This window comes from Paraburkholderia sp. FT54, from assembly GCF_031585635.1.
In the GTDB taxonomy this organism is placed as follows: domain Bacteria; phylum Pseudomonadota; class Gammaproteobacteria; order Burkholderiales; family Burkholderiaceae; genus Paraburkholderia.
Genome location: NZ_CP134197.1, coordinates 230687 through 461372, shown reverse-complemented (window position 1 = coordinate 461372; position 230686 = coordinate 230687). Strand labels below are relative to the sequence as shown.

General features: G+C 59.8%; 195 protein-coding genes and 24 pseudogenes (2 of these 219 cut by a window edge). 117 read left to right on the top strand and 102 right to left on the bottom strand.

Features of this window, described 5'->3' with window-relative positions; all coding sequences use genetic code 11:
• The 3 genes in view from RI103_RS34920 to RI103_RS34910 are tightly spaced (each overlapping or abutting the next) and all read right to left on the bottom strand, a layout consistent with a single transcriptional unit that may run on beyond the window.
• A protein-coding gene (locus tag RI103_RS34920) for a hypothetical protein (protein WP_310819328.1) crosses the window boundary here: on the bottom strand, positions 1-968 show its 5' portion. It extends 241 nt beyond the left edge of the window; only the first 968 of its 1209 coding nucleotides appear in the window; it begins with the start codon at positions 966-968; the stop codon falls past the left edge of the window.
• Entirely contained in the window at positions 952-2208 is a 1257-nt protein-coding gene (locus RI103_RS34915) for an LssY C-terminal domain-containing protein (RefSeq protein ID WP_310819377.1), read from the bottom strand. The genes RI103_RS34920 and RI103_RS34915 overlap by 17 nt, the downstream gene beginning before the upstream one ends.
• Complete coding sequence (locus tag RI103_RS34910; protein WP_310819327.1) at positions 2205-3494, bottom strand: LssY C-terminal domain-containing protein; 1290 nt, start codon at positions 3492-3494, stop codon at positions 2205-2207. The genes RI103_RS34915 and RI103_RS34910 overlap by 4 nt, the downstream gene beginning before the upstream one ends.
• Before the next feature lie 651 nt (positions 3495-4145).
• Here RI103_RS34910 and RI103_RS34905 point away from each other — a divergent pair.
• The 4 genes from RI103_RS34905 (at position 4146) to RI103_RS34890 (ending at position 7854) form a co-directional block, all read left to right on the top strand.
• Positions 4146-4583, top strand: coding sequence for a DUF3564 family protein (locus RI103_RS34905; protein ID WP_310819326.1), 438 nt, complete (start codon positions 4146-4148; stop codon positions 4581-4583).
• 152 nt (positions 4584-4735) lie between these two features.
• Positions 4736-5227 carry a universal stress protein gene (locus RI103_RS34900; protein ID WP_310819325.1) on the top strand — a complete coding sequence of 164 codons (492 nt, stop codon included), beginning with the start codon at positions 4736-4738 and terminating at the stop codon, positions 5225-5227.
• Between the two features lie 102 nt (positions 5228-5329).
• Entirely contained in the window at positions 5330-6295 is a 966-nt protein-coding gene (locus RI103_RS34895) for a universal stress protein (protein ID WP_310819324.1), read from the top strand.
• Between the two features lie 545 nt (positions 6296-6840).
• A complete protein-coding gene (locus RI103_RS34890; protein WP_310819240.1) occupies positions 6841-7854 on the top strand; it encodes an alpha/beta fold hydrolase in 1014 nt (337 codons plus the stop codon).
• An 844-nt stretch (positions 7855-8698) separates the two neighbouring features.
• On the opposite strand, the gene RI103_RS34885 is transcribed toward RI103_RS34890, so the two are convergent.
• From RI103_RS34885 to RI103_RS34860, 6 genes are all read right to left on the bottom strand, one after another.
• Positions 8699-10135 (bottom strand): alginate export family protein, encoded by a 1437-nt coding sequence (locus RI103_RS34885; RefSeq protein ID WP_310819323.1) that lies wholly within the window; start codon positions 10133-10135, stop codon positions 8699-8701.
• Between the two features lie 157 nt (positions 10136-10292).
• Positions 10293-10985, bottom strand: coding sequence for a YoaK family protein (locus tag RI103_RS34880; protein ID WP_310819322.1), 693 nt, complete (start codon positions 10983-10985; stop codon positions 10293-10295).
• Positions 10986-11059: 74 nt separating this feature from the next.
• Entirely contained in the window at positions 11060-11977 is a 918-nt protein-coding gene (locus RI103_RS34875; protein ID WP_310819321.1) for a glyoxalase, read from the bottom strand.
• 25 nt (positions 11978-12002) lie between these two features.
• Positions 12003-12374: a DoxX family protein gene (locus RI103_RS34870; protein ID WP_310819376.1), complete on the bottom strand. Its 372-nt coding sequence runs from the start codon at positions 12372-12374 to the stop codon at positions 12003-12005.
• 63 nt (positions 12375-12437) lie between these two features.
• Positions 12438-14327, bottom strand: coding sequence for an amidohydrolase (locus tag RI103_RS34865; RefSeq protein WP_310819320.1), 1890 nt, complete (start codon positions 14325-14327; stop codon positions 12438-12440).
• A complete protein-coding gene (locus tag RI103_RS34860) occupies positions 14324-14614 on the bottom strand; it encodes a XapX domain-containing protein (protein ID WP_310819319.1) in 291 nt (96 codons plus the stop codon). Before RI103_RS34860 ends, RI103_RS34865 begins: the two co-directional genes overlap by 4 nt.
• Before the next feature lie 511 nt (positions 14615-15125).
• Here RI103_RS34860 and RI103_RS34855 point away from each other — a divergent pair.
• The 3 genes and pseudogenes from RI103_RS34855 to RI103_RS34845 all read left to right on the top strand — a co-directional run bounded on the left by RI103_RS34855 (position 15126) and on the right by RI103_RS34845 (position 17298).
• Complete coding sequence (locus tag RI103_RS34855) at positions 15126-15815, top strand: hydrolase (RefSeq protein WP_310819318.1); 690 nt, start codon at positions 15126-15128, stop codon at positions 15813-15815.
• A 158-nt stretch (positions 15816-15973) separates the two neighbouring features.
• Positions 15974-16141: pseudogene (locus RI103_RS39800) on the top strand (DUF1427 family protein); the annotation flags it as partial.
• A gap of 290 nt (positions 16142-16431) precedes the next feature.
• Positions 16432-17298, top strand: coding sequence for an oxidoreductase (locus RI103_RS34845; RefSeq protein WP_310819316.1), 867 nt, complete (start codon positions 16432-16434; stop codon positions 17296-17298).
• Positions 17299-17368: 70 nt separating this feature from the next.
• Here RI103_RS34845 and RI103_RS34840 read toward each other — a convergent pair.
• Positions 17369-18160 (bottom strand): annotated as a pseudogene (locus RI103_RS34840) (ISL3 family transposase); the annotation flags it as partial.
• Between the two features lie 25 nt (positions 18161-18185).
• On the opposite strand from RI103_RS34840, the pseudogene RI103_RS34835 reads away from it, so the two are divergent.
• The 5 genes and pseudogenes from RI103_RS34835 to tnpC all read left to right on the top strand — a co-directional run.
• Positions 18186-18377: pseudogene (locus RI103_RS34835) on the top strand (ISL3 family transposase); the annotation flags it as partial.
• 806 nt (positions 18378-19183) lie between these two features.
• The gene (locus tag RI103_RS34830) at positions 19184-20407 is read left to right on the top strand and encodes a glycosyltransferase (RefSeq protein ID WP_310819315.1); all 1224 of its coding nucleotides are present in this window, start codon (positions 19184-19186) and stop codon (positions 20405-20407) included.
• 174 nt (positions 20408-20581) lie between these two features.
• The gene (gene tnpA / locus RI103_RS34825; RefSeq protein WP_310818778.1) at positions 20582-21058 is read left to right on the top strand and encodes an IS66-like element accessory protein TnpA; all 477 of its coding nucleotides are present in this window, start codon (positions 20582-20584) and stop codon (positions 21056-21058) included.
• The gene (tnpB, locus tag RI103_RS34820; protein ID WP_310818777.1) at positions 21034-21384 is read left to right on the top strand and encodes an IS66 family insertion sequence element accessory protein TnpB; all 351 of its coding nucleotides are present in this window, start codon (positions 21034-21036) and stop codon (positions 21382-21384) included. The genes tnpA and tnpB overlap by 25 nt, the downstream gene beginning before the upstream one ends.
• A 32-nt stretch (positions 21385-21416) precedes the next feature.
• Positions 21417-22970 (top strand): IS66 family transposase, encoded by a 1554-nt coding sequence (gene tnpC, locus RI103_RS34815; protein ID WP_310818776.1) that lies wholly within the window; start codon positions 21417-21419, stop codon positions 22968-22970.
• Here the strand turns inward: tnpC and RI103_RS34810 are convergent.
• The 3 genes and pseudogenes from RI103_RS34810 to RI103_RS34800 all read right to left on the bottom strand — a co-directional run.
• Entirely contained in the window at positions 22922-23389 is a 468-nt protein-coding gene (locus RI103_RS34810) for a tautomerase family protein (RefSeq protein ID WP_310819314.1), read from the bottom strand. The two genes, tnpC and RI103_RS34810, sit on opposite strands and share 49 nt — an antisense overlap.
• Positions 23390-23626: 237 nt before the next feature.
• Positions 23627-24061, bottom strand: coding sequence for a MarR family winged helix-turn-helix transcriptional regulator (locus RI103_RS34805; RefSeq protein WP_310819313.1), 435 nt, complete (start codon positions 24059-24061; stop codon positions 23627-23629).
• A 306-nt stretch (positions 24062-24367) separates the two neighbouring features.
• Positions 24368-24511 (bottom strand): annotated as a pseudogene (locus RI103_RS34800) (transposase domain-containing protein); the annotation flags it as partial.
• Position 24512: 1 nt separating this feature from the next.
• Here RI103_RS34800 and RI103_RS34795 point away from each other — a divergent pair.
• Positions 24513-24932, top strand: a pseudogene (locus RI103_RS34795) (error-prone DNA polymerase); the annotation flags it as partial.
• Positions 24933-24945: 13 nt separating this feature from the next.
• Here the strand turns inward: RI103_RS34795 and RI103_RS34790 are convergent.
• The 6 genes from RI103_RS34790 to RI103_RS34765 all read right to left on the bottom strand — a co-directional run bounded on the left by RI103_RS34790 (position 24946) and on the right by RI103_RS34765 (position 32477).
• Entirely contained in the window at positions 24946-25908 is a 963-nt protein-coding gene (locus RI103_RS34790; protein WP_310819312.1) for a plasmid partitioning protein RepB C-terminal domain-containing protein, read from the bottom strand.
• A complete protein-coding gene (locus RI103_RS34785) occupies positions 25905-26807 on the bottom strand; it encodes a plasmid partitioning protein RepB C-terminal domain-containing protein (RefSeq protein WP_310819311.1) in 903 nt (300 codons plus the stop codon). Before RI103_RS34785 ends, RI103_RS34790 begins: the two co-directional genes overlap by 4 nt.
• A complete protein-coding gene (locus RI103_RS34780; RefSeq protein ID WP_310819310.1) occupies positions 26797-28356 on the bottom strand; it encodes a recombinase family protein in 1560 nt (519 codons plus the stop codon). Before RI103_RS34780 ends, RI103_RS34785 begins: the two co-directional genes overlap by 11 nt.
• Positions 28357-29260: 904 nt before the next feature.
• Positions 29261-29905 carry a hypothetical protein gene (locus RI103_RS34775; RefSeq protein ID WP_310819309.1) on the bottom strand — a complete coding sequence of 215 codons (645 nt, stop codon included), beginning with the start codon at positions 29903-29905 and terminating at the stop codon, positions 29261-29263.
• 283 nt (positions 29906-30188) lie between these two features.
• A complete protein-coding gene (locus RI103_RS34770) occupies positions 30189-31778 on the bottom strand; it encodes a recombinase family protein (RefSeq protein ID WP_310819308.1) in 1590 nt (529 codons plus the stop codon).
• 339 nt (positions 31779-32117) lie between these two features.
• Positions 32118-32477 (bottom strand): hypothetical protein, encoded by a 360-nt coding sequence (locus RI103_RS34765; protein ID WP_310819307.1) that lies wholly within the window; start codon positions 32475-32477, stop codon positions 32118-32120.
• A 351-nt stretch (positions 32478-32828) separates the two neighbouring features.
• Here RI103_RS34765 and RI103_RS34760 point away from each other — a divergent pair, with 351 nt between their 5' ends.
• The 4 genes from RI103_RS34760 (at position 32829) to RI103_RS34745 (ending at position 38343) form a co-directional block, all read left to right on the top strand.
• Entirely contained in the window at positions 32829-33983 is a 1155-nt protein-coding gene (locus RI103_RS34760; protein WP_310812849.1) for an IS110 family transposase, read from the top strand.
• Positions 33984-34733: 750 nt separating this feature from the next.
• A complete protein-coding gene (locus RI103_RS34755) occupies positions 34734-36101 on the top strand; it encodes an AAA family ATPase (protein WP_310819306.1) in 1368 nt (455 codons plus the stop codon).
• Entirely contained in the window at positions 36079-36942 is an 864-nt protein-coding gene (locus tag RI103_RS34750; protein ID WP_310819305.1) for a hypothetical protein, read from the top strand. The genes RI103_RS34755 and RI103_RS34750 overlap by 23 nt, the downstream gene beginning before the upstream one ends.
• A 615-nt stretch (positions 36943-37557) precedes the next feature.
• Complete coding sequence (locus RI103_RS34745; protein ID WP_310819304.1) at positions 37558-38343, top strand: hypothetical protein; 786 nt, start codon at positions 37558-37560, stop codon at positions 38341-38343.
• Positions 38344-38563: 220 nt separating this feature from the next.
• On the opposite strand, the gene RI103_RS34740 is transcribed toward RI103_RS34745, so the two are convergent.
• From RI103_RS34740 to RI103_RS34720, 5 genes are all read right to left on the bottom strand, one after another.
• Positions 38564-39961 carry a hypothetical protein gene (locus tag RI103_RS34740; protein WP_310819303.1) on the bottom strand — a complete coding sequence of 466 codons (1398 nt, stop codon included), beginning with the start codon at positions 39959-39961 and terminating at the stop codon, positions 38564-38566.
• Positions 39962-39981: 20 nt separating this feature from the next.
• On the bottom strand, positions 39982-40437 hold the full coding sequence (locus RI103_RS34735) for a hypothetical protein (protein ID WP_310819302.1): 456 nt from the start codon (positions 40435-40437) through the stop codon (positions 39982-39984).
• 887 nt (positions 40438-41324) lie between these two features.
• Entirely contained in the window at positions 41325-42383 is a 1059-nt protein-coding gene (locus RI103_RS34730) for an AAA family ATPase (RefSeq protein WP_310819301.1), read from the bottom strand.
• Positions 42370-44355 (bottom strand): hypothetical protein, encoded by a 1986-nt coding sequence (locus RI103_RS34725; RefSeq protein WP_310819300.1) that lies wholly within the window; start codon positions 44353-44355, stop codon positions 42370-42372. Before RI103_RS34725 ends, RI103_RS34730 begins: the two co-directional genes overlap by 14 nt.
• Positions 44352-45059, bottom strand: a complete 708-nt coding sequence (locus RI103_RS34720; protein ID WP_310819299.1) for a hypothetical protein — start codon at positions 45057-45059, stop codon at positions 44352-44354. The genes RI103_RS34725 and RI103_RS34720 overlap by 4 nt, the downstream gene beginning before the upstream one ends.
• A 1322-nt stretch (positions 45060-46381) precedes the next feature.
• On the opposite strand from RI103_RS34720, the gene RI103_RS34715 reads away from it, so the two are divergent.
• Entirely contained in the window at positions 46382-46813 is a 432-nt protein-coding gene (locus RI103_RS34715) for a hypothetical protein (protein WP_310819298.1), read from the top strand.
• 493 nt (positions 46814-47306) lie between these two features.
• On the opposite strand, the gene RI103_RS34710 is transcribed toward RI103_RS34715, so the two are convergent.
• Positions 47307-47780 (bottom strand): hypothetical protein, encoded by a 474-nt coding sequence (locus RI103_RS34710; RefSeq protein WP_310819297.1) that lies wholly within the window; start codon positions 47778-47780, stop codon positions 47307-47309.
• A gap of 15 nt (positions 47781-47795) precedes the next feature.
• On the opposite strand from RI103_RS34710, the gene RI103_RS34705 reads away from it, so the two are divergent.
• From RI103_RS34705 to RI103_RS34680, 6 genes are all read left to right on the top strand, one after another.
• Entirely contained in the window at positions 47796-48125 is a 330-nt protein-coding gene (locus tag RI103_RS34705; protein WP_310819296.1) for a hypothetical protein, read from the top strand.
• A gap of 315 nt (positions 48126-48440) precedes the next feature.
• Entirely contained in the window at positions 48441-51227 is a 2787-nt protein-coding gene (locus RI103_RS34700) for a bifunctional YncE family protein/alkaline phosphatase family protein (protein ID WP_310819295.1), read from the top strand.
• A 325-nt stretch (positions 51228-51552) separates the two neighbouring features.
• Positions 51553-53622, top strand: a complete 2070-nt coding sequence (locus RI103_RS34695) for a TonB-dependent siderophore receptor (protein ID WP_310819294.1) — start codon at positions 51553-51555, stop codon at positions 53620-53622.
• Positions 53623-53634: 12 nt separating this feature from the next.
• Complete coding sequence (locus RI103_RS34690) at positions 53635-54333, top strand: MotA/TolQ/ExbB proton channel family protein (RefSeq protein ID WP_310819293.1); 699 nt, start codon at positions 53635-53637, stop codon at positions 54331-54333.
• Between the two features lies 1 nt (position 54334).
• Positions 54335-54736: a biopolymer transporter ExbD gene (locus RI103_RS34685; protein WP_310819292.1), complete on the top strand. Its 402-nt coding sequence runs from the start codon at positions 54335-54337 to the stop codon at positions 54734-54736.
• A 1-nt stretch (position 54737) separates the two neighbouring features.
• On the top strand, positions 54738-55490 hold the full coding sequence (locus tag RI103_RS34680) for a TonB family protein (RefSeq protein WP_310819291.1): 753 nt from the start codon (positions 54738-54740) through the stop codon (positions 55488-55490).
• 67 nt (positions 55491-55557) lie between these two features.
• Here RI103_RS34680 and RI103_RS34675 read toward each other — a convergent pair.
• The 10 genes and pseudogenes from RI103_RS34675 to RI103_RS34630 all read right to left on the bottom strand — a co-directional run.
• Positions 55558-55659 (bottom strand): annotated as a pseudogene (locus RI103_RS34675) (IS6 family transposase); the annotation flags it as partial.
• 34 nt (positions 55660-55693) lie between these two features.
• Positions 55694-56224 (bottom strand): cache domain-containing protein, encoded by a 531-nt coding sequence (locus RI103_RS34670; protein WP_310819375.1) that lies wholly within the window; start codon positions 56222-56224, stop codon positions 55694-55696.
• Positions 56125-56568: a metal-sensing transcriptional repressor gene (locus RI103_RS39795; protein ID WP_409077067.1), complete on the bottom strand. Its 444-nt coding sequence runs from the start codon at positions 56566-56568 to the stop codon at positions 56125-56127. Before RI103_RS39795 ends, RI103_RS34670 begins: the two co-directional genes overlap by 100 nt.
• 90 nt (positions 56569-56658) lie before the next feature.
• Entirely contained in the window at positions 56659-57867 is a 1209-nt protein-coding gene (locus tag RI103_RS34660; protein ID WP_310819290.1) for an HlyD family efflux transporter periplasmic adaptor subunit, read from the bottom strand.
• 5 nt (positions 57868-57872) lie between these two features.
• Entirely contained in the window at positions 57873-59450 is a 1578-nt protein-coding gene (locus RI103_RS34655) for an efflux transporter outer membrane subunit (protein WP_310819289.1), read from the bottom strand.
• Between the two features lie 3 nt (positions 59451-59453).
• Positions 59454-60434, bottom strand: a complete 981-nt coding sequence (locus RI103_RS34650) for a glycosyltransferase family 2 protein (protein ID WP_310819288.1) — start codon at positions 60432-60434, stop codon at positions 59454-59456.
• A gap of 22 nt (positions 60435-60456) precedes the next feature.
• A complete protein-coding gene (locus RI103_RS34645) occupies positions 60457-62028 on the bottom strand; it encodes a DHA2 family efflux MFS transporter permease subunit (RefSeq protein WP_310819287.1) in 1572 nt (523 codons plus the stop codon).
• 9 nt (positions 62029-62037) lie between these two features.
• Positions 62038-63327, bottom strand: coding sequence for a nucleotide disphospho-sugar-binding domain-containing protein (locus RI103_RS34640; RefSeq protein ID WP_310819286.1), 1290 nt, complete (start codon positions 63325-63327; stop codon positions 62038-62040).
• A gap of 14 nt (positions 63328-63341) precedes the next feature.
• Complete coding sequence (locus tag RI103_RS34635; RefSeq protein WP_310819285.1) at positions 63342-63911, bottom strand: isoprenylcysteine carboxylmethyltransferase family protein; 570 nt, start codon at positions 63909-63911, stop codon at positions 63342-63344.
• 2 nt (positions 63912-63913) lie between these two features.
• Positions 63914-64831 (bottom strand): alpha/beta hydrolase, encoded by a 918-nt coding sequence (locus tag RI103_RS34630; RefSeq protein WP_310819284.1) that lies wholly within the window; start codon positions 64829-64831, stop codon positions 63914-63916.
• 682 nt (positions 64832-65513) lie between these two features.
• Here RI103_RS34630 and RI103_RS34625 point away from each other — a divergent pair.
• Both RI103_RS34625 and RI103_RS34620 read left to right on the top strand, forming a co-directional pair.
• The gene (locus tag RI103_RS34625; protein ID WP_310819283.1) at positions 65514-66245 is read left to right on the top strand and encodes an IS5 family transposase; all 732 of its coding nucleotides are present in this window, start codon (positions 65514-65516) and stop codon (positions 66243-66245) included.
• A gap of 182 nt (positions 66246-66427) precedes the next feature.
• Complete coding sequence (locus RI103_RS34620; protein ID WP_409077066.1) at positions 66428-67141, top strand: IS6 family transposase; 714 nt, start codon at positions 66428-66430, stop codon at positions 67139-67141.
• 1423 nt (positions 67142-68564) lie between these two features.
• On the opposite strand, the gene RI103_RS34615 is transcribed toward RI103_RS34620, so the two are convergent.
• Positions 68565-69572, bottom strand: coding sequence for a hypothetical protein (locus RI103_RS34615; RefSeq protein ID WP_310819282.1), 1008 nt, complete (start codon positions 69570-69572; stop codon positions 68565-68567).
• A 554-nt stretch (positions 69573-70126) separates the two neighbouring features.
• Here RI103_RS34615 and phaZ point away from each other — a divergent pair.
• The gene (gene phaZ, locus RI103_RS34610) at positions 70127-71356 is read left to right on the top strand and encodes a polyhydroxyalkanoate depolymerase (protein WP_310819281.1); all 1230 of its coding nucleotides are present in this window, start codon (positions 70127-70129) and stop codon (positions 71354-71356) included.
• 72 nt (positions 71357-71428) lie between these two features.
• On the opposite strand, the gene RI103_RS34605 is transcribed toward phaZ, so the two are convergent.
• From RI103_RS34605 to RI103_RS34585, 5 genes are all read right to left on the bottom strand, one after another.
• Entirely contained in the window at positions 71429-71953 is a 525-nt protein-coding gene (locus tag RI103_RS34605; RefSeq protein ID WP_310819280.1) for a hypothetical protein, read from the bottom strand.
• A 574-nt stretch (positions 71954-72527) separates the two neighbouring features.
• On the bottom strand, positions 72528-74189 hold the full coding sequence (locus RI103_RS34600; RefSeq protein ID WP_310819279.1) for a cation acetate symporter: 1662 nt from the start codon (positions 74187-74189) through the stop codon (positions 72528-72530).
• Positions 74186-74491 (bottom strand): DUF485 domain-containing protein, encoded by a 306-nt coding sequence (locus tag RI103_RS34595; RefSeq protein ID WP_310819278.1) that lies wholly within the window; start codon positions 74489-74491, stop codon positions 74186-74188. The genes RI103_RS34600 and RI103_RS34595 overlap by 4 nt, the downstream gene beginning before the upstream one ends.
• Positions 74492-74668: 177 nt before the next feature.
• Positions 74669-75486 (bottom strand): IS5 family transposase gene (locus RI103_RS34590; RefSeq protein WP_310812183.1). Its coding sequence is split into 2 segments (ribosomal slippage): positions 74669-75138 and positions 75138-75486, totalling 819 coding nucleotides; the frame shifts between segments, so codons are not numbered across the junction.
• Positions 75487-75877: 391 nt separating this feature from the next.
• Positions 75878-76578, bottom strand: a protein-coding gene (locus RI103_RS34585) for an IS6 family transposase (RefSeq protein ID WP_310819276.1) whose coding sequence is annotated in 2 segments (ribosomal slippage) — positions 75878-76005 and positions 76005-76578 — 702 coding nt in all. Because the reading frame shifts where the segments join, the coding sequence is not laid out codon by codon here.
• 309 nt (positions 76579-76887) lie between these two features.
• Between RI103_RS34585 and RI103_RS34580 the strand changes: the two genes are divergently transcribed.
• Positions 76888-77397, top strand: a complete 510-nt coding sequence (locus RI103_RS34580) for a hypothetical protein (protein ID WP_310819275.1) — start codon at positions 76888-76890, stop codon at positions 77395-77397.
• Positions 77398-77485: 88 nt separating this feature from the next.
• Here RI103_RS34580 and RI103_RS34575 read toward each other — a convergent pair.
• Positions 77486-78133 (bottom strand): annotated as a pseudogene (locus tag RI103_RS34575) (IS6 family transposase).
• 22 nt (positions 78134-78155) lie between these two features.
• A complete protein-coding gene (locus RI103_RS34570) occupies positions 78156-78485 on the bottom strand; it encodes a hypothetical protein (RefSeq protein ID WP_310819274.1) in 330 nt (109 codons plus the stop codon).
• 528 nt (positions 78486-79013) lie between these two features.
• Here RI103_RS34570 and RI103_RS34565 point away from each other — a divergent pair.
• Both RI103_RS34565 and RI103_RS34560 read left to right on the top strand, forming a co-directional pair.
• Positions 79014-80045, top strand: a complete 1032-nt coding sequence (locus RI103_RS34565) for a universal stress protein (RefSeq protein ID WP_310819273.1) — start codon at positions 79014-79016, stop codon at positions 80043-80045.
• Between the two features lie 114 nt (positions 80046-80159).
• Positions 80160-81101, top strand: a complete 942-nt coding sequence (locus RI103_RS34560; protein ID WP_310819272.1) for a universal stress protein — start codon at positions 80160-80162, stop codon at positions 81099-81101.
• Positions 81102-81726: 625 nt separating this feature from the next.
• Here RI103_RS34560 and RI103_RS34550 read toward each other — a convergent pair.
• Complete coding sequence (locus RI103_RS34550) at positions 81727-81897, bottom strand: hypothetical protein (RefSeq protein ID WP_310819271.1); 171 nt, start codon at positions 81895-81897, stop codon at positions 81727-81729.
• Between RI103_RS34550 and RI103_RS34545 the strand changes: the two genes are divergently transcribed.
• The 3 genes from RI103_RS34545 to RI103_RS34535 are packed head-to-tail and all read left to right on the top strand — an operon-like array spanning position 81890 to position 83721.
• A complete protein-coding gene (locus RI103_RS34545; RefSeq protein ID WP_310819270.1) occupies positions 81890-82369 on the top strand; it encodes a CreA family protein in 480 nt (159 codons plus the stop codon). The two genes, RI103_RS34550 and RI103_RS34545, sit on opposite strands and share 8 nt — an antisense overlap.
• 5 nt (positions 82370-82374) lie before the next feature.
• Complete coding sequence (locus RI103_RS34540; RefSeq protein ID WP_310819269.1) at positions 82375-82800, top strand: hypothetical protein; 426 nt, start codon at positions 82375-82377, stop codon at positions 82798-82800.
• A gap of 18 nt (positions 82801-82818) precedes the next feature.
• Entirely contained in the window at positions 82819-83721 is a 903-nt protein-coding gene (locus tag RI103_RS34535; RefSeq protein WP_310819268.1) for a PPK2 family polyphosphate kinase, read from the top strand.
• On the opposite strand, the gene RI103_RS34530 is transcribed toward RI103_RS34535, so the two are convergent.
• Positions 83689-84465, bottom strand: coding sequence for an ATP-binding protein (locus RI103_RS34530; RefSeq protein WP_310819267.1), 777 nt, complete (start codon positions 84463-84465; stop codon positions 83689-83691). The two genes, RI103_RS34535 and RI103_RS34530, sit on opposite strands and share 33 nt — an antisense overlap.
• Positions 84466-85290: 825 nt before the next feature.
• Here RI103_RS34530 and RI103_RS34525 point away from each other — a divergent pair.
• The gene (locus RI103_RS34525; RefSeq protein ID WP_310819266.1) at positions 85291-85587 is read left to right on the top strand and encodes a hypothetical protein; all 297 of its coding nucleotides are present in this window, start codon (positions 85291-85293) and stop codon (positions 85585-85587) included.
• A 609-nt stretch (positions 85588-86196) separates the two neighbouring features.
• Here RI103_RS34525 and RI103_RS34520 read toward each other — a convergent pair.
• Positions 86197-87795, bottom strand: coding sequence for a methyl-accepting chemotaxis protein (locus RI103_RS34520; protein ID WP_310819265.1), 1599 nt, complete (start codon positions 87793-87795; stop codon positions 86197-86199).
• Between the two features lie 556 nt (positions 87796-88351).
• Positions 88352-89299, bottom strand: coding sequence for a LysR family transcriptional regulator (locus RI103_RS34515; protein ID WP_310819264.1), 948 nt, complete (start codon positions 89297-89299; stop codon positions 88352-88354).
• Between the two features lie 140 nt (positions 89300-89439).
• On the opposite strand from RI103_RS34515, the gene RI103_RS34510 reads away from it, so the two are divergent.
• A complete protein-coding gene (locus tag RI103_RS34510; protein WP_310819263.1) occupies positions 89440-90327 on the top strand; it encodes a TauD/TfdA family dioxygenase in 888 nt (295 codons plus the stop codon).
• A gap of 4 nt (positions 90328-90331) precedes the next feature.
• A complete protein-coding gene (locus RI103_RS34505; protein WP_310819262.1) occupies positions 90332-91453 on the top strand; it encodes an enolase C-terminal domain-like protein in 1122 nt (373 codons plus the stop codon).
• Between the two features lie 46 nt (positions 91454-91499).
• On the opposite strand, the gene RI103_RS34500 is transcribed toward RI103_RS34505, so the two are convergent.
• Positions 91500-91736 carry an ArsC/Spx/MgsR family protein gene (locus RI103_RS34500; protein WP_310819261.1) on the bottom strand — a complete coding sequence of 79 codons (237 nt, stop codon included), beginning with the start codon at positions 91734-91736 and terminating at the stop codon, positions 91500-91502.
• A gap of 308 nt (positions 91737-92044) precedes the next feature.
• On the opposite strand from RI103_RS34500, the gene RI103_RS34495 reads away from it, so the two are divergent.
• Positions 92045-92743, top strand: a complete 699-nt coding sequence (locus RI103_RS34495) for a TauD/TfdA family dioxygenase (protein ID WP_310819260.1) — start codon at positions 92045-92047, stop codon at positions 92741-92743.
• A 13-nt stretch (positions 92744-92756) separates the two neighbouring features.
• A pseudogene (locus RI103_RS39790) lies at positions 92757-93050 on the top strand (cyclic nucleotide-binding domain-containing protein); the annotation flags it as partial.
• Here the strand turns inward: RI103_RS39790 and RI103_RS34490 are convergent.
• Complete coding sequence (locus RI103_RS34490; RefSeq protein ID WP_310819259.1) at positions 93000-93167, bottom strand: hypothetical protein; 168 nt, start codon at positions 93165-93167, stop codon at positions 93000-93002. The pseudogene RI103_RS39790 and the gene RI103_RS34490 sit on opposite strands and share 51 nt — an antisense overlap.
• 43 nt (positions 93168-93210) lie before the next feature.
• Here RI103_RS34490 and RI103_RS34485 point away from each other — a divergent pair, with 43 nt between their 5' ends.
• The 4 genes from RI103_RS34485 (at position 93211) to RI103_RS34470 (ending at position 97571) form a co-directional block, all read left to right on the top strand.
• Entirely contained in the window at positions 93211-93429 is a 219-nt protein-coding gene (locus RI103_RS34485) for a helix-turn-helix domain-containing protein (RefSeq protein WP_310819258.1), read from the top strand.
• Between the two features lie 140 nt (positions 93430-93569).
• Positions 93570-94967 (top strand): MFS transporter, encoded by a 1398-nt coding sequence (locus RI103_RS34480; RefSeq protein WP_310819257.1) that lies wholly within the window; start codon positions 93570-93572, stop codon positions 94965-94967.
• Between the two features lie 561 nt (positions 94968-95528).
• On the top strand, positions 95529-96557 hold the full coding sequence (locus RI103_RS34475; RefSeq protein WP_310819256.1) for a bile acid:sodium symporter family protein: 1029 nt from the start codon (positions 95529-95531) through the stop codon (positions 96555-96557).
• 492 nt (positions 96558-97049) lie between these two features.
• On the top strand, positions 97050-97571 hold the full coding sequence (locus tag RI103_RS34470; protein ID WP_310819255.1) for a PH domain-containing protein: 522 nt from the start codon (positions 97050-97052) through the stop codon (positions 97569-97571).
• Between the two features lie 275 nt (positions 97572-97846).
• On the opposite strand, the gene RI103_RS34465 is transcribed toward RI103_RS34470, so the two are convergent.
• Positions 97847-98590, bottom strand: coding sequence for a GntR family transcriptional regulator (locus RI103_RS34465; RefSeq protein WP_310819254.1), 744 nt, complete (start codon positions 98588-98590; stop codon positions 97847-97849).
• A gap of 231 nt (positions 98591-98821) precedes the next feature.
• On the opposite strand from RI103_RS34465, the gene RI103_RS34460 reads away from it, so the two are divergent.
• From RI103_RS34460 to RI103_RS34430, 7 genes are all read left to right on the top strand, one after another.
• On the top strand, positions 98822-100015 hold the full coding sequence (locus tag RI103_RS34460) for a mandelate racemase/muconate lactonizing enzyme family protein (RefSeq protein WP_310819253.1): 1194 nt from the start codon (positions 98822-98824) through the stop codon (positions 100013-100015).
• Between the two features lie 185 nt (positions 100016-100200).
• Complete coding sequence (locus RI103_RS34455; protein ID WP_310819252.1) at positions 100201-101088, top strand: transporter substrate-binding domain-containing protein; 888 nt, start codon at positions 100201-100203, stop codon at positions 101086-101088.
• A gap of 22 nt (positions 101089-101110) precedes the next feature.
• On the top strand, positions 101111-101785 hold the full coding sequence (locus RI103_RS34450; RefSeq protein WP_310819251.1) for an amino acid ABC transporter permease: 675 nt from the start codon (positions 101111-101113) through the stop codon (positions 101783-101785).
• A complete protein-coding gene (locus RI103_RS34445; RefSeq protein ID WP_409077059.1) occupies positions 101786-102625 on the top strand; it encodes an amino acid ABC transporter ATP-binding protein in 840 nt (279 codons plus the stop codon). It abuts the gene before it with no gap.
• Positions 102626-102811: 186 nt separating this feature from the next.
• On the top strand, positions 102812-103564 hold the full coding sequence (locus RI103_RS34440) for an SDR family NAD(P)-dependent oxidoreductase (RefSeq protein WP_310819250.1): 753 nt from the start codon (positions 102812-102814) through the stop codon (positions 103562-103564).
• Positions 103565-103719: 155 nt separating this feature from the next.
• Entirely contained in the window at positions 103720-104892 is a 1173-nt protein-coding gene (locus RI103_RS34435) for a mandelate racemase/muconate lactonizing enzyme family protein (RefSeq protein ID WP_310819249.1), read from the top strand.
• Between the two features lie 335 nt (positions 104893-105227).
• A complete protein-coding gene (locus RI103_RS34430; protein WP_310812887.1) occupies positions 105228-106643 on the top strand; it encodes an IS1182 family transposase in 1416 nt (471 codons plus the stop codon).
• 680 nt (positions 106644-107323) lie between these two features.
• On the opposite strand, the gene RI103_RS34425 is transcribed toward RI103_RS34430, so the two are convergent.
• From RI103_RS34425 to RI103_RS34415, 3 genes are all read right to left on the bottom strand, one after another.
• Positions 107324-107449, bottom strand: a complete 126-nt coding sequence (locus tag RI103_RS34425) for a hypothetical protein (protein ID WP_310819402.1) — start codon at positions 107447-107449, stop codon at positions 107324-107326.
• A gap of 505 nt (positions 107450-107954) precedes the next feature.
• Entirely contained in the window at positions 107955-108215 is a 261-nt protein-coding gene (locus RI103_RS34420; RefSeq protein WP_310819248.1) for a hypothetical protein, read from the bottom strand.
• Positions 108216-108904: 689 nt separating this feature from the next.
• On the bottom strand, positions 108905-112354 hold the full coding sequence (locus tag RI103_RS34415) for an AAA family ATPase (RefSeq protein ID WP_310819247.1): 3450 nt from the start codon (positions 112352-112354) through the stop codon (positions 108905-108907).
• 161 nt (positions 112355-112515) lie between these two features.
• Here RI103_RS34415 and RI103_RS34410 point away from each other — a divergent pair, with 161 nt between their 5' ends.
• The 6 genes and pseudogenes from RI103_RS34410 to RI103_RS34385 all read left to right on the top strand — a co-directional run bounded on the left by RI103_RS34410 (position 112516) and on the right by RI103_RS34385 (position 118192).
• A complete protein-coding gene (locus tag RI103_RS34410) occupies positions 112516-113130 on the top strand; it encodes a hypothetical protein (protein WP_310819246.1) in 615 nt (204 codons plus the stop codon).
• Positions 113131-113192: 62 nt separating this feature from the next.
• Positions 113193-114243, top strand: a pseudogene (locus RI103_RS34405) (patatin-like phospholipase family protein).
• A 194-nt stretch (positions 114244-114437) separates the two neighbouring features.
• The gene (locus RI103_RS34400) at positions 114438-115373 is read left to right on the top strand and encodes an adenylate/guanylate cyclase domain-containing protein (RefSeq protein WP_310819245.1); all 936 of its coding nucleotides are present in this window, start codon (positions 114438-114440) and stop codon (positions 115371-115373) included.
• 330 nt (positions 115374-115703) lie between these two features.
• Positions 115704-116012, top strand: a complete 309-nt coding sequence (locus RI103_RS34395) for a 4a-hydroxytetrahydrobiopterin dehydratase (RefSeq protein ID WP_310819244.1) — start codon at positions 115704-115706, stop codon at positions 116010-116012.
• A 587-nt stretch (positions 116013-116599) separates the two neighbouring features.
• Positions 116600-117505 (top strand): trypsin-like peptidase domain-containing protein, encoded by a 906-nt coding sequence (locus tag RI103_RS34390; protein WP_310819372.1) that lies wholly within the window; start codon positions 116600-116602, stop codon positions 117503-117505.
• Between the two features lie 18 nt (positions 117506-117523).
• Positions 117524-118192 (top strand): response regulator transcription factor, encoded by a 669-nt coding sequence (locus tag RI103_RS34385; RefSeq protein WP_310819243.1) that lies wholly within the window; start codon positions 117524-117526, stop codon positions 118190-118192.
• A gap of 297 nt (positions 118193-118489) precedes the next feature.
• Here RI103_RS34385 and RI103_RS34380 read toward each other — a convergent pair whose 3' ends face one another.
• Positions 118490-119332, bottom strand: coding sequence for a class I SAM-dependent methyltransferase (locus RI103_RS34380; RefSeq protein WP_310819242.1), 843 nt, complete (start codon positions 119330-119332; stop codon positions 118490-118492).
• A 320-nt stretch (positions 119333-119652) separates the two neighbouring features.
• On the opposite strand from RI103_RS34380, the gene RI103_RS34375 reads away from it, so the two are divergent.
• The gene (locus tag RI103_RS34375; RefSeq protein ID WP_310819241.1) at positions 119653-119817 is read left to right on the top strand and encodes a hypothetical protein; all 165 of its coding nucleotides are present in this window, start codon (positions 119653-119655) and stop codon (positions 119815-119817) included.
• Positions 119818-120234: 417 nt separating this feature from the next.
• A complete protein-coding gene (locus tag RI103_RS34370; protein ID WP_310819240.1) occupies positions 120235-121248 on the top strand; it encodes an alpha/beta fold hydrolase in 1014 nt (337 codons plus the stop codon).
• Between the two features lie 321 nt (positions 121249-121569).
• Here the strand turns inward: RI103_RS34370 and RI103_RS34365 are convergent.
• A pseudogene (locus RI103_RS34365) lies at positions 121570-122004 on the bottom strand (transposase); the annotation flags it as partial.
• A 70-nt stretch (positions 122005-122074) separates the two neighbouring features.
• Here RI103_RS34365 and RI103_RS34360 point away from each other — a divergent pair.
• Positions 122075-122794 carry an IS6 family transposase gene (locus tag RI103_RS34360; protein ID WP_310819371.1) on the top strand — a complete coding sequence of 240 codons (720 nt, stop codon included), beginning with the start codon at positions 122075-122077 and terminating at the stop codon, positions 122792-122794.
• On the opposite strand, the gene RI103_RS34355 is transcribed toward RI103_RS34360, so the two are convergent.
• The 6 genes from RI103_RS34355 to RI103_RS34330 form a co-directional block, all read right to left on the bottom strand.
• A complete protein-coding gene (locus RI103_RS34355; protein WP_310819239.1) occupies positions 122784-123434 on the bottom strand; it encodes an MCP four helix bundle domain-containing protein in 651 nt (216 codons plus the stop codon). The genes RI103_RS34360 and RI103_RS34355 overlap by 11 nt on opposite strands.
• A 162-nt stretch (positions 123435-123596) precedes the next feature.
• Positions 123597-124313: an ABC transporter ATP-binding protein gene (locus tag RI103_RS34350; RefSeq protein ID WP_310819238.1), complete on the bottom strand. Its 717-nt coding sequence runs from the start codon at positions 124311-124313 to the stop codon at positions 123597-123599.
• Complete coding sequence (locus tag RI103_RS34345; RefSeq protein ID WP_310819237.1) at positions 124313-125125, bottom strand: ABC transporter ATP-binding protein; 813 nt, start codon at positions 125123-125125, stop codon at positions 124313-124315. Before RI103_RS34345 ends, RI103_RS34350 begins: the two co-directional genes overlap by 1 nt.
• Positions 125126-125144: 19 nt before the next feature.
• Entirely contained in the window at positions 125145-126314 is a 1170-nt protein-coding gene (locus tag RI103_RS34340) for an ABC transporter permease subunit (RefSeq protein ID WP_310819236.1), read from the bottom strand.
• 19 nt (positions 126315-126333) lie between these two features.
• On the bottom strand, positions 126334-127284 hold the full coding sequence (locus RI103_RS34335; RefSeq protein ID WP_310819235.1) for a branched-chain amino acid ABC transporter permease: 951 nt from the start codon (positions 127282-127284) through the stop codon (positions 126334-126336).
• 193 nt (positions 127285-127477) lie between these two features.
• Positions 127478-128602, bottom strand: a complete 1125-nt coding sequence (locus tag RI103_RS34330; protein WP_310819370.1) for a branched-chain amino acid ABC transporter substrate-binding protein — start codon at positions 128600-128602, stop codon at positions 127478-127480.
• 322 nt (positions 128603-128924) lie between these two features.
• On the opposite strand from RI103_RS34330, the gene RI103_RS34325 reads away from it, so the two are divergent.
• From RI103_RS34325 to RI103_RS34300, 6 genes are all read left to right on the top strand, one after another.
• Entirely contained in the window at positions 128925-130004 is a 1080-nt protein-coding gene (locus RI103_RS34325; protein ID WP_310819234.1) for a GlxA family transcriptional regulator, read from the top strand.
• A 198-nt stretch (positions 130005-130202) separates the two neighbouring features.
• Positions 130203-131453 carry a D-amino acid dehydrogenase gene (locus RI103_RS34320; protein ID WP_310819233.1) on the top strand — a complete coding sequence of 417 codons (1251 nt, stop codon included), beginning with the start codon at positions 130203-130205 and terminating at the stop codon, positions 131451-131453.
• A gap of 57 nt (positions 131454-131510) precedes the next feature.
• Positions 131511-132503, top strand: a complete 993-nt coding sequence (locus tag RI103_RS34315; protein WP_310819232.1) for an asparaginase — start codon at positions 131511-131513, stop codon at positions 132501-132503.
• Between the two features lie 43 nt (positions 132504-132546).
• A complete protein-coding gene (locus RI103_RS34310) occupies positions 132547-133530 on the top strand; it encodes an ornithine cyclodeaminase family protein (RefSeq protein ID WP_310819231.1) in 984 nt (327 codons plus the stop codon).
• 379 nt (positions 133531-133909) lie between these two features.
• Positions 133910-134284, top strand: coding sequence for a hypothetical protein (locus RI103_RS34305; protein ID WP_310819230.1), 375 nt, complete (start codon positions 133910-133912; stop codon positions 134282-134284).
• A 42-nt stretch (positions 134285-134326) separates the two neighbouring features.
• On the top strand, positions 134327-135193 hold the full coding sequence (locus tag RI103_RS34300) for a DMT family transporter (protein ID WP_310819229.1): 867 nt from the start codon (positions 134327-134329) through the stop codon (positions 135191-135193).
• Between the two features lie 293 nt (positions 135194-135486).
• On the opposite strand, the gene RI103_RS34295 is transcribed toward RI103_RS34300, so the two are convergent.
• The gene (locus tag RI103_RS34295) at positions 135487-136305 is read right to left on the bottom strand and encodes an alpha/beta hydrolase (protein WP_310819228.1); all 819 of its coding nucleotides are present in this window, start codon (positions 136303-136305) and stop codon (positions 135487-135489) included.
• 341 nt (positions 136306-136646) lie between these two features.
• Here RI103_RS34295 and RI103_RS34290 point away from each other — a divergent pair, with 341 nt between their 5' ends.
• The gene (locus tag RI103_RS34290; RefSeq protein WP_310819227.1) at positions 136647-137564 is read left to right on the top strand and encodes a LysR family transcriptional regulator; all 918 of its coding nucleotides are present in this window, start codon (positions 136647-136649) and stop codon (positions 137562-137564) included.
• 518 nt (positions 137565-138082) lie between these two features.
• On the opposite strand, the gene RI103_RS34285 is transcribed toward RI103_RS34290, so the two are convergent.
• Positions 138083-138586, bottom strand: coding sequence for a hypothetical protein (locus RI103_RS34285; RefSeq protein WP_310819226.1), 504 nt, complete (start codon positions 138584-138586; stop codon positions 138083-138085).
• A gap of 835 nt (positions 138587-139421) precedes the next feature.
• On the opposite strand from RI103_RS34285, the gene RI103_RS34280 reads away from it, so the two are divergent.
• From RI103_RS34280 to RI103_RS34225, 12 genes are all read left to right on the top strand, one after another.
• A complete protein-coding gene (locus RI103_RS34280) occupies positions 139422-139601 on the top strand; it encodes a Flp family type IVb pilin (RefSeq protein WP_132380690.1) in 180 nt (59 codons plus the stop codon).
• A gap of 73 nt (positions 139602-139674) precedes the next feature.
• Complete coding sequence (locus RI103_RS34275; RefSeq protein ID WP_310819225.1) at positions 139675-140211, top strand: prepilin peptidase; 537 nt, start codon at positions 139675-139677, stop codon at positions 140209-140211.
• Positions 140212-140263: 52 nt separating this feature from the next.
• A complete protein-coding gene (cpaB, locus tag RI103_RS34270; RefSeq protein WP_310819224.1) occupies positions 140264-141286 on the top strand; it encodes a Flp pilus assembly protein CpaB in 1023 nt (340 codons plus the stop codon).
• A gap of 8 nt (positions 141287-141294) precedes the next feature.
• Positions 141295-142728: a type II and III secretion system protein family protein gene (locus tag RI103_RS34265; RefSeq protein ID WP_310819223.1), complete on the top strand. Its 1434-nt coding sequence runs from the start codon at positions 141295-141297 to the stop codon at positions 142726-142728.
• Between the two features lie 13 nt (positions 142729-142741).
• Positions 142742-143176 carry a CpaD family pilus assembly lipoprotein gene (locus RI103_RS34260; protein WP_409077058.1) on the top strand — a complete coding sequence of 145 codons (435 nt, stop codon included), beginning with the start codon at positions 142742-142744 and terminating at the stop codon, positions 143174-143176.
• A gap of 14 nt (positions 143177-143190) precedes the next feature.
• A complete protein-coding gene (locus tag RI103_RS34255; RefSeq protein WP_310819222.1) occupies positions 143191-144417 on the top strand; it encodes an AAA family ATPase in 1227 nt (408 codons plus the stop codon).
• Complete coding sequence (locus tag RI103_RS34250; RefSeq protein ID WP_310819221.1) at positions 144417-145865, top strand: CpaF family protein; 1449 nt, start codon at positions 144417-144419, stop codon at positions 145863-145865. Before RI103_RS34255 ends, RI103_RS34250 begins: the two co-directional genes overlap by 1 nt.
• Positions 145862-146848 (top strand): type II secretion system F family protein, encoded by a 987-nt coding sequence (locus tag RI103_RS34245; RefSeq protein WP_310819220.1) that lies wholly within the window; start codon positions 145862-145864, stop codon positions 146846-146848. Before RI103_RS34250 ends, RI103_RS34245 begins: the two co-directional genes overlap by 4 nt.
• Entirely contained in the window at positions 146845-147792 is a 948-nt protein-coding gene (locus RI103_RS34240) for a type II secretion system F family protein (RefSeq protein WP_310819219.1), read from the top strand. The genes RI103_RS34245 and RI103_RS34240 overlap by 4 nt, the downstream gene beginning before the upstream one ends.
• A 26-nt stretch (positions 147793-147818) precedes the next feature.
• On the top strand, positions 147819-148721 hold the full coding sequence (locus RI103_RS34235; RefSeq protein ID WP_310819218.1) for a tetratricopeptide repeat protein: 903 nt from the start codon (positions 147819-147821) through the stop codon (positions 148719-148721).
• The gene (locus RI103_RS34230) at positions 148718-149167 is read left to right on the top strand and encodes a TadE/TadG family type IV pilus assembly protein (protein ID WP_310819217.1); all 450 of its coding nucleotides are present in this window, start codon (positions 148718-148720) and stop codon (positions 149165-149167) included. Before RI103_RS34235 ends, RI103_RS34230 begins: the two co-directional genes overlap by 4 nt.
• A 67-nt stretch (positions 149168-149234) precedes the next feature.
• The gene (locus tag RI103_RS34225; RefSeq protein WP_310819368.1) at positions 149235-150275 is read left to right on the top strand and encodes a TadG family pilus assembly protein; all 1041 of its coding nucleotides are present in this window, start codon (positions 149235-149237) and stop codon (positions 150273-150275) included.
• An 80-nt stretch (positions 150276-150355) separates the two neighbouring features.
• Here RI103_RS34225 and RI103_RS34220 read toward each other — a convergent pair.
• Positions 150356-150664, bottom strand: a pseudogene (locus tag RI103_RS34220) (lipid II flippase family protein); the annotation flags it as partial.
• A gap of 102 nt (positions 150665-150766) precedes the next feature.
• Complete coding sequence (locus RI103_RS34215; protein WP_310819216.1) at positions 150767-150922, bottom strand: hypothetical protein; 156 nt, start codon at positions 150920-150922, stop codon at positions 150767-150769.
• 575 nt (positions 150923-151497) lie between these two features.
• Between RI103_RS34215 and RI103_RS34210 the strand changes: the two genes are divergently transcribed.
• Complete coding sequence (locus RI103_RS34210) at positions 151498-152652, top strand: IS110 family transposase (protein WP_310819215.1); 1155 nt, start codon at positions 151498-151500, stop codon at positions 152650-152652.
• A 303-nt stretch (positions 152653-152955) separates the two neighbouring features.
• Here the strand turns inward: RI103_RS34210 and RI103_RS34205 are convergent, their stop codons facing one another.
• The gene (locus RI103_RS34205) at positions 152956-153228 is read right to left on the bottom strand and encodes a hypothetical protein (RefSeq protein ID WP_310819214.1); all 273 of its coding nucleotides are present in this window, start codon (positions 153226-153228) and stop codon (positions 152956-152958) included.
• A gap of 8 nt (positions 153229-153236) precedes the next feature.
• Positions 153237-154211, bottom strand: coding sequence for a LysR family transcriptional regulator (locus RI103_RS34200; protein WP_310819213.1), 975 nt, complete (start codon positions 154209-154211; stop codon positions 153237-153239).
• Positions 154212-154389: 178 nt separating this feature from the next.
• On the opposite strand from RI103_RS34200, the gene RI103_RS34195 reads away from it, so the two are divergent.
• Together RI103_RS34195 and RI103_RS34190 are read left to right on the top strand one after the other, a co-directional pair.
• On the top strand, positions 154390-155742 hold the full coding sequence (locus RI103_RS34195) for an MFS transporter (RefSeq protein ID WP_310819212.1): 1353 nt from the start codon (positions 154390-154392) through the stop codon (positions 155740-155742).
• 28 nt (positions 155743-155770) lie between these two features.
• A complete protein-coding gene (locus tag RI103_RS34190) occupies positions 155771-157174 on the top strand; it encodes a lyase family protein (RefSeq protein ID WP_310819211.1) in 1404 nt (467 codons plus the stop codon).
• A gap of 186 nt (positions 157175-157360) precedes the next feature.
• On the opposite strand, the pseudogene RI103_RS34185 reads toward RI103_RS34190, so the two are convergent.
• A pseudogene (locus RI103_RS34185) lies at positions 157361-157441 on the bottom strand (hypothetical protein); the annotation flags it as partial.
• Between RI103_RS34185 and RI103_RS34180 the strand changes: the two are divergent.
• Positions 157409-158047 carry an IS6 family transposase gene (locus RI103_RS34180; RefSeq protein ID WP_310819367.1) on the top strand — a complete coding sequence of 213 codons (639 nt, stop codon included), beginning with the start codon at positions 157409-157411 and terminating at the stop codon, positions 158045-158047. The pseudogene RI103_RS34185 and the gene RI103_RS34180 overlap by 33 nt on opposite strands.
• A gap of 60 nt (positions 158048-158107) precedes the next feature.
• Here RI103_RS34180 and phnF read toward each other — a convergent pair whose 3' ends face one another.
• The gene (gene phnF / locus RI103_RS34175; protein ID WP_310819210.1) at positions 158108-158866 is read right to left on the bottom strand and encodes a phosphonate metabolism transcriptional regulator PhnF; all 759 of its coding nucleotides are present in this window, start codon (positions 158864-158866) and stop codon (positions 158108-158110) included.
• Positions 158867-159006: 140 nt separating this feature from the next.
• On the opposite strand from phnF, the pseudogene RI103_RS34170 reads away from it, so the two are divergent.
• From RI103_RS34170 to RI103_RS34155, 4 genes and pseudogenes are all read left to right on the top strand, one after another.
• Positions 159007-159258: pseudogene (locus RI103_RS34170) on the top strand (alpha-D-ribose 1-methylphosphonate 5-phosphate C-P-lyase PhnJ); the annotation flags it as partial.
• Positions 159255-160025 (top strand): phosphonate C-P lyase system protein PhnK, encoded by a 771-nt coding sequence (gene phnK, locus RI103_RS34165; RefSeq protein ID WP_310819209.1) that lies wholly within the window; start codon positions 159255-159257, stop codon positions 160023-160025. The pseudogene RI103_RS34170 and the gene phnK, both read left to right, overlap by 4 nt.
• Positions 160026-160030: 5 nt before the next feature.
• Positions 160031-160801: a phosphonate C-P lyase system protein PhnL gene (gene phnL, locus RI103_RS34160; protein WP_409077057.1), complete on the top strand. Its 771-nt coding sequence runs from the start codon at positions 160031-160033 to the stop codon at positions 160799-160801.
• A 36-nt stretch (positions 160802-160837) separates the two neighbouring features.
• Positions 160838-161741, top strand: a pseudogene (locus RI103_RS34155) (alpha-D-ribose 1-methylphosphonate 5-triphosphate diphosphatase); the annotation flags it as partial.
• Between the two features lie 228 nt (positions 161742-161969).
• On the opposite strand, the gene RI103_RS34150 reads toward RI103_RS34155, so the two are convergent.
• The 9 genes and pseudogenes from RI103_RS34150 to RI103_RS34110 all read right to left on the bottom strand — a co-directional run.
• On the bottom strand, positions 161970-162995 hold the full coding sequence (locus RI103_RS34150) for an aldo/keto reductase (RefSeq protein ID WP_310819207.1): 1026 nt from the start codon (positions 162993-162995) through the stop codon (positions 161970-161972).
• Positions 162996-163235: 240 nt separating this feature from the next.
• Positions 163236-163892 carry a DapH/DapD/GlmU-related protein gene (locus tag RI103_RS34145; protein WP_310819206.1) on the bottom strand — a complete coding sequence of 219 codons (657 nt, stop codon included), beginning with the start codon at positions 163890-163892 and terminating at the stop codon, positions 163236-163238.
• Between the two features lie 51 nt (positions 163893-163943).
• Positions 163944-164744: a phosphonate ABC transporter, permease protein PhnE gene (gene phnE / locus RI103_RS34140; protein ID WP_310819205.1), complete on the bottom strand. Its 801-nt coding sequence runs from the start codon at positions 164742-164744 to the stop codon at positions 163944-163946.
• Positions 164741-165475: a phosphonate ABC transporter ATP-binding protein gene (locus RI103_RS34135; RefSeq protein ID WP_310819204.1), complete on the bottom strand. Its 735-nt coding sequence runs from the start codon at positions 165473-165475 to the stop codon at positions 164741-164743. The genes phnE and RI103_RS34135 overlap by 4 nt, the downstream gene beginning before the upstream one ends.
• Positions 165476-165597: 122 nt before the next feature.
• Positions 165598-166497 carry a phosphate/phosphite/phosphonate ABC transporter substrate-binding protein gene (locus RI103_RS34130; RefSeq protein WP_310819203.1) on the bottom strand — a complete coding sequence of 300 codons (900 nt, stop codon included), beginning with the start codon at positions 166495-166497 and terminating at the stop codon, positions 165598-165600.
• A gap of 215 nt (positions 166498-166712) precedes the next feature.
• Positions 166713-167846: an alpha-D-ribose 1-methylphosphonate 5-triphosphate diphosphatase gene (locus tag RI103_RS34125; RefSeq protein ID WP_310819202.1), complete on the bottom strand. Its 1134-nt coding sequence runs from the start codon at positions 167844-167846 to the stop codon at positions 166713-166715.
• 448 nt (positions 167847-168294) lie between these two features.
• On the bottom strand, positions 168295-168480 hold the full coding sequence (locus RI103_RS34120) for a hypothetical protein (RefSeq protein ID WP_409077056.1): 186 nt from the start codon (positions 168478-168480) through the stop codon (positions 168295-168297).
• 273 nt (positions 168481-168753) lie between these two features.
• A pseudogene (locus RI103_RS34115) lies at positions 168754-169128 on the bottom strand (transposase); the annotation flags it as partial.
• Positions 169125-169450, bottom strand: a pseudogene (locus RI103_RS34110) (efflux RND transporter permease subunit); the annotation flags it as partial. The pseudogenes RI103_RS34110 and RI103_RS34115, both read right to left, overlap by 4 nt.
• Before the next feature lie 311 nt (positions 169451-169761).
• Here RI103_RS34110 and RI103_RS34105 point away from each other — a divergent pair.
• Together RI103_RS34105 and RI103_RS34100 are read left to right on the top strand one after the other, a co-directional pair.
• Positions 169762-170049 carry a DUF4148 domain-containing protein gene (locus tag RI103_RS34105; RefSeq protein WP_310819201.1) on the top strand — a complete coding sequence of 96 codons (288 nt, stop codon included), beginning with the start codon at positions 169762-169764 and terminating at the stop codon, positions 170047-170049.
• A gap of 495 nt (positions 170050-170544) precedes the next feature.
• The gene (locus RI103_RS34100) at positions 170545-170826 is read left to right on the top strand and encodes a hypothetical protein (protein ID WP_310819200.1); all 282 of its coding nucleotides are present in this window, start codon (positions 170545-170547) and stop codon (positions 170824-170826) included.
• Between the two features lie 96 nt (positions 170827-170922).
• Here the strand turns inward: RI103_RS34100 and RI103_RS34095 are convergent, their stop codons facing one another.
• Positions 170923-171234, bottom strand: coding sequence for a DUF4148 domain-containing protein (locus tag RI103_RS34095; RefSeq protein ID WP_310819199.1), 312 nt, complete (start codon positions 171232-171234; stop codon positions 170923-170925).
• Between the two features lie 684 nt (positions 171235-171918).
• Between RI103_RS34095 and RI103_RS34090 the strand changes: the two genes are divergently transcribed.
• The 7 genes and pseudogenes from RI103_RS34090 to RI103_RS34060 form a co-directional block, all read left to right on the top strand.
• Complete coding sequence (locus RI103_RS34090; protein WP_310819198.1) at positions 171919-172590, top strand: heavy metal response regulator transcription factor; 672 nt, start codon at positions 171919-171921, stop codon at positions 172588-172590.
• A complete protein-coding gene (locus RI103_RS34085; protein ID WP_310819197.1) occupies positions 172587-173981 on the top strand; it encodes a heavy metal sensor histidine kinase in 1395 nt (464 codons plus the stop codon). Before RI103_RS34090 ends, RI103_RS34085 begins: the two co-directional genes overlap by 4 nt.
• Before the next feature lie 480 nt (positions 173982-174461).
• Complete coding sequence (locus RI103_RS34080; RefSeq protein ID WP_310819196.1) at positions 174462-175535, top strand: efflux RND transporter periplasmic adaptor subunit; 1074 nt, start codon at positions 174462-174464, stop codon at positions 175533-175535.
• Positions 175536-175551: 16 nt separating this feature from the next.
• Complete coding sequence (locus tag RI103_RS34075) at positions 175552-178656, top strand: CusA/CzcA family heavy metal efflux RND transporter (protein ID WP_310819195.1); 3105 nt, start codon at positions 175552-175554, stop codon at positions 178654-178656.
• A gap of 17 nt (positions 178657-178673) precedes the next feature.
• A complete protein-coding gene (locus RI103_RS34070) occupies positions 178674-180170 on the top strand; it encodes an efflux transporter outer membrane subunit (RefSeq protein ID WP_310819194.1) in 1497 nt (498 codons plus the stop codon).
• 650 nt (positions 180171-180820) lie between these two features.
• Positions 180821-181021 carry a hypothetical protein gene (locus RI103_RS34065; protein ID WP_310819193.1) on the top strand — a complete coding sequence of 67 codons (201 nt, stop codon included), beginning with the start codon at positions 180821-180823 and terminating at the stop codon, positions 181019-181021.
• Positions 181022-181372: 351 nt separating this feature from the next.
• Positions 181373-181807: pseudogene (locus RI103_RS34060) on the top strand (IS6 family transposase); the annotation flags it as partial.
• A 328-nt stretch (positions 181808-182135) separates the two neighbouring features.
• Here RI103_RS34060 and RI103_RS34055 read toward each other — a convergent pair.
• Positions 182136-183197, bottom strand: a pseudogene (locus RI103_RS34055) (IS110 family transposase).
• Positions 183198-183284: 87 nt separating this feature from the next.
• On the opposite strand from RI103_RS34055, the pseudogene RI103_RS34050 reads away from it, so the two are divergent.
• Positions 183285-183593, top strand: a pseudogene (locus RI103_RS34050) (DDE-type integrase/transposase/recombinase); the annotation flags it as partial.
• Positions 183594-184070: 477 nt separating this feature from the next.
• On the opposite strand, the gene RI103_RS34045 reads toward RI103_RS34050, so the two are convergent.
• The 5 genes from RI103_RS34045 to RI103_RS34025 all read right to left on the bottom strand — a co-directional run bounded on the left by RI103_RS34045 (position 184071) and on the right by RI103_RS34025 (position 191387).
• Positions 184071-184808 (bottom strand): hypothetical protein, encoded by a 738-nt coding sequence (locus tag RI103_RS34045; RefSeq protein ID WP_310819192.1) that lies wholly within the window; start codon positions 184806-184808, stop codon positions 184071-184073.
• 500 nt (positions 184809-185308) lie between these two features.
• On the bottom strand, positions 185309-189091 hold the full coding sequence (locus RI103_RS34040) for a chemotaxis protein CheB (protein ID WP_310819191.1): 3783 nt from the start codon (positions 189089-189091) through the stop codon (positions 185309-185311).
• Positions 189092-189236: 145 nt separating this feature from the next.
• Positions 189237-189440 (bottom strand): ribbon-helix-helix domain-containing protein, encoded by a 204-nt coding sequence (locus RI103_RS34035; protein ID WP_310819190.1) that lies wholly within the window; start codon positions 189438-189440, stop codon positions 189237-189239.
• A 294-nt stretch (positions 189441-189734) separates the two neighbouring features.
• On the bottom strand, positions 189735-189935 hold the full coding sequence (locus RI103_RS34030) for a hypothetical protein (protein ID WP_310819189.1): 201 nt from the start codon (positions 189933-189935) through the stop codon (positions 189735-189737).
• A gap of 336 nt (positions 189936-190271) precedes the next feature.
• On the bottom strand, positions 190272-191387 hold the full coding sequence (locus tag RI103_RS34025) for a transglutaminase domain-containing protein (RefSeq protein WP_310819188.1): 1116 nt from the start codon (positions 191385-191387) through the stop codon (positions 190272-190274).
• A gap of 625 nt (positions 191388-192012) precedes the next feature.
• On the opposite strand from RI103_RS34025, the pseudogene RI103_RS34020 reads away from it, so the two are divergent.
• The 4 genes and pseudogenes from RI103_RS34020 (at position 192013) to RI103_RS34005 (ending at position 197601) form a co-directional block, all read left to right on the top strand.
• Positions 192013-192629 (top strand): annotated as a pseudogene (locus RI103_RS34020) (tyrosine-type recombinase/integrase).
• A gap of 1148 nt (positions 192630-193777) precedes the next feature.
• A complete protein-coding gene (locus RI103_RS34015; protein WP_310819187.1) occupies positions 193778-196120 on the top strand; it encodes a S53 family peptidase in 2343 nt (780 codons plus the stop codon).
• Positions 196121-196565: 445 nt separating this feature from the next.
• Positions 196566-197051, top strand: coding sequence for a hypothetical protein (locus RI103_RS34010; RefSeq protein WP_310819186.1), 486 nt, complete (start codon positions 196566-196568; stop codon positions 197049-197051).
• Between the two features lie 205 nt (positions 197052-197256).
• A complete protein-coding gene (locus tag RI103_RS34005) occupies positions 197257-197601 on the top strand; it encodes a hypothetical protein (protein ID WP_310819185.1) in 345 nt (114 codons plus the stop codon).
• Positions 197602-197909: 308 nt separating this feature from the next.
• Here the strand turns inward: RI103_RS34005 and RI103_RS34000 are convergent, their stop codons facing one another.
• Positions 197910-198470 (bottom strand): Uma2 family endonuclease, encoded by a 561-nt coding sequence (locus RI103_RS34000; RefSeq protein ID WP_310819184.1) that lies wholly within the window; start codon positions 198468-198470, stop codon positions 197910-197912.
• Positions 198471-199057: 587 nt separating this feature from the next.
• On the opposite strand from RI103_RS34000, the gene RI103_RS33995 reads away from it, so the two are divergent.
• Both RI103_RS33995 and hfq read left to right on the top strand, forming a co-directional pair.
• Positions 199058-199267 (top strand): hypothetical protein, encoded by a 210-nt coding sequence (locus tag RI103_RS33995; RefSeq protein ID WP_310819183.1) that lies wholly within the window; start codon positions 199058-199060, stop codon positions 199265-199267.
• A gap of 64 nt (positions 199268-199331) precedes the next feature.
• Positions 199332-199625 (top strand): RNA chaperone Hfq, encoded by a 294-nt coding sequence (gene hfq / locus RI103_RS33990; RefSeq protein ID WP_310819182.1) that lies wholly within the window; start codon positions 199332-199334, stop codon positions 199623-199625.
• Between the two features lie 301 nt (positions 199626-199926).
• Here the strand turns inward: hfq and RI103_RS33985 are convergent, their stop codons facing one another.
• Positions 199927-200130, bottom strand: coding sequence for a cold-shock protein (locus tag RI103_RS33985; protein ID WP_310819366.1), 204 nt, complete (start codon positions 200128-200130; stop codon positions 199927-199929).
• Positions 200131-200353: 223 nt separating this feature from the next.
• The gene (locus RI103_RS33980) at positions 200354-200734 is read right to left on the bottom strand and encodes a response regulator (protein WP_310819181.1); all 381 of its coding nucleotides are present in this window, start codon (positions 200732-200734) and stop codon (positions 200354-200356) included.
• Positions 200735-201336: 602 nt separating this feature from the next.
• Between RI103_RS33980 and RI103_RS33975 the strand changes: the two genes are divergently transcribed.
• Complete coding sequence (locus RI103_RS33975) at positions 201337-202644, top strand: tryptophan leader peptide (RefSeq protein WP_310819180.1); 1308 nt, start codon at positions 201337-201339, stop codon at positions 202642-202644.
• 99 nt (positions 202645-202743) lie between these two features.
• Here RI103_RS33975 and RI103_RS33970 read toward each other — a convergent pair.
• From RI103_RS33970 to uxuA, 5 genes are all read right to left on the bottom strand, one after another.
• A protein-coding gene (locus RI103_RS33970) for an IS6 family transposase (RefSeq protein ID WP_310819179.1) occupies positions 202744-203462 on the bottom strand; the annotation gives its coding sequence in 2 pieces (ribosomal slippage) (positions 202744-202943 and positions 202943-203462; 720 coding nt in all).
• Positions 203463-203586: 124 nt separating this feature from the next.
• On the bottom strand, positions 203587-204966 hold the full coding sequence (locus RI103_RS33965) for an alpha/beta hydrolase-fold protein (protein WP_310819178.1): 1380 nt from the start codon (positions 204964-204966) through the stop codon (positions 203587-203589).
• Positions 204967-205057: 91 nt separating this feature from the next.
• Positions 205058-206257 (bottom strand): porin, encoded by a 1200-nt coding sequence (locus tag RI103_RS33960; RefSeq protein ID WP_310819177.1) that lies wholly within the window; start codon positions 206255-206257, stop codon positions 205058-205060.
• A gap of 89 nt (positions 206258-206346) precedes the next feature.
• Positions 206347-207657, bottom strand: a complete 1311-nt coding sequence (locus RI103_RS33955) for an MFS transporter (protein ID WP_310819176.1) — start codon at positions 207655-207657, stop codon at positions 206347-206349.
• Between the two features lie 71 nt (positions 207658-207728).
• Positions 207729-208793, bottom strand: coding sequence for a mannonate dehydratase (uxuA, locus tag RI103_RS33950; protein ID WP_310819175.1), 1065 nt, complete (start codon positions 208791-208793; stop codon positions 207729-207731).
• A gap of 231 nt (positions 208794-209024) precedes the next feature.
• Here uxuA and RI103_RS33945 point away from each other — a divergent pair, with 231 nt between their 5' ends.
• Complete coding sequence (locus tag RI103_RS33945) at positions 209025-209747, top strand: FadR/GntR family transcriptional regulator (RefSeq protein ID WP_310819365.1); 723 nt, start codon at positions 209025-209027, stop codon at positions 209745-209747.
• A 197-nt stretch (positions 209748-209944) separates the two neighbouring features.
• Here the strand turns inward: RI103_RS33945 and RI103_RS33940 are convergent.
• Together RI103_RS33940 and RI103_RS33935 are read right to left on the bottom strand one after the other, a co-directional pair.
• Positions 209945-210084, bottom strand: a pseudogene (locus RI103_RS33940) (IS256 family transposase); the annotation flags it as partial.
• A 55-nt stretch (positions 210085-210139) separates the two neighbouring features.
• Positions 210140-215680: an AAA family ATPase gene (locus RI103_RS33935; RefSeq protein ID WP_310819174.1), complete on the bottom strand. Its 5541-nt coding sequence runs from the start codon at positions 215678-215680 to the stop codon at positions 210140-210142.
• A gap of 286 nt (positions 215681-215966) precedes the next feature.
• Here RI103_RS33935 and RI103_RS33930 point away from each other — a divergent pair.
• Both RI103_RS33930 and RI103_RS33925 read left to right on the top strand, forming a co-directional pair.
• Positions 215967-216466 (top strand): annotated as a pseudogene (locus RI103_RS33930) (IS6 family transposase); the annotation flags it as partial.
• Positions 216467-216625: 159 nt separating this feature from the next.
• A complete protein-coding gene (locus RI103_RS33925; RefSeq protein WP_310819173.1) occupies positions 216626-217306 on the top strand; it encodes a response regulator transcription factor in 681 nt (226 codons plus the stop codon).
• Between the two features lie 49 nt (positions 217307-217355).
• Here RI103_RS33925 and RI103_RS33920 read toward each other — a convergent pair whose 3' ends face one another.
• Positions 217356-217736: a response regulator gene (locus tag RI103_RS33920; RefSeq protein WP_310819172.1), complete on the bottom strand. Its 381-nt coding sequence runs from the start codon at positions 217734-217736 to the stop codon at positions 217356-217358.
• A 1094-nt stretch (positions 217737-218830) separates the two neighbouring features.
• Between RI103_RS33920 and RI103_RS33915 the strand changes: the two genes are divergently transcribed.
• The 8 genes and pseudogenes from RI103_RS33915 (at position 218831) to RI103_RS33880 (ending at position 224055) form a co-directional block, all read left to right on the top strand.
• Positions 218831-219925, top strand: coding sequence for a DJ-1/PfpI family protein (locus tag RI103_RS33915; RefSeq protein WP_310819171.1), 1095 nt, complete (start codon positions 218831-218833; stop codon positions 219923-219925).
• Positions 219926-220126: 201 nt separating this feature from the next.
• The gene (locus RI103_RS33910) at positions 220127-220336 is read left to right on the top strand and encodes a CbtB domain-containing protein (RefSeq protein WP_310819170.1); all 210 of its coding nucleotides are present in this window, start codon (positions 220127-220129) and stop codon (positions 220334-220336) included.
• A pseudogene (locus RI103_RS33905) lies at positions 220242-220920 on the top strand (CbtA family protein). Before RI103_RS33910 ends, RI103_RS33905 begins: the two are co-directional and overlap by 95 nt.
• A gap of 73 nt (positions 220921-220993) precedes the next feature.
• Entirely contained in the window at positions 220994-221989 is a 996-nt protein-coding gene (locus RI103_RS33900; protein ID WP_310817195.1) for a GTP-binding protein, read from the top strand.
• Between the two features lie 124 nt (positions 221990-222113).
• Positions 222114-222857, top strand: a complete 744-nt coding sequence (gene nthB, locus RI103_RS33895) for a nitrile hydratase subunit beta (RefSeq protein WP_310819169.1) — start codon at positions 222114-222116, stop codon at positions 222855-222857.
• Positions 222858-222884: 27 nt separating this feature from the next.
• Positions 222885-223523 carry a nitrile hydratase subunit alpha gene (gene nthA, locus RI103_RS33890; protein WP_310817193.1) on the top strand — a complete coding sequence of 213 codons (639 nt, stop codon included), beginning with the start codon at positions 222885-222887 and terminating at the stop codon, positions 223521-223523.
• Positions 223524-223525: 2 nt separating this feature from the next.
• A complete protein-coding gene (locus tag RI103_RS33885; RefSeq protein WP_310817191.1) occupies positions 223526-223885 on the top strand; it encodes a nitrile hydratase accessory protein in 360 nt (119 codons plus the stop codon).
• Positions 223882-224055: a hypothetical protein gene (locus tag RI103_RS33880; protein WP_310819168.1), complete on the top strand. Its 174-nt coding sequence runs from the start codon at positions 223882-223884 to the stop codon at positions 224053-224055. The genes RI103_RS33885 and RI103_RS33880 overlap by 4 nt, the downstream gene beginning before the upstream one ends.
• A gap of 267 nt (positions 224056-224322) precedes the next feature.
• Here the strand turns inward: RI103_RS33880 and RI103_RS33875 are convergent, their stop codons facing one another.
• From RI103_RS33875 to RI103_RS39780, 6 genes and pseudogenes are all read right to left on the bottom strand, one after another.
• Complete coding sequence (locus RI103_RS33875) at positions 224323-225129, bottom strand: MipA/OmpV family protein (protein ID WP_310819167.1); 807 nt, start codon at positions 225127-225129, stop codon at positions 224323-224325.
• Positions 225126-226085: an alpha/beta fold hydrolase gene (locus RI103_RS33870; protein ID WP_310819166.1), complete on the bottom strand. Its 960-nt coding sequence runs from the start codon at positions 226083-226085 to the stop codon at positions 225126-225128. The genes RI103_RS33875 and RI103_RS33870 overlap by 4 nt, the downstream gene beginning before the upstream one ends.
• 1 nt (position 226086) lies before the next feature.
• The gene (locus RI103_RS33865; RefSeq protein WP_310819165.1) at positions 226087-226857 is read right to left on the bottom strand and encodes a DUF4118 domain-containing protein; all 771 of its coding nucleotides are present in this window, start codon (positions 226855-226857) and stop codon (positions 226087-226089) included.
• A gap of 99 nt (positions 226858-226956) precedes the next feature.
• Positions 226957-227292, bottom strand: coding sequence for a DUF4148 domain-containing protein (locus tag RI103_RS33860; protein ID WP_310819164.1), 336 nt, complete (start codon positions 227290-227292; stop codon positions 226957-226959).
• Complete coding sequence (locus tag RI103_RS39785) at positions 227285-228391, bottom strand: YceI family protein (protein ID WP_409077055.1); 1107 nt, start codon at positions 228389-228391, stop codon at positions 227285-227287. Before RI103_RS39785 ends, RI103_RS33860 begins: the two co-directional genes overlap by 8 nt.
• 32 nt (positions 228392-228423) lie before the next feature.
• Positions 228424-228711: pseudogene (locus RI103_RS39780) on the bottom strand (DUF2848 family protein); the annotation flags it as partial.
• A gap of 170 nt (positions 228712-228881) precedes the next feature.
• Between RI103_RS39780 and RI103_RS33840 the strand changes: the two are divergent.
• The 4 genes from RI103_RS33840 to RI103_RS33825 all read left to right on the top strand — a co-directional run.
• The gene (locus RI103_RS33840) at positions 228882-229196 is read left to right on the top strand and encodes a DUF4148 domain-containing protein (RefSeq protein WP_310819163.1); all 315 of its coding nucleotides are present in this window, start codon (positions 228882-228884) and stop codon (positions 229194-229196) included.
• Positions 229197-229355: 159 nt separating this feature from the next.
• Positions 229356-229688 carry a DUF4148 domain-containing protein gene (locus tag RI103_RS33835; protein ID WP_310819363.1) on the top strand — a complete coding sequence of 111 codons (333 nt, stop codon included), beginning with the start codon at positions 229356-229358 and terminating at the stop codon, positions 229686-229688.
• Between the two features lie 186 nt (positions 229689-229874).
• Complete coding sequence (locus RI103_RS33830) at positions 229875-230078, top strand: hypothetical protein (RefSeq protein WP_310819162.1); 204 nt, start codon at positions 229875-229877, stop codon at positions 230076-230078.
• Positions 230079-230087: 9 nt separating this feature from the next.
• Positions 230088-230686, top strand: the beginning of a protein-coding gene (locus RI103_RS33825; protein ID WP_310819161.1) for a porin. The gene runs 643 nt beyond the window's last position; 599 of the gene's 1242 nt are visible here — the first part of the coding sequence; its start codon is at positions 230088-230090; its stop codon lies beyond the right edge, outside the window.

Here is a 230686-nt window from a genome sequence, read left to right as displayed (position 1 = left end):
TCGTAGAAGATGACCTGACTGTCGTTTCGCGAATCGATGCGCGACAGCTTGCTGTAACTCGATTTCAGGATCGACGAGATGCGCTCCGGCTTCGGAAATGTCACGATCGAGTAGTACCGTAGCTCGCCCGGAAGCGGGTGCTGCGCGAGCCACGCCTTGCGGATCGCCGGTCTCAGGCTCTGCACTGCGCCGCCATCGCCCGATGTGCAGGTCGCCCCAGGAACGTATCGCAGCATATCCGCCTGGTACTGCTCGGCGTCGTTGGCAAGCGGCGATCCACCAATCGCCCCCGCTGCGCTCACCACCGCCGCCACACGGCTGCGGATTTCCGGGTAGGCGACCACTGCTTCGAGGATGTCGGGCCCACCCTTCGAATAGCCGATCAGTACGAGGCGCGGCGCACCGTCGGGCGCTGGCATGGCCATGATCGCGTCGCGAATCTGGCGTGCGTTATTGGCGGAGCCCGACAGCGCATCGACGTCGATCAGCGTTGCGTCGAAGCCGAACTGGCGCAGGTGCGTCACGACGGTATCGGGCGGATTCAGCCACGGCTTGAAGCAGTCATAGCCGATTCCCGGCACGACTGCCGCGATGAGGTGCCGTCGCGATTGACCCAGCTCGACGGGCTTGCCGGTGCCGGCGGGCTCCGTGCCTACTCGAGTCAGCGCATCCTCGCAGGGCCGGTAGTCAGGCAGCCCCGGGCCGCGCGCTGCAAGCACCGCGCAATAGATTTCCCGGAAGCGACCGCGCTTGTCCACTACGCCAGCCTGGGATGCGGGCACGAGGACCATCGGCGGTGTATCGGTCGAGTACGGGACGAGCGGCTTCGTCGCGCATGCGCCGAGCAGGACACACGCCGTTATCGTCGCCAGCGCGATGCGGGTCCGGTACCGCGCATCAATTGCGGCAACCTGCCGTTTCGATGCGACGGGCGGTGGTGTCCGTCTAAGGTCACTGATGACGTGCATCGCCGGTTGCTCCTGGTTGAACGGTCTCGCGCAAGTCCAGATAGGGCGCCCAGTCGAGAAAATCCACGTCGGACAGGCTGCGCGGCCGCGTCGCGAAGAACGCGACGGCGCGTAGTCCGTCTGTATGGTAGGTCTCGCCGTCGAGCGTTGTCCGGGGATGGGCCGGCGATGCTACGCCAACACCGTTTACGTATCCGAGCTTGTCAAGACCACCCGAGTACATCAGGTCCTGGGTCAGGAAGTTGCGTGCCTCGTCAACATTGTCGTGAAGGATGAGGTGTGTTTCGCCGCGTGGCGCAAAGCGCCCGCCGACAGGGCGGCCGACCTGCGCGACGTAGACCAGTTGCCCCTGGAAGCGGATCGGGGCGAGCCACCCCCGTATCCAGGTCGCAGGCGCACCGGCCTGCGCCTGTTTGCGCATGACGAAGTCCGGTTCCCGCCCGAAGACCCGCTGTGCGTGGTCGGCGTCGCGCGCGTCACGCCGATAGTCGCGCCGTACCAGCGCCGCCCCGATGTCGGTGAGCTGGCCAATGCCAACGGCGTTCAGGGGATCGGCCTGAACCGTCCCGCTCGGGTCGGTGGCACAGCATGGCAACCGTTCGAGTGCAGCGCGCAGCGACGCAAGGTCCTTATAGTCGGTGACTGCGGTTTCGGGAAACGGGAAAGGTATCGACGCCAGACGCGGATCGACCGTGCCGCCGGGTACCTGCAAAAAGAGCGAGAAGGGAATCAGCGTCTGGTTTCCCAACAGATCGACATTGACGAGCTTGATGCCCTGATCGGGGTTGGTGAACAGGATGCCCGACCGTGTCTCGCCGGGCGGGATGGGGTTGCTGAATCCGAGGTCCCGGAAATAATCGTCCATGCGCGTATTCGTTGCGCCGCCAAACAGCGTATGCATGGACCACGCAACTTCGTGAGGCGAAAAATAGTCCGGGTCGGTACCCGAGCGCAACAGCCACAGCGTCTGCGACGTCCCGTTCTGCACTTCGACCCATAGCGGCTGGACGCCCGTCCTGTTGACATCGGCGCCATACATTCGCTCGCTGTCTTCACTGCCGAGCACAGTTGCGCTCACGCGCACGCTGCGACTGGTGGCACTGACCTCACGCTGACGCAGTGGCCCATCGTCGGCCTCAGGCGGGGCGTGCCATGTCGCACAGCCGGCCAGCGCAAGCGCGAGGCATAGCGCGCGCCCAGCATGTAGCGGTGCACGATGCAACGCCTGCGAAATGCTCATGGCTTCGCTCCGGGCGTCACGTGCATGACCTTGTTCGGCGTGATCCATGGGAAGACCTCGATGTCCAGGAGCGATCTCGGCGTTCGGTCGAATACCAGCACGGCACGATAGCCATCGGTGTAATACGGATCGGTCGTCAGGTTCCTGCGGGGCGCGCTTTCCGGCGCGGCACCCACTCCCGTCACGAGACCCATCTTCATGAGATTCTGCGAATACGCCATGTCCTCGACCAGCGCGGTGCGTGCCTCATCCACGTCCGGGTCGATCTTGTGTGTGGTGAACGTTGAAGAGTGCCAGGTCAGACGGGTACCGATATCGCGGCTGATCTGTCCTACCCAGACGAGTTTGTCGTGGTAACGCATGTTGCTGAGCCACAGGCGCATATGGTTGCGCTGGTGGATGTCGCCCCGTGCCTTTTGCAGTGCGATGTCCTGTGCGTGCCCGAAAAGGTAAAGGTCGCTCACGGGTGCGTTGACATACGGCTCGCCGGACAGTGCAGCGCTGATCATCCGCCTGATCGCGCCGGACCATTTCTGCTCCGTGAGGCTCCACCCCCGCCGGACGAGTGCGGGAAGAGCGTCGTCGCGGCTGCCGACGATCACCAGGTTGAGCGGGTCGCCATTCTTCGAGCCATCCTGGTTTGTCGCGCAGCATGGCAGGGCTTCGAGCGCTGCACGGAAATTCGCGTCATCCGTATAGTTCACGGTGGGCTCTTGCGGATCGACAATGCGTTTGAATACCTGGCTCCGCGTGTAGTCGCCCTCGAATCCCGGCACGGCCACGAAAATCGAAAAAGTCCGGGCGCGCTCCTTTGCGACGAGGTCAATCTGTACGAGCTTCGCACCTTCGTTAAGATTGGTCAGCACAAAGCCGGAGACTGTCTCACCAGGGCGGACGGGGTTATGAAAGGCGAGACCACGGAAGCGGCGGTCGAGGTCGGCCCGCTGGTCGTGTGACTCAGTGCCGGCAAACGCCTCGGCCGCCTCCGACGCGGGAAAGAAGTTCGGATCGAGGCCAGGCGACAGGAGGAAGTAGCTACGGTCCTCGCGATTCCGGACCTCGATCCAGACGGGCTGAATATCCCTCTCGGCAAGCGGGACGCCATACACCGCTGCGCTTTCCTCTGACGACAGTACGGCTGTCGAAACCTCGATGCCGCCCTCGGTGCGTGTGACGGAGCGATTTCGGTATCCGGGTACGGAAACCGTTGACGGGGTTGCGGCACAGCCCGCCAGTGTGCAGCCAACGAAGATGGCAACCAGGATCTGCATCACGATGCGGTTCATCGCGACACCTCTTCGAGGAAACCCCAGAGCGCAGTCCTATCCAACGGAGATTGCACGCCTCCGGGTTGTCACAGGCAAAACAGGCTCGGCGAGGCCGTGCGCAGCGGCTCACGGAAATGCGCGAAATGTGCTGCTCAGTTTAATTGATTGGGGGCCGCACCGGCGATGTTTCGCCGCACGTCAGGCGAGCCGCATTGACTGACAAACCGACTGTAACCTGCGACCGTGAAAGTCCGAAACTTGTGCGGAGCAGCCGCTCGAAGGTCCGCGTGACGGCCATAGCGAATGACGCATCATGGCCGGCTCCTGTCCCACGCGTCGGACGCATCTCGACCCTCAACAGCCGCTCAGGCCGGCCCGAAGTCAATGGCAGCTTCCAGGGGGACGTCGGACGTCCGCCACGCTGCTCACTGCAACACTTGGCCGACCCCGCAAATTTCGTTCCGGCGAAGTGACCCGAGCGTCCGACCTGGCGGTGACCCATAGGCAATGTCAACGGTTAGCCTGCCCAGATCGTCTGGACGGTGCGAATTAAACCGGCATTGGCGACACCCTGACGCATACAAATCGCTTTCAATCGGGCGTATGGTTGATATGTCAAGCGCCGACTGTGGCGGATCACGAAGCTACAACCAATGCTCGGAGAATTCCATGCGCATCACGCTCCATCTCGACTCCTTCGACCGCATTGCCCCGAATGCCTATGCGATCCTTTGGCTCGACAACGAAAGCCACAAATGGTCGCGCGAAGGTCATGCCGGTCTCCAACTTCCCGAATGGGGCAAGCTACGGATCGATGCTCGCGGCACGCTGGTCTGCGGTCAACATGATGCGGGCCCCCTGTTCATCCTCGAAGGTCTCGCAATGGAAGCCCAAGCTGGTCCGTTCGAGGGCGAATCTGGCGAGGCGCTCTGGTGCTGCGGTGAACGTGAAGAAAACGAAGCATGCTTTGCGGGGCACTGGCGTGTGCAGTGCGTCGACGAGGACACCGTTGTTGCCGAGCACAGCGTGTTCGCGGAGGACGACGGTCTAAGGCGAGTACACAGGCCGGCAAACAGTACAGGCGCGACGTGGGCACGCTCGATCTAAACTGTTGTGACTCGAAAGCGCACCGTCTAGACGTACGAACACCCTGCCCAACGGTTTGCGCGCCCCGCAGTGCAGATACCGGCGTAAGCGCCCGGTAGCATTGCATCCGCCTAATTAAGCAACAAGGGGCGCATCTTCATCGGAGCTCAGTCATGTACCAGAAGATCATGGTTGCAGTCGACGGCAGCGAAACATCAAAGCAGGCGTTGAACGAAGCGGTGCGGGTTGCAGCGTTGTCGCATGGCAAGCTTCACGCCGTGTACGTCATCGATCTGGCGGCGGCACTCTTTCCATACGCAGGCGACTTCGATTCCAATGTGATGATGGACGCATTCCGGCGCGACGGCCGCGAGGCGCTCGAAGATGCAGAGGCACGGTTTGCCAAGGCGGGCGTAAGCGGCGCGACCGAGCTCGTCGAGACCGGGCACATCGGCGAGGAAGTCGCCCATCGCCTGCTCACGTGTGCGCAACGGCTCGGCGCAGACCTGGCGGTGATCGGCACACACGGCCGGCGCGGCGTGCGACGTGCAATTCTCGGCAGTGTTGCCGAACGCTTTGTACGCCTATCCGAATGTCCGGTGCTGCTCGTGCGTACGGACGACGCGCGTCCGAATGAGGACACGCACAGAGCATCTGAAGGGTAACCGGTACGTGCGGTCAGCGACTGCCCGTGCTATTAAGGTACCGATCGCCGTGCTGGTAGCATGGCACCTAACGCCGCGGCCACCCGCGGGGAGGTGAAAGTCATGAGCGATGTCACCGCACAACCTGATGAGCCGCAACCGATCGTCCACATTGAGCTGGCAGCCGATTCATCGGTCGCGTCAAATCGGCTCGCGGCCTACGTGCGCGACCTGCTGCATCCAGGCATGCGTGTGTCGGTGGTGAGCGTCGCCGACAACCCGCGCGTGTTGACGCCACAGTTGCGTTTCGTCGACGCAGCACTCGACGCTGCGCGTGAAGAGTTGCGGCGCGACGCCGGCGCGGCGCTCGAGGCGGCGCGAGACATCGTAAGTACAAGCGGCGCGGACGTACAGACGCGGCTGATCGACCTGTCGCGCGAAGGTGGCGTCATCACGGATGTGCTCGTCGCCGACGCACTCGAGCGCCGCGCCGACCTGCTCGCGGTTGGCTCACGGCAGCGCCACGGCATTCTGCAGTGGGCTGACGCCAGCGTATCGCGGCCAGTCACGCGCGATGCTCACTGTTCGATGCTGATCGTGCCTGACAGCTTCGAGCGCCGCTCTGTCGGGCCGCTCGAACGGATCATGTTCGCAATCGACGGCAGCACCGCGTCGCGTTATGCGATGCGTTACGGGCTGCAGCTTGCATCGGCACAGACGGGCCTGCTGGCGGTGTATGTCGTCGATCGCGCCGTGCGGCTGTTCGATATCTTGCCGGCGAATGCGCTGCAAGATGCGTACATTGCAGACGGCAAACGCGCGCTCAGCGACGCGGCGACGCTCTTTGCGCGCTATCCGAATCCCTCGAAAACCGCGCTGCTATCGACTAAACCTATTAGCGACGATGTTGCGCATGCGCTCGCCCGCGAAGCGGTGCGTGTGCGCGCGGAACTGCTGGTGGTCGGCACGCATGGTCGCCGTGGGCTGACCGGTTGGCTACTCGGCAGCGTCGCGCGGCGCGTCGCGCGACTATCGGAGGTGCCGGTGTTGCTGGTGCGGCCTGAGGCTTTGCCGGATCGAGTGAGCTGAAAGGATGTTTCGTTTTCGGGAACCAGGATCTGACGAGCGAAAATTGGTGTGCATCGGTCGCGCTCTTTTGGCCATGCTTCGCTCTGCGGGGTCGAACAACGGTTTGCGGAGGTAAAGCCGACGTCTGAGCGTCCGGTCAGCTCCTGGTTGGAATGTCGCTTGGTGGCCGGACTGAGACCTTGCTGCTGCGGCCCTGCAACCTACAGGACCTGACCTGCTTTCGCCGGCGACATCAATTTCGCGTCTGGAAACCCTTTCCCGCTGAACCGCCACCGGCACGGACGAATCGAAGGTGCCCATCCGGGAATCGCCCGGCAAACTGCAACGCTGCGCTGGCACAGCGCAGAATTCAATAGTTCGCGATAATTTGCAACGCGCTTCGATGTAGACAACGTCAATCCGTATAACGATGAGGTCAAGCGGAGCGTTTGCGGCACGTTTGTCGATGCGCTTGATGCCTGCCCCGCCCATTGCGGCCATGTGCTATTGCGCTTGCCGCGATCATTACAGCCACCATTACTTTTACTTCACTGACGATTCAACAGATGGATGATTACTTCACCTTCGATGCCGGCAACGTGGTGTTGCAGTCCGGCATGACTTTCCGTGGGGCAAAGCTTGCCTACCAAACTTATGGCACGCTCAACAACGACAAATCGAACGTCATCCTCTATTTGACCTCGTTTGCCGCGCATCACTACGACATCGACTGGATGGTCGGTCCTGGCAAGGCGCTCGACACCGACAAGTATTTTGTCGTCATCCCAAGTTTGTTTGGCAATGGGCTTTCGTCTTCGCCGAGCAATGCCAGCGTGCCATACAACAGCAACCGCTGGCCGAACTTCACAATGATGGACAACGTGCGAATCCAGCATCGGCTCTTGACGGAACAGCTGGGCATCCGCTCGGTGCGCCTGGCGCTCGGCTGGTCGATGGGCGGCATGCAGGCCTATCATTGGGCAGCCCTGTTTCCGAACATGGTTGAGCGCCTGGTCGTGCTGTGCGGCGCGGCGAAGTGCTCGCCGCATAACCAGGTTTTTCTGGAGGGCATTCGCGCCACCCTGACGGCCGATCCCGCGTTTGAAAACGGTTATTTCGTGCGGCATCCCGAACGGGGCTTGCGCGCGATGGCACGCAGCTACGCGGCGATGGCCATGTCCCAGACGTTCTATCGGTCGGAGATGTGGCGAAAGTCCGGGCACTCGTCGCTCGAGGACTATCTGGTCTTCTCGTGGGAAGGCAACTTCCTCAAGCGCGACGCCAACAATCTGCTGTCGCACCTCTGGACGTGGCAGCACGCCAATATCGCGGACAACGAGCTCTATCGCGGCGACTTCGATGCGGCGCTGCGTGCGATCACCGCCAAGGCCCTGATCATGCCCGGTGATACCGATCTTTACTTCCAGGTCGAGGATAACCGGCTCGAAGTGGAGCAGATGTCCAATGCACGGCTGCTGCCGATCCGCTCCGACTGGGGACATCGCGCTGGCTTGCCGTCAGTATGCAAGGAAGACGCGGACCTCATCACCGCTTCGATCAGGAGCTTGCTGGACGATTAATCCACTCGGGTGGGGCACGCATGTGCCCCACCGCCGCACACATGGCGGAAGTCAGGAAGGGGGGCAAAAGTAGCGGATTGCCACGGTTGCGGCACGAAGAAGACGACGCCGGTGAGACCAACGTCACTTCGTGGCGGACTCGAGGGCGCTAATCGACCCTCATCGGCCACCCGCAAGCTCACCTCGCCAATGTCCACGACGAAGGGTAAATCCGACACTCCGGGACAGGCTGCTCCAGATCGGCCTTTAGATCCCGGCCATGCCTTGGCGGCCGAGAAAGTGTGACTCATCGCCCCCTCCGATCCATCAGTATTCCGCAGAAACTGGTGACGCTTCGCACATTACCTCTCCGTGCCCCTTCGCAGCGACCGCGTCAGGCAGCGACACGATGGCGCCCAAAGGCGAGGCATGCGCTCCACGGCAACGAAGGATTGACAGCATGCACGACGGCCGCGACGACGACCGTCGTGAACAGCACGGCCCCAACGCCAGGGAAATGATCGGGCCAACCTCTCGTCGAAAGTCGTCCCAAGCTGTATAAAACGCACTGGACATCAGCAGCGGCAGGAGGGCCGCTGTGCGTACGAGACCGGGGTCGATTTCGGGAGAATGCCCGCCAATAAGGAATGCGCGACATCCGCCAACCAGCAGCGCGAGTGCGGGAGAATATGCCACGCGGTCAGCGAGCCTGGTCAGCACGCGCGCGCCTGCCATCAAGCAGGTAGCTGAAGAACTGGACATTATCGTTGGGCAACTCTGTGAGAACGAGCGCTACCGGGACTGCCATCCTGAAGCATGCTTTTCTTCCGCGTGATACGGCGCCCGAACCTTCTCCCGCGCGACGCTACCAACCATACTTCAGCTCCAGCCCAACATAGTCGGCGTTGCTCCCGCCCAGCTCGCGGACGGAGTCTCCGACCTGGAAATGAACGGCCTCAACGGATGCAATCAGGTTGGCCGCCACGGTCCAGTCAGCACGTATTTGTGCGTAGGCGCCGGTCCATCGCGTGCCGTGGCCAGCGGTACCCGGGACGACAGCACTTCCCTGCTGGTAAATGGCGTCGTTCGTGCTCATCCGCCATTGGAATCCGAGGGCGAATAACAAGGCCAGCTTGCTGGACGGCTTGAGGGTAATCGAGGGCTTCACATGGATGAGGTTGGCATACCCCGTGTAGCCCGCCAACGTGAAGTAATAACCGTTCGGGAAAAGCGGATTGAAGGTCTCGACGCGGCTGTCGTTCAAATGGCGGTCACCGGATGCCGCATCGACCTGCACACCGAAGCGCGGCTTCCAGGGCGAATCGAGCGTGTAGCCGAGCAGCGAGCCCACCGCCCATGCAGCAATCGGTTTGTCGCCGACGTGGCCCGTTTGGTACATCGACTCCAAGTCCCAATCCGTGGCTGCGATTTTTCCCGTATATCGCAGGTCAAACACGTTGCGATGCTCATCGCCTTGCGCATCAAGGAAGTGTGCACCGTCACGGGTGTAAAGCGAATAGTATCCAGACAGGTCTCCAGGCCCAACGCCCTGCCGTTCGAAACGCACGCCGCTAAAGGTCAAATGGCTATTCGACGTGTCGTCGAATACCGTGACGTCGCGGTACTGAACGGGCTGGGTCAGGTAACCGATGAAGCGCCATTTCTGATACTCGTAATCGGCCCAGATAGCGTCGTACGCCTGCCGTACGTTCGGACCGTCGCGAACGGAAATAAACCGTTGAAGGTCGAATGCCATTTCCTGGCGGCCGACGCGGAATTTCAGTGTTCCGGGCCCAAGCGGACTGACCCACGCAACAAAGGCCTGTTCCAGATCGAGCGGATTCTTGTCAACAGGGGTCACCATATCCTTGCCGAACGGCCTGGCATCTTCGAGTTGCGCAAAGAATTGAAGGTACGGGCCAATTCGCGCATCCGCACTGACCTGCGCGCGCTGGATTACGTAGGTATCCGGCTGTCCCGAGCCGATGCCGAATAGAGGCGCGTTGTTGATCTCGAGGCGCTCGCGCAGATTGGCTCCGAGCGACAGATACGAATATGGGTCAGCTCCGAGCGGGATATATTTCAGGCTGTCCAGTGGCTTGCGGGGTACACAGGGATTCTTGAGAACGGACCAATCTTCTTGCCAGCGATTGAACATCACGACCGGCCGCTTGGCGTCGCACGTCTCAGTCGGCGTGCCGGTCTGCTGAGATGGCTGCCCCTCGTTATCCGCCCGCGTGTCTTCACAAAACGCGAGCGCGAGCCCAGCGACGGCAATCCCTATATATGCCGCGAGTTGCATCCCTCCTGGCCTCCCGCCCTGTCAACATTGTTCTTCCGGCCTCTATGGAGTGAGGTGTTGCGTCACCCAACACCTCACGCACTCTTCGGATGTCATCAAGCCACCGTCGATGCCTCTCCCTCTGTCACGACCAGCGAGTGCGCCCGCAGCAGAAGTATCAAGCGGCAAGCTTACCTACCGCGTTCCGGTGCATCCAGGAGCGAATTGCCAGCCAGGCGACCCCGATAACCGGCAACAGCAAAGCCCAGAAGCCATAGTGTCTGTAAGCCAGAGCGCCGGCGACGGCGCCGAGCCCGAACGCTGCAATTGCTGGAAGCATTTTGGCGACTCGCGTTCGTGCAGCAGTCTTGATGTCCGCCGCAACGCGTGGCGAACACAGGTCAAGCGTGTCAAGAATGACCTGCGTCACGTTCCCGGTCATGACGGTATTCGGCACACCGGGCCTGGCAACAAGACGGCTGTGGGCGTTCTGGACACCCATCGCTGTCGCGCCAATCATCCCACACACGACCACCGCCCAATTTTCCGGGTTGAACCTGGGTCCGAGCCTGGCACCTGCAAAGCAGAACGCCAGAAGCAGGAGCGCCTGCACGGCGTAGAGCATGCACGCGCCGCGCATCGGGGTCTCGGGGCTTTGGCCGCGAATGATGAAGCTGCTCAGCGCGACTCCCAGGATAAAAGCAGGAAACGCCATCAATTTAAGGACGACGCCCTGCCCATACCCTGCGACGCCACCACCAATGAGCACGAAGTTCCCCGTCACGTGCGCGGTGAACAGGCCGAACAGCGCGAAAAAACTGAGAGTGTCGACATAACCAGCAATTGCGGACAGCAAACTATCGTCATTCATTGCTCACCCTATGGAGAAGCGTCAGCGAGGATTGGCCTCTCGAATATCGACACTCCTGTTGTCGTGATGCTGTCCTATTTCGCAGCCGCGTGAATTTCTGCGATGTATCCGCCCGGGAACTGGACTATTGCCGATTCTCTCCGGTCCGACGTAAAAGGCGGCACGAGAACCGAAACACCAGCGGCCTGAGCCTTCTTCATGGTGTCATCGAAGTCCTTCACTTCATACCCGGTCATCTCGCGCCCGTATGGGTACGGCAGACGTCCATCTGTCACAAAGACGGTCATGTTCCCGAATCCCGACGTCAGTCGAACGCGCCGGAAGGTATCGTTCGGCCGACCGATTTCAACGCCTGGCGCGCTGTGATTGTCGGAAACCACCTTCCCGTGCGAGAACCCGACCCAGTTCTTGATGAGTGCGTTTGCACGCCCCGGCGAGACGTACACCCGGTTCTCCGGAACGGTCTCGAGCGCCCCGTAGTTCGGAGCCTGCGTGTGCCAGTAGAGCTGCATGTGCACGCCGCCCGGCCACGAGATGACTGCATCACGCCCAATCGGGTCCGGGAAAGTATCGACTACGACATCAGCGCCGTGAGCCTTCGCCGATTTCATCGCGCCGTCCATGTCCGTGACTAGGTAGCCGGTACGCTCGTCACCAAACGGAAACGGAATCGGTGTCTTGAAGCCGAACACCGAAATCGTACCCACCGGCGTGAAGACCAGTTGGGACATCGTCTGGCTCGGTGTCGGTGTCACCTGGAAGACGCCTTGCTGCGATTTGTGGCCGCCAAACGTGGCGGCGAAGCTCTCCGTGAACTTGTCGAAGTCTTCAGGTGCCACATACACGTGAGTGGTGTCGTACTGCGGCCCGACAGAGTAAGACGCAGATTGCGGCGCCCCGATGTTTGCCTTTGCGAAAGAAATCGACGGAGCACTTGAAACCAGACCCAGAGCAAGAGCAACGGCGACACCGAGCGATTGAAAGTTACGCATGATAGTGAGTTCCCTGTCCTTTTTTTTAGACGCGTGAGCGTCGCTCACCGCTGGCCAGATAGGTGACCATCACGAAGGCGGCAATCAGCCCGAGGTGCTCAAAAAAACTGTTCAGCGCAATGAAGCGTGCCACACCTTCCAGACGCCAGAAGTTGTTCGCCACGAGCATCGCCACCCCCGTCAATCCAGCCAGCGCTCCCGCTCCGAGCCACGTGAACCTGTTGAAGATGACGCACAGGGAGCCGGCAATCTCCACGAAAATCGCCAGGGTAGCCCAAAGCCACCCGGGATGGAGACCGAAGTGCACCTGCTCAGCGACCGCGGCGTCGAAATGCATCAGCTTGGCGACACCGCCAATGAGGTACGCTGAGACGAGACAGATGCGGACCAATGGCATCACCCACGGTTGACGAAGCAGCGCCGCTACCCAGGATGGACTGTCCGCCACTGTCCCTCCCCTCTAGACCGCCCAGCACGCGCATCCCAGCGCTCCCCAGAAGCCCTTGTAGTCCGACGTCGGCGCGTTGCCGAGCCACGCGCGCCGATGGTCGTGACCGTGAACGCCGCAAGCGCGCGCGCAGTCACATGCTGTGGACGCCACCTGCTGAAGCGGCGCGCCGGACTCGTCGCCCTGCTTCCACGCGGCAAATCCGCCATACTTTCGCACCGGTGACCAGTCAGGCATCGCCGGAGGTGGGGGACTGCCGTCCAGGGCGGCGAACTCGCCAGTCGCATACACCACCTTGCCGCCTACCACCGTAAGCAAAGACGAAGCGCCAGCGATGTCGTCCTCGGCGCAGGCAAAGAAGTCGCGGTCAGGGACGATAAGGTCCGCGAGCTGACCGACTGCAATCTGCCCTTTCTTGCCGACTTCATTCGAGAACCAGGTGACCTTCTCGGTCCACATGCGCAGGGCCGTCTCACGGTCCAGACAGTTGCGCTGGGGATAAATGCGCAGGCCGCCGACCGTCTTGCCGGTCACCAGCCAGGAGAGGGAGACCCACGGGTTGTAGGACGCCACTCGCGTTGCGTCGGTCCCCGCCGACGTATGAATTCCTTTCTCGAGCATTCGCGCAACAGGCGGCGTGCCCTCAGCCGCCTTCTCACCGTATCGCTCGACGAAATACTCGCCCTGGTACGCCATCCGATGCTGGACCGCAATGCCCCCACCGAGCGCTGCGATGCGGTCCATCGACTTCTCTGAAATAGTTTCCGCGTGGTCGAAGAACCAGTTCAGGCCGGCAAGGGGAGTATCGCGGTTCACCTTCTCGAACACGTCGAGCGCGCGGCTGATGGTCTCGTCGTACGTCGCATGCATGCGCCACGGCCAGCGATTCTCCACGAGCACGCGGATGACGTCTTCGAGTTCGCCCTCCATTTCCGCAGGCATGTCCGGGCGCGCCACCCTGAAGTCCTCGAAGTCGGCCGCTGAGAACGTGAGCATCTCGCCTGCACCGTTGTGCCGGAAGTAGTCGTTCCCGTCCTTATATTTCGACGTCTTCGTCCAGTTGAGGAAGTCTTCCTTCTCACCCTTGGGCTTTTGAGTGAACAGGTTGTAGGCTAGCCTGATGGTCAGCAGTCCCTGGGCGTCAAGCTTCTGGACCACCTCGTAGTCCTCCGGGAAGTTCTGGAAACCGCCGCCGGCATCAATGGCTCCGGTGACGCCCAATCTGTTCAGCTCGCGCATGAAATGCCGCGTCGAGTTCAGCTGATATTCGAGCGGCAGCTTGGGCCCCTTTGCCAACGTCGCATAGAGGATGGCCGCGTTGGGCTTCGCGAGGAGCAACCCGGTCGGATTGCCCGCGCTATCGCGCACGATCTCGCCGCCAGGGGGCTCAGGCGTGTCCTTCGTGTAGCCCACCACTCGCAGCGCCGCGGCGTTCAGCAGCGCGCGGTCGTAAAGGTGCAGCATGAAAACCGGCGTGTCCGGTGCGGCCGCGTTCAGCTCCTCGATGGTCGGCAAGCGACGCTCGTCGAATTGGTGCTCGGTGAACCCACCGACGACACGTACCCATTGAGGCGGCGGCGTGATAGCAACCTGCGCCTTGAGCATCTCCATGGCGGTTGCCAGTGAGCGCACACCATCCCACCGAAGCTCCATGTTGAAATTCAGCCCGCCACGGATGATGTGGAGATGGTTGTCGATCAACCCCGGAAGAGCTGAACGTCCCTTCAGGTCAACCATGCGCGTGCTATCGGACTTGAGCTGACTTATTTCGCCGTCGCCGCCGACGGCAACGAATTTCCCGTCCTTGATAGCAACCGCAGTGGCGGTTGGCTTCGATTTATCCAGCGTTGTGAACCGGCCATTGAGAAGAATCAAGTCCGGCGCCTGTTGGTGAGATGTCATGAACGCTTCTCCTCAGACGATACTCCCGCCTTGGGCCGAGGTCCTTCGGAGTTCCGGCCGGGCAAAGACCCAAACAGGTGTTGATTGCAATGCTCCTCCTTCCAGGCCACACGCAGGTTGGCCCCGGAAAGCATTTTTTTTGCAACCGGGAAAATCTGTTCGCCCGCGAGTATGCCTAAAAGGCCCACCAGGGCGACGATAGGAGGCGCCGGGGGCGGCACGCCAATCAAGCTATAGACCACGCCTACCAGGATGCCAGCCAGCAGCGAAAGCACATACGCTTTCATCGATCAACCCTCCTCCAGTACGCCGCAAGCAATCGCTCGCGACGACGATCACGAAGCCGGAAACAGGAAGCATCCCTATGCGTATTCGATGAACCGGTTTCGAAAAATGTCGCCCCGCCTTGTAACGACAGATGACGTGGCATCAAAGGACGCGCTCCGGCACGATGCATGCAGCCCTTCGAGTAATAACATGACGGCAAAAAAAAGAAGCCGGCTATTGAAGGACAACGATTCTTTCGCTTTCCTCGCAGCTTATGACTTTCCATCTATAAAGAAAAGCATCCTGTCGGCATCGAAGACATGCATAAAACCCTGATATCGCCATCCACAGCTTCACATCCAGGCAATGTGGACTATGCTTCTTTGGGGCCACGAGACGGCATTGCCCATGTCTTATTTCTCCCGCGGGAGACATGTCGTTATTGGTTTCATTAGAGCAACGCGAGTGGCTCTTCCGGCGCTCAAATCTGGCGCGACGTATTGTTAGAACCTCATACGAACGGATGGCATCATGAGCAAAGAGAAACTGGAAGTACTTACTCCAACCAACAGCCAGATCATCTTCATCGATCAACAGCCTCAGATGGCCTTTGGCGTCCAGTCAATCGACCGGCAAGTACTGAAAAACAACGTCGTCGGACTGGCGAAGGCGGCGAAGACTTTCAACATCCCGACGACTATTACGACGGTCGAGAGCGAAAGCTTCTCCGGCTTTACGTACCCGGAGCTGCTCGACGTGTTCCCGGACCAGCCCACTCTCGAGCGAACCTCGATGAACTCATGGGACGACCAGAAGGTCCGCGACGCGCTCAAAAAAAACGGCCGGAACAAGGTCGTCGTCGCCGGCCTGTGGACGGAGGTCTGCAACACGACGTTCGCGCTCTGCGCGATGCTCGAAGGCGGCTACGAAATTTACATGGTCGAAGACGCCTCGGGTGGCACGTCGCAGCACGGGCATGACTATGCGATGCAGCGCATGATCCAGGCCGGCGTCGTGCCCGTGACGTGGCAACAGGTGATGCTCGAATGGCAGCGTGACTGGGCTCGCAAAGAAACCTATGACGACGTGATGAAAATCGTGAAGGAACATTCTGGCGGATACGGGATGGGCGTCGATTACGCCTACACCATGGTTCATAAGGCACCCCAGCGCACCAAAACGAAACACGAGTCTCTCGCCGCGGTCCCGGCGAAGACGTGACGGGGTGCCGCATCTTGAGCCGAAATGTGAGGCTCGCATCCGGAATCATCATTCCGGTGCGGGCTTTTCAGCGAAATGTCCATGGCACGACCTGAATGCAAATAGTTCGCGATAACCATCGAGCGCGCTGATACGCGAGTCCGAGGAATTTTCAACCAATGAAACCTTATATTCTCTCGCTCCTTGGTGGCATTCTCGCCGGCGCGATATACAGCCTGATTCGTGTACGCTCGCCGGCGCCGCCAATGGTGGCCCTCGTGGGATTGCTGGGGATGGTTTTGGGGACACAAATCATTCCAACTGGACGCCAGCTTCTAGCGAGCACTACGCTTCCGTTCGCAAAAACGGAGGTGCTGCGGACACACACTGCCGGGCCAGTTGATGTTGCACCGACCTTAATCATCGATGCATTAGAGAAGGAGTCCAGCATGGCTGAAATCTTAACGAAGCCCAGGCGGGATTTCAAAAACATCGGATTGGGGCAGATTTTGTTCGTGTATCGCCTGCCTCTTGCGGGGCACACATCGATCTTGGCGATCCCGGCGGTGATCAACAGCCACATGCACGTCATCCGCGGCGGCCAACGACCGGCCGACCAAAGTTCAAGGAGCAACTCATGACTTTCCCCACTAACCAGAATCAGGGCTTCAAGCGTGTATGGCTGATCACCGGTGCGTCGCGTGGCATGGGCGCACTCATCGCCAAAGCCGCCCTGGCCGAAGGCGACGCCGTGGTGGCGGCAGGCCGCAGTATCGACACCATCGTCGCTGCATTGGCAGAAGGGCCCGCGCTGCTTCCTGTGCGGCTTGACGTGACGCGCGAAGCCGAGGCTTTGACGGCCGTGCAGGCAGCGCTTGCACGCTTCGGCCGCATCGACGTCCTCGTCAACAATGCGGGCTTTGGCCTGCTCGGTGCGGTTGAGGAATCCAGTGATGCCGAGACGCGGCGCCAGTACGAGACCAACGTTTTCGGTTTGCTTAACGTGACGCGGGCCGTGCTGCCCTCCATGCGTGCGCGCCGCGCCGGACATGTCATCAACTTCTCAGCAATCGCCGGTTATCGGTCGGTGGCTGGCTTTGGCGTATATAGCTCGACCAAGTTTGCCGTTGAGGGCCTGAGCGAAGCGCTGCACGATGAGCTCGCGCCGCTGGGCATTCACGTCACGGTGGTTGAGCCAGGCTTCTTCCGCACCGACTTTCTCGATGCCTCCTCGCTGGCAGTGTCCCCGAACGTCATTGAAGACTATGAGGCAACGGCAGGTGCGGTGCGGTCCCAGACCGCTTCGTGGAATCACCAGCAGCCGGGGGATCCGAAGAAACTGGCGAAGGCCATGGTGGAACTCGTCCGCGCGCAGACGCCACCTCTGCGCCTGCCGCTGGGAACCGACACCCTAAACACAATTGCCCAGAAGAACGAATCAGTGGCGCTGGAAATGGAAACCTGGCGAGCATTGTCGGCATCCACGGACTTTGCTGCCGACTAACGCTGCTTCTACGCGCGCTCATCACTCGACATAGAAGAGACTATTTCGAAAATGCAGTGGGTAATGCGGCTTACGAGGCATGTGGGTTAAAGGCCGAAAAGTCGAGCCTGCCGGCGATGAGAAACATCACAGTCCGCATGGTTTTGAAGCTGGCGTACCCGCGCGCCTTGCGCTTGGCAGCTTGAAACAGGCCGTTGATCGCTTCAATGAAACCATTGGTCCGGCGCGTCTGTGCCCACGCGACGATGCCGTCGAAATGACGACGGATCATGCGCGCCACGTCCTTCATGGGTTCGACCTTGGAACGCATGACGCCGGTGCACCACCGGCGCAACATCCTGGAGAGCACATGGATCTGCTTGCGATCGAGAATCTCGCGCAGTTGCTCGCGGTACATCCAGGCAACGCGCAGCGCGGTTGGTGGTGTACTGGCTGATCAGTGCCTCGAGATCGGTCAGTTGCGCGAGGTTCAGCTTGTCCGCATCCTTGAGCAACGACCAGCGCATGCCCTTCAGTGCGGGATCGTTCTTCTGCTGCTCGCGGCGCAAACCATCGAGAGCTTTGGACGCGTGCGCAATTCCGTGAAACTGGTCGAACGTCACGCGCGCATTGGGCAGATGTTCGTCCACGCCCTTGACGAAGGCGGGCGACATGTCAATGCTGACCGATTTGATCCGCGCAGGCGTTGCGTTGTGTTCCTCCAGGTGAGTGGCAAAGCGTTCGACAACGCCGGCATCCTTGCCTGGCGTGATGAAGACCACGCGCCTGCCGTCCATGTCGGCGACCAGCGAGACATAGTCGTGGTGCCATCGGTCGCATAACGATCACAGATGGCCTTCACGCGATGCCACGACAGGCTTACCAGACCCTGCAAGACCAATCGAACGATGATGAACCAAACCCAACTTTTTGAGGCCGCCTTGGTTGTCGCGGGCAGCCGGTTTGCCTACCCCGGGGTGCCGGGCGAACACCCGGTGCACGACGCGGTCATCAAACGGCTGCGGCACCTCAACTTTTTCCAGTTCGACTGTTATCTGGAGGTGCGCGTGCCGCGTGTCCGCCTGCCGGACGGCTCGGTGCGGCGCTGATTGCCGCATTCTGCCGCAACCAGCCCTGCACCAGCTTGTTTTCCCCACGCGCGTCAAGTGTTCGCTTCGCCGGGCTTGCGCCCGCACTTGACCCGGCGCCCACCCACTCGACATTCGAAAGAGGCATATTTAAATAGGACGGTAGCGCGACGGGTACGAAGCATGTTCGTCAGAAAGCGCGCTATGGCAAAGTCAGCTGTGTCCGCTATGTCTAAACCAAGCCGTATGCACTCGCCGCGCACCCGTTCCAGCACGGCTGGTACCGCCCACCCCGGGTATCGCGGCGAGAACACGGAATGACGAGAGGCGGAAGTTGATTCAAAAGGAGCCATTTGAGTGGCCGCGCCTTCAATCAATCCAATGACCGAAGGTGGCCGATCACTGACGGACATCCCGCACGGGAGAGTTGCAGCCCGCGCGTCGCCAGTCGAACTGTAGCCGACCCGCTTTCACCTTTTGTCTGGAGGCTCCATGCCGCGCTTATTGGCAGTGACGCCAAGCCTCGGCAGGAAAGAAAGACATTCGGCTGCAATCCGATCCGTCCCTTTGGCCGGTCGAAACCGGCTCGGCGGGCCATTGTTATTTGATGGTCCGGCATCGCACACACTACGCTGAAGAAGTTCCAGCCGGATCCGTTTAGCGAACCGTAACAGGAAGGACTCTCCTGGACTCGCCTCGACTGCGAGGAGGATGCGAAAGGTGGGGAAAGAGAGCGGAGATCAGTTCGTGCGGCGGCAGGCCACGCGGCCATCGCACGCTGCCTGCCGCGCTGCCGATGCTCGAGAGCACGATCGTTCATGAAAATTTGCCAGATCAGCAAGGCCGATTCCTTTGGCGGCGGGGCGAGTCGCGTTGCGGAAGAGCTCACGCTGCTGTTGCGCGCCGAAGGCTACACTGCGCAACATTGGGTGAGCTCGAGCGGCAAGCCCATCGATTTTGCAGTACGCCATCCACTATACGGCCGCTTCACGCGGGAGATCCGTTGCGCTCATTACGTGCTCAAGCGAATCGGTTTGCCTGAATATGTGCCGATTGAACTTCCCATTGTCGCCCACAAGCTTCGCGCGCTCGAGTTCGATATTGCGCATTTTCACGACCTGTCTTCTGCCATTTCACCATACACACTTGCGCGTCTCGCGAAGCGCATGCCAGTGGTGTGGACGCTACATGACTGTTCGCCATTTACGGGCGGTTGTCTCTACCCAATGGGTTGCGAGCGCTTTACGTCCGGATGTGGCTCCTGCCCCCAGAGTGGAATCTGGCCGATCGATTCGATGATCGACACCACGCGCCTCGGCTGGACAATCAGGAAGCGCGTGCATCGCGAACCAAACCTGCACTGCGTCGCGCCGTCGCAGTGGATGGCCGACATGGCGATGAAAAGCGGCATGTTTGAGCGGCCGCCGTTAGTGCTCGCCAACGGCATCGATACTGACCTGTATCGCAACCATGACAAGCAGACAATTCGCACTCAACTCGGCATTGCCGCGCGTGGCCCAGTAGTGCTCCTTGCGGCGAAACACTTCGGCGACGAGCGCAAGGGCGTGCGCTATGCTCTCAACGCGTTGCGCGCTATTGCCGATCTCAGGCCGTTCGTGGTGGTGCTGGGCGCGGCTGACCCAGCGCTCCACGAACAGCTCTCGGGTTTCGACTGCCTTGCAGCGGGCTACGTGAGCGTGCCTGCGGACCTCGCTCGTTTCTACAATGCTGCTGACGTGCTGCTGTTCTGCTCGATTGCAGATAACCAGCCGCTGTCGATCATCGAGGCAATGAGCGCGGGCACACCGCTTATCGGCTTCGGGACTGGGGGTATTCCTGAAATGGTCCTGCAGGACGAGACCGGATTTCTTGTTCCGACCGGCGACGAGCCAGCACTCGCCGCAGCCCTGAGACGCGGCATCGACCCTGTGCGCGCCGCTCGCTGGTCGGAGAACTGTCGCCGGCACGCTGTCGCGCACTATTCGCATAAGAAAATGCTGGAGCGTTACCTGAATTTTTATAACTCGCTAATTTCAATATGAACTGAGGTATGGCGCATGAACATTGTCAGTCCGACGCACTCTGTTCCGCTGCTGAGTTGTTCACTCCGTGATTCGTTTGCTAAAACGTAAGCGGTCTATGAAGGACACCCTTCCATCACACGGCTGATTCACAGAGGCTACCTGTCCATGTTCAACTAACGTGGACACGTGTACATGAGCGAACAGGAAGAAGGCTTGCAGGGCCGTCTGGTAGTCGGTTCGAAGCGCGACGGGCGGCGCAAATACGACGAGAGCGCAAAGCGTGAGCTGATACAGGCATGCCTCAAGCCGGGCGTATCGATAGCGCGCACTGCGATGGATCACGGTATCAATCCGAACCTGGTGCGAACCTGGATTTCGCAGTACCAGCGCGAGCAGGGTCGGGCCGGAGTGGCCGGGCTTGCGAATGAACTCGCCAGTCAGACTCAGGCCAATGTTTCGGAGCCTGCACCATCAGAGGAGCCGGCTTTCGTGCAGGTCGAGACTGCTGCGCTTCTGCCGGCACCGGTCAAGTCAGCCACGACGTTCCAGTTGAGCGTTCTGCTGCCCAACGGCGTTCACGTGGAGGTTGGACAGACGTCCGCTGAGGAGCTGGAGGCGATCGTCCAGATGCTCGAGAGGCTGCCATGTTCCGGTTCGACGAGGGGTTGAAGGTGTACCTGCATCGCGAGCCAGTCGACTTCCGCGTGGGGATCAACGGTCTATCGATCCTGGTCGAGCAGGCGATGCGCCTGAACCCGATGGCATCGGCTCTATTCGTGTTCGGCAACCGGCGTCGCGATCGCATCAAGATACTTGGCTGGGGCGGCAACGGCTTCTGGTTGTTCCTCAAGCGACTTGAGGCTGATCGCTTTATTTGGCCGTCGGAAGGCGAGACCATCTCCCTCACCGTCGAGCAACTGCACTGGTTGCTCGACGGCATCGACCTGGCCGTTATCCAGAAGCACCCACGACGTTTTTACGAGCGGATCGGCTGAACGCCCTGTGCACCGGGATGGTCTAACCAGCCATGCCGAACGACATCGTCACACTGAGTGCCGAAGAGTATCAGGCGCTGCTCGCCGAGCGCGAAGCACTGCGTGGCGAGCTTCGTTTGGCGAAGGCTGAGCGTGATCTGGCGGAGGAGCGGCTACGTGCCTACAAGCACGAGCTGTTCGGCGCATCGAGCGAGGCGCGTGTGACTGACCAGCTCGGCCTGTTTAACGAAGCCGAAGCGCTTGGTGCTGACGCCACGCCGGCGCGTGAGGACGAACCTTCTACGCAGGTTGCGGGCCACATGCGTGGCAAGCGTGGTCGCAAACCGCTAGATCCGAATCTACCGCGCGAGATCGTGCGGCATGAATTGCCGGAGCCGGACCGCTTCTGCGCACACGACGGTCATGCGCTGATTGAGATCGGCGTCGAGACCAGCGAGCAACTCGACGTGATTCCCGAACAGGTACGCGTCATCCAGCATCAGCGCGTGAAATACGCGTGTCCCTGCTGCGACCTGGGTATCAAGGTTACGCCAGCACCGGCAAGAATCATCCCTCGCGGGCTGCTCACAGAATCGGCGCTCGCGTGGATCATCACCGGCAAGTATCAGTACGGCATGCCACTGTACCGGCAGGCAACCCTGCTGCGCCGCTTCGGCGGCGACATCTCATCGAACACCCTGGCCGCGAGCGTCGTTCGCGTCGGGCTGGCCGTGCAGCCAGTGATCAACCTGATGCGTGATGTGTTGCTCGAGTCGGAACTCATCTACGGCGACGAGACGACCTTCCAGGTGCTGAAGGAGCCGGGACGAAGACCTCAGTCGAAGAGCTATCTGTGGGCGCAAGTCAACGGCTCGGGACCACCCGTTAGGATGTTCTCGTACTCGCCGGGGCGCGGTGCGCAGCACGCACAGCGTCTCTATGCGGGCGTGAGGCTTGGTAGCGTCCTGATGAGCGATGGTTATGAACTGTACAACGGCATCGCACACGATCATCAGCTCGTGCATCTCGGATGCTGGGCGCACGTACGCCGTGGCTTCATCAAGGCGGAAGAGACCGTGCCGAAGGCAGCGCGCACGCCAGACCTGTTGGCCAAGCGGTTCATCGGATTGATCGGCAAGCTGTTCGCAGCCGAAGCACGCAGCTCGAAGTGGACGCCGGAGCGTCGGCAGCGGCTACGTGCTCGATACAGCCGCCCCGTGCTCGCCACCATCGAACGCATGATGCTCGAGCACTTGCCGAGGGTCGTACCTTCGAGTCTGCTCGGTAAAGCTCTCCAATACATGAGTGGACAGTGGCACAAGCTGGTCCGCTATGTCGAGCGCGGGAACTGGCCCATATCCAACAACCTGTGTGAAAACGCCATCAGGCCATTCGTCGTCGGAAGAAAGGGATGGCTGTTCGCCGACACCGTTGCCGGTGCGCAGGCCAGTGCCAACCTTTACTCGCTCGTCGAGACCTGCAAGGCGAATGGTATCGATCCATATCGCTATCTCGTCTGGCTGTTCGCGAAGTTGCCGCTCGCCGCCACCGCTGACGATTACGCGGCGCTCATGCCATGGGCACTGTCTGATGCTCCCGACCTCTGAGGGACGTCGTCAAAAGACCGCTTACACTCAAGCCACTCGGCTTCCTGACCAGGCTCCGGCAAAACCTGTCCGTATTCCACCATGTTCGCTGGCGGCAACTCCGAGATATAGGTCCACAAAAAACGTTTCTCGATGTGCGTTACAGTGTGAATCGACTCGGTGATGTCCGCCAGCAGGCGCTTCTTTTGCTCCTCCGTGCGACCTGCACGGATGTGGCCATGAATGAACACTTGCGGCGTGTTTATCTCTACTCCACCCATAAAGTGTGAACCGCCCGGAATTTCAGTAAAAGCGACCTGGGCGAAAAAGCCCTGCGCACCCGTTGCCTCGCTATGGGCGCGAGTAATTTCCTTCGCAACCTTCCTCTTGAGATCCGGCGTCAGGAGGTGTTGCGTAGCGGATACTATGTAAGTGGGCATTTACCAAATCTCCGATGAGGACGTGTAACCGGGAGTGGTGCTTCCGCGACTGTCACCTCGCCGGCAACAATCACATTAGATGTATCTGCAACTATTTTCCTGAATAATACTGTTAAGGATGGCTTGGCGCGTGACATCACATAGTTGTAGATACATCTTACACAGTGCCATGCACAAATCAACACGCAAAAAACCGTTTCCAAGCGTGCTTGGGCCAGGATATTCCCTGGTGCTTCCCTACCTGAGTGCGACGCGTTGTAATGTCTCCAATGCATCAAGAAGCGCCTCGTTCGCGGGGCCGTTAAGGAAACCTTGAACGCCGTCCTCGACGCGACGCTGGGCGACACTCCAATACGGTTCCGCACTGCGCAGCTTCTTAACTCCTGCTTTGCTCAACCGAGCTAATCGATATCGGGCATCCTGTTCCGGATCGACGCTGACACCAACCCAACCAGCGTTAATCAGGATCTTCAGATTCCGGGAGATCGTGGTCTTGTCCAGCGCAGCCTCGGCCGCGATTTCGTTATAGGTCGCTGTTCCGAGACGCTCTAGCGCCCGCAAGAGCGAGAACTGCGTAATCTTCAATCCAACCGGACGGAGTGCCTCGTCGTAGATGCCCGTCAGCTGATTGGCCGAACGTCGAAATTGGGTACAGTAACAGTCAGTGAACATGAAGTTGGTGTCCTATTCGTATTGATGGTCTGGCGTATCGTGTCGCTCGGCTCAAAAAAGAATGCATATACATCCATCTCGAGACAAAATTGTCATCAGATCGACCAAAAGTCAAGTTACAGCCGCTGACTACCGAATCACCTCGGCCCCGTCCACTAGCTGATCGGGCCTTTTCCCCGTTGTCGTCCCAATTGGCACTGGCGCGTCGCTGTTCAGCCATTGCATAAACATTGAGTCCGAATGCCGTGAGGTTGCTGTTCGGGGTAAGCGTGGCAGCAGCAATGTCTTGACTGGAGATCGTGATTGTCAGGCTGGGCTGCGGAGCTGAGCAACAACGGCCCACGGTGCGAGTTCGTCGATGCGCTTGATCGCATAGTCTGCGATGCGTGCAAGCACGTAGCGCAGATACGCCTCGGGATTGATGCCGTTGAGTTTTGCGGTCCCAATGAGGAATGACGCACTCAGCACGGATTTGGGTCGAACGCTGGGCGTGCCAATCTTCCAGGAGCAGGTGATGCAGGTGGCGATCCTGGCTGCCGGATTCACTGCCGGCGAAGCAGACCAGTTGCGTCGGGCCATGGCCGCATGGAAGCGCAAAGGCGTCCTTGAGAAATACTATGACCGCATCGTGCTCGGCATGCAGGAGCGTGACTACGATCTGTCGTTCGCAGAGGCTATATTCGAGCAGATCAACGGTTTCGGCGAATATGGCTTCCCGGAAAGCCACGCGGCCAGCTTCGCCCTCCTCGTCTACGCCAGCAGTTGGCTCAAATGTCACGAGCCCGAGGCGTTCCTGGCGGCGATGCTTAACAGCCAACCAATGGGTTTTTATTCGCATTCGAAACTGGTGCAGGACGCGACGCGGCACGGAACATTCTGACTGATCAACGCGGTGCTGCCTTTGCATCCACTCTGCGAAAAGTCTTGGACTTGGGTTCGCTCGAATTCGATCTGAAGCGGGCTGTCCTCGCATCCTGACTGATGATCTCGAACTGTGCGAAGAAGTCGGGACGTCGTTCGTTGAGCCATGTCCCAATGCGCTCATTATCGAGAAGTGTCGCGATGTAAGCGATCGACACAGTGAGATGAAGGTGCTCGACACCATACCGCTCGTCTGTCTGTGCGACTGCGGTTTGAAGCGTGGCAAGCTCACGTTCCAGCTTGATTAGTTGCTCGGTAACGTCATTGCTGGTTTTCCGTTCATTGGCGTGTTCAATTTGCTCAGGCGGAGTGGCACCGACAATTGCGCGCGCAAATGCCGAAGTAAAGTTTCCCTGTCCGCACATAAGCTCAACAGCGGCAATCTGCCGAACAGGTTTCAGCTGCTTCAGGGCCTGGAATGTGGTGGCGGGGCACGGCTTGTCTGCTAGCAGCGAAGCCGCTTCATGCGAAATGCCATCAAGCAGACTCGCCCGGCGCTTGACCGTATCGACCTCAATACCAAGCACCGAAGCAATCCTCTCGCGAGGCACGCCATGTTCGATTGCCTGGGCGATCATCCGTGCATCCTGTGCTGACGTCAGCCGGCTGATGTATTTGTTGTACGTGTACGCTTCATCGTCCGTTGCGACGACGCATAGCGCGTCATCCAGACCAAGGCGCCTTAAAGCTTCCACCCGCAATCTGCCGTCGAGGATACGGAATCCGCCCGCGTTGTCTTTGATTCGCGCGACAATGAGAGGCTCCACCAGACCAATGACCGCAATGGAAGCCAGAATCTGCAGAAATTTCTTCCCCGAGGCGACGTTCTTCGGCAGAGCGCTTGATGAGTGCAATGCGCCCAGTTGCAGAACGATCGGTTGGCTTTCGAAGGTTACTCTCAGGGGATGCGGTTTCAGTTCGGTCATGATTTGCTTTCGCCTCGGATCCGCTGGTCGAGAACGCGCGGAAGCGTTGTCAGCCCCTCCTGCTCGAGCAGATGGACAAATTCGGATTCCCGCATCAATTCACGTAGCGCATGGGTAATGAAAAGAAGACGCGCATGCACCAGCTCCACCCGCTTAACCAGGACCCGTTGCCGTTCACTTTCTCGCATGTATAGTCGGCGCAATTGGTCCGGCGCCAGCTCACGTGGCCGAGTGCCCGAAGGTCCCTTGTAGACCGACAGCGCCTTCCCTCCCGACTTCAGACGACGATTCAATAGCCTGCGCACTACCGCAAGCTGCCGGCCGCTAAGCGTTCCGTCTTCATACGCATCCATCAACGCAGATCGGACATCCACATCGTTAGCGCGTGAGATCTGGACCGCGACGGCGATCGGGACGGTTCCGGCTTCAACAGCGGCGATGAGTCGCTCTTCCCCGCGGTCAAGCAAAAACATCAGGTCCGCAAGATAAGCAACCGACAGACCAACTTTATCCGCTACCACGCTCTCGTCGTAGCCATCCTTGCGCAGTCGCTGAATCTCCCTGAGCAGCTCCAGGGTTGAATGATTTCGCCGGGCAATGTTTTCGACGAGGCTCATAAGAAGGCACTCATCTTGGGCCCTATCGACGACGTTTGCAGGAATGGTGTCATGCCCGAGGGCCTGCACAGCTTCCAGCCGCCCTTGGCCACAAACCAGGTCGAACAAGGTTGTGCCATCTTCAGAAGTCCGACGGCTTACGGTTATCGGCTTTTTCAATCCCACTGCGGCAATGTTTCCCATCAACGCCTGTCTTTGACGCTTGCTTCGGGTCCTGGGGTTCAGTACCCGAATCCTGTTCACGCTAATATCTGCGATTGGAGTTGCGGCGTTAGCGACCATCAAATGCCTCCATGCGGCTTCGCTCGGAGAGCTCGAGCAGGATGCTCTCGTCTGGATACCGGAACACTTCGAACGGTCCGCCACTGCCATTCCGGATGGAAAGAGAAAAATCATACCCAGGCCTTAAGCTGCCTCTCGGGAAAACATAGAAATCGAGCGGGATCTTGAAGGCCGAGTCCTGTCGCAATATGACCAGAAAATCCGGCGAAGAGTACGTCGGCCAGCGCACCCGCCAGCGAGGTCCACGACGGTCGTACCGCAGAATAAGCCGGACGGCGAATCGGATAACCAGCTCGTCGTCCACCCGAATGGTCGTTTCGTCCATTGAGATTTCGACACGATGCCCGACTGCCGTCAGCGCGCTTATCGTCTTCTCAACACATTCTTGGAGCGCGATACGGGATGTCCGGGAGACCTCAAGCCCGACGCCGCGGCAGTCTGGCTCATATCCTACGCGCGCATATGCATTCCCTATGCTACCGAACCGCCGGGAATAGGTCTTTCCGGCTGGCATCGTTTGTGTAGCATCGATGGCCTTGGCAGTGACCACCTCAGCCAGTTTCACAAATTCACCTAGTCTTTTCAGAATTTCGTCGTCACTCAGGTTCTGGGTCCGACCGGTTCTGACGCTCTTTGCAGCATCAAAAGTCGCTCGGTCCACGAGAGCCGGAAAAGCATCTTCCGCGCGGGTCCACTCCGATGACGGTTTCTTGTGCCAACCGGCATCCAGTTTTCTGGATGTCCTGGCGTAGATATTGGTACCGACATACTTCTCGTTACTCAGAATGTCGGTTATCTGCTGCGGATTCCAGGATCGACCATGTCCGTTGTATATCCCAAATCCGTTCAGCCTGCCGGCGATCCTCCGACAACCAACGCCCTGTAATACGTACCAGTCATAGATGCGACGAACGAGCGCTACTTCGTGCTCGTCTCCCGGGGTCACGATAACCCTGTCTGTCTGGATGCTTTTGTGCTCACGGTCACGCAAGGGGCCCTTTACGGTGCCATCTGACGCCACCAATATCCGCTGCAATCCATAACCTGGAGCGGCTCCCTGCCAGAAACCTCGCTCAGCAAGTCGACACTGACCAACGAAGACTTTTCGCGAGAGTTCACGACTGTATTCGCCTGCCATCGTCCGCTTGATCGTCTTCATTAAAGCCGCTGTGGCGCCACCATCCCACGAAAACTGTTCAGCGCAGTACACGACCTGCACACCCGCCTGTCTACACATGTATTCGTAGTGCGCGTACTCGTCGACATCCTGGAATCGTCCCCAGCGGCTCACGTCATACACCAGTACAACACTGAAAGAGTGAACTGCCGTCTGAACATCATGGAGCAACTGAACAAGTGCCGGGCGTCTCCTAAGGGTCACGCCACTCTTTCCAGCATCTTCGTAGGTAGCGACAATCGTGATGCCTTCTCTCTGTGCGAAATCGGCGATGCCCTGTCTTTGATTCTCAGTCGAGTATTGCTGATAATCCGTGGACATGCGAACGTATTGCGCTGCGGTTCTTCCTGCGAGAGAAGTCGATGCACTCATCGTGTACGGCATCTTTGCCCCCACACTTGCGCGGTACTTAGTAATAGCTCTGCCGCACTGCAAGTCAAGCAGCAACGGTAGTCGGTCCTTCAAGATTTTAGTCGGGCAGTAACGGTATGTGCCGCCAGCGCTCGGTGTGGCCAAAAAAGAGAAATGTTCTGACCTGTTAAGGCCCCAGCTCTCCTGTCGCGTATGTGATTACAGACAACCGAAAATCACTTTGTGCAGAGACGAATTTTGTTCTGAAATTTCCCCCGGCCGGCGAACTGATGCATGTCGCGTGTCTGTGGTCCCGATTATGCGCACCCGACGAACCAGATCTGCGGTCCTTCGCGGCAACAACGGATGAGCCGCCTCCGGAAGTCGCAGCAGCGGGACACGGCCGGTGCATCACTCCCATCAAGGCCGAGAATGTGGACCCGCGGTTGAATCTCAATCCCTCGAACATCACAGCGTCGTACGCACTTCTCGACGGCAGGGATCACCCTTAATACGAGTACCGACTGTCTGCCAGACAGTTAGCCTGGCACACTGCTGGTGCTCTCAAATGACTAATCCGATCAACCTCAAACTTCAGTCGCGCACCGAACTACTGGCTTACCTTGTTTCGTCGCACCGTCTGGCGAAGCAACTGGCAGTTAGCTGGCTTTCGCCTGCGCAAGGTCGTTGAGTCCCGATCTATGGACGCGTCGCAACGAATGCCGAGCGATGTTATGCAGCGGGTGGTGCTCTCGAGTCGGGCCCTCGAGATCGCGCGACGACTGGAAACTGCACGAATGCCGACGTTCTCGCCCGAGACGATCCCAACTCCAGGGACTGGTAATATGCGGCTTGATTCCAGGTCAGAAACTACGAGGAACCTATAACAATACTGCCTGACATGACTCGTGGGTGAGCGGCGGTTCTAGCCGGTTTTGATGCTAGACATCAGGCCTCGCTCCCGTGTGAGTTTGCGAGGCACAGTCGGCGTTGAGGCCGTTGAAAAGGCAAGCTTCATTTTACGGCCGGGTACGACTGCACATTCCGACGCCTTGACCAAGTTTTCAAGGACCGCAGCGAAATCCGGGTGGTGCAAATGAATCCATTCCGCAACTACCTTGTTTTTCATCCAGTCCCTCACGAAGCTGGCTGTCAATGCGAGTTGAACCAGGTCGGCCTCATACTGCGATCGCAACTCTGCTGCCTCGCGCTGTAGCTGAACAAGCCCAAGTTCCAGCCTGGCCAGTCGGGCAGCGCACTCCGCGTGAGATTGTCTTCCCCGCGCGTCGTCTGCCCTCTTGCTGGCTGGTGTCGCTGCCAGCAAGGCCCGGGCAAAATCTCCGCTGAAATTGTCTACCGCGTTCATCACCGCGACCGCGGCGATCTGACGTGTCGGTACCATTCTGACGAGCGCAGCAACCGTTCTTTTTGGAAGCACCAGTGGGGCAAACAGAACAAACGCTTCCTCGCAAATCCCAGGCGGGCTTTTTTCCTCGTCTCCCACTTTGGGTGACCGGTGCATGAACCTCGCTGGTTGAGCCTGCGTCACGAACGTTGCTCCAGCAAACATCGACGGCTGAGCTCCGGTATTGAGGTAAAACCTTGCGCTCGCAGGAGCGCCACAATAGCAGGGTCCGACAGCAACTCCGACAGGACGTTCGTGATCGTTGTCATCTCTTGGCATGTTGTGTTCATGCGTCTGATGACGGTTCTTTGCCGGGCGCGCTCGAGCATCAACACCTTTTTTGCCCTGGTCTCAGGCGTTGCTCGACAACCACTGCTGCTCAAATCGCAAACTGGCTGCCTAGTGGTGCCCAGAGGTTTCGTGGATCGAAGATGTATTTGTGGAGCCATCATCTGCAGTTCCTGCGCGATGCCACATCCGTGATGACTTCAAGCGGACAGGTCTGCGCCAGATCAAGCAGGTATCTTAAGTCTGGATGCTGGTACGCTTTGAAATGGGACTGACCATATCGCTGGACCACCGTGTATGCGCCAGGAACAAGGCTTCCACGCGGGAAAATGTGGAAGTCCATCAGATCCGGCTCGGCTCGCTCAATGCGCCCATAGACCAGGAAGTCAATTTGGAAGCAGTCTGGCCACCGCGCAACCCAGTAAGGCAAATGTCCACTGACGAGCCACGGACTGCGGACTACAAGCTTCAACCTCAGCCCACCGTCGATGCATAGGGTTTCTGTATGTTTTGCATATCGCACGTGGTGGCCTCGTCCTTGCAGAATCTCGATCGTTACATCAGCGACCTGCCGTTCCACACGGCGCTCGACTAATCGATTTTTTGAGCGCGCAGGGTCCAGATTCGGCGCGTAGCCTATCGCGTCATATGCGTTGTTGAGACTTCCAAACTCACGCATCACCTGTTCGACGGATGGCGCACTTCGGTAATGTCTTAGCGTCGACTGACTGAGCTTGCCGGCTTTTTTGATGACCTTGTAAAGGCCGTCCGTAATCTCTTCTCTTGTTGGTCTTCGCCGGGCCCGCTCCATCTTCAGCTGAACGAGGTCAAACACTCGTTTGTCCACAACAGGCTCGAACGCTCCGGGGACACGAATCCAGTCCTGTTTCGGAACCTGCTCCCAGGCATTGGCCAATTTTGAGGTCGTTCGACTGTAGACGTTGGTGCCTATGTATGCCTCATTTTGGAGGATATTTCGAATGTTTTGAGCCTGCCACAATCGCGCAAACCCGTTGCAGAGCCCAAAATTATTCAGGCGCCTGGCGATGGCGGCAGCTGTAATCGGCTGCGTTGCATACCACTCGAAAATCTTTCGAACCATCGCGGCTTCGCCATCTTCCGCCGGCGCGATGATGACACGGTCGGTTTGAACGCTCTTGTATTCGTATCGCTCAAGGCAATGCTTTATGTTCCGGTCGGCATCAAGGAGGATGCGACGTAATCCGTAGCCCGGGGGGCCTCCAGTGTGGAAACCGCGCTCAACGTTGAGGCAGTGTCCAAGGAAAACTTTGCGCGACATCTCGCGACTGAATTCTGCTGCCATCGCCCGTTTTAATGCTTTCAGAACTGACGTCGCCGGGCTCCCATCGTTCTCGAAAGGTTCGGCGACGTAGATGACATCGACTCCAGCGCGCCTGCATGCGTACTCATAGAACGCCGCCTCGTCTACGTCCTGGAAGCGCCCCCAGCGGCTAACGTCGTACACCAAAACAGTCGTGAATTTGCGCTGCGGGCTATCGACGTCCAGAAGCAACTGCACGAGCGCCGGACGTTCACGTAGCGTCAGCCCGCTGATTCCAGCATCTTCGTAATCGCGTACAACGCGGATGTGATGGACCGCTGCATAGGCGGCAATGGCCTGCCGCTGAAAAACTGGAGAGTATTCCTGGTGATCCGTTGACATACGGATGTACTGCGCCGCACGGAGGGGCACAGTTGATTTTATTGGTCGAGTCCGTGCGCAAGGCATGCGACATGTCCGGAGACAGCACAGGTCAGTGATAGCTGTTCTACAGGGGAAGTCAAGGTGAGGTTATTCAGCGGTCCCGAAACGAGCACCGTCAATCCGCCGGGCGATCCCGCAGCACGTGCGGGGTTATATCAAAGTCCGGGGCTAGTCGGATTGAAAATGAAAATTGGGTTTTCGCAACTCTGCGAAGTACATTATGGCCAACCTCGCGATTCGGGTCGGGCATTGCCGCGGCTCTGAACAGATTACCGCCCGCTGACAGTTTTGCCCGCTGGAAGCTCGCCGTCACGTTCCGTTGGCGCCGCCCACGTCAGGTACTGACCGGTGCGGCGGCGGTCTTTACGTGCACCCTCTCTGCGTCAAGAAATTAGAGCAGACCCGGTGGATTTCACACACTGTCGGCGATCCGTAGTCAAGCATCCAGCCGTCGGAAAACAGCGTCGCCAAGGACCGCTCGGTCGTGAGCTTGACCGCCTCAAGGACATCCGGAGCAAGTCGAGCTGCCGCTCCTGCAAGCGCGACGCGATCCTGCCAATCGCATGTCACACCATTCGCTTTCATCCAGATTCTGCACGACTCGACGACGTGATCCGTGCGCAACCATTCGCCAGTGCGGGCCAAAGCGACAAGCTCTGCGACGACCAGGTAGCAAAGCATTTCGGCGCGCGCGTCGTCATCGAAGCTATGCAGTGTCGACATGATTCAGAGCTCACTTGGTCAGATAAGCGCACGCTTTTCCACCTCAGGCGGATTTAATGCGACCCTGAGCGGCGAAGGCGAATGAGCCGTCCCGCGCACCCTGCAGCCGGCTTGACGTGAAAGCCTGACGTCAAAAAAGGGGTAGAAAACATCAAAGGGCCCCGTTTGATTGGTCGCTCCGCCGCTTGCGCACATGACACCCGCCTAACGTATTGATAATAGCCCTAGCCATGGTCGTCCCATGAACTGCCATCGCGCGCGGCGAATTTCCGGAGATCCTATGTAGCGTGAGAGTCGCCAAGGCCCGAGTCGTAAGATTGACGGGTCAAGGCTTGCTCAATGGAGGGCATTATGGACAAAAATCACGTTACTGGATCCGACGCTGGCGAAGCTATTCTCGCCGTGTCGCTCGAACTGTCCGCCGCCAAGTGGAAGGTCGCGCTTCACGACGGACTTAGAGAGCAGCCGGCGGTCCACACGGTCAGCGCACCGCAGCCAAACGTGCGACTCCAGGCCGTTCTCGATCTGATCGCGCAGCAAAAGCATAAGTGGTCGCTGCCCTCGCAGGTACGCGTAGTCGTCAGCTATGAAGCCGGGCAGGACGGATTCTGGATCCATCGCGCGCTGTGCTCTCGCGGCATCGATTGTTATATGGTCGATGCCGCGAGCATTCCTGTGGAGCGCCACAAACGGCGCGCAAAGACGGACCGGCTAGATGTCATTAGACTCGTCACCAACCTGCGGGCATGGCTTCATGGCGAGCGCGACCGCATGCGCGTGGTGCGTGTGCCCTCTGTCCAGGATGAAGCCTCGCGTCATCTGATTCGCGATCGCGGACAGTTGCAGAAAGAAGTGTTGCAACACCGCAACCGCATGCGCAAACTGCTCGTCACGCTCGGTTGCTGGGATAACGTCAACCACCGCTCGTTCGCCGGACTACTTAGACGCGGTGAGCTCGCCTGTTACGACGGCACACCACTGCCGGACGAGTTGCGCGAACGGCTAGTGCGCGAATGCGCGCGCCTCGAGCTCGCGGAACAGCAACTCGCTGCGATTGAGCGCACGCTCCAGGAACGTCTGCCTGCCCCCGTGCGTGAGCGGATCACTTACCTCAGTCGGCTCAAGGGTGTCGGCAACATTGGAGCAACACGCCTCGTGCTTGAACTGTTTTGGCGCCAGTTCAACAACCGTCGCCAGCTTGGTGCATGCGTGGGACTCGTGCCGCAGCCATACGACAGCGGTCAAAGCCGTGTCGATCAAGGCATCAGCAAACAGGGAAACCGACGCGTACGAAGCCAGCTTGTCGAGATGGCCTGGTGCTGGCTGCGATACCAGCCCGACAGTGCGCTGGCGCGGTGGTTCGACGAGCGCACGCGAGGCACCGGCCCGAATCGCCGCGCGCGTCGCATCGCGATCGTTGCGGTCGCCCGGCGCCTCGCGATTGCATTGTGGCGTTTCCTGAAAGACGGAATCATTCCCGACGGCGCCCAGTTCAAGCCGGCATGAAACCACGCCCAGATAGCTCGACGTTCTGAAGGTTAGAGTGTGATGTGCCCGTAGGGTCGGCGGGTTGCTCAACGCAACTGATCCTTAGATGGGGCGCATCTCCCGGATCGCACTGTCCGGCGCAACGCGCATAAGGGATGTGGCCGGTACAACACCGGCGGATAGAAGTTGGTGAGACGTTGGATCTCACGTGCGCAGGAGACGGCTCTAACCCGACATTACGAATATGGATCGTGCCAGCCCATACTCGAGGAGCCCCTTATGATCTGAACATCAACACAAAGCTGACCAGCACTTGACAACTCACTGCTCATAGAAGTCGACCCTGAGCGGACATTACGATTTCCCGCAAAGTGACGTTTAGAATTCTCAGCTCGTGCGAAGGCGCCACTTACGAAGTGTAACTGGGCGGGGACCCATGAGGCTGCTCTGGAGTCGCCGGCTACTACGGACGTGATCGCCTGCGAATTGCATGCACGTGCTAGCAAGAGCATTTTCGGTCCCTGGGGAAGCGGCGGTTCGACATGCCCTAAGCATGCAGACTGCGCCTACAGTTCATGCCGGACGATCTGCCAGCGCTCCTCCTCTGTTTGCGTATATGAGTTCGCGGTCACGACGTATAATCGTTATACTAACTGCCGAGAGCGGCAACCTCTAAAGGAATTGTGATAATCAGAAAGCGTATAGACCAATATGAAAAAACTCACAAGAATTTAAATTGAAAACCTACACGGCGTATTTACTTATTCCTTGAGTCTAGAGCTTCCGGAGTTTGAAGATATTGTTATCCTTTACGGTGAAAATGGTTCTGGAAAGACCACATTGCTGCGCCTAGTATTCCATATGCTCTCAGCAGCTAATAATCGGGGGCACAGAACCTATATCCGAAAAACCCCGTTTCAGAGGCTAGCTCTTTATCTCTCGGATGGAACCATATTGTCAGCGAAGCGTGAACATGGTTTCTCCCATGCGCCGATTGAATATGTCATTGAGTTACCTGACGGGGAGCCAGTCAGGTACCGCGATGTCCCCGACGATTTGAAGGAGCGACTAGCTGTCGATGTGATTCGCCACGAACGGAGCACGTTGAATAGCAGGTACCAGTTCAAACGAACTTTATCAGACGATTTTGATCTGGAATATAAAAAATGGTTTCGTGATTCTGACGAAAGTACGGAAAAGAAATTTCTAAGCACCTTGGCACAAGTTTGTCCTCACACCTATTATATTTCTACTGAGAGGCAGATTCAGAGTGATCAACTCGATAACAATGATGAAGCAGTTCCTGCGAGGCAGCGCATCGAAAATCGAGGCGAACTGATTGCTTCAACCCGCAGTGTTTATCTCAAACAAGCGCTAGCTGCTGGTGCTAAAGCAATTCATGCCGAGGTGTTCAAAGCAGCCAATCTCGGCGGCGCAGACTCAAACGAGGTCTATAAAAACCTTGTATCAATGCTCAGCAAGGCCAATCTCGGGGCTGATGAGACAAGTGGCGATCTCATGATTGTATTGGAGCAGTTGCGTGAATTGAGAGTTCGGAATAGAAGCTTTGCGCGACTTGGATTGATGCCAAACTTCAATATGGAAGCCATCTTTCCAATACTGAGAAGCCACGATACTAAAAATAAAGAGATGATCGAGCTAGTTGTAAAGCCTTATATCGACAGTATGAACAAGCGACTTGATGCATTAGAGTCGGTTCATACCATGATCCGCACCTTTCTAAGAAGCCTTAATGACTTCTTTGCGTTTAAGAAGATTACATTTCGAATGGGGGCGGGGTTCCAAATAACCGGGATGACAGGTGAGGCACTAGCCCCAGATCAATTATCATCTGGCGAGCAACAGCTTTTGCTCATTTTTTGCAATGTACTGGCATCACGTAGTGGAGCGAGCTTGTTCATAATTGACGAGCCGGAGATCTCGCTAAACGTGAAGTGGCAGAGAAATTTGATCGATTCGCTCCGAAAAATCATCGCGGGCAGCAGTGGCCAGCTACTGATCGCCACGCATTCGATCGAATTGCTAGCCCAGCACTCTGAAAGCGTTGCGTCGCTTAAGCCTACAAAAATCTCGAAAGAAGCGTACTTGCCAAATGATTCCGAAGAGAACGATTAAAGAAATTGTCGTCAAATATCAGCTTGAACCGTCTATTCGTGAAGTTTTTGTAGAGGGTCTGTTCGACAGAGATTTATTCAAGTGGTTTTTGAAGAAACTTGAGTTGTCTGCCGTCAAAGTGTACCCGATAGCCAGTGTAGAAGTTGACGGAGATATGTTGAAACGGTACGGTTTAACGTCTGGCGAGAGGCAAAGGTTGATTGCGTTTGCAGAGGAAGCGTCGGCCCTAGGCGCTGTTTCGACCGTAGTGTCCTGCGTCATTGATAGCGATCTGGACTACGTGTTGGGTATTGAGCGAGATTGTCCATTGCTTACACGTACAGACGGGACGTCAGCCGAACTGTTGGCTTGGAAAACCGAGGTGCTACAAAGATTTTGCAGCATGGTTTTGGGTTCGGATAGACCAGAGGCCGTCGTCGAAACAATCCTTGCTGTAGAGCCAAAAATCTGCAACGTCTTTTTATTACGCTGTGCATTGGCCAAGCTCGGGCTCAGTTGGGAATTGATAGAGGTAGATATTCTTTTTGATCGAAAAAATCCAATAACCTTCGACGACTACTGTCGGCGCGTTGCGAACAAAAACTCAGGCCTGAAGGATCTGCCTTCAATTACAGAGTGCTTGAAAGAACTTGGGGCTCAAGCAGAGGCGATTCCACGCCAAAGACGTATGCGCGGGCACGATCTGATGGAGGCGGCACGAAAGGTGTTGCAGAACACACGCTTCGACCATGGCTGTCTGCGCAATGGATTGGATTTGAGCCGCACTTTGATGGGTAGTTTGGAATGGGAGAACGTCCAGGCTGATCCGCTCGTTAATTCATTCCGGCGATTGAGCGCTTAGCGACGCAATCTATTAACTATATTGAATCGGGGTTGGTCCCAAGTGGCGAGAACCCCAACGCGCCTAGGCAGGAATTGTCAACGATATAGTGTCCGTCGTCGAACGTCCGGTTTTGGCCGATCGGGTGAGGTCGCGAGCGGCCGCTTACTGGTACTCCACTTCGCGAATTCTGGATTTGGCTGACTGACCGGTTCGGACAAAGTGAACTGATTGGAGTGGGTCGTTACCTGCCTGAGCGCGTGGCGAATCCAGCCGTCACGACGGCCGAACCACGACTGGATCACTGAGACCGCGTGGGTGCGTCACCGGATAGCCGGCATTGTCCATGGACCGTAGACTATCGATTCTTAAATAGAGCCGAACCGCTCGAACTTTGTCTTGTACGAGTACATTAACTACCTTCGTTTTCGTCCGCACGCCGGTGGGGTAGTACTCGGCGGAAATCAACAGGTCAGTTGACCTCTAGCGCTTTGTGCGGATTGGTTTGCGTAGTTTTAGTCAATGCTACACCGGTACATGCGAAATCTTAGCAGTCTCTTCCTTGGCAAAATTGGAATTGTTGCGATATTCTTTTAATGCCATTCTGGGTTGCTTTCGTTTTTGAGGATGTATCCCATGGGACGGCCTCCAACCCAATTTACCGATGACGAGAAGCGCGCAATAATTGCGGCGGCGGTTGACGCAGATAGGCGCACGCGCAAACATTGCAACGCCGAGTTTCTAGACATTTTCATTACTGCTGTCGCAGAATGCACGGGTCGATTTTACGGCAAGCCAATCTACTTGCGTTTGCTCGATTTTGCCAATATTTGGCGTCGACCATCTGCTCCGACTTGGCAGAAAGCTATTACGCGGGCTCGAGCGAACGGAATCCCGTTGAAATGTGCAAGTCCTTCACCAGCGCCGCCCCTTCAGTTAGCTCCAACCTCCGGCGCGGATGAATCTGCTGCCGACAACTCGACTACCGCAAATTGGCAAGAAGATGTCCTCTTGAACTGCCTGGTTCGAGCAAACCTTGCTGAGATGACCTCGCGAGACGCCTATGCAAAAATCGCGAAACTGGAGGCGACGCGAACTGATCTGATGCAGCGTGCCTGCAGTGCCGAGGCCACTGCGCGGCACGTTGCGGCGACGCTGGAACGAGAGCGTCGAGATTATAGCGAGCGGATTGCCATACTCCTCGCCCGCATTGACGAGTTGGCAACGTGCTGCAAACGACTTGCCGGACTGGAGACACACCTTCGAATCCAGACTGATATATTGCGGCAGGCGATGTTACAGGACGTCCAGACCTACCAAGCGCGCGCTGAAGCCGCAGAGAAAGCATTCCTTCTTGAGCGCGACCAGACGAACGCGATGAGGCAAATAATTGCAAACCGGCGCCGCCCTGACCTTGAGTAAACGCCGCTATCTTTCGCCGCACGTTCCGAATTGAGTCTGCTGTCACGCTACTTCCGCGGAGCTCCGTCGCTATCGCTCATTTGTTCTTTTTACAGAGTGCAGTCTTCCTGCTGAAGAGCGTCCAAACCAACCATCCATGGCATACGATCGAGGATCGGCCAAACCTGGCGGGACCTGTTGTCGCCTCCGCAGTAAGTCGCGACACCTATTTCAGTGATTCTCAATTCTCGGACCCACTCCTTGACTTGAGCCACGTCATCAAATCGTCTCGCTCATTTTTCATCCATAGTCGGTGCTTGAGCAGCGGCGCATGAGGCACGTAACCAGCGTTAGGAAATATGATCAATCCTGTCATCATCGTTCCGTCTTTTGAACATGTGCACACAGCCGTAGGGCCAGAGCGTCGGAACATTTCCGTAGAAACACTGGCACGTTGAGCGGCCGCACCGCTAAGTTCGGAATAAAACGTTGAGCAGATTGCGCTTGCGAAAGCCTGGATGTCCAGCCGCAGTACGGGTCTGCGCGAGATGCACTGCGTAAGCGAATCAAGTTGCAGTGCGTGTCGATGGGGATTTGTCGCATCGTAGATGTTCCAGGATGTTCCCTCAAACCAGTTTCGCATTAGGCCGACGGCCGCAACGGCTGGGGAATATAGGTTGAGTTCGATCGACCAGCGTTGTTCGAGCGCCCTACCGATTTCGAAGAGTTGCCGCTCATCGTCCGGCTCTCGGATCGCCCAACGTAACATTTTTGAGAGCGCACTCTTATAAGCCGAGTGTTCCAAAGAATAATCCGATGACTTTCGGAGCAGGCGGTTAGATTTGATTCGCCATGAGAAGCAGTCTACGGCGACTGTTGCTCCCATCGGGTGCTGCGGCACTGGCGCAAGAAAATTAGCCAACCCGGGAATTAAATATTGGCCCGCTATCGGGCCATCCCTTGAATCACGCGCCGGAACTGGTTCTAGCCTCGAAATCAACTCCAGCACCTGCAGATTTGAGTTCCACCATCGACTAAATACGCCGAAATGACTGGCAAGCAATTCTCCTTTCGATCGAATATCAAAGTGCGCGACAAGACTCGGGGCGGCGCCAGCAAGGTAGTGCCTGCAGAATAAGCAGAGAAAAGGTCGGGCGGTATAACGGAAGTACTCTTCGACTTTGGCTGTGTGACTCCCGCATGAATTGCAGACCGATGTCAACTGGCATGCATGAATTGGACACAACTGGATACCACAGAACTGATGCCATGTGCTGTGATAGCTGCCTTCAAGACAGATCGGACAGAAGCGCAACCGACTCTCAAAAAAGAGGTTGTGCAATCGGCGTGAGCCCACGTCTATTCCGAGCGGCAAACTCCAACCAGTTTGATACTTAAAGCGTCCCTGATCAACTGTTCCGAGTTTTCCGGGCGAAGATCCACACAAATATTCGTGTATTTCTCGACTGCCCAACACATTTCGCCAACCAAAACGCCAAAATACCGACAGCGCGGATTCGAACGGAAGCGGTGTCAATTTTTCGCCCACCCAATGATGATTGGACTTTTCTCCACAATAAACTGTAAATTTCGACGGCTTCATAATAAATTGGGATGGAAACGATGCATTGTCATCCACAATCAATTCAGATTATCTATTCAATCTAAGATTGCTTTCAGCGGGTCCAGATCCAGAGTCGCACGAGTCCATATCTTGCCATCCGGGTTGAAGATGCCGGGAAAAACTATAGCCCCTTTCGAGCGGTTCCCTACCTGCTTTTTGATTGCAAACACCTCTAGACCGCTGCGGAGATTGAAATCCGGCTCAATTCGGGTCCCCTTCTTCTTGGCCTCGAGCAAATCATAGACACAGTCGCAAAACATGGCTAAGTACAAGTTCGCACAGATGATTCGCTGATAACGGCCTGCATGAATTGCCATTGAGATCGGAGGCTCAATAATTTGAGCCTCGTTCGAAGGTGAATGAAAGCTGCACCAACGACCTTCAACCTTTCGTCGCAGCAGGAAATAGGCGCCGGCTAGAGTCGGCAAGTTAAGAATGTTCGGTACTTCGGAGAAGAAATCGTCCTGACCTCGGTAGATGCCTGTAGGCACCGTGCATTCGATCCACCTCCTTAACCCACGTAGAACTACACGATAGACAGGCGTAGCAGTTCTTACTCGCTCTTCCCAAGATGACCGATGATCGTTCAAGCTCGAACCCAAAGAAGCTGAGGTGAGATCCCAGTGGAGTGCGAATGTGGGGCAAGTCGGCACAGGATCAAAGCAGTTGCTTGGAAAAGGTTGTAGAGCACGAACAATCCCACGAACAAGCGATTGACCGACCGCCTTGCGTCTAATCAAATCGTGATTCTGGGCTGCGAAATCTGCTGCGGCATGCCAGCCGCTCGCTTCAGAAAGGGCCCAATTATTTAGTAATGAGAATGCTTCTTCGAACTGTGTTGCATGACGGCGTAAGTCAACATGCTGGAAGATTGAAAGAGGCCCCCCAGAAAGGGGGGTACCACACTTTCGGCATCGAAACGCGGCGTGAAATAGGTCATCGACAATGGCATAGGAGCCGGCGACTCTGCCACAATGTGAACATGCGGTCGTAAGTCGCACATCGTGAAGGGGACAAGTAGGCAAAGGCACGAATTGGAACCAGAAACTGTGGTAGCCGCTCTCCAGGCAGATGGGGCAAAACCGAAACTGCTCGCATAACCAGTCGGGAACCACGGGCTCCAGTCGACATAAGACGTCACTCTCTCGCACTGACGGCAATCGCCAATTCGTTTGCCGAAAAACGCGTTCCGCATCTATCCATTTCGGTCTCAAAAATGTATGGCGTGGGTTAATTGTTGTGCGACCGGTGCAAAGTAGTCGTACGTCCTTTGCACGGACCGAGTTGCGCCACGAGAGCCATAAAAGTGATGACACGCACGATTCGTTCGGGAGTCGCGCTAGTGCCGATCCAGTCCACATGACGAAAGGTGCGCGAATCATATACTTGCCTTAACGGTCTCGCCCGTATACGCGAGTTTCAGCGCGTCCTGCATCTTTGCCCACTGCACTGCCTTGTTCCATTGCCCGTCGGCTAGTAGCATATCAGGCGCATCGCGCCAGGCGTTATCGACAACAAGGGCCCTAATCGCGCTGAAGATCTGTTTTGCGGGGTAGCCTTTCCCGTCCCCTTGTGATCTACTTACCCGAGCAAGAGAGTCGGCAAACGCCCTGCATTCGTTTTCCAGTCGGAATCCCGCTCGGAAAGCATGCGGGAAGAAAAATTCGGTCCACTTCACCGCCGAACCCTCGGGAAACTCGGCGTTGTCGATCTCGCGAAGAACAGACTGTAGATCTTTGGTTGTCTCGATAGCTCGAAACAAAAACTGCCTTCGCGAGAACCGATTTATCAGATCAGACCGCGCATCGGTAACCAACTGTTCGAGATGACGTTCAAATCTCGGACTTTCGCCCATCAAGATAACAATGAGATGTACCCCCTCATCTGCCAGAGCGTTGTAGACATCCTTCAGAAATCCGTAGTCACTCATCAACATATCCTGAGCTTCGTCGACCAGAAAAAGTATCAACCCGAGATCTGAATACTCTGTGTCGTCAACGAGGGTGTGCGTCAGCCTGGATCGCAAGTCGTAGGTCTCTCCTGATGTGTTTCGGTTACGTGCAGTCTCAAGGAAATGTTTGAAGAAAGACCTTACCGATTCTGCTCGGTGAATGAACACACTATGTTTGTACACGGGGAGGCCCGGAAAGTCAGATTCGAACTGGGCTCGTATAAGACTTAGCGCAAAAGATTTTCCAAAGCCGCTAGGTGACGTTATGCAACAGCCCGTGTCTCTTAACAGAACGACTCGTTTCAGGTCCACATAGAGTTCCCGCACTGGTGGAGTAGGCAGCGCCACACTCGACTTGATCAGCGGATGCATCGATAACAGATCGAGTCGCCCCTGGATAGTCAAGTGGCTTACACCGGTAGACAGCGTAGAAAGATGCTCCACAAGCCGTTCGCCCTCTCCGCCGCGTGAGTTAGGATTTGTCATTTCGCCCTCCGTATTTGACAGGCCGCATGACAGGAGTATGCTTAATGCCAAACAGGTCGGTCTGGGGTGCGTCAGATTGCACCAAACGGTCATCGGCGGAAACTGTTGGACTACTTTGTGAATCTGGGCGGCTAGTGACTCTCTTCGCGATCGCCAATGCAGTTTTTGACGACCGCGGAGATTTCGTTTTTGATTTGGTTTTTCCCTGGCGGGAGAGTCCTTTCTCCCGTCGCCACATGCCAATCGGATCATTCTCAATTTCACCGACATTAGCGAGAGCTATTTTGTTGAACAGCTTGCGCTGCGGGACCGAATAATCCTCGCGCGCCCAACGCGCCTCTGGAATCATATCGCCAAGCATCTCTCCTGTTTCAACAACGGTGGCGCATGCATTCCGGACATGGCGACGATCGATATACATAAGCAGCTTTTTCCCAACCAGATCATATCTGCTTGACAGAATTTCATTCGTGTAGCGACAGCGGTCAGTGCGCACATATGGCCGATAATGCTTCGAAATGTTGCCGCGGACCGTGCACTCTACTGCGTGCCAAAACATTCGGCCGTACTTTACTTGGTCTAGTGGAATGGGCTGTGGCAAGTAGTTGCTTTCTGCATTTGACTGAACCGCTCGCAAGACATCCGTTGGCGATGCGCCCATCAATCGTTCGGTAGGTCGGAGATTGTAATCGCGGACAACCCCAAAGATGATTGCAAACAGCTCACTCAGGCGGATCTCAAAACGCAATGCCTGCCCGTTTGGATCGTCTCGGGTGGTGTCTTGCGCGTTAGCCCCATACGTAGACGGTGACCGTTTCAAACCGCGGCCCGAAAGGGTACTGAAAAGGCGTTCAATGAAGTTCCGCCTCCACCAGGCGCGAACCGGTCCAAAATTGATAGCACAGCCGGTAACTTCGATGATGTTGTTCACCACATCAATTGCACGATGGGCCCACGCGTTGTCGAGTTGCAGTACCGCAAAGGCCTTCCACGCATACTCAGGTAATAGGACGTTTATCAGGATTTTTCCATCAGGGGTATATCGCAGACGTGCGTCTCCCTCACTCAGCTCATGAGGCCTTAGAGCACTCTCAATCGTTTCCAGCACACTGTCAGCACTTGGTGTACTTTCCAAAGTTAGCTGTATGCCGATAATAGCTCCGCTGGATACTTCGGCAAGTACCCCTATATACCAACGAGCCACCGGCAATTTCATCTCAACGCCATACTGGTTGGCAAGGATAATGACTGAAGCAGCGTCAACGCAGTTAAAGTCCAACTGGACGATGTCAAATGCTCTGAGGGCATTGATAAGCGGTCGAAGTCCCTTCCCTAACCCTCGCCTGCGTGAAGCCTCAGTGCCGCAGCGGCTTGAGACCCATCTGTCCAAATTCGACTCACTCAGTTTCTTGCAATACTCCGTTAGGCTTCGCAGGGCATGGTCCTGCGTATTGAATGGCCAATCGTCGTCTGTAAGGCCGGCTTTCCTGATTTCACGGATGAAGGCCGCCCTGATGTCTACATACCTGATTCTTGCCTCGTGCACTTCACCAACCATCGGCCGTTTGAGCACTAGGTCATCAATGTATTCTTTAACCTCAGGCAGTCGTTCAAAGAGTTGGCTCAGAGCGCCGGCACATCCGGCTGAACCGCAGCCAGGCAAGTGCAGTATGGGTGCTCGTCGATCGTAGCGGCTCACGCGAACATTTGGCCCAAGCGCACGAAATCCAAAAATACGTCCGTCATATGCCGGCGCAATGCAGCGTTTCAGGAGGCGCCGAACTTCATCGCTTGACTTCCCTGTTCGTTCTCGGATCGCATCAAAACTGCTGCCATCGAGATACATAAGAATTGCTTCACGACGTGCTTCATAGTTGCCCCGAGCCTTTCCGAGACAGGACGGATCGAGCTCGGGCCATTGTGTAGTATCACGAAGAACGACCGGGACGATATGTCTTGTTCTTCCACTCATGTTGACCTCCAACTCAGAATCGACGATCGACAGAACGATGAGTCGGCGAGATCAGTTCTCAGTTCGTCCTTCTGGAGTAGTTCGGCGATCGACGCCAGCATAATCGCTGGGTCTACGTCATTGCGCTGCATGAGTTCATCTAGCCGAAAGCTGTGACCGGTCGACATCCTTCTACACAGGATTTCGGCTTCTCGGAACCGAGGTCTTCCCCGGCATCTTGTGATAGCCGCACAGAGGGACAGCCAGTTGTTAAAAAGAATCTCCTTGCCTTCCAAATCCTCTTCGGTCAGTGTCCGATACGATCTACCCGCAGATGCCGCTGCTTCGGCCTGCGCATCCAGTTGGTTCCGGCTTCGTCCGGTCCGTGACGCCTTGGCATCCGACTTACGTTTGAACTCCCACCACTCTTCCCGGCCGCCTCGAAATGACACAATTGCGTCTAGCGTAGTCTCGTATGGTTCTCCTCCTGACATACTCATTACAGGCTTTGGCTCGGGTTCGTACTCCACTACGTCAACGTCCCCCTCAAGAAGAACAATGTGCATGAACGCGACGTCTCCCGCGACCGTGAAGCGGCGACCTATTTTGGGCGAGTCGAATACCCACAAGTTCGATTGGTGGCGTGCTCTCGCCTGCATTGCCCGCGTCACAGAGATGCGGCGGCGAAATTCACTTACTGAATAATCAGACAAATCGATCATCATGCGCTCCGTGCGGCAAGCATTTCTGCCAATGCTCGGTTTCAAAATTCAGAAAACGGACGCGCGAAGTTTTCCTTGACTTTGGTCGCAACGGAAACCAAACTCAAATCGTCAAACGTCAGTTTTCTTGCCGAGGATATCCCCGCGGCAACGGGGGTCCTCGGTGTTGGTTGTCGGTCTACATGTCAACTCCTTTAGTCCAAAGCGCTCCTGCCAGAGGTTGGCAGCCTTCACAAAACGTGCGGATATTACTCGCAGAGATACCTAGGTTAGTTTGCTTCGAGAATTAATCAAAAAAATTTCCAGCCAGCATATAATTTACTGTGCTGTTTTCTTATTTTGTATTTCTCCGAAGGTCATAATACTAATATAAATATATTAAATCGACTCACTCGAAACTCCTCCGCGCTGGACGCGTGTCAGAGAAATGTAATTTCTGACGTCAGAAGGACGAGATGAACGAGGCTATCCGTGCGGCGCGAGTATCTTCTCCCGGCTTCTCTTGTTGGAGTGAACGTACACCCAGTTGGCTGGATGATTTATCGCGCGAGTCTGTTTTACCACTGGATTCCGCTAGGAAATGCCCAAAGGCATCTTTCAAATGCCCAATTATGCGATGGTCCAGCCGGTCGTTGGATTAAGCGATGTAGTCCAGTACCATTTCGAGTCCAATTAATATCACGCCGGACTCCCTGCGATCCGACCATTCTGTCCAACACCACAAACGGGTGGAATTTCGGTAATCTTGCGACCGGATTATGCGAATATTTTTTCGGTACACGGTTACATCGATTATTTCGATTTTTTTGTGGGGATAGGATTACTTCTTGTAAATTGCAGCGATACTTTTACATAGTTTCAATAGCTACGTAAAAAACCCGGGAAAGATCCCGGTTCCGACGCCGATGCTTGACAGTGAAGCTCTTCGCTCGACACTCTCGCGGATATTTTTACGTACGAGCACTTCTGCCTCCCGGCGACAGCTATCGACAGATGACCATGAACCATGCAGACCCGTGAAATACGCGATTGCGGCATATCTTGGAAAGCGCCATTCCCGAACTGGTTCTGCCGCAGGCGCCGCGCCCGACTGCCAGTCTGACGAACTTGTTAGGACTGTGCCGACTTTCGGAACATTGACCTGTATCAATCCTCCTTTCCACACGACGTCTAAGCTGGGACCAGTAGACGTAAAAAGATGCTTGCCCTTGGCTTACTCGCCGACCGTCCTCTTTTGGTTTTTTCGGCGTATGGCACCGGCCCCTAACGGGATTCACTGTCCACACGCGCCTTCGCAAAAGCCGCCGACTCAGACGGAGCTCTTCATGGCCCACCGCACCGACGAAGTTGCATATCTGCTGGACCGCGCAACGAAGCTTGACTCAGCCGTGCGGGCTCTTGCACTCGCGCTTGAGACCCCCAACGAGGAGCCGGGACTCGCACTTAAAGGCATCACATACAAGGCGTTGAGCGACCGGCCCGGCTTTGCGGTCACGCTCCACGGTCTAACGCTTTTGCCCGTATGTGAGCAAGTGCTGGACCGAGCCTGCGATTGTCCCGATCTCTACGCGCGGATTTGCCTCCGCCTGCCTTCCGATGGCGGGAAGCCGGGCCAGACAATCGTCACTCTTATCATTGCAGACACTGGCGACTATTCGGACGATGGCACAACCCGGCTGGCCTACAGCACATATGACATCACGGGGAGACCCAGCGACCTCAGCTTTCTGCTCCCACAAGTGACGTCTGCTGCGTAGAACGAGTAGCCATAAGCAAGCTTGCGGCCTCGGCGGTTTCCGCCATTTTCTGTGCGTTAAGTGCCAGAATTGCGCTTACCCCACTCTGCGTTTCGGCAGTGACAACACAAAATTGGAAACGCATTGTTGCAACGTGGGCTTGAAAAAATCGGTCCCACACCTTAATGCTTTTAGCATCCTTTAATCCGCCGACCATTGGGATGATCCGGGTCGTTAATTTCGTCGGAAAACCAGGCGACGCGAAGCGAACGGATGGAGCCATCGAGCGGCCGGTTATCGCAGGCGGGTCTATCCAATCGACGCAAGCGACTGGAAAATAAAGCGAGAATTGTGGCGCCGCCAAACCACTTCACCCACCACAGCGATTAATTTATCTTGAGAACCCCGGATTTCCTCGTTATGAATGGCACGGCGGGATGGGCAGGTCACGTGGACCCCGCCCCCTGCGAAAAATGACCCCGTTTGAACACGGCGCTTCGCATAACCTGGACACCTAACAATGTTTGACAAAGAAATATTCGCTCCAGTCAGGCTGCTTGAATAAATGATCGGTGTCGCTCTTCATGGCGATTACACCTGAAGCTCCTGAGAGGCTCATGGTCACATATTTATTCAGCTTTTTATCAAAACGCGAAATTAGGACGATATCCCCAGACACAAGCGGCCTTTGCTTCGTTACCATTTCGGCCCCCTCAAAGGATTGTGCGCTGCCCCGGATTCGAAGCGTCCAATCACCCTCGGGAGACATCTCTGGGGACCTGTACGTCAAGCCGTAAAAGGTTTGGCGGTTGTGAACATAGTCCTCCATTTTGAGATATCCACCTGCCTCTACAATCTTTAAACTGACCGTGTCTCCCGCGAGGACTTCATCTCCTTGTTTTCCGTGAGGCCCGGTGATGATGAACGATGCCGCTCTGCCGCCGGGAATGACCCGTCCCTCAGGAAGCTGCGGATACAGCTGAAGCATGCCCTCGTTAGAATCATGGTAAAAAATACGGGGGCCGTTGCCGTAAGTTGTTCGCAGCTGAAGAGTATCTCCGTAACGGATAGCCGTACGGAAATGAAACGATCGCGGAGCAGCCGCAACGGGCTATGCCCACCGATCGGTGCGTTGTTGCGCTACCGCACGCGCATCGTGCGCGTGATCGCCGAAGCGCGTGGACAGCGCGCGATGATCGAGTCACTTGATACGGCGGGCAGGACCGTTGTCAGCACCGTCAAATGGAACAGCCTGCGCAAACTCGGCGCCCACGCATCAACTCGACAGAGCCATCGAGAGCATTTTTTATTCTTTATTTTTTTATTTTTTTAAAGAGTGAAATTCCTGAGGATTTGAATAATAAGTTGCATGCACAACCAGTCAATCCGCATTTTTTCCCGCGCTTAATTCACGTTTCTGACATGCGCAAACGTTAAATTTTACTGGCTGAGGGACAGGAACACTCAATCAGGGTAACAGGACAGATCTGAGAAGTTCAGTTCAGGAGCAGAGATTTCAATTCTGTTTGTCTTCTGGAGATATAAAATGAAAAAAAGCAGGTGGATGCAGTCTGGTATTACATTAGTATTACTGACTGGTGCAGTACTTTTCCCAACCCTTGAAGCAGGCGCAGCACCTCAAGGCAACATGGAACTGTTGCCGACCGGCCAGTTCATCTCCCCCAGAGCCATTCCGGGCGCCGTCCAGCAGTTGCTGAATCCGCAGCTTCCGGCCAAGTCGACCCAGGTGGTCAGCGGTGCCATCAAGTCGCAACTGAGCCCGGACGGCAACACGCTGGCCGTGATCACTGCTGGCTACAACACCGTCTACACGGGCGCCAACAACAGCACGCTGGACAACGCAGATTCGACCCAGTACATCTTCATCTACGACGTGTCGGGCGCGAACAAGGCGAGCCCGAGGCTGGTGCAAGCCATTCACCAGAACAACGCGTTCGACGGTCTCGCCTGGAATGGCAACCAGACCCTGTACGGCACCGGGGGCGCTGACGACACGGTCTATGTGTACAACCGCGCGTCGGCTGCCCCGTCGACCCAATGGGCCCAGACCACGGCCATCGCGCTAAACCACACCAAGGGTATCGGCTCGGGTGTGAAGCCGAACGCTGGCGGTCTGGCTGTGTCTGCTGATGGCCGGACCCTGGTCGTTGCCAACAACTACAACGATTCGATCTCGATCATCGACACGGGCTCGAAAACGCTCGTGGCGGAATATGACCTGCGTCCTTTCAACACGTCGGGCCAGCAGGGTGTCGCCGGCGGCGAATACCCGTGGGCGGTTTCGCTGAAGGCCGACGGCACCGCGTTCATCTCGTCGGTACGTGATCGTGAAGTCGTGGTGCTGAATCTGGCGAACCCGGCTGCGCCGCAATTCATCACGCGCATCCCGGTGAAGGGCAATGCGTACGGCATGACGCTCTCGCCGGACCAGTCCAAGCTCTACGTCGCGGTGTCGAACGCCGACCAGATCGCCGTCATCGATACTGTCAGCCACCACGTTGAGAAGACAATCGACATCGCCAGCCAGTCCGGCGACGGCAACGACCAGGGCAGCGGCAACAACAAGAAGTACAGCGGCCGCGATACGGTCAATGTGACCGTTTCGAAGGACGGCAGGACCCTGTATGCGGTCAACAACGGCGACAACTCGATCGCGGTGATCTCGCTCACTGGCGAGAACGGCTACCATGTCAACGGCCTGATTCCGACCGCCTATGCGCCGAAGGACATCACGCTGAGCGCCGATGGCTCGCAGATGTACATCATCAACGGCAAGTCGGTCACGGGCCCGAATCCGCTCTACACCGCGGGGACCAAGGCACAGTACCAGTTCGGTCTGGAACAGAGCAGCCTCGTCAGCGCCCCGGTCCCGATGGGCGATGTGCTTGCCCGGCTGACCACCCAGGTGGACGAAAATAACCACTACTCGGAGAAGGAGTCGGATAGCGATCGCGAGACGATGAACTTCCTGCGCGCTCGCATCAGGCACGTGATCTACGTCGTCAAGGAAAACCGCACGTACGACCAGATCCTAGGCGACCTCGGCAACGGCTCGAACGGCGATCCGACGCTGACGATGTACGGCAACGCCACCACGCCGAACTTCCACAACATCGCTACCAACTTCGTCACGCTCGACAACTTCACCGATCCGGGCGACGGTTCGATGGACGGCTGGTCGTGGGTGCAGCATGCGCACGTCACACCGACCGAGGAAGTTTCGCAGCAGGAGAACTACGCTGGCGTCAGCCGCGGCATGGCGTATGAATCCGAAGGCGATAACCGCGGTGTGCCGATTGGCCTCGCGACCACCGCCATGCGCGACTTCGCCACGAATGGCGGCTACACGAGCGCTACGTCGTCGCTGCCGGGTGGCGCGGCCAACGCGCTGCCCGGCATCGCCGACGTGACGGTGCCGGATGCGCCGTTCGGCTATCAGAAGGCGAGCATCTACGACGCAGTTCTGCAAGCCGGCGGTTCGGTCCGCAACTACGGTGGCATGGTCAACAACGTCGGCACGATCGGCACGATCGCCAACCCGCTGCTCAACCCGGCCGGTACCAACAACGTCCAGGCTCACCCGCTCAAGGCGTCCCTCGTGAACCTGACGGACCAGTACTACCGCGGCTTCGACCAGGCGTATCCGGACACCTTCCGCGAACTCGAATGGAACCGCGAGTTCCAGCAGTACGTCGCGGATCGCCAGCTCCCGGCGTTTGAATTCGTCCGCATGGGCTCCGACCATACCGGCAGCTTTGCGCAGAACGTCGGCCAGATGGGTTCGGTTGAGCAGCAAGAAGCCGATAACGACTTCGCGGTTGGCAAGCTGGTCGAGACGGTCGCGCACAGCCCCTATGCGCAGGACACGCTGATCGTGGTGGTCGAGGATGACTCGCAAGCCGGTTCCGATCACGTTGACTCGCACCGCGCGCCCGCTTACGTCGTCGGCGCGTACGTGAAGAAGCACGCCGTCGTCAGCACCGCCTACAGCCAGGTCAACGCGCTCCGTACCATGGAAGACGTGCTCGGTACCCAGCACATAGATCTGAACACGGCCTACGCCAAGCCGATGACCGACCTGTTCGACACGAAGTCGGACGGTTCGTGGACTTACACGGCCGCTGCTTCGACGATCCTGAAGGGCACGAACGTGGGCAACGTGGCGAGCGGCACCGACGGCAACCAGTTTGCCCAGGGTGAAGACATCCATCCGCTGCATGACGCGACGTACTGGGCGAACGCGACGAAGGACTTCGACTTCTCCAAGGAAGATCGTGTTCCGCCGGATCTGTTCAACCGTGTTCAATGGAAGGGCGTGATGGGCGACAAGCCGTATCCCGTCCCGCACTCGATCTACTCGAAGGTCACGGCTGACGGCACGAAAACGGTCGCGGCTCTCGACGACGACGACTAAGCAGATCGTCGCATTGTCAGGTTCGAGCGCATCGGGCGGGCTTGCATTGCCCGATGCGCGAGATCCGAAGTAGCCAGTCACGGCGGGTCGCCGTACCTACGGACGGCCGCCCGCCGACCTTTTCACTACCGTCTACTACAATAGCCAGTACTGCGTGAAAGCAACGAACGTACCCACGTCCCGAACCGCGATTGCCGTATCGGCGCTATTTGCCGCTCTGTCATTCGCCCATGCTGCGAAGGCTCAACAAGCTCAACAGGAGCAGCCTCAGCAAGCACAACAGACCCCAACCCCACAGACGCAACCTGCGGGCACGCTCGGCGAGGTGTCCGTCAACGCTGCGACGGCCGCGGTCGCGCGCGACCATAACGTCAACGACCCGTACCAGGTCACGGGCGTCAGCAAGACGGGCACCGCGCTCGGCGATCTGCCGATGAGCGTGCAGGAAATTCCACGCGGGCTGCTCACCGAGCAGGGCGCGACGAAGCTGCAGCAGGCCGTCAGCAACGCGAGCGGCGTGAGCGTCGGCGGCACGGACGCCAAGGGCTTCTTCGATCACTTCATGATTCGTGGCCTGCAGGCGCAGGTCTACACAGACGGGTTCTCCGACGGCGACCAGGTGAATGGCGTCGTCCATTCGCTGAACGGCGTCGAGCGCGTCGAGATTCTTGAAGGGCCGGGTTCGGCGCTGTTCGGCAGCGGGCCGCCCGGTGGCACGATCAACATCGTCCACTACACGCCGTCCCCCCAGTTTCATTACGGCGCAGATGTGCAGGCCGCCTCGTTTGGCACGGTGACCGGCAGCGCGTACGTCACCGGGCCGACGGGCGTCCCCGGTCTCAACTATCGCGTCGACGCGACCGGCGCGACCTCGGACGGCTTCCGGGATCTCGCGTATTGGAACAAGGAGATCCGGACGGCATTTCAATGGAAGCTCGGCGACCACAAGTTCGACTTCTCGATCGAGGCGCAGGACACGCGCTCCACGCCCGATTCGTACGGCTTGATCTATCTCAACGGCACGCCGATCCATAGCGTGCCGATCGACGCAAAATATTCGACGCCGTTCGCGTTCGCGCGCTCGAACTACGTGCGCCCGACGCTGACTGACGCGTGGCGGGTCAGCGACTTTCTGACGATCAACAACCGCCTGTCGTTCCTGCATCGCAGCCTCGAGTTCGACGGCAACGGCGACAGCTCGAGCACACAAGTCGTCGGCGACGAGGTCGTTCACCGGCAGTTGCGTCAGCAAGACGATTCGGATAACACGCTCGACTATCAGCTCGAGCCCGTATGGAAGTTCAAGACGGGCAGCGTCGGCCACACGCTGCTGACTGGCTTCGAGTACATGCATCAGGCGATCAATACCGATCGCGCGACGGCGGACCTGCCGAACATTCCGGACGTGTTCGCCCCGGTGCCGCCCGAGACGTCGATCGCGAGTCTCACGTTTCAGTGCAATGCGACGCACTCGTGCGACAACGATCACCTGGTCGGGAATTTCTACAGCCTGTACGCCACTGACCAGGTGGACGTGACCGACCAGCTGAAGCTTCGCGCGGGTGTACGCAAGGACTGGTGGGACACGTCGCTCACGCCGAACATCACGGTGCCCGGCCGCGTCGACAACGAAGGCGAGCCGGTACTCGCGGGCCACACCTACACGCGCAACGACGCGCCCGTGAGCTGGAACATCGGCGCGCTGTACAAGCTCACGCCATGGATGTCGCCGTATTTCGGCATCTCGCGTAGCTACCTGACGAATTTCAACTCGGAGGACACGCAGTCGGGCATCGGCGAGCCGGAAACGGCGCTGCAATACGAAGCAGGCGTCAAGTTCTCGTTTCTCGATGACCGCTATGTGCTGAATACCGCGCTCTTCGATGTGTCGCGTAGCAACGTGGCTTCGCCGCTGACGCTCAACGGCGTCGAAACAGTCGTGTTCGACAGCCAGAAAACGCGCGGCGCCGAAGCGTCGCTCGATGCGAGCATCACGCGACAGTGGCACCTGATTGCGAATTTCACCGCGCAACATGCCTATGTCACGAGCAATCCGCAAGGCGTATCGGCCGTCGGCAACAATCCGCAGGACGTGCCCGCGTACATGGCGAACCTGTGGACCACCTACGACTTCTCGATTTACGGCGTGCCCGGCTTTCATGTCGGAGCCGGCGTCAATTACATGAGCCGCGTCTACAGCGACATCACGAATATCAACTCCGTGCCCGCCTACGTGATCGCGAATGCGGCGTTCGGTTATCGGGCGCATCACTGGGGCGTGGACCTCAACGTCCACAATCTGACCAACCGGCGCTACTTCGTCGCCGCGAACATGGCGGGCGCTTATGTCGGCGAGCCTTTGAGCGCATACGTCACCCTGCATGCGGATTTTTGAGGAGGATCGATCATGTCGATGGATACCCTGTTACGCGTTACCCAACATTCCGGCGGTGTACTGTATGTGATCGCCGTGCTGCTATTCGTCTCTTTGACCGTCATCATCGAGCGCGTGTGGTTCCTGCTGCGGGCCACGCGCGACGCGCACGCGGCGCTTGTCGAGCTGGACCAGTACAAGGCACTCAACGCGAGCGCGCTCGCGGTCTGGGCCCAACGGCACGACGGGCTGCCGACGGGCAAGGTAATCGCAACCGCGGGCCGGATTGCAGGACGCGCCGATCGCGACACGCTCGCCGCGAGCCTCGAGGAAGCGGTGATGCGCGAGGCTCCCCGCATCGACCGCTTCCTGTGGGTGCTCGATACCGCCGTCACGCTGGCGCCGCTGCTCGGCCTGTTCGGCACGATCATCGGCATGTTCGACGCGTTTCAGGTGCTGTCGAATCCGGGCAACGCGCCGACCCAGGTGACAGGCGGCGTCGCCGAGGCGCTGATCTCGACGGCATCCGGCCTGTTCGTCGCGATGCTCGGACTCGTGTTCTTCAATGGCCTGCATAGTCGCGTGCGACTCGTCGTGCATCAGCTCGATACGCTGAAGGCCGCGCTCGTCAATCGCCTGACGAGCGACATCCCGGATGTCCACGTCGCGCGGGATGCGGAAGCCAAAACCCCGCAAGGGGTAATCGGGTCGCTCGCCCGGCGGGGAGCATGACGTGAAGTACTTTGAGGCACGCAAGGCGCGCATCGAGATCATCCCGATGATCGACATCATGTTCTTCATGCTGGTGTTTTTCATCATGATCACGCTGCACATGATTCCGAACGCGGGCCTGCGCACGCAACTGCCGTCGGCCGCGAGCGCACAGAGCCTGCCGCCGCCGAAGGTGACGGTGACGCTGGCGGCCGACGGCAGCGTGTCGGTCGACGGCCGCACGCTCAGCACGGCCGATCTGACCGCGCTGCTCGCGAAGCGCCCCGATCCGGCGCATACGGTGGTGACCATCGCGGGCGCGAAGGACGCGCAGTTGCAGAAGCTCGTGAACGTGATGGACGCGTGCCGCGCGGCCGGCGTTACGCAGGTATCGCTGGCCGCGCAACCGGCAAAGGTAGACTGACATGTCGTCGATGCCGACCGTCGCGCAGCATGCGCCGCATCCCGGCACATGCAAGCCGCTCTATATGTCTGCCACGCTCGCGCTGGCCGTCGAGGCGCTCCTGCTCGCGGGCGTCGGCGCGTGGCTGATTCATCCGCGCCTCTCTGCGCCGAGGCGGCCCGAGCCGATGACGATCACGCTGGCGCCGCCGATGGCCCAGGCGCCGATGCCCGCGCCCATCCCCGCGCGCGAAGTGTCGAAGCCGGTGCCGAATCCGGCCGTGCAGCCGCGTCGCGCTCCAGCGGTGCATCAGGCGCGCGTCGCGCACGCGGCGCCGCCGAAGCCGCAGCCGGTCACGCCACCGCCCACGCCAATTCCGGCGCCGAACACCGCGCCCGCACAGAGCGCCGCGCCGACCGAACCCGCCCCGGCTCCCGCTCCCGCACCGCGCCCCGCGCCAGCGCCCGTCCCCGCTCCGGGCCGCCCCGACGCGAGTTTTGAGGCCGCGCTGCGCGCCGCGATCGAAGCGGCGCTGCGCTATCCAGAATCGGCCCACATGGAAGGGATAACCGGGCGGACGCTCGTCGGGTTCGTCTATCGCGACGGTGCAATGTCCGACATACACGTCGTGACGTCCAGCGGCATGGGCCAGCTCGACCATGCCGCGCTCGCGGCCGTGCGCGACGCCGTGTGCCCGCCTCCGCCGCATGGGCTCGAGGGCAAGAGCCTGCCCGAGCAGCTATGGGTCGATTTCACGCTCGACAGCAAGGGGTGAAGACCATTGTTGCTTGTGTCGCGATAAGGTCGAGAATGAAAGAAGATTCCGAAATGACAAGGATTCCTTACGCAACCAGCGAATAGAAATGATCGGCAGCGGTTCGGGTAACGCCGTTGTCCTTCATCTGGCCTTTCCTGATCATATGCATCGTCTCAAGGCTCTGAATTCGGCATCCGAATGTGAGACGACCACGATGGAAATTACGGGCAAGACGCCGTGCAAGACATTACCGGCTCTTCGGTGGGCTGCGACAGGTCCTGCTTGCCCGCCGCGATCTGGTGCGTGGCGGTGCCGATCGAATCGGCCGAACGCTTGATCGTGCCGATCGTTTGCGTGAGTTGCTCCTGCATGCGCTTCATTGAAAACAGCAGGCTCGAGCGGTCGTCGGCTGCAGTCTTCACCACCGCAGTCAGATCGTTATTGGCAATCTGGTTGGCGATTTCGGCGGCATAGGACGGCTCGCCACCCAGTGAGCGGAGGATGCCGCGGTTCAGCAGTACCACAACAGCCGATAAAACGCCGGCCAATACCACCAGAATCCCCAGGCTTTGGTACAGCGACGAGCGGAATGCCGCATCGAGGTCGTCGACGTAGAGCCCCGTCGTGAGAATCGAGTCCCACGGCTGGTAGGTCACGTTGTAGGCGATTTTCGCCGAAGCTTCGGTGGCTCCCGGCTTCGAAGCGGCATTTGCAGTAAAGCCCTGGCCGTCGCGCTTGAACTTGCGTGGCAGCCCGGCCGCCGCTTCGCGAAAATGGCCGCACTCACGCGGTTATCGCAAGGGTGGCACCCCGGCGGCCGGTCGGACAGCGTTACGAACGACCGGGTCTCAACGGGCCGTCTCAGAGATCTCGTAATTTCCTTGAACTCCGCGAGTGCTGCCTTCGCAGAACTGCCATCCGCACCAGCCTGAGCGTCGAGGCAGTGGCCCTCGTGGTCGTGTATCAGCGCCTTCTGCGCGTTGGTGATGGTTTTTTCGATGGCGTGGAGTTGTTGCGCAACCTCCGCGCAGTTCTGGCCAGCCTCGATCATCGCAATCGTGCTGCGCAGATGGCCTTCGGCACGCTTCAGGCGCAGAACGATGTCGGGGTGGGATCTTTGGCACGAATCTCTCGCCGTTTAGCTGGAGTCGTCCATCACATCATAGCCAAACTCCACACCTATTTATTATCGATAAAGGCCCCCCACACCGGTACCGATCTTGTCGTTTTCCTTGATAAGTCTTCTTGCGAGCGAGTCCGCGTGCTCCATGTCTTCATCGCGGGCAGGCGAAGCGCTGGCACCCGCTGGATCGATAGCCGTGTTTAACGTGCCGTCGAGTTGATGGGTATCGACCGACACGGTCATCGACAGGCCGACTCGCAGCGGATGCGCGGCCAGTTCCGCAGGGTCGAGGGAAACCACCACAGGCACGCGCTGAACGACTTTGATCCAGTTGCCGGCCGCGTTTTGCGGGGGCAACATGGAAAACGCACTGCCCGTTCCTGGCGACAGTCCGGCGATCCGACCGTGGAATACCATTCCCGCACCATACAGGTCGGAGACGGCGGAAACCGGCTGGCCGATTCGCAGGTTGCGGATCTGTCCTTCCTTGAAGTTTGCCTCAATCCATAGTTGCTTGACCGGCACGACCGTCATCAGTTGTGCGCCGACCGGTACTGGCTGCCCGATCTGGACCGAGCGCTGGGCCACGGCGCCTTCGAGCGGCGCGACGATGGTCGTGCGAGCGACCCGTATATAAGCGAGCTTCAATTGCTGTATCGCCAGCATCACGGCCGGATCGTCTTCGATAGGCCCGGAGCCGCTCGCGGCAAGGCCGCTGGCAAGCTGACTGCGCGCCGCGGCAAGATTGGCCTGCGCAACCTCGACCGATTCCCGCGCGCGCGCGTACTCCTCGCCGGAGACCACCTCCACCGTTGCACCAGAGCGCGCTTTCAATGCCTGTTCGGCCAGCGTGAGTTCCGCGGCACGAGCGTTGACGGCGGCCCGGTACATCGCATTGGAGAAGTTGGCGCTGCGGGCCTGCCTCACAGCGCGGATCAGTTGCGCTTCGGCCTGCCCCAGCGCGATGCGCGCCTCGGTGTCGTCGAGCTGGACAAGCGGTTGCCCGACCTTGACGTACTGCGTATTGCCGGCTAATACCGCGCTCGCGGTGCCTGCCACCTGCGCCGCGATCGGCACGACGTTGCCGGCGACATACGCATTATCCGTTTCGTCGGCGTAGCGCCCGGAGATGAACCAGTGCACCCCGGCCGCAACGGCCACGGCTGCCGCGATGCCGAATAGCACCGCCAGCATCCGGTTTCGCCGGGTGATCTTGCTGGGATCGCGCTCTGTCACCGCAGCGTGGTCGCCAAGCAGGTTTTCTGTACTCATACGACTCAGCTGGATGAAGGGTTGAGAGAAAGGCGGGTGCCACGCATTGTTTCGTGAGGTTCCTGATTCGTGGGCTGAACCGGTGAAGCGGCGGAGGTTCCCGGCTGAGTCGCAACGAACCCGCCGCCGAGTGCCCGGATCAACGCGACGTCGGCATCGCGGCGTTGCGCGTCGAGTTCGAGGAGCCGCAACTGTTCGTCGAGCTGCATGTCGCGTTGCATCAGCACGCCCGACTGCTGGATCAGGCCGCGGCGTTGCCGCTCGCTGGCAACGGCAAGCATCTGCTCGCGCGCGGCGATGATCCGCTTCTGCTCGTCGATGAGTGCAGTGAGGTTTCGCATCGTTGCAATCGAACGCGCCACTTCCGCAAGGGCGCTATCGAGCGTCTTGTTGTACATTGCGATCATTTCGTCTGCTTGCGCATAGTCGCCGTGCAGTTGCGAGCGCAACTGGCCGCGTTCGAAAATTGGCAGGGAGACGGCCGGCCCCAATGCAAAGAATGCGGACGCGCTCGAAAACAGCGAGCCGAGACTCAGCGACGCCAGGCCACCCGCAGCGGACAGATTGATGTTCGGATAGAAGGCCGCACGGGTTGCCGCGATCTTTGCCGTCGCGGCCTGCACGCGCAGTTTCGCTGCGACTATATCAGGGCGCCGTCCGAGCAGTTCGAGCGGCAGATTCGGGGGTACGGACAAGGCGTCGGAGTCGGCCAGCGTCGGCCGTTGCAGCGAGAGGCCGCGTTCCGAACCGTTGCCGGTCAGTACACCGATCTGCAACTCCGTTTGCGTGATTGAATCGTCATTCGCCAGCAATTGCATGCGGAGGGTGGCCTGCTCGATATGTTCCTGCTGCGCACCGTAGCTGCTGTCGATTCCCCTCGTCTCGCGCGTGCGCCGGATCGCGTCGAGTTGGTCCGCTTGATGGCGCCTCGCCTGAAGCAGGTCGTGCTTCGCATACTCGTAGGCGAGTCGGCCGTAAAGGGTGACTAGCGAAGTGATGATGGTCAGGCGGGCCTGCTGCGCATCGACGCGCGCGGCATCGCGCGCGGACACGAGCGCTTGCGTCAGCGCGCGGTTCTTGCCCCACAGATCCAGTTCGTAGTTGGCACCGACAATCACGCTTGCGGGCGACACCCAAGGGTCGCTAAAGAGATTGATCGGGACCGTGGTGCCTGCGACGTTCACGTTCGCCGCGCCGTCGATTGCAGGCATGCGCGCTTTGTATGCCGCCGCGGCCGCACCGCCCGTGAGTCCTGTGCCCGAGGCGAACTGGTCGAGTTGCGACTGCGCCTCGGCTATGCGCGCGCTGGCCACCTGGATGTCCGGGTTGCCGGCACAGGCCTCATCGACGAGCGCATCGAGTTGTTTGTCATGAAACGACGCGAACCATCGCGCTTCCGGCCACGTGCCGTCCGCATTCTTCGTGGTCTGGGCGAGCACCTCGGGCGAATGCATGACGAGCGGGTGGTAGGGGCCGTGGTCCGCGCACCCACCTAATGCGCCCAGCACAGATAGCGAAGCGGCTGACGCGCAAACCCATAGGCACTTCAGCGCGCGGCGGACACAGCAGATAGGGAGCGTCATCGATCAACTGCGCGCGAGACGGGCAGCAAGCCGCGGGCGGGCGGATTCGAGCGGTCCCAGCCTGCCGAGCAGGCCGTCGACAATCCCGCAGCCGATACCGGAAAGTTTCGCCAGCTTGCCGGATTCGAAGAGCAACACCTGCAAGACTTGCAGCAGCGTGATGAGATTGGGTACGAACGCAATCGGGAGCGACGGGATGTATTGAATACACAGGTGCATGCCGTTGCGCGCCATGTAATAGCGTCGAAATGCGGGGTGATTCATCGAGGTGAGGCGAATCGGGCCGAGCCGATGTTGCCGCTTTTCACCGATCCGATGCGACAAGGTGAGCCGCGGCTCGACATAGAACTGTACGCCGCGCAGGAGCGCACGCAATGAATATTCGGTGTCCACATGATCGATGAACAGCGCTTCTTCGAACGCACCCAAACGCCGGTAGGCGCGGCACGAGATGACGCAGCCCGAGGAAAGGAGAAAGGAGCACGGCTGTAAGGACGCACCCGCTTCGAACCTCAGCGTACGGATCGAAAAGCCGTTGCTGTATAGCTGCGGCAGGAAGCGCCTGAGGTTCTCGTCATAGATGCGCGGTCCGATGGCGAAGGCTTGCGGGCCGAGCGCCGCACACGACTCGAGCATCACCCGGAAGTAATCGGCACTCACCTGCGAATCCTGATCGAACAGGGCAACGGCGCCAAAGCCGCGTTCGAATAGGCGTCCAAGCCCCCGATTGTAAGCGCCGGCGATACCTCCGCGATTGGCATTCCACAGGTATTCGATGCCTTGCGCGCCAAGTGCCTCGGCTATCGCGGCCGATCCCGCAGGCGAGTTATCGACGACCAGGAGAGGCGCACCACGCCCGCGCAATTGGATCAGATGCGCCAGGTGCTGGCGAGTCGGTCGATACAGCACGACCAATGCGCCGAGCAACGGCGCAACGCTACCGTCAATGGCCACGCTACCAGCGGAGGAGCTCGGTTCGCTCATGATCGTCACACCGTGATGGGTATCAGTGTCCGGCGCGCGCAGCGGATACGCCGTGCCACGGTTTCGTTGCCCACATCAGCATGGCGAGTGCGAGGCACACCAGGCTTGCCACATAAAACAGGTCGTTGGTCGCCATCATGTAGGCCTGTTGCTCAACGACATTGCGTACTGCGGTCAATTGATTGCCACCCAACCCGAGTGTTTTTTGCAGCGATCGCAGGAATTGGCTTGTACCGCTGGACGCCTGCGTGACCGACTGCGCAAGTGTGCCGTAGTGCTGTGCCGCCCGGTTGTCCCACCACGTGACGCTGAGCGCGGTGCCGAGCGCGGCGGACAGCGTGCGCAGGAAATTCGACAGGCCGGACGCCGCTGCGAGCTTCTCGTTGGGGATGCGCGAGAGGATCGCTGCGCTCAGCGGGATAAAAAAACACGGCAGGCCGATGCCTTGAATGAACGTCGGCGTGACGATCTGCGAGAAAGACATGGTCAGGGTGAAGTGGGCGTCCCATGCCAGCACGGCAAAAAACACCATAAAGCCGAACGACGTCACGATGCGGGCATCGAAGCGGTCCAGAAAGATTCCAATCAGCATGGAAAAGACGAGTGCGAGGATGCCGAGCGGCGCAACGGTCAAACCCGCCTGAAACGCGGTGTACCCCATCACGGTTTGCAGCCACAGCGGAAAGATGACGCCAATCACCGAGAAGCTCACCATCCCTAGCGAAATGATCGCGACGCCGAAGGAGAAGGTGCGATTGCGAAACAGGCTGAGGTCGATGACCGGAAATGGTTCGGCCGACTCCCAGATCAGCAGCGAGACAAGGGCGAGCGCAGCGACCGACGAAAGGCAGACGATCAGCGGCGAGTCGAACCAGCCGTGGTCGCGCCCGAGGTCGAGCACGCCTTGTAACGCCCCAACTCCGACGACGAGCAGCACAATGCCCATCGTATCTGTCGGCGGTTGGCGAGCATGTGGACGCTCGCGCTGCAAAAGTGCTGCGCACGCGGCGAATGCGAACAGGCCGATCGGTAGATTGATGAAGAAAATCCACGGCCACGAAAACTGGTCGATGATCCAGCCGCCGAGGACCGGACCGAAGATCGGTGCGAGCAGAACCGTCATCGCCCAAAGTGCGAGCGCCAGCACTCGCCTGTGCGGCGGAAACGAACGCAACAGGATGGCCTGCGACAAGGGCACCATCGGGCCTGAACTGAGGCCCTGCATGACACGGCACAGAACAAGCAGTTCCAGGTGGCCGGCCATGCCGCACAGCAGTGAAGTCAGCGTGAACATCAGCACCGACCAGACGAACAGACGCGCCTCGCCAAACCGCTGCGACAGCCAGCCTGTCAGCGGCACAGCAATGGCGGCCGCGACCGAATAAGAGCTGATGACCCAGGTGGCCTGCGAGTTTGACACGGCGAGACTGCCTGCGATCGACGGCACGGCGACGTTCGTGACGGTCGAGTCGAGCACCTCGATGAAGGTGGCGAGTGAAAGCGCGAAGCTCAACAGCGCAAGCCAGGCGCCGCGCAGTGGCGGCACTTCCCGAGCTCCGACGTCCTGTGTGGCCATACTGTTTGAAATAGTCATGTGGACGCTCTATTCCCAGGTTCGTTCAGGCGAGCGAACGCGTGCCGACGGGGGGCGGCGATCGCCGCACCGCTCGATATACTGCGCGGCTGCCTCGCAGGCATTGGGGGCCGTGCCGATCAGCTCTTTCGCCATCGCGCAACGGGCCGCGACGAACGGGTCCGTGGTGACTCGAGTAAGCGCCGCAGCCAGCGCTTTGCCGCTTGCAGGACTGTCGATGCGAATGCCGCAGCCACTCCTCGCTATCCGCTGCGCATTGTCGAACTGATCGTGCGCGAACGGAGTGACGACCTGGGGAATGCCTGCCGCGAAAGCGAGGGCGGCCGTGCCGATCCCTCCGTGATGGACCATTGCTGCGCAGCGTGGCAGGAGCGTTCGCATCGGTACAAAGTCACGCACCAGCACGTCACGGCGAGCGCGCGAGCGCTTGCCGATGGCGGGTGCGAGGACGATCGCGCGCGCGCCTGTGCGGCGCAGCGCTTCATCTACGGCGTCGAGATACGTGCGCTCGTCCGTGAGTGTAGAGCCCGGTGTGAAGACGACTGGCCGTTCGCCCGACGAGAGGAAGTCGGTCAACTCGTCGTCGACTGTCTCGGGCGATACATCGTTAAAGAGCGGAAAGCCTGCCATGAAATGATTGCGTGGCCAATCAGGCTGGGCGGCCGCAAACCAGTTCGGAAACAGACATAACACGCCGTCTGTCGAATGCAACCATTGGCCGAGGATACGGCTTGCCGGCGCGAGACCCAGCGCAGCGCGCACGTCGTTCAGGGCGGGGCCGCATGCTTTGTCGAGCACGCCCCTCTCGATCATTTCGATGCACTTTGCCCTGACCACAAGCGGCAGCCACATCGGCACGGTCAGACGCTTGTGTGTAGGCGGGGCGCTTGCGGAAAGCAGGGTCGACGGCGACACCTGCACGGATACGTAGGGCGTGCCATGAACTTCCTGCATCAAGCGGGCGGCGAATGCCCACAACGAACCGACCAGTATCGTGTCGGAGGTCGCCAGCGCAGCGAGCGTATCGAAGTGTGGCCGGATGGTCGGTGCGATGATGGTCCACAGTGTACGAAACGACGTACGCGGATTCCATAAGGCAGGGCTTGCAACCGCCTGAGCATACTCGTCCCACGTTCCGACCGGCACGAATGCGAAGCCGTGTTGTTCTGCCAGCACCGCGAACTGCGGATGGGTGCAAAACACGATCCGATGTCCGCGCTGCACCAGCATTCGACCAATCCCGATCAACGGATGAACGTCGCCTGCCGAACCGATTGCGGTGATGACGATTTGTGCCATGAGTCGCGCGGAACTCAATAGAGCCAAGGCACGAGCGCCCGTACTTCGCGGCGGTACGCGCGGTACGGGTCGCCGAAATACTCGGACAGCCACCGCTCCTCCACGCGGACCTTGTAGGCGAGCGAAGCGAAGATGAGCGCGAAGCCGATCACGCCTCGCCATTGCTCAGTGACCAGCGCGGCACCGGCGATTGCGAGCAGGCAGCCTGAGTAGATCGGATGACGGACGAGCGCGTACGGACCACTGCGGACCAGTTCGTGATCCGCCTTCAAGGTGACCGATACGCTCCAGTTCGGCCCGAGATGACGGCGACCCCAGACCGAAAAAGCCAGACCGGCGATGATGATCGCGATGCCGGTCCATTGCTGCGAATCGAAATGTGTGTTCGCCAGACTCCAGGCGCCGGCAGGCCTATCCGGCAACGCAACCAATGCACAGCCGACGATGAGCGGAATCGACTGAACGGTACGCGAAAGACGATCCTCGCGTTTGACGGTTTTCTTCGCCCAGGAGGACGCTTTCATCCAGTAGGCGAGCCAGACGGCCCACGGGCCGAGAATGGCAAGCGTGTGGTAGATCGTCATTTTCAACTTTCGAACTCGGTGTTCAGGGAGGGTGCAAACGTTTGCGCTACGGGGGTGGAAGATAGCTCCTCAAGCCGTGAACGTTCGAATTTCTGGTCGACACCAAAGAAGTCGAGGATCGCTTCGCGCATGCAGGCAGCCTGCGTCCGCCCCTCCAGTTCGAGGAAATGTCCGGTGTTCGGCACAGTAGCGAAGTGGGCGTGCATGACGTAGCGCGCCAGAGTACGAATGTCTTCCGAGGTGGTGTATTCGTCGAGTTCGCCGTTGATGAACTTGACGCGGCAGCGAATGTTGGCGAGTTTGTCGAGGTAGGTTTCGGGCCTCAGCGCCAGTATCTGATTGACGTGGAATGCGACCTGGCTCTGTTCTTCCTTCGGCAGGCTGGTCAGGTAGCGGAAATTCAGAAGCTTGAGGATGCGCGGCAGGTGCTTACCCACTGTGTCGTTCAGGAGTTGCGCGGCTTGCAGGTTTTCGCCGGCACCGAGCAGATCCCTTGCCCGGGCCACATAGGCGACCATCGCATCGTTGAGAAACGGAGAGAAGGATCCGATCACCGCGCGCTCGACGCTGGCCGGCTGCCGCGCCAGTGCGAGCAATGAGGCGAGGCCTCCCCAAGACACGGAATAGAGGTATTTCGGCTCAAAATGCTGAATCAGACGCAGCAGGATCTCGACTTCATCCTCTTTCGTCAGCAGGAAACCGGCGCGATTGTGCTGCTTTGATTGCCCTGCATAAGGCAGGTCGAAACAGATAACGTTATAACGTTCGCCGAGGTATTTGATTGTTTGCCCGAACGACGCTGTTGTTGCCAATGCTCCATTCACGAGAATTACACTCTTTCGCCCGGTATCGAAAACATGCCGTTCAACCTGTACTCTGAGAGAGTTATGCAAACTAAATATTTCTTTTTCGACGGACATGGAGCCCCCGGCATTCAAAAATGAATGACAAAATTTACCTTCACATATGTATAACAATTCTGGGGACCCAAACTATATCGGCCGCGCTACGCCTTCAGAGTATTGGCTATCCAGGATGTTGATAGGGGTGACAGGCGAATGAATATTGTCTGATCAATGTAGAAAGATCAAGTAAATATTTAATCTATTTGGTGAAACCATTTGGAAAGGAAAATGCCAATTTATGTTCATAAAATGCGTTTTAGATATTAATTTTTTATGTCGATGTATCAGAATTGGAGCGGTAAATTATGCCTGTCGTTCTTTGAAAATATTTCCGGAATAACTCAGAAAAGATCTTGCCCTAATTGATTGGATTTTTGTCCTGTGCGCGTGTCGCCTTTTCAATGCTCCAGCGGATAACGATTTGATGAGCACTATCAGCACGGCCTCGTCGCCATCGCGTACGACCTGGGTCTGTTCAAGGTAGGTGACCGCGCAGGCTGGCCGTGGAGACCGGGTAAGGAGTTTTATTTCGCATAACAGAATGTTTAGAACCGGGCTTGACTTTCAGTTCCCCATAGAAGAGGGTGTTAGGCACTTTGAGTCGGACCTGGTATCCTGGCGAGATGAAAAACGCAGGCCCTACCCAACGGATGTATCGGATGAAGAGTGGTACTTCGCCGCTCCGTACCTGACCTTGATGAACAAAGACGCACCGCAGCGCCGCTACGAACTGCGCGAGATGTTCAACGCGCTGCGCTGGATCGTACGCGCGGGTGCGCCGTGGCGTTTGTTGCCCAATGATTTTCCATCGTGGGAACTGGTCTACCAGCAGACGCAACGCTGGATTCAGGCAGGCTGTTTCGAGGCGATGGTGAATGACCTGCGTTCGATCATCCGGATCGCGCAGGAGCGCCGTGGTCAACCCAGCGCGGTCATTCTCGACGGGCGGACCCTGCAGTCGACCTGCGAGAGTGGTCCTCGCGCGGGTTACGACGGCTACAAACGCAAACGTGGCAGGAAGGTCCACATGGCCGTGGACACCTTGGGGCAGTTGCTTGCTGTGCATGTCACGCCGGCCAACGAACTGGAACGCGCGCAGGTCGGAGAACTGGCGCGTCAGGTGCAGCAGGCCATGGGCCAGACGGTCAAGGTGGCGTTCGCTGATCAGGGATATACCGGCGAAGAGCCTGCGCAGGCGGCACTCGACGAAGGGATCGAGCTTCAGGTCATCAAGCTGCCAGAGGCGAAAAAGGGCTTCGTGCTGTTGCCGCGCCGTTGGGTGGTCGAGCGCAGCTTTGGCTGGCTCAACCGCTTCCGCCGACTGGCCAGAGACTACGAGCGATTGCCCGAAACATTGGCTGGCTTGCACTTCGTCGTATTCTCCCTGCTTATGCTTGTCCACTTTGCAGCCCTTAACAAAAGTGCCTAACACGCTACAAGGGCTTCCCGTTGAGCACAAGCTCAATCGAAGTTCGCTGTGATACATGCTGCAATGCCGTGCGGGTGCATGTGAGAAGGTGAAGGACTGCAGTTCGGTTCTGGTGCAAATATGAGGCCGGCGGGTTAGGCTCAGGGGTTTATTGATCCGTGCAGGGCGAACAGATGAGTAAGTTGGGGAAAATTGACAGGCTGTTCGAAGGCCGGCATTTCGATCGCGAAGTCATCGTCTTGTGCGTTCGTTGGTACCTGCGTTACAAGCTGAGCCTGCGTGATCTGGTCGAGATGATGTCCGAACGGGGTCTTTCTCTGGCGCACACGACGATCATGCGCTGGGTCAAGCGGTTCACGCCGGAGTTCGTCAAGCGCTGGAATCGCTTTGCCACGGCAGTCGGCCGGTCGTGGCGCGTTGACGAGACCTACGTGAAGATCCGTGGCAACTGGGCTTATCTGTACAGAGCGGTAGATCGAACTGGCCAGACAGTGGACTTCATGCTCAGGGCGAAGCGCGATGTGGCCGCAGCCAAAGCCTTTTTCAGCAAGGCGATCAAACATCAGGGCCAGCCTCCGGAGACGATCACGCTCGACGGGTATGCCGCCTCGCACCGGGCCGTGCGTGAGATGAAGGTCGATGGTCTGCTGCTACCTGCAGACACGAAGGTCCGGTCCTCGAAGTATCTGAACAATCTGATCGAGCAGGACCATCGAAACATCAAGTCGAGAACGAATGTAATGCTCGGTTTCAAACGGTTCAGGAGCGCCGCGGCCACGATTTCAGGCATCGAGCTGACGCATCGAATTCGCAAGGGCCAGTTCGATCTCGCGAAGCTCGGCCTCAAGGATGCCGCTGCGCCCGCCGTATGGAATGCTGTCCTGTCCAATCTGTAAGGTATCCTACCTATATGAAACTTCTCAACCGGCTTGCCTATTTGCACGAGAACACTCGTGCAGATGTTGGCGCGGTCAGCATCGAACTCTTCTCCCATCCCTTTAGAACGCATCCATGCGGATAACGGGCTCACCGAACAAGCAACGACGTTTAATCGCCGCCCTTCGGGTCTTTCTTCGTTGACCACGCTGCTAATCCATACCAGACGCGCGTATTCACCCCCGCCTATTGATCCACGTCAATCACACCCATGCCGCCTCAACCCGCAACGTCCGTCGGTCCTGACTGGCGTTCACCGACCGGCAGGAACACGCTGACGAATTTTTCTCCAGCCAAGAGAACATTGACATATATCAACCGGATGTCGACTGCGAGCCCTATTCTGTCAATCAGCCATACGGCGGTCGCGAAATCTACGTCGACGATGTCTGCACCTAGCAGATCGTCAGTTGAGGACGTTAATTGTTCAGCAGAGTTCCGCTATGAATCAGCCCATGATCTGGATTACGGCACCCGACCTGTCCCAAGGGTCCGCTGTCCGGTTTTCCGCATACGGTTTCGGGTGGGGATATCGCGCGTTTGCGGTCTCATATGAAGCGGTCTGCGAATCGCTCGTGGCAGGCGACACCACAGACGAACAGATTCGCCTCGCTTTCCAGTTAGGAAGGCGACAAATTATTCAGGCCGTTCTGCAGCATGAGTCGCTTTCTTATGAAGGGCAGCGGATCTCACTTTCTCTCGAAAGGCGATCGCATTCAACGTCCCTTGACGCTCCTGAAACGATGACGGGTAGCGCAGAAGCGGCAACACTCCAACCGGCAAGTTCGCCATCCAGTGATTCATCAATGGCCGGTCGGTCCGACTAATTACACATGTGGCGAATGGCGATGCAGCGACGAGACTTTTCAATGCGGCGCGTCGTCCCGCTCTCCGCTGAATATTTGAAACCGGGATCCCGCCACGAGGGAAATGACGCGATCGTTTCGAAATCCGCGCGTGAGACCCAGAGTGCGCCTGCATCGCCCTGATGCACGCGGCGCAACATTGTGATTCCTACTGCTATGAAAAGAAGTCCCACCGCCACGATCAGCACTGTGCTTGGGTGTGACCGACTCGCGGAAGGCGTCCTTAAGCGCTCGGCACTGACCGTTTCGTCTTCCGGACGCCTCGTCGCCGTAGAGCAGCCGCGTGCGCATACCATCTTTTCCGCCAGTTCCGTCAGTCCCCGAGGGAATTTTCCAAGTAGAACGGAGGCCATCTGTACCGTGGATGTGGTCGCGGTTTCCTCCGTCAGATTCGTCTCGCCTTCGTGTAAGACAGGAACATCAACCATAGAAGCCAACATGTGAAACGGCAGAAACGCTGGCAGACAGCGACCGATGCAGACATAAATCCGCGTGTCGGCTGCTGCTAACGACGGTCTCAGATTGCCCGTATCGCCGCATCGATGTTCAGTCCGCCCGGCAGCAGTTCCCAACGCGGGAACCGCACAAGCACAAATGCTCGCACTATGGCGGGATTGCCGGGAATGCGTGCGAAATGGAACCTGATTTCCTGTCCCGCCTCACCTCCTTCGGGCTGGACTACATTCATCATGTCGAGGCGCACGCGTCTGCACTGAACGTAGAGGTAATCGGACGGTGTCGAGAACACATTGCATACGCACTCCAGCTCAAGCTCGGCTAGCGTCCCGGGCACTCTGAGCGTGGCAAGTGTTTGCGTATTCTTGTCGATCTGCGCTTGAAGACGATCCAGCTCTGCTGATTCGGTAATTAAAGGCGCGCCGACGACCGCCCGCAGACCCGTGCCTTGTCGTTCCAACAGCGCGACACGCTCCTTGATCAACGCTCGCGATTGCCTCACCAGATCGCGTTGCCTGGCCGTGAGACTTGCAAGGCCTTCCAACGCCAGTTGATCGACCATCCGGCATGCAATCTCTGCACGTAACGTCGCATCAGAATTGCTGCAGATTCTGACGCGATGGTCGCTGAAGCACAGCGTAGTTTGTGGCACGTCATGACGAACAGAGTTTCCTTCCATTGCGACGCCCAATATGTGCCGCTCGGTCATCGCCATCCCGAGGACGGCATATGCTTCAGTCGAATCCAGCTGTCTTTCGAAATATGCACGCAAGGTTTCCGACCGGCTAAAAGCGTGAGCCAGATCGTCGCGCGTCGCAAAGAAGGCACGAATCGCAGGATCGGACGACCATGCGTCAGCGTTGGCATCGCGCAGCGGCGGCAGCGATGCGACAAGATTATCCGCGTAGCGCAGTGACATAGTCACCGCACGCGTGAGCTTCTCTTCGTAGTGACGCGCGTACTTCAATCTAGGGTTCATTGCAAGAACACGAGCAACTGCTTCGCTGGTCCTCGCATCTGGAACCGTGTGCGCCCGCTGACGCGCAAATAGTCCATGGAGTAATCCCATCTCTCGACTCCGACCGGAATGTCTCAATGAACAATAAATAAGGCAAGTTCGGCGAACCTGGATTGATCTGGAGCAAACGAAATCACAACCAACTCACGTGGGTGCCAGACTTGCGACCGATGCATGAGCGCGGTTACCGGGGCAGTCCTCTTCGAAAAGAGAAATGGCCGGCCGCACCACCGGTTGACCAAAATCAAGCGCACACTTAAACGTCGCAGCCCCTCCATCATTTGCTTCTACAACAATGGCCTGCTGGCACGTTGTCAAGCCGATACCTTCTTACCGCAACCGCGAGCAGTACCCGTGGGGCGGCGAAGTTGGCGCCCAACATCAGCTTTGCGCTTGGATCGCGGGTTCATTGATTCAGGTCAAGCGCATGGGAACTTTCCGGCCCCACGCTATCCTTGCCTATTCACGAGATTGTGCACGCGTGTATCCGCTCTGATCAGGACCTGCAGTGCACCAGTGCATGTGCTTACCGAAACAGCACGAAGTTGGCACCGGTGCGCGGTGGCTTTTGAGTACCCTTTTGAGTACCTTAAGCAGGAGACAGCATGTGGTACGCGTGGCTCGAAACACAGCGGAACCTGATGCGAATGCTTGGCACATGGACAGTGCCGGTTGACGACGGAAAAAGCGGCAACGCGGCCGCACCGCGTGTCGCTGCGGTGGGATATGACTGGATGTACCGTCTATTACAGCCGCCGCCGGAGCCGCCCCCTTTCGACATTCGGACAGTACGCATCGGCGAACGCGACGTTGCGGTTGTCGAGCAGATGATCGATCGCACACCCTTTTGCGCACTACGCAAGTTCAGCCGCACCCCGGACGTTGCGGCGTCCGTGTCGGAACCAGGCGGCGCCCCTCTCGCTGAAATATTCCTCTGTACGCCTCTGGCAGGCCACCATGCGGTGATGTTGCGGGAAACGGTTGAAACGCTGCTTCAGGACGGCAATGTGTATGTCACCGACTGGACCAACGCACGCGACGTGTCGTTGGACGCGGGGCCATTCGGGCTTGATGACTACGTGCTCGTCATCCAACGGTTCTTGCGCGCAGCAGCAAGTGCCCCTCTACACGTCGTTGCCGTCTGTCAGGCAACGGGACCTGCACTAGCGGCAACAGCGCTGTCGGCGAGCGCTGGCGAAGCACCTCTGCGCAGCATTGCACTGATGGGCGGCCCGATAGATGCGCGCCTTGCTCCAACTGCCGTCGGCAGGTTTGCTCGAACCCATACCCTGGACTGGTTTCGCACCGTGGTGATCGACACGGTCCCGCCGCCCTACCGAGGCGCTGGCCGGCGTGTGTACCCCGGGTTCATTCAGCACGCCGCGATCGTCGCCGCCCACCCAGACCGACAATGGGCGCTCGAATCACGCTATTGGGCCAGCCAGTGCTCGGGCGATGAACGCGCGATTGCGGGTGCTCTTCGGCGTCTGAACGAATATGCGGCAGTCCTCGATATGACTGAAAATTACTTTCTCAATACAATTCGTGTTTCCTTTCAAGAATATTCGCTCGCCCGCGGAAGCTGGCAAGTCGGCACGCACCGCGTGCGGCCTCGAGATATCGTTTCGACGGCCCTCTGCACGATCGAAGGCGCTCGCGACGACATCACCGGCGCGGGTCAGACGCACGCCGCCCAGACGCTGTGCAGCGCGATTCCGCTGGGCATGCGCGAGAAGTTGACAATCAAGGTTTGCGACCACTACGACCTGTTCACAGGACCGAGATGGCACGAAACCATCCACCCCGCACTGTCCGCCTTCTGGCGCTCCATCTGATAACGGGGCCACCTGTTTTTGTCGCCGGGTGTGAGGTCATTCAGGCGCGCGCATTCTGCATCGCCACCCTCATCAACGACGCGGGCGCGCCAGCGAGAACTCGCGCTCTATCGTCATCAGAGATTGAGGTGACACGACGAAGCGCTCGATCGCGCTGGGCAGCGAAGGCTTGACGAGGCCACGCGCGGCAACAAGTACGGGTAGCATACGCTGCCAGTTTCCAGTCCACACGCGCGCAGCTGCCCTTTCGGCTGCATCAATGTGCCGCACGGCGAAGGCTTCCGGGTCGAAGTCAGGACGACTACGCGGTCGATCCGTCGCTGGTGTTATCTCCGATAGTACTACCAGGCATTCATCGTCGTCAGACCTTGCCCAGAAATCGACGACGCGGCGTTGACCGTCGACTGCGATGAAGCCAGGCCGTTCACAGAATGTCTTTACAGCGGGATTCGCTTCCAGCATCAGCCATGCTTCGAAAGCGCTGCGCCTGTATAGCGTCAGACGTCGCCCCAGTTTCGGACTGAAGACATCATAACGGTGCGCGCCGCGAGGACGCGGCAGCGTGAGCGGCTCGAAGCTTCGCAAAACGTTGACCATGAGTACCACCATGCGAGCGGATTCATGGATCTAGAACGAACGCGAATTGACAAATCTAATTCGCCAGTTAGCGAAGCAATGTTGTCAATTCAATGGCGAAACCCCTGCGCGCATGGGCATAGTCCGGTGACAACATTGCTTCGTTTTACGAAAATCCAACGGTCTTGCAGAAGTTCAGCGAACACACGTAAAAGAAGCGCGGCACCGATCATTTCGACGCCGACCGGTCGCACTTGCCGTGTCAGGTCGGCGTTTGCACATTCACAGATCGATTGCGGGAATGCCCTCGACCCGGTCTTTCGATAGCCACGAATCGCCAGAACTGATTACCTGCTTTTGCGAACCCGCACATCTACACACAGTTTGCGACCTGTTGCCGTCAAGCATGGCCGGCGATCAAGTCAGGGATCCCGTCGTATACGTCGACGAGCTGCGATCGAAAACAAAAATGCGCCGCTGAAAGCGGCGCATTAACCTCCCTCTTTGAGGCTATCCTGACGAAAGAGTTCGTATCGGGAATAGGGGCATTTGAAGTTGCGAATTTGATTCCGAAAAGCAAATGGCTAGTGGTTGCCTAATGACTTGCGCCCTCCACCGCACCAATACCCGTTTCCGAGCGTACCGACTGCGCCTCGAATCCGGCCTGGTCAATGCGCCCGCGAGCCGACTTGTCCGTCACCGAGCAGAGCCAGATGCCGACGAAGCCCATCGCCATCGAAAAGAGTGCTGGCGACGCGTAAGGAAAAGGCGCGCTCGAAAAATGAAACACGTCCACCCAAACTGCTTTCGAGAGGACCGTCAGCAACACGGCCGAAATCAGCCCGAGAAAACCACCGATGGTTGCACCGCGCGTCGTGCAGCCGCGCCAGAGCACGGACATGAACAGCACCGGAAAATTGGCGGAAGCCGCGACGGCGAAAGCCAGCGAAACCATGAAAGCGATATTCTGCTTCTCGAACACGATTCCGAGCACGACAGCGACAATGCCCAGCACGACCGTCGTGACCCGCGAAACGAACAGCTCGTTCACACTAGGTGCCTTACCGTGCTTGAAGACGGTCGCATACAGATCGTGCGACACAGCTGATGCGCCGGCGAGCGTGAGACCCGCGACGACGGCAAGGATCGTCGCAAACGCAACAGCCGAAATAAAGCCGAGAAACACGTTGCCGCCAACGGCACTCGCGAGATGCACAGCAGCCATGTTTGTCCCGCCCAACAGTTTGCCCGCAGCATCCTTGAAGACGGAATTCGTGCTCACCAGCACGATCGCGCCGAACCCAATGATGAAGGTCAGAATATAGAAGTAGCCGATCCATGTCGTCGCCCAGAACACGGACTTGCGCGCTTCCTTCGCATTCGGCACGGTAAAGAAACGCATCAGGATGTGCGGCAGACCCGCTGTGCCGAACATCAGCGCGATTCCGAACGAGATCGCCGATATCGGATCCTTGATGAAATTGCCGGGGCCCATGATGGACGCCTTCTTCTCGTGTACTTCGACGGCCTTCGCGAACAGCGCTTCGGGGCTGAAATGAAACTGCCACAGCACCATGAACGCCATGAACGAAGCACCCGCAAGCAGCAGGCATGCCTTGATGATTTGCACCCAGGTGGTTGCCGTCATGCCTCCAAACAGCACGTAAACCATCATGAGCGCGCCCACGATCACCACAGCGATCCAGTACTCGAGACCAAACAACAATTTAATCAACTGTCCTGCCCCCACCATCTGCGCAATCAGATAGAACGCCACGACAACGAGCGTGCCCGAAGCGGCGAACGCACGGATCGGGGCCTGCTTGAAACGGTATGCCGCCACGTCGGCAAATGTGAACCTTCCGAGATTGCGCAGCCTTTCGGCCATCAGGAAAGTGATGATCGGCCAGCCCACCAGAAAGCCGATCGAATAGATGAGGCCGTCATAGCCGTTTGCATAGACAGCCGCCGAGATGCCCAGGAACGAAGCAGCCGACATGAAGTCCCCGGCGATCGCAAGTCCGTTCTGAAAACCGGTGATGCCACCGCCCGCTGTGTAAAACTCAGCAGCGGAGCGCGTCCTTTTTGCCGCCCATTTGGTGATGAAGAGTGTCGCGACCACGAATACGACGAACATCGTAATTGCGGTCCAGTTGGTCGCCTGTTTGACCGTCTGCCCCATGTCTGCGCCAGCGGCGAAACAACGCGATGAGACGACGGAAAGCGCCGCGAGTGCGAGAAGACGTCGTGCGTTCATGCGGCCTCCCGCTTGATCTGCTCGGTAAGCTGGTCGTATGTGCTGTTGGCGCGACGCACGTAGAACCCCGTGACGACCACCGTGAACACGATGACGAATAGTCCGATTGGCATTCCCCACGTCATCACGCCCGCGCCCATCTTTGCAGCAAGAAACTGTTTGTCGAAGGCTATCAACAGAACATAGCCGTAATAGACGACCAATACCAGGGTGGTCAGCGTCCACCCAAGCCTCGAGCGTTTTCGCACCAGTTCGCGGTATGCCGCGCTCGATTTGATCTTCTCTGCGAGTTTCAGATCCATCTTCGTCTCCTGCATGGGCAGCTTTCGCTGTGACAAGCGCCCTCTTCCGGCCGCGGTCGTAACGAGGGGCATCTATACGCACCTTGTGTCCTGATAGGGATGTGGTGCAATGCATTCGCGCATGGGGTTCGATGCGTGATTCTTCTGATGCGCTCGGTATTACGTTAAGAGACGGTTTCATAAAGACTGTTGAGCTCGCTGAAGGGTGTTCCAACAGATCAAGCAACAGCCGAGTTTGAGGAACGCTTCATGGATGTCAGCGCGACGTTCGAAGCGAATACGTAGACGACGGAAATGATGCAGCCAGGCATGTGTACGCTCGACAACCCAACGGACTTTGCCAAGGCCACTGCCGTGCGGGTGGCCACGCCGCGCGATGCTAGTGGGAATACTGCGCTCATGGAGAGCGCGTCGGTATTTGTCGTGGTCGTAACCTCGGTCAGCGTAGACACGGCCAGGACGGCTCAGCGGCCGCCCGCGCCTGCCGGCGATCGGTACGATGGCCTCAATCAACGGCACGAGTTGGGTGACATCGTTACGATTGGCGCCAGTCAGGATTGCCGCGATGGGCGTTCCGTTGGCATCGGTGGCGAGGTGGTGCCTGGATCCGGGTCGCGCTCGATCGGTGGGGTTCGGACCAGTTTTTCGCCCGCCCCAACCGCGCGAATCGACGACGAATCCACGACCACGCGCGAGAAGTCGATCTTGTCCATCGCTCGCAACCTCGCCAGAAGCACTGCGTGCAATCGATCCCATATGCCGGCTTGTTGCCAATCGCGTAGCCTTCGCCAGCAACTGACGCCGGAGCCGCATCCCATTTCTGCTGGCAAATCTCGCCACCGGATACCGGTCTTTAGCACGAACAGGATACCGGTCAGCGCAGCCCGATCCGGAACTGGCTTGCGGCCCGGATACTTGAAGCGGCGTGGCTTCGCTGGTGGTAGCAGTGGCTCGATCAGTGTCCACAGTTCGTCGTCGATGATTGGTTTGCCCATCTCCTCGATCCTGTTATCACAACGATCGAGGTTAACAGGTTGCGTTACGGGTTAACAGCCCCTACGAAGCCTTTTTGAAACCGTTTCTAAGAGCACTCGCTTACCCGGTTCTTACGGCAAACGATTTCTCATGCCCGGGTTTACACGAAGATTCGCGCTTCTCTGCGGGCATCGATGCTCCCTGACCACCCTGTGCCGGGCATCTCGCGCCGATGTGATGCTGATAGTGATGTGAAAATGCAGCACCGCGATTGACGTAAGTCAACCGGGTCCGGATACGCCAACCTCAAGCTTTGACCGTCGTCATCTTTTCCAATTGAAATGGTCGATGCTCATGGCGTTGTCGCGGTAAGAATCGAGGGGCGAGCAAGATCGATATACGAAGTACAACTTATATTTCGAAGTAGTAGAATTGATCAGCGGCGGTCGCATGGGTTCCTCGAGCACACTTCATCTGCCCTTTCTCGAGCATGTGCATCAGTTCGATGCCGGCCAGAAGAATCCGGGCACAGCGGAACTTTTGAACTCTAGCATGGGTCGCGTTTGTCGCTTGATTGCCCGGTGATCCTGCTCGACCAGATTGTTGAGACATTTCAACTGGCGGATCTTGATGGGCGTTTCCCGATCGGCATTGATCGCTTGGAGCGCGGCGAGATTGGCGCCGCTTTCGTCAATGGTCACCGTCTCGGGTGCGCCATTCTGGGCGATCGATTTCTCGAAGTAACGCCGGGCTGCAGTCTTGTCCCGATGGGCGCGTAGCAGAAAGTCGATGGTGTTGCCGTCCTTGTCGACGGCCTGGTAAAGATATCGCCATTCGCCCTTGACGCGAATGTACGTCTCGTCCATGCGCCAGCTCCTGCCAACCGGCCGCTTGCGCAGGCGAAACGCTTTCTCCAGCACCGGCAACAGCTTGACGGCCCAGCGGTGCACAGTCGAATGATCGACCGAAGCGCCGCGCTCAGCCATCATGTCTTCGAGGTGCCGCAGGCTCAGCGGATAGGCCACGTACCAACGCACGCAGGTCAGAATCGCGTCGAGTGGATAATGCAGGCGTTTGAGCACTCGGGCCACTGCCGGATTCAACGTCTTCATCGGGCTTTCAGTTGTTCGTATCGTTCCGCACATCATAACGGAGCGCCTTACTGCAACAGATCCACGGCGGCTCTGTCTTCATACCGAACGTTTGCGCAGGCCAAGTGCGTTCGCATTCGGCGGCCGGAGCGATCAATTAAGGGAGCGTACATTGGCGAGCGTGAGGGTGTGTTGCTGCTTCCCCTCGTTGGCGGATTACTTGACTAATGCTCGTCTGATCCATGTCAAATGAGATGAAGTCACGGCGATCGATGATGCAATTACGCGAACAAAATAACTCGCCGATCTATCGGCATCAGGAGACCTGTCATGAAGAAACTTATTCTTGCCGTCGTTACCGGCATTGCTATCAGCGGCCAGCTATTGCCTGACACCGCGGCTGCACAGACCGCGCCGACGAAGAAAAGCGCCCCAGTCCCGGCACCCAACACCGCTGAATTCGACAAGCAACTGGCTCAGGTTCAGGAGCAGATGAAAGCGATGCAGGCACAGATGGACCAGATCCGTCAGACGCAGGACCCACAGGAGCGGCAGCGCCTGATGCAGCAGCACTGGGCCACGATGCAAAGCGCCATGAACGCGATGCACGGTCTATGGGGGTCGGGCATGATGGGGCCCGGAATGATGGGGGGCGGAGGGCCCGGCTGTTGTGGTGGCGGTTGGGGACATATGGGCGGTTACTACAACAAGCTCACACCCGAACAGCTTCGGCAGCACCAGTATATGACCGACCAGTACCTGAACATGCAGCAGCAGATGATGAACAATATGATGTGGAACCAGCAGTACTGGACGGGGCCGCCGGCGCCGACGAAATGACGGCGGTGCTCGCCGTAAGTACTCGGGAACGCTGGCTCTGGTGCAAACAGGTTGCGTAGCCGAGATGTCTCTTTTAGATATGAATACCTTATCGATTGAACAGGACAAGATTCCAGACGGAAGGCGCAGCGATGTCCTTGAGCGCAAGAGCGGAGAGGTCGAACTGCCCTTTTCGAACGCGATGCATCAGTTCGATGCCGGAGATCGTAACGGCGCCGCTCCTGAAACGTTTGAGGCCCAGCATCGCGTTGATCCTGGACTTGATGTTGCGGTGATCCTGCTCGATCAAGTTGTTTAAGTACTTCGAGGATCGGACCTTCGTGTCCCCGGGCAGCAAGCCGTTGGCCTTCATCTCGCGCACAGCGCGGTGCGAGGCTGCATAGCCATCCAGCGTAATCGTCTTCGGGGCGAACCGCTGGCTCTTGATCGCGTTCGCGAAGAAGGCCCTAGCAGCCGCCACATTGCGCCTGGCGCTGAGCCGGAAATCGACCGTCTTGCCAGCCCGGTCAACTGCACGGCAAAGACAGACCCACTTGCCCCGGATCTTCACGTACGTCTCGTCGACTCGCCACGACTAACCGGCTGCCGTGGCAAAGCGGTTCCAGCGTTTGACGAACTCCGACGTGAAGCGCTTAACCCAGCGCATGATCGTCGTATGCGCCAGCGACAGCCCGCGCCCGGACATCATCTCGACCAGGTCGCGGAAGCTGAGTTTGTAGCGAAGGTAACCCCGCACCTCCCTTACCTTCTGGAACTATCTATCCGCGCGTCCTGACATCGACCGCGTCATCGGCCGCGCGCAAAGCAGCGTTGGCTATCACCAGCAGGCCGGCATCGTGATCGCGGAGCGCGGCCTCGATTTCGACGAAGGCGATATTCAATTTCTTCCGTTCAGGCTTGCTTGACTTGCCGCTTTCCGAAATCATGTCAGCCTCCCTTTTCAGGCGCTTGACCAGCTTCGCTGCGCACCGGCTATCGAGGGTGCCTTCGCGCACAAACGCGTTGATTTGCGTCGTTAGTGTCGTCAGCGTCGCTTCCGTCGATTCGTTCAGATTGATTGCCTCATCAGACTCGGATTTCTTGCCCATTTGCGTTCTCCAGCTTGCACCCGGTATGCGTCGGGCTGGTTAGAAAGTCCCGTGCTGCGCTTCGAATTGAACCACGCGCCGCAGCGCTGACCCTACGCACCGCAGTACGGCGCCCTTCCGGGCCACACGCGCCGATTCTTCTACGGCCGTTATCGTTGTCCTGCCTAACATGCGGGACTATGCGGCATGTTGTGTGTGCAGGCAGCGTGACGATGGTCCTGACTGTTTGGCCCCCTCTGAACGTGGCCGGTATCGACATGGTTTTGCCGAATGCCTGGCTTCTTTCCGGTCCCATCATTTACCGGTGCGGACTGCCACTGGACCCATCAGAAAACGAAGAGGCGGCGTCCTCTATACATGGACCGCTATCGCACAGCCAGTCTAGTCATACAGACACGCCGGGGGTTGACGTAAATCAATTGAAAGCAAAGCAGGAGGACTTATAACTGCCGCATCGATTGCCTTTCGACGGCCGTGCCTACACGGCGCTTCAGCCGGTGTTTTCCGCGATCAACACGGAGTCTTTCCATGAACCAGCAAGTCAGCTTCAATTCACCTTTAGCCCGTTTCAGTCGGCTTCTGCTGTGCGTAGACTCGAGTATCGCGTCCATCCATGCTGCTACCTACGCCTGTCAACTCGGCGTCACGGGCATCCGGGTCCGTGTCGTGAGCGTGCTCGAAAACCCCCGGGCGATACTCTCCGCGCACTTGGCAACCGGGCTGAATATCGAGGCATTCTCGGACGAATTGCGGGAATCCGCGAAGGCCGCGTTATCGGATGTTCGACGCATTTTTGAAGACCATGGTCTGACGGTCGAGGCCGAACTGATAGACCTCGCCAGGTACGGAGGCGATGTGTCCCATGCCCTCGCATCGGAAGCGCAGAGATGGAATGCAGATCTGGTCGTCCTTGGGGCGAGACAACATCATGGCCTGTTGCGATGGGTTGAGGGCGCCGTCTCAGGACCCGTGAGCAAGCTGGTTAAATGCCCCGTGCTCGTCGTCCCGGAGAGCTACGAGCCGCAACTCCAGCATGGACCGACAAAGATTCTCTTCGCTATCGACGGAAGCCCAGCGTCTCATCAGGCTTTGCTGACAGGCATGACGCTCGCCGCGAAAGGGGCGCATCTAAGGGCGCTGTTTGTCTTGGACCGGACTATTAGATTCACCGATATGGTTCCCGTGGACGTTCGGGAGGAAGCGCTGGCCGACCAGCGGCAACAGGGGAAACGGGCGCTCGCCACGGTGGCTGAAGTATTTACATCGCTTGCCCCCGGTATTTCCACCGACACCGGTTTTCTGCATACGAAGCGGAGCGGCGATGATATCGCACACACCATAGCTCGCGAGGCTATTCGCTGGCCGGCCGACCTGCTCGTCATGGGCACGCATGGACGGCGAGGCGTTGCAGGTTGGGTGCTCGGCAGCGTGTCAAGCCGCGTCGCACGTATCACTGCAACGCCGCTGCTGCTCGTTCGAGCAGCAGCCGATCAGGCAGAGAACCACAAAGAGACAAAGACCTCGACAGTAGAAATCAGATCGCTATGGAACCAGTCTTAGACTGGCAGCGCCCGCTTGAATATCTGATTTTGTGTTTTTCCAATAGCTTACGCTGGTCTGATTTCCAAACACCACGAATGCGTGTGAGATCACGCGTTGCACGGAGCACGAATCATGACTGCATCGAGTGCCAGTAGTATCCCTAAATCAGGATTCCAGCGGATCCTGATCGGTGTAGACTTGTCGCCTATGTCCGCACGCTTGGCGAAGTATGTATGCGGCCTCGTGAGGCCCGGCGTAGAGGTGCGTATCGTAAGTGTCGCCGAGAACCCGCGTGCGCTCGTGCCGCTTGGATCACTGGCCGATGCCGTATTCGAGACCATTCGGGAGGAGCTCTTACGGGATGCCAGCGAGGCGGTTAAACAGGCACAAGAAGTTTTCGCTGATGCGAACATCGACGTCGACGCCCGCGTGCTTGAACTTTCGAGGCTAGGTGGTTATGCGGGAAATGCATTGATCGATGCTGCAGGTGAGTGGCACGCTGACCTGCTCGTAGTCGGTGCACGGCAACATCACGGCATGTTGCGCTGGTTCGAAGGAACGGTATCCGAATTCGTCACAAGCCAGACTCCGTGTTCAATTCTCATCGTGCCCGCCAGCTATGTGGCCGCGATACACGCCTATCCGCGACGAATTATGTTCGCGCTTGACGGCAGCAAGGCTTCATTCGATGCCCTGCAGTCTGGCCTGCGTCTTGCAGGCCCCGATTCGTCCATACGAGCTGTTTACGTCGTCGATCGCGCTGTTCGATTTCTCGAGGATACGTTCATCGAAGAGGGGGATAAGGTGCTCTCCGCGGCGGCCGAAGTTCTTGCCAATCAGTTTAACCCCGTAGAATTGGGGCTGGTCAAAACAGACCCTGCGAGCGATGACATACCCCACACGATTGTTCGCGAGGCTCAACGATGGTACGCGGACCTCGTAGTCGTCGGCACGCACGGTCGGCGCGGCTTCTCACGCTGGTTTCTCGGAAGCGTCGCAGGCCGAACGGCCCGCATCACTCAAACCCCGCTGTTGATGGTTCGCCCCTACCTGAACTCTTCATCTTCATCATGACGCATGCAAAAACTGATTCGCTCCTGAATTCTGTGCGTTCGCCTGGGTGATGCAAGCGACAGCTCAGTGACGGTAGTCAGGTACGGGCATTCTCGCCCGGCTTGGGGCGCCTGAAGCGGAACCTGTGCTCATTAAGTGCAACGCTCCAGTCGATCCGCATCAGGACGAAGACGAGGCACAGCAATGCCAGTTGGGTGAGAACGAAGTAGGCTCCCAGGTAGCCGGACAAACAGGAACGGGCCCTCTGTCCGAACGGACAGGATGGGTCGCCCGGCGCCCGACGTTATCGTTACATCAATGTCGGACAGATAGTTCCCTGTCTTCGAGGCGAACGTCATGCGAAGGTTGTAGCCTGGAGCTGCGGCGCGAAAAGCCTGAACTCCATCTTCGCCCACACCGCCAGTTATGAAGGAGACGCCGTTTTGCGAAGCGGGTTGCGGTAGCGATTGTGCGAGTGCAGCACCATTTACACAGGCGCAGAAAACGAGAGATAGAAGCATCGAAAAACGGGAGTTCCGGAACATGGTAATCCTCGATATGCGAACTTTCTGGCGATGCGGGCGACCGAAACCGCGGTTTGTTGACGCCTGCACAAGGAGTGTCCAATTTGCTGCTGACATGCACCCTATGCAAACCACAGATCCATTTCAGAATGACGCCAGGCGAACACGCGGGCATTGACCTGCGTCAAGTAGCGGACTTCCAGGTGAAATAGCCTGAAGTCAGCGATCCGTTGCCGCGGCGTGGCGCGATTGACGATCTGACTGGTGGATACCTGGAGGTGGGAGATGATCAAGCTGGTTCCAGGGCGGGCAAACATCCTGGTCGCGCTGCTTATATTTTCGTCTTCCGTTGTCGTAGCCAAGGATCTGGCGACCATCGAAACGCATACCCAGCGATACGGTTCGCATATCGCCATTTCGGCTTACGATGATCCCCTCGTGAAAGGCGTGACCTGCTATGTCTCAGAGTCGCATTCCGAGGGCGCACTGGGAAGTGGACGAACCTCCCGCGGCACGGACCTGACGGCATCCTGCCATCAGACAGGCGACATCCGGGTTGCCGAAAGTGTGCCCAGACAAGCGCAAGTATTCACGGCTGAGTCAGATCCAACTTTCGACTCGCTCCATATAATCCGGATACTGGACACTGAACGCCATTCGCTTGTCTACTTCACGTACAACGAAGACGAGGTTGCAGGAGATTTGCCGGGTCGCATCTACGTAATCCGTTTGCCGGCAGGTCCCAGGATGCCCACCAGACAGTAACTGCCATGAACTCCACTTCGTTTTGCGTGCGCAGACGCGCTCCATGGGTGAAGGCGGGGACCACCTATGCTCTCCTTGTCTTCGCGATAGGATTCGCTCTCGGTGCAATACGCGTGCTGGTGCTGGTGCCACATCTCGGCGCGATTGCCTCCGTCGTACTGGAAACGCCAATCATGCTTGCGGCCAGCTGGAAGGTTTCGCAATGGAGTGTGCAGCGGTTCAATCTGCAACCCGATAGGCGTAGTCGTCTCCTTATGGGGATCGTGGCCTTCATCGTTCTCGTGGTCGCAGAACTTGGTGTTGCTGTGTTCGCGTTCGGTGAGTCTCCGGCACAGTATGTTTCGGGTATCGGGTCGATCGTTGGAGGGATCGGCTTTGCGGCACAGATCTGCTTTGCCGGATTCCCCTGGCTACAAGCCTACCGACATTGAGCGGTTGCGAGGATCAACATGGAAATCAATTCGCGAGATTTTCGGGTCCCGGAAGGCGGACGGGTCAAGCTCGACAAATGGCCAACGAAGGTAGAGTCCGTGTGCAGGTCACGGGAACACTACCAGAAATTGCTGGGTGAACACGTCGCGCGACTGAGTTCTCTTCAGCAGTTGCTCTATGCCTTCAACCGATATGCCGTTCTGCTTATCTTCCAGGCAATGGACGCAGCCGGTAAGGATGGTGCCATCAAGCATGTCATGTCGGGCGTGAACCCACAGGGTTGCGAGGTATTCAGCTTCAAACATCCCAGCCCCACTGAATTGCAGCATGACTTCCTTTGGCGCACTACGCGCGATCTACCCGAGCGTGGACGGATCGGCATCTTCAACCGGTCCTATTACGAGGAGGTGTTAATTGCTCGTGTCCATCCCGAGATTCTCCGTAACGAGGGCCTGCCGGATGCGCTGCTCGACGAAAAGACTGTGTGGCGTGACCGCTATCGTTCGATCCTGGATCTGGAGTTGCACCTCTGCAGAAACGGCACGCGGATCGTCAAGTCTTACCTTCACATCTCGAAGGAAGAGCAGCGCAAACGCTTCCTGCAGCGCATAGACGACTCTGAGAAAAACTGGAAATTCAGTGTTGCCGACGTCGAGGAGAACGCGAGGCTGATCGTGTCGAGGATCGTTCTTGAGACGCTTGAGGAACTTGAAATGACCCATCCGAAGGCGAACGCTGAACGCAGAACGCAGAAAGGAATTGCAGTCAATTCGCGCGCAGCTCGAGAAATGGGAACTGAGCGAAGTCGGGACTACACGCGGGGCGCGCTCCTGGAGAGCCGTAAGTGGTTGCTCATCCTGCTCATCCACCCGCCTGGAGCCGGCCAATCACTCGCCCGGCCAGTCAAGGCGATGCTGTGAGGTATAGCTGCGAACGGCATCCGTCACGGTCTCGAAGTAGTGATTTTCATCAAATATTTCGAAGAGCCCATAGGCTCGCAGCCGGTCCTTCACCGGAGCGTCAAAGTCTTCCAGCAACTGCAGCAAGGTGTTGACTAAACGAGGCACCTCACCCACATCGTTAGAGTTTGCTCTGGACTTAGCGATGAAATCACATTCATCCAGAAACAGCAAACATGGCCGATCGCGCGCTGACTCGAACACTGCGCGCAGATTGACCGCCGATTCGCCGAAGTAAGATGAGATGAGCGCATCAAAGCGGACCTTGACCAACGGCAATCCCGTCGCCCAGGCAAGGCGTTCAGCGCCTAGTGACTTGCCGCAGCCGGGTTGGCCGTATAGCAAAATTTTCTTTTTGTGACGGAGCCCGTGCTTGGCCAACCGCTCTCGCGCCGCGTACTCCTGCTCGATTCGCTGGAAACGCAGCTCAACCTGTTCCGGCAACACCATGAAGTGCCGCAAGGAGGATCGTTCGAGACGAACAACGAGCGGATCTTGATATCGCCGACTCAGCGGCAACTGTTGCAGGACGCGCTCGCCGTCCGTCCTCGGCTCCGTCGCACGCTGAGCGGGCTTCTTAGCCTGAAGGATCACGCCAAGTTGGTTCGCGAGCACGTTGTGGCCCTTGCTGTTTTCTTCTTCAATGATTTTTCTTGCGAGCAACGAGAGGTCCTTCTCGGACCCAGCTGCGATTGCCTTGAACAAGCGTTTTGTCAGTTCTGCATTCGTAAGCACGTCCTGGAGAAACGTCGACCATTGTGCTGGCAAGAGTGCGTAATGCGAGTGGATATCGTCTTCGAATCCACCGCCGCCAATTTGCGCCGTATACGTACATCGCCCGCGCGGTTCGCGCCAGCGAGTCAGACGATCTACGTCTGCGCCGTGTGGCGTCCTTGCACAACCTCTTTCCGACTTATTTCTTCATTAAATCAAGCATCACCCCGCACTATCCATGTTTCCGTGGTGCGAGCACCAGACTCTTGCCGGCAATCCACGCGTAGTACTTCGTCTCGTCGTCGAACACACGTTTGTCCCATTCCGAACGTGGATTGAGGTCGCTTGCAGCGACGCATGCCCCTGCGCCTTCTGCACCACATCGACCGGCACGTCATCTTGTTACCGATTGGGTACCGAACGAATGCCAAGGCGGGGCGCGTTCAACGCACCCATGAACACTCGCTCATCGAGACTCAGTTCGTCCAACGCCTGCGCACGCCGGCGGCGCCAGAAACGCTTTCGCAACTTTGGTTGACGAAGTTGCCTGCATAAACACAACTGTAGTTGGATTACAGATCGACCCGAAACTCAGGCTGGATAAGGCGAAGCGGGGATTGGTGCGCCGCATCACAAAGTTGTGTCTGGATTTCAACTAACGTTGTAACTATCCGGGCGTCGGCGGCAAAAGTTTCATCGCGCGCAAGAACGATGGTCTGTCCGGCCTGGAAGCGGGGAAAAGGGCGCACCGGATGGCAACGCATCCGAGCTCCAGCCAGTCGCCCTCACCGACGCGTCTGCCGCAGAGTCGTTGCATTGCTCGGCGAACTTTGCACGTGCAAAGTTCGGCGCACCCATGCGCAGGTGAACGTCTATGGTTCCGTTGGCGACTACCTGAAGAATTTTCCGGTGCTCGCCCGGCGCGCCATTGACCGCTTCTGCCCGCGTGGCTTCACTTCAGGCGGCCGGGTCGATCGCTACGCATTGCTGGCGCGCCGCAGCGGTTGCGTCACATCACCACTGTCGATCCGGCCGGCCGCGCGTCATGGCACACGGAAGCGCCGCGAGAGTGGCACGCCGGCGACCCTGCAGCCGATGCAGCAACATATATAAGGCAGCTATCTAACAGATGTCCTCACATGAAGGGTATGAAAGCCGCAACTTTCGTACCCCTTCAGCCTCCATCAGGGAAAATGTCCGAAAACGAAGGGGTAGATAGCCGCAATTATGTGGAATTGGACGATTTTTTCGTTGGGAACCAAAACTTGCGAACTTCGGCCTGCCCTGCGACGATAGGTTTGGAGTTCCTGATATCACCAAGAAAGCCAAGTCGACAGGCAAATTTCGACCCACTGCGGCCCGTCGCGCCGGCGCGACCTGAACGGCGGTTTCCAAGGTACGCCCGCCATTTGTCCGCTCGAGTCAGCCGGCAAGTCATCGGCCACACCGCGACCGCCAACTTGCGCGGCAACCCGCCCCTGACATCGACAACCCGCGGTCTTATGCGGGCTATCGCTTTCCACCCGATGTGATTAGCTATTCGGTGAGGGCTTCAAATCGGCACGTCACTGTGGGAGCGCCTTGCCTCTTAATTTGGCAACCCTGACATACCTCGTTTTCGGCCGCACGGCGACCAACGTGACAATACCTTGCAGTCACCTTTCGTATGTTCTTGAGCACCCGCTTCCGCTTTGACATGCGTCTCACCTCGTCAGACGCCCGTCAGGTTGGCGCATCGCTTGCCAGGCGAAATACCCGCACCGCGTCTTCCAGTGCGCGCGCCTGTTCTTGCATGCTGGCTGCTGCAGCTGCCGCCTGCCCAACCAGGGCAACGTTTTGCTGGGTCATTTCATCCATCTGCCCGATCGCGCGGTTGACCTCGCTGATGCCGGTACTTTGCTCCTTGCTCGCGTGGCTAATCTCGCCCATCAAGGCGACCACACTGCCAACGGCCGTGACGATTTCGGTCATGTTCCGGCCGGCCTGATCGACCAGTTCGCCGCCGGCATCGACCTTGCTAACCGAGTCAGTAATCAGCGCCTTGATTTCCCTGGCGGCTGTGGCGCTACGCTGCGCCAGGCTGCGCACTTCGGCGGCAACTACCGCAAAGCCGCGTCCCTGGTCACCAGCGCGTGCGGCTTCGACGGCCGCATTCAAGGCCAGGATATTGGTCTGAAAGGCAAGTCCGTCGATCACGCTGATGATCTCGACGATCTTGCCTGAACTGCCGCGGATGAACGACATGGTGGTTACCACATCCCCCACCACTGTGCCGCCTTTGACCGCGAGCTCGGAGGCCGAGGCGACGTGTTCATTGGCATGCGTTGCGTGTTCAGCATTGGCGCGGACAATTGAAGTCAATTGATCCATCGTCGCCGCGGTTTGCTCGAGCGAGCCAGCTTGCGCTCCGGTGCGCGCCGACAGGTCCGCGTTACCGGCTGCAATTTCGCGAGCAGCCAGCGCGATCGTATCGGAGGCACGCCGCACGTTGCCGACTAACGAGGCTAGACCGACGCTGATGCCGTTCATCGCCTGCATCAACTGACCGAGCTCGTCACGCCGATCGACATGCACCTGTGCGGTCAGGTCGCCGGCCGCTAGCTGTTCCGCGGCGGCCTTGGCTTCGAGCAGTTGTGTCCCGAGGCCGCGCCGGGTCGTCACGAAGATCAGCGCGCTGATCAACAGCGCGCCGAATAACCCGAAGGCTATCATCTCGGTTTGCTGGAACGGGGTCAACGCGCCCACCGGGCTTGCCCGGTCGGCGAGGATCACGGCCTGCAGCAGCCAATCATAGCCGAGCAGGATCGTGGTAGCCGCTGCCAGGGTCAGCAGCGCGAGTTTTGCTCCGATCGACAAGGTCCATACTTCACTGACATCAAGGCCGACATACAGCGCGCCGATTACCTCGCCGGTGCTATCCCGTATCGGCTCATACTGTGTCATGTATTGCTTGCCGAATAGCGTGGCGTAACCGGTATAGGACTGCCCGCGGCGCAGCTCCCGATAGCCAGGGTGCGAACGGTCAAGCACCGTGCCCACGGCTCGTTCGCCGTTCTGCTTTTTGACGGAAGTGGTGACACGCACGAAGTCTTCGCCTCTGACGACGAACAGCGTTGCCGTTGAGCCGGTGTTCAGGGTAAAGCGGTCGACCTCGCTGTAATTGAGGTTCAGCAGCGTGTTGCCGTTCAGCAACCTGGGGGTCAAGTTTCCGAGGATCTCGACACCGTTTGATTCGTCGCGTGTAAAAGGAGCAGGAAAATGCCCGGCAAGCGTTCGCGCGTAACGCCCCAACTGGGATTTAAGCGGTAGCAGACGATTCATGGCCTGTGATGGAGGGCAGGTGCTTGGATTAGTGAACCGAAATAAATCAGGCTCCTTCTGCGAGCCTATTAGATAGAATGTTGCATAACATGGCAATGGTGCGGCGAATCTAAATTCGACCGCAAACGATTGCTTTGCAGTAAGCCGAAGAAATGCAGCTTTACGGTTGGACGCGAAGGGCGGCGCTTCTACCTGCCGACCGTTTCGCAACGAGAGCGCCCGTCGACGTTGATACCGTTAGCTTGACTTCGAATGCCAAGCTCGGCGAATGCACACCCGCCAGCGATGCCAAATCCCGTTCTATCAAGTCGAGAACGTCGGCAATAGTGACATCTATCTGGCGAGTTTTATTGTTGGCATCAGACCTCTCTGTTTTCCGTTGAATTACTGCTGATACTAAGGCGCTTGTAGATTTGCGCCCGGACATGAGTATGAGCCTGCTTTTCCGTTGTTTGGTCGAGAATTTCACTCGCGTGAGGTCTGAGTTCGCAACATCACGGACATTGATCAACATACTGAACGGGCAAGTCCCATCACGGAAGCAATCGAGCACCGCTCACCCCAAAGCCAACTCGCCTGCCGTTTCTTGCAGCAGCTTGCGAAAGCGCTTCAACATGGGTTCTTCGCGCGCCGTTAGCCGCGAGCCCAGCATGATCGGGCTCGATGGCAACGCGCTCTCGATCTCCAGAATGCTCAGCATGCCAAAGCGCATGTAGCGCCGGGCGATTGACTCCGGCGCGATCGACAGCAGTCGCGTGTGCGCCACCACTTCGATATTCGATTCGAATGAGCGTGTCTCGAGCACCGGCTCGATCGGCGGCAGACGACGTCGTGTCCAGAACTGATCGAAAGCGATACGCGAGGTCGTGTCGGCATGCGGGAGCGTCCAGTCGAGCGCAGCCAGGTCGGCAAGCCGCAGCGGCCGCGCACGCAGCGCAGGGTGGTCGTTTGAACAAACGATTACGGTGCGCTCCGCATAGAGACGCTCGACCTTCATCTCGTCGTTTTTCACCGTGCTGGCGCTGCGCAGGATCGCAAAATCGAGTTCGCCTGCCTCCAGCAGTTCGCACAACATTGTCGAGCTGCCCTCGATCACCTTACAGCGGAATACGGTGTCGTCGGCGCGCGCTGGATCGTGTGCGTGCGTCCCTGCGTACATCCGCGCATAGAGCGGCGGGATCAGCGTATGCATTGCGCGCGGTATGCAACCGAGCCGGATCGGCAACCGCGCGGACGAGGCACTCGCGCTCAGCCGGTCCATCGCGCGCATCACGGAGCGCGCTTGCGCGAGCACGGTTTCGCCGAGCAACGTGGGCTGACTCCCTTGGCTCGACCGTTCGAATAGCCGCGCTCCCAGCCGGCTTTCCGCATCGGCGAGCAACCGTGAGAGCACCGGCTGCGCAACGCCAAGACTGCGCGCAGCGCGATGCACCGAGCCGCCATCGCCGATGGCGATCAGGGCTTCGATATGACTTCGTTGCAGTGCCGCAGGCGATCGCTTCATGACATCACCATCTAAGGGTTGATAAGGAGATATGTAAAAGGTATCACGTGATGATTTGAATATCTCATTTACGCTATCACGGGCGCTGTCTATATTGATCTGCATTCGAAAAGTAACCGCAGAAAAAGGAGCGCAAAACCATGACTCATTTCACCGTGACTCCGCTCGGCGACGCGCTCGGGGCCGAAATCTCCGGCGTCGATCTGTCGGCACCGCTGGCGGCAGACGTGATCGACGGAATCAAACAGGCATGGGCCGACCATCTGGTCCTCCGGTTTCGCGGTCAGATCTTGACCGATCCACAACTTCTCGCATTTACGCGTCATTTCGGCGAGCTCGATCCACCGGGGCCGAACCCTTACGGCAAGCCGTTTCTGTCCGAATTTCCCGAGATCAACGTAATCTCCAACATCAAGAAGGACGGCGTCCCGATGGGCAACCTCGGTGACGGCGAAGCGGTGTGGCACTGCGACATGACGTACATCGAATCGCCACCGCGTGCTGCGCTGCTTCATGCGCTGCAGATTCCACCCGAAGGTGGCGACACGTTCTGGTCGAACATGTATCTCGCGTGGTACGCGCTGCCAGACGCGATGAAAATGCAGATCGACGGCAAGCGCGCGATTCACGACGCGACGTACAACAGCGCCGGGATGATGCGCAAGGGCATGCAGGAAGTGACCGATCCGCGCAAGGCGCCGGGCGCGCACCATCCGCTCGTGATCCGTCATCCTGATACGCAGCGTCCGGCACTGTTTCTTGGGCGGCGGCGCAACAGCTATATCGTCGGCATGGATCTCGACGCGAGCAATGCGCTACTCGATACGCTCTGGGCACACGCGACGCAGCCACAGTTCACGTTCCGCCAGGTCTGGCACGAGGGCGACCTGATCATGTGGGACAACCGCTGCACGCTGCATCGCCGCGACTCGTTCGATCCTTCCGCGTCGCGATTGATGCACCGCACGCAGATCAAGGGCGGCAAGGTTGCGCCTTATGAGTCGGCCAACATCACGATCGCATCCTGATCATATGGACGAACTTTATCTGCCCATCAAGAGCGTCGATGTGTTCGGCGTCGCGGTGCCGCTCGTCGGCGCCGGGTTCAAGAACGCCTATACGACCAAGACGACGCAAAAAAGCGCGATCGTGCGTCTTACGGCTGAAGACGGCTCTATTGGCCTCGGCAATATCGATCCGTCGCCGGGATATTCGGTGGAGACCGTCGAGGCGTCGCTTACGGCCATACGGCGAGCGCTGGCGCCATGCGTCAAAGGCATGAATGCCGGCAACCCGCATCGCCTGATCGATGCGATGGATCGCACGATCGACGCGTATCTGGACGCCAAAGCGGCCATTGAAATGGCCGCAGTCGATCTTCTGGCACGGCATCGTGGCATCCCCGTGCATCAATACCTAGGCGGTACGGTGAAGGACACGGTCAGCTTCAATGCGTGGGTCGGTATCGTGTCGCCGGACGAGGCAGCCGCCGAGGCGCGCAAATGGTTCGACTGTGGTTTCCGCTCGGCCAAGGTCAAGGTGGGCGGTGGCATCCACGCCGACCGCGACCGCCTGATGGCCGTGCGTGAAGCAGTGGGTGCAGGGATGGCGCTGCGAGTGGATGCCAATGCGGGATATAGCGTGGAAGACGCGATCGCTCTCGGGCGACTGCTCGAACCGGTGGCTTTGCAACTGCTCGAGCAGCCGGTGGCTGCGGAAGATCTCGCCGGCATGGCGAAAGTACGACAAGCGGTCAGCATGCCGGTGATGGCCGACGAGTCGATCACCGACTATCGCAGCCTGATCGACCTGATCCGCGCCGATTGCGCCGACATCGTCAAGCTCAAGGTGATGAAGCAAGGCGGCTTGCTACGCTGCCGCCGGATGCTGGAAACCGCGACGGCAGCCGGTATGCCCGTAGTGATCGGACATGGCTTCGGGCTCGGAATCAATACGACGGCCGAAATAATGCTCGCATGCACCAGCGACAACGTGCTCGACGGGCTGGAATGCGTGGGTCCGCTGAAAACAGCGGACGACATCGTGACCGCCAAGCTCGATCTAACGCGCGGCAGCATTGCAGTGCCGCAAGGGCCAGGGCTTGGCGTGACGCTGGATGACGAGAAAGTGCGCCGCTATCTGTTCGACCTGTGAACGACGTAATACGCGCGGGCGTCATACGCACCGCGCGCCGGTTAAATCAGACAGGCTGAAGCAGCGGCGCCACTTCTTCGGCCGGGCGGCACAGCTTGATACCGTGCGGCGTGCGGGCGATGGGCCGGTTCATCAGCACCGGATTGGCCACCATGAATTCGACGATGCGCGCGTCCGATAGCGAAGCGTCGTCGAGGCGGAGGTCGGTATTAGCCGCCTCCTGGGTACGCAACAACTCGCGCGGCGAAAGCTGCATGTCGCGCATAAACGGGGGTGAGTTCATCGCGGCTCGGTGGATGCTTGGGGTATTTGACCATGCGTGGTTCTTCGCCGCTTGCTCGAATCATGTCGAGCACCTTGCGCGATGTGCTGCAAGCCGGATTATGAAAGATGGTGATAGTCATGGTGTCCTCGTCCGATGGAGCGCTGCACGACGCTGCACGATGATCTAAGCCTAGCGCGATTGATCGCGATGCGCTGTCAGCGCCGACCTGCAGGAGCAGCATGCCAGGAAAAAGAGAATAAAACGGGTGAGCGCACCCGCATGCGGCGCGTTCCGGCGCATCGTCATAACAGTTCAGGAGACACATCATGTCCGCTTCAACGCTTGCAGGCACTGCCCTCAAGATCACGCCGCTTGGCGAAGCCATCGGCGCGGAGATCGAAGGCGTCGATCTGGCGTCGCTTGACGATGCGGAATTCGCGCAGATCGAACACGCATGGGCCGACCACCTCGTGCTGCGTTTTCGTCGGCAGAGGCTAAGCGACCTCGATCTGATGCGATTCAGCCGCCGCTTCGGCGAGCTGGACCAGGTGCCTATCCGCGCGAGCGACGTGATGGATCACACCGATCCGCGCCTGGCCATCGATCAGGAAGCGCGCGAATACGTCACCATCATCTCGAACATGAAAGTGGACGGAATGGCGATCGGCGGCCTCGGCAACTACGAGGCGCACTGGCACACCGATATGTCGTACAACGACACGCCGCCCAGCGCAAGCCTGCTGTATGGCATCGAAGTGCCGCCCGAAGGTGGTGACACGTCGTTCTGCAACATGTACCTCGCGTATGACACGCTCGACGAGACCTCACGCGAGCGCGTGCGCAGCCTCACCTGCGTGCACGACGCATCTCGCAACAGTTCGGGCGAGCTGCGCCGCGGATTCGGCGATCACAACGAGCCAACCCGGACCATCGGCGCGCGGCATCCGCTGGTGCGCGTGCATCCCGTCACCGGACGTGCGTGTCTTTTCCTCGGACGCTGTGCGCGATGCCGCCACGCCGTCTGAACGGGAGCACACGATGCGCGAATACAGTCTGAATGCAACCCAGCCGCCGGACGCCGTGTTTTCGCCGCGACACGCACAGGCGCTGTGCGCGGCAGGACAGACGCGCGTGTTCGACGCGGGGGAGTTCATCTGTCATCAGGGCGACGACGCGCGCGATGTGTATCTGCTGGCGCGCGGCGGCGTGAAGACCGTGATGCTGAATTCGGCGGGACAGGAAGCGCTATTGCGCATTCATCTGCCCGGCAGCCTGCTGGGGCTAATCGCGCTCACGACATGCGGCACGCGCGATGCCAGCCTGATTGCACTCGAGCGCTCGCATGTCGTCGTGATTGCGCGTGACGCGATGCTGCAACTGCTGCGGACCGACGGAGATTGTGCCGTTCACGTGATCCGTCTGCTGCTGGACCGGACCCGCGACTTTCATATGCGGGTGGTGGAGTTGGAGGCCAATCGTATCGATCAGCGTCTTGCGCGCGCTGCTGTCGCTCCGCCGTCCCGATCCGGAAGGCGCGTCCGAAGGCACAGTCGCGCTCACGCACGAAGAACTCGCACAGTGGATCAATTGCCGTCGTCCCACGGTGACGGCGGCGCTGAGTCGCTTCGCGCTCGCCGGACTCATCGACCGGTCGAGACGTCGCATCGTGATCGCCGATCGCGCGCGACTCATGCAGCTCTTACCCGTCTGACGCGGCCGCTCACATGCGCGCTGCCAATGAGGCAACACCAGGCAACATCACGAAGCGGAGATTAGTTCTTCAGACGCAGGTCACTACGACACATATCCCCGACCGGTCGCCGACCAGGTCGCATACAGGGAGGAGACAAAATGGATAACAAGCCGCCCTCACCCGCACTCCTGCTGGCGCGGTTGCAGCGCATTCCCACCACCTGGCATAGCTGGGTGATCGTGCTGCTCGCTGCCGGAGCGCTCGTCATCGAGGCGCTCAACATCGGCAGTCTGTCGATCACGTTGCCGATCATCAGGAAGACCATGGCGCTGACGCCGCGCGACACCGGCATGCTCGCCGCATCGTCGGCGCTCGGCATAGTCGTGGGAATGATCCCTACGGGCTATTTGGCCGACCGCTTCGGCCGCAAACGACTGCTGATCTTCGGCGTCATGTGGTTCGCGGGCGGCACTGCGATATCCGCATTCAGTCCGAACTTTGCGACGCTCGTGATCCTGCGTGGACTGACCGGCTTCGGCATGGCGCCGGCATTCATCATGCCCTACACCCTCACTTCCGAAATCGTGTCGGCGACCACCCGCTCGGCGTTCGCTGGACTACTGGAGACAGCGCTCGGCATCGGTTATCTGCTGCCGCCGACTATTGGCATGGCCGTGATTCCGCATTTCGCGCCCGAAGTGGGCTGGCGCGTGTTCACATTCCTGTGCGGCGTGCCCGTCGTCTACGTCGTGCTGATCTGGAAATTCCTCCCAGAGTCGCCGCGCTGGCTGCATCGCGTCGGGCGCTATCACGAGGCGGACGGCATCATCTGCCGGTTCGAGGCCACCGCGGAACGCAAGCTCGGCGCGCGTCTGCCATTGGCAGTGGTCGACGAGGTGACCGAGAGCGCCAGCGTGGGCGACCATGCCGCACCGAAATTCTGGTGGTCGCTTGGCGTCGTGTGGACACCGCCGTATCTGTTCCGCACCATCGTGATGACGATCGGCGCAACGAGCCTTTTCTCGATGTTCTACATTTCGGTAAACTACCTGCCGTCGATTTTCATCGAGAAGCACGTCGTGCTCGAAAGCGCGCTCTTTCTGACGCTGATCACCACGGCGACGCAGATCCCCTGGAAGATCATGAACGGCATCGCCGCCGAGCATTTCGGGCGCAAAAAAGTGTTCTTCGTCTATACGGTGATCGCTGCGATATCGACGTATGAATTCACGTTGGCTCAAAGCACGCTGGCTATGGTGCTGTGGGGCATGGTGATGTTCTCGTCGTCAGGCGCATCGCCGTCGTTCAAGATGTGGTACGCGGAGCAATACCCCACGCGGATCCGCGCAACCGGCCAGAGCGTGGTCGAAGGGCTTGGCGGGCGCTTCTTCGGCGGCGTGGTGTGGACCGCTGTATTTCCGGTGTTGCTGTCGAACGTCGGCCTGCACGTGTCGATGATGATCGGCGTCGCGATCATGATCGCCGGCATGCTGATCGTGACGATCTTCGCGCCGGAAACTTCAAAGCGAACTGTGGAATCATTAGAGGCAGCTTAAATGGAGCCTGTCCGATCTTCTGTGTGCGTGGCATAAACTGGCGGCAGGACGCCCCTATGCCACGCAAACGAAATGCCCGACGCCCGAATGGGCCCAGCGCTGGTACAGCGCCTCAAGGCGCGACGTCGAATGGGTCCGTGGATAGCCACGTACAGCCAGGTGCAGTCGCGCAAATGGGTTCAGCGACCGGGCGACCGGCTCGACGTCCGCGCGACGGAAGCGCATTCCGTTACTCGAACTGAGCGGTTTTGCGCGCTAGAAGATCGACGCATCGATAGCTGAACTTGGTCGCCGAGCGGGACGCGATTTCGCATCTGCTCCCGTAACGGAACATCGTCCAACGCCGCATGCTCAATCCCGCTGTAAGTGACCCAAATGCCACTTGCCCCCTCCACCTTGCGCGCAGCCAGCTTACGATGACGGCCGCGTACCACCAGCAGCATGCTGATATTCGCGATGTTCTATGCGATCCTAACGCCCGTCCACATGAATTGGTTTTTTAGCGCACCTGTATAGAAAGTGTCAGCTTTGTCCTCTCCGAAGTTGCACCGTGTGAAACTCATGCCTCGAGCCAAACCCAAACGATTGCCCGGCAACTTCACGCTGGCGCTCGTCGCCACCGTGATCGCCGCCAGCTTGCTGCCCTGCCGCGGGCACACCGCCGTCTCCGTCAACCTGATAGCAAACATTGCAATTGGGCTGCTGTTCTTCCTGCATGGCGCCAAGCTGCCGCGCGGAGCAATCGTGGACGGTGCGAGGCATTGGCGTCTGCACCTTGTCGTCCTGCTCAGCACGTTTGTGCTGTTTCCGCTGCTCGGTCTCGCGCTGAGGCCGGTACTGGCGCCGCTCGTCACGCCGGCACTGTACATGGGCGTCCTGTTCCTGTGCACGCTGCCTTCCACCGTGCAATCGTCGATCGCCTTCACGTCGATCGCCAAAGGCAACGTGCCGGCTGCCGTGTGCAGCGCGTCGGCCTCCAGCCTAATTGGGATTTTCATCACACCGCTGCTCGTGAGCGTCACGCTTACGAAGCAGAACGCGGGCTCGAGCGCGTCGCTGAATGGCATCTGGGATATCGTGCTGCAGATCCTCATGCCGTTCATCGCAGGCCAGTTGCTGCGGCCGTGGATCGCCGCTTCGCTCGAACGCGGCATGCCGTTGCTGCGGTATGTCGATCAGGGCTCGATCCTGCTCATCGTCTACACGGCTTTTAGCGAGGCCGTGAACGAGGGCTTGTGGCACCGGACACCCGTGGCGGCACTCGGCGGCCTGGTTGTGGTCGACGCCGTGCTGCTGATGGTGGCGCTGCTGGTCACGGGATTTACCGCCAAGCGGCTCGGATTCAACAAGGAAGACCAGGTTGCGATTGTGTTCTGCGGGTCGAAAAAAGGCCTGGCTTCGGGCATATCGATGGCGAAGGTGCTCTTCTCGGGCCCCACGGTCGGGGCCGTCGTGCTGCCGCTGATGCTGTTCCACCAGATCCAGTTGATGGTCTGCGCCGTCCTCGCCCAGCGCTGGCATACACGCAACACGTGTGGTGAAGCCAAGCCGCAGGCCGCGAGCGAACCTGCCGCCGTTGATGTTCGCTAATTTTGCCAGCGGCAAAACAGCATAAGCCTATGGGAATAAGAGGGAGGGTGCGTGAACCGGCACCCGATGCCTCTACGACCATATCGCCGGGAAGATGCCGGTACGGCGGGTCGGGGAGGCGAGCGACGTCACGCTTTTATGCGACTCGCGAATGACCGTTGCTTGAGTCTAACGGACACCCGAACGTCTGCGGTCTACGTCGGACGAATGACCGTAGATGGCCCGAACTTTGACGGATGACGACCGCCTCAGTTCGCTCCTCAGCGGCCTTTCGCAGCGGCCGCCTAACGACAGTTCCTCGGGCCGAAAGAGGCAGTGGGCCGGTCTGCATCGATCACTGCGCTACAATCGCCCCATGCAAGTGTGCTTGGCGTAACGGTCATGGCATTGTCGCCGGTCAGCAGTCAGTTCGCCGACGTGCAGCCGAATCAGGCAGCGCTGCCTTTTTCGACGGACGACTAGAGCCGTGGGTCAGAAAAAGGAATATATGCGATGGCTAATCAGGTGATTTTCAGCGGCGCGCCGTCGCAGGCCTGCAACCTTCCAGCGCTCCTGAAGGGGGGCGTTGTCATGGCAATGATTGGTGGTATACATGTCTGCACGTCGAACTCTTTCCCGCTTCAGTGGAATGTGCTGCTTGCACAAGCCGGCGCTGTTTTGATCGGTGTCGGTTTCCCGTTCGTCAAGACCGCGTTCACCCGAATCGTCATCGATGCCGCACGAATTACCTGGACGCAGGGCATTCTGCATCGCCGTGTGTCGACTCTCGAGCTTTCCCGGATTCAGTGCATCACCCCGATCCACCCATGGTGGCAACGCCTATTCGGCACCGGCTCGATCATCCTGACGACCAACGATGTAGCTCATCCCGTGAGGCGTTTGCCGGCCATCAGGAACGCGGATCAGCTCTGCAAGAGGCTTGACGAGGCGGTAGCTATGCGTCAGGAACGGCTTATTCCCGCCTACACGAATGATCCGAACGCACCTGGTTACTCTCAGGTGCACAGTATTTGAACGGGCGACATCAGTTCGCAAATGCCAGATCTTTGCTGACAGTTCAATACAGGCCAGGCTCCGTCTGTCGGCACCGGCTGCAGTCGGACCCTCAGCGGACTTCCGGCACGTCGAGGCATCAATGGCTCTTCACAAAGTGCAGCGGACGTTCATCGGGCGATGTTTGCTGACGGGCCGTCGGCCGTTGCTGCCATTCGACACCGCGTAGGACGTAGTCTCCAACGGCTGCTTTCGGAAGCCGGGACATCTGCTGACTGGCGATGCCCGAGTAGAAGTCAGCCGGGGGGGCACGCCCTCCGTCGGTCCTCGATGATCTTCTCCAGATCTACGCGGGCATTTTGATCGCGGATGTGTTCTCCGAGCGCCTTCTCAATCTTTTTAATGTCGCCAGTGGTTACCGCCTCCAGCAACGTGCGGTGTTCCTTGACGATGTCTCTCATCGACTTGTCGAGCGTTGAAAGACCGACAACGATTGTTAGCTGGCGAGCCACCCCTTCCCATATGGTACGGAGAAAATCATTGCCGCTGATGTCACATAATTCACGGTGAAACGCTACGTCAGCCTGCGCCAGTCCATAGGGATCCTTGCGGGCGGCCATCAACTCCAGTTCATCAATACAACGCTCCAGGCGCCTCACGGTAGCACTGTCCTTATGGCGGCCGAGCGCAACGGTGCGTCGAACCGCAATCAATTCAAGAGCAACACGCACCTCGAGCACCTGCTCCAGGCGGTCGCGGGTTACCGGCGCCAGGCGGATGCCCTTGTAGGGTTCACTAATGACGATCCCTTGACTTTCCAGGAGCCGCAGCGCCTCCCGAACCGGGACTCGACTGATGTTGAGTTTCTGCGCAATCTCGGTTTCTACGATTCGGTCGCCAGGCAAGACAAGCCCCCGGGCTGCCGCAGCAATGATCGCGTCCACCGCTTCATCTACCAGTGTTCGAGCGCGCACAGGCTTCCAGCCCTCTGTGCCCGCCGCTTGGGTGGTCGACGCGTTGGTTTTCGGTGTCAGAGCCATAAGTGTTCAGTTCCATTCAGTCGAAGTCGCATTGCAAGTGCCTGCCGCGGGCTAGTATTTTGTCCGTGTTGACAGATTGTATCCCACCATGATTGTATACGTTTATACGAAATCCGGATGCGTCTTAGTTGTTTGTCACGCACTGCGGGCAGGCTTCCCCGCCAGGTTGACGAGATCAGCAGTACGAAGAAAGATGCGAAAGAGTCGTCTGCTTTTACTCTATGAGACTGAATGATGATGAACACAGAAACCATGTGCACGCAGCGTTTGAGCCTTTCTGATATAAAAATCACATCAATAGTGGCAGCGCCTCTGCTCGGGCAAAGTCCCAAGGGGGGATGGTCTGCAGAGATTCGGCCGGAAGATTCGATTCATGCGCTGATCGCGGTTCATACGGATGCAGGTATAACCGGCTACGGGAGTGTGTTTACCGACGGCAGGCTAGTCCAGGCGGCCCTGCTCGTTCTTGAACCTCTCTTCAGAGGTGAGAGCGCGATTGAACCCGAGCGTGTTTCGGAAAAGCTACGTCAGAACACATTTTGGATGGGGCGTGGAGGTACGCTGACGCACACCATCAGCGGTATCGATATCGCGCTTTGGGATATCCTCGGGAAAGCTACCAGGATGCCCGTGAGCAGGCTCTTGGGTGGCAATTATCGCAAACGCGTTCAACCATACTGTTCCCTATTGATGGAAGAACCGGAAAAAATGCATGCGGTAGTTAGCGACTATCGAAACCGCGGGTTTCGGGCCTATAAAATCGGCTGGGGGCCATTCGGTCGCGCCCGCGACCATAAGCTCGACGAGGCGATCGTCGCGGCGGCGCGGGAAGCAGCGGGTCCCACGGCGAAACTCTTTGTCGATGCCGGCGCGAGTGACGCTCACTGGCCCCACGGCCTGAAGTGGGCACTGCGTACAGCGCACATGCTGAGCAAATACCAGGTTGAATGGTTCGAAGAGCCATTGCGTCCCGACGCCCTGGCCGACTACATCGAACTGCGCAAAGCAAGTCCAGTACCGATTGCAGGCGGTGAAGTACTGACACGCCGGCAATCCTTTCTTCCCTGGCTCGCTCAAGGCGCTTTCGACATTGTCCAACCGGACGTCACCAAGGCCGGGGGTATATCCGAGCAGAGAAGAATCGCGTGGATGGCCGACGACTTTGGCGTGAAGTACGTTGGCCATGGCTGGAACACCGCGCTTGGTCTTGCTGCGGACCTCCAGATGGCGGCGGCTTTTCCCAACGTCGACTACGTTGAATTTATCGGTGGAAGTCCGTACGTCGACGGCATTACGGTCGCACCTTTTACGCTCGACGACGAGGGACACCTGACCATTCCGGATTCGCCTGGCTTGGGTGTCGAGCTCGATCCGCACAAATTGGCACAATTCACCGCTGACCCCAGAAGCTTATTCCAGAGGTGAACTCGTAATTGGAGGGCTGGCGCGACTTCTGCGATGGTCCTATTCCGCGTACTAAGAAGTCAAGGTGTTGAAATGGAGTTGTTCGGAACATTGTTCATCGCATGTCAATCGGTTGGCATAGACGATGACATCTGAATTGGCGACTATCGTCAAGTTGATCAACTTACTGTTAATGGAACCATGCCATGCGACGTACTACCAGCCTTTCGATTTTAGCCTGCCTTTTGACTTCAGCCCTGTTCGCCACGAACGCCGCCGTTGCTGAACCGCAATCGAAATTTTTCAGCGAATCGAAGCCCATGTTCGACAACTGCGGGGATTCGTCTTATGCGGATGCGGTGAAGAATGGAATCACCGTCGGCTTCTCCGAAGATCCGCCCGAAGTGTGGCTTGACCAGTCAACGAAACAGCCGGCTGGGGTTGACTGGGACATCAATAAGGCCGCGCTTGACTGGATGGGCGTGAAAAATATCAAAGTGGTGTGGATGCCGTGGGACAGTCTTATTCCGTCGCTGCTTTCCAAGCGCATTGATGTCGTGGGTGGCGACATTCACCACACGCCTGCACGTGACAAGGTTATCAGCTTTACCGGGCCGGCATTTTGGTATGGGCCTGTCATCATTGTAGAGAAGGGAAATCCGGAAGGTATTAAAAATTATCAGGATCTGAAAGGCAAGAAAGTTGGGGCAGTTTCAGGTTCGGCAGCGGAGACATTCCTGCAATCCATTGGGGCTACGCCGACTCCATTCAAAGATCACACATCTGAACTGCAAAGCGTGGCCCAGGGCCGCCTGGATGCAGTGCTTGACGACGACATTATTTTTTCGGAATTTAGAAAGCGAAATCCTAACAGCACCCTAGTTGGACTGTTCGACATCCCGGTTCCCGATGACCTGATCCACGGCGGTGGTTACGGCATGGCCCGGTTCGGGATTCGAAAGGAGGACTGTTCACTGCGAGCTGCCTATACCCAGGGCCTAGCCGAAGTGCGTGCAAACGGACAAGTTAGCGCGATCCTTCGGCAGGATGGCATGTCTGACCGCAATCTGGTTATGTTCAAGCTGAACCCATAATATCTCGCTTGTGGTGCCTCTTATGAATCTATTTCAAACCGGCGTGGCTCTGCAGAGTTTGGGGCCACTTCTAGCTGGCCTTGTTTTGACGATCGAACTGACCTTCATTGTCATGTCGTGCAGCCTGATCTTCGCTTTGCTGGTGACTTTTGCTGGCCGATCCCGGTTCGTAGTGTTGCGTTGGCTGGTTCTCGCCTACGTCGAAATAATGAGAGGCACCCCACTGCTGTTGCAACTCGTTTATATTTATTTTGTATTGCCTGAGTTTGGGATTCGGCTGAATTCATTCACAGCGGGAGCGATCGGCTTGACGCTGAATTATTCCGCATTCCTGTCTGAAGTCTATCGTGGAGGAATTCAAGCTGTTCCACACGGACAACACGATGCCGCAGCAGCACTCGGCATGACGCCCGCGTTGGCAATGCGGCGCATTATTTTGCCACAGGCTATTCGTGTCGTCGTTCCGACGCTCGGGAATTACTTCATTCAATTGTTCAAAGATACCGCACTATGTTCGGTCGTAGGAATACAGGAAGTGTTATTCACTGCACAGATTCAGGCCGCTCAAAGCTTTCAGTATTTCACGCTTTACACGATCGTTGGTTTGATGTATTTCCTGGTAAGTTTTCCTGCTGCTCGCTTTGTTGGATATCTGGATCGTTTTTCCCGGCGTGGATATTTCCGGAGGCCAAACTGAATGTCAACTTACCCTCCAAACACAATGCAAGCGGCAATGGTCGAAATTTGCAACCTGCAAAAATACTATGGCTCGCACCACGTATTAGATAGCATCGACCTGACGATCTATCCCAAAGAAGTGATTTGCATAATCGGGCCGTCAGGTAGCGGCAAATCGACATTGCTCCGGTGCATCAACAACCTTGAAGTTCCCGAATCGGGAAGTATTCGAATTGACGGTGTGACCGCGTATAGAGATGACACTCCGGGAGGTCGAAATCGACCGCACAGTGCGCGGGAAATTGCAGCGGTTCGGGCACGTGTCGGTATGGTCTTCCAGCATTTCAATCTTTTCCCGCATCTCACAGTACTGGGCAACGTCATGGAAGCCCCGGTTCATGTGTTGCGCCAATCCAGGGACGAGGCAAGGAAAAACGCGCTAGAGAAGTTATCACTTGTCGGTCTTGCGCAAAAAGCTGGTGCCTATCCTGCGGAATTATCAGGGGGGCAACAACAGCGTGTCGCCATCGCGCGAGCCCTGGCAATGCAGCCGGTCGTCATGCTATTTGACGAAGCAACGAGCGCGCTCGACCCAGAACTGGTCTCGGAGGTTCTGACGGTCATGCGCGATCTCGCACAGCGAGGGATGACTATGGTTGTGGTTACACACGAGATGGACTTCGCTCGGCAAGTCGCATCGCGCGTGGTCTTCATGGACCAAGGTCGAATCGTTGAACAAGGAGACCCTTCGCAAATATTTGTCAATCCACGAGAACAGCGGACCAAAGACTTCTTACGAAGTTCGGTGCGCGGCGAGGGCCAATCCGGAGGTGCACTGGATCAAGGGGCGTCGGGCTAGAAAGGTAGCAGAACGTCGCCATCGAGTCGAGGCGAGTGGCGCAGGCCATTAGCGCATGGAGGCCACGTTGTCCCGCAAGGGCTCCGTCGTTGAACAGCAAACAGTCATGGCCCGGGTCGCTATTCATCAACAGTTCTAAAAGCGAAAGCGCGCTTCGGGACGCTTTTAACTGCATAGGGAGGTGACATGAACGCATACGACTTCTCACAGCGCAGTGCCGTCGTAACCGGCGGCGCACAAGGTATCGGCTATGCAATAGCAGAACGTCTGCTGGACGCAGGTGCGCGGGTCGTGCTGTGGGACTGCGATGAGATCGCGCTCGCGGCAGCAAAGATCAGTCTCTCGCAGTATGGCGAGGTCGAGATCGTCAAAGTCGATATTACGCGGCGCGATGAGGTTCAGCAGGCCACCGACATAGCAATCGCGACGTTCGGCCGGATCGATGCGCTCGTGCACAGCGCAGGTATAGCTGGAGCCAACGCACCGGTCGTGGACTACCCCGCTGACGAATGGGCCCGCGTTATCGACATCGATCTGAATGCCACATTCCATGTGAACCAGGCGGTGGTTCGAACGATGATCGATCAGGGTTACGGACGCATCGTGAATATCGCTTCGATTGCTGGCAAGGAGGGCAACCCGACCGCGTCGGCCTATAGCGCAGCAAAGGCGGGCGTGATCGCGCTGACCAAAAGCCTTGGGAAAGAAACCGCGAAGCTTGATATCGCCGTCAACTGCGTGACTCCCGCAGCAGCCCGCACCAAAATCTTCGACCAAATGTCGCAGCAGCACATCGACTACATGCTCTCGAAGATTCCGCGTGGGCGTTTCGTCGAGGTCAAAGAGATTGCGGCGATGGTGATGTGGTTAGTATCATCAGAGAATTCATTCACGACAGGGGCTGTTTTCGACCTGTCCGGCGGACGAGCGACTTACTGATACCCACGATAAAAACATTGAGGGGCACGCCTTGGATACCTACCTTATGGCGCCCCGCTAGAGCCTCGCGCCTAAACCAGCATACGGCACACCGTAGCGGAACTATCCCGAAAATCGCACTCGACGGCCCCCGCAACCCGATAAGGAGGAAGCAGATGAAGGTCGATAGCATTGATTTCTTCTACGTAGCTATGCCGGAGGTGACGGCGGCGGCGGATGGTAGCCAGGACGCGCTGGTGGTACGGGTGGCGGCCGGCGGACATGTGGGCTGGGGCGAATGCGAGGCAGCGCCTTTGCCTTCCATCGCGGCCTTCGTCTGCCCGATGTCGCATGGCGCCTGCCGCCCCGTATCGGCCTCCGTGCTGGGCCAGAAGCTCGAGGGACCCGACGATATCAAGCGCATGGCCGCCGATGTCGGTTACAACAGCATGGACCTGCTGCAGGCTACCCATACCTGGTCGGGCATCGAAATGGCTATGTGGGATCTGCTGGGCAAGATGCGCAGCGTACCGACCTGGAAGCTTTTAGGCTATAACCGAAGCTATCCCAAGACCCCCTATGCCTCGGTTTTGTTTGGCCACACTCCACAGCAGACCCTGGAGCGGGCCCGGGACATGTGGAACCGAGGCTTCCGCGCGACCAAGTTCGGCTGGGCCCCGTTTGGATATTCGCTTGAAGGCGACATCGCCCATCTCGATGCCGCCCGTGAGGGTCTGGGGCCGGACGGCATCCTGCTCGTCGATGCCGGGCAGATCTTCGGGTCGGATGTGGCCGCGGCGGCGCTCCGGCTCGAAGCCATGGAGCGCAACCGCGTCACCTTCTTCGAGGAACCCTTCCACGGCTTCGCCTATGAGGCGTATCGTCAGTTGGGCGAGAAGGTGCGCACGGTGCGCACTGCCGGTGGCGAAGCAGCGCACAACCGGTACATGGCCGAGCATCTGATCGACTTCGGCAAGGTCGGCTATATCCAGATCGACTGTGGTCGCATCGGCGGCCTCTGGCCAGCGCGGCAGGTGGCCAACTACGCGGCGCGCCGTGGCGTGACATATATCAACCACACCTTCACCTCGAATCTGGCGCTGAGCGCCTCTCTGCAGCCCTTCGCCGGCCTCGAGGAGCACCGAATTTGTGAGTATCCCACCACGCTGCAGCAGGTGGCGGCTGGCCTGACACGCAATCACATCGTCCCCGATGCGAACGGCGAGATCCATGTGCCGGATTCGCCCGGCTTGGGGATCGAGGTCGATACCCAAGCCCTCGTCGAGTACAAGGTCGACGTGGAAATCAAGATCAACGGCAAGACGGTGTTTTCATCCCCGTCGGCCTGACCAAGCTCTGCTGCAGGCAGGTACTATGCTCGGCGCCCTCCGAGGGCGCGGTTCGAGCTATGGTTACATGCGGGAGGCTTGACGACGTTCGCGTCGCCCAGAACCGGACATTGCAGAAGCGGTGTAAGTAGGAGCGCATGGACGACCGGTTTGGCCCATCAAGCAATGTTCACCATCGCGAATTGAATGGCCGCTTCCTGGGTGGAAACGACGTCTGAATGTCCGAGCGACGGTGCGGGCGAATGACGCGTCATGGCCGATTCTGTTGAAAAAGTCGGCGTCGATGCGGAATGTTAGGTATCCTGGAAGGCATCAAACGACGGGAGTGAATCGTCATGATGGGTCGACTGGATAGCGGGCAGGACAAGCTTTTCTACTCGTTCAACCTCGACCACCACGTCCCGCAATCACACCTGCTGAGAGGCATCGATCGCTTCCTTGATCTGCGAGATCTGCGCCAGCACCTCGCACCGTACTACAGCCCAATGGGTCGTCCATCGATTGACCCGGAGCTCATGATTCGCATGTTGATCGTGGGTTACTGCTTTGGCGTCCGGTCCGAGCGACGTCTGTGTGAAGAGGTGCATCTGAACCTCGCATACCGGTGGTTCTGCCGCATGGGTCTGGAGGACGCCGTACCGGAACACTCGACGTTCTCAAAGAACCGTCACGGGCGCTTTCGCGATAGCGACCTGTTGCGTCACGTGTTTGAAACTGTGCTGAGTCGCTGCATGGCCGAGGGGCTTGTCAAGGGTGAGGGATTCGCAATCGATGCAAGCATTATCAAGGCAGACGCGAGTCCTGCGAATGGCGTGTCGGGAACAGAACCTATCGACTGGGGACGTGCTGACGGACACAGTCGCGCTGTGCGGGAATATATTGAAGCGCTTGAGCAAACCAATCCAATAGCAGCAGATACATCTGAACCAGCAGCGTCTTTGACGCCTCCAAAAAAGATATCCCTGACCGATCCTGCCGCGCGATGGACGGCCGCTCCGGGCGGCCCTGCGTTCTTTGCCTACTCGACGAATTATCTGATTGACCTGCAGGCAGGGATCATTATGGATGTTGAGGCGACGCCGGCAAATCGCGCACAGGAAGTTGAATCAACCAGAACAATGATTGATCGTGTTGGACGTCAACGGGAGCTGACGCCTCGCAAGCTGGTAGGTGACACCGCATACGGCACAGCAGCGCTGCCTGGCTGGATGGTTGAAGAGAAGCAGATTGAACCGCACGTCTCTGTCTGGGATAAAACCACCCGCAAGGACAATACGTTCTCCCGCAGCGAATTCATCTGGAATGAACAGACCAACGAGTATCGATGTCCTTCAGGGTATGCGTTACGCAGCGACTGGCGTCCACTGAAAAATCCCCGTACGCACATCACGAGAGCCGACACCATCGTGTATCGTGCGAGCGAAAAGAATTGCAACCGCTGTGCGATGAAGAGTCAATGCTGTCCAAATATGTCGTTTCGCAAAATCACGCGCAGCATCCATGAAGCCGCCCGCGACGAGGCTCGACGAATCGCGACAACCCCCGAATACAAGCAGTCTCGCCGACAGCGTAAGAAGGTGGAAATGCTCTTTGCCCACCTCAAGCGCATCCTCAAGCTGGATCGTCTGCGGTTGAGAGGTCCAAGTGGTGCCCATGATGAATTTCTGATGGCAGCAACCGCGCAAAATCTGCGAAGAATGGCCAAGTGGCTCATGCCAGCAAGCAAGCAGATGAAGCAGGCAGTTCCATGACGGGCAAGGGAGATCCCTGCTAGGTTCAAGCTCGCAGCTTCGCCGATCGCCACAACGCGAAAACGTGTTGCCAACTCCTACATCCCCAACCAGAACACGACTTTTTCAACAGAATCGGCCGAACCCGGTCCGACGCCGACCTCAATCGATGGCTGATCGCAACAGATATGCGAAAGGCATAACTCGACCCGGAGCTGCCTCAAGACTCAGCGGCTATCGTATGGCTGGTTTCGACTATAGACCGGACTCCCGACTGCGCCGGCCTGTTACTAATTTTCAACTTTGACGGGCATTCTCGGTCGGCTCAACCTGACCGACATCGATAATCCAGATTGATCGCCGGACCTCTTTCCCGTTCGCGGGCGACAGTGCAGCGCACCGCGTCATAGACTCGATGTCGAGCATTGTTTCGGCCAGGAGCTTCCCCAGCTTGGTATTCGTTCAACACGACGATGTCGGTCTCGGCCCGTTGCGTAAGCAACTTCGCAAAGCGCCCGCTGCCACGCTAGATAGCCATCTCCTCGTTGAATTTCGGCATGCGTAGCATTGACGGTCGTCGTCACGGGAAGACACTAAGCCCGCAAGCCAAACGCAAACCAGTTGCGGTGATTCGGCGGAAGGTCGATGTCTCCGAGCGCCGCGCTTGCCGTGCCACTTCTTGGGACGGGAGCGCCATCAGATTATTGGCGCAAGGCTTGCGCAGCGCCTTCGCCGAATCCTTGAAGGGCGCCGGCGAACATGGCGCCGCCCATGCCACTGCAACCAGCGAGGAGTGAGACAAGCGTTATTAGGATAATCGTTTTCATTTATTAGGTTTCCTTACGCCATGCAGATCGCATGCGTGGTAGCGTATTTCTTGGAACTTCTCGTTGTTGTTACGCATCGTTCCGACGGCCACCAAAGCCGCGAAGATTGAAGCGGCGATGCAGACGACTTCCTAATTGCAGTCCACACGGGAACCGATTTGATTGCAGGTCCGGCAATTTGAATAATACTTTTCATTGCCTATTATTCAGTCGCTGTTTCTTTCCACCACACGGTCTTCATTTCCTCGTTCATGCTCGCGATACTATCTCGATCGACAAGGACCGAAACGGATAAAGGCTGAAGCTGACCATTGTTGGTTGACCCGACAGGTGTCCTATCCAGCTGGAAGTGCCTTTGCGAACGACTTGTCAATTTGAAGCAGATGTGAAAGTTGGGACTAGGATTGCAATAGCAACGAACAACGCACGCATACGTTCCCCATCGCACAGCGACGAATGAAGAATGGCGACCCGAGGACGTCAAACATGGAGCCTGCACAGTTTGTTAGTTGCAGTTGGTGTAAACCTGATTGCCGACCTTCTGCGTTGTGCAGTTGCGCATAACCGTATTACCCTGACCGTCGTTGTAGTTCTGGTGTGTGTATGTCGTGTTGCCGACGTTCTGCGAGTTCGAATTCATCGACTGGCCGTTCGGACCGGAGTAGTTGCCGTAGCTCATATTGCCAACCTGCTGTTGCGAACCGTTCCATTGTGCGTGTGCAGCGAGCGGCGCCAGTACCGCAGCACACATAAGAATTTTCTTCATTAGGTCTCCGTCTTATTTGTAGGTACGCCGTTAGTAGGCGCTCTGATTCTATGGCCTGCCTGAAATAACAGCAATACGCGGTTTGTACGGTCGACCACGTTGGCGTGAGATCCGATCCGGTCAGAGGTTGCAGTTTCCCGACTCCGCACGCAGTCGACTCGCTGCGATCGCCAAGATCAGCGGGGTCGAAGTCAAGTCCTGCAAGTTGCCCGAGATGGACATTTGGGGAACACGAGCTAGTCCGCGCCGTATGGCAGACGTCGGAGTCGGCTCATACGTCCGGATTTTCGACGAAGCGCCCGTTCGAGCGACGGCTTAGCGGGATGGCGATATGACTGCGATTGGGCGAACCTCGGCCCGAATTTTGGCGCGAGTCCGCGCATGATCGTCGACGTGCGCCACTCGAACGCAAAATCGCATTGGAACACATGCACTGCCGTGCTCCGTTCGAGCTTTCGGCATCCGGCTGGGAGCGGTTGGCGAGGGGCGGCAGGTGTGTTGCGTCATCCGGGGTGCGCGGGCGGTTTCTGGCACCGCATGCGCGGCTCGCTGAGGCATTGACAGTGCACGGACGAGTGGTTGAACACCCGGACATCCACCGCCGCTCGGCTCCGGTGTTTCGAATGTCGCGGACCGGACCCACAAGGGACGTTGGCGTTTCTCTGAAGCATCACCACATTCGCCACCGATCACGTGTCGAAGCGAGCCAGTTCGTCGAGCAGTACTTTGGCCTGCTGCAAGTCCGCGGTCCCGAAGCCTTCCGTGAATGAGCCATGGACCGCGGCAAGCAACTGCCGCGCAGCACGCGTCTCGCCTTGTCCCGTCCAAAGCCTCGCCAAACTTAGCGCTGCGCGCAGTTCGAGTGACCTGGCACCCTGACGGCGGGCAACGGCGATCGCCTCATGAAAACATGTCTGCGCGGCTTCATTGTCTGTGGCCGACATGGTCCGCCCGCCTGTCGGGAGAAGCAGCAATTCGCCTCTGAGCCGATTCAATTCAGCTTCGTAATAGCGTTCGCCCGTCTTCTGGAGCACGGCTATGGCCTCGGCCAGCGCATTCTGCCCCGCCTCGCACTGCCCTGCGCTTGTATAAGTTTGCGCCAGCAGTGCCAGAAAGTACGAGCGTCCCAACCGGGCCCCCGTGGCCTCATAGTCGGCGAGCCCCTGACGCAGTCGAGCCATGCCGTCCTCCGCGTTGCCCTCCTGAGCCAATGCCCATCCATGAAGGATGCTTCCCCACGCCAGGATCACGGGAAGCCCCTGTTCGGCCGAAAGCGCCATGCTCGCCGCGGCACAGTCTTTGGTCAGTTGCACCTCATGCCGCAATTGATGAAGCTCCGCGTTAAAGACGAGGGTTTGACCGAGGCTCACAAAGTTGGGAATCGACCGTGCCAAAGCGAGCGATGCTTCGGCTTGCTTGACAGCCTGATCGGGATAGCCCATGTACCACAAGATCAAGCCAAGGCTGCTGCCCCCGACAGTTCGTGGATCTCGCCCGTGAACAAAGGTGTCGCCGTCAAGTTGGTCCGGGTCATAGAGCGATGCCGACCGTTCCAGACAGCCGAGTTGGGCATGCGCCGGGCCGAGTTCACCCTGACGGAACAACGTCATCCCCAACAGGTATCGGGCTTCGATCAGGAGGCTCGGATTGTGTGAATTTTCTGCAAAACTCAGCAGCCGCTCATCGAGCTCTTTTGCCGCCTTGTACTCCGCACGTAGCTGGTAAAACATTCGCAATCCCAATTGGGCTGTGAACAGGTAAGGCGTTTTTCCAACCTGCCTGCACAACGCCACTGCACGTGTGTAGGTCGCCTCCACTTCGGGCGCGGCCCAGCCCTTCGCCGCCATCAACGCGGGACCGATGGCAAGCTGCAGGGCAAGTTCTTGATCGGAGCGCTCGGGCGTATCAGGCAGGCGCCCGAGCAATTCCAGGGCCATGCCGAGCTGACGGATCGCTTCCGCATTCGCCGAGCGCTGGAAGGCCTGCTGACCGGCCCGGCGTAAATACTCCACGGCCTTCGGGACGTTTCCGCTGAGGCTGTAGTGGTGTGCGAGCTCGTTCAAGTAGTCCTTGAGCCGGCTATGGAAAAGCGCCTCGATTGCCTGCGCCGTACGTTCATGCAGCACGCCGCGCCGCTCCGTGAGCATCGAATTGCCTGCCACTTCCTGAGTGAGCGCGTGCTTGAACGCATACTCCACTTCAGGGAATGCGGGCTGCTCGTAAATGAATTCTCCCGCTTCCAGGCGCGAAAACAGGGCGATCAGCTCGTCTTCAGGCTGCTCGACGACGTGCTGAACAAGACTTGCAGAAAACTCCTTGCCGATCACCGCGAGCGTTTGCAGCAACTCCTTTTCCGCAACCGGAAGCCGGTCGATGCGAGACGCCAGCACGCCCTGTACGGTGGTCGGGATATGAAGCGCGGTCGGAGTCCTTTCCATCCGGTAACAGCCCGGCTCGCCGAGCAGCGCGCGTTCCTCGACCAGAGTCCGCACAACCTCCTCGATGAAAAACGGGTTGCCTTCCGTCCCGTCGAGGATGAGCTGCTTGACGGGCACAAGCCCCGAATCATCGCCGACGAGAGCCGTGAGTAGCGCCTGAGCGTCGGCGCGGCCCAGCGGATCCAGGCGCAATTGTGTGTACCAGGTCTTGTCGCCCCAGTCATGGCGAAACTCGGGCCGATAGTTCAGGAGCAGGAGAATCTGCGCATTGCGCATGCCATCGACGAGGAACGAGAGGAAAGCCTGCGTTTCATTGTCGAGCCACTGCAGGTCCTCGAACACGAGTGCGAGCGGGTTGTCGAGACTTTCGCGCACGAGCAGTCGCGTAACCGCCTCGAACATGCGCTCGCGCCGGATTTGCGAGTCCATTTGCACGAGCGCCGCATTTGGCTCGCCGATGCCAAGCAGATGAAGCAAGTAGGGCACCACCTCTTCCAGACTGCGTTCGAGGGTCAGCACGCGGCCCGCAACCTTTTCGCGACGCCTGCGCTCATCGTCCTCCCCCGTGATCTGAAAGTAATTCTCCAGGAGTTGCACGAGCGGCAACCAGGCAAACGACTTGCCGTGCGAAACCGAGAACGTCTCCACAACGAGGCAGGCCCGCCGCAACAGACTCTTGAACTCGTGAAACAGCCGCGATTTCCCCACCCCGGCTTCGCCCACCACACCGACAACGTGCCCTCGTCCCGCCTTGGCCTCGTCAAAAACCTTGCGCAATTGCTCCAGCTCCGCCTGGCGGCCGACGAACCTCGCCAGGCCGCGCTGCTCGGCCACCTGGAGGCGCGTACGAAGCGCACCGAGGCTGGCCACCTCATAGACAGCGAGCGCCCGTGCGACACCCTTGACTTGCGTCTGCCCCAGGGCTTTGAACTCGAAATAGCCTTCGGTGAGCTTGAAGGTGGACTCGCTCACGAGGATCGACGAAGGCGTGGCGATGGCCTCCATGCGCGAGGCAATGTGGATCGTGTGGCCCACCGGGTCGTAGTCCGTATGCAAGTCGTCCTTGCGCACAGAACGCACGATCACCTCGCCGGTATGGACACCGACCCGGATCTGCAGCGGTATGCCACGCTCGAGCCGGATCCGGTCGCTATGGCGGCGCATTGCCCGCTGCATTCGCAACGCCGCATACAAAGCCCGCTGCGGATGGTCTTCATGGGCGATCGGGGCGCCGAACAGGGCCAGAATTCCGTCACCGAGCGATTTGGCCACAAAGCCCTCGTAGTGATGGACGGCCTCCATCATCAGTTCGACGACAGGGGCAATCAGCCGGTGGGCTTCTTCGGGATCGAGATCCTGAATGAGCGCTGTCGATCCGGCCATGTCGGCAAACAACGCCGTGATGGTCTTGCGTTCACAGGCGTTCTGGCCGCGCGCTTGCTGGGCCGCCTGTTCGGCCAGGATACGCGCAGCCAGGTGCGAAGGCGTGTAATGGATCGGCAGGGGTGCTGGAGCTTGCGTGCGCGCCGGCATCGATCGCGACGATTGCTCGCCGACAGGCGCGCCACATTCGCTGCAAAACTTCGCGGCCGGACTCAACTCGTGGCCGCAATTCGCGCAGGTCCGCGCAAGTTCGGTTCCGCATTGCTCGCAGAATCTCACGCCATCGCGGTTTTCGGCTCCGCAATTTGTGCAGTGCATATAGCCTCGCGATCCGTCGGACGCTCCCGAGAACAATTAGAGGCTTAATCCATTCCTGCATCAAGCCGATTTGACGACCTTGCGCTTCTCGCGTCAGCCAATCTTCATAGGTGACGGACGCGAGCGGACCAGTTTCCGACACACGGACACAGGATGGACGAATGGACAAGACACAAGCGCGCTTCGTCACGCTTTGGTCACGTTGCGGCGGTATTGACGCCGATGCCGTCTACGACCGTTTGGTGCGACTCTATGCCGAACCTGCCCGCTTCTACCATACGCTGCGCCATATCCGCCGGTGTCTGCGCGATCTGGACTGGGCTCGCTCGGCTATCCCCGATCCCGATGCGGTCGAACTTGCGCTTTGGTGCCATGATGTGATCTACGTACCCGGAGCGTCCAACAACGAGCAACGCAGCACCGACTGGTTCCTCCACTGGGCGCAGGGCCGCATTGCTGCGAGCGAACGCGTGGCGGACATGATTCTGGCCACTACGCATACGGTCGTACCGGACAATCCCTACGCTCGCTTTACTGTCGACATCGATCTGGCCGACCTGGGTAGCGACCGCGCGTGCTTTGTCCGCGACGAAGCGCACCTCAGGGCGGAACGACCGGATCTCGACGACGCCGCTTACGATCGCCGTGTGTGCGCGTTCCTCAACGCCCTGCTGGCTCGTGAGCACGTCTACCTTACCGACGTGTTCCGTGCCCGCTGTGAGGCCCGTGCCCGTTCGAATCTTGCATGGCGGCTTGCTCGGCCCACTGCGGGCTGATCGAGTCACCGGCCACCGCATCGCTCAGGAGATCAGCAGATCAGCAGATCAGAAGCCGCACGATGAAAACGAAACGACGAAAGGCGACGACGCCCACGCCACGCCGCATCCGCGTGGCGTTGCAAGGCGGCGGCAGCCATGGCGCCTTCAGTTGGGGGTTAATCGACCGCCTGCTCGAAGACGCCCGCATCGAGATCGGCGGCATCAGCGGCACCAGAGCCAGCGCCGGCGCCATGAATGCCACCGTGCTGGCCCTACGGCCTCGTCAGCGGGGGGCAGGATCAGGCGCGCCGCGCGCTCGAAACATTCTGGCGCAAGATCTCCGAACGGGCCTGGGCGAGCCCTCTGCAACATGCCGGGCCGAATCGCGTGACTGGCTACGTCACAATGGATCTTGCGCCCGCGTGGTTGATGTTCAACTTTCTCACGCGCTTCTTCTCCCCGTACCAGCTCAACCCATGCAACCTCAACCCGTTACGCGACGTGTTGACTGAAACGGTCGATTTCGAAATATTGACGAGAAACACCGGCGTCAAACTGTTCTTGTGCGCGACCAATGTGCTGAGCGGGCGCATACGCGTGTTCTCCACCAAAGAGATCACCGTCCAGACGGTACTGGCCTCGAGCTGCCTGCCGCAACTTTTTCAGGCCGTCGAGATTGACGGCGAATACTACTGGGACGGCGGCTACATGGGTAATCCGCCAATCTAACCGCTCATCTATGAGACCGATACGCGTGACGTGCTGATCATTCGCATCAATTCCATCCGCATTCCCAAGGTTCCGACGACGGCATACGAAATCCTCGGTCGCATCAATACGCTGAGTTTCAACTGGTCGTTGATGCGCGAGATGCGTGCAATCGACTTCGTTACGCGAGTGATCGACGAAGGGGCACTCGACGGCACACGCTACCGTCGCATGCTGATCCACAGCATCGATGCCGAGGCGGAAATGTCAGAGCTTGGCGCGTCAAGCAAATTTAATGCGGATTGGGGCTTCCTGCGCAAGCTGGTCGAACTGGGCCGCTCTCGCGCCGATGCCTGGCTGGAGATGAATTTCGATGCGCTGGGACGGCGCTCATCGACGAATATCACTGAGACGTTCCTCTAAGCGCAAGCGGTGGCGGGATTGAGCTTCGACGATGGCTAAGGCGACATGAGACGGAGCGGACCGCAAGAAATCCAAATGAACTTCGTACCGGCCCAAAACCGCGTACCCAGTACTACACTGACAAGCGAAGCCCTGCCACGGGCCGACTCGCGAACGGCGCATCGGCGCCAGATGAACGACCTGACGGGTTGCTCATGGATGATGAATCGAAACACGAGACGTCTCACAAGGCGGTGATGTTCGCGGATGTAAGCGGCAGCACCGAGCTTTACGAGACCGTCGGCGATGTGATCGCCTTCGAGACGATTGCGCGGTGTATTGCGCTGATGAAATCGTGCTCGGAAGGCTTGGGAGGGCGAATCGTCAAGACCATCGGCGACGAGGTCATGGCAGTGTTTCGCTCCGCCGAGCATGCGATGCAGGCCGCGATAGATATGCAGTTGGCTATCTCCGAGTTGCCGGCGATAGCGGGATTGCCGATGTCGCTGTGTATCGGCATTCATTTCGGCCCGATTTTGCCGGACGAATCGGGAGACGTGTTCGGCGACACTGTGAACCTGGCCGCCCGACTGCGGGACCTCGCCTCGCCAGGACAGGTCATCACGAGCAAAGACGTCGTTGAGTGCCTCTCGGTGAGACTGTGCCAGATGGTGCGCTACCTTTACCCGATGCCCGTGCGCGGAAAGAAACAGCCAACGGAGTTGTTCGAGGCGATCTGGCATCAAAGCGCGGATCTGACGGTCATGGGTATCAACCTGCAGCGCCCTCCTGGGTCATCATTGTTGACCCTGCGATATGAGAATACGTGTGTGGAAATGAGTGAAGCATCCACGCGAGTGACCATCGGTCGTGACGCGAGCATGAGGATCGTCGTGCACGACCGCCGCGCCTCAAGGTTCCATGCATCGATCGCGTGCCGCGAAGGAAGGTATGTATTGCTCGATTGCAGCTCGAACGGAACGCGCATTACGATCGACGGCGGCCATGAGCTCATCCTTCGCCGTGACGAGGTCACGCTCTGGGGGCACGGCTTGATCTCGTTCGGGCAGTCTATCGGTGACGACGCGGAGCGCGTGGAGTTTTCTTATTTGCGCCTCGCCGGGCCATCAGGTCTGCCGGCGGCGCAGTGAGCGGGTCCGGGGCCCTGCCCGCGATGTAAATGGATTTCGGTGACGGATGCTGAGGAACGAGAAAGCCCGCGAAGCAATGGGCCAGGGCATGACGAACCCGACCGTTGCTAATGGCGGAGACCCTGAGCTAGTCGCGAAAGCGCAGGCGGCGTTACAACAACTATTCAATAGCACTCGTCTCGGCGTCACCCTACCGCAGTCGACGTCGAAACGCCTCATCGAGGTGTGCCTGCAACGTCGACGGGCGTATCGTAGCAATGTGCCTGACAGGGTAGCTGACGCGAACGGAGGCAAAGTGCGATGAATGATGATCTACAGTCGAGGCATTGCATGCCCTGCCGCGGCGGCGTTTCGCCTCTCACGGAAGCACAGGCCGTCGACTGGCTGGCCCAGACACCCGACTGGGTGCTGGTCGAAGAGGGTCACCGCATAGAGCGCAAGTTCGGCTTCAAGGATTTCAAGCAAGCCTACGAATTCGTGGCCGGGGTCTCGCACCTCGCCGACGCCGAGGGACACCATCCCGACATCTGTTTTGGCTGGGGCTGGGCCACTGTTTCGTGGCGGACGAAAAAGATCAAGGGCCTGCACGAGAACGACTTCATCATGGCGGCGAAGACGAACGGTCTTGCCGGGCCGTAAACCAGCTTCTACAGTCGAGTCTGTTTCCGATCGCGCCCCCGTTTTTACTATGGGCAGATAACATGCGCGCCTGGCAGCCGTGGTTGCCGGTCCGTTCCGGGTTGATCCGCTCGCTGCCGGAACCGGAATAGCGACGGCGGGTCGGCAGCGCGACCGCGCAGCCGACGTTGCGTCCTATTCTGCGCTCCTGCGGACGCGAACATGCTGCTCGCTACTAAGTCATGCGCAAATAGCCGGGACCGCATCGCGCACTCGGTTAGTTCGCCACGCCGGTGAAGGCGGCACGATCACACTGGCCCGAATGTCAATTTCGCCACGATTGGGCGGCAATCCTGGAGCGTAGTCCAGCCGACGCGCAAGATGCGCAACGGGCAAATCGTGTTGCATGCCGACGTGCCGACTGCACCCAGTCGACTACCCATTCGGGTGATGTGTGCCCATTGTCGTTCTGTCATTCTGAATCCGCCCGTCGCCACTCTACCTGCGAAGGATCCGTGCGCAATGGGCGGCATGAGGCACGAGCGGGTCGTGTCGCAAATGGCAGGAGGCGTGACATGGAAAGTACATCGTCAAGCGGCAATCCGTTGCTGGATCTGTCCAGCAGTCTGGCGGGAATCGTCGAACGGGTCGGACAGAGCGTCGTCGCGGTACACGGACGGCATCGCATTCCTTCAAGTGGGGTAATCTGGCGGCATGGCGTCGTCGTGACGGCTGCGCACACGCTCAGACGCGAGGACGGGATCAAGGTCACGCTGGCCGATGGCCATACGGTCGCCGCAGTCCTCGCGGGCCTCGATACCGGCACCGACGTCGCTGTGCTGAAACTGGACGGCGTGGAGCTGGACCCAGTCGAGTCCGGCGATGCCCGCTCACTCAAGGCAGGCCACCTTGTGCTCGCGGTCGCGCGGGGGGACGGGTTCGGCACCAGTGCCGATTTTGGCGTGATAGGCAGCGCTGGTGGTCCCTGGCGCACCTGGAGGGGCGGTCAGATCGATGCATTCGTGCGACTGGACGGCGGCCTGCACCCGGGTTTCTCCGGCGCTGCCCTCGCGGATGTGCGCGGGCAGGTCATGGGCATCTGCACATCGGCGCTTGCGCGTGGCGCCGGCATTGTGATCCCCGGGATGACCGTCGAGCGCCTCACCGAGGAACTGCTGGCTAACGGGCGCGTCTCACGGGGCTACCTTGGCGTCGGCACGCAGCAGGTGAACCTGCCGGATGCGTGGATCAAAAAAATGAACCTGTCTTCCGACCGTGGATTGCTGGTCAATTCGCTCGCGTCGGGCGGTCCGGCGGAGGAAGCGGGCGTGCTCTTGGGCGATGTGCTGATCGAATTGGACGGCAAGCCTTGTCGCGACATCGACGACGTGCACACCGCGCTTGGTTCCGGGAGCATCAGACAGCGGTTGAACATCGCGCTGATCCGGGGCGGCGAACGCAACCAGTGTTCGGTAACCGTGGGCGAACGCCCGCAACGGGATTCGTGCCGGTGAGGTCCCGGAACCGGTCAAATGTCGGATGGACAGATGGCACAGATGAGCCCGGTCCGGGTCGCGGTTATTGCGGATTCGCCGCAGGTGCGCGTAAGCCTGCAAGCGATTGTCGAGATGAATCCGGCACTCAAATTCGCGGGCAGCGCAGCCGACGCTGGAATGCTCGCCGACTGTCTTGCCGGTTCAGTCCCGGATGTGGTCGTGATCGACATGGAGCCGGAGGCGAGCGACGCACTCAGGGCTGGATTCGACATAGGGCACGCGCCATTGGCGCTCGTCCTGTTGACCGATGCGGCGGACAGCGACTGGATTCTTGATGCTTTGCCGGGCGATCCGATGGCGATCCTGCCGCGTGACGCGATGCCAGGCGAAATCGTCGCGTCCATCGAAGCTGCGGCCACGGGCCTTTACGTACTGTCGTCAGAGATCCTCGGGAGGCTGCTGGCCGGACGGAGACCGCCGCGGCAGACGGCGTCTGGTGTGTTCTTCGAAACCCTGACCTTGCGCGAGATCGAAGTACTGACGATGCTCGCAGAAGGACTTGGCAACAAGGAGATCGGGCGGCAACTCGACATCTCGGACAACACAGTGAAATTCCACCTCTCCTCCATTTTCGGCAAGCTAGGCGCGACCAACCGCACCGAAGCGGTGATGCTCGGTATGCGGCACGGATTCATCATGGTGTAGCGTGTCGACACGACGCCGATGTGCCTGGTCTGTGGCCGACTGCAGTGCGACGCGACTGGCTCATGTCGACCCGCTTCTGCCGCTCGTATCAGCGGCATCTCAGTGACCGCTTCGAAGCTGCGCCGGCCGTTCGTCCCTTCGGGACAGGCGCGAAGCAATCGGCGAAAAGCGCCCATTCAACCCTTTCCCGACGCGTCAGTGCCTCGTCGTGAAGTACGCGGTTTTATTTTGCATGCTTCAATCAGAACAGGCAGCAATGCTCCTATTAATCCAGCAGGTAGCCCTCACCGCAGCACTTTATTGCTCAGATCCAAGCGGGTGCCGTACGCGCCAGACCAAGTGCAGGCGCGATCGCATCGGTAACGTCTCGCGCTTTCCAATGTCCCGCGTGAGTAAATGTGTGCCCGGATAAATGCTCGCATAGGACAAGCCGAATTTGGATGCCAGGACTTCGATTGACCTGCGCGAATAGAGGGAGATATGGCCATTACGCGGCGCGGCATACCACCAGGAAAGCCTTGTTTGCGCCGAAACGATGCCGTCATGTATACCTGTTCCGATCACGATCATTACGCGCCCGGATGCCATTTTCCCAACGATATCTTGAAGCGATGAGACTGGATTTGGCGAGTGCTCGAAAACTTCCATTGCTGAGCAGAAATTGTAGCGGCCCATTCGTTCTGGCGACATATCGGTATGCCCGAACGGATCGTAAGAATCGAATGCCCATCCCTGCTCTCTTAGAAGAGCGGAGGTTTTTCCATTCCCACCGCCACAATCCAAACCGATGATTTTATTCTTACGACCAATCAGAAGAACGTTTATTTTCATAACGTTGCTTCGAGGGCGTTTACTCTCGTAGTCTGGATCAACTTTCGCATAATCATCATTGTAGACATGAGTTCGCCACTGGTCTGGTGTAAAGTCGTCGAAAAAATCCGTGAAAATAAAATAGCAGTCGGCACATTTCCTGTAGAGCACCGGAATTCCGAGCAGCCCAGATGGATAAATGCTCTTATCGCATGTCTTGTTGAAATCGACAAAATCGAATGGTTGAGCAGTGCCCCCACAAATCTTGCATGCAGTGGAATTCTCTTTCCCCAGCTTCCCCACGACATGCTCAATGAGATTGTTCGACATAATCGCCTCTTGGTTAACTTCTTTTTAAATTAACGAGTACGCAGGACGGCAAACCTGCCGGCCTAAACAGAGCTGCCGCCGAAGGGCCGGCTGAAACAAGATGCGGCGGATCAATGTTATGCCATCCGATTTTGAATGTCACCACAAAGTCTTGTTTAACGATTTATGAGCCTGAAGACGCGAGCGTGATTCTCTGGAGGAATAAGCCTGAACAAGGTATGGATCATCATGTAGCGGGCCTGAACTTCGCGACGAAAGGCGCCCGGGTAGAGTCAATCTGGTTATGCGGAGGTCATGCGCCCGCCGGGAGAGCCTGGGTCATGAACCCGGCGTCCATGCATGGTTCGCTGCAAACCGATGCAGATGGTTTCGGCGCGGGCTTCACCATCGCTCTTGCGGCCCACGAAACCACCCGATGGAGCGATCACCGTGTGTGCGTAGAGGACGAGGCGAACGTCCGCTGCCTGGACAGAACGGCCGGCTGAATGTCCGTCAACAGTTGTTGACCAATGGCAGCAACTGGCCGGACTGAGACCTTGCTGCTGCGGCCCTGCAACCTACAGGACCTGACCTGCTTTCGCCGGCGACATCAATTTCGCGTCTGGAAACCCTTTCCCGCTGAACCGCCACCGGCACGGACGAATCGAAGGTGCCCATCCGGGAATCGCCCGGCAAACTGCAACGCTGCGCTGGCACAGCGCAGAATTCAATAGTTCGCGATAATTTGCAACGCGCTTCGATGTAGACAACGTCAATCCGTATAACGATGAGGTCAAGCGGAGCGTTTGCGGCACGTTTGTCGATGCGCTTGATGCCTGCCCCGCCCATTGCGGCCATGTGCTATTGCGCTTGCCGCGATCATTACAGCCACCATTACTTTTACTTCACTGACGATTCAACAGATGGATGATTACTTCACCTTCGATGCCGGCAACGTGGTGTTGCAGTCCGGCATGACTTTCCGTGGGGCAAAGCTTGCCTACCAAACTTATGGCACGCTCAACAACGACAAATCGAACGTCATCCTCTATTTGACCTCGTTTGCCGCGCATCACTACGACATCGACTGGATGGTCGGTCCTGGCAAGGCGCTCGACACCGACAAGTATTTTGTCGTCATCCCAAGTTTGTTTGGCAATGGGCTTTCGTCTTCGCCGAGCAATGCCAGCGTGCCATACAACAGCAACCGCTGGCCGAACTTCACAATGATGGACAACGTGCGAATCCAGCATCGGCTCTTGACGGAACAGCTGGGCATCCGCTCGGTGCGCCTGGCGCTCGGCTGGTCGATGGGCGGCATGCAGGCCTATCATTGGGCAGCCCTGTTTCCGAACATGGTTGAGCGCTTGGTCGTGCTGTGCGGCGCGGCGAAGTGCTCGCCGCATAACCAGGTTTTTCTGGAGGGCATTCGCGCCACCCTGACGGCCGATCCCGCGTTTGAAAACGGTTATTTCGTGCGGCATCCCGAACGGGGCTTGCGCGCGATGGCACGCAGCTACGCGGCGATGGCCATGTCCCAGACGTTCTATCGGTCGGAGATGTGGCGAAAGTCCGGGCACTCGTCGCTCGAGGACTATCTGGTCTTCTCGTGGGAAGGCAACTTCCTCAAGCGCGACGCCAACAATCTGCTGTCGCACCTCTGGACGTGGCAGCACGCCAATATCGCGGACAACGAGCTCTATCGCGGCGACTTCGATGCGGCGCTGCGTGCGATCACCGCCAAGGCCCTGATCATGCCCGGTGATACCGATCTTTACTTCCAGGTCGAGGATAATCGGCTCGAAGTGGAGCAGATGTCCAATGCACGGCTGCTGCCGATCCGCTCCGACTGGGGACATCGCGCTGGCTTGCCGTCAGTATGCAAAGAAGACGCGGACCTCATCACCGCTTCGATCAGGAGCTTGCTGGACGATTAATCCACTCGGGTGGGGCACGCATGTGCCCCACCGCCGCACACATGGCGGAAGTCAGGAAGGGGGGCAAAAGTAGCGGATTGCCACGGTTGCGGCACGAAGAAGACGACGCCGGTGAGACCAACGTCACTTCGTGGCGGACTCGAGGGCGCTAATCGACCCAGGTCGTGTGGAAACCCGATGGAATTGCGATTCGACGCGTGACTCTGACCCCGGCGGCGCGTTCGACTGCCTTTGCGGTCATCACGGCGACGACGAGAAGGTGAACGTCTCTGATGCGTTCCAGACGAGTTTAAGGGCTTTGTTTTAGGACCTACGGGGTGCTCACGCACCCACCAGCCGCATCGCCTTCATTGTCTTCTTGAACCCCAGGATTCGCAGCACTCGGGTGAGATTGTAGGCAAGTACGTTAAGACTCATTTCGGTGCCCACGTTGGGTAGCCGGCGTGTCAGGAAGTGCGTGTAACCCATCCAGTGCTTGAACGTCCCGAAGACATGTTCGACGGTGCGTCGGCGTATCGTCATTGCCTCAGGCGTTTGGTCGAGTTGACGTTGAACACCTTCCAACACTGACTCGTGTTCCCATCGGGTGATTCGCCGATACGGACTTGGCGTGCATTGCGATTTTATTGGGCACTGAGGACAGGCGCTGCTCCAGTATCGGCGTAACTGCATACCATGTTCCTCCCGGGTGAAACGGTAGATTGCCCGTTCACCGGCTGGACACTGGTATTCGTCGTCCCGCGCAATGTAGATGAAGTGGCTCTGGTGCAAATAGGGATGACGAGATCGGTTAGAGTTGTCGAAACAAACGAATTGATGGCTGATGATGAGCAAGCTGAAGACTAGGGGTGGGTTGTTCGATGGGCGGCATTTTGATCGTGAGATCATCATTCTGTGTGTGCGCTGGTACCTTCGTTACAAGCTCAGTTTGCGTGATCTGGTCGAGATGATGGCCGAGCGGGGTTTGTCGCTGGCGCACACCACGATCCTCCGTTGGGTGAAGCGTTTCACGCCGGAGTTCGTCAAAAGCTGGAACCGTTTCGGCACGCCCGCAGGGCGGTCATGGCGTGTCGATGAAACCTACCTGAAGATTCGCGGCAAGTGGGTCTACCTCTATCGGGCAGTCGATCGGTCTGGCAGGACAGTGGACTTCATGCTTCGCGTCAAACGTGACGTAACAGCAGCAAAAGCGTTTATCAGGAAGGCCATTAAGCATCAGGGCCATCCGCCGCTCACGATCACGCTCGACGGCTATGCTGCTTCGCACCGGGCCGTGCGCGAGATGAAGGCTGAGGGCTTACTTCCTGCCGGCACCGAAGTTAGATCCTCGAAGTATCTGAATAACCTGATCGAGCAGGACCATCGGAACATCAAGTCGCGCACGAAGGTTATGCTTGGTTTCAAGCGATTCAGGAGCGCTGCGACCACGATTTCAGGAATCGAGTTGATGCATCGCATTCGCAAGGGGCAGTTCAATCTCGCGAAGCTCGGCCTCAAGGATGCCACTACGCCCGACGTCTGGAATGCCGTCCTGTTCAATCGATAAGGCATCCATACCACTTATAAACGTCTCGCCAAAACATCCTATTTGCACCAGAGCCGTCCATTGTTCCCACCTGCCAGTTCATCTGCGACAGATCGATCGACTGTCCTTTCACCAGTTTGACAAAAGCACGCAGGTTGACACTCCAGCCATTGATTGCCGTGCCCAGCTTTTTGTCGAGAACGATGCTGTCGGCGTCGTTCGAGAGCGACTGAATAGTCGCGAGTTGCTGGTTGATGTTGTCCAGATCGCTGTCGATCTCGGCGCCCAGGTTGTCGCGTTCCTTTGCTGTGGAGGCCGTGAGTAGCGATTTTTGTGCGCGGCTCGCGCGCAGCATATAGTCACGAGCCTCCTCGGCAGCAATACTCGCAACATAGCCCTGGTCATAGATCAGTTGCGTTGATTTGCCGATCCCGCGAATCTGGATCAGCGCAATACTGCCGACGACAACGGTGCTTGCCAGCAGGCTGCCAAAGGCTAGCCGCAACATCGCCTTTACGGATAGCCCCACGGACTTATTGCACCGTGAAATTTCCGCAATCGCGCCCTTTGGCACCGAAGCGTCGATTCTAGAGGATGACACTCCCACCGGCTCAGAACATTCTGAACGACAGGAAAACTGGCGGTTAGCGATGGATTCCATGATGTCCTTCGGTAGGTACGAGAAAGGTGTATCGTCCAAGCGCGAGCCCGAGATCTCCGCGCAAGGCATGCAAGGCAAGGGCCGAACGGTCCGGTAGCAGTTCCTGGCCTCACCTCAGGGTCGGTAAATTGGCGGTACCTGCCGGGCGACCCTTTAAATGTCTCATTCACCCAGATACGCCGCCCGCACCTTCGGATCATCCAGCATCTGCTTCGCGTCGCCGGACATCGTGACCAGACCCGAGTCCATCACGTAGCCGCGGTTCGCCGCCTGCAATGCGAGACGCGCGTTCTGCTCGACCAGCAGCACGGTCATGCCTTCGCCCGAGATCGCCCGCACCACTTCGAAGATCTTCTCGACCATGATCGGCGACAGGCCCATCGACGGTTCGTCCAGCAGTAGCAATTTGGGACGCGAGATGATCGCGCGCGCCATTGCCAGCATCTGCTGTTCGCCACCCGAGAGCGTGCCCGCGTACTGCAACGCGCGCTCCTTCAGACGCGGGAAGAAGCCGAACATGCGATCGACGTCCGCCTTGATGGCGTCCGTGTCCGTGCGCAGATACGCGCCCATCTGCATGTTCTCGACGATCGACATGCGCGCGAAGATGCCGCGCCCTTCCGGCACCATCGCCAGACCGCGCTTGAGCAGTTCGTGCGCCGGGATGCCCTTGATCGACTGGCCCATGTACTCGATGTCACCCGCCGAGTACGGCTTCAGACCGGTGATCGCCTTCATCGTCGTGGTCTTGCCCGCGCCGTTCGCGCCGATCAGCGTGACCAGTTCGCCCTGCGCGACTTCGAGGTCGATGCCCTTGACTGCCTGAATGCCGCCGTAGTTGACCTGCAGGCCCTTGATTTTCAACATTGCCGTTGCCATTAGTGGACCCCCGCACCCAGATAAGCTTCGATCACCTTCGGATCCTTCTGTACGTCTGAAGGCAGACCTTGCGCAATCACCTTGCCGTAGTCGAGCACCGTCATCTGGTTGCACAGACCCATCACGAGTTTCACATCGTGTTCGATCAGCAGGATCGTCCTGCCGTCCGCGCGGATCTTGTCGAGCAGCTTGGTCAGCTCGACCTTTTCCGTCGCGTTCATGCCGGCCGCCGGTTCGTCGAGCGCGAGCAGCTTCGGGTCCGTCGCCAATGCGCGGGCGATTTCCAGACGACGCTGGTGGCCATACGACAGATTGCGCGACGTGTAGTCCGCGTACTGCGCGATGCCGACGTACTCCAGCAGTTCAATTGCGCGTTCCTTGATCTCGCGTTCTTCCTTGCGTTCGGCCGGCGTCTGGAACACCGCGCCGAGCAGGCCGTGCCTGGTGCGCACGTGGCGCCCGACCATCACGTTCTCCAGCGCGGTCATGCCGCCGAACAGACGAATGTTCTGGAACGTGCGCGCAATGCCCGCCTTCGCCACCTGATACACCGCGGTCGGCGTGTAGTTCTCGCCGTCGAGCTTGAATTCGCCCGAATCCGGCGTGTACAGACCCGTGATCACGTTGAAGAAGGTTGTCTTGCCGGCCCCGTTCGGGCCGATCAGGCCGTAGATCTGGCCGGCCTTGATTTGCAGGCCGACCTCGGACAGCGCCTGCAAGCCGCCGAAACGCTTGTTGACGCCCTTCACCGACAGGCGGATCTGATCGCTGCCCGAACCGGTGCCCACGTTGTTGCTTACGTTATCGCGCATGTGATTTCTCCAGCGAGGCTCAGGCGCGCACCGGCTTCTTGCCGCTGCGTTTCGCCAGTTTCGCAATCTTGTCTTCGTGCTTCGGTGACGGCCACAGGCCTTCCGAGCGATACAGCATGATCACGACCATCGCGAGACCGTAGAGCAGTTGACGGATCACTTCGGTATCGACGATTTCGTGGCCGAAGATCATGTTCTGCAGCGGACCCATCGTCGAGCGCAGGAATTCCGGGAACACCGCGAGCAGCACCGCACCGAGAATCACGCCAGGAATATGGCCCATGCCGCCGAGCACCACGCACGCCAGCACCACCACCGATTCCCAGAACGTGAACGATTCCGGCGACACGAAGCCCTGGAACGAGCCGAACATCGCGCCCGACAGGCCGCCGAACGACGCACCCATCGCGAACGCCAGCAGCTTCACGTTGCGGGTGTTGATGCCCATGGCCTTCGCGGCGATTTCGTCTTCACGGATGGCGGCCCATGCACGGCCGATACGCGAGTGCTGCAGACGCGTGCAGGTCCAGATCACGAACAGCGCGCACAGCACGAACAGGTAGTAGTACGAGTACACCGACGGGAACTGGAAGCCGAACAGCGAGTGCGTCTGCGCGAGGCTGAAGCCGCCCGCCTGCACCGGATCGATCCCCGTGATCCCCTTCGGGCCGTTGGTGATGTTCACCGGACGGTCGAGGTTGTTCAGGAAGATCCGCACGATTTCCCCGAAGCCCAGGGTCACGATCGCGAGGTAGTCGCCGCGCAGACGCAGGGTCGGCGCACCGAGCACGATCCCGAAGAACGCCGCGAACGACATCGCGATCGGCACGATGATCCAGATCGGTACGTGCAGCCCGTTCGGAGCCAGATGCGCGATCCACCCGAACTGTGTCGCGAGGTGCGGCGAACTCAGCAAGGCAGCCGTGTAGGCGCCGATCGCGTAGAACGCGATGTAGCCCAGGTCCAGCAGGCCGGCGAAGCCGACCACCACGTTCAGGCCCAGCGCGAGCATTACGTACAGCATCGCGAAGTCGAGCACGCGGACCCAGTAGTTGCCGCCGGCCGCGCCGATGATCATGGGCGCGGCAGCAACGAGTGCCGCAGTCAGGATACCGACGATCCGACGATTTGCAGGATTCCTCTCAGGCATCAGTGTTGTCGAAGGTTCAATTCGTTGAATGGAAGTCATGTTCTAGTGTCCCCTTCGATTACGCCCGATCCGCAACACGTTCACCGAGCAGACCCGACGGACGGAACACCAGCACGACGATCAGCACAATGAAGGCGAACACGTCCTGGTAGTTACTGCCGAACACACCGCCGGTGAGGTTGCCGATGTAGCCCGCACCCAACTGTTCGATCAGGCCGAGGATCACACCGCCCACCATCGCGCCGCCGAGATTGCCGATACCGCCCAGCACCGCCGCGGTAAAGGCCTTCAGGCCGGGGATGAAGCCCATGTAGAAGTGTGCGTTGCCGTATTCGGACGCGATCATCACGCCGGCCAGTGCGGCAAGCGCCGAGCCGATCATGAAGGTCGCCGAAATCACGAAGTTCGGGTTCACGCCCATCAGGCTCGCGACGCCCGGGTTCTCGGCGATCGCACGCATCGCGCGGCCGAGCTTGGTCTTGTGCACGAGCAGCAGCAGTCCGCCCATCACGAGGAACGCCACCACGATGATCACGATTTCGGTCATCGAGATCACGGCGCCCGGCGTCGTGTCGGTGGCCTTGATCACGTTGATCGGGTCGGTGGGCAACAGCTGCGGGAACGGCAGCGGGTTGCGCGACCAGATCATCATCGCAAGGGTCTGCAAGAGGATCGACGCCCCGATCGCGGTGATCAGCGGGGCGAGACGCGGCGCTTTACGCAACGGCCGGTAGGCCACGCGCTCGATCGTGTAGCCGACCAGCGAGCAAACCACTGCCGCGATGATCAGCGCGATGATCAGCGTCGGCACGTTGCCGAGGCCGGGGAAGTGGTTCTGCAGCACGCCTATGGCGGAAAGCGCGACCATCGCGCCGACCATCAACACGTCGCCGTGAGCGAAGTTGATGATGCCCAGGATGCCGTAAACCATCGTATAGCCCAGTGCGATGATGGCATAAACGCTGCCAAGCACCAGTCCGTTCAGGATCTGCTGGATGAAGATATCCATGTCTCCTTCTCCTTATATCTCTGTGAACCTCCGTTCCCGCTAATGCGCGGCGGTGCGAACGGGTTCCATGTGCGCCTCGGAATCGCGACGTCATAAAAAAACGGCACAGGGATCACGCTCCCGTGCCGCTCAGCAACGACCAAACTGGAGACAGATTGATACGGGTACAACAACAACTACCGCCAGGACCGGTCTATTTCTCCACAACGTCGAGCAGCGCCTGCTTGCCGCCGACGTACCTGTACAGCGAAATCACGCCGTGCCGCAGATCGCCCTTCGAATCGAACTGCGTCTCGCCGAGCACCCCCTGATGATTGGTGGCAGGCATCGCAGCGAGGATTTTCGCTGGCTCGGTTGATTGTGCGCGCTTCATCGCATCGACGATGACACCCACCGCGTCGTATGCAAACGGTGAGTTCAGAACCGGTGCGTAACCGAAGCGCTTCTTGTAGCGCTCGACGAACGCCGGACCTTCGGCCATCTTCAGCAGTGGCGCGCCAGCAATCGAGCAGATTACGTTGTCGGCCGCATCGCCGGCGAGTTTCGCGAGGTCGTCGGCGCACAAGCCGTCTCCGGCCAGCACTTTCACCGCGATACCCAACTGCTTGGCCTGTTTCGCGAACGGGCCACCCGTGCCATCGAGGCCGCCATACATGATCACGTCCGGCTTTTCGCCCTTGATCTTGGTGAGAATCGCGCGGAAATCGACGGCCTTGTCGGTGCTCGCGTCGTGCGACAGGACCGTGATGCCGTTGGCTTTTGCCTGCTTTTCGAATTCGACCGCAAGACCCTGGCCGTATGCGGTCGAGTCGTCGACGATGGCGACCTTCTTTACTTTCAGCGTTTTCGCTGCGTAGTCGGCGAGCGTCGGCCCTTGCTGTGCATCGGTGGCGACTACGCGATAGGTGGTCTTGAAGCCCTGCTGCGTATAAGCCGGATTCGTCGCCGACGGTGACACTTGCGCGATGCCTGCATCGCTGTAGATCTTCGACGCCGGAATCGTCGAGCCGGACTGCATGTGGCCGACCACCGCAACGACCTTGTCATCCACCAGCTTCTGCGCGACCTGGGTGGCCTGACGCGGGTCGCCCGCATCGTCCTGCGCGTCGAAGACCAGCGTCACCTTCTTTCCGCCGATCACGAGGCCCGCCTGATTGATCTCCTCAATCGCAAGGCGGGCGCCGTTCTCGGTGTCTTTGCCGAGATATGAGGCCGGCCCCGTCACGGGCGCGGCCTCGCCGATCTTCACCATCTCGTCGGCACGGGCGACGCCCACTGCAGCGGCCGCCAATGTCCCCAGAATGCCGACGGTCGCCATGCCGCGACCCAAAGTTGTGCTTTTGCTCATGCTTCACCCAAAAAAAGAGTTGTGGTTGGCCGGGGGCGGACGGCCATGGCCGTCCGCCGATCGGAAACACTCGGCCGTCTGCCGCTGCAATGCCGGCAGTGTTCCTGCCATCGCCGGATCGTTTGTGTCTCACAATGCGGCGCCGGTCGTTAGCGGGGTTGAATTTATGCAGCCACAATACGTTGGGATTGCATCGATCTGCCGGAAAATAGAAGAATTGCGGCAAGGCCGCATGCCAGCGATTCGCAATGCGTCACCGTATAATCCATGCTATCCGCCCACGAGTTTGCGCATGCCGACTGCCGCCGATCCCACCCGAGTGACCGATACCGCTCACGATCTGGTCGAACAACTGGATGCATTGCCGCGTAGCCTTGAGGCTCGGGCGAGCCGTTCGGGCGCGGAACTGAGTGTCGGCATCCTGCTGTGGCCGCGCTTTCCGATGCTGTCGCTGGGCGGCCTGTGTGATGCGCTGCGTCACGCAGCCGATCGTGGCGATCAGAGCCGCCAGCTGCGCTGTCTCTGGACGATTGTCGGCACGCAGGGCGAATTGATCGAAGCGAGCTGCGGCATTGTGGTAAAGGCGCAGTCCACGTTTCCAGAGGTTGCGCAATTCGACTATCTCGTTGTGATCGGCGGGCTGCTGCCACATCTCGATCAGGTCGACCGGCGCTACTGGGACTACCTGAAACAGGCTGCCGACGCGGGCATTCCGCTCGTCGGCGTGTGCACCGGTAGTTTCGTGCTGGCGCGCGCGGGTCTGATGGAAAACCACGTTGCCTGCGTGCACAGCTTCCACCTCGACGATTACCGGCGTATGTTTCCCGCGCTCCGCGTAATGACGCATGCTGATTACCTCATGGACGGCGCCCGCATCACCTGCGCAGGCGGCATTTCCGTGGTGGAAATGGCCGCGCGCCTGATCAGTCTGCACTGTGGGCCCGACCGTGCATCGAAAGTGATTCATCAGATGACGGTAAGCCGCCAGGGCGGCTCGTCGTTCGTCGAGCGGCGCGCGGCGCTCGGTTACCTGTCGGTCGAAGATGCAACCGTGCGCCACGCGGTGCTGCTGATGGAAGAAAACCTCGAAGCGCCACTCAATATCGCAGTCATCGCAAAGATGATCGGCACCAGCGTGCGCAATCTCGAACGCGCGTTCATGGCCGAGATGAACGCATCACCGAACGAATTCTACCGGCGCACGCGCCTGCGTTACGCGCGCTGGATGCTCGTCAATACAACCCGCAAGATCACCGACATCGCCTACGAATGCGGATTCGCGGACGCCGCGCATTTCATCCGCGTGTTTCGCGAGGCGTACGGCGTGACGCCCGGCAAGCTGCGCGCATCGCGGGGCACCGCCGCCGCATGATTCATCGGGTCGGCTCAACGCCGCCCCTCAACGCCGACCATCATGTTTCACACGTGCCTGTCGCGATTCTTCTACTTTCGGGCAGATCGATGCAATCCGGGACGTCGACGGCCCCGTACAGTCCGGTCGACGGGTTGATGACGCATCTGCGGCAAACGGCCTCCATGCAAACACACGAAGAAAAGCGAGTGCGGCAGTATGCGGATATTGATCCTCGGTGCAGGCGTCATTGGTCTGTCCAGCGCGTATTACCTGAGCCGGGCCGGCCACGAGGTCACGATCGCGGACCGGCATCCGGAGGTGGCGAGCGAGACCAGCTCCGGCAACGGCGGCCAGTTATCGTATAGCTATGTTGCGCCGCTAGCCGGCCCTGGTGTGGTCTCGAAGCTGCCGCGCTGGCTCACGCGCAGCGACTCGCCGGTGCGCTTTCGCCCGAAACTGAGCACCGAACAGTGGCGCTGGTGCTTTCAGTTTCTGTCAGCATGCACGCGCGAACAGAGCGAACTTACGACACGCAAGCTGCTGTCACTGTCGTTCCTGAGCCGGACACTGCTTCACGAACTGATCGCCGCCGAACCCTCACTCGACTTCGATTTCGTCCGCTCCGGCAAGCTCGTGCTGCATCGTGACGCGGGTGCGATGCAGAGCGCGGTCAAACTGCTTGAATTCCAGCGTACACTCGGCTGCGAACAGCAGGCATTGAGCGCCGACGCGTGCGTCGAGCTAGAACCGACGCTCGCGCACCTGCGGCCTTCTCTCGCGGGCGGCATCCATACGCCAAGCGAGGACACGGCCGATTGCCAACGCTTCTGCAAGAGCCTCGAAGCGCTGCTGCGCGCTCGCGGCGTGCAGTTCCTGATGAACACATCGGTCGATTGTCTGAGGCCTGAATCGGGCGGCCGTGTCGAAGCCTGGAGCGGCGGTGCGCCGCTCCCATCCGATCATGTCGTCGTCGCCTCAGGCGCGGCTGCGGCCCGGTTACTGAAGTCTGTTTGCATCCGTGTACCGGTCTATCCGCTCAAAGGCTACAGCCTGACGTTCGACCTGCAACCCCAGACGGCTGCGCCCCACGTAAGCATCACCGACTTCAGCCGCAAAGTAGTGTATGCGCGGCTTGGCAAGCGGCTGCGCGTCGCGGGCATCGCCGATATCGACGGTTATTCGCTCGAGCCCGATCCCACACGCCTTGTGACGCTGCGAACAGAGGCGGCTGCAATGTATCCCGACATCGTCAGATCCTGTCCGGATAACGAATGGACCGGGTTGCGCCCCGCGACGCCGCGTGGCACGCCGATCGTCGGACCGACGCGCTACCGCAATCTATGGCTCAACGTCGGCCATGGCGCGCTCGGCTTCACCCTTGCGACGGGTTCGGCGGCACTGCTGGCGCAGTGGCTGGCAAACAGCAACGGCCAGGATCTGCGCAGCACATTTGCTCTTTCGCATTGAACCCGCGAGGCGACGCGCTTCGTGACGCGCTCACTCTCCCAACATAATCGACATCGCATGACAGAAAAGGCCAACATCATCGTTATCGGCACAGGCGGCACGATTGCCGGTCAGGGCAAGGCTGCCAACAACACATCCGCATACGAGTGTTCTGTACGTGGCATTGGTGACATTCTCAGCACGATTCCCCATGCCTGCGCGCTGGCGAATCTGCGCACGGAGCAGTTGCTGCAAAACGGCTCCGAGAATTTCAGTAACGAGCATCTGCTCGCGATCGGTAAGCGCGTGTCCACACTGCTCGCGCAACACGACGTCGATGGCGCTGTGATCGCGCACGGAACCGACACGATCGAGGAGACCGCGTACTTCCTTCATCTCACGCTCAAGAGCGCCAAACCGGTGGTGGTGGTTGGCTCGATGCGCCCGCCGTCGGCAATGAGTTCCGACGCGGCGCTGAACCTCTACGATGCGATCGCGGTCGCTGCACACCCATCGTCGGTTGGCCTCGGCACACTCGTGTTCGCCAACGACGAAATCCACACCGCACGAGACGTTGCGAAGAGCAACAGCTTCAAGATCGAGGCGTTCCGCTCACCGTACGGCCCGCTTGGTTACGTGATCGAAGGTCAGCCACGCTACTACCGTCATCCATCGCGTGCCCATACGCTCGCGACACCGTGGTCGATCGAGACGCTCGGGCCATTGCCCCAGGTCGACATCGTCTACGCCTACGGCGCGCTTGAACCGGAAGCAGTGAGCGCGATCACCGCCCGCGCGCAAGGTTTGATCTATGCGGGCACCGGCAACGGCAACGTCGCAGCACATCTCATTGAGCCGCTGCGCGATGCTGTCCGGCGAGGCGTTCATGTCGTGCGCGCATCGCGCACCGGCAGTGGCATCGTGTTGCGTAACGGCGCGCAACCCGACGACGCCTACGGCTGGCTCACCGTCGAGGATCAGATTCCCTCAAAAGCCCGCATCCTTCTGATGCTGGCACTGACACAAGCCCGCGACTTGCAGGCGTTGCAAGCTGTCTTCGAGCGTTACTGAAGCGCGTGCTTCTTCACAACGGTCCACACAAAAAACACACATCATGCACTTCATTACCGACGACGACGTGCGCCGCCTCATCACGATGCGCGACGCGATTGAGGAACTGCGTCTCGCGCTGGAAGAACATGGCAGGGGCCAGGCACGGGTTCAGCCGCGCGTCAGAACCAGGGGCGACGACATCACGCTCAGCACGATGGGAGCGATTCTGCCGAACGCAGGCGTGTGCGGCGCGAAAGTGTATTCGACTCACAGAGGCAAGTTCGATTTCGTGATCCCGCTCTTTTCGAATGACGATGGACGTCTGCTGTCAATCGTCCACGGCGATGCGCTCACCGAGTACCGTACCGCAGCAGTCACGCGCATTGCATTCGAAGCGTTCGCGCGAACCGATGCGAGGGTTCTCGCGGTGTTCGGCACCGGCCTCCAGGCCAGGGCACATATCCGTGCTATCGCCGCAGACTCCGGTATCAAGCGCGTGTTGATCGTCGGTATCGAGCACGTCGCTGAGACGGTCGAGGAAATGCAACATTGCTTTCCCGGCATACGTTTCGAACCAAGCGCCGCGCAAGCAGCCGTTCAGGCTGCCGATGTAATCGTGACAGCTACGCGTAGCACGACGCCTCTCTTCGATGGCGAGCACGTGAAACCGGGCGCGTTCGTCGCTGCGATTGGGTCGAGCAAGCCGGACACGCGTGAACTCGACGATACGGTGCTCGCCCGCGCCGGCATGCTCGTCGTCGAATCGCTAGAACAGGCGCGACTCGAAGCGGGGGATCTCCTGATGGCGCGGCCAGGTATCGTCGATTGGGACAATGTGGTTGAGCTTGGTCACACCGTTGGGAGCGGAACAACCCAAACTAGAGCCTTTACCGGAGATATTACTGTATTCAAGTCGCTCGGCTTCGGCCTTGCCGATGTGGCACTCGCCGCGTTAGTCACGCGCCGTATGGCCGGTGAGCGGATGCAGCGCATACCTCCAGTTCCGAACGCAAGTCCGGCAAAACCCGCCAGCGCGAAGGCATGAAATCATATCGCGTGGTTCTGAGAGAACCGCCGATCCGGCATAGCTGAACGCCGTTTGAAAATATGTGGACGGGATGAATGGACAGAACAAAGATGGCGCGAAAGGCAGTAATCCTGCTGCTTGGAGTCATTCGACGCGACGGAACGAGCGTCGCCTTATGGCCGAGGGTGTGTTCAGGTTTGCGTTCCTGCGGTCCGACCTGTTTTGCCATCACTGGGAATCAACAATAGCGACCTACCAGTTCCTCAAGGTTTCAAAGTCTCATACTGCTCGGACGCGTCATCAAGCTTCGCACCACCAGGATGGCTAAAACGGTTCTGCAACGCTGCAAGGCCTGAGCCTTGAGGAGAAAGATATACCCCTTTACTCCGGCCTTTCAATGGGTGACAGATTTATTGTCGCAACGGAGACAGGTGTATTGCGGTCTACGGGTATCGACATGCTCGCGCATCTGATAGTTTTCGCGTGCGGCATCGATCGTCCGTTCGAGGCGCGCGAAGGCGAGCGCTACGACTTCGTTGCGGACGCATTCGTGTTCAGTCCGGCACACGGACGCATCGAGACGATCTCGTTCACGTCGGACCATGCGAATTACATCGCGAGCGGCTTTCTTCGTACACCGCTCGAGTCGACATCGGCATCGCGCAACTTCGGCTCGATTCTCGGCGTCGTGCTCGCGCACGGCAGCAGTTGCGACGAAGCGATGCAGCATGCCCGCGCGATCGCGCAAGCCGTCGAGGTCGGCGTCGGCTGATCTCGCACACGATACTCGAATCGCGACAAACGAGGAATCCAGATGGCAATTCTGATGGGCCTGATTTCGGCACTGTGCTGGGGCAGCACCGATTTTCTGGCGGGACATGTCGCGCGGCGCGTCGGCGTGACGAAGTCGCTGTTCTACAGCCAGACGCTCGGCTTTCTGATCCTGAGCGCGGTGCTCGTCGCGCGGCCCGCATCGATGGGCATCACGGCGTTCGATGCGGACTTTGCGGTCGGCATTCTCGCCGCCGTCTGCAACCTCGCCGCGATGGCGTCGCTGCTGAAGGCGCTCGCGATCGGCAAGGCATCAGTGGTCGCGCCGATCGTCTCGCTGTACGGCGCGGTCACGACGCTGCTGTCGCTCGTCACCGGCCAGTCGATCACGCCGCTGACGATCGCCGGCCTCGCGCTGTGCATCGCCGGCGCGTGTCTCGCGAGCATCTCGCGGTCGTCGGACGGGAAGCCCGAATCGGCGGCATCGATCGGCTTCTCGCTGCTGTCCGCGCTGATGTTCGGCCTCGGGTTCTGGCTGCAGGGCGCGTTCGCGGTGAAGAGCATGGGTGTCGTCAGCGCGTTGTGGGTCTACTATCTGACGGCCGTCGTGATCCTGTTCGCGACGCTCGTCGGCGGACGGCGGCTCGCCGCGCCGCCGCGCGCGATCGTGCCGGTGGTCGCGTCGATCAGCATCTCCAGTCTCATCGGCTTCTTCTCGCTCGCGTACGGCGCGACGACGGGGCACGTCGCGATCGTCACTGTGCTGAGTTCGCTCGCGAGCGGCGTCACGGCGCTGCTCGGTTTCTTCGTGCGCGGCGAGCGACCGAGTGCGCTGCAGTGGGCCGGGATTGCCGCAATCATCGTCGGCGTGGTGGTGCTCAAGCTAACGCCGCAGGAGCTTGGAGGTTAAGCACGTTGTGATGTCGCGATGTCGTGATCGTGCGCGGATGCCTCGTATTCGAAGGGGCGCCGCTCGCCGACGCCGTCGGGGAATGAGACGGCGGGAAAACTTATATTAACGCCTCGTTATAAACGCGCGTTCGCAAGGTGAACACGCAGCGCAATGTGCCTCCCGGTGTCGGATGGCCGCTGTGGGGCGGCTCGACCGGCGCAAGCCAACCCTAAGCGGACACGTAGGTTGAGTGGCGCACCCGTGGAGCGCGCCACTCGAATTGCCTAGTTCTGGTTCGGGTTGGCGTCCCGTCAGGATTTGATAAACGCGAGAAGGTCAGGGTTGAGGACGTCCGCGTGGGTGGTCAGCATGCCATGCGGAAAGCCAGGGTATGCCTTCAGCTTACCGTTCGCGAGCAGGTCGACCGCGCGCGGCACCGCACTGGCGAACGGGACGATCTGGTCGTCTTCGCCATGCATGACCAGGACCGGCACAGTGATCTTCTTCAGATCTTCGGTGTAGTCCTCCAGCCAGGAGAAGACGGTCTCGTAGTGGGCCTGGGCGCTGCCGGCCATGCCCTGGCGCCACCAGTTCGCGATCACCGCCTCAGATGGCTTGGCGCCCGGACGGTTGAATCCGTAGAACGGACCCTCCGGGACTGCCCGGTAAAACTCCGACCGGTTACCAAGCACGCCTGACTTAACCCCGTCGAAAAACTCCTGCGGCTGACCGGCAGGGTTCGCGTCGGTTTTCACCATGTTCGGCGTCAACGAGGCCACCAGCACTGCCTTGGCGACCCGCTCCTGGTGGCGAGCGACGTAGCGGGCCACCTCGCCTCCGCCGGTGGAGTGCCCGATGTGGATCGCGTCGCGGATACCGAGGTGCTCGGTCAGTGCAGCGAGGTCGGCGACCCAGTGGTCCATGTCGTTGCCGGTGCCGACTTGCTCGGAACGACCGTGCCCGCGCCGGTCATGGGCGATCACACGGTAGCCGTTCTGAAGGAAAAACATCATCTGGGCGTCCCAGTCGTCGGCCGACAGGGGCCAGCCATGGCTGAAGACGATCGGCTGACCGGACCCCCAGTCCTTGTAGAAGATCTTTACGCCGTCCGGAGTGGTGATCGTAGGCATCGCTGGTACCTCCTATAAGAGATTGATTGAAGTGTTGGTGCTCCGCGCGGCATCGAGAATGCTGCCAGCGGCTTCTTTCGAAGATTTATTTCACAATGCGCATCTGAAAACGTGCGAACGGAGCGCACTCCGACAACGCTGCTATGGGATGCCGCGGCAGAACACGATGCTAAGCTTGAAATCTATAGACATTGCCCTCTCCTTCCAGGATTCGACTGGTTTGACTGCGGTGCTTCCGTCGATGCCTAGACGGAAGCTACTGCAAAGATAGGCGTCCCTTTCCCTGAGGACAAAGGCTTTGTAAGACTTTACCTATGCCTTGAAGGCATATCGGAGATCCAATGGAACTTCGACATTTGCGATATTTCGTTGCCGTTGCGGAGGAAGGCAGCCTATTGACGGCCGCTCAGCGGAGACTGCACACGTCGCAGCCGTCGTTGAGCCGGCAGATTCGTGACCTGGAATCCGAAGTCGGTGTGAAGTTGCTGGAGCGCCAGGCACGTGGCGTGGCGCTCACCGCCGCCGGGAGAGTTTTCCTTGATCACGCGCGCCTGGCGCTGTTGCAAGTTCAAGCGGCTACTGACGGCGCGCGGCGGGCGGAACAGCCGGAAAAGCCTGTCTTGTCCATGGGTTTCCTTGCCGGGCAGGAAGTTGTGTGGCTACCCCATGCGCTACGCATCCTCCGGGAGGAGGCGCCGGAGGCCGAAATAACGCTGTGCAGTCAGTCCTCCCCAGAACTTGCTCTCGGGCTGATGCGAGGGAAACTGGACGTTGCCTTTCTTCGTCCGGAGACGCAAACCTCTGGCCTGTCCTTCAAGTTCTTGGCAAAGGAGCCCCTGATCGCCGTGCTGCCGGCGGATCATCGCCTGACGTCACGCAAAAAGATTCGGCCGCAGGATCTTGCCCGCGAAATTTACGTCAGTTCAGCGAGGACATCTCCGGTATTGAAATCCGTGATTGAGGATTACGCATCAAAAGTCGGGATCACGCTCAGGGCGGAGTATGAAGGCGAGAATCTGCCGTCGGCAATGTCACTCGTCACGTCCACGGGTGGCGTTACGCTTATCCCCCTGTATGCGCAAAATATGCTGACACCGAATGTTGTTGCCCGGGCGCTTGACGACGTGCCTCCGACAATTGATCTCGTCCTGGGATACAACAACGCAAATACGACTCCATTGCTCCTTCGGCTTGTATCTCGTGCCGACGAGTTGGTCGCAAACGTTCAAGATCAGAGCATCATCCGATATGCCGTCTAGGTAATGGACGCGTGCCCGTTGCCTCGGCGATTTTGTGCTGGGAAGGGCCGTACTGGAAGCATCCGTTCGTGGCCGGATATCGATCTACGCGAATCGCGAAGCACCGGCAGGCGCCGACCGTGAGTAGGCCGTGGTCACGTCGAACGCGGCATCCCGCGCGGGTTATTCTATTTCGAAAGGACGACATGCATCGCGTGGGGCACGGCGACGTGCTCGGTGCCCGGCGCCGTCCGATCGAAGCCTGACAGCAAGGCCTCGCCTTACCCTAAAAATGTGGGAGACAGAGATCGAATGGCCGCTTTGCCGGACTGCGCCGCCGTCTGAATGTCAGAGTGGCACAAAACGCGAGTGACCCGTCATGGCCGAGCCCGGAAGTTCGTCGACAGCCGACGAACGATCTCCCCGACGTAGCTTCGAACTTCCGAAGGCGACCCACAAGGGACAGTGGTATTTCTCTGAAGCGGCCATTCGCAGCGAGGCGTGACGTCCCGTATTCGGGCAACCCATTCGGCACTGGACTATTGCACTTTTTTGTCTTCGCGTTTCGTGTCCGCCATGGCCTCCGGCTCCAACTCTTCCGCGGACCGGTTCAGGTGGACGAACAGCCCCCAGGAGGCAAGAAGCAAGGCTGTCGACGCAATCAGTCCGGCCGCATATCGAAGCTGCGACGGATCCTGGTGCAGCGCCTTGAACGTTGCCACGAGCCCTTCGATGGCAAGCGCGACGACGACAACCACCAGGAATCGTGACATGAAACGTCGTACCCGCGTCGGCGCGCTCACGTCAGCCTCCCGTATGACCTCTTCCTCTACGATGGTCTCGGCGATCTGCAAGGCGACAACGGCCCCGGCCAGCAGCCCCAAAGCTTCAATGATGGATTGCGCGCTTGCCTGGTCCCATTGACTCGCCAATGCAATCGATCCGATGCGAGCAGCAATCGCAATCAACATCAGCGCCGCGCAGGTGAAGAGAATGGCCATCACCCCATGGACGATTGTAAAGAAGCGCACAAGGAACTTCATTATTTTGGCTCCCTTGCATTGCAAGTGGGTGATCCATGCGGTGTTCCATCAATTCCTGAAAGGGCGCAGCGACGAGGGCTGATTTTAGAGGCGGACCGGATGGTCCTGACAATGGGGCCAAACCGGCGTTTGGCACATAATCGTTTCGGGGCGCCGGCGCCTGACACCGGTCTCGGGCCGTTCCTCGCGTGCTCCCGATACGAACCAGAGTCATCTGCCATGCCAGTCCGGGATCAAGCGATTGCCGCGCCTGCGCGCAAAGCCTACCTGCATAACCGAAAACTCGGCGTGACAACCGCGGCCATGACAACGTCGAGCTTCGATTCGATTGGATCGCCGGACCGAGTGTATGAGCGCGCGTCGCGGCCCGCCCGGCCGCTCGCGCAAAGGCCACGTGACGCCGGTCGGCGACGCCGCGCATGCGCTTGTGCCGCCTCACGGCCAGGGTGGCACCTGGCTTTGAGCAAGCCCGGCCCACTGTCTGGCGGTGCAGTGCCGTAAGCATGTCGAAATGCCCGCGTTAGGTCCGGCTCGATCCTGCATTTCTGCGACTGAGCGTTACGGCGCATGCCCTATTCGTATGACCTGAAAAGCTCTTATAAGGCAAAACTGGAACTGTTTTATGCCTCTATTCAATGGATCGCATTGCTGCGACCGGAAATACGATAGACATCAAGGAAGGGCGTCCACACCGGATCCCAGTCTGCGCGCGATGGGCTCAAGCTTGCCGGCCAATTGCCGTTAGACGGGGTTGGGGGGATGAGTCGGTCCTCCTTCGTAGCCAATCGGCGTAGCAAGCCTGTCATGCAGGCGTTACTTAACAAGGAGTCTTCTCATGCTGCGTTTTATCCGTTCCCTTTCGCGCGACGAGCGCGGCGTCAGCTCGCTGGAATATGCTGTTCTGGGCGGCATCATCGTCGCCGTGCTGGTCGCACTTGGCACGTTCCTGCAAGGTGCCGGTGGCTTTCAGTCCGTTTTCCAGACGCTGATCACAAAGGCAACCCAAGCAATGTAGTGGTCGTGATGCTCCGGCTCAGCACGAGCACGTGTGAGCCGGAGACCACCTTTCTCGGCACATTCGGAAAACGATGATAGCCCCCGGCGTAGTGAAAGCAGGTGCCTGCCTGACCCTCATCATGCTGGCAGGTTTCGATCTGCGCATGCGGCGTCTGCCCAATGCCGCCGTGGCCGCGTTTGTCGCCCTGTATTTCGTCAACGCCGCCATGACCGGTTTCGGCCGTGCGTCATGGGACATCCATCTGGCCGCGGGCGCGGCATCGCTTGCCGCGGCTGCATTGATGTTTCGATTGGGTTGGCTCGGCGGCGGCGATGCGAAGCTCGCCGCCGCGGTTTTTCTCTGGGCGGGGCCGCAATCCTGGCCGGTGCTGGTGGTCGTTTCGTTGTGCGGGTTGCTTGTTGCCCTCGCAGTGCTCGCAGTGGCCGGCATGCAGCGAATTCCCGCCCTCGCGGGCGTGAGCAGGCAGCTTGACTGGATTGCACCGGCGCGGGGCGTCCCGTATGGCGTCGCGCTCGCGTTGGGCGGCATCGTCGCAGTCTTGCTGCAGCCCACAGCCGGTCATTGCTCGACGCTCGCCATGTTTCGACTATTCGGTGAGTCCACCTAAGGTTATTGCTGCACGAGCCGTGCGCCGCTTGCCTGAATACAACGCCGCCCATATGCAAAACTTCATCAAGCTAGCCGCGCTCGTTGTCATCGCCGCAATGGGCGCATTCATCATCCGCGCGCTGTACATTTCGGCATCGAGCCCGCGTGTGGCGCACCAATCGTCGATGATGCACGTGCGCGCCGCAGCCGACGATCTGCCGGACGGACTGCTGTTGCGCGACGTAGACCTCGTTTGGAAAACGATGCCGCGCGAGCAGGTCCCGGCCGGCGCGCTCATCGAAGAACCCTCCAACGGCAGCGACGCAAAAGACCTCAAGGGCGATCTGCTGCGGCACGCGGTACGCGCGGGGACGCCGCTTGGCGTTGCCGACGTGATTTTGCCGAGCGCCCCCGGATTTCTTGCGGCCGCGCTCAAGCCTGGTATGCGCGCGATCTCCGTTGCCGTTGACGACGTGTCGGGCAATGCAGGGCTCATTCAGCCTGGCGACTATGTCGACATCCTGTTGACCCAGCAGATGCGGGCCGAAGCAGGCGCCCAGGTCGCCCCCGCGCGCGCGGTCGAATCGGAAACGGTCGCCGAGCGCGTGCGCGTGCTAGCGGTCGGTACAGCGTTTCGTCGGCCGAAGGATGACGACAGCGCCTCGAACACGAATGCCCCGAGCACGACCGCTCGCACCGTGACCATCGAAGTCACACCGGCGAGCGCCCAGACGATCACGGTGGCGGCTCACCTCGGCACGCTCTCGCTTGCGCTGCGCAGTTTTGCCACGCGTGACCGGCGCACGCCGGACGTCGAGGATGTCGCCATGACGCACACACCTCCCGTGTGGGCCGGCGATGTCTCGCGCGCATTGCGCGCAGTGAGCGCGCCGGCAGTGTCGCACTCGGCAAAAACACCGGCAGCGGCGCCGCATGTCGTCATCTACCGTGGCTCGAAGGTCGACCAGGCAGACGGCGAATTGCCCGGCAGCACGTCGACGGGCGCGCCGGGCGTGCCGCCGCTGCCCACCGGCACGCCGCCCGCCGCTCCCGCACACGCCGACGCGGCTCCCGCCATCTCCGCAGGATCATAGGACGACACATGTTCAGCATCACACACGGCAAGCTGTTTTCACGCTGCGCGCGGCTTTGCGCAGGCGGCCGTCCTGCCGTCACCGGCATTTGCGCCGCGCTGCTTGCCATTGTCACGCTCTGCGGCCTCGGTACGGGGGCGGCATGGGCGAGCGAGCCCGCCGATGTGCTGCCAGTTGCAGCAGGCAGTGGCACGTTGATCCAGCTGCCGCAGCCCGCCGTTGCCGTGTTCGTCGCCGACCCGAGCGTTGCCGATATCCATGTGCCGACACCCCGCTCGGTGTTCGTGCTCGGCAAGAAGTCCGGCACGACGACACTCTTTGCACTCGGACCGAACAATCGGGAAATTCTCCGCAAGACGATCAGTGTGTCGACGGATACGGCCTCGATTCAACGTCTCATCGACGCGCGCTTTCCCAAACTCGCGGTCACCGTGTCGGGTGCGCCCGGCTCATTGATGGTGACTGGCGCGGTGCCGAGCGCGGCGGATGCCGATGCCATTGTGCAAACGCTGCAACCGTATCTTCACGCCAACGAGCAACTCGTGAACCGCCTCTCGATCGCACACCCGATCCAGGTCCTGCTGCGCGTGCGCATCACCGAAGTGGATCGCAACATTACGCAGCAGCTCGGCATCAACTGGAATGCCATTGGCGCGAGCGGCAACTTCTTCGGTGGGCTGTTCAACGGGCGGGACATTTTCGACGCGACGACGAATCTGTTCAACCTGCCGGCCGGTGGTGCATTCTCGGTGGTGGGCGGCTTCAAGGCCGGCCGCACGTCGATCGAAGGCGTACTCGACGCGCTCGACCAGGAAGGCTTGCTGACGATGCTGGCCGAGCCGAACCTGACCGCGATGTCGGGTCAGACGGCGAGCTTCCTCGCAGGTGGTGAGCTGCCGATCCCCGTGCCCCAGAGCGGCACGACGAGCACGATCACGATCGAGTACAAACCCTACGGCGTCGCGCTGAACTTCACCCCGACCGTGCTCGCCGACAACCGTATCAGCCTCACCGTACGGCCTGAAGTCAGCCAGATCGATCCGAGCAATAGCATCACGCTGAACTCGATCGTGGTCCCGGCGCTGACCGTGCGCCGCATGGAAACCACCGTCGAGCTGTCAGGCGGGCAGAGCTTTGCAATCGGCGGACTCCTGCAGAGTTCGACGAGCGACGTGCTCTCCGAGCTTCCCGGCCTCGGCGGGTTGCCCATTCTCGGCAAGCTGTTCTCGTCGACGAAATACCAGAACAACAAGTCGGAGCTCGTCGTCATCGTGACACCGTATATCGTCGGACCGACGGGGCCGGGCCGGCTGCGCGGCGCGCTGGACGATGTCATCACCCCCAGCAGCGACATCGAATATGCCGTGCGCCAGTCGCTTTCGACCGACCCGCTTGCGGGCAATTCGCCCCGCCTCGTTGGCGCCGCGGGCTTCGTCTATTGATATGGAGACCACAATGAATCCTCGGCTCTCCCTCATTGCCACCATTCTCGCCGGTGTGGCGAGCGCCTGCCTCACGTCGTGCATGGCGGCGCGGCCGCCGCTCGGCATGCCCGATCCATCCGTGATCGGCTTTACGCCCGGGGACGGCGGACGCGCGACGCCGCCAGCGTGCGAAACGCTCACGCAGCACTCCGGCATGCGCGATGCGGGCCAGGCGCGGCCCGGTGTGGCGTTCGGCTGCGCGACCTACTCGAACCTGGCCGCGATGCTCGCGCGCCCAGCCGACCTCGCGGCGCCCATGCCCTACGCGGGCGCGGACGCACCGCTCGCCGCGAGCGCGGTACGGCGCTACCAGGAAGACCGGGCGAAACCGTTGAGCTCGGACTATTCGAGTTCTTCGTCATCTTCGTCGAACTCGACGACGGGCTCGTCGTCGGGATCTCGCTAACGGAGATTGCACACATGGGCGCTTTCGAATCGAACATCCTCAAACGCCGGGCACAACCGTCTGGCGCCGAGAAACTCATCGCCGTCGTCTCCGACGCGCAAAGCATCGAGGTCGTCAAGAGCGTCGTCGTCGATCAGGGCATCGCGACCTCGCACGTCACGCTCGGTTCGCTCGACGACGCGGTCGGGATCATGACTTCACTGAAGGAGTCGCCGCGCCACCTGATCGTCGATGTGACGGGATCGACGATGCCGATTTCCGATCTCACGCGGCTCGCCGAGGCCGTCGACCCTTCGGTTGCAGTCATCGTCGTTGGCGAGCGCAACGACGTCGGGCTCTATCGCAGCCTGCTGCATATCGGCGTGCAGGACTATCTCGTCAAGCCGCTCACCGCGGAACTCGTCCGGCGCGCGCTGACGGCCATCGACGACGGCACGTCGGCACGCACGGGCAAGGTGCTCTCGTTCGTTGGCGCGCGAGGCGGCGTCGGCGTCACGACAATCGCCACCGCACTTGCTTCTCATCTTGCCGACACGACGCGGCGCCGGATCGCTTATGTCGACCTCGACCCGTACGGCGGCGCGGCCGCGTCGATGCTCGGCGTCGCCGCCAACAACGGGCTTATTGAATTGCTGCAGAACCCGCAGCGACTCGACCAGCAATTAATCAATCAGGCTTTCGTTGCCCAGAGCGATCGTCTTCTCGTGCTTGCGGCGGAGCTCCCGTACAACCAGGAGTTCGCCTTGCGCACGGGCGCGCTGAGCGAGCTTGTCACGATGCTCAAGCATCACTTCCACTACATCATGCTCGATCTGCCTGGGCGCGCGGGCAGACTCGTCGAGGAAGCCCTCGATAGCAGCTCGACGGTCCACGTCGTCGCCGACTTCTCCGTGCATTCGGCGCGCGAAGCCGCGCGGCTTTGCCGTTTCGCACAGACCCTCGACGCCGCGCCCGCCATCACGGTGCTGCTCAACGAAGCACAGCAGCCTGTGCCCGGGCGCGTTCGCGAGGACGATTTCGTCAACGCGCTCGCACGCGGGTCCGTGCATTCGCTGCCCTACGAGCCGCAGAGTCTTGCCCTCGCCGAGAACCTCGGTGAAGCTGGAAGGCTTGCCCACGCACATCGCTCGCCGTTCGCATCGGCCATCGTGTCGCTGGCCGATGCGATCACGGGCAGCGACACGGCAGTGGCCCGCGAGCCATGGTATAAGCGCCTGTTGCCCACGCGGAAGGTGAGCTGATGTTCGGCCGGCGCACCCCCCTCTCGACCAGTCCGTCGTTCGCCGATCACGACGAGCCTCGGGAATCCGGGGCGGTCACCGGCTCCGCGGCAGCCGAGCCGGAAGCGAGCAAGCGCGAGACGCCGCTGGCCTCGTCGAGCGCTACACCCGCAGCAATGAGCCACTCAGCCGCGGACCGCAATGAAGCGCTGATCCGCTCCGAGACGTTCAGGGCAATTCGTTCGGCCGTCTTTGCGTCGATGAATATGTCGGCGGCGCTCATGATGTCACGCAGCGAGGTACGCACGGGCATCGAGCAGATCGCAGTCGAGACGACCACCCGCGAGCGTTTGTCGCTGACGCTGGCCGAGCAGACGCTCGTCGTCGACGAGATTCTCAACGACATGTTCGGCATCGGACCAATCGAGCCCTTGCTCGCGGACGAACGCGTCACCGATATTCTCGTGAACGGACCGGACCAGGTCTACGTCGAGCGCGGCGGCCGCCTTGAACTGACGGCGCTCAAGTTCCGCGACAACGCGCACGTCATCAACGTGGCGCAGCGCATCGCAGCGGCAATCGGGCGGCGCGTCGACGAAAGCAGCCCGATGGTCGATGCACGTCTTGCCGACGGCAGCCGCGTGAACGTCGTGCTGCCGCCGATCGCGCTGCGCGGCGCATCGATCTCGATCCGAAAGTTCGCCAAACGCAACATCACACTCGGCCGGATGGCGCAGCAAGGCAACATCTCCACGCAGATGGTGGACGTATTGCGCATCGCAACCGCGTCCCGCCTGAACGTCGTCATCTCCGGCGGCACGGGCTCCGGCAAGACAACACTGCTCAATGCGCTCTCCCGCTTTATCGACGAAACCGAGCGCGTCGTCACGATAGAGGATGCCGCTGAGCTGCAACTGCAACAGCCGCATGTCGTCAGCCTCGAGACGCGCTCCGAAAACAGCGAAGGCCTTGGCGGGATCTCTCAACGGGACCTCGTGCGCAACGCGCTGCGTATGCGCCCGGACCGGCTCATCCTCGGCGAGACGCGCGGCACGGAAGCATTCGACGTATTGCAGGCGATGAATACGGGCCACGACGGATCGATGACGACGGTCCACGCGAACACGCCGCGCGATGCGATCACGCGGCTCGAGAGCATGGTGATGATGGCCAACGGCAATTTGCCGCTGATGTCGATCCGGCGGCAGATTGCCAGCGCCGTCCATCTGATCGTGCAAATCGAACGCATGCGCGACGGCGTGCGGCGCGTGACTCATGTGACCGAGATCGCGGGCATGGAAGGCGACATCGTCATCACCCAGGATCTGTTCACGTTCCGCTACAACGGAACCGCTTACGAAGAGCAGGTACGCGGCATGTTCGAATGCTCGTCGCTGCGTCCGGTATTCGCCCAGCGCGCTGCCTACTATGGCCTCGAAGAGGCGCTGCTCACGGCGATGCAATCATGAGACCCGCGGACGTCATCGGCCTCGGCGCCTTCTTCGCCCTCATGGTCGGGGGGCTCATCGTGCACGCGTTGCGCGGCATCGCACGCCAGCAGGCGGGTACGCGCATCCGCGCACGTGTGGCCAGGGTGCGCGACGAAAGCAAGGCCGCCCTCGCCGAGCGCGACGCGAGTCTTCAGGAGCAACTGCTGCACCCCAAGCGCAGCCTCGCCGACCAGGACGCACTCTTCGCCGTCGTCTCGGCCTGGCATGAACGCGTACGCACCGTCAGCGGCCCGGGCGGTGTTCGCGCGATTTACGTCATCGCTTTCGCTGCCCTCATTGCATCGGTGATCGCCACTGCGTTCGTTCCTGTGGGGCTCGCGCTGCGCGTGCTCGCCTGCATCGCAATCCCCGTTCTCGTCGTGCGTTGGGCCTATCACTGGCAGATCGCGCGTTTCAGGAACCGCTTTCTCGCCGTTTTTCCCGATACGATCGACCTCATCATTCGCGCGGTGCGTGCCGGTATTCCCGTTGTGCAGGCGATCTGCGTCGCCGGGGTCGAAAGCGAGGAGCCGGTGCGCACGACATTTCGCACCATGGGCGATGCGCTGCTCGTGGGCGCCGACCTGAAGGAGGTGCTCGAACAGGCAGCGGTGCGCCTGCGACTCGCCGACTTCTCGTTCTTTTCGGTCTGCCTGGTCCTGCAACGCGAAACGGGCGGCAATCTCGGCGATACGCTCGAGAACCTCGCGGGCATAGTGCGCATGCGGCGCGATATCCGCGCAAAAAGCAAGGCGCTCACGGCGGAAGGGCGGCTCGCCAGCAAGATGATCGCAGTCGTTCCGTTCGCGCTCATGGGCTTTATCTATATCGCCAATCGGCCGTATCTCGACACGCTCACGCATACCCGGGCCGGACACAAGATTCTCGCCCTCGCCGCCGTGCTGCTCACGATCGGGCTGTGGTCGATCAACAAGATTTCGAACCTGGACACCTCGCGATGATGAACGCCGACTTCTGGCGCAATGCCGCCTTGCTCGTCCTGCTCGCAGGCTTCACGCTGTGGCTGGTCCTGCGCGACAGGAGCCACCGCGCGCGCATTGCCCAGCGCACACGGCAAAGCGTGGCCCGCGTGGGCGTCGACAACAGCGCGATGGCCGACGCCGCGAAGCGCATGCCGCAGCGCTTCGCCAAACGGATCGCCGCGCTCGGCGAACGGCTGCCTGTCGTGCAGGCCGAAGACCGCGCCAAAGTGGCCATGCGTCTTGCCAGCGCGGGATTTCGCGACCGGCGTGCGATCGCCGTCATATCGGGGCTCAAGATTGTCGTGGGAGCCTGTCTCGCGCTGGGCGCCATCGTCCTCGGCGGGCATCTGCCCAAGGTCGGCCAGTACTTTACGATTCGCGCGCTGCTGATGGCGGGCGCGTTCGTCATCGGCATGATGTTGCCGGAATATGCGCTCGCATTCTTCATCCGGCATCGTCGCAAGGCGATCGCCGCAGCGCTGCCCGACGCACTCGACCTGCTCGTGGTCTGCACCAACGCAGGCAATAGTCTCGTCGTTGCCATCAAGCGCGTGGCGCGCGAGCTGCGCGTTATCTGCCCGCCGCTTGCCGATGAGTTCACCGTGACCGCGGACGAACTCAGTATCGGCAGCGACACGGCGCGGGCACTCAGCGCGATGTCGGCTCGGGTGGGCCTGCCCACGATGCGCGCACTGGTGACCACACTGGTGCAGTCGCAAAAGTACGGCACGCCGATCACTCAATCGCTGCGCACCCTGTCGCGTACCGAACGGGCCATGCAGATGGTCGCGCTCGAGGAAAAGGCCGCGAAGCTCGCACCGAAGATGACGCTGCCGATGATGATCTTCATCATGCCGACCGTCTCGCTCATTGCGGCGGGGCCGGCCGTCATTCGACTCATCGCCGTATTTCGCGGCCATTGAGCGCTGCAAGGTTTCTGGAGCTTAGATTGAACTCATCTCATCCGTTGCTCGCGCGCAAGACCTTCGCCGCGCTCCTGGCACCGCTGGCCGCTGCGCTGCTCGCCACCGGATGCGCAAGCAATCACTTCGTGACGCCACAGCCTGCCGCCGCCACCCATCTGCCCGATGCGCAGGCCGACATGCATGTCGCCGAAAGCGCCCTCGCGGCCGGCGACACGCCGCTTGCCCTGTCGCTTTTCGAAAAAGTGCTGAAGACCGACCCGCAATCGAAAGCTGCGCAGCTCGGCCTCGGCGATGCGATGTATCAGAGTGGCGATCTCTCGCGCGCGGGCGTCCTCTATGGGCAGGTTGCGGCCGTAGCGCCGGACGATGCGCGCGCCGTGCTCGGGCTCGCACGCGTCGCTCTGCGCCAGCGACGGCTCGACGAGGCGGAGAAGCGCTACCGCGAACTCACCGCAGCCCACCCGGACCAGGCGGTAGCGGCCGAGGGGCTTGGCGCCACGCTGGATCTCGAGGGTAAGCACGCGCAAGCGCAGGCGGTCTATCGCGCAGCCTTGCAGCGTCACCCCGAGGTCGCGGGGCTCAAGGCCAATCTCGGCTTGTCGCTCATTCTGGCCGGCGATGTGCGCGCAGGCGCCAATGTGCTGCTCGATATCGCCGGCTTGCCTGACGCGCCGCCGCAGGCTCGCGAAAACCTCGCGTTGGCGTATGGGATGCTCGGCAACAGCGAGGCGGCGAGGCGCATCCTGGTGACCGACATGCCGGCCGAATCTGCGGACGACAATCTGCGCTTCTACCGGCAACTGCGCGAGCGTCTCGGCACCGCGAGGCGTGACGCGGGCGACGCGGGTGTTGCCGGTGTTGCAGGCGGGGGGGAAACACGGCCGGTGTCGGCAGCAAGTGCCGCTGCTCGCGGAGTGCTCCAATGAAGCGGCACGGGTGCCCCGGCTCCGGTGCCCGCGTTCGCGCGCGCGGCAGCGTTTCGCTCGAGTTCGTGCTGGTAACGCCGTTCCTGCTGATGGTGCTCTTCGGCATCGTTGACGTGAGCATGGTGCTGTGCGACAAGGCCGTGATCACGAATGCCGCGGGGGAAGCGGCGCGCCAGGGCGTCGTGCTGCGCGTGCCGTCCTATACGCAAACCCAGATCCAGAATGTTGCGCTTGCCTATACGAAGAACAGTCTGGTGACAAGCGGCACGGCCACGTCCCCCACCGTGAGCGTGACCCCGACGGGCGGCTGCGCATCGGCCGGCAGCAGCAATCCGCTGCAGGTGAATATCAGCTATACCTACAACGGTGTTGTGCTCGGCTCGGCATTCAGTGCGATAACGGGGCCTATTACGGTGAAGGCGGTCGCGGTGAAAAACTGTGAATAAACGAGTGCGTTCCCACCAAGCCGCGGCAGCGACGCTGTGCCGGCCGCCCGTGCGCCACGACGAGCGCCTGCGCCCGTGCGTGCGTGCGAGATCGCAAGAGCGCGGTTCGGTAACGCTATGGTTCCTGTTGACGTTCACGGCGTTGCTGATCATCGGGGCTTTTGCGATCGATCTGCCGCGTGTCTTCACGGTCAGCGGCGAATTGCAAAACGGCGCCGATGCGGCGGCGCTCGCCGGCGCCGGAGCGCTCTCACAAGGCAGCACCAGCGGACCGAACTGGGCGGGGGCGGCCTCGTCCGCAACGGCGGCCGTTGCGTTGAATACGTCGGACGGCGCCAAGCTGACGAGCGGATCGGTCACGGCCGGATATTGGGACGTCGCCGCGTCGTCGCCCACGCTGCTCGCGCCGGGCAAGGTCACGCTGCCGGCGCCGGCGGGCCAATTGCTGGAACCCGCGGTACGGGTGACGATCTCCCGCAATACCACGAGCAACGGCGGCCTCGTGCACCTGCTGCTCGGCTCGCTGCTCGGCATGCCGACGACGGCCGACAGCGCAACAGCCGTGGCGGTTATCGCGCCGCCTTCCGCGGTGCCTGCCGGAGCGCTATTTCCCATGGTCATGGATCAATGCGTGTACAACCAATATTGGGACTCGACGAAGAATGCGCCCAAGGTCGACGCGGCAGGCCAGCCTTACGAGTTCCAGGTCGGCAACGGCCAGGAATATGGCGCTTCCTGCGAGGCGGGGCAGTGGACATCGTTTCTCGTGGTCGCCAACGACACGCCGACGGTCGTCAATTTGATCGACAACGGGAATCCGACCTCACTGTCGATCGGGGACAGCATCTACATTGAGCCGGGCGTCAAGGCGGCTGTCTACAAGAGCATTCCCACGGCAACGACCGTCCTCATGCCAGTCAGCACGCAAATCGAGAACAAGACACTCGTCCCGATCATCGCATTCGCCGCTTTTCACATCGACAGTGCGGACCAGGGCAGCAAGTACATCCAGGGGCACTTCGTAGCCGGCTACACGATGCCGACCCAGGGAACAGGCGTCTCGACGATGAACTATGGCGGGTATGTCGCGCCGCGTCTCGCGTTCTGAGCGGATTTTCGTTCACTACTGTGGTCGGCAAATAACCTGCGGATTACCAACGATTCAGGGCGCAAAGTCGGATGTCGGTTCCATACCGCCATCGCGAACACGTTGAGCCCGATGACCCTCCAGGAAACGCCAGCGCCCGCGGCCAGTTGGTTGACGTTGTGACGCGAAGGAAGGCGCGCTCCGATCCGGATGTAGCTCACGCCCCTGCGACTGAAGATATGGAGTAGAAGCCGGGGAATCGAGCGATTCGCCTGGAAGTGTTCGGCGGCGCGGCTGAAATAGCGCTGGAACGTGGGAATGAGAAACGCACCTACAATACTTGCCACTGTGGCGGTCAGCAGGAAAAGCCTAAAGTCGCCAAGCAGCCCAGGGTCGCCGCGTCGCCGGGAGGGACCCGTGCTTCGGCGGCGAGCAGTACGGCCTTGACCTCGTCATACAGGCCACTATGGCCCAGCGCGTCGCGCTTCCCGCTGTGGATCAGCGCGATCCGTTCAAACGGTGACGGACGTTCCGGCAACCAGTGCGTGTCGCTGATGTTCCGTCTCCAGCAGCAGTTGCCGCGAGAGCCTTTCGTAACGGGCGTGAATGGCGGCCACCGCGGCCGCGTGATCGGTCCGTGCGCTTTCGATCGTCGCGTTGGCGGACATCAGTGCCGCGCGCAATTCCGCGGAGGCCGCCTCGACTCTGCGTACGCACTCAGCGAACGCGTACTTTCGGACCCTTTCTTGCCTTTCAATTAATTTCCTCGAATGTCATTACGGTGCTCAAAAGCTGGCGTATCTGGGGCTGCCCGTGCGGATCAGGTGCTATGTCAAAAGCTATGTGCTTTCGCGTACGAAAAGGCAGTTGCCGGAATGACTGATTTTTCTGAGAACCCACGCAAGCATGGGACGCGATCACACGCTATTGCGATGACGGCCGGCTCGAAATCGACAACCTACAGCTGCCGTACTTATGGTGAGACGTGAAGGTGCTATGGCCGACGTCCCGACGCTGGCCTCCGCCAGTCGAATGACCGCTTGCTGGGCGGAACCGCCGACTGAATGTCTGGCGACGCAATGGAAGCAAAGTCTCCTTTTGGCCGATCCCGGAAATTCATGGTCCGATGACGCGTGGTCTACCCACGCTGTAGGCGAACTTCCGTAGATCCTATGTAGCGTGAGAGTCGCCAAGGCCCGAGTCGTAAGATTGACGGGTCAAGGCTTGCTCAATGGAGGGCATTATGGACAAAAATCACGTTACTGGATCCGACGCTGGCGAAGCTATTCTCGCCGTGTCGCTCGAACTGTCCGCCGCCAAGTGGAAGGTCGCGCTTCACGACGGACTTAGAGAGCAGCCGGCGGTCCACACGGTCAGCGCACCGCAGCCAAACGTGCGACTCCAGGCCGTTCTCGATCTGATCGCGCAGCAAAAGCATAAGTGGTCGCTGCCCTCGCAGGTACGCGTAGTCGTCAGCTATGAAGCCGGGCAGGACGGATTCTGGATCCATCGCGCGCTGTGCTCTCGCGGCATCGATTGTTATATGGTCGATGCCGCGAGCATTCCTGTGGAGCGCCACAAACGGCGCGCAAAGACGGACCGGTTAGATGTCATTAGACTCGTCACCAACCTGCGGGCATGGCTTCATGGCGAGCGCGACCGCATGCGCGTGGTGCGTGTGCCCTCTGTCCAGGATGAAGCCTCGCGTCATCTGATTCGCGATCGCGGACAGTTGCAGAAAGAAGTGCTGCAACACCCCAACCGCATGCGCAAACTGCTCGTCACGCTCGGTTGCTGGGATAACGTCAACCACCGCTCGTTCGCCGGACTACTTAGACGCGGTGAGCTCGCCTGTTACGACGGCACACCACTGCCGGACGAGTTGCGCGAACGGCTAGTGCGCGAATGCGCGCGCCTCGAGCTCGCGGAACAGCAACTCGCTGCGATTGAGCGCACGCTCCAGGAACGTCTGCCTGCCCCCGTGCGTGAGCGGATCACTTACCTCAGTCGGCTCAAGGGTGTCGGCAACATTGGAGCAACACGCCTCGTGCTTGAACTGTTTTGGCGCCAGTTCAACAACCGTCGCCAGCTTGGTGCATGCGTGGGACTCGTGCCGCAGCCATACGACAGCGGTCAAAGCCGTGTCGATCAAGGCATCAGCAAACAGGGAAACCGACGCGTACGAAGCCAGCTTGTCGAGATGGCCTGGTGCTGGCTGCGATACCAGCCCGACAGTGCGCTGGCGCGGTGGTTCGACGAGCGCACGCGAGGCACCGGCCCGAATCGCCGCGCGCGTCGCATCGCGATCGTTGCGGTCGCCCGGCGCCTCGCGATTGCATTGTGGCGTTTCCTGAAAGACGGAATCATTCCCGACGGCGCCCAGTTCAAGCCGGCATGAAACCACGCCCAGATAGCTCGACGTTCTGAAGGTTAGAGTGTGATGTGCCCGTAGGGTCGGCGGGTTGCTCAACGCAACTGATCCTTAGATGGGGCGCATCTCCCGGATCGCACTGTCCGGCGCAACGCGCATAAGGGATGTGGCCGGTACAACACCGGCGGATAGAAGTTGGTGAGACGTTGGATCTCACGTGCGCAGGAGACGGCTCTAACCCGACATTACGAATATGGATCGTGCCAGCCCATACTCGAGGAGCCCCTTATGATCTGAACATCAGCACAAAGCTGACCAGCACTTGACAACTCACTGCTCATAGAAGCCGACCCGGAACAGCCAATTGGACTTGAACCGCCAGTGTCTGCTTGACCACGACCATGAGACGTTCTCGCGCCACGCTGCACCGCGTGCACCGATCCATAACGCGTTCAAATGAAGTGTGCCCTCTATCATCCTCACGGCGATGCCGATGATTCCCAGCACGAAACCGTGGCTGAACTGTCTGCCTGTACCCTTGAATGCCACTCGCAAGTGGAAGCCGCGAGGCGGAACGTCCTCCAACAATTTCTGTTTGTTCACGGGGGCCGCTATTCGTCAGCTTCGGTCCCGCTCGAAGGCACATAAGGCCGCAGCCAGGAATGTGAATCCAGCAACTCGTGTAGCGATTGCCGCACTGCGATGGCGATGTCCCTCGACAGGGTGAGAAACTCCCCGCGTCGTCCTGCGAGGAAGATTGAGCGCGTGGAATTGCCTCTTTCGACAGGAATGAGATCGATTGCGTCGACGAACCGCGTACCGGTCTGGAGCAGACAAGTCGGCGTTGTAATGGCCCACCCCAAGCCCTGTGCCACCAGCAGGGTCATGGTATCTGCGTGATCGACCTCGAGCTTCCTCGGCGCTTCGATACCGTTATATCGCAGGATTCGTTCTATCCGGATCCCAAGCGTGGAAGTCCGGCTGAAGCGGATAAACGGCACCGCAGCCGCGAGCGCCTGCAGCGTTGGCGGCGGGTCTTTGCGGCTCGCATCGCGACGGACAATGGCGACAAAGCTCTCCTCATAGAGCAGTTGGTGCTCAAACGCAGGTTGATCGACGAACGAATTCGTGGAAATGATCAGATCGAGCTCGCGTCCGAGCAACGCTTCTTCCTGCACTGTGGCCATTCCGATCTGCACCGACAGTGCGCTCGTACGGGCCAACAACTGTCTGATAAGCGTGGGCCCGATGGTATTGGCCACCGAATCGATCATGCCGATTCGTAAATACGAACCCTCGCTCTTCGATACTTCCGTCGCTTGCGCCTTCATCTGCCGGGCAAGGGCGAGGAGTGGCTCCGCATTCTGGCTGATATAGAGTCCCGCTGGCGTCAACGACAGCGGCCGACGCGCGCGGTCGATCAACACCAGCCCGAGCGACTGTTCAAGCTGCGCAGTGGTCTGTGAAACAGCGGACTGGCTGATGCCCAGCGCCCCAGCCGCTGCGGACATGCTGCCCAGCGATGCAACCGTCAGGAACACGTCGAGCTGATAGAGATCGACCGGGCGGTCGGGCTGCCTGCTCACTTGCATCTCGCCGCAGTGGCGCCCATTTGAGACATGCACGAGGACCGCAAGAAAATGGCGTTTCGAAACGTGAGCATAAGAATTCCTTATTCGGCGGCTAGAGCGCGCCGCGCGGTCCGCGCGAACCTAGAATTGCGAAGATTATTTTACACATGCGATTGCAAGGAGACCGATAACCATGAATATATCGACAAGGACGCGCTTCGAGAGTCTGGCCGACGCGCCCCCAACGACCGTCGCGTTCGAGAACGCTCCACTGACGCCGTTTCACCTGCGCGTGACGTTCGCCGGCACAGGCGGTCAATTCAGCGACGGTTTCGTGCTTGGCATCATCGGCATTGCTCTTGCTATCGCTACGCCACAACTGCATTTGAACGCGGTGTGGCTCGGCATCCTCGGGGCGGCGTCACTGGCGGGCCTATTCGCAGGAAGCCTGTTCGCGGGCTCGTTCGTCGATCGTTTCGGACGCCGTGCGCTGTTCAATTACGACATGGCGCTTTTTGCTGTCATCTCCGTCGCCCAGTTCTGGGTCACCAGCCCGACGCAGCTTTTGATCCTGCGCCTGCTGCTCGGCATAACGCTAGGGTTCGACTATGTGGTCAGCAAGGCATTGGTGGTCGAATACTCGCCAATGCGCCTGCGCGGACGGCTGCTGAGTTGGCTCGCCATCGCCTGGGCGTTGGGATACGCATGCGCCTATGTGGTCGGCTACCTGCTCAAAGACCATGGTCCCGATATCTGGCGCGTCATGCTGCTTTCGAGCGCGGTGCCTGCAGCGGTCGTGTTTCTGTTTCGCGTCCGCATACCGGAATCCCCGCTGTGGCTGCAACGCAAAGGTCGCACCGCCGAAGCGATGGCGATCATCCGCGACAACATCGGCCCCAATATCGTGTTGAACCGTCCCGCAGGGGCCGCGCAAGCGGGCTCCTCCGGCTCGGCGATCACAAAAGTGTTCTCGGGCCAATGGCGCACGCGGCTCTTCATTGCCTGCTTCTTCTACATGTGTCTCGTGATCCCGTACTTTTCGCTTGGTACGTTCTCGCCGATGGTGTTCGCCTCACTGCACATCCAGGACAAGTTTCTCGCGGGTTTGATTTATAACGTGTTCCTGCTGCTCGGCACCGTCGCGGGCGCGCTCGTTGTAGACCGGATCAGCCGGCGTGCGTTCCTGCTAGGGGGATTCTTTCTGTCCGCGATCGTGCTTGCGTGTCTGTCATTCGGCTCACACCTGCCGGGCACGGCCGTGGTAGCGCTGTTCGCGGTATTCGCACTCGTGCTAAGCGGCACCAACAACCTCTGCTTTCTCTACCCGCAGGAGTTGTTCACGACCGAGCTTCGCGCCACTGCGCTGGGTTTCGCCGTTGCCGCAAGTCGAATCGGATCCGCAGTGACGACCTTTCTGTTTCCGAGCATCGTTGCGATCTACGGGGGCCAGGCCGCTGTCTATCTTTGTGTCGTCGTGCTGGCGGTGGGGGGCGTGATTTGCGCGATCTGGGCACCGGAGACACGTCACGCATCGCTTGAGAGTTGACCCAGCAATTTCCAGGAGCCGCAAGACAATGGAACATCAACGCATTGAAGTCGACGCGCTCGGCGAATGCAAACTCCCGATGGATGCGCTGTACGGCATTCATTCACTACGTGGACAGGCCAACTTTCCCTACAGCGGCGAAACGCTGGCGCATTACCCCGCATTCGTCAAATGGCTCGCCCGCACGAAAATGGTGATCGCGCGAGTCAACGCGCAGCACGGCAAATTGAGCGGCGCGCAGCGCGACGCCATCGTTGCGGCGTGTGTCGAACTCGCGGAGGGACAGCATGCCGCCGCGCTGATCGTTGATCCGCTCGAAGGCTCGTGCGGTACGTCGATCAACATGAACATCAATGAAGTCCTGACCAATCGTGCGCTACAACTGATGGGGCATCGGCCTGGCGAATACGCGCTGCTGCATCCCCTCGATCACGTCAACTACGCACAGTCCACCAGCGATGTGCTGCTCACCGCAGCCAAGCTGGCCCTGCTCGAGGAACTCAGGCTGCTGAGCGCCGCCGTCGGTCAACTGGCGGCTTCGCTGCGTGACAAGGCGCGCCAGTTCGACGGCATCTTGCGCATCGGTCGGACCTGTCTGCAGGACGCGTTGCCGATGCGGCTCGGCCAGGCGGTGGGCGGCTATGCCTCGCTCGCTCAACGAATGGCCGTGGCGCTCAATGCGCACGTTCCGGCGTTAAGTACGATCGCGCTTGGCGCCACGGCGGTCGGCACTGGGCTCGGAACGTACCGCGGCTATCGACAGACCGTGACCACGGCCTTGGCTGAACTCGCGGGACAGCCGCTGACGCCTGCTCCGGATCTGTTCGACGCGGTCCAGAACATGGACGAATTCGCCTCATTGTCGTCTACCGTGAAAACAGCCATGCTTGCGCTCGCCAAGGTGGCGAACGATCTGGTACTGCTCAGTTCTGGCCCGCGCGGCGGTATCGGCGAAATTCGGCTGACACCACAGCAGGCGGGCTCCTCAATGATGCCGGGTAAGGTGAATCCGGTCCACGCAATGGGCCTTACGCAGATCGCGTACTTCGTGGCCGGCGCGGACCAGAGTGTCATGCTTGCTGCCGCCAACGGGCAGCTGGAGACGAACAACTATATGCCGCTCATCGCCGTGTGCCTGTTCAAAGCTCTGGGTGCAGCCCGGCGAAGCGTATCGATGTTCGATGAGCACTGTGTGCGACCCATGATTGCCGATCCGGACGTGAGCGAACGCAACCTGCTCAGATCGACCGCGATCGCGCCCGCGTTAAAGGAAGAGATCGGCTATGAACATACTGCGGCACTCGTCGCAAAAGCCGTCGAGTCCGGTAGACCGCTGATCGAGATCGTCGAGGCCGAAGGTGTAATGGGCAGGGAGCGTATGCTTGGATTGTTGCACCAAAGTAGCAAACACCCTGATCCGCTTTCCGACTAGGCAGATGGGCTGCGCGCGGGGCACTTGACGAGGCACCTCGTCGGCAGTCAGGTGCGGCCCGAACGAAGGTCTTGAACCCGGTTTCGCGGCGCGGATGTCGCCTCGGCCTCGCGTAACTGTTGTGACCCGCTTCGACACTACTCCTGTAATCCAACGAAAATCGCTGTCCTCGAGGTTCAGGCTTGCGAGCGGGTCCAGGCGATGCGCGTCGAAGCCTGCCGAAATGACGATAAGTTGGGGGCTGAACTGGCGTACCGCCGGCAACATGTCGGACTCGATCCGTGCACGGAAGAGTCGCTCGCGCACACTACGATCATGCGCTGGGTCAAACGCTGCGCGCCAGAGTTCCTCAAGCGCTGGGACCGGTTTGCAAAATCTGCTGGTCGTTCATGGAGAGTCGATGAGACGTATGTGAAAGTCCGTGGCAAATGGGTCTATCTTTACCGTGCAGTCGACCGCGCAGGAAAGACGGTCGACTTCCGGCTCAGCGCCAGGCGCGATGTCGCTGCGGCCAAGGCTTTCTTCGCGAAAGCGATCAGGAGCCAAGGGCTCGCTCCAAAGACAATCACGCTGGACGGTTACGGTGCGTCTCACCGCGCGGTGCGCGAAATGAAGGCGGACCAGTTTCTGCCTGCGGACACGACATTGCGATCGTCGAAGTATTTGAACAATTTGATCGAGCAGGATCATCGCAACATCAAGTCCAGGGTCAACGCAATGCTCGGCTTCAAACGCTTCAGGGATGCGGCCATTACGATATCGGGCGTCGAGTTGATGCACCGCATTCGCAAAGGTCAGCTCAACCTCACACGGTTGCGCCTCAAAGATACCACTGCGCCTGCTGTTTGGAAGGCAGTCCTTTCAGCACGATGATGTAATGGTGAATGCGCCGTTTTTTGCTCGCTCCCGTAATTTGCACCACAGCCGCCGTACTCATACGTCGTGTTCCACCATGAGTTGCACGCGATCGGCCGCGAAGTGCGTCACGCCATATTTGAGCGGCGTGCCCTGCAGATCGACATCGACGTTCTCGACCCACAACACCGGCTGCTGCCGGTTTATGTTCAGCCGTCGCGCCACTTCCGGCTCAGGCAGCACGCTGCCGATACGGCTCCATTTGCGCAGATAGTCGGCCACACCGAACTCAGCCAGCGCCCTGGTAATGCCGCCGGTGCGCTCCAGCACCTCCGGCAGGTCCGCGAAACGCGCAGCCGGGTACCAGTTGCGCGCGAAGGTGAGCGGCACGCCATCGGATTCATGCAACGACTCGATAAGGTAGACCTGCGCGCCGGCACGCAGACCCAGCGCCTTCGCCACGTTCGGCTCAGCTTTGACCCGCATCGCGGACAGCATCGCGCCGCTCGCCGCGTGATGCTGCTGACGCAGATTCTCGGTGAAACGCGTGCGGCGGCCAATCGTATAGTCGATCGCGCCGGGCTGCACGAAGGTGCCCCGCCCCTGCTCGACGCTGACCAGCCCGTGTGCGGCAAGCCCCGACATCGCGCGTCGCACAGTATGGCGGTTGACGTCGAAACGCCTGGCCAGCTCGCCTTCACTCGGCAGCCGCCCATCTTCGCCGAAACCGCTGGCCGCTATCTCGGCCGCGAGGATCTGCTCGATCTGCCGCCACACGGCCACCCCCGCGCCACGTTCGAGTTGCGCGCCCGCCGCGGCGGTATCGTTCGATGTCATGGTGCTGTCATTCCCGGCAGTTCAAATATTCGTCGTGACATGCATTGTAGTGCGCGACCCGTGATGGAAATATGAAAACACGGTTGCTGCAAGCACAATTCGTTTACCTCAAAACATCTAGACGATTAGATGAATAGATGGCGAATTACGACTCGCTGGTTCACGCGATTCCGCCGTACACGCCGGTGCGCAGTCTCGACTTCGACGATCACCCGTTCGAAGTGCAACGCTGGGAACATGCGTGCGCGCTGTGCGGCTCCAAAGAGAGCTTCCTTGATGAAATGATCGTCGACGATTCGGGTAAGCGCATGTTCGTGTGTTCGGACAGCGACTACTGCCATAACCACCGCGAACAGCAGGCAGACGATAAAGGTGAAGGAGAATCCGCATGACACCGCTTCTGAGCGCCCGCTCCATCGCGAAGCAATATGGCGGCCGTAACGGCTGCAGGAACGTGAGCTTCGATCTGTATCCGGGCGAAGTGCTGTGCATCGTCGGCGAATCGGGTTCGGGCAAGACCACCCTGCTGAACACGCTGGCGCTGCGCAGCGAAGCCGATAGCGGCACGCTGCACTACAACGCTGCGCATGGCGAGACACTCGATCTGCGCGAGCTGTCCGAACCGCGCCGCCGTCTGCTGATGCGCACCGAATGGGGTTTCGTCCAGCAGAATCCGCGCGACGGCCTGCGCAGCGGCGTCTCCGCCGGGGCCAATATCGGCGAGCCGTTTATGGCGGTCGGCGCACGCCACTATGGTCAGATTCGCCATACCGCGACGCAATGGATGGAGCGGGTCGAACTCGACTTCGCGCGCATCGACGAATTTCCGGCGGCGTTTTCCGGTGGCATGCAGCAACGTTTGCAGATCGCCCGCAATCTCGTCACCGGGCCCAGGCTCGTGTTCATGGATGAGCCGACCGCCGGTCTCGACGTGTCCGTGCAGGCCCGTCTGCTCGATCTGCTACGCACGTTGACGAGCACGCTGCATCTGTCGGTGCTGGTCGTCACGCACGATATCGGCGTGGCGCGACTGCTCGCGCATCGTCTGATGGTGATGCAAGGCGGTGAGGTCGTCGAATCAGGCTTGACCGATCAGGTACTCGACGATCCGCAACATCCATATACGCAAACGCTCGTTTCTTCCGTCCTGCCGGTTTGAGGTTCATGATGTCATCCATCGAATCACGCGCGTCCGATCGCGCTTTCAGTGAAAACGCAGCGCTGATGCTACGCGCCGTCAACATCGGCAAGACGTTCACGTTGCACGCCCAGGGCGGTGTGCAGATCGAAGCGCTCGCCGGCCTCTCGCTCGACGTCGAACGGGGCGAATGCGTCGTGCTGGTCGGGCCGTCCGGCGCGGGCAAGAGTACGTTGTTGCGCTGTCTGTACGGCAACTATCTGGCGAGCGCCGGTTCGATCGCGATCCGCTCCGACGCTCACGAAGCCCAGCACGTCGCCATTACCGGCGCCGAGCCGCATGACGTGCTGCGCCTGCGGCGCAATGTCGTCGGCTATGTGAGTCAGTTCCTGCGCGTGATTCCGCGCGTCACGGCGCTCACGCTGGTCGCCGAGCCGCTGGTCTCGTATGGCGTCGCGGCGGACGAAGCGCGCGAGCGCGCCGCTGCCCTGCTGGCGCGGCTCAAGGTGCCCGAGCGGCTGTGGTCGCTCGCGCCCGCGACGTTTTCCGGCGGCGAGCAACAGCGCGTGAACATCGCGCGCGGGCTGATCGCCGGGCATCCGTTGCTGCTGCTCGATGAGCCGACGGCATCGCTCGATGCTGAAAATCGCGCGGTGGTCGCCGATCTGATCGTCGAAGCGCGCGAGCGCGGCGCCGCGATCGTCGGCATCTTTCACGATGAAGATACCCGCACGAAAGTGGCCACGCGCCGCCTCGAACTCCAACCGCCGCTGCGTCACAAAGCGGCGCTACATTGACGTTCTTTACCGGCAGACTGACTACGGAGCATGTAGATGTTGATCAGGAACGCTCGCATCGTGACGCGAGACGAAGTATTCACCGGCGTGGTGCGCGTAGAAGACGGCAAGATCCGCGACGTGGGACGCGGCACGACTGCCGCGCCCGAAGCTGAAGACTGGGATGGCGACTATCTGCTGCCCGGCCTGATCGAACTGCACACGGATAACCTCGAGAAGCATCTGGTACTCGCCCCGGCGTACAGTGGAACACGGATGCCGCCTTCGTGATTCACGACGCCCAGGTTGCCGGGGCCGGCATCACGACCGTGTTCGACTCGCTTGCAATCGGCTCGCGCTCGAATGTGGGGCTGCGTGGCCGCGAATTGCAGACACAATGCGCCGAAGCGCTGACGCGTTTCTCCGAGCGTCAATTGCTGCGTGCCGAACACTTTTTGCATCTGCGCTGCGAAATCGCGACCGCGGATGTCGTCGAAGTGTTCGACTCGTTCTGCGCCCATCCATTGCTGCAGCTCGCCTCGGTGATGGATCACACGCCGGGCCAGCGGCATTGACACGATCGCGAACAATGGCGCCGCTACTATGAGCGCAACGGCAAGCTGAGCGACGAACACGTCACGACGGCGCTCGCCGAACTGGCCGACGAACAGCAGCGGTATGCAGATGTGCACCGACACGCGAACATCGCATCTCGACGATCATGGATGCGCCCAACATCGTGCGAGGCGGTTCGCACTCGGGCAATGTGTCCGCGCTGGAACTCGCCAAGGGACATTTTCTCGACATCCTGTCGTCCGACTATGTGCCGTCCAGCCTGCTGACCGCGGCGTTCGAACTGGTCGACAAGGCCGGCTGGACGCTCCCGCGCGCGATGGCTACCGTGTCGGGCGAGCCGGCGCGCGCTGCCGGCCTGCACGGTCGCGGCGTGATCGCGCGCGGCGCGAATCGTCTAAGCCGGGGGGCTGGCTAGTCACGGCGGCTCTGTCACGTTGCAGACAAGCAACGGGTATGCGGCGACAAGGGCGGGCATGAAACGAACTGCCCAACCGCACCGCCCGCCCGTCCTGCTATTTCGTATCCGGTCGACCGCGTTCGCCCGAGGCAACAAGCGGCGCCTCGATGAAGTAGTCGTCACGATCGACGAGAAGAAGAACTGGTTTAAATCCGCTTATCCCTCGTGCGAACCATGACGCGGGATCCGGCCAAAGAAAGGATGCTTGGGATCGTTGAACCCAGGCGTCGATGGATGGCCGGTCGTGACGAGCGAGTCGACGAACGCTTCGTCTTCCGCGTCCAGACGATAGCTCAAGGCCGGTTGATAATCGTCCCATTGCGCTTCGGTACGCGGCCCAGCGATGGTCGAGCTGATATATCGGCTGTTCAGCACCCATGCGAGCGCGAACTGCCCCGCGCTCAAACCCCGCGCCTGCGCATGCTCGCGAATGCGCCGTGCCAGTTCCAGAGACTCGGGCCGCCATTCGGCCTGCTGCAGACGGCGGTCACCGCGCCCTGCCCGCGTATCGGACGCGGGCGTCACGCCCAGTTCGTACTTCCCGGTCAGCACGCCGCGCGCGAGGGGGCTATACGAAATAACGCCAAGCCCGTAGCGATGCGCGGCAGTGAGTTGTTCAGCCTCGGCCTGCCGGTTCGCGATGTTATACAGCGGTTGGCTGGTCACTGGAGCATCCAGACCGAGCGCTCGTGCTGTATGAGCGAATTCAGCGATCTTCCAGCCGCGATGATTTGACAAGCCGTAGTACCGTATCTTGCCGGCTCGGATCAGATCATTCAACGCACGCACCGTTTCCTCGACCGGCGTGTGATGATCTTCCGCGTGAACATAGAGCAGATCGATATAGTCTGTATTCAGACGCTTCAGGCTCGCCTCGACGGCTTGGATCACATGTTTGCGCGACGCACCGCGCGCATTGACGTCGCCCTCGACCAGAGGGCTGGCGAATTTGGTCGCCAGCACCCAGCGATCGCGCTGGGCAGCGATGCAACGCCCGACGACACGCTCCGACTCACCGCCGGAGTATGCGTCGGCGGTATCGATCGAGTTGACGCCCTGTTCATGTGCCTTGTCGACGATGCGTGCCGCAGTCGCCTCATCGGTCGGGCTGCCGAACATCATCGTACCGAGCGTTAGTGTCGAAACCTTGAGGCCGCTGAGACCTAGTTGCCGAAATTCCATATGAAACTTGCTCCACTAATTCAGAAGGATCTCAGCCCGCTTCAGAAAGCTCATGTGACAGCTCTTTTTAATGTCTGGACGTCTAGATGACTTTCAACGGGCAAGAAGAGGTGCTGTGTTCGCGTTCGCAACGCCATATCGGACATGAATGTGAGATTTCCACCTGTCGCGGGGAAAATCGCCGATCAGGCCATTTTTGGCCGCTTTCCGCGCGTAGCGAACCAACACGCTACCGTCGCATTAACCGCCGTACTTCTCGGCGAACTCGACCGCTGTGAGCGTGCGAAAATCGGCCAGGGCCGCGTCGATTTGCTGCGGGTTCCAGTCCCACCAAGCGATCTGCTGCAGCCGCTCCGAAGTGCGCGCATCGACGCGAAAGCGCAGCACGCGCGCCGGCACTCCGACAACGATAGCGAACGGCGGCACGTCTTTGGTCACGACTGCGCCCGAACCGACCGCGGCACCCGAGCCGATGGTGACGCCGGGCATGACGATGGCGTCATGGCCGAGCCACACATCGTGGCCGATCTCGACACGGTCCTTCTCGCGCCATTGGAAGATTCCGGCGTCGTCGTCAAGGGAGAGCCCATACGAGCGTGAGCGATAAGTAAAGTGGTGATGGGTCGCCCGCCACGACGGGTGGTTGGGCGGGTTGATGCGCACGCCGGTGGCGATGTTGGCGAACTTACCGATGTGCGCATGGGCGATCTGATTGTCGCCCATCGCATAGCCGTAGTCGCCGATGACCGATGCGGTAACATGACTGCGTGGACCAAGATACGTATAGCGGCCAAAGTCGCTGGCGCGAACGAGTGCCGTCGGATGGATCTCCGGATCTTCCGACACGACGCTGCCGAGCGTCCACGGATCGGCAGCGACGCCATGATTAATTAGCATAAGAGTTCGAAATTCAATGTTGAGGTGACAGCGGCAGCGCTTGCATCGCCCTCACATAACGAGGCGGCGCAGATAGGCGGAAACGCGTTCGGCGCATGCGACCAGTACGAAGGTAGCGATCAGCAGGAACGAAACGGTCTGGTACTGGAACAGGTTCATTGCAGTCAGCAACTGGAAACCGATCCCGCCCGCGCCGACGAAGCCGAGCACAAGCGACGAGCGCAGGTTTTCGTCGAAGCGGAACAGTCCGATGCCAAGTAGCGACGGCAACACGCCCGGCACCACCGAATGGCTCAATACCTGCAGGCGGCCGGCACCGGTCAGTGTCAGCGCTTCGACAGGGCCCATGTCCATGTCTTCGATCACTTCCGCAAACAGCCGCCCAAGCATGCCGACCGAATGGACTGCTAGCGCAAGCGCGCCCGGAAACGGTCCGAGCCCAACGGCGGTAACGAACAGGAGTGCCCACACCAGATCGGGGACCGCGCGGGTGACGCCGATCAGCGCACGCGACGCGTAGTAGAGGGGCTTCGACGGCGTGACATTCGCGGCCGCCAGGATCGACAGTGGGAAAGCAAGCAGCACTCCGAACACGGTGCCGAAAATCGCCAGATCGATCGTCTCGAGCACCGGCCACAGATTCGGCACGAACTGGTCGAACGCCGGCGGCATGGCGCGCGAAATAATGTCGGCCATGCCGTGCGCGCCGGTCACCAGATCCTGCGGACGCGCCTGAACCACGATCCACGCCTGCACGAACAGCGCAAGTATGACCACTACGACGCACACCGTCCAAGCAGTGCGTGCCCCCGGGGAGCCGGTGGGCGCGCGCATTTCAAGAGCATTGTTCATGACGGTTCGTCCACATAGAGGCGTGCGATCTGCTGACTGGACACTTCCGAAGCCGTCCGGTCGAATTCCAGTTGACCACGGCGCAGACCCACCAGCCGGTCGGCATAGCGCGCAGCCAGTTCAGGCTGGTGCAGTACGCATACCACCGCGAGTCCGTCTTCGGTGGCGAGGCGGCGCAACAGCCGCATGACCTCGTCGGCTGCTTCAGGGTCGAGACTGGCGACCGGTTCGTCGGCGAGCAACACATGCGGACGTTGCGCCAACGCACGCGCGACCGCCACACGCTGCGCCTGCCCGCCCGAGAGCGTGCCTGCACGCTGGCCAGCCAGATGCAGCAGACCGACTTCGTCCAGACAGGCTCGTGCCGGTTCGATTTCCTCGCGTGGCAGGCACCCCAGAACGGTCGCCAAAGTCCGGTGCCGGCCCAGCGTGCCACAGCAGACGTTCGCCAGCACGCTGCGCCGTTTGACGAGATTGGCGTTCTGCGAAATCAGGGCGAGCGGCAAACGCGCCTGCGAGAGGGTATCGCCCGAGAGCGTGGCCAGATCGCGTCCAGCAACCTCCACCGAGCCGGCGGTCGGCCGGTTCAGTCCTACCACGCACTTCATGAAGGTCGACTTGCCGCTGCCATTGCTGCCGAGCACGACCACCATCTCGCCCGCCTCGACCGACACGTTGAAATCGCGCAGCGCAACATGACCGTTCGCGTAACGCATCGTCAGGTCACGCACGGCTAACTTCACGCCGGGCGCAAGCATGGCGCGCGGCGCTGTCGCGCTCGTTCCGGACCCGGCAGCCGCGAACGCGGCCGCCCGGTCTCGCGGGATGTCACCAGATGCGCTGAACTGGGTATTCACAGTTTTGCCAGGTCAATGTGAAGCGTGGAAACCAGATCGCGAATCTGGTTGTAGGCGGCATCCGATTGCGGCACCGTCTTCAGCTCCGGGTTCTGGTTCGACGCGAGAAACTTCTGATCGGCCTCCGGCAACTGGCGCAGGTCGAGCGAACTCAGGACGCTTGCCAGACGGGCCTTGAAATCCGCTGGCAAATCGCCGCGCACGGCGAGCGGGTCGAGCGGAATCGGATCCGATTGCCACAGCGTGACGTAGGCCGCAGGATCGTATTCGCTATGCAGCTTGGCGCTGGCGATTTCTTCGCTGTTCAACTCACCCGCGTCGACCTTGTGGTTGCGCAGCGCTTCGAAGGATGCCGTATGGCTGCCCGCATAGACCCCCTTCACGCCCTTGTCCGGGTCGATGCCGTTCTTGCTCAGACCGTAGGCGGGAAACAGATGGCCGGACGTGGAAGCCGGATCGGCGTATGCAAACGAATGGCCGTTGATGTCGGTCAGCTTCTTGATACCGGAGCCGGGCCATGTGACGATCGACGCATAATAGGTGGCCGGCTTGCCTTTTTCGCCGGCGAACGTGGCGACGGCCTCAGCGTGCGCGACCTGGTGGGCGAGCACGTAGCCGAGCGGGCCGAATTCTCCGAATTCGAGCTTGTTGTTGCGCATCGCTTCGATTTCGGCGTTATAGCTGGTTGCGACGTAGAGCTGCACGGAACATCCGAGCTTGTCGCCGATCATCTTGGCGAGGTCTGTATAGACAGGCAGCATGCGTTGCGCCGATTCGTACGGCTCGACGCCGAAGCGAACTACGCCGTCGTTCGGACAGGTACCGGCTGCATGCGCCGCGCCGGCGACGAGACACGCTCCATACATCGCGGCTGCCAAAACTTTGGATACCTTCATGTTTTCCTCTAGTTGTCTTAAAAGCCTACCGAGAGATTCAACGACGAGTTACAGCTTCCGTACCGGCCTCCCGCTCAAAGTGGCGGCACGGTCCTTCCATTTCGCGCATTCTAGAAATCGCGTGTGACACATCCGTGTACTTGTAGAGCCGTCTAGACGAATTGATCTCTACCGGCTCGACCCTAACCGTGTGCCTGAGCGCAGCTCGGCATGCGTCAGACGACGCGCTCGCCTGCCCGCCAGGTCGCGCGCGGTACGGGCAGCCCATCGTGCACCTTGACGCGCACAAAGTCGGCCCGCAAACCGGGTGCGATGGCGCCGCGGTCGGACAGCCCCACTCTGCGAGCCGGTTCGGCAGATACCGTTGCGATTGCACGCGGTAGCGTCCAGCCAGCCTTGTCGACGAGTTCGAACGCCGCGGTCAATAGACTTGATGGCACATAGTCGGACGAGAGGATGTCGAGCAACCCGGCCTTCGCGAGTTCGAGCGCCGAAACGTTGCCTGAGTGCGACCCGCCCCTCACGATGTTTGGTGCGCCCATGATCGTCGAAATACCGTGCTCGCGCGCGGCTTGTGCGGCGATGCGGGTGGTTGGGAATTCAGCCAGTACAATGCCCTCGGCCGCCGCCTGTTCGACATGCTCGACTACGGTATCGTCATGGCTCGCCACCGGCACGCCGAGCGCCACGCAGCGTGCAACGATCTCGCGGCGGTGCTGGTCGGCGTAGCGCTCCTGCCCATCCGTAAGCTCGGCTACCACGGCGGCGAAGTGTTCGTCAGTCAGCTTGCCGTGCCGTTCCTGCCAGCGGCGCCACTGGTTGCGGTCGTGCCATTGCCGCTGGCCCGGCGTATGATCCATCACCGAAGCGAGGCGCAGCAGCGGATGCGTGTAGAGCGAATCGAATACGTCCACCACATCAGGGGCGGCGATTTCGCAGCGCAGATGCAGGAAATGTTCGGCACGCAGCAATTCGCTCTCGGACAAACGTGCGAGGGCTTGCGTGCACTGCGTCTGCAGATCGCGGTTGTGCATGTCCACGTCGGAACGCGCGCCGATTCGGAGCGAATCGAAGACGGTCGTAATGCCGGCCGCGGCCACCTGCGCATCGTGAATCACGAACGCCGCATCGATATTCCACCGTACGCCCGGACGCGGCACGAGATGTTTCTCGAGATTGTCAGTGTGCAGCTCGATCAAACCCGGCAACAGATAGTCGCCTTCCCAGTCAACGGCCTCGCGTACGGACGTGGCGCCACGTTCCAGATCGCGGATGAAACCGTCTTCGATACGCAAGGTGCCTGTAAATTCTTCATCTCGCGTGACGACGCGAGCGTTCCTGATCAGCATCAATGTGCTCCGTATGTGTACAGGCCTCAGCGTAGTGTTGCTTTAAGCCGAAGCGGTCGTGGTTGTAAGTCGAGCCGGCGCGTCGCGACTTTTGCGAGCGCAGCGTCGCGCGAAAACCGGCATCCACGCGCGATGCGAGGGGGAAGAAGTCAACGCTAGCGCGGCGCTCACCGGGGTTCCCGCTCATCCAGAGAACCGTCATACCACATTTCATCATCTAAACGTCTAGATGTATTTGGCAATACAATTTACCCGTGACGCGAGCGATTCACTTCACATTTCCGTCACGGTCTGCCCACTGCAATGCGCAAAAGCTTATTTATTTAAGCTGGCGGGAATGACAACACGATGACATCGACAAATAAAGCAGCCGCATACTCCGGCCGGGGGTACCGTCAAGTTATCGAACGGCGCGTGGTCGAACACGCTGTATGTAAGTATGCCTAATTTAAGCGGCGGGTCGCTCCAGCGTCGGAGCGCCCGTCACGCTTTCCCACGCCTCGAAGGCCAAGGTGCGAAGCGCCCGCTTCTGTTTTGCGTCGGTGTGGTAACGGCAATGCATGAACAGATTGCCCACCTGATCATGGACCGAAGCGAAACGTTGCAGGTGACGCGCTGATTTGAAGCCGCGCATCACCTCTTCGTAACGTGTCTCCGTGTGTTTGGTCTGAAGTCGCTGTTGCGCTCGTGAGAAGAACCAGCATCTCACCACCTTCTATCCGCTGACGTGTCACCGGCCTCATCCTGCATGCGCGTTACGCCGGAATCTTTCCGGGAACATGCCCCATCTGAAAATATTCGGTTGCTTCAGCAACCCAGCGTGATCACGGGCATGTTCACTCGAACCGTATTGCTACGAAACTGCCTGGCCGAACCTTTACCTCCTTCCTGCGAAACCTGAGGGGACTTAAGCTGACTTGAGGTGCACGCCTTCGGGTATGACTCCGTCTTTCAGATAGCGCCACAGTGCAATGGCAAGACGTCGCGCTACTGCGACGATGGCGATGCGACGTGCGCGTCGGTTCGGTCCTGTGCCCTGTGTGCGTTGGTCAAACCATTTCGTTAATGCGCTGCAAGGCTGATAGTGCAGCCAGGTCCAGGCGATCTCGATCAGCAGTGCGCGTACCCGCCGGTTTCCCTGTTTGCTGATCCCTTGGTCGACCTGGCTTTCGCCGCTGTTGTAAGGCTGCGGCACTAGTCCGACGCACGCACCGACTTCGCGGCGGTTGTTGAACTACCGCCAGAACAGCTCGAGGGCAAGACGGGAAGCGCCTACTCCGCCTCGGCGATCGCGCGATTGATGTCCGCGCCCTGATGAAAGAAGATCTTCACCACGGCGACGCCGTTCAGCGATTGCGACTCGATGTGCTCGATATCGTCGACGTCCGAGGTCAACGCGCGCTCGTAGTTCGACGTGATGCGATCGGCCATGTCCTGCGCGGAAAAGCCGTTAACGACCAGACGATGCTGACCACGGGGATGTCGATATTCGGGAAGATATCGGTCGGCGTACGCAGTATCGAAAGCGAGCCGACGATAAAGATCAGCACGGCGAGGACCACGAAGGTATAGGCCCGGCGCAGTGCCAGCCTGACAATCCACATGGCGGGTTCCTGAAAAGAGGCCGATGGAGGGACGCGTCGCTGTGGTGCTCCGGTGGCGCGTGACGCAGGCTTCGCGTGTCAGGAGTGCGGCGTGACGGCGCTGTCGGGTTGCTGTCGGATAGATCACCGTTCTGTAATGCAAACGCTGATGCGAATGTGCGGGGATGTCGCGTGGCCCTGCGTGGCGTGCCGTCAGACGGGCGGGAATGACAAAACGGTAATCTCGCGGTCAGTGCTCCGACATGGGAAATGACAAGAATGAGAAGCGCGGTTAAACCCAGTCATTTCTTGCATCTACCCGGAGAGACATCATGAAACTGCTTACGGCTGTTGCCGCCACCGCACTCAGCCTGGCGTTCGGCGCGAATGCCTTCGCTCAATCCGATCCGTCCGCACTGACGCATGCGGAGGTCATCGCGCAACTGCAACAGGCCCAGGCCGAAGGACTGGTCCCATCTCCGAAGAACGACTATCCGCCGTCCGCCACCACGATCGCTCGCAACCGCAGAACCTACGCGATCCAGCACAGCACGGACCGGGCACACAAGGTGAACACAGCGGGGATGCCTGCGGCTCATCCCGTGCCGGCCTCGAACTGATGCCCGCGTGGTTCAACCGCCTGGTTGGGCGCCGACAGATTGGCGGACGTGCCGCGTTCCATACAAGAAACGAACGTTCGCCGCTGAATGTCGATGCTGCCGAGTCGTACGAAGAGTGGGTCGTGCCGTCGCAATCTCCGAAAGATGCATCCCAAGGACCTTACTATGATCCTCTCTACAAAAAAGCATTCAAGATCGAATATGGGTTCGACTTTGCAAAGTCCCAGGACCGGTGTCCGTATCCCCGGAAGTACCGGTTCTTCTCCCACCGTGCTCCTTTCATGGGATTCCAATTTCCTCCACCAGGTCCGGGGAAAAGGCGTATGCATCGTTCGGTGCAATGGTGAAACCTGCTGTTGAAGTTCGTTAATTCTGCCAGCCGTATTCACAGCAGCGCTAATGTTGTCCGCTAATTCAGCCAGCGTGCCTATCCGCCGGGAACGTGGACTCTTTGTCCCTCACAGAGGTGGCTCCGGGAATCGGACTGATCATTGAGTGGAAAAGCTGGGGCGTGAGCCGGTCATAATGGCCGGCGACAAGGAACCAGAAGATGACGAAAGCGAAACCAACGGACACACTCACCGGCAATCACGGCAAAGGTGGCACTCGCAGCGCTCAAGGGCGACAAGACGCTGGCAGAGCATCGAGCTTGGGCTGCGCAAACCTGGGCTGATGAGGGTCGTACTGGCGGCCTTCGGCCGTCGCAGCGATCAGTGTTTCAACGCGAAGCCACCGAAGTCGCGCCTGCCGTACGAGCGGATCTTCACTTTCGTGTGACCATAGCAACACGCCGGACTTCGGGCGTGTTGCTCCGCAGGAAAAGGTGCGCCGGTACCACAACCGTGTGGTCACCGCGTGCACTGACGTTCAGTATTAGTGGTGGGAATAGATCGAGTGAGCGTCCGCGGTCGTCATGGGCGCACCCACCTGCGAAGAGCCACTCAACACGCCACCCACCTCGGTGTTGCTCGATGGAATGACGTCATGCGCGTTGAGGCGGGCCCCTGCCGTCTGGATATCAGCCGGATACTTCAGTTTGCTCGGCCGGTAGCCGGCCTGTTCCAACTTGATCAGGTCCGACTGCACGTCCGCACGCGTCACTGACACACTCGCGTCCTGAGCGAAGGAGGCGGTCGGGAGCGCGAGTAGCCCAGTAACCAGGGCAGCATAAAAATACGACTTCATCGTGGATTACCTCATGAATGTGGGTTTGGTCGGCTTCCAGCAGTGATCGAAACCACTGATCTCCTGCCTCGCCGCAACGGGCGGGAGCAGCCGTTATTTTGCAAAGCGAAAGTGGACGTGTCCTGACGCTCACATGACATCGACGTCAGGTCTGGATCTGGACATCGGGAATGAGCCGCCAATTGTTCCTTGCATCCATGAGACGCGGACGTTCACCGATCAAGACAGCGGACAGGTCGCACGTGTCACAATAGGCCGATGAACCATTGGCAGAAAAATGACGATGTGGCCGACGCGCCCTGTTTGCAAACCGGTCGGGATGCGACAGGTGCGGCTTGCGGCAGCGAACTGCTCTCATTGCGGCACTTGAGTCGCAATATTGCCAACGGCCTCTTCCCTGCACTGTCATCGTCAACTGCGCTCAAGCCATGACCGGATCAGCGTCCGGATTCATGACTTTTTTGTCATTTTCCGTCCATCTTGACGCAACGAAGTCTTTTTACAATTACCTGTCTGTCGCTTCGAAGAGCACTGCCGAACTGATTCCAATAGAATTGCGAGGATTGGTAATCCTTGTCATTACCCAATTGACTCTGCCCCATTTCCATACGCTGCGCAGATGAAGTTAGCGAAATGTACTATCCGCATTGAATGCACGACGTGCTGTGCAAAAGGGTTTTCATCATGCGTATCCTGATCGTCGAAGACGAACCGAAGATGGCCTCGTACCTTCGTAAAGGCCTGATGGAGGCAAGCTTCACCGTTGATGTCTCTAACGATGGCAACGACGGTTTGTTCCTCGCACTCCATGAAGACTACGATCTCATCGTACTCGACGTCATGCTCCCGGGCATCGACGGGTTCGAGGTGCTCAAGCGCCTGAGAGCAAAAAAGCGCACACCCGTGCTCCTCCTGACGGCGCGCGATGCGGTCGACGACAAAGTCGCCGGACTTGAATCGGGGGCAGACGATTACCTGGCGAAGCCGTTCGTCTACTCCGAATTTCTTGCGCGGATTCGCGCGGTGCTGCGCAGACCCACGCAATCGGTCGACACTGTGCTGCGTGTCGGCGATATGGAAATCGACCTCCTCAGGCGCCGTGTGCGGCGCGGTGACGTCCGCATCGACCTGACTGCGCAGGAATTCACGCTTGTGAAACTCCTCGCCGAGAGGCAGGGTGAAGTGATCACGCGCGCGGTCGTCACGTCACACGTCTGGGACATGAACTTCGACAGCGATACGAACGTCGTTGAAGTGGCCGTCAGGCGTCTGCGCGCAAAGATCGACAACCCATTCGAGAAGAAACTGCTCCATACAGTCCGTGGCATGGGCTATGTGATGGAAGAGCGGCCATGATTGCCGCCGACGGAGCGTACTCGCTGCTCAGGCGCCTGAGTGTCGCTTTCACCGTCGTCGCCGTACTGGTGCTCTCGCTGGCCGGCGCCCTTCTCTATCATTCGCTGTCGAGCCAACTCATGGACCGCGACGACAGCGAGATTTCGGTCCAGCTCGACGGGTTTCTGGCGGCAGCTCGCGGATTCGGCTCGGCAGAGGCGATCGGCAAAAATAGCGGCGTGTTTCGCGAGGCGTTGCTCGCACATCCCGCAATCTCATTCGCCATACTGGATGGGCAAGGAAGGGTAGTGGCCGACTTGAGCCGTGGGGACCAGCCCTTGCTTTCGATTGGGTCTGGCAATCCGGCAGAACAACAGACTTATTCATGCTCTCCCCCGTCCATCGGGCCTTCTCGCTGCGTATTCGGCGACGAAACGTTGCCTTCAGGTGAATCGATACGCGTGCTGCTCGCCCATGAAGCGAAGGAACGCTACTCCGTCCTTCGCGATTATCAAGGCGATGTATGGCTCGTGCTCCTCGGTGGTTCCGCGCTGATGGGTCTACTTGGCTACGCCATCGCAAAGCGGGGATTGAGGCCGGTCAAAACCATCGGCCAACGAATTTCGCGCATTGAAGCCCACAATCTTGGCGAGCGCCTCGACATTGGCTGCGGACCCGTCGAACTCCATGACATCGCGGGTCCGGTGAACCGGATGCTCGACAGGCTTCAGCGTGCATTTGCGCAACTCTCGCAGTTCTCGTCCGATCTGGCGCACGATATGCGCACTCCGCTCGCCAACATGATCAGCGCATCGGAAATCACTCTTTCGCGTGAGCGATCCACCGAGGAGTACGAAACACTCATCGACTCGAACATCGAAGAATGCCAGCGCCTTCAACGGATGATCGAGACCATGCTGTTCCTCGCGCGAGCGGACCATTCAAAGGAACTGCTTCGGCCGGGGGTACTCGATTGCCATGAGGAGTTCGCAAGGCTCACCTCGTACTTTGAAGGAGTGGCCGAGAACAAGGGCGTCCATTTCGCCATCGACGGCGCGATCCAGGTTCGCGCCGATCCGTCGATGCTTCGACGCGCCCTCAGCAACCTGGTATCGAACGCGCTTGCGCATGCTGACGCCGAATCGAAGATCGCGCTGCGCGCCTACCGGTCCGACGAGTACGTCGCCGTGGAAGTCACGAACACCGGTCAAACCATCCCGCCCGAGCATATCGACAAGATCTTCGACCGCTTTTATCGAGTCAATTCCGCGCGGCAAGGGTCGGCGAAGAACATGGGACTCGGCCTCGCCATCGTGCGATCGATCATGGAGTTGCATCGTGGCCGAGTGGACGTCGTGAGCCGCGCCGGCTTGACGACCTTCACGCTTTACTTTCCTTCCGTTATCGAGTGACACCCTGAGTCGCCGTGCCGCGCAATCGCGCGGCATTCTTTTCTCGCAGAAGTTCCGCTAGCTGATCCGCTCAAGACGGCGCATCCTGGCTCGCGCCGCATCCGCCTTCCGTCCGAAAACCAACGGCGCAATCTGCGCTTGCCCCCCAAGATGTCCGAAATGACATCTTGCCGCCACCTCGCAATCAGACGCGGAACACGAAAATACGCTCTCCAGCACTGAGGGAAGCCGTCGCGATCCCTCGGAGCCCCAACGTTTGTTCAACCATCGAGAGCTTTCGTGAACATCCGCTATCGCAAGCGTCTGCAGTTGTCTGTCGGTGCAGCGGGCATCCTCGTTCTTTGCGGTGCCTTGTTTTACCTCCACTCGCGGACTTCCCCCGCGGCTACCGGGTCAGCGCCGCCAGCCACAGCAGTCGATCAAGCTCCGCCTCTGCCCACTACCGTGGACCTGTCGCCCGAGGCGCTCGCGAACGTTAACTTGCAGTTCGCGAAAGTGGAGCTTCGACCAGGCGTGCATACGATTGCCGCTACCGGTGTTGTCGCATTCAACGCGAAGCGGCTCGCGCAGCTAGGCTCTCCTTCAAGGGCAAGGATCGTTGCTGTCGATGTCGCCGCAGGCGACCATGTACGCGCGGGGCAACGGCTCGCCACGCTGGACGAGTTCGACTTGAGCGACGTGCGTAGTCAGGTCGCAAGCGCGTCGGCCGCGGTGGCGGACGCAAAGGCTGCAGCCGATGCGGCCAATGCAGCACTGCAGCGCGGCACCGAGCTCGTCGCCACAGGCGGCATCGCGCAGAGCGAACTCGACCGCCGCCGTGCTGCTGCGGTCAATGCACAGGCCATGCTGAAGTCGCGGCAAGCAGACCTGCAGAAGTGGCAAGGCATGCAGCAACGGCTGATGCCGATCGGTGCCCCGGCGAGCCGAAGCAATGGAACGGCCACGCTAGCCCGACTGGGTCCGGGCGATTCGCTAGGGGCGCTCGTCGCGCCGTTCGATGGTGTGATCAGCAGCGTGAGCACGGCCGCCGGCAACATCGTCGACCCGTCGTCGCCGATTGTGACGCTGGCCGATCTTTCGACGATGTGGGTGCAAGCCAACGTCCCTGAACGCGATGCCGCCGAAGTACGCCCCGGTCAGACGGTGCTTGTCCACCTCGATGCGTATAGCGATCGACAATTCACCGGCCGCATCATCGATGTCGCCGACCAGGTCGACCCCAACACCGGCACAGTAGCGGTCCGCTGCGAGCTGCCGAACGGCGACGGCGCACTCCGCGCAAATATGTTCGGCACGGTCGAGATTCAGGCGCCCCTCGGTCGGGATGCGACGCTTGTGCCCGACGCGGCGCTCCAGGATGTGAATGGACAGCCAGCCGTATTTGTCCCTTCCGGCAATGGCCATTTCACGTGGCGCGCCGTTCGCACCGGCTATGCCGCCGACGGCATGACACAGATTCTCACTGGCCTGTCGGCCGGCGCGTCCGTCGTCGCCAACGGCAGCTACTGGCTGAAGGCCGCGCTCTTGAAGAGCACCATTCCCGACGAAGGCTGATCCGCGAGCGCATGCCATGATTACCAAACTTGTCGAGGCGGCACTGAAAAATCGCGCCGCCGTTTTGATTCTCGTCGCCGTACTGATCGTCGCCGGGCTCTACAGCATGCAACGGTTGCCCTTCGATGCTGAGCCGGACATCTCGCCGCAGCAGGTGCTGGTGACGACTCAGGCGCCCGGCCTCGCGCCAGTCGATGTCGAGCGCTCGATCACGGCACCTGTCGAGCTCGCGCTGCAGGGCCTGCCAGGCATGCAGAGCCTGCGCTCGATCTCGCGTTACGGTCTTTCCGTCATTTACGTGCGATTCGCCGACGCTACGAACCTGTACCTCGACCGCAATCTGATCAGTGAGCGGTTGCAGACGATACAGCTTCCGCCCGGCACGACCGCGCCGCAGATGGGGCCGCTGTCGGATGGCCTTAGCGAGATTTATCAGTTTCAGGTGCGTGGCCACGGGCAGTCGCTGATGACGTTGCGTACACTGCTCGACTGGCAGATCGCACCAAGGCTGCGCCAGGTGCAAGGCGTGGTCGACGTGAATGTGAACGGCGGCCTCCTGAAGACGTACGAAGTGCAGGTCGACGACGATGCGCTCACACGTTACGGCCTGTCGGTCGGCGACATCTTCAATGCGGTGCAGGCGAACAACGGCGCAACAGGCGGCGCGACAATCGAGCACAACGGCGGAGAATCGATTATCCGCGGCGAGGGGTTGCTGCGCAACACGACCGACATCGGCAACATCGTGCTGCGTACCGCCGCGGGCGGCACACCGCTTTACGTTCATGACGTGGCGCATGCCGACGAAGCGCCAATGCCCCGGCTCGGCGCGGTCACGCGTGACGGCAAAGGCGAAGCCGTCGTCGGCGTCGTGCTGATGGGTATCGGGCAAAACACGCGCGTCGTCGCACAGCGCGTGCAGGACGCGATCAAGGAAATCAACCAGACGCTGCCGCCCGGCGTCGAGGTTGCGCCCTACTATAACCGCGCGGACCTGATGGACCGGGTGCTGCATACGGTCGCTCACAACATGGTCGAAGGTGCGGTGCTCGTCATCGCGGTGCTGCTTCTGCTGCTCGGGAATGCGCGCGCAGGACTGATCGTCGCCATGGCGATTCCGCTGTCGATGCTGGTGGCCGTCATCGCCATGTACGCTACGGGACTATCGGGCAATCTGATGAGTCTCGGCGCGATCGATTTCGGCCTGCTCGTCGACGGTGCGGTCGTGATGATCGAAAACGTTGTGCGGCGGCGCGCCGAGGCGCCCAATCGGCCGTTACGCCCGCTCGTGCTGGAGGCAGCAAAAGAAGTCTCCCGGCCTGTGACGTTCGCGGTCCTCATCATCACGGCCGTCTACCTTCCGATACTGAGCCTTCAAGGCGTTGAAGGCAAAATGTTCCGGCCGATGGCGATAACCGTTATCTTCGCGTTGCTCGCGTCGCTCGTCCTCACACTGACGGTCATGCCGGTGCTCGCCAGCCTGTTGCTGCGCGGCAAGGTCGCAGAGCGCGAGAGCCGCATCCTTCACTGGGTGCGCCTGCGCTATGAACCGATTCTCGCGCGTGCCGCGCGACAGCCTGCGCTGACGATGGGGCTCGCCATCGCGCTGCTCGTGGTCGCGGTCTTCGCCGCCACGAGGCTGGGCGCTGAATTTCTGCCGCGCCTGGACGAAGGGGCGCTGACCGTCACGACGACGAAGCTGCCCGGCATATCCGTGCAGTCCGCGGTAGAGGCGCAAACCATGGTCGAACGCACGCTGATGCGCTTTCCCGAAGTGCAGTCCGCCGTCACGCTAGGCGGCAGCTCGGAGATTCCGACCGACCCGATGGGCGTGGAGCAAAGCGACACCTTCATCACGCTGAAGCCGCAATCCGAGTGGAAGACGGCGCAAACCCAGGACGGGCTCGTCACCAGGTACTCCGCGGCGTTGGATCGCGCCGTCCCAGGCCTGACGCTCGATTGGGCGCAGCCGATCCAGATGCGCATGGACGACATACTCGCGGGCGTCCAGGCCGATGTTGCCGTGGAGATTCACGGGAACGATCTGCAAACACTGCACGAGACCGCCGAACGGGTTGCGGCTGTGATCTCGCGGGTGCCAGGTGCCGCAGACGTCGCGGCGCAGCAGACGACTGGCCAGCCTTACCTGCGTGTCATCGTCAAGCGCGACGCGGTGGCCCGCTACGGACTGAATGCGAGCCAGGTACTCGATGTCGTGCAGTCGTTGGGCGGTCGCAATGTCGGGACGGTTGTCGACGGTGAAGGTCAGTTCGATATCCGGGTACGCTTGCAACCGAAGGATCGCGACGATGTGGCACGCATCAGTGCGCTACGCATCAGCAATGGCGATGGCCGTGCCGTGCCGCTGTCGGAGGTGGCGGACATTCGCATGGAGCCGGGACCGTCGTCCATTGAGCGCAAGGAAGGCAGGCGCGTCATCCTCGTTCAGGCCAACGTGCGCGGCCGCGACCTCGCCGGCTTCGTCCTCGCCGCACAACATGCGGTCAAGACGCAGGTCAAGTTCCCGCCCGGGTACACCGTGTCGTGGGGTGGCAGCTTCAAGAACCTGCAGGACGCGATGGCACGGCTTTACGTCGTGGTGCCCATCTCGCTTGTTGTGATCTTTGCGCTGCTCTACCTGATGTTCGGCAATGCCAGCCTTGCAGCGCTCATCTTCTGCAACGTGCCGTTTGCAGCGATCGGCGGCATTCTTGCCCTCTGGATACGAGGACTGCCGTTCAGTATTTCCGCCGCGGTCGGCTTTATCGCGCTCTTCGGTATTGCCGTGCTCAACGGCGTCGTTCTGGTCAGCAGCATCGTTGAGATGCGGGGTCGCGGCTTGAGTGCCGTCAAGGCTGCGAAACAGGCTGCCGCGACCAGGTTGAGGCCAGTGCTAATGACGGCGACCGTAGCCAGCCTCGGCTTTCTGCCCATGGCCTTCTCGATGAGCTCGGGTGCGGAAGTCCAGCGTCCGCTAGCGACTGTCGTTATCGGTGGCCTTGTGTCGGCAACCTTGCTGACGCTGCTGGTTTTGCCGACCGTTTATCCGTGGTTCGATCGCCGCAAAGACACGTCGCGGCTTGCCCAACTGCACGAGCGCGAAACGCAATTCGCAGAATAATGGAGGGATGCTCTACCGTGATTGCCCTAAAACGTTCATCCGCCCTATTGCTGCCGCTCCTGCTGGCGGCCTGCGCGGTAGGTCCCGACTTCAGGCAGCCGGCCGCCCCGAGCGGCGCGGGTTACACGCATGCTCCGCTGCCGCCGAAGACCGCAGCGGCCCCCGGCGCAGTGGGAGGAGCGCAGCAGTTCACTGTTGGCGGCGATATCCCGGGCCAATGGTGGACGCTGTTCCAGTCGCCCGACCTCAACGCGATGATCGACCGCGCGTTCAAGGCCAGCCCAACGATCGCTGCCGCACAGTCCGCGCTTGCCGTGGCCCGTGAGAACGTGCTGAGCCAGAGGGGGACACTCTTTCCGAGCATCGGCGTCGACGCCTCGGGCAGCAGAAACGCAACGTCCACGGCGAGCCTTGCTCCCGTCGCCGCGAACAACCAGCGCATTTACTCGCTCTACACGGGCGAGCTGACCGTTTCGTATTCGCTTGATGCATTCGGCCTGAATCGCCGCATGATCGAATCGACAGCCGCGCAAGCCGACAATCAGCGTTTCGAACTGGAAGCGGCTTATCTGACCTTAAGCAGCAATCTCGCGCTTGCAGCGTTCAACGTTGCTTCGCTGCGCGGGCAAATCGCTGCGCAGCAGGAGGTGATCCAGGCCAATGTCGACCTGCTCGACATCCTTCGGCGTGAAAGCTTGCTCGGTGAAGTTGCCGAGGCCGACGTCGTGCAACAGCAAGCCGTGCTTGCGCAGTCGCAGATCGCGATACCACCGCTCGAGAAACAATTGGCGCTGCAGCGTGACGCGTTGATCGCACTCATGGGCGGCTTTCCGAACGAGGATGTCGCGGCCGATTTCGAGCTGTCTTCGTTACACCTGCCTGATGATCTTCCCGTCAGCCTGCCATCGACCCTCGTGGAGCGCCGGCCCGACATTCTTGCTGCGTCTGCGGCATTGCATGCTGCCAGCGCGCAGGTGGGTGTCGCAATCGCCAACCGGTTGCCGCAAATATCGTTGACAGCCGCCTTGGGAACTTCGCCCAGTGCCATTGCGAACGCATTTACGCCATACAACCAGTTCTTCACGATTGTCGGGAAGGTCGCCCAGCCGATCTTCCAGGGTGGAGCGCTGCTGCATCGCCAGCGCGCGGCGCAGGCGGCATTCGATCAGGCCAGCGCCCAATACCGCTCGACGGTGATCAACGCATTTCAGAACGTCGCCGATGTATTGCAGAGCGTGCAGGCGGACGCGAAGACGTTGCAGGCGGCCGTCAATGCGGAGCAGGCTGCCTTGCGCAGCGTGGCTATCCAACGTGAAAAACTGCGCTCAGGCGAAGCGTCCTATCTGTCAGTGCTGACCGCGCAGCAGACCTGGCAAATGGCACGCATTGCGTCGATACAGGCAAGGGCGGCCAGACTGGCGGATACGGCAGCCTTGTTCCAGGCCGTGGGCGGTGGCTGGTGGAATCGGTCCGATTCGCTTGGCTCGACGTTCGCGTCAAACGAATCACGATAAATCAGTTCATGAAACGACTCTGTACAATATTTGCGTTCGTGGTCATGCTGACCGGCTGCGCGACGCAGTCGCAATCGTGCAATTTCACCTCAAACCGACAGCCTTCGGACGGCACCGTAGTCGACTACGCGGGCGTCCCCTGCCGCAATCAGAACATGCATGTGAAATCGCCCCTCTGCCTGTTTCCGCGGACCGTGCACGCGTCCAAGATGTGAGATGCCAGAGTCCGTTACGTACGCATCTGCCGACCGCGAAGAGGGAGTTGACCGCGTTCATGGGCAATGGAAGTTAAAGCCCGCAAAAGCTTCTTGCATCCGAATATCCGAAGTCAAACCTCCTCTTGAGGTCGGAGCGTCCATGACAAAAAAGTCAACTTGGCAACCCGCTGAAGTCATATTGGTAGTGACACTCTGATACCCGGCGTGGTACGGCCCAGGTTTCAAAACGGCGACGGGACGTTCAGGATTCCGATGCTCTCTAACCGAGATCGTCGTCTGGCGCGACGCATAGTAGCTTTACCGAATTCAGTCAATGGCAGCTCCATAAAGTCTGTTTTATGCGCATCGAAATCGCTTAGGATCTGACCCTTTGGGCTCTTCGCCAAGCCTTCGCAATCTAGAAGAGATGATGGCTGAGCGCGGCTTTGAGGTTTGACCATTCGAGCGTACATCGGTGGGTTATCAAGTCCGGCGACCTTCGAGAAGCGCTTCACAACGATCGAACGCGTCTTTGCCTGGGAAGACAAGTCCCGCCGTCTACTGCTGCGTTTCGAACGCACCAGTGACGTGGACTACAAGTTAAAGGGCCTCGCCTATACGACGAACAATCTGCGGCACTACTGCCGTAGCTGAACACCCACCCAGAACCTGCGCCCCGTCACCGGCGCCGCGATGTCGCTTGTCCGCGCCATCGGTATAACTTCGCATATCACAGACGAGCTTCGTCTCGTGCTTTCCCGTGTGCGATTCCACAAATCATCAGTTATCTTTATCAATTGTCGCTCTGATTCGATCAGAACATGCAGTCATGTTGAACATGTCAATGGATGTGGATTATATTCAATTGTTCAACTGACACCCAGCGAGCTATCCCAGGAAACTGCCCCTTCAAGCATAGACATCGGCGATGAACGCCTCGAATGCGGCCGGAAACGAGATGGTCGGCGTTGTCAGGTTGCTGGCCCGGTCACGTAAGATGGCGTGATGAAGAAATCGAAATTGCTCTATCACGGTCACCGTTTCCCAGCCGAGGTCATCAGTTGCGCTGTGCGCTGGTATTAATATGACTTCCGCTTTCAGTTGAGCTTGCGCGACATCGAGGAACTGCTCTTCGAGCGCGGGGTGACCGTGACATACGAGACAATCCGATGCTGGTGCGATAAGTTTGGCAAGGGCTTCGCTGACCAGCTCAAAGCTGCGCGATGCAAGCCGGGTAGCACATGGCACCTCGACGAGATGTTCGTCACGCTGCGTGGCGAACCGCACCTGCTGTGGCGTGCGGTCGACGAGCATGGCGCCGAACTCGACATCTTGCTACAAAAGCGGCGCGACAAAGCCCCGGCCAAACGTTTCTTCGAGCGTGTGCTGCGCTCGAACCCGGTACCGCGTAAGATCGTCACCGATCAGTTGCGCAGCTATCTATAAGGAGCTTCCGTTTCTTGCAAGCTGGGTTTAATACGGCATGCGTCGAATCCTGTGTTGTCAGCGCGTGCACGGAAGCATGAGGGCAGACGAGGCAGACTGCAAACCTATAAACGGCCTGTTTGGGCGCTGTGATTGCTGCGCCCGGGCCCGGATAGTAACCGCACAGCGGGACTCCATTCCGGCGACGGCGAATACAAGAACTGTAGCGCCTGATAGCTGCTCGAGTTCGCCCGCTGTCGGTCTGACCTGTCGCTATCCCTGCGTGATTCGTGCTGCGCCTGGAAGTCAATTCATGGTGGCATTGCACTTTCTGTTCTGTAGTTCATGCGTGCGCCGCCATTGCATTGCGGGCGGGCGCATGGGATGGATCGAAGCGTTCGTCCCTGGCCAATACGGCCCAGAGGATGCGAGCGTGCTTGTTGGCAACCGCGACCAGCGTCTTATAGTAGCCAATACGCGCATGCAGCTGGACGATCCAGCGCGAGAGCCGGTCATCGCGTCAGTGCGCTGTGAGAATGGCCGATCGGGCGCCCTGGAACAGGAGCGTGCGCAGATAGTCGCTGCCCTGTTTGGTGATCCGGCCGAGCCGCTGTTTGCCGCCGCTGCTGTTCTGTTTGGGAACGAGGCCGATCCAGGCGGCCATCTGCCGGCCGTTTCTGAACTGACGGGCGTTGACCACGGTCGCTACGACGGCAGATGCGGTGATTCGGCCCACGCCACATATGGCCATACAGCGCTGCGTCTGTGGATCGTGACTGGCGTGTTCGGTGATCTGCCGGTCTAGCCAACCGATTTGCTCATCCAGCGCCTGCCATTGGGCCCAGCCATGCATCAGCGCCTGACGGGCCGGACCGGCGAGTTCGTTATTGCCATCCTCAACACGGTCAACGAAATGGCTTCGGAACCGACCGATGCCTTGCGGCAGGAAGACGCCGAACTCGGCTAGCAGGCCTCGCAAGCGATTCACGAGCGCCGTGCGTTCCTCCACGAAACCGGTGCGCATGCGGTGAAGGACCAGCACGCTTTGCTGCGCGGCTGACTTGACCGGCACGAAACGCATGTGTGGGCGGCTGGCTGCCTCGCAGATCGCTTCAGCATCGAGGGCGTCATTTTTGACGCCAGCGCCACCTTTGCGGTAAGGCACCGCAAATTGCGGGGGAATCAGCCGCGCGTCGTGCCCGACACCGCGGAGCTTGCGCGCCCAATAGTGCGCAGCGCTGCACGCCTCCATCGCCACCAGACAGGGGGCAAGGTTGGCAAACCAGCTCATGAAATTCTCACGCGCAATGGCCTTCCGTACCACAACATGTTCACCAGCATCGACCGCGTGGATCTGCATGACATTTTTGGCAAGATCAACACCAACACGGGTAATCGCGTTCATGACTTTCCCCTTCCACAGATGAGCAACGGCTATCATGATGGCACCAGGAGGCGCAGGCGCCACAGGGACGGGAGCTCCTTACCAATTCCGGCGGCAAAAGCGGAGATCCCGGAACTTGCGAACGTGAAGCACGTGTTCGTCAAAGCGGCCGCGCGACTGAACAACCGCGCAGAGAACAGCCACCAACCAACGCGCGAACGCGAGCGTCGCATGCACGGCTTTCGCGACCCGAAACGCACACAGAAATTTCTCTCGTGCTTCGGGCCGATCAGGCAACACTTCGCGCTCAAGCGGCATCTGCTGCGCGCTTCACTCTATCGCAAACAGCTCGCGGCGCGATTCGTTGCCTGGTGCGAACTCACCAAAGTCACCCAAAATCCATCCTACGCGTTCTGAGGGACGCTTTTTCCTGCCGTCTTTCCGCCTCAGTCTCGATAAGTTGACAGAGCCGGCCAAACGGGATCGACGCGATGACGTCATGTGCAATTCAGAAAGACTTTTTGAAAATAGGCTGAGCGGTGCGAATCGACTCAACTCAGCCGTTCAACATATCCAGTTCAAGATGGCTGCTTTTGAGGGGTGAAGCGGCCATTGGAACGACAAGGTTTTGACTTACGCAAATGGCAGCTGTTGGCCGCAAGCGCCAGTTCGGCGAACGCTCTCCCGAGCGGACGCTGGAGTCATCAATGGCAGCTTTCCGGCAGGTTGGGTGAATGTGTACTGCCGGCCACGAAGAGCCATTCGCTCCTATCGTCGCCCGGACGCTCAGAGGTCTGCTCCGCGCCAAAAAACGGCCACTCCAGTCCGCGACGATGAACGCTCACGTCGGCGACGATCATGTGACGTACTGGGTTCCCGCGGGGTGCCTGATACTTAGGCGTTGCCGAGGCGCGATTCGGCAATCCGCTTTAGCTCATTGGGAGTTGAAGCAGATTCAACCAGCTGCTTGAGCAGATCAGCGGCTCTGTTTTCGTCCTTTGGGCCACCGTCGCCCAGCGTCAAACTCGTCGCGAGGTTAAGCATCGACCGGGGCAGCCCTCGCGCCGCCAAAGCCTCGAGGAGGTGACGAGCCACTTCCGGCTCTCGGGTTCGGTTGCCGCTTAGCAACTCATCAGCAAGCGATTCTACAAATCTCAACGAGTTCTCGTTTTTCGTTCCGTGTATACCAGCGATGAGCGCTAGTTCGAAGTGGCCAACGGGATCGTGGGTGGCGTGTGCCAGCGTGCTCAGCGCGTCCTGGAAACTCAGATCAGCCTTTGAGCCTGCGAACGGCGTTTGTGTCTGGTCCCCGTACTCTTCTTGCGCATGGGCGGCCGATGGTCGCCACCATCGGACAAAGTCGTCCGCGGATTCACCGTGAAGATCAACTGACGATGCGGCCAGTTGCGACGCCTGATATACGCGCCTCTCGGTTACTGTCGCGCCGTCGCATGCCTCATCGAGCGCGGAGGCTACTTCGGTGCCCAGCTTGCTGTGGAGGTCGGCCCAGTCTTTATAGCCGAAGACCTCGGAAGTCACCTGTCGCGCTTGGGATTCCTTTAGCGAAAGGCGGTATTTGAGCCGATCGGCGGCCCGTGTCGGGATCGATGTGCTCTGGAAGTAGATACGCATGCCTTCTCCTAATATCAGGCTGAGCAGCAACGGGGTCGGATCTATTCCCGAACTCGGACCTGAAGTGACGAGCGGGCAGGTCCACCAAGAGGCTCCGTGTGCTGCGCGGCGACCTTAATGTGGCTGACCACGGATCGGCCATGATAGTTGTCGCACGGGGTCGTCATGATCGACAATCTACGCTTTTACCCTGGAAGCCGCCAATTCCCTTTCGCGGGCTTGAGCGGCCGGGAAGGGTCGAGTTCAGTCTGACGCGGCTGGCTCGTCGGCGTTTCCTTCGCTGATTCCAGCATCGGACCGTGTTCGGCCATAAGTTGTCGTTCGCATACGCTTGAATTCGGCCATCCAAACGGCTGAATTCGCCTTGACAGCGGTCGTTCGCCGACGTCTCGCCTCCTGAAATCGTCGCTCGAAAGGACGCGCATGCATCTACCGTTGCGTGCGTTCAGCACGAATACTTCAGTATGACCTTCGATAAACGGACCTTGAGCGCACTAAAGTCAGCCAGAGTGGCTTGACGCGATCAACGGCCTCAGGCGGTCGAGGTCGGCCGGCTTCACTAGGAAGTGGTCGAAACCCGCCTTGTTTGCGCGCTCGCGATGCTCCTGCCCAGCGTAGCCGCTGACCGCAATCAGCAACGTATCGGCGAAGCCCTGCTTGGCGCGTAGCAGGCGGCCGATTTCGTAGCCATCGATGCCAGGCAGTCCGATGTCGAGCAGGACGACGTCCGGGTGAAAATCCGTCGCACACTGTAAAGCGGATGGGCCGTCGCCAGCGACCTTTACCTCGTGCCCCTCAAGCTTCAATACCATCGCCATGCTTTCGGCGGCATCGGTGTTGTCGTCCACAACAAGAATTCTTCGTGCAGCGACAACAGGCGCGTCGCCTGTCGTGTCCTGAATTGACGGTTGCGAAGCGCTTACATGCGATGGCGCGGGAAACCGTACAACGAACGTACTTCCCCAGCCAACACCATCGCTCGAGGCCCGCACGGTGCCTTGATGCAGATCGACCAGCTTGTGCACGAGGGCAAGACCCAGCCCCAATCCGCCTGACGCGCGGTCCAGCGAGCGCTCTGCCTGGACGAAGATGGTGAAGATGGTCGGCAGGAAATCCGCGGCCATGCCGATCCCGTTGTCGGTGACTGTCAGCACGGCCTCATCACCGTCGCGTACGAGCGAAACTTCAATACGGCCGTGTGCGGGCGTGTACTTGACAGCATTGCCGAGCAGATTGGTCACGATCTGTTCGAGCCGGGTCGCGTCGCCCTCGACTGCCAGAATCTGCGGCGGCAGGACGAGCGCGAGTTCATGCTGGTGCGCGTCAATTTCTGCGCGCATCGCAGCAACACCCTGTCGCACGATTTCGGCAAGATCGACCGGGCCCAAATTGAGCTTGATGATGCCGCGGGTAATGCGTGACACATCAAGCAGATCATCAACCAGGCCGATCTCGTGACCCAGTTGACGCCTGGCGAGCGCACGCGCCTGCCGCTGCGTCTGTGGATCGACGTTTTCACGCCCCCAGACCTCGATTGCGTTGTAAATCGCCGCCAGAGGGTTGCGCAGTTCGTGTGCGAGCATCGCCAGGAAATCGTCCTTCTGATGATCGGCCACTTCCAGTCGCTCCACAGCAAGCTGATGCTCGGTAATGTCTTCAATGGTCAGCAGGATCCGTTCGTTGGGCCGGCCCGCCACACGTGCAGCGTTCAGCCGCATCGTGCGCACGCCAATGTCTGGAAAATCGTGTGTGATTTCGAAATCCCGGACGACGTTCCGGTCGGGCAGGAGTCGTTCAAGCAACTCCCGCAGCTTCGGGATGTCCCACTGTCCATTGCCCAGCACATAAAGCAGCGAGCCGATTGTATCTTCGGGGGCGGTCTGGAAAGTCCGGTAGAAAGCGCCGTTGGCCCGCGTCACCCGCAGGTCGGATTCAAGCACAAGCAGGGGTTCTGCGATCGTGTCGATGATCGCGTCGGCATAGTCGCGCGCGTGGGCTACCTCGTCGTGAAGCAACCTGAGTTCGTGATTCCGATAGCGCAACTCGTCGTTGGTGGTCGACAGTTCCTCGTTCAGCGACTGAAGCTCTTCTTTCGCGGTCTCAAGTTCTTCGTTGGTGCTCTGGAATTCTTCGTTACTCGAGAGCAGTTCTTCCTCGCTGGATTTGAGCTCCTCCCTGGCGCTTTCATGCTCCTCGAGCATGGTTCGAAGCTGCGTGCGCATCGCACCCAGTTCGGCATTGAGCCGCGCAATCTCCTCGTCCCTGGGGTCGGCTCCTTTGGCGGTGACCGTGCGCCCCAGCCGTTGTCTGACCGTCTGCAGCAGTATTGCCTTGAGCGTCTCCTGTCGGTCTGCACCCGGACCGCCAGGGTGTTGCGTTCCGCTCTCGAAATAGATCAGGAACCAGCGACCTTCGATGCCGGCGATCTGGACTGGGTGTACCTCCACGCTCGTCGCCTGCGGCCCGTTCATTCCCGGGGTCCGTAATCCTGTCTTGCGTACCACCACGCCGTCCTGCCGGACTTGCCTGATAGCTTCGCTGACCGCCAGAAAAACCTCAGGTCGCACAAGCCGCTGGAGGTTGCTGGTCGGAGGGCCGTTGGGATTGACCAGATAGCCAGACGTATCCCCGCGATATTCGACGATGTTCAGGTCGTCATCGCAGAGCACCGAAGACGGCGCATACCGTGCGAGCGTAATGCGGTCGACTTCGGCCTGCAGCGACGATGCTTCGCGCGGCTCGGACTGGCTTTCCCGCGCGCTTCCTGCACGAACTGCCAATGGAGCGACTCGTGCCGAGCGCAGGCGAACCTCTGTCGGCGCCCCCAGCCGCGGTTTCTTGCTGTACAGTTTGCTGCTTCTGTTTTCGATAACGCCGAAGAGCTCCGAGAATGCACCTACCGTCTCCGAAGGCCCAAGCATCAGTACACCTTCGGCCTTCAACGCATAGTGAAAAAGCGGCATCACGCTGCGCTGCGCCTGGGCACTCAGGTAAATGAGCAGGTTACGGCAGCTTACCAGGTCCATCCGCGAAAAAGGCGGATCGCTCAGCACGTCGTGACGCGAGAAGGTGCACAGATCTCTTACCGGCTTATCGACGCAGTAGTGGTCGCCATCGCGGACAAAAAACCGCTCCAGCCGCTCCGGCGAAACATTTCGCGCGATATTCTCAATATACCGGCCGGTACGCGCAGTCTCGAGCACTTCTGCACTGATGTCCGTGCCGAAAATCTGCACCGCTGTGGTCGCCGCACGCTCACCCAGATACTCCATCAGGCTTATCGCGATCGAGTAAACCTCCTCGCCGCTCGCGCATCCGGGCACCCAGATCCTGAGCGGCCCTGCAAATTCGTTCCCAGCGGTGATACGTGGGAAAACCGTCTGGGTCAGGACTTTGAATGTCTCCGGATCCCTGAAAAACTCGGTCACCTGAATGAGGAGATCGCGCCCGAGCGCCAGTGTTTCGGCTGGATCGGATTCAAGCACCGTCACGTAACCCGCCACCGACGTGACCTGGTGCAATGCCATGCGGCGGGCGAGTCTGCGCTGGACGGTGCCATTCTTATAGCGGCTAAAGTCAATATTGCAGGCGTTCCGAAGCAGGCGGAATATCGTGCGCAGACTCGTCTCGGCGGGTTCGACTGACGCGCCGCTCGGGGCAGCGGGAACAGATCGCAGGTACGGGTGTCTGCCGATCCCGATTATTTCCCTGGCGATATCACGCGGTGCAAGGACGCGATCGACACAGCCCAGACTGATTGCGGCGTGCGGCATGCTGTTAAAGTGCGCCGACGTCTCGTCCTGGGCAAACGTAATGCCGCCCTCGCGCTGGATGGCCTGAAGCCCCAGGGCGCCATCCGAACCACTGCCGGAAAGCACTACGCCGATCGCGTTTGGACCCTGATCCTTCGCGAGCGAGTCCAGCAGGTCGTCGATAGGCATCGGCGGCCCGAGCACCTCGTCGCGCGGTCGTAACCGGATGCGGCGCTCGACTACAGACATGCTCGTGTTCGCAGGAATGACGTACAGGTGGTCCGCTTCAACGTCCATCCCTTCGACAGCTTCGATCACCGGCATGGATACCCGTTTGGCCAGGATTTCAGGAAGGAGACTGTGACGGGACGGATCCAGGTGTTGCACCACCAGAAATGCCATGCCGCTGGCGGCGGGAATGTCGGCCATCAGTTCGGAGATGGCCTCCAGGCCGCCCGCAGACGCGCCAATGCCGACCAGCGGAAACGTCGGTGACGTCGCTTCGTTCGCCGCTGTCGCAGAATAAGTCACGTCCTCTCCTATGAGGCGATAGTTGACCTGGCCGTTGCTAGCCTGACGCGAAGGCGGCCGGCCGGTAACTCGGACCGGAGCAATTACTGCATGTGAGCGCGGTCGTTGGGGCAAACGTTGCATTTTTAACGCATCGCCTGGCTTCTTATGTATTGGGTCGAGCATCGACGGTGCCCGGCCCGTCAGGAGGCACGCGGTTGCGTGCTTCTTCCTGCTCAACCCAGGCTATCAGGGCCTGTCGGATGATCCAGCCGCGCGAGCGGTCAAGTCGCAAGGCAAGCTGATCGACCTTTTCTGCCAGCGCCATGGGGACGTGCGCGGTGAGCACTCGCGTAGTTACATCGGACATGAACGTTACCCTTCGCGTTCGGCTGGCAGCGGCGGCATGGAAGGCCGCCGCATCTAAAAGCGACGGCTGATCGGCACCAAGGCGTTGTCGACAAATTTGATTATAGCGGGGTTAATCAGGTTGATTCGAACCGATTAATTTTGCCTTCGGCCGATGAGCAGTCCCAGCAGATACCGGCCGACTGAACACACGCACCGGCTCAGGGCCGATTTCCGCACAAAGGGCGTTCTCGCCTCGCGTATTCCTTGCGAGACCTCCCTGACGGCCGGGCAACCTCCCGGCCCCGAGGGCGTCTCAAGCAACCTTGTTGCTTTTAACGACGGGGAAGCGATCGGCCTCGTATTGAAAACCCGGGAGGACCGCAGTCGGCAAAGAAGCGGGTCCGGAGATGACGGGGGCGAGCACGGTGTCAGATGTCATCCTTTCGGACTTAACAAGCGTTTTGAGTGCTCGCAGCAGGCTTACATCGTCGTCGACCAGAAGCACAAGCGCCATGGTTCTCTCCCGTTGTAAGCTGGATCCGCGACGGGCGTTCCCGCAGCATCTATTCGTCTAGGCCCGCGACGGGTTTACGTTGTGAAGAGACGTTGCTATCTCCGCAATTGGAATGTCGGCTTGGGGTCGGGAAGACTCATTCACATTTGTGAAAGCTGACATTCATCGGCGCCTGTTTGTGAATGTCGGCAAAGCGTTCTTCAGTTGCCGTGCAGCGCCTGATTGGCGACCGTCAACTTTGGCCGAAGTCCGTTCCAACACCGGGACGGCATGCAAGTACGTTCTCGTGAGTACCCTTATCGCGGCGGCGTCGGGCGCCCGCCATGCATGCCTCAGTCAGCGTGCCACCACGCGTATCAGCCCTGCCGCCGGACCCGGCTTCGCCAGCTCATCTGCCTGATCATCGGCGACGCGCCACTTGGGAAACGTCCCTGAGCCGTCGACTTTCCATGGCTTACCCATTTCGTCGACATACGTCGCGTTCGAGTTTCGGCCGGCCGCCGACGCGCGCCGCAGTGCGCCCGGCGCGGCGCGTTCGAATGACCGGCTCCCCTGTTCATTGAACACTGTCGCAAGCGGCCGCCGCGCCTGGCCCGACCGGCTGAGCGGCGTGGCAAGCGGTCCCGCGGGCGCGCGCAGCACCGCGTCGGCGGGCTCTCGGCCAGCGAGGATCGCGCCGAGCAGCGCGGACGGGCCGCTCGAAGCCGATGCTTCATTGGTCGTATCGCCGGTGCGCCTGGCGGTCGGCGCGCTCGGTGAATCGAGTGCGAGCGGTTCGCTCGCGACGTCGATTTGCACGACAAGGATGACATGCCAGTCGTCCGGCGTGTTGTTGTAGCGTGGCGCGAGCGAGACGAGACGCAGCCGCGCGATGTCGAAACCCGCGCCGCGCAGCAGGAGGTATTTGGCGACGGCGAAATCCTTGCACACGCCGCTTTCGGCGAAGAACCGCGCCGGCGCGTAGTAGCTGCCGTCGGTTCCGTCGCGGTAGCGAACCTGGTTGACGAGCGCGTCGGCGAGCAGCACGGCTGACGCATCGCCGGCCTTGACACGCTCTGCCCGCACTTGCGCAACGAGGCTGGCCCAGCCGGCGGGTTCGCGCGTCAGGTGGGTGCGCAGCGCTTCGCGCAGGCGCTGCACGCGGCCGATCGCGTCAGACGATGGTTCGAGCTTCGTGTCGGCAAGCGGCAGGAGGAACATCAGGTCGCCGACCTGCGCGAGCTCCGGGCGAATCTTGCGGTTGGCTTCCCACCACGTCCCGGTGCGCAGGCGCTCGATACCAGCTTTCAGTGTGTGAGGCGTGGCCGAATCGCTGGGACCCGCGTCGCGCGTGCCGGATGCATAGCGTTGCGATGCGGCCGGCAGGTTCGCGGCGCCCACGACGGCGGGCAAAAGCATCGCGGCCGCGAACGAGCACTGGAGAAAGCAGAGGAGCAGTCGAGCGAGCGGCATATGTAAACTCCCGGAATCCACACCGGGCGCCGATGCGACTGGTGTTTCGAAGCCTCCCGATGCCGTTTTACGCTATGCGCGCAAGGCAACGCTGGCTTGAAACCAACATTGCATGCGACGTGCCAATCCGCCGTGTCGCTCTACGCCATTGATTAAACAAGAAATTGTCTTTGCGGGCAGCGTGCTGAAAACGCCTCGTGACGCCCGCCGCCCAACAGACACGCGATACCTGTTAGCGTCACCCGCACACTTTGCCCTGAGCGAAGTTGGGTTCCACGCGCGGCCGAAGCAACAGCCTCTGCGTTGGGATCGACAGCAACAGATTCGCCTGCTTTCTCGACCTAACGTTCAGCGCCGCGGCCGAACCGCGAATGTCGGGAACGCGAGCCAAAGTCGCATACTGATCTGTGACTTGGCATGCCCGTAAAGGCCGAAACTTGCCTGTAGGTCACGGGCAGGAGTCTGTTTCTGACCAGCCGTCCGGGTGAAGGGGTGAAGGCGATCGTTGGATGCTGAACGGCGACACCTGGCCGTGCCGGGTGCGAACCTCGGTCAAATCCGTCCAGAGCAGGCGTCAAGGTCAGGTACCACAATCGAACTCCCGTCATCCCTGTGGGAGATTGCCATGAAGACCGAACAATCCCGTGAGGCATGGAACAAAGGCAAGCTGGTCGGGCAGAAGCCGCCGCTAAAGCCGAAAGACGTCTGGGCCATCCGGATCTACCTTCAGAACGCTCATGCTGTCCGCGATCTCGCCCTGTTCAACCTTGCAATCGACAGCAAACTGCGTGGTTGTGATCTTGTGAGACTCTGCGAGTCCGTGACGTTACGCACAGCAATCAGGTTCTGGCGAGGGCGCAAGTCATTCAGCGAAAGACACAACGCCCTGTCCAATTTGAACTGACCGAGTCGGCCCGGAAGGCGGTCGGCGCGTGGCTTGAAAAGGCTGCCCTCAGGTCGGAGCAGTACCTCTTTCCGAGCCGACTATTGGCGTCCCCGCACCTTTCAACCCGGCAATATGCCAGGATGATACGTCGATGGGCGGATGCCGCACGGTTGGATCCGACAGCGTACGGCACTCATTCGATGCGCCGTACAAAGGCAACCTTGATTTACAAGCGAACAAAGAATCTCAGGGCGGTGCAGTTGCTGCTCGGCCATAGCAAGATTGAAAGCACAATCAGGTACCTCGGCATCGAAGTCGACGACGCGCTTGAGGTTTCGGAGCAGACTGAAATCTAGCGTAGCTGGGTCTGGCCGCGCGAAGCGATGCTACATCCCGGTTCGTGCGGCCAATCTCCAGCGCGGCGCTCCGGCGGCAAAACCGGCGGACTTGTGCCGGTGTGGTCGTCGCCGCAGGACGATCATCGTAGCGGCCGCTTCGGTGCGGAACCCCGCCGGACAGCCTATGCGTTCGACTCGGCCATTGCGGACGTTCGGCTGTCGGCGGTGGTGAGGTGGCATTAGGCTACGTCTCTGCCGTTCGGAGAATGATCAGGCGACTGGACGCCATCGGCCTGGCGTGGACCAACCGGCGTTTTCCGATCGGTCCCGGACCTCCGCGAAAGGACATGTACCGCGCGAGACGCCGGTGTACTCGGCGCGCACGCTCGATGCGGTTGCCGGGCACACGCAAGCCGCCGGATGAGCACTGCGCGGTAGGCCGCGTGAGAAGGCAGCGGCATCAATCCGCCGCGCGGGATGGAACGATCATGTTTAGTGATGCGCCGCGTGGCCCTTCTTTTTTTAAGGACAATCCCTACTATCCAGACGTGGACGCGCCGCGCCGTAGGGGCTGAAAATGTGGCCCCGTTTCCGCGCGCTGCATGCGATATTCCCGGCGCATAAAAAATGATAAGGTCCTCTCACCGTCTGTCTGGCAACTAACCCGCGAATGGCCATCAAGCTTGCTCGCGCGGTGCCGACAGGCCAATCATCGCTTTTGTGCGCCCCAACCCTGTATCCAATGTGACGCGAACAACGATGATCCAGCTCAATCGGATTGCTATTGGCCCTGTTGAAACCGACGAGCACGCTCAATTCTCTGATTATTTCGCGAGGCCCGCGGCCCGTTCTATTTCTTTAGGTAAACGTAACGCGTGGGCAGGCTTGAATCGCTCACGTGGCATCGTCACGGCAATCTGCGCCGCCTGCGCGCTGGTGTCCGGATTAGGCGCATGCAGCTCGCAAGCGCAGACATCGCCCGTTCCACCTTCTGCCCAGCCACCTGCAAGCGTCAGACTCTGGTGCGCCGAACCGCCCGGCTATTACCCGTCCGTACAGACCTGTTCGAGCGGCTGGCAGCGACGCGTGCCCGATCTGCCCGCCTCCGCGGTTTCTCCACCCGTGCTGGCAATTCCGGTCCAGCCTCCCGCAGAAGGACGATCGAAATGAAAACTATCCGACCGGTTCGGTGCACGCTCGCGCGTGCCACCCTTGTGACCGCAGCGCTCGCGCCGCTACTGCTGGCGGGATGCGGCGGCGGCAGTGACGACTCGACGGCGTCGAGCGGCACGAGCTCCGTGAAGCTCGCCGACACCTCGTCAGGCACGAGTTCGGTGTCGTTGTCGCCGCTGTCGAGCACGGTGGCGAGCACGCTGGTGAGGCCTGCGTTCTACACGGCCCCGGTGGTGTTGAACGCGCCTTCCGACATCGACAGCGCGGCGCCTTTCGCGTCGGCCAATCAGCCTCCTGCCGCGCAAGCGTCGACGTCGACAATGGCGGTCGTGTCGCTTGCGCAGCTGACGCCGCAAACGATTGCGCGGTACGCCACGAAAACTGCGCGGGCGGCGTCGAATTCAACGCAGGTGACGACGTATACGCCGGCGCAGATTCGCGCGGCCTATCAGCTACCGCCGCTGCCGTCGTCGTGGAGCAATCTGAGCGCGAGCGAGGCCGCGCAAATGGGCGCCGGCCAGACGATTTACGTGATCGACGCGATGAGCGATCCGAACATCGTCAAGGAACTCGCGGCGTTCGACCAGAAATTCGGCTTGCCGGGCTGCACGACGACCACCATCGCGCCGAACGTGTCGCTGCCGCTCGCGGCCCCTGGCAGCAACGCGTGCCAGTTCTCGGTTGTGCACTCGACGACCAGCGGCGCGATGACGTCGAACGCGCCGTCGTACGACTCGGGCTGGGCCACCGAAATCGCGCTCGACGTGCAGTGGGTCCACGCTACCGCGCCGCTCACGCGCATCGTGCTGATCCAGGCGCCGGATGCGTCGATCGGCAGCCTGACCGCGGCGGTCAACCTCGCGAACGCGATGGGGCCCGGCGTCGTGTCGATGAGCTTCGGCGCTCCCGAAGGCTCGTGGACCGGCTCCGTCGACTCGGCGTTCAAGCACGCGAACATGACCTACGTGGCTGCTACCGGCGATAACGGCACCGGCGTCGAATGGCCGTCCGTGTCGCCGAACGTGCTGGCCGTCGGCGGCACCCATCTGAGTTACGACGGCACCACCAAGAACGAAATGGTGTGGTCGGGTACCGGCGGCGGCATTAGTCAGTACACCTCGGCACCGGCATATCAGAACACGTCGGTGCCTAGCCTCGGCACGCTGACGAAGCGATCGGTTGCCGACGTGTCGTTCAATGCGGATCCGTTCAGCGGTCAGTACGTCGCGGTCATCACGCCCGACGCGGCCGCGCCGAGCTGGTACAGCGTCGGCGGCACCAGTCTGTCGACCCCGCAATGGGCCGGCATCGTCGCCGTCGCCAATGCACAGCGGGCGCGCAACAGTCTCGGCGCACTCGGCCTCGCGCAGACGCAGTTGTACGGTACCGTCTCGACCGACGCGGGTCTGTACGCGACTGCGTTTTACGACGTCACTTCGGGCAACGACGGTTACTGCTCGAGCTGCTCGGCCCATACCGGCTACGATCAGCCGTCGGGTCTCGGCACACCGGTGGTCGGCAGCCTGCTGTCGACGCTCGGCGTGTCCAAGGCGCCGCCGCCGGTCGTGTCGGCCGCGACGGTCAAGGGTACGGCGGGCAGCGCACTGTCGTTCACGGTGGCGGCCAGCTCGTCGGACCCGCTCAGCTGGTCGCTCGCGAATGCACCGCAGGGCATGAGCATAGATAGCTCCGGTCAGGTGACATGGGCGCAGCCGGTCGCCGGCACTTACAAGGTGACCGTGACCGCGAAGGATACGGTCACCGGCTCGACGGGCAGCGCGAGTGCGAATGTGACCGTCGTCGCGGCATCGAAGCCGGTCGTGCAGGCAGCGACGATCGTGGGCCAGGCGAAACAGCCGCTCAGCTATCAGGTCGACGTCAGTGCGGCCGATCCGGTCAGGTTCTCGCTCAGCGGCGCGCCTTCGGGCATGTCGATCAGCAGCGCCGGCGTGATCAGCTGGAGAACGCCTGCAAAGGGCACGTATAGCGTCAGCGTCAAGGCGACCGACACCAGCAACGGCCAGTCCGGTTCGGCGACGATGAGCGTGCGGATCTCGTCCGTGGCAACGGGCCCCGCGATCTCGGCTGCGCCGATCAGCGGTGTTGAGGGCCACGCGGTCAGCGGCGCGATCGGTATCGAGGACCCAGGCGCGGACAACGTGAAGGTCGACATCAAGGGCGCGCCGTCCGGCATGGTGTTCGTCGAGAGCGGGCCGGGCTTCATTGCCAAATGGCGGCACCCTGTCGCCGGAATCTACACGCTGATGCTGACTGCGGTCGATTCGGCGGGGCTCAGCTCGCAGGCAAATCTGGTGGTGACGATCGGCACGCGCTGAGCGGACTCGTCGCGCTGCCGCAACGTAGCTGCGGGCGACGTTGCGGCGCGCAGTTGGTGAAAGCGCGGCTTGGGAGTGAGAAGGCAGCGAGTCTGTGGGTCAGCATCGCGGCCACGCCGACCGGTCCACACCAGGCCGATGACGTACAGTCGCCTGATCATTCTCCGAACGGCAGAGAAGTAGCCTGGAGCCACCTCACCACCGCCGACAGCCGAACGTCCGCAATGGCCGAAGAACGGCCCGAGTCACCGCAAAATCAGGCCTCGTAGCTACACGCCGCGCCGGCTCCCCCGGTTGGCGATCCGAGGCTTACATCCTCTGGTCGCTCCCAATTCCCTCGCGGTGGGGACTATTTATTAACGCCACCCATGCGCGTCAAAATGCGCTTTGAAGTACCAGCTTGCGGCTATGTGCGACGCGCTACAACTGCAACAGGAGAAATGTCATGGCACGAATTCCAGGACAGGAATGGGATTCGTCGACGCTCCACGACAGAAGCCGGGCATGGTTTGTCACCAAATGGCCTGGCAATTACGCGGGGGCACCAGATATGGAGATGCTCTTCGTGATTGAGATTCCGAACTCGCGCTGCCTGTGTATGAAACTGTTTCCTAGCGCCGGGCGCGGATGGGAACATCAGGTGCTAAACGACCTCGCAGCGACGCACCAGGCGCCTGACGCACTGATCACCGACGACACGCGCCTGCAACACGTTCTGGTCACTGTAGGCAGCAGCTTTCAGCAGCCGGCGATCGCCTATCTCGACAAACCCATCACCCTTATGCCCGCAATCCACCGGTGCCTTGTTTCACTCACGGAGATTCTCAACCAACCGCTATTCCAGAGCCAATTATCGACTGAAAAACGCAACGAGGCGCTCGAACTGTGGCGTATCGGGTATAACGATCGTGACGGCGCATCGGCGGTATAACATCTCTTGCGCGAACAGATTGGTAGCTCCGGCACGCCCGAATCATTGAACCCGCGAAAACGATCCGTTGCGCTTCGCCTCCAGACGCGAGGATACGTTGCCGCGATAACGGGGTTATCGCCGCTGAGCCTCTCCTCTTTAGAGCCGGTGGTTCCGAAGTCGTTCAGGAGGACCGCGATGCGTGACTGTCCTGCATCGATGCACTATGAACAGGTTCGTTCGTTTTCTGGTCGCTGCCGCGCTTGACGCGGGGTCGGCCAGCTTCGCGCAGGCGGGTGGTGTGTCTGTACGCGTCGGCATCGGTGTGCCGGGCCCCGTGTATGTCGGCCCGCCGGTTATCTATGCGCCGCCGCCCGTCATCTACGGGCCGCCGGTGGTATATGGACCGCGCCCCTGGCCTGGATACTATGGCTACCCCTACTGGTATGGCGGATATCGGGGCTATTACGGCCGCGGCGGTTACTACGGCCCTAGTTACTATGGACGTGGGTACTACGGGCATGGCTACTATGGACGTGGTTACGACGGGCATCGCGGGTGGCGCCACTAGAGCGCACGAGTCACCGTTTCCGCACAACGCCGACGCGTTCGAAAGCGTCTAAAGGTCGCTCGCCGCGAACCTCTCTTCTCGAGCAAGCTTGCATGCGTCCCCGATATCGCAATGCCACGCCGCAAGCTGAGCTGGCAGCATTCGCTCTGCAAGGCGGCTGGCTGTCAACGGCCTGCCTGGCTGCGCATCCGTGAAAAAGCGCTCCGGCTGGATGGGCGTATTTCCGGTGTTATCAAGGGCGTGACGCCTTTGGCGATTCTGTCCGCCAAGCTTGCAATCGTGACCCGGCCTAGCCAGTTCGCGGCGTCTCAACGACGAACATCGCCAGCCATTGCGGCTGCGCCGCGTTCTCCGAAATACATGGGGTCGAGCAGTACCTTCACATCGAACATTGAGGCTTTCCGCCGGCCAGTGGCTCCCCAATAGTCGACCTGCCCGCGCTGGCCAATGACTATGACTTCGCGGGCACCGCCTTCGAGATAGGCCATGACCCTCCGCTCGATGTCGTGCATCCGGTCGCTATCAAGCAGCACCTCGACGCAAAGGTCTGGAACAAACGGCGCCGGGTCGTCGCGGTCGAAACTTTCCCACTTGTCACACGGCATCCAGACGACGTCCGGGACCCTGATGCCAAATGATGAGGTTGTAACGGCCACCGACATGGCGGCAAGGTGACCAATCTGTTCGGTCAGATGACAGTAGACGTCCGTAAGCACTATCTGGCGCCTGGCTGACGGGGAGCAATTCAGTATGGCTTCGCCGAGTTCGTCTAGCTCATATGGGTGGCGGCCGGCAAGTTCTGCCTCGGGAACAAGACGATGCCACGCGGCGAGAAGTTCGCAGCGGTCCAGAAGCGCAGGTGTGCCCATAATCATCTCGCGGGAAAGTGGTCTAAGCGTAAACCCTCTGGTAATGACTTGACAATCGCTATTTATTTGTGCGTCGCACAATCCAAGCAATGTCAGTTACGACGCAGGAAACAATATTTTGGCCCGCCGACACCGTCTGGTGCGGTTCATTCCCTAACCCCTGCGAGCGTTCGCAGCCTGATGTTCATACGGCTTCTCACATTTATTGTGCAGTGCAGTAAAATAACGAACGTGTGGACGCAATGCGCGTCCCGCAATTTGATGCATTACGATGTCAGACTGCGTAATGCGCCCCTAGGTCGAACCGCGAATGCCGCCAAAGGTGCGTTGGGTCGGACATATGGAGCCTGGCAACGCCCATCGGGGCAATCGGTAACGCCTTTTTGTGGCGGGCGCGCCGCCAACATTAGAATACGAGCGCTGGCTCCGCCTCTGCCTGACCGGATGTTATGCGTCTCTCGCAGGCAGAGACATTTAGAAATTTCCTTGCGGCTCGGCCAGCAGGTCCGACAGGCGACGCGTAGCCAGAGCCTTGGGGTTAAGTCCCATCAGCAGGCGCCCTACCGGCTGACGACAGGAGGTCCAACATGAAACTTGACGACGCCACTTTCCGGCGATTGCGCCGTCTCGCCCCGGTTCTCGATGACGTGCTCAACGCAGGAGAGGTCGAGCACGCAGACCAGGCCATGGACCTGGCATTACTTGCTCAGTTGTGCGCACAGTTGTTCGACGCGTACCACGACCAACACCCGGGCAAGATAGCAGATGCGCGCCTCGACGCCTTCGAGTCGCAGTAACACATGTCTTCTGGGCCGGCCGGCGGCTTCAGCTATCGCCTGCACAATCGAAGGACCTATCCCATTGACCTCAGAACATGACCGCACGCCCAGCGTACAAGACGACTTTCTGCAGACGCTCGTAAGGGACAAGACCACCGTAAATGTGTTCCTCGTGAGCGGCATCAGACTGAGTGGTCAACTGGCCGCCTTTGACCAGTTTGCCGTTCTGCTGAAGTCTGGTCCAGCCATGCAACTCGTATTCAAACATGCCATTTCAACCGTGATGCCGGTCAATGGCACGGGCATGGCACGCGACCCGACCGAGACGCCGGTGAGTGGCGACAAGCCGAACCACTCGCGAGCGCGCGTCCGGTGAGGACCGCCATGACATGCTGTGGCCTACGCTTCACCTGCGCATAGCCAGGCGACGTCCAAGTCGGGAAGGTGAGAAAGGAACGAAGGCCGCATCAGAGGTGACCACGGCAGCTGACCAGGCAGTCGAGAATGCGACGAGGTCGAAGGCTGCGTTCATTCCGGCGCACGTGGTGTTCGCCACGTCTTTTACTCACGTCCGAAACCAGCACACCCGAGGAGACTATGTCACGACGCATAGCTAAAAAAGGAATGGTCCGCCTCGGCGGACCATTTGCTTGCGCGATAGCGAGTGCGCTAAGGTATCAGACTGGCTGAATGTTTGCCGCCTGTTTGCCCTTCGGGCCTTGCTTCACTTCAAAGGTCACCTTCTGATTTTCCTGCAGTGACTTGAAGCCGCTGCTCTGGATTTCGGAAAAGTGCGCGAACAGGTCTTCGCCACCACCATCCGGCGTGATGAAACCAAAACCCTTTGCGTCGTTAAACCACTTCACGGTACCCGTTGCCATTTTCCTGACCCTATTTAAAGATTGATGTGTTGTAAAACGCGACGGTGGACCGCCGCACACGCTCAAGTTTTTAACAGAGGAGAATGCTCTGAACAATTGGCGTTTCCGACAAGTGGTGTGACACCAAACCGTCGCTTTAAAACGCTTGGCATTCGACGCCTGGCTACCATACGGCGGCGAGGAATTCGTCATCCTGTTGATGGGCTGCGGATATGGCGGGGGGCTAGGCTGCCAGAAGACAGTTCGCATTGCTGATGCTCTGCGCGTCTTCGATGACCCGCATGAGCGTTTCCAAAGAGAATGGCTTTTGCAGACACACGTCGAAGAGTCCGGACAACTCTTCATTGCTATCGCTGTCACCCGTCATGGAGGCAACAAAGGGCCGGGGGAAGACTGGCCTGTCCAGCAGCGACAGCGCGACGGCACTGCCGTTGATGCCGGGGAGGTTTTCGTCCAGGAAAACGAGGTCGAAAGCGCCGGCATGGAGCAGCTCCAGCGCAGTCTCCCCGTCGGGCGCCATAACGGCGCGGTGACCAATGCAGTCCAGCAGGAAAGCCAGACTGTCCGCGACGAACTCATTATCGTCGACTACGAGCACATTCATTCAATATCCTTATTACGGGAAGTTCGCGGCGCTGCCAAGACTCTTCTTATGTAATACGATATTATTAAATGGCGTTGCCTTTACGTTAGTTTTACATATTAATACCTAAGTATAATCACGAAACCGTTCAGCAAGCATTTAAATACGCCCCGTGCGACCGAAGGACAAGGTCGACAATGCAACCAAGGACGTAATGGAATCAGCGGAGCCCCAAGAGCCCGGGTCTTCACTTCAATCGCGCTGGACGTGCCGTCGCCTAGCCTCACGTGAGTTGCCGACTTTAGCTACCACTTCGTTGCAAATCGCACTCGGTTGAGCGTGTACGCGCTGAACTTCCGGTCAAAGGCGCCTATCACCGCAGGCAATTTGCTCAGAGTAACAACGTTCGAGATTTCCCCGCGATGTTTGCGTCGTTCGGGAGTGTAGCCATCGGTGGCGCACATGCGGATATCATCCCGTTCCGGCTACGAGCCTCACTCAGTTCACGCGGGTTGCCTCGAACTGTCCCCGGAAGAACAAGGGCAGCCGCCGGTTTACGGCCTCGGCCGAGTGTGCAACTATCGTTGCCAGGACGCATACCGCATTCCTTTGCGAGGTTCAGCATGGCCTGGAGACTCTGGAAAACCGAGAAGCGGCACGATGAGGCGCGAAGCTGGCCTCGCGATACGAACGAGTCCATTAAGCAGCTTCTGGGCATGTACTTGGGCAGCCATGCAGCACCGTTCGCAGGGTGGGCCGCACCTGGCATCATATTCACGCCAGACGTCGAACCGGTCCTGCGAAACGGAGTTCGAGGATATCAGCTCGCCCTCTGGTTCTGGCTCTTTGCCGAGAAGCACGGCACCATCGCGGCAAGAATGGTACGTGAGTCCTTCTGCCTGCTCGCTGAGGCAGCGCAACCGTCGTCCGGCGACAGGATTGATGCGCTCCTCGACTTCGAAAACCGCCTTGCGCATTCTGTCGAGGAGATTTCCTCCGAGGCGCGGTCGTTCCGGCTGGAGAGCCTGTCGGTAGAGCTACCGATGGAATTCTTTCTGGCCACAGGCTTCCTCCGACTCGCGCCCGACTCCCCCTATGCTGGAAATGCGAGCGCCAGTCTGCAAGGCAATGACTACAAGCTCGCTGACTGCTTCGGCCATGCAACCGAGGAAGCGCTAGCGGTGTTCAGAACAATGATTGATACGGTCGACTTTGATGCGAAGTCGCTATCCAACTGGAAATGGAGCGCCCATCCCGGCGCTGCCGAGCGACACCTGCAACGCCGCCACAGCAATCCGATGTTTCCCCTGCACCGCCAGATGGTGTCGGCTCATGAGGTCTATGAGGCACGTCTTGCTGACGCCCAGGCCCTTCACGAAATCAGCAATGAGCTTAGTGAGGTTAGCCGCTCGTTCTCGCAGACGACCGAACTGCCGCTGAACTGGCAATCGTTCCTCGAAGGATATCGGGACTACGTCGACCGACTCGATGAACGCCGCCTCGCGGCGGGTGGGCAAAACGCGCCAGTCGGCGACGCTATTGAAAGACTGCGCACTGACATCCTCGCGACCTGGCGCACTTCCCTCCACAGGAACCGGCATAGCCTTGCCACACTGGACCATGAAGAGGCGCAAAGGGCCGAGCGACGCGCGCTTCTGTACCGATGCGATTGGACCGCACAGCTTCTAAGTAACGGCTCTCTGATACCGCCAGAAGAGGTCGTTCCTGCCCTGCTGAGTGAGTCCCCATCTGAGCTCGAAAGGGTGGTGACCGCCCTTCAGGCCGAACCTCGATTGCATGAAACGCTTGCGCAGTGTCGTGCAACCGCGCACCGACTTGTCAACGAGTCCCGCTCGGGCGGTCACAATATTCCCGACATCGGCGACAAGCTTCGTATTCTTGACGGTACGCCCGGGCAGGTGCCGGCGTGAATTCGCAGCTCGAAGTCTGCGTTCCACGTTGAAGGGGCCGATTCGAGGCTGTGGTGCAAATTACGGGCGCAAGCAAAAAACGGCGCATTCACCATTACATCATCGTGCTGAAAGGACTGCCTTCCAAACAGCAGGCGCAGCGATATCTTTGAGGCGCAACCGTGCAAGGTTGAACTGACCTTTGCGAATGCGATGCATCAACTCGACGCCCGATAACGTAATGACCGCATCGCTGAAGCGTTTGAAGCCGAGCATTGCGCTGACCCTGGACTTGATGTTGCGATGATCCTGCTCGATCAATTGTTCAAATACTTCGACGATCGCAATGTCGTGTCCGTGGGCAGAAACTGGTCCGCCTTCATTTCCCGCACCGCGCGGTGAGACGCACCGTAACCGTCCAGCGTGATTGTCTTTGGAGCGAGCCCTTGGCTCCTGATCGCTTTCGCGAAGAAAGCCTTGGCCGCAGCGACATCGCGCCTGGCGCTGAGCCGGAAGTCGACCGTCTTTCCTGCGCGGTCGACTGCACGGTAAAGATAGACCCATTTGCCACGGACTTTCACATACGTCTCATCGACTCTCCATGAACGACCAGCAGATTTTGCAAACCGGTCCCAGCGCTTGAGGAACTCTGGCGCGCAGCGTTTGACCCAGCGCATGATCGTAGTGTGTGCGAGCGACAGCCCGCGCTCGGCCATTAATTCAACGAGGTCTCGAAGGCTGAGCTTGTAACGCAGATACCAACGCACACACAGGACGATGACTTCTCGGTCAAAGTGACGGCCGTTGAACAACCAGTCGATGTCTGTCAGCTTACTCATTGCGGTCTCGCGTTCGTCAAAACTCAAGCGTAACCAATCAGCGTATCTGATTTGCACCAGAACCCTGAGCAGTTGCCGGGCCTGGAAATCCAGGCCTCGTGGTTAAAACCGCCGTGTCGGGATCCTAATCTCCATTCGGCTGATATCCACCCATCAGATACGCTATGGCATTCGGCAGCGTCTGTTTGATGGTGGCAAGGTCTACATGTCCGGCATTGTGGGCGAAGATGAACTGGTACTCGTACCCTTTCGCAGCGAGCGCCTTGGCCATGTTCTCGCAAGCGAGCACATAATCGTGCATCCCGTCCGCCATCGGGTTGGGATACCAGCCGTCGTAATCACCCACCTCGTACCACACCCGGATAGGCTTCCTGGGACTGTTGGGAACGAGGGGCAAGCCGGCGGACTGGTTCGCTGCGACCGGCGTGGGAACGTTGAAGCTTTCCGTTTGCAGAAGCTGCGTCGGAGGCGGGCCCGCGTACTGGCTGTGATATTGCCAGGCCCCGCCCGGAAGGTTGGGGTTGTGTGGCCACTGCTGGTTGGTGAAGGTCGGGGAATAGGAGAGGACCTTGCCGAAGAGTTCGGGGTGGAACCAGGCCATGGTGAAGGCCGCTTCGGCGCTCGCGCTGAACCCCATGGCGATCCGGCCCGCAGGATCGTGGGTGAGGCGGATGCCCGCTATTTGCTCGACCTGGGGCAATACCTCGGTCTCGATGAATTCCGCGTACTGCCCGTTTATGGAATCGTACTCGAACCCGCGCTGGCTCCCTTGTGCGTCCTGGCCGCCGTTCTCGACGGTGATGGCCACCATCGGCGGGACTCGCCGCTCACGGATCAGATTGTCCAGGGCCGGGAACAGCAACGGCTCAATGCGGAACAGCGGAACAACACCTGCCGATGCCGGAATGCCGTCTCCCGACACGATGAATGGCAGGGCTCTTTGTCCGCGAGCGTCCCGGGGCACGTAGACCTGAACCACGCGGGTCCAGATGCCCGCCTCGCTGCAGTAGCTCGTACCGGCAGTGAAGCAGCTGGGAACGAGCATGGTCGAGAAGTCGCCCGGGGCGGTCCGCCCATATTGATTAATGAAATCAAAACTGGGCTCTACGCGGACCAGACTGGTCGGATAGATCTTGCTGTTGTATGACCACATCCTGAAGGTGTAGACCGTCCCGGTCTGCGTGCCCGTCACCTCGGGCGCGGTCGGATGAGTCGGGCCAATAATGAAATTCCCGTTGACCGGAACCGGTGGCAGGCGACCATCCGCGATCCGGGTTGCCTTCGGGTAGTTCGGGTTCGAAGGATCCCTGGTGGGCGGATTGGTGCTGAAGTTCAGACCGGTCGGGTCGATGTAGAACGGTGCGCTCGGATTGGTGGTGTTGGCGCCAGCCGGCAGTAAACCGGACGGCACGTTCTGCGCAAGGGCGTACGGGGGCACTGTCCCGAGAAACAGCACCGCTGCGGTACTCACGACCTTTCGCGCAAGCGATTGATCAAGGCTCATTGAATCCTCCTGGAGATGCTTGTCCCGGATTCGCTCCGGTGATTTGAAACGCCGACTGCTCGAAATGCACTCAATCAAATCCACGCGATGATCAGAAGCGGTGAACGATCCCCACCGCACCTGCCACCTGGCTGCGCGACGAGGACGGCGCGCTGTTCTGGCCGTCGCCAATATCGGCTGTCGCATTGATGATGTTGCCCGCACCGTTCGTGCCGAGGGTCTGGCCGCCCGCGCGCTGGTATGCCTCGACGAGGTACAGGCCCGTTCGCTTCGACACGCTGTAATACTGCGAGAGGGTGAACTGCTGATACGAAGCCACACTGGTGATGCCGTTCGCACTGGTCGCCCGCGTGTAGCTGTAGCCCGCTCCGAGATCTAACGCTGTGAGCGGCTTGTAGTGCAGCACGACGCCACCCGTGTTCCAGATCTGCGTAGAGAAGAACTTCGAGCCCGTGCCTGCGACGTACTGCACATTCGAGTAGGATGCCGAAATGTCCCACTGAGAATTGAACGTATAGCCACCCGTCACGGCGAAGCGCTGTTGCGCCTGCGCAGTCTGAAAGCCGTTCGTGATACCGGACACGCCCGGCTCGCCGTTGCTGTTCGCCGTGGAGTTCGCGCTCCACGCCCCGCCGCCGCTCGTCGCGTTGTTCAGGCGCTCGAAGCCCACTGCGAGACCGATCGGACCGCGAATGTAGTTCGCTGCGACGCTCCACGACTGGCCCGCGCCGGTGCTCCCCGCCACGCCGCCAAATGCATACATGCCACTGAAGGTGAAGCCTGCGAAGTTCGGCGATGTATAGAGGATGGAGTTGTTGATGCGATAGATCGTGTCCATCGAATCGAGGTCACCCGGGTGTGCGCCGTATGCGCCGGTCAGCCAGGTGGTTGGACTGTACGGCGCAAGCAGCGTGTAGTACGGCGCGTACTGGCGGCCCATCGTCAGGGTGCCGTACTGCTGGTTCGCAAGGCCGACGAAAGCTGCGCGGTTGAACATCAGGCCCGAGGTCGATTCGGCACCCGTCGCCGGGTTGTAGCCTTCTTCGAGCTGGAAGATCGCACGCGTGCCGCCGCCCAGATCTTCGCTGCCCTTGAAGCCGAAGCGCGAGCCGGCCCATATGCCTTGCGCCATCTTGACTACCGAGCGGCCGCCAGCGTTGCTGCCGAGTGAAGCCGAGCTGCTCTGATAGCCAATGCCGGCATCGACGATGCCGTACAGCGTGACGCTGCTTTGCGCGTGCACGCCCAGCGCGGCAAATCCAAGCGCGGATGCGAGGATAGTTTTTTTCATCTCCATACCTATCTTTAGTCGTTTTGGTTTGCTGCTCGTTTAAGCACTCGCTGCTTCGATATCCACCTGTGCGGCGAAGAGGCTGACGCTCAAACCGCGCCGGCCTGGGTGCCGTGCCGCGCGGCATGGCTACCCAACACGGGCAGCGGCTCGACCTTTCCGACGACGAATAGATACGACAGCGCACCGACTACGCACAGCGCGCCCGCTACGACGAGCGGCACGACGAACGAGCCCTTGGTGATCGACAGCATCACGCCCGTAAAGGTCGTAATGAAGATTCCCGCGAGATTGCCCGCGAAATTCTGGATCCCGCCGATTGACGCAACGTGCGCGGGCGTCGGCGCGACTTCACCTACGAGAGTCCACACGTTCGCGCCCGCGAACGACAGGCTCGCATAGGCGAGCGCGAACAGCGCGAGGCATGCCCACACGCTGGCGACGAACGCGGACAGTGCGATCGTCGACGACAGCAGCATGCCGACCACGAGGCACGTCTTGCGCGCGGCGGTTGCGCTCCAGCCACGCCGGAAGAGGCTGTCCGACACGTAGCCGCCGAGCCAGCCACCGGGAATCGCGAGCAGCGCGGGCAGCATCCCCCACGTGCCGAGCGATGCGAGCGAGAAGCCGCGCGACTGCAGCAGGTAGCTCGGAAACCACGTGATAAAGAAGTAGATCGCGAAGTTCAGGCAGAACAGGCCGATCATCATTCCCCAGACGGTGCGGTAGCGGAACAGGTCGAGCCACGACACCTTCGGGCCGTCAGGTGATGCGGCGACAGCGGACGCACCGCGTTGCGCGAGCAGCGCGTCGACGGCTATCGGTGCGATCGCGCGATACCGCTCGGGGTCGCGATAGATGAACCACCACGCAAGCGCCCACACGATGCCAATGCCGCCCGTGATCGCGAACGACCCGCGCCAGCCGACGATCGAAATCAACCACACGACGAGCGGCAGCGACAGCGCAGAGCCGACGCGCGAGCCGCTGTCGAAGATGCTGCTCGCGAGGCCACGCTCGCTGCGCGGGAACCAGTTGAACGCGACCTTCGCGAACGACGGGATTGCGGCCGCTTCGCCGACGCCGAGCATCAGCCGCATGCCGACGAGCTGCGCGAGGCTGCGCGCGGCGCCCGTCGCGATCGTGAACACCGACCACCAGCCGACCGCGAGCGCAAGGCTCACGCGCACGCCGACCTTGTCGATGAACCAGCCAGCCGGCAATTGCAGAAACGCATAAGTCCAGAAAAACGCGCTCAGCACGAGCCCCATGCCGACCGCGTCGAGGCCGAGGTCGGCGCGGATGCTCGGTGCGGCAATCGCGAGGTTCGCCCGGTCGATGAAGTTGATAACGTTGGCTAGGAAGCACATCAGGATCATGGCCCAGCGGATGCGTGGCATATGAAGTCTCCGTGCGGAATGTCGTGACGGGCGGCCGGCGATCCGCAGCGCCGGCCGCCTCGGTAAGCGGGTTACTGCGACGCTTGCTGCGGCGCGCGGCTTAGCTTGTCCGTCGCTTCCCACAGCCCGTTCAGGTAGACCGCGCCGAGCGCGCGGTCATAGAGGCCGTAGCCGGGCCTGCCCTTCTCGCCCCAGATCATCCGGCCGTGGTCGGGACGCACGTAGCCCGTGAACCCCGTGTCGTGATACGCCTTGACGATCGCGGCGATATCGAGCGACCCGCAACTGGACAGGTGCGCAGTCTCCTCGAAGTCGCCGTTTGTGTCGACCTTCACGTTGCGGATGTGCGCGAAATGAATCCGTCCCAGCGTGCCGAATTCGCGCACGAGCGCCTCGACGTCGTTCTGCGGGCCCGCGCCGAGCGAGCCCGAGCACAACGTCAGCCCGTTCGCGGGCGTGTCGACGATGCGCAGGATTCGCGCGAGATCGTCGCGGTTCTTCACGATGCGCGGCAGCCCGAAGATCGGGCGCGGCGGATCGTCGGGATGGATCGCCATCTTCACGCCGGCCTCCTCGGCGACGGGGATGATCGCCTTCAGGAAGTATTCGAGGTTGGCCCACAATGCGGCCTCGTCGACCTCGCGATACTCGGCGAGCAGCGCCTGCAGCTCGTCGGGGCGGTAGCTCGAGTCCCAGCCCGGCAAGGCGATGCCGTCGTTCGGATCGATCTGGTCGACCGCCTCGGTGCTAAACGCGAGGCAACTCGAGCCGTCGTCGAGCGTCTTCGACAGCTCGGTGCGCGTCCAGTCGAACACGGGCATGAAGTTGTAGCAGACGACCTGAATGCCGGCCGCGCCGAGATGGCGGATCGTCTGCTGGTAATTCGCGATTAGCTGGTCGCGGCTCGGCTTGCCGAGCTTGATATCCTCGTGGACGGGCACCGATTCGACGACCTCGAAGCGCAGGCCGGCCCGTTCGATCGTCGCCATCAGCGTGTCGATCTTGTGCGCGGGCCAGACCTCGCCCACCGGTTCGTCGTAGATCGCGGACACGATGTGCGTGACGCCCGGGATTTGCCTGATGTACTGCAGCGAGACCGGGTCGGACTCGCCGTACCAACGGAAAGACATCTTCACTGGAATGACTCCTGACTGGCGGTTCATACAACCGGAAAAGCGGGCAGCAGCACGCTGGCCCGTCATCGATGTAAGAATTATGTCTGGCATACCAATTTGGTTAAATAGTGGTTTACCAGTTGCTGAGCCGGAAGTTCGCCATGGTGAACCGTGGCCGGAACCTCCCCTAACTGGTGTACCATAGTGCTGATCCGGCGCATGGAGAGCCGGCCAGCCTGTTGCGAGCTTTCGATGACCGACTTATCCAACCTGTCCGGCCCTGGCGATGCGGAAGCCGCGGACCGCTCCTATATTGGCCTTGCGCGGCAGATTAACGCGATGGTGTCCGCCGGCGCGCTCGAGGCCGGCGCGCGACTGCCGTCGGAACGCAGTCTGGCCGACCAGTTTGGCGTGAGCCGCACCCAGGTACGCGAGGCTATCATTGCACTTGAGGTGCAGGGGATCGTCGAGGTGCGCGTCGGTTCGGGTATTTACGTGTCCGCGACTGATGCCGCGCGGCCAGTGACGTTCGAGGTTCCAAACGGCCCAGGGCCAATTGAGACGCTGCGCGCGCGCATGCTGATCGAGGCAGAAGTCGCGGCGCTTGCAGCGAAAGAGCGCAAGGATGCCGATCTCGATCGAATGTTCGTTGCGTTGACGACGATGCGCGACCGGATGGACAACAAGGCCGCCTACGACGCGGCCGACCGCCAGTTTCACCAGAGGATCGCCGAATCGACCGGCAATACGGTGCTGCTGCACATGGTCACGGCGATGTGGGACTGCGCGCGCAGCGATCCGCTATGGAACAAGATCGAGGAGCACTTTCATTCGCCGGCGCTGCGCGAGGCGTCGCAGGAGGATCACCAGCGGATCTTCGCGGCGATCATGGAAAGCGATGCTGCCGGCGCGCGCGGGGCTATGCGCGCGCACCTGTTGCGCGTCATCACGGAATTCACGCAAGCGTGGCGCTGACGATCCTTGATGCGCATTGCAGGTCGAGGATCCCGCGGACCATCGACGAATGATCAGGCGAAAGCATATCGTCGGATGCATGCCAGGTTGTGCCGCGACGAGGGACCACATGCGAATCGCAAGTCAGTCTTCGTTGAGGAGGAATGCCTAGCCGTCTCAGGAGTTTCGTGCTGAGGCCGGTAAAAAGTCTCAGCTCTGATGGCGCTGGTGAACCACTCGCCGAACAGAACGGCGAACTGATTGACCGCTTGCCGCCAGGTGATAGGCGGCATCTTCCAATCCTTGTCGATGTTGCGCAGGCCAGATAGAGCAGCTTGCCTGCAGCTTCGTCGCTGGGGACGTCAGCGATCGTTTCGACACCGGACACTCGTTTGCCATAAACGGTTCCAGTTTCAACGCGTCGGTGGAGCTTCCGGATCAGCGCCCGCCCCGCCCAATGAGTTGTCCGCGTGAGCAGGTAGGGAAAACTGAAACACGGCGCCGCGAGGCACGTTCGGCTTCGCCGAGAGCTGTCCTCCACACGCGTCGATGATCGAGCGGCAGATCGACAGTCCCATACCCAGGCCACTCGCCTTGGTCGTATAAAACGGATCGAAGACGCGGGTGATCCCGTCGGCAGGTAGTCCCGGACCAGAGTCCGACACAGCGATCGATACGCCCTTACTGGAGTCTGTGGCCGTGCTGATCAGCAACTCGCGGGGGCCCGTGCTCGTTGCGCCCATTGCTTCGACGGCATTGACAATCAGGTTCAGCATCACCTGTTGCAGTTGCACGCGATCTCCCAGGACGAGCGGCAGGGAATCCCCGAGTACTGTCAGCACCGAGACGTCTTTCTTCGCCGCTTCGCCCCGCGTGAGTTCGATCACCTCGCGGACCGCCTCGTTGATGTCTACCGTGTCCTTGCGTGGAGGCGCTTTCCTGACCAGATCGCGAATCCCGCTAACGATGCCACCAGCGCGCGTTGCCTCATAGACGATGCCATCGAGCGCCTGCCTGATCTCATCAAGATTCGCCGGCGTGGCACCCAGCCAGTGCGAGGCGGCCGCAGCATAGGTTGCTACCGCGGTGATCGGCTGCTGGACCTCATGGGCAATCGAGGCGGTAAGCTGCCCCATCGTCGCAGCCCGGTTCGAGTGCGCAAGCTCTGTCTGTACCTCGCGTAAATCCGCTTCCGCCCTTTTGCGCTCGCTCAGATCGAGTACGAAGCCTACACCCTGGGTCCCATGCTCTTCGAACATCGCCACGCCGATCAGCACCGGCACGCGGCTGCCGTCCTTCCTGAAGTACTCCTTCTCGAAAGGCTGTAATGCCCCCGTTTCCCTGAGCGCGGGTATCCCCCGTCTGTCGCGCTCGAGCCATTCGGGCGGCGTGAGCTCCGTCCAGCGCAGACGCCCCGACGTGAGGTCATCACGGTCGTATCCCACGATACGCAGAAACGCGTCATTGGCTTCGAGAATCCTACCTTCGAGGTCCCAAATCACGATGCCGACGATGTTGGCGTCGACGAGGCGCCGGATCTTTCCTTCGCGTTCGGCGAGATCGCGGTACAAACGGGCATTCTCCAGTGCGATCGCCGCCTGCGAGGCGAGCAGCTTCAGTACCGCAATGCGCGTTGGGGAAAACACGTGGGGCGCGAGGCTGTTCTCGAGGTAGAGCACGCCGATCAGCTTGGCCTGAGCGAGCAAAGGCAGGCAGAGAACTGAGCGCGCCTGCCGCTGCCGGATGTAAGGATCGGCGGCGAACGGGGACTGGGTCGAAGCATCGTCGAGGATCACGCTTTCCCGGGTACGCAGGACATAGTGGAGAACGGTCTCCGGTAGCACGATCTTGGTCACCGGGTGATCGCAAAGCCGCACGCGGATCGCTTCGCCGCTGGTTGTGGCCTCGGCCTCGAGCCGTGGCTCCCCCTCACGCGCCAGAACGAGCAGGCCTCTTTCAGCGCCGGCCTGCTCAAGTGCGGTGCGCAGAAGCGTATCGATCAGTTTGACGAGGACAATCTCACCCGAAACAGCCTGCGAGACCTTGAGCACCGTCGCGAGGTCGAGCTGGTCGACAGGCGTCCCGATCGTATCGGTCGGCCTGACGGTGGGCAACTCATCCTTCAGCCGGGGATGGGACTGGTCGAGCTGCCTTACCTTGGCGTCGGCCCCCCAGCGCGCGTAGCAGTAACGGGCGTTTCTAAGATACGTGTAAGAAATCGTTTCGAAGCCAAGCCTGGCGTAGAAGTGGGCAGCCCGTTCGTTGGCAATCGCCTCGTTGTGCACGAAGCCGTTGTCGCGGGCTGAGCGGATGGCCTGTTCATAAAGGTCCATCGCATCCCGGTCGCGACCCTCGACGCGCGCGATCTCGGCGCCTACCAACGCCGCGCGATCTGCGAAGTTCTCCGGACAGTTCTGGGCCCACGTCATGAGCTGATTGTGGTGGGATGCCAGGGCCTGCAGATGCTGAACCCGTTCCTCGGCCGATGCCGCGTCGTACTGTGCTGCTCGCGCCAGCGCGTCATAGAAGTCGTATTCGGCCACTTCAAAGAATGACGGCGAAGTCCAAAGAAGCTGTTGCGCCCTTGATGCCGCCTCGAGGGCGGCGGCGCAATCATTGGCGTAGACGCGCGCTTGCAGCTTGCGGATCCAATACCAACATCCTGTAAACGCCAAACGCGGATCTTCGAACCGGCTCTCGTCGAACAGTCCATCCTTGAAGGAGCCGAACTCGCACGTCAGGCCGCGCAGAGTCCGGATCAGACCGAGTTGGGCAGTGAGAATGCCGATCATCGACCCGTACTGAGCTTTCCGGACGAATTCAAGCCCGTTTTCGGCTTCTCTCTGCACCTCGCTCAGCGGATCGCCGGCCGCGAGAAGATTCGTGATGAGGTGGCTGCAGCTATATGCTGCATAGGTGAGGTCGCCGGTCCTGTTTGCAGCGTCGAAGGCGCGACGCACCAAGGCCCGGCCGGTCTGTATGGGCTGCGTCCAGGGCATGACAATCGTCGCGAAGGCCATGTAAACACGGGCCTGGTAGCGATGCAGTTCGCGCTTCTCCACCAGATCGTAGCCGAGCCGGCCGAATCGGAATCCGGCCTGGTAATCGCCAAAGTGCGGCCCCAGAATCATGCCAAGCCAGATATAAGCGAAGCACGATCCATCACTGTTGCCATGTTGGAGGCTGATATTGACCATCCGGCAAACCACCAGAGAGATCAAATTCTTGTCGGTGAGCATTGCAGACGTCGTGACCTCGATCAGCACATCGAGGGTCGCGAGGCCCTCCGGATCGTTCATGAGCGGCAGATCAATCAATGCTTCGATCGAACGGCCACCGAGCTGGCGCCATATCTGCTCGTATTCCTGCCTGACTTCGTCATGGGCAGGATGCGACAACCAGTGGGTACCTCTGTGGCGCAGGTAATCGAGGCATACCTCGACACCGAGGTCGCTCCGACCCAACGTGGTGTAAAGCGTCATGCGCAGGCACGCGACGGCGGCGGTGTCGACGAGTTTCCTGGCGTGCTGCGCCAGCAGCGCAAGCCGCTCGTCCGCCGCAGCCAGGTCTGCAGTTAGCAGTTCGCACTCAGCGCGGTGGTACTCAAGCGCGAAGGTGAGTTCGTAGCACCGCTCCCATCGATCACCCCTCAGCAGCCTCGTCCCGGCGGCGAGGTAGGTCAGGGCCGCGGCATGGGCCGCAGCGGCCTTGGCGCGTTGGCCAGCCCGCAGATCGAGCTCGGCGATACGCTCACGTTCCTCGGGCGCGTCGACGAGCGCGGCGCCGCAGTTGAGCTGGGTGACAATATCGAAGATCCGTTCGGAGACCTGCTCCGGGGGCAGGCTGGACGAGAGGATTCGGCCGATGCGCAGGTGCCGTTCGGGACGCGCCGCCTCGGGGATCAACAAATAGGCCGCCTCCTGAACCCGGTCGTGCAGGAAAGCGTAGGCCTCGTCCTGCCGGTGCACCAGGCCCGCCCGCACCGCTTCCCACAGCGCGGCATGGATGGTCTCGGCGGGTCGCCCCAGAACGAGCGCGAGCACGGCGAAGTCCGCTGTGTTGCCGAGTGCGGCCAGCCATTGCAGGGCCTCCTGCGCCTCCGGCGGCAGCCTGACGAGCTTGCCCACCATCAGCTCCACCACGTTTTCGGTGTAGCCCTTGGCGCGGATGCGTTTCAGGTCCCAGAGCCAGCGCCGGGCCCCGGGGCCGAAGACGAGCAGCTTTTCCTCGGCCAGGGCGGTGAGGAATTGGATCGTGAAGAACGGATTGCCGCCGGTCTTGCCGTAGACCAGGTCTGCTAGCGGGGTCGCCGTCTCGGCGGTGGAATGGAGTGCGTCTGCGACGAGACGCCCGACGTCCGCGCGCGCCAGGGGCGACAGCACGATCTCACTCACCCGGCCGCCTGCCCGCCGAATCTCCTGCAGGCTACGCGCCAACGGATGCGTCGGGCCCACCTCGTTGTCCCGGAACGCACCCAGCAGGAGCAGCGATCCCACGTCCGACTGGATCGTAAGATCGCTGAGCAGCTCCAGAGTCGCCGCGTCCAGCCACTGCAGATCGTCCAGGAACAACGCCAAAGGATGCTCCGGCCGGGCGAACACGCCCAGCAGGCGGCGGAAAACCAGCTGAAAACGGCGCTGTGCATCTTGCGGCGGCAACTCCGACACCGGCGGCTGCGGGCCGATCAACGGCTCCAGCGCGGGGATGAGGTCAATCATCAGCTGGCCGCTCGGGCCCAGTGCCTCCCGCAACGCCTCGCGCCAGGGCGCCAGCTCGGCATCGCTCTTGCCCAGCAGCGACCGCACGAGGCCTTGGAACGCTTGAGCGAGCGTCGCATAGGGGATGTCGCGCTTGTACTGGTCGAACTTTCCGGCAGCGAATAACCCGCGCGGCGGCACCAGCATCTTGTGCAACTCGTTGACCACCGAAGACTTGCCGATGCCGGCATAGCCGGACACCAGCACGAGTTCCGTTGCGCCGCTCTCGACCACGCGGTCGAAGGCGGCGAGGAGAGAAGCGATCTCGCGCGCGCGGCCATATAGTTTTTCAGGGGGCAGCAGTCGGTCCGGCGTGTCCTTCTGGCCCAGCGGAAAACTGTCGATGTGGCCGTGACGCTCCCACTCAGCCAGGCAGTGCCGCAAATCGTGCTCGACGCCGGTCGCGGTCTGATATCGATCCTCGGCGGTCTTGGCGAGCAGCTTCATGACAATCGCCGAGATCGCCTCCGGCACACTCGCAAGCCGCCTGGCGGGCGGGACCGGACGGCGCGCGATATGGCAGTGCACCCACTCCATGGGATCGGCGGCGGTGAACGGCAGCGTGCCCGTGAGCATCTGATAGAGCGTGACGCCGAGCGCGTAAAGATCGCTGCGCGCGTCGATGGAGCGGTTCATGCGCCCGGTCTGTTCGGGGGCCATATAGGCGAGTGTGCCGGCGATCGTCTCCGGAGGCTCGGGTGCCTGCCGCTCGCGAGGCAGGCGCGACGCGATACCGAACCCAGTGAGTCTCACCTCGCCGTTCGCGTTCACGAGAATGTTGGCCGGCTTGAGGTCCTTGTGGATCAGGTCACGCTGATGCACCTTCCTGAGTGCGGCGACGATGCTGATGGCGAGGCGCAAGAAGCGCTCCACTTCCAGGGGGGCCGTCAGGAGTCCGGCGAGTGGCTCGCCGCCTGCGTCCTCGAGCAACAGGAACGTTCGACCGCCTTCGCGCACCAGTTCCAGCGGCCGCGCCGCCCATGCACTGTCCAGTTGATCGCGTAAGCGGTATTCGTGCGCGAGGCATTCAAGGCTCGCTGAGGTCGGGTGCTCCGCGGTGGACTGTGCGGCGAGCACGGCGCTGCGCCCGCCGTCGGCCATCGGCCACCCGGTCCGGCAAAGTGCGCGTTCGCCGTCTTCCCACAAGACCTGAAAACGGCTATCCCCAATCGCGCCGAACCGCGAAGACGGATCCAAGTGGCGGCCTCCATCGTTAAGCCGGTTGCCGCTGTTGGGCGAAAAGCGCCTCGTACGCGTCGGCCCGACCGGTCGAGCCTAGTCTACGCCAGCTCAGCACGGTACGAAACGTGGGGCACTCAAAGACTACGAGGTCATGTCCAAAAACCTGAAGTGTCGTCACCATGCTGGCCAGAAGCGTCGGGGAAGTGGCCAACAGCAGACCTTGGGGAAAAAGTCGAAGGTTGCAAACTGGCCGAAGAAAAGGGGTAGGAAACGGCGTGCGCCGTCCTGGGACCGGTTTGCAAAATCTGCTGGTCGTTCATGGAGAGTCGATCAGACGTATGTGAAAGTCCGTGGCAAATGGGTCTATCTTTACCGTGCAGTCGACCGCGCAGGAAAGACGGTCGACTTCCGGCTCAGCGCCAGGCGCGATGTCGCTGCGGCCAAGGCTTTCTTCGCGAAAGCGATCAGGAGTCAAGGGCTCGCTCCGAAGACCATCACGCTGGACGGTTACGCGGCGTCTCACCGCGCGGTGCGGGAAATGAAGGCGGACCAGTTTCTGCCCACGGACACGACATTGCGATCGTCGAAGTATTTGAACAATTGATCGAGCAGGATCATCGCAACATCAAGTCCAGGGTCAGCGCAATGCTCGGCTTCAAACGCTTTAGCGATGCGGTCATTACGTTATCGGGCGTCGAGTTGATGCATCGCATTCGCAAAGGTCAGTTCAACCTTGCACGGTTGCGCCTCAAAGATATCGCTGCGCCTGCTGTTTGGAAGGCAGTCCTTTCAGCACGATGATGTAATGGTGAATGCGCCGTTTTTTGCTTGCGCCCGTAATTTGCACCACAGCCCCTGTGGGACGGGACGAAGCAGTGGTATCTCCTGCTTCGTTTGGGGGCGTAGAATAGTCTGATGCCCGCGGGACGCGGCGGCGTTCCAGCTTCGCGAGGTGCCCGGATGGCTACTGGAACGACCCACCGAACGGCTGTAACCGCAGGAACCGAAGGCCCCATCGTCTACATCGTCGATGATGACAAGGGAATCCGGCTTTCCCTTGGTGCGCTTATGCGCTCCGTAGGCTTGCGCGTCGAAACGTTCGAGTCCCCGGACGAGTTTCTCCGACGTCCTCCTGCCGTTGGGCCAAGCTGCCTCATCCTGGACGTGCGACTCCGCGGGAAAAGCGGCATGGCTTTTCACCAGGAAATCGTTAATAGCGGCATGCACATTCCCGTAGTATTCATGACCGGTCATGGAGACATCGAGATGGGGGTGAAGGCAATGAAGGCTGGCGCCCTCGATTTCCTGGCGAAACCCTTCAAAGACCAGGATATGCTCGACGCAGTTGCTCAAGCCCTGGCGCGAGACAGCGAGTGGCTTGCGGCAGAAGCCGCGCTAACTGGTCTGCGTGCTTCGTACCATTCTCTTTCGCCGCGCGAGAAAGAGGTGATGAGTTTTGTCTTGTCCGGCCTGCTGAACAAGCAGATCGCCGCCGAGATGAACCTGAGCGAAATCACGGTCAAGGTCCACCGTGGACATGTGATGCGAAAAATGAATGCGCGCTCAATGCCGGACCTCGTCCGCAAGGCTGAATCGCTGGGTATCGAGCCTTGTGTGCCGCCCCGTGGAGGCCATCACTGAGCGCCATCGTGTCCGGCACTTCAGACTTCTGCATTGCGCGGGTGCTTCGCTAAGGATTACCAAGAGCGACCGAGAGCCAGTGAGTCAAAATAGCGGCCTTGTAAGGTTTCGGCAACAACACGAGCGCGCCAGCAGCCACCACTTGCGCCTGCAGCGACGCGGTCGGATAGGCGGTGATAAAGATGGTTGCCGGAGCAAGCCCAAGCGCACGCAGGCGCTCATACATCTCGACGCCGGACATCCCGGGCATCAGAACATCGGAAATCAGGCAGGCGGTATGAGCAGCCTCCCCTGACGAAAGAAAATCCTCTGCCGACTCATACATGCGCACTTGCCAACCCAGCGACCGGATCAGGCTGCCTAACGCAAGACGAACGGCTTGGTCATCATCGACAATCGAAACAACAGGCGTAATTGGCAAAATGCGCACCTCCACCTCTCGTTTGAAGGGAGGGCGTGAGATCGGTGTCGCGCCACTCTTTTGATGTGCAGATTAGCTTATAACCGTGCCAGGCAACATGATACGAATGTATATGTAAATCGAACCACCTCTGCGCCGGTCGCCTAGTGTGTCAGGTTCGTAATAACTCATGGGTCATGGCTGACAGGCGTTGAATGAAAGCCTTGCGGTGCCGTCCGAATCGTCGGCGGTCCCGGTTTTGCGCAGGTCGACACCGCCCGTGAACCTGCTTGCGCGCTTATACCATCGTATAAGCGAGTTACGCTAACGCGGCGTCAGCTTATCCCAACGTTGAATAGATTTGCCCTTCGGCAAAACCTACTCTTTTCTCATCGAGGCGATGCTCGGCGTTATGACAGGGCATGCTCACTGCGTCGCCCGGTTAACCTCGCCTTCCGGGCTACCCGTCGGACCGGTTCGCCTTATTAACTGCTTCATGGAATCGTCGTGCCAGCCGATCTGCACAACTGGATATATATCGGCAGTAACGCTGATGCGGAATACACGTTCGCGCCGTGACTTGGCAGCAACATCTATCGCCGTACCGGCGCACCTTCCCACAATTTGCATTCAATAGCTGCAAGTCAGTGGTTACTTGACCTCGATCCTTAGTTCGATTGCTGCTTCACTCCTCGCTAAAGAGAGGGACACGATGTTGAACGCCGAACGCAATTCGATCTCTGATGTAACTACCTGTAGTAGTACTTGTCATACGGCTATTGATCCCGAACTGCCAACAGCCGACCACCCATCACCTCATCGTACGGCCCGACTCACTTCAGCGCCTGGGGTGATCGACCCGTGGGAGTCGATGCTCGCAACCATCCATCAGTTTGCTTCCCGCCAGACCCGATGCGAAATCCGCCAGGCCTGCCCTGACGTGCCCGCTCCGTCCCCGCACACTGCCCACCCGATAGCCGCTGGCCCGCGCAACAAGCGCTTCAATGAAGCAATTCATCGGATGAAATCTATATCGAATCGATATCGGAAGCATGCGAGACGGCGTTTCTACGATCAAGCATGACTTACGGCATTCGCGCTCGCGCGCCAGGAAAGGATTTTCCATGAACACCCCCACCGCTACCAGACCATCCACGCCGTCACACCAGCGGCCGTTCAGGGATATGAGCAGCCGCATGAGAAGCATCGCTTTAGTCGCTTTTCCCGGTGTCCAATCGCGGGACATTAGTGGGCCGCTCGATGTCTTCGCGGAAGCCAACCGCTTCCTGTTGGCGGACTCGCGCTATCGAGTGGAAGTCGTGGGGCTGGAGCATGGACCGTTTCGATGTTCAAACGGAATGGCCATCTTCGCCGACAGACATTTCAGTAACACGGATGATGCATACGATCTGTTACTGGTGGCCGGCGGCCCCGGACTGGTTCGTCGGAAGTTCACCGACGAGAGCTATGCTTGGCTTGAACGCGCAAGTCGGCAGGCGCGATGCTTCGGCTCGATCTGCAGTGGCGTATTCATTCTGGCACGCGCCGGCCTCCTGGATCACCGAATGGTCACCACTCGCGCTAACTATGCAGACGAGCTCGCGGCGTTGTGCCCGACCGCCCGTGTTGAAGTCGACCGGCCTTTTGTTGAGGACGGCAACATCTATACGTCGGCCGGCGTAACGGCCGCAGTCGATCTCTCCCTTCACCTGCTGAAACTGGACAAAGGCAGTGAAGTCTCGTCGAAAGTTGCCGAGCGGCTCTACGCATCCATGCAGCGCGCGGGTGGGGAATCCCCGTCAAGTCCCCCTTTAACGCCCTGTGTGGAAGGCTGTTCGCGGATTGCACAAGTCCAGCAATACGTCCTGTCGAATCTAGCCGATGACCTGTCGGTCAAAGTTCTCGCACGCCTAGCGAACATGAGCATTCGTACATTCGCTCGCACGTTCGTCCATGACGCGAAAACTTCGCCTGCCGAATATGTCGTGAAGGCCCGTATGGACGCTGCGCGCATAATGCTGCAGGGGAGCACAATTCCTTTGAAAACGATCGCTTATGCGTGTGGATTCGGGAATGCCGATCGCATGCGATGCGTCTTCCAGAGATACCTGGGCGTCTCGCCTACGCAGTATCGCCTTCACTATCAAAAGCGAAACGTACCTTGGTCGGGAGCTGTATGCAGCTGGCTGTCACGCTCAGATGTGTCACCGACAGAGTAGCGGATCACCGAAAACACCTTCCCCCTTGCGGCATCAATCACTAGACTCCTACGAAAGGACCGCTCCGTACGTCTGAAGATGTTCCAGCAGACGAGTCAGCAACGCAGTTTGAGAAATGCTGCATCCTCACTTCCTGAACTTGGCCTGCCTTCGTGCCCCTTCTGCTGTCTACGGGACGCGGTACCCCCGAGAGGTTTCAACATGAGCGAAGCAATCCTGAAACCGTTCGTCACGCCAGCCCCCATCCCCGTCCGTGAACTGCTGCCCTGGGTCGTGTTCGCTGGCCTGATTCTGCTGCTTGCAATCTATTTCGTCGGTGCGGAAGAGGGCGCGACCTCGATCGTACCCGGTATGTACGTACATGAGTTCGTGCATGACGGCCGGCATCTGCTGGGCTTCCCCTGTCACTGACGCGGAGGCCCGGATGATTGGAAAGCTGCTCTTGCGCGGGATGCTGGCGGGCATAGGACTTCTGACGGGCGTCGTGACCTACGGCGCCGCGTTCGGTGGATTGTTTGCGGTGACCTTCGCATACGCGTACGGCCGCTTCGGGCGGATCTCGGCGCGACCACTGTCCGCGTGGCTCGCGTTGGCGGCATTCGTCGCGCTCGTCATCGTGCCGAACGTCAAATATCCGGCAAATCCTCCATCGGTCGGCAATCCGGAAACAATCGGCTATCGCACCTCCCTGTTTTTCCTGATGATCGCGATTTCGGTCGCGACGATATCTTTTCGCTCGACGTGCGCCGTCAGCTAGCAGTCAAGGTGGGGCAATGGAATGCATCGATCCTCGCTGGACTCGTGTTCATCGCAATCATCACGGCGGTGCAGCTCGCCTGCCGGCAATCAGCGAAGTGTCTGCGATATTTCCTGCAGTCGTGGCCTGGAAGTTTCGCGTCGCGGCCATTGGCATGCAGGTGATCATGTGGACGACGATCGGCCTGTTGTTCGGTGTGTGGGTCGAGCGCAGCGAACTGGGTGACGCCCGCGCTTGAAGGGTGCCGACATGCGTTCACCGGCGTACTTCCTCCTTTCACTTTGTCGTCATCTGAAACATGAGGGGTGTAGATGATTCACACCACCCGCTATGCCAAAGTTCCGGTCACCGTCATCTCGGGGTTCCTGGGTGCCGGCAAGACCACGCTGGTCAATCACCTGATCGAACAGCGCGCGATCGAGCGCATTGGCATCGTCGTCAACGAATTCGGAGAGGTCGGCATCGACGGCCAGTTGATCGTGGCCGACGAGCAGGCGCTGGTCGAGATCAACAACGGCTGCATTTGCTGCACGGTGCGCGTCGACCTCGTCGCCGGCATCAAGGAACTGCTGGCGCGCAGCCGCGTCAGCGGCACGCCGGTCGACAGGCTGATCGTCGAGACCTCGGGCCTTGCCGATCCGGCACCCGTCCTCCAGACCTTCCTCGCCGATCCCGACGTGCGTGAGCTCGTGGAGCTCGAGTCCGTCGTCACCCTCGTCGACGCCCGGCATTTTCCCCAGCAGATCCAGGACGAGATCGCTCGCGAGCAGGTGGCCTTCGCCGACGTCGTGATCGTCAACAAGCTCGATCTCGTCGATGACGGCGAGCGCGCCGCGATCGAGGCCGAGGTGAAATCGCTGAACCCAACCGCCACGCTCTTTGCGTCGACGCGCTCATCCGTGCCGGCTGACGACTTGCTCGGCGTGAAGCGCTTCTCCCTGCCTGCCGTGCTGGCCATCGAACCGGACCTGCTCGACGAAGACGCCGAGCACGACCACGAGCACGACAGTTCGATCCAGTCGTACTCGATTGTCGAGGACAGGCGGCTCGACCCGACGCGCTTCAACCGCTGGGTCAACCTGCTCGTCCAGGAGGAGGGCACGCGGCTGATGCGCATGAAGGGGGTGCTGAACTTTGTCGACGAGCCGCGCCAGTTCCTGTTCCACAGCGTGCACATGTTGCTGGAGGCTCGTCCCGGCCGTGCCTGGCGGCGCGACGAGGCGCGCCGCAACTGCCTGGTCTTTATCGGCCGTGGTATCGACCCGCATCGTCTGCGCAAATCGTTCGCTGAATGCCTCGCGGCCTGAGTTGTCCTGTTCGACTGCTGTCTCTTTCTCGAAAGGAACCCACAGTGATAGTGATCGAAGCCCTCCCGTCAGCATCGACGAGCCCGCCCTCGCCGATACGCCCCTGTTCGCAAGGAAACTCGCGATGAAACTAGCACACACCCTCGGTGGCCTCGAGAATCTCGGGCCAGTCAACCTGGACACCCGTGTCTTTGCGGAGGAATGGGAAAAGCGCATCTTCGGCATTCACACCGTGATGATGGCGGAAAGCACCCACCTGTCGGACGCGCTCCAGAACTATCCGGTTAAGACGCTGTCGACCGCGTTCAAGGAAAAGTGGACCTGGGCGTCGCTGCGCGCCGGCGCGGAAGACATGAATCCGTTCGAGTACTTCAAGTACCGCTACTACGAGAAATGGCTGATGGGCATCGCGCAGTTCTTTGTCGATCAGGGCTACGTGTCGGCGGACGAACTGGTCAGCAAGACCAACTACTACCGCGCCAACCCCGATGCGCCATTGCCTGCCAGTGCCAAACCGGCCATTTCGGCACAAATCGTCGATTACCTGATGCACGGCGATTCGCCACTGCGCCCGCTCGGCGGGACGCCACGCTTCGCGCAGGGGGCCCGTGTGACGGTCGCCGATCCCGACGCGGTCGATCACACGCGCCTGCCGGGGTACTTGCGCAACAAGCATGGCACAGTCGATCTCGTATACCCGGGCGCGTACTCCTATTTCGTTTCCACGGGCCCGGACGGCATCGGCGCGCCGATGCCCGTCTATCGCGTGGCGTTTGCCGCCGAGGATATCTGGGGCAAGCAAAAGAGCGAACCTAACACGACGATCTATGCCGACCTGTTCGAAGCCTATCTCGAAGCCTCGAACTGACTGGCCTTCATTGATACGGAGCGAAGCATGAGCGAACTCTTTGAATACGACGACGACCGCGAATCCGAGAGTGCCGCCAAGGTCCGCGCGCTCGAGGCGTTGCTGATCGAGAAGGGCGTCATCGGCAGCGATTCGGTCGACACGGTCCTGAAGCACTTCGAGACGGTCGCCGGGCCCTTCAACGGCGCGCGCCTGGTCGCCCGTGCGTGGGTGGACCCCGCATTCAAGCAGCGGTTGATCGAAGACACGCCAAAGGCGATCGCAGAAATGAATTTCCCGGCCGGCATGACCGGAGCGGAAGGCGAGCACATGGCCGCGGTCGCCAACGGCAACGGCGTGCACAACCTGATCATCTGCACGCTGTGCTCGTGCTATCCGTGGCCGGTGCTCGGCCTGCCGCCGTACTGGTACAAGGACCCGGTGTTTCGGGCCCGCGGCGTGCGCGAGCCGCGCGCGGTGCTCAAGGAGTTCGGCGTGCCAATCAGGGATGACGTTCAGGTCAAGGTATGGGACAGCAGCGCGCAGATCCGCTGGTTCGTCGTGCCGGAGCGGCCGGCCGGCACCGGTGGCATGAGCGAAGCCGAACTGGCGGAACTCGTCACCCCCGAATCCATGATGGGCGTGGCGCTCGTCGCTCCCCCGGCCGGCGCGTCTGCTACGGTGTAGCCATGTTCACGCGCTTTGAGGAATACGCGGCATCCAGCATGCTCGGCCAGCCCGATTCGCCGCCACGCTCACAAGGCAAGCTGCGCTTCGGTCATCCATGGGAACGCAAGGTCTTCGGCCTGGCGTTGTCGCTTTCCAAGGCCGGCTATTTCGAGTGGGAGGATTTCCGCCAGAACCTCATCCGCTCGATCGCGCAGTGGGAAGCCGGACAGTGCCCCGGCCAGCCCCAGTGGAATTACTACCAGCGCTTCCTGGTTGCGCTTGAGCAGACCATGCTTGAGGCTGGCGTGCTGTCGCCGGTCGAAATCGCAAGCCTGGCGTCGGCCCTGACCCCACCGCCTCCCCGGGAAAGGCCGCCATGATCGGTCCCATCCCCGCCCAGTTCGCCGGATCTTATCCTTTGAGTACGAAGGCTTTTGACATCGGCAGTGTGTTGCTCCTGATCAAGGTGCTCATTTGTCTCATGATCGACTCGGTCATCGACTGCGTGAACCAAGTGTCGTCCGCCTTCGCAATGAATGTCTTTTCTTGATAGCGAAAGCGGCGCCCCAGCCGTTTGGAGCTGCGGGTGACGAACGGCCCGAGCTGGCCGACTTTGCCGGTTGCCCGTCGGCTCGATTCGACTCGGAACGGACGAGCGGTAAAGGTAGCCGAACCCGTCCGCCGACTCGCTCCAGTCATTCCCGAGGTTGTGGCGACTCTAGACAGCAGCGAACGCAAGCGATTCCCGCCACGGTGATTGACTCGCTTGCCTGCTGCCTATTGATGTCGATAGGCAGCCTTGCGCGGACAGCACCAACTATCTGAAGCGGTAGTTGATTGCGGCCACAACGTTCAGTTCATCCCGGCGCTCTGTGATGGGACTGCGTGCCGCATCGTGCTGCAGCCAGCCGAGGGTTACAGCCAACGAGCCGACCCATTTCTTCGTTATGTCATAGCTCGCGTAAGTGTTCAGGTGAATGTCGCGGAGTCCTGCACTCGTGTTGAAGGTTGGCAGGCCCGACGCAGCGCTTTGTGTGGCGCTCACGCCGAATAGCGACCGCGTATATTCTGCGTTTGCCCATGTCGTGCCCGGCCCGAATGACACCAGGAACCTTGAGGTCAGCGGCAGATTAGCCAGCAGATCAGCACTGACCAGAAGTCCCTGGCCCGTTCTCGCAATGTCCTGGTAGGCCGCGACTGAACCCATCAGGAACGCCACCGAATAGTCGGCAAAAAGCTTGAGTTTCGGACCCTCGTCCACGTCGCCTAACCCACGCAAGTGCGGATCGTCGGATTCGCTGCGGGATTGAAAATCCAGACTGAGCGCGGCGCCCACATGGTAGGCGTCATCTTTGCCTTTAAGCACATTCACGCCGATCAGATCGAGACCCTGCGAGTAAATCCGGTCCTCGTAGGAGATATCGAGCGATGGAATCGGCAGGAGTCGCAATTCGCGCGCGCCTGGATATCTGGGAGAAAGCATCAGGCCCGGACCTACCGATACCTTCCATTCATCGGCCCCGGCAGGATTCACGCTCGCATCCTGGTCGTCGGCGAGCGCGTGCGTGAACCAAAGGCACCCGAACGCAATCGGCAAGCACTGCAGCGCATAGCTTACCTTCACTCCGCCCTTCCCGTCGTTGCGAGAGCCGTGGCGCCCACGCCCGCATACGAAGTATCAGGCCTCGAATCAAGCACCGCTTTGCCCCCCACTTTTGCGATTTGCCGCAAACGCCTCGCGAGCGGCCGAGAGACGACCGGCGCGGTTTCTCCACCTCCACCGCTTCGGGCCATTTCACTTTCCCGCAGAAACAAGCCTACTTCCCGCGCGACGATTTCGCGTTCGTTGTCGGACGTAATCATGTGGTACGAATCGTCCAGATAAATCGAACGCAGGAACGCGGAGCCAATGTGCGAGCTGACAAATCTCGCGTTGCTGGCGTTCGCAGTTTCATCGTCGATGGCGTGGATGATCAGGCAGTCGTTCTTGATATCGCGAACGAAGCCGCGCACGCTCCTGGCGAGTCGCGAAGCTTCGTGGAGCGCCGGCACGGAAATGGTGGAAGGGCCAACCTCGCTGAACGCATCCTTCTGCATTGCCCGAGCAATTTTTGCTCGCAGCGCCTCGTTCCTGAGTCCGAATGGCGATCCCTCGCGATATCGCCACCTTCCGCGCATGGGCGTGTAGTAAACCAGCCCCAGCAGGAATTGATACCACGGTATTGCCCAGCCGTCATAGGCGAGCGTGACAGACAGGAGAACAACAGCTTGAGCCGCCGGGCGATGCCTGACAAGCGCCAGCGCCAATGTTGCCCCGATGGAAAGACCGCAGACGGAAACATGGGCATACCGTCTGGACAGTTCGTCGAATTCTCGAATGACTGCCCTGAGCCATGCTTCCATCTTGCGCTCAGGTGATCCCGCGCTATAGCCGTCAAACGTGGGCGCGCAGATCGCGAAGCCGTTGCGCTCAAGAGCCCGGGCGAGGAACCGCATCTCGAGCGGCGAGCTGGAGAGGCCATGGATCAGGAGGACCGCGTGATCTCCGCCTTCGTTGAACAACGACTTGATATCTGACAAATTAACCCCCAAGCCGTAAGACCAGAAAGTCACCTGCGTGCGTCGTAAAGCGTTCGCAGATGCAGTCCATTGGCCTGAACTTTCCGGCACCCATGTCCACGCGCGCGCGATGGTTGCCGGGCGTGAGCGTCGGCAACAGGAGCTCGATGTCATCGGAATGAACATGCGCGTAGCGCAGCCCCGGCGCGGTGCGCGCTGCAATCCTCTCTGACCTCTCAACACCGGCTCCGCCGCGGCCGTTGAGCGCCACCCGGCGATCGAGTGCCTGGATCAGAATAATGTCGTCGTGGTAATGAGGAAGATGCCGAAGCAGCCGATGCGTCTCGTCTACCGCGCGACCGGCCAACAACCGCTCGTTATCCGCACGCAAAAGCATTTCATAGCGGGATTGAGCCACGAGGCCGATGAGTTCGGTACGGAACTGCGCGCGGCGCAGTCTCTCGATCAGGCAGATCACTAAAATGCTGACGAGCGGAAGCGAGACGATCAAGCCGATGTCAGACTGGTCCAGAACGCCAATTTGCTGATAAGGCGGTACGAACAGGTAGTCGGCGATCACGAGGCCAAACCCCATGACGGCGAGCGCCGGCGCCATTCCAAAAAAACATCCGATCAGCGCTGCAGCAATGATGTAGGCCGTTCCGGGCAGAATGGGCCCGAGCAGCGAACTCAGCAGCAGCCGGCCCCCGCTCGCGACGATGAGCGCGAGCGCTGCGAAGTACCAGCCGCGAAGGCCCCGGGGTGCCCACCGGCTCGCATTACGAACTTTCATAATTTGTCATTTGCTTTGACGCCTGGTCGTGCGTGCGGTCATACAGATGCTCGGCAAAGCCTGTGGTGCCGGGCGACTTACACCCGCTAACCTGACGGTTCAATGACCGAAGTAAATCGACTTCGTGTTGCCAGTGGTTTCAGAGCGGGTCGCTGTGGGCGCACCGGATGCCGCCACACCACCGGCTACGCCACCATAGCTACCTGTCACTTCATTTTGCGCAGCCACCTTGGCTTCGGCAGCCTGGATGCCAGCCGGGTAATCCGGGTTGTTCCCCATACCCATGGCGGGGCGCCAGCCGGCTTTTTCGAGCTGGACGAGTTCGGCGCGCACTTGCGCACGCGTCACCGGCCCGTTCGATTGTTGAGCGAACGATACGGCCGGCACGGCCAGGCCCGAAGCGAGCACGACGGCGGGAATAAGTGATCTAAGCACGTGAAACCTTCAGTTGTTGGCCGCGAAGGGCGATTGTTGATTGCCGGACAATAAGCTGCGACGACAGTGCGAATGAGTGTAAACCCGCACTATTGAGTATTACACGATAATAGTTTTTATCGACCTCATAGGCTGCTCTCACAATTGAGGTTGGCTGCCGCGCGACCGTTCGTGGCCCGACAATGGGCACACTCGTCAAGACCTGCAGTGCCCCGGACTCGAGCTTGACGATACGCAGCGTCGCGGTCAGCGGGTTGCTCTGACCATTGATGGTCAACTGCCCGTTCACGTCGACATCTGCGGATGCTCCCACGCGCATCGCCCCGAAGCGGCGTGCATCAACCGTCCCGGCGAAGACCGCATTCGGATTGCCGGCGACCTTGAACAGAATCTCTTTCACCCGCTCATTGCGTAGCGGATTACTAGTCTCCACGCTCCCGAGATCGACGTCGAACTCCAGCTTTCCGTCATCGCGGACCGTGCCGTCGATCTGCTTGAACCTCTGTGCCTCTACGATCGCTGCAACGCCCTGTGCGGGAGCTTTTGCGGTAACAAAATTGAACATCGATTCGCTATTGTCGACGCGCCATGCGGCGTGAGCCGACGATAGCCCGAACATCAACACGACACCTGCGGCATAGCCGATGGATCTTCGCATTTGAAATTTCCGATATCTGTGGAGCTGGATGCCGTCGCTGCCTATTCGAACAGCAACGAGACTTGCGAGCGCACCTGCAAGCATCGGAATCGATGTCAGTAAGCCGCCAGTGATACCGGCCAGTTCGGGAAGCGGCTCGAGTGCGCCGTGAGCTGCGCACGGCGCGGCCAAGCCAAAGCCCGCCGTAGAGAGTGCCAGCAGGGGCATGATCGTAAAAAGCGAGACCAGGCCGGAAACAGACAAAGCGAGCAGGCTTACGGTTGCTGCCACCGCGTTCACCGCCAGGCAGAGCTGGCCGCGCAACGAAACGCCGCGGTGAACTAACGGCCGCTCAACGTCGAACCAGTGAAGATGCCCCGCCGGTACAGGCGAACAGCATCGAGTAAAGCCCCGGGCTGGCATGAAGGCGATCGCGCCTTGGTTGCCAACGGCTTGTCGCACATTTGCTTCGCGACCGTTACGCCGTAAGCCTCGACGTGGTTCTCGGTATGGTCAGAGCCGACGGAGACATACAGCTCGCCGTCGTGCCGGAAAAGAACGAATTCGAGGTCACCGGAATTCCCCCACCGGGTACGTCGATTAGTGCCGAGAAATCGAGAATGCCTCTCACTTAAGCGAGCCGGCCAAGCACTGTTGAAGGCGCGCGGGCTCGTCGGTCTGTCGAGGATTTCGGCAGCGCCTCCCTCCTCTTCGATTCGGCCCTGGCGCAAGAAGATTGTGCGGTTCGAGACATTTCGTGCGGACCCCCTTTCATGCGTCACGACCAGCCGGCCACCTCTTAATGGGTTTTAGAAGCAGCCTATCTGATCGATAACAACTATCATTTATATATTATTGATAGTAGGTGTTTATACTTACCGCCGTTGTCGCCGCAACACAGTGGCCGACACCTAACAATCGCCGTTCGCGGCCAACAACCGGAGGTTTCGCCATGCTTAGATCACTCATTCCCGCCGTCGCTTTCGCTCTGGCCCTGGCCGCGCCAGCCGTATCGTTCGCTCAATCGAACGAGCCTGTCACCCGTGCGCAGGTGCGCGCCGACCTCATCCAGCTCGAAAGGGCCGGCTATCACGTGGGCGACGGCGACCACACTACCTATCCGGCTGAAATCCAGGCCGCCGAATCCAGGGTAGCTGCGCAGAACGGCTCGGCAAGTGGTCAAGGTGGCGTCGTAAGTGGTTCGTCGAAAGCAGGACGCCGGGCCATGCCGACGGCCAACTGGAACGCGGTCTACAGCCACCATTAATGCGCTGGTTTCGGGCGCGGGCAGGCTGCCAAAAGTATTTCGCCCGAGCATCGCAGTCTGAGCGGGCAGCGCCCCGGCTCAGCCACACCGCGACCGCGCTTCGAAACGCAATAAGCGGTTTCGCTCCCGACAACTAATACCGGAGGTTTCACCATGAACATCAAATCACTCGTTTCAGCCGTGGCGCTCGCGTCGGCTCTGGCCGCGCCTGCCGTATCGTTCGCTCAACAATCGAACGGGCCGGTGACGCGTGCGCAAGTGCGCGATGAGCTCGTCCAGCTCGAAAAAGCCGGCTGGCGTCCCGCCATGGGTATGGGGAACAACCCGAATTACCCGGCTGGCATCCAGGCTGCCGAAGCCCGGGTGGCGGCACAAAACGGTGTGGCGAGCAGCTACGGTGGCGCGGTCAGCGGTTCGTCGGCCTCCGGCGCCCCCGCAGCAGTCCGCGCTGGAGCCAATGACGGCATGAATTCGATTTACTCCGGCGGCTAAACGTCAGGTTGACGAATGGCCGGCAGCAAGACCGGTCGCAAGGCACCGTCTGCTCACGCGTGCACAGATCCTCCACGCGTGAGCAGACGAACAAGCTCCGGCTCGCGGCAATGCTTCTGGCCGCCGGCGTCGTCAAGCGGTCGCAGCACTGGCACGAAGTGAAAAACAGCATCAAAGACCGCGGGGATGAGCGTCACGATCTATCACAGGGGCGACTCGCCAATTTCTGCCGCAACGATCTGGGCAATCGACGGCGACTATCTCCCGGTTGAGTGGACGGTGCTGCTCGCGTCACTGTTGTCGGCTGCAATGTTCGTCATTGCGGTGCGCCTGGCTCCGACAGGAAATGCGTCGGCCGCCCGTCTCGAATTGTTGACAATTGTTAATTGAAAAGGTTTTATGAAGTTGAAGAATCTGACCATTGCGACCCTCGTGCTGTTCACGGGGACCGCCCATGCACAAAGCAGCGTCACGCTGTACGGCCTTATTGACGCGGGCGTGGGCTATACGAGCAGTGCGAACACGAGCACGGGTATCAAAACCGGTACCGCCCAAGGTGCCAGCCAATTTCAGATGATGTCTGGACTCCTGAGCACCTCGCGTTGGGGCATCAGAGGCAGTGAGGATCTCGGCGACGGTCTGCACGCCGTGTTCCAGTTGGAAAACGGCTTCACGATCAACAATGGCGCGCTCAAAAATTCCGTGGCGGGAAATGTCCCCGATTTGTTCGGCCGCCAGGCTTGGGTCGGTGTGAGTTCCGACCGGTACGGTTCGCTTACGCTGGGCCGTCAATACGATTTCATTGTCGACTACGTGGCGCCGCAGGCTGCGGCGGGGACAGGCTGGGGTGGCAACCTTGCCGCCCACCCGTTCGACAATGACAACATGGACAACAGCATGCGCCTGAACAATTCGGTCAAGTTCAGCAGCGCCTCGTTCGCTGGCATCAAGGTCGGCGCGATGTATGCGTTCTCCAATGCAACGGGGCAAGCCGGTAA

Coding starts and splice junctions, on each gene's coding strand:
- RI103_RS34445 (WP_409077059.1), top strand. CDS start 101,786: ATGTCAACTTACCCTCCAAACACAATGCAAGCGGCAATGGTCGAAATT.
- RI103_RS34500 (WP_310819261.1), bottom strand. CDS start 91,736: ATGAACTCACCCCCGTTTATGCGCGACATGCAGCTTTCGCCGCGCGAG.
- RI103_RS34105 (WP_310819201.1), top strand. CDS start 169,762: ATGAAACTGCTTACGGCTGTTGCCGCCACCGCACTCAGCCTGGCGTTC.
- RI103_RS33965 (WP_310819178.1), bottom strand. CDS start 204,966: ATGAGCCTTGATCAATCGCTTGCGCGAAAGGTCGTGAGTACCGCAGCG.
- RI103_RS34545 (WP_310819270.1), top strand. CDS start 81,890: ATGATCAAGCTGGTTCCAGGGCGGGCAAACATCCTGGTCGCGCTGCTT.
- RI103_RS34490 (WP_310819259.1), bottom strand. CDS start 93,167: ATGAAAGTCGCGGGTCCGGTCCAGCAGCAGACGGATCACGTGAACGGC.
- RI103_RS33945 (WP_310819365.1), top strand. CDS start 209,025: ATGACCGACTTATCCAACCTGTCCGGCCCTGGCGATGCGGAAGCCGCG.
- RI103_RS34150 (WP_310819207.1), bottom strand. CDS start 162,995: ATGGAATTTCGGCAACTAGGTCTCAGCGGCCTCAAGGTTTCGACACTA.
- RI103_RS34595 (WP_310819278.1), bottom strand. CDS start 74,491: ATGGATCTGAAACTCGCAGAGAAGATCAAATCGAGCGCGGCATACCGC.
- RI103_RS34425 (WP_310819402.1), bottom strand. CDS start 107,449: ATGAAAACGATTATCCTAATAACGCTTGTCTCACTCCTCGCTGGTTGC.
- cpaB (WP_310819224.1), top strand. CDS start 140,264: ATGCAAAACTTCATCAAGCTAGCCGCGCTCGTTGTCATCGCCGCAATG.
- RI103_RS34600 (WP_310819279.1), bottom strand. CDS start 74,189: ATGAACGCACGACGTCTTCTCGCACTCGCGGCGCTTTCCGTCGTCTCA.
- RI103_RS34745 (WP_310819304.1), top strand. CDS start 37,558: ATGGGACGGCCTCCAACCCAATTTACCGATGACGAGAAGCGCGCAATA.
- RI103_RS34885 (WP_310819323.1), bottom strand. CDS start 10,135: ATGCAACTCGCGGCATATATAGGGATTGCCGTCGCTGGGCTCGCGCTC.
- RI103_RS34725 (WP_310819300.1), bottom strand. CDS start 44,355: ATGAGTGGAAGAACAAGACATATCGTCCCGGTCGTTCTTCGTGATACT.
- RI103_RS34030 (WP_310819189.1), bottom strand. CDS start 189,935: ATGGCGCTTGTGCTTCTGGTCGACGACGATGTAAGCCTGCTGCGAGCA.
- RI103_RS34510 (WP_310819263.1), top strand. CDS start 89,440: ATGACTCATTTCACCGTGACTCCGCTCGGCGACGCGCTCGGGGCCGAA.
- RI103_RS34440 (WP_310819250.1), top strand. CDS start 102,812: ATGAACGCATACGACTTCTCACAGCGCAGTGCCGTCGTAACCGGCGGC.
- RI103_RS34045 (WP_310819192.1), bottom strand. CDS start 184,808: ATGCGTATCTACTTCCAGAGCACATCGATCCCGACACGGGCCGCCGAT.
- RI103_RS34580 (WP_310819275.1), top strand. CDS start 76,888: ATGAAGAAACTTATTCTTGCCGTCGTTACCGGCATTGCTATCAGCGGC.
- RI103_RS34265 (WP_310819223.1), top strand. CDS start 141,295: ATGTTCAGCATCACACACGGCAAGCTGTTTTCACGCTGCGCGCGGCTT.
- RI103_RS34360 (WP_310819371.1), top strand. CDS start 122,075: ATGAGCAAGCTGAAGACTAGGGGTGGGTTGTTCGATGGGCGGCATTTT.
- RI103_RS34340 (WP_310819236.1), bottom strand. CDS start 126,314: ATGACTTCCATTCAACGAATTGAACCTTCGACAACACTGATGCCTGAG.
- RI103_RS33885 (WP_310817191.1), top strand. CDS start 223,526: ATGTTCACGCGCTTTGAGGAATACGCGGCATCCAGCATGCTCGGCCAG.
- RI103_RS33925 (WP_310819173.1), top strand. CDS start 216,626: ATGGCTACTGGAACGACCCACCGAACGGCTGTAACCGCAGGAACCGAA.
- RI103_RS34125 (WP_310819202.1), bottom strand. CDS start 167,846: ATGCTGATCAGGAACGCTCGCGTCGTCACGCGAGATGAAGAATTTACA.
- RI103_RS33975 (WP_310819180.1), top strand. CDS start 201,337: ATGGCCTGGAGACTCTGGAAAACCGAGAAGCGGCACGATGAGGCGCGA.
- RI103_RS34505 (WP_310819262.1), top strand. CDS start 90,332: ATGGACGAACTTTATCTGCCCATCAAGAGCGTCGATGTGTTCGGCGTC.
- RI103_RS34015 (WP_310819187.1), top strand. CDS start 193,778: ATGAAAACTATCCGACCGGTTCGGTGCACGCTCGCGCGTGCCACCCTT.
- RI103_RS34190 (WP_310819211.1), top strand. CDS start 155,771: ATGGAACATCAACGCATTGAAGTCGACGCGCTCGGCGAATGCAAACTC.
- RI103_RS34010 (WP_310819186.1), top strand. CDS start 196,566: ATGGCACGAATTCCAGGACAGGAATGGGATTCGTCGACGCTCCACGAC.
- RI103_RS34900 (WP_310819325.1), top strand. CDS start 4,736: ATGTACCAGAAGATCATGGTTGCAGTCGACGGCAGCGAAACATCAAAG.
- RI103_RS34285 (WP_310819226.1), bottom strand. CDS start 138,586: ATGAAGTTCCTTGTGCGCTTCTTTACAATCGTCCATGGGGTGATGGCC.
- RI103_RS34680 (WP_310819291.1), top strand. CDS start 54,738: ATGTCGTCGATGCCGACCGTCGCGCAGCATGCGCCGCATCCCGGCACA.
- RI103_RS34860 (WP_310819319.1), bottom strand. CDS start 14,614: ATGAAAGCGTATGTGCTTTCGCTGCTGGCTGGCATCCTGGTAGGCGTG.
- RI103_RS34130 (WP_310819203.1), bottom strand. CDS start 166,497: ATGAAGGTATCCAAAGTTTTGGCAGCCGCGATGTATGGAGCGTGTCTC.
- RI103_RS33960 (WP_310819177.1), bottom strand. CDS start 206,257: ATGAAAAAAACTATCCTCGCATCCGCGCTTGGATTTGCCGCGCTGGGC.
- RI103_RS34775 (WP_310819309.1), bottom strand. CDS start 29,905: ATGTTTGCTGGAGCAACGTTCGTGACGCAGGCTCAACCAGCGAGGTTC.
- nthA (WP_310817193.1), top strand. CDS start 222,885: ATGAGCGAACTCTTTGAATACGACGACGACCGCGAATCCGAGAGTGCC.
- RI103_RS34635 (WP_310819285.1), bottom strand. CDS start 63,911: ATGACGATCTACCACACGCTTGCCATTCTCGGCCCGTGGGCCGTCTGG.
- RI103_RS34290 (WP_310819227.1), top strand. CDS start 136,647: ATGGAACTTCGACATTTGCGATATTTCGTTGCCGTTGCGGAGGAAGGC.
- tnpB (WP_310818777.1), top strand. CDS start 21,034: ATGTTCCGGTTCGACGAGGGGTTGAAGGTGTACCTGCATCGCGAGCCA.
- RI103_RS34250 (WP_310819221.1), top strand. CDS start 144,417: ATGTTCGGCCGGCGCACCCCCCTCTCGACCAGTCCGTCGTTCGCCGAT.
- RI103_RS34475 (WP_310819256.1), top strand. CDS start 95,529: ATGCCTCGAGCCAAACCCAAACGATTGCCCGGCAACTTCACGCTGGCG.
- phnL (WP_409077057.1), top strand. CDS start 160,031: ATGATGTCATCCATCGAATCACGCGCGTCCGATCGCGCTTTCAGTGAA.
- RI103_RS34230 (WP_310819217.1), top strand. CDS start 148,718: ATGAAGCGGCACGGGTGCCCCGGCTCCGGTGCCCGCGTTCGCGCGCGC.
- RI103_RS34780 (WP_310819310.1), bottom strand. CDS start 28,356: ATGAGTGCATCGACTTCTCTCGCAGGAAGAACCGCAGCGCAATACGTT.
- RI103_RS34295 (WP_310819228.1), bottom strand. CDS start 136,305: ATGCCTACGATCACCACTCCGGACGGCGTAAAGATCTTCTACAAGGAC.
- RI103_RS34640 (WP_310819286.1), bottom strand. CDS start 63,327: ATGGCACAAATCGTCATCACCGCAATCGGTTCGGCAGGCGACGTTCAT.
- RI103_RS34095 (WP_310819199.1), bottom strand. CDS start 171,234: ATGAAGTCGTATTTTTATGCTGCCCTGGTTACTGGGCTACTCGCGCTC.
- RI103_RS34215 (WP_310819216.1), bottom strand. CDS start 150,922: ATGTCCGCCAACGCGACGATCGAAAGCGCACGGACCGATCACGCGGCC.
- RI103_RS34025 (WP_310819188.1), bottom strand. CDS start 191,387: ATGCCGCTCGCTCGACTGCTCCTCTGCTTTCTCCAGTGCTCGTTCGCG.
- RI103_RS33955 (WP_310819176.1), bottom strand. CDS start 207,657: ATGCCACGCATCCGCTGGGCCATGATCCTGATGTGCTTCCTAGCCAAC.
- RI103_RS34870 (WP_310819376.1), bottom strand. CDS start 12,374: ATGCCATTGGTCCGCATCTGTCTCGTCTCAGCGTACCTCATTGGCGGT.
- RI103_RS34375 (WP_310819241.1), top strand. CDS start 119,653: ATGAACCCGGCGTCCATGCATGGTTCGCTGCAAACCGATGCAGATGGT.
- RI103_RS34005 (WP_310819185.1), top strand. CDS start 197,257: ATGAACAGGTTCGTTCGTTTTCTGGTCGCTGCCGCGCTTGACGCGGGG.
- RI103_RS34655 (WP_310819289.1), bottom strand. CDS start 59,450: ATGACGCTCCCTATCTGCTGTGTCCGCCGCGCGCTGAAGTGCCTATGG.
- RI103_RS33985 (WP_310819366.1), bottom strand. CDS start 200,130: ATGGCAACGGGTACCGTGAAGTGGTTTAACGACGCAAAGGGTTTTGGT.
- RI103_RS34905 (WP_310819326.1), top strand. CDS start 4,146: ATGCGCATCACGCTCCATCTCGACTCCTTCGACCGCATTGCCCCGAAT.
- RI103_RS34560 (WP_310819272.1), top strand. CDS start 80,160: ATGACTGCATCGAGTGCCAGTAGTATCCCTAAATCAGGATTCCAGCGG.
- RI103_RS34760 (WP_310812849.1), top strand. CDS start 32,829: ATGGACAAAAATCACGTTACTGGATCCGACGCTGGCGAAGCTATTCTC.
- RI103_RS34460 (WP_310819253.1), top strand. CDS start 98,822: ATGATGATGAACACAGAAACCATGTGCACGCAGCGTTTGAGCCTTTCT.
- RI103_RS33830 (WP_310819162.1), top strand. CDS start 229,875: ATGAGCGTCACGATCTATCACAGGGGCGACTCGCCAATTTCTGCCGCA.
- RI103_RS34910 (WP_310819327.1), bottom strand. CDS start 3,494: ATGAACCGCATCGTGATGCAGATCCTGGTTGCCATCTTCGTTGGCTGC.
- RI103_RS34715 (WP_310819298.1), top strand. CDS start 46,382: ATGGCCCACCGCACCGACGAAGTTGCATATCTGCTGGACCGCGCAACG.
- RI103_RS34320 (WP_310819233.1), top strand. CDS start 130,203: ATGCGGATATTGATCCTCGGTGCAGGCGTCATTGGTCTGTCCAGCGCG.
- RI103_RS34915 (WP_310819377.1), bottom strand. CDS start 2,208: ATGAGCATTTCGCAGGCGTTGCATCGTGCACCGCTACATGCTGGGCGC.
- RI103_RS34830 (WP_310819315.1), top strand. CDS start 19,184: ATGAAAATTTGCCAGATCAGCAAGGCCGATTCCTTTGGCGGCGGGGCG.
- RI103_RS34300 (WP_310819229.1), top strand. CDS start 134,327: ATGGCAATTCTGATGGGCCTGATTTCGGCACTGTGCTGGGGCAGCACC.
- RI103_RS34075 (WP_310819195.1), top strand. CDS start 175,552: ATGATTACCAAACTTGTCGAGGCGGCACTGAAAAATCGCGCCGCCGTT.
- RI103_RS34810 (WP_310819314.1), bottom strand. CDS start 23,389: ATGCCCACTTACATAGTATCCGCTACGCAACACCTCCTGACGCCGGAT.
- RI103_RS34280 (WP_132380690.1), top strand. CDS start 139,422: ATGCTGCGTTTTATCCGTTCCCTTTCGCGCGACGAGCGCGGCGTCAGC.
- phnE (WP_310819205.1), bottom strand. CDS start 164,744: ATGAACAATGCTCTTGAAATGCGCGCGCCCACCGGCTCCCCGGGGGCA.
- RI103_RS34535 (WP_310819268.1), top strand. CDS start 82,819: ATGGAAATCAATTCGCGAGATTTTCGGGTCCCGGAAGGCGGACGGGTC.
- RI103_RS34720 (WP_310819299.1), bottom strand. CDS start 45,059: ATGATGATCGATTTGTCTGATTATTCAGTAAGTGAATTTCGCCGCCGC.
- RI103_RS34255 (WP_310819222.1), top strand. CDS start 143,191: ATGGGCGCTTTCGAATCGAACATCCTCAAACGCCGGGCACAACCGTCT.
- RI103_RS34520 (WP_310819265.1), bottom strand. CDS start 87,795: ATGAATCGTCTGCTACCGCTTAAATCCCAGTTGGGGCGTTACGCGCGA.
- RI103_RS34730 (WP_310819301.1), bottom strand. CDS start 42,383: ATGACAAATCCTAACTCACGCGGCGGAGAGGGCGAACGGCTTGTGGAG.
- RI103_RS34385 (WP_310819243.1), top strand. CDS start 117,524: ATGTCGGATGGACAGATGGCACAGATGAGCCCGGTCCGGGTCGCGGTT.
- phnK (WP_310819209.1), top strand. CDS start 159,255: ATGACACCGCTTCTGAGCGCCCGCTCCATCGCGAAGCAATATGGCGGC.
- RI103_RS34700 (WP_310819295.1), top strand. CDS start 48,441: ATGGAACTGTTGCCGACCGGCCAGTTCATCTCCCCCAGAGCCATTCCG.
- RI103_RS34355 (WP_310819239.1), bottom strand. CDS start 123,434: ATGGAATCCATCGCTAACCGCCAGTTTTCCTGTCGTTCAGAATGTTCT.
- RI103_RS34770 (WP_310819308.1), bottom strand. CDS start 31,778: ATGCCTTGCGCACGGACTCGACCAATAAAATCAACTGTGCCCCTCCGT.
- RI103_RS34085 (WP_310819197.1), top strand. CDS start 172,587: ATGATTGCCGCCGACGGAGCGTACTCGCTGCTCAGGCGCCTGAGTGTC.
- RI103_RS34710 (WP_310819297.1), bottom strand. CDS start 47,780: ATGCTTCAGCTGTATCCGCAGCTTCCTGAGGGACGGGTCATTCCCGGC.
- RI103_RS34765 (WP_310819307.1), bottom strand. CDS start 32,477: ATGTCGACACTGCATAGCTTCGATGACGACGCGCGCGCCGAAATGCTT.
- RI103_RS33910 (WP_310819170.1), top strand. CDS start 220,127: ATGAGCGAAGCAATCCTGAAACCGTTCGTCACGCCAGCCCCCATCCCC.
- RI103_RS34395 (WP_310819244.1), top strand. CDS start 115,704: ATGCCCTGCCGCGGCGGCGTTTCGCCTCTCACGGAAGCACAGGCCGTC.
- RI103_RS34370 (WP_310819240.1), top strand. CDS start 120,235: ATGGATGATTACTTCACCTTCGATGCCGGCAACGTGGTGTTGCAGTCC.
- RI103_RS34875 (WP_310819321.1), bottom strand. CDS start 11,977: ATGCGTAACTTTCAATCGCTCGGTGTCGCCGTTGCTCTTGCTCTGGGT.
- RI103_RS34895 (WP_310819324.1), top strand. CDS start 5,330: ATGAGCGATGTCACCGCACAACCTGATGAGCCGCAACCGATCGTCCAC.
- phnF (WP_310819210.1), bottom strand. CDS start 158,866: ATGACATCGAACGATACCGCCGCGGCGGGCGCGCAACTCGAACGTGGC.
- RI103_RS34455 (WP_310819252.1), top strand. CDS start 100,201: ATGCGACGTACTACCAGCCTTTCGATTTTAGCCTGCCTTTTGACTTCA.
- RI103_RS34430 (WP_310812887.1), top strand. CDS start 105,228: ATGATGGGTCGACTGGATAGCGGGCAGGACAAGCTTTTCTACTCGTTC.
- RI103_RS34195 (WP_310819212.1), top strand. CDS start 154,390: ATGAATATATCGACAAGGACGCGCTTCGAGAGTCTGGCCGACGCGCCC.
- RI103_RS34145 (WP_310819206.1), bottom strand. CDS start 163,892: ATGCTAATTAATCATGGCGTCGCTGCCGATCCGTGGACGCTCGGCAGC.
- RI103_RS34350 (WP_310819238.1), bottom strand. CDS start 124,313: ATGGCAACGGCAATGTTGAAAATCAAGGGCCTGCAGGTCAACTACGGC.
- RI103_RS33840 (WP_310819163.1), top strand. CDS start 228,882: ATGCTTAGATCACTCATTCCCGCCGTCGCTTTCGCTCTGGCCCTGGCC.
- RI103_RS34310 (WP_310819231.1), top strand. CDS start 132,547: ATGCACTTCATTACCGACGACGACGTGCGCCGCCTCATCACGATGCGC.
- RI103_RS34805 (WP_310819313.1), bottom strand. CDS start 24,061: ATGTTCACTGACTGTTACTGTACCCAATTTCGACGTTCGGCCAATCAG.
- tnpC (WP_310818776.1), top strand. CDS start 21,417: ATGCCGAACGACATCGTCACACTGAGTGCCGAAGAGTATCAGGCGCTG.
- RI103_RS34690 (WP_310819293.1), top strand. CDS start 53,635: ATGTCGATGGATACCCTGTTACGCGTTACCCAACATTCCGGCGGTGTA.
- RI103_RS34305 (WP_310819230.1), top strand. CDS start 133,910: ATGGGTGACAGATTTATTGTCGCAACGGAGACAGGTGTATTGCGGTCT.
- RI103_RS34645 (WP_310819287.1), bottom strand. CDS start 62,028: ATGACTATTTCAAACAGTATGGCCACACAGGACGTCGGAGCTCGGGAA.
- phaZ (WP_310819281.1), top strand. CDS start 70,127: ATGTGGTACGCGTGGCTCGAAACACAGCGGAACCTGATGCGAATGCTT.
- RI103_RS34845 (WP_310819316.1), top strand. CDS start 16,432: ATGACTTTCCCCACTAACCAGAATCAGGGCTTCAAGCGTGTATGGCTG.
- RI103_RS34330 (WP_310819370.1), bottom strand. CDS start 128,602: ATGGCGACCGTCGGCATTCTGGGGACATTGGCGGCCGCTGCAGTGGGC.
- RI103_RS34470 (WP_310819255.1), top strand. CDS start 97,050: ATGGCTAATCAGGTGATTTTCAGCGGCGCGCCGTCGCAGGCCTGCAAC.
- RI103_RS33900 (WP_310817195.1), top strand. CDS start 220,994: ATGATTCACACCACCCGCTATGCCAAAGTTCCGGTCACCGTCATCTCG.
- RI103_RS34400 (WP_310819245.1), top strand. CDS start 114,438: ATGGATGATGAATCGAAACACGAGACGTCTCACAAGGCGGTGATGTTC.
- RI103_RS34890 (WP_310819240.1), top strand. CDS start 6,841: ATGGATGATTACTTCACCTTCGATGCCGGCAACGTGGTGTTGCAGTCC.
- RI103_RS34000 (WP_310819184.1), bottom strand. CDS start 198,470: ATGGGCACACCTGCGCTTCTGGACCGCTGCGAACTTCTCGCCGCGTGG.
- RI103_RS34240 (WP_310819219.1), top strand. CDS start 146,845: ATGATGAACGCCGACTTCTGGCGCAATGCCGCCTTGCTCGTCCTGCTC.
- RI103_RS33865 (WP_310819165.1), bottom strand. CDS start 226,857: ATGAAAGTTCGTAATGCGAGCCGGTGGGCACCCCGGGGCCTTCGCGGC.
- RI103_RS34435 (WP_310819249.1), top strand. CDS start 103,720: ATGAAGGTCGATAGCATTGATTTCTTCTACGTAGCTATGCCGGAGGTG.
- RI103_RS34480 (WP_310819257.1), top strand. CDS start 93,570: ATGGATAACAAGCCGCCCTCACCCGCACTCCTGCTGGCGCGGTTGCAG.
- RI103_RS34275 (WP_310819225.1), top strand. CDS start 139,675: ATGATAGCCCCCGGCGTAGTGAAAGCAGGTGCCTGCCTGACCCTCATC.
- RI103_RS34790 (WP_310819312.1), bottom strand. CDS start 25,908: ATGACCGAACTGAAACCGCATCCCCTGAGAGTAACCTTCGAAAGCCAA.
- RI103_RS34750 (WP_310819305.1), top strand. CDS start 36,079: ATGATTCCGAAGAGAACGATTAAAGAAATTGTCGTCAAATATCAGCTT.
- RI103_RS34345 (WP_310819237.1), bottom strand. CDS start 125,125: ATGCGCGATAACGTAAGCAACAACGTGGGCACCGGTTCGGGCAGCGAT.
- RI103_RS34705 (WP_310819296.1), top strand. CDS start 47,796: ATGGTAAAAAATACGGGGGCCGTTGCCGTAAGTTGTTCGCAGCTGAAG.
- RI103_RS33995 (WP_310819183.1), top strand. CDS start 199,058: ATGAAACTTGACGACGCCACTTTCCGGCGATTGCGCCGTCTCGCCCCG.
- RI103_RS34090 (WP_310819198.1), top strand. CDS start 171,919: ATGCGTATCCTGATCGTCGAAGACGAACCGAAGATGGCCTCGTACCTT.
- RI103_RS34630 (WP_310819284.1), bottom strand. CDS start 64,831: ATGTCCGTCGAAAAAGAAATATTTAGTTTGCATAACTCTCTCAGAGTA.
- RI103_RS34540 (WP_310819269.1), top strand. CDS start 82,375: ATGAACTCCACTTCGTTTTGCGTGCGCAGACGCGCTCCATGGGTGAAG.
- RI103_RS34605 (WP_310819280.1), bottom strand. CDS start 71,953: ATGGTCAACGTTTTGCGAAGCTTCGAGCCGCTCACGCTGCCGCGTCCT.
- RI103_RS34325 (WP_310819234.1), top strand. CDS start 128,925: ATGCCGACTGCCGCCGATCCCACCCGAGTGACCGATACCGCTCACGAT.
- RI103_RS34515 (WP_310819264.1), bottom strand. CDS start 89,299: ATGAAGCGATCGCCTGCGGCACTGCAACGAAGTCATATCGAAGCCCTG.
- RI103_RS34260 (WP_409077058.1), top strand. CDS start 142,742: ATGAATCCTCGGCTCTCCCTCATTGCCACCATTCTCGCCGGTGTGGCG.
- RI103_RS34615 (WP_310819282.1), bottom strand. CDS start 69,572: ATGGGATTACTCCATGGACTATTTGCGCGTCAGCGGGCGCACACGGTT.
- RI103_RS34245 (WP_310819220.1), top strand. CDS start 145,862: ATGAGACCCGCGGACGTCATCGGCCTCGGCGCCTTCTTCGCCCTCATG.
- RI103_RS34785 (WP_310819311.1), bottom strand. CDS start 26,807: ATGGTCGCTAACGCCGCAACTCCAATCGCAGATATTAGCGTGAACAGG.
- nthB (WP_310819169.1), top strand. CDS start 222,114: ATGAAACTAGCACACACCCTCGGTGGCCTCGAGAATCTCGGGCCAGTC.
- RI103_RS34880 (WP_310819322.1), bottom strand. CDS start 10,985: ATGAATGACGATAGTTTGCTGTCCGCAATTGCTGGTTATGTCGACACT.
- RI103_RS34570 (WP_310819274.1), bottom strand. CDS start 78,485: ATGGGCAAGAAATCCGAGTCTGATGAGGCAATCAATCTGAACGAATCG.
- RI103_RS33915 (WP_310819171.1), top strand. CDS start 218,831: ATGAACACCCCCACCGCTACCAGACCATCCACGCCGTCACACCAGCGG.
- RI103_RS34210 (WP_310819215.1), top strand. CDS start 151,498: ATGGACAAAAATCACGTTACTGGATCCGACGCTGGCGAAGCTATTCTC.
- RI103_RS34855 (WP_310819318.1), top strand. CDS start 15,126: ATGAGCAAAGAGAAACTGGAAGTACTTACTCCAACCAACAGCCAGATC.
- RI103_RS34865 (WP_310819320.1), bottom strand. CDS start 14,327: ATGACATCTCACCAACAGGCGCCGGACTTGATTCTTCTCAATGGCCGG.
- RI103_RS34035 (WP_310819190.1), bottom strand. CDS start 189,440: ATGTCCGATGTAACTACGCGAGTGCTCACCGCGCACGTCCCCATGGCG.
- RI103_RS34120 (WP_409077056.1), bottom strand. CDS start 168,480: ATGCGCGGCTTCAAATCAGCGCGTCACCTGCAACGTTTCGCTTCGGTC.
- RI103_RS34495 (WP_310819260.1), top strand. CDS start 92,045: ATGTCCGCTTCAACGCTTGCAGGCACTGCCCTCAAGATCACGCCGCTT.
- RI103_RS34465 (WP_310819254.1), bottom strand. CDS start 98,590: ATGGCTCTGACACCGAAAACCAACGCGTCGACCACCCAAGCGGCGGGC.
- tnpA (WP_310818778.1), top strand. CDS start 20,582: ATGAGCGAACAGGAAGAAGGCTTGCAGGGCCGTCTGGTAGTCGGTTCG.
- RI103_RS34380 (WP_310819242.1), bottom strand. CDS start 119,332: ATGTCGAACAATCTCATTGAGCATGTCGTGGGGAAGCTGGGGAAAGAG.
- RI103_RS34420 (WP_310819248.1), bottom strand. CDS start 108,215: ATGAAGAAAATTCTTATGTGTGCTGCGGTACTGGCGCCGCTCGCTGCA.
- RI103_RS34565 (WP_310819273.1), top strand. CDS start 79,014: ATGAACCAGCAAGTCAGCTTCAATTCACCTTTAGCCCGTTTCAGTCGG.
- RI103_RS34335 (WP_310819235.1), bottom strand. CDS start 127,284: ATGGATATCTTCATCCAGCAGATCCTGAACGGACTGGTGCTTGGCAGC.
- RI103_RS34410 (WP_310819246.1), top strand. CDS start 112,516: ATGGACAAGACACAAGCGCGCTTCGTCACGCTTTGGTCACGTTGCGGC.
- RI103_RS33980 (WP_310819181.1), bottom strand. CDS start 200,734: ATGAATGTGCTCGTAGTCGACGATAATGAGTTCGTCGCGGACAGTCTG.
- RI103_RS34650 (WP_310819288.1), bottom strand. CDS start 60,434: ATGAGCGAACCGAGCTCCTCCGCTGGTAGCGTGGCCATTGACGGTAGC.
- RI103_RS34415 (WP_310819247.1), bottom strand. CDS start 112,354: ATGCACTGCACAAATTGCGGAGCCGAAAACCGCGATGGCGTGAGATTC.
- RI103_RS33880 (WP_310819168.1), top strand. CDS start 223,882: ATGATCGGTCCCATCCCCGCCCAGTTCGCCGGATCTTATCCTTTGAGT.
- RI103_RS34450 (WP_310819251.1), top strand. CDS start 101,111: ATGAATCTATTTCAAACCGGCGTGGCTCTGCAGAGTTTGGGGCCACTT.
- RI103_RS34660 (WP_310819290.1), bottom strand. CDS start 57,867: ATGAGTACAGAAAACCTGCTTGGCGACCACGCTGCGGTGACAGAGCGC.
- RI103_RS34625 (WP_310819283.1), top strand. CDS start 65,514: ATGAACAAAGACGCACCGCAGCGCCGCTACGAACTGCGCGAGATGTTC.
- RI103_RS34315 (WP_310819232.1), top strand. CDS start 131,511: ATGACAGAAAAGGCCAACATCATCGTTATCGGCACAGGCGGCACGATT.